This window comes from Methylophilus sp. Q8 (genome assembly GCF_000800115.1).
Taxonomy (GTDB): Bacteria; Pseudomonadota; Gammaproteobacteria; order Burkholderiales; family Methylophilaceae; genus Methylophilus.
The window spans coordinates 1-228,311 of the sequence record NZ_JUHE01000001.1 but is presented as its reverse complement, the minus strand read 5'-3'; the positions used below and the strand labels follow the sequence as shown (position 1 = coordinate 228,311).

The 228,311-nt window shown below is 50.7% G+C and carries 229 protein-coding genes, 6 tRNA genes and 1 pseudogene; 141 read left to right on the top strand and 95 right to left on the bottom strand.

Features of this window, described 5'->3' with window-relative positions:
* Window positions 1–23 precede the first annotated feature (23 nt).
* Genes GQ52_RS01180 through sucC form a run of 4 tightly spaced genes read right to left on the bottom strand, consistent with a single transcriptional unit; the run spans window position 24 to window position 4,739 of the window.
* Window positions 24–1,625 (bottom strand): NAD+ synthase, encoded by a 1,602-nt coding sequence (locus GQ52_RS01180; protein WP_047514375.1) that lies wholly within the window; start codon window positions 1,623–1,625, stop codon window positions 24–26.
* Between the two features lie 29 nt (window positions 1,626–1,654).
* Window positions 1,655–2,671, bottom strand: a complete 1,017-nt coding sequence (locus tag GQ52_RS01175) for an ankyrin repeat domain-containing protein (RefSeq protein ID WP_232411319.1) — start codon at window positions 2,669–2,671, stop codon at window positions 1,655–1,657.
* A gap of 14 nt (window positions 2,672–2,685) precedes the next feature.
* Window positions 2,686–3,567, bottom strand: coding sequence for a succinate--CoA ligase subunit alpha (gene sucD / locus GQ52_RS01170; protein ID WP_019881664.1), 882 nt, complete (start codon window positions 3,565–3,567; stop codon window positions 2,686–2,688).
* A 2-nt stretch (window positions 3,568–3,569) separates the two neighbouring features.
* Window positions 3,570–4,739, bottom strand: a complete 1,170-nt coding sequence (gene sucC, locus GQ52_RS01165; protein WP_024929658.1) for an ADP-forming succinate--CoA ligase subunit beta — start codon at window positions 4,737–4,739, stop codon at window positions 3,570–3,572.
* A gap of 254 nt (window positions 4,740–4,993) precedes the next feature.
* Between sucC and GQ52_RS01160 the strand changes: the two genes are divergently transcribed.
* A complete protein-coding gene (locus tag GQ52_RS01160; RefSeq protein WP_232411322.1) occupies window positions 4,994–5,479 on the top strand; it encodes a PEP-CTERM sorting domain-containing protein in 486 nt (161 codons plus the stop codon).
* A 108-nt stretch (window positions 5,480–5,587) separates the two neighbouring features.
* On the opposite strand, the gene GQ52_RS01155 is transcribed toward GQ52_RS01160, so the two are convergent.
* The gene (locus GQ52_RS01155; protein ID WP_235272887.1) at window positions 5,588–6,364 is read right to left on the bottom strand and encodes an elongation factor-1 alpha; all 777 of its coding nucleotides are present in this window, start codon (window positions 6,362–6,364) and stop codon (window positions 5,588–5,590) included.
* 149 nt (window positions 6,365–6,513) lie between these two features.
* On the opposite strand from GQ52_RS01155, the gene serB reads away from it, so the two are divergent.
* The 3 genes from serB (at window position 6,514) to infA (GQ52_RS01140) (ending at window position 8,123) form a co-directional block, all read left to right on the top strand.
* Window positions 6,514–7,353 carry a phosphoserine phosphatase SerB gene (gene serB / locus GQ52_RS01150; RefSeq protein ID WP_047518451.1) on the top strand — a complete coding sequence of 280 codons (840 nt, stop codon included), beginning with the start codon at window positions 6,514–6,516 and terminating at the stop codon, window positions 7,351–7,353.
* A 246-nt stretch (window positions 7,354–7,599) separates the two neighbouring features.
* On the top strand, window positions 7,600–7,806 hold the full coding sequence (locus GQ52_RS01145) for a cold-shock protein (protein WP_019881669.1): 207 nt from the start codon (window positions 7,600–7,602) through the stop codon (window positions 7,804–7,806).
* An 80-nt stretch (window positions 7,807–7,886) separates the two neighbouring features.
* On the top strand, window positions 7,887–8,123 hold the full coding sequence (gene infA, locus GQ52_RS01140; RefSeq protein ID WP_019881670.1) for a translation initiation factor IF-1: 237 nt from the start codon (window positions 7,887–7,889) through the stop codon (window positions 8,121–8,123).
* 7 nt (window positions 8,124–8,130) lie between these two features.
* Here the strand turns inward: infA (GQ52_RS01140) and GQ52_RS01135 are convergent, their stop codons facing one another.
* From GQ52_RS01135 to GQ52_RS01125, 3 genes are read right to left on the bottom strand one after another with little or no spacing between them, the layout of a single operon-like run.
* Window positions 8,131–8,928 (bottom strand): ferritin-like domain-containing protein, encoded by a 798-nt coding sequence (locus GQ52_RS01135; protein ID WP_047514370.1) that lies wholly within the window; start codon window positions 8,926–8,928, stop codon window positions 8,131–8,133.
* Entirely contained in the window at window positions 8,879–10,318 is a 1,440-nt protein-coding gene (locus GQ52_RS01130; RefSeq protein ID WP_047514367.1) for a sensor histidine kinase, read from the bottom strand. The genes GQ52_RS01135 and GQ52_RS01130 overlap by 50 nt, the downstream gene beginning before the upstream one ends.
* Before the next feature lie 15 nt (window positions 10,319–10,333).
* Window positions 10,334–11,011 (bottom strand): response regulator transcription factor, encoded by a 678-nt coding sequence (locus tag GQ52_RS01125; protein ID WP_019881673.1) that lies wholly within the window; start codon window positions 11,009–11,011, stop codon window positions 10,334–10,336.
* 196 nt (window positions 11,012–11,207) lie between these two features.
* Here GQ52_RS01125 and GQ52_RS01120 point away from each other — a divergent pair, with 196 nt between their 5' ends.
* Window positions 11,208–11,393 carry a hypothetical protein gene (locus tag GQ52_RS01120; protein ID WP_024929664.1) on the top strand — a complete coding sequence of 62 codons (186 nt, stop codon included), beginning with the start codon at window positions 11,208–11,210 and terminating at the stop codon, window positions 11,391–11,393.
* A 173-nt stretch (window positions 11,394–11,566) separates the two neighbouring features.
* On the opposite strand, the gene GQ52_RS01115 is transcribed toward GQ52_RS01120, so the two are convergent.
* The 13 genes from GQ52_RS01115 to GQ52_RS01055 form a co-directional block, all read right to left on the bottom strand.
* Window positions 11,567–12,460 (bottom strand): SMP-30/gluconolactonase/LRE family protein, encoded by an 894-nt coding sequence (locus GQ52_RS01115; RefSeq protein WP_047514365.1) that lies wholly within the window; start codon window positions 12,458–12,460, stop codon window positions 11,567–11,569.
* A gap of 8 nt (window positions 12,461–12,468) precedes the next feature.
* A complete protein-coding gene (locus tag GQ52_RS01110) occupies window positions 12,469–13,053 on the bottom strand; it encodes a hypothetical protein (protein ID WP_019881676.1) in 585 nt (194 codons plus the stop codon).
* A gap of 33 nt (window positions 13,054–13,086) precedes the next feature.
* Window positions 13,087–14,298 carry a PQQ-dependent sugar dehydrogenase gene (locus GQ52_RS01105; protein WP_047514363.1) on the bottom strand — a complete coding sequence of 404 codons (1,212 nt, stop codon included), beginning with the start codon at window positions 14,296–14,298 and terminating at the stop codon, window positions 13,087–13,089.
* Window positions 14,295–15,584: an NAD(P)/FAD-dependent oxidoreductase gene (locus GQ52_RS01100; RefSeq protein ID WP_047514360.1), complete on the bottom strand. Its 1,290-nt coding sequence runs from the start codon at window positions 15,582–15,584 to the stop codon at window positions 14,295–14,297. Before GQ52_RS01100 ends, GQ52_RS01105 begins: the two co-directional genes overlap by 4 nt.
* Complete coding sequence (locus tag GQ52_RS01095) at window positions 15,584–15,934, bottom strand: c-type cytochrome (RefSeq protein WP_047514357.1); 351 nt, start codon at window positions 15,932–15,934, stop codon at window positions 15,584–15,586. Before GQ52_RS01095 ends, GQ52_RS01100 begins: the two co-directional genes overlap by 1 nt.
* A 169-nt stretch (window positions 15,935–16,103) precedes the next feature.
* Window positions 16,104–16,589, bottom strand: a complete 486-nt coding sequence (locus GQ52_RS01090; RefSeq protein ID WP_024929669.1) for an ankyrin repeat domain-containing protein — start codon at window positions 16,587–16,589, stop codon at window positions 16,104–16,106.
* Window positions 16,590–16,674: 85 nt separating this feature from the next.
* Window positions 16,675–20,586, bottom strand: coding sequence for a phosphoribosylformylglycinamidine synthase (gene purL / locus GQ52_RS01085; protein ID WP_047514354.1), 3,912 nt, complete (start codon window positions 20,584–20,586; stop codon window positions 16,675–16,677).
* A 127-nt stretch (window positions 20,587–20,713) separates the two neighbouring features.
* Window positions 20,714–22,504 carry a ferrous iron transport protein B gene (gene feoB / locus GQ52_RS01080; RefSeq protein ID WP_047514351.1) on the bottom strand — a complete coding sequence of 597 codons (1,791 nt, stop codon included), beginning with the start codon at window positions 22,502–22,504 and terminating at the stop codon, window positions 20,714–20,716.
* Complete coding sequence (locus GQ52_RS01075) at window positions 22,501–22,758, bottom strand: FeoA family protein (protein WP_019881683.1); 258 nt, start codon at window positions 22,756–22,758, stop codon at window positions 22,501–22,503. The genes feoB and GQ52_RS01075 overlap by 4 nt, the downstream gene beginning before the upstream one ends.
* Before the next feature lie 162 nt (window positions 22,759–22,920).
* Window positions 22,921–23,730 carry a peptidylprolyl isomerase gene (locus GQ52_RS01070; protein ID WP_019881684.1) on the bottom strand — a complete coding sequence of 270 codons (810 nt, stop codon included), beginning with the start codon at window positions 23,728–23,730 and terminating at the stop codon, window positions 22,921–22,923.
* Window positions 23,731–23,785: 55 nt separating this feature from the next.
* The gene (locus GQ52_RS01065; protein ID WP_033425676.1) at window positions 23,786–24,049 is read right to left on the bottom strand and encodes a BolA family transcriptional regulator; all 264 of its coding nucleotides are present in this window, start codon (window positions 24,047–24,049) and stop codon (window positions 23,786–23,788) included.
* A gap of 1 nt (window position 24,050) precedes the next feature.
* The gene (locus tag GQ52_RS01060; protein WP_019881685.1) at window positions 24,051–24,350 is read right to left on the bottom strand and encodes a YciI family protein; all 300 of its coding nucleotides are present in this window, start codon (window positions 24,348–24,350) and stop codon (window positions 24,051–24,053) included.
* Between the two features lie 16 nt (window positions 24,351–24,366).
* Entirely contained in the window at window positions 24,367–24,912 is a 546-nt protein-coding gene (locus GQ52_RS01055; RefSeq protein WP_024929673.1) for a septation protein A, read from the bottom strand.
* 126 nt (window positions 24,913–25,038) lie between these two features.
* Here GQ52_RS01055 and GQ52_RS01050 point away from each other — a divergent pair, with 126 nt between their 5' ends.
* The 3 genes from GQ52_RS01050 to GQ52_RS01040 all read left to right on the top strand — a co-directional run bounded on the left by GQ52_RS01050 (window position 25,039) and on the right by GQ52_RS01040 (window position 27,240).
* A complete protein-coding gene (locus tag GQ52_RS01050) occupies window positions 25,039–25,902 on the top strand; it encodes a 3',5'-nucleoside bisphosphate phosphatase (RefSeq protein ID WP_024929674.1) in 864 nt (287 codons plus the stop codon).
* A 14-nt stretch (window positions 25,903–25,916) separates the two neighbouring features.
* Window positions 25,917–26,528 carry an L-threonylcarbamoyladenylate synthase gene (locus tag GQ52_RS01045; RefSeq protein ID WP_019881688.1) on the top strand — a complete coding sequence of 204 codons (612 nt, stop codon included), beginning with the start codon at window positions 25,917–25,919 and terminating at the stop codon, window positions 26,526–26,528.
* A gap of 73 nt (window positions 26,529–26,601) precedes the next feature.
* A complete protein-coding gene (locus GQ52_RS01040; RefSeq protein ID WP_047514348.1) occupies window positions 26,602–27,240 on the top strand; it encodes a site-2 protease family protein in 639 nt (212 codons plus the stop codon).
* Window positions 27,241–27,297: 57 nt separating this feature from the next.
* Here GQ52_RS01040 and GQ52_RS01035 read toward each other — a convergent pair whose 3' ends face one another.
* Window positions 27,298–30,948 carry a DUF748 domain-containing protein gene (locus tag GQ52_RS01035; protein ID WP_047514345.1) on the bottom strand — a complete coding sequence of 1,217 codons (3,651 nt, stop codon included), beginning with the start codon at window positions 30,946–30,948 and terminating at the stop codon, window positions 27,298–27,300.
* Between the two features lie 197 nt (window positions 30,949–31,145).
* Between GQ52_RS01035 and GQ52_RS01030 the strand changes: the two genes are divergently transcribed.
* The gene (locus GQ52_RS01030; protein WP_047514342.1) at window positions 31,146–32,006 is read left to right on the top strand and encodes an HlyC/CorC family transporter; all 861 of its coding nucleotides are present in this window, start codon (window positions 31,146–31,148) and stop codon (window positions 32,004–32,006) included.
* 65 nt (window positions 32,007–32,071) lie between these two features.
* Complete coding sequence (locus GQ52_RS01025) at window positions 32,072–32,464, top strand: hypothetical protein (RefSeq protein WP_019881692.1); 393 nt, start codon at window positions 32,072–32,074, stop codon at window positions 32,462–32,464.
* A 74-nt stretch (window positions 32,465–32,538) separates the two neighbouring features.
* Here the strand turns inward: GQ52_RS01025 and mscL are convergent, their stop codons facing one another.
* The gene (gene mscL / locus GQ52_RS01020) at window positions 32,539–32,952 is read right to left on the bottom strand and encodes a large conductance mechanosensitive channel protein MscL (protein WP_019881693.1); all 414 of its coding nucleotides are present in this window, start codon (window positions 32,950–32,952) and stop codon (window positions 32,539–32,541) included.
* A gap of 171 nt (window positions 32,953–33,123) precedes the next feature.
* Between mscL and panC the strand changes: the two genes are divergently transcribed.
* The 6 genes from panC to GQ52_RS00990 all read left to right on the top strand — a co-directional run bounded on the left by panC (window position 33,124) and on the right by GQ52_RS00990 (window position 38,090).
* Entirely contained in the window at window positions 33,124–33,978 is an 855-nt protein-coding gene (panC, locus tag GQ52_RS01015) for a pantoate--beta-alanine ligase (protein WP_047514339.1), read from the top strand.
* Window positions 33,979–34,083: 105 nt separating this feature from the next.
* Window positions 34,084–34,464 carry an aspartate 1-decarboxylase gene (gene panD / locus GQ52_RS01010; RefSeq protein ID WP_024929679.1) on the top strand — a complete coding sequence of 127 codons (381 nt, stop codon included), beginning with the start codon at window positions 34,084–34,086 and terminating at the stop codon, window positions 34,462–34,464.
* Window positions 34,465–34,478: 14 nt separating this feature from the next.
* On the top strand, window positions 34,479–34,850 hold the full coding sequence (gene rsfS, locus GQ52_RS01005) for a ribosome silencing factor (protein ID WP_047514335.1): 372 nt from the start codon (window positions 34,479–34,481) through the stop codon (window positions 34,848–34,850).
* A 21-nt stretch (window positions 34,851–34,871) separates the two neighbouring features.
* Window positions 34,872–35,339, top strand: coding sequence for a 23S rRNA (pseudouridine(1915)-N(3))-methyltransferase RlmH (gene rlmH, locus GQ52_RS01000; protein WP_047514332.1), 468 nt, complete (start codon window positions 34,872–34,874; stop codon window positions 35,337–35,339).
* A 2-nt stretch (window positions 35,340–35,341) separates the two neighbouring features.
* On the top strand, window positions 35,342–36,775 hold the full coding sequence (locus GQ52_RS00995) for a deoxyribodipyrimidine photo-lyase (protein WP_047514330.1): 1,434 nt from the start codon (window positions 35,342–35,344) through the stop codon (window positions 36,773–36,775).
* Window positions 36,776–36,995: 220 nt separating this feature from the next.
* Window positions 36,996–38,090 carry a VacJ family lipoprotein gene (locus GQ52_RS00990; RefSeq protein ID WP_047514329.1) on the top strand — a complete coding sequence of 365 codons (1,095 nt, stop codon included), beginning with the start codon at window positions 36,996–36,998 and terminating at the stop codon, window positions 38,088–38,090.
* Between the two features lie 81 nt (window positions 38,091–38,171).
* On the opposite strand, the gene pmbA is transcribed toward GQ52_RS00990, so the two are convergent.
* Window positions 38,172–39,494 carry a metalloprotease PmbA gene (pmbA, locus tag GQ52_RS00985; protein WP_047514327.1) on the bottom strand — a complete coding sequence of 441 codons (1,323 nt, stop codon included), beginning with the start codon at window positions 39,492–39,494 and terminating at the stop codon, window positions 38,172–38,174.
* 73 nt (window positions 39,495–39,567) lie between these two features.
* Here pmbA and yjgA point away from each other — a divergent pair, with 73 nt between their 5' ends.
* Entirely contained in the window at window positions 39,568–40,128 is a 561-nt protein-coding gene (gene yjgA, locus GQ52_RS00980; protein ID WP_019881701.1) for a ribosome biogenesis factor YjgA, read from the top strand.
* A 77-nt stretch (window positions 40,129–40,205) separates the two neighbouring features.
* Window positions 40,206–40,457: a sulfurtransferase TusA family protein gene (locus tag GQ52_RS00975; RefSeq protein WP_019881702.1), complete on the top strand. Its 252-nt coding sequence runs from the start codon at window positions 40,206–40,208 to the stop codon at window positions 40,455–40,457.
* A 57-nt stretch (window positions 40,458–40,514) separates the two neighbouring features.
* On the opposite strand, the gene GQ52_RS00970 is transcribed toward GQ52_RS00975, so the two are convergent.
* On the bottom strand, window positions 40,515–42,485 hold the full coding sequence (locus tag GQ52_RS00970; RefSeq protein ID WP_047514325.1) for a site-specific recombinase: 1,971 nt from the start codon (window positions 42,483–42,485) through the stop codon (window positions 40,515–40,517).
* A gap of 97 nt (window positions 42,486–42,582) precedes the next feature.
* A complete protein-coding gene (locus GQ52_RS00965; RefSeq protein WP_047514323.1) occupies window positions 42,583–43,296 on the bottom strand; it encodes a PDZ domain-containing protein in 714 nt (237 codons plus the stop codon).
* A 174-nt stretch (window positions 43,297–43,470) separates the two neighbouring features.
* On the opposite strand from GQ52_RS00965, the gene mog reads away from it, so the two are divergent.
* Genes mog through GQ52_RS00940 form a run of 5 tightly spaced genes read left to right on the top strand, consistent with a single transcriptional unit; the run spans window position 43,471 to window position 46,390 of the window.
* Window positions 43,471–44,070 (top strand): molybdopterin adenylyltransferase, encoded by a 600-nt coding sequence (gene mog / locus GQ52_RS00960; protein WP_047518449.1) that lies wholly within the window; start codon window positions 43,471–43,473, stop codon window positions 44,068–44,070.
* Between the two features lie 30 nt (window positions 44,071–44,100).
* A complete protein-coding gene (locus tag GQ52_RS00955; protein ID WP_047514320.1) occupies window positions 44,101–44,457 on the top strand; it encodes a hypothetical protein in 357 nt (118 codons plus the stop codon).
* Window positions 44,450–45,397: a thiamine-phosphate kinase gene (gene thiL / locus GQ52_RS00950; RefSeq protein WP_047514316.1), complete on the top strand. Its 948-nt coding sequence runs from the start codon at window positions 44,450–44,452 to the stop codon at window positions 45,395–45,397. Before GQ52_RS00955 ends, thiL begins: the two co-directional genes overlap by 8 nt.
* Complete coding sequence (locus tag GQ52_RS00945) at window positions 45,381–45,890, top strand: phosphatidylglycerophosphatase A (protein WP_047514314.1); 510 nt, start codon at window positions 45,381–45,383, stop codon at window positions 45,888–45,890. The genes thiL and GQ52_RS00945 overlap by 17 nt, the downstream gene beginning before the upstream one ends.
* Window positions 45,887–46,390, top strand: coding sequence for a CinA family protein (locus GQ52_RS00940; RefSeq protein ID WP_047514312.1), 504 nt, complete (start codon window positions 45,887–45,889; stop codon window positions 46,388–46,390). Before GQ52_RS00945 ends, GQ52_RS00940 begins: the two co-directional genes overlap by 4 nt.
* A gap of 20 nt (window positions 46,391–46,410) precedes the next feature.
* Here GQ52_RS00940 and GQ52_RS00935 read toward each other — a convergent pair whose 3' ends face one another.
* The gene (locus GQ52_RS00935; RefSeq protein WP_024929691.1) at window positions 46,411–46,770 is read right to left on the bottom strand and encodes a hypothetical protein; all 360 of its coding nucleotides are present in this window, start codon (window positions 46,768–46,770) and stop codon (window positions 46,411–46,413) included.
* A gap of 272 nt (window positions 46,771–47,042) precedes the next feature.
* Here GQ52_RS00935 and recA point away from each other — a divergent pair, with 272 nt between their 5' ends.
* The 7 genes from recA to GQ52_RS00900 all read left to right on the top strand — a co-directional run bounded on the left by recA (window position 47,043) and on the right by GQ52_RS00900 (window position 54,186).
* Window positions 47,043–48,071, top strand: coding sequence for a recombinase RecA (recA, locus tag GQ52_RS00930; RefSeq protein WP_019881712.1), 1,029 nt, complete (start codon window positions 47,043–47,045; stop codon window positions 48,069–48,071).
* 5 nt (window positions 48,072–48,076) lie between these two features.
* Window positions 48,077–48,565, top strand: coding sequence for a recombination regulator RecX (gene recX, locus GQ52_RS00925; protein WP_047514308.1), 489 nt, complete (start codon window positions 48,077–48,079; stop codon window positions 48,563–48,565).
* Window positions 48,540–51,191 carry an alanine--tRNA ligase gene (gene alaS / locus GQ52_RS00920; protein ID WP_047514305.1) on the top strand — a complete coding sequence of 884 codons (2,652 nt, stop codon included), beginning with the start codon at window positions 48,540–48,542 and terminating at the stop codon, window positions 51,189–51,191. The genes recX and alaS overlap by 26 nt, the downstream gene beginning before the upstream one ends.
* Before the next feature lie 25 nt (window positions 51,192–51,216).
* Window positions 51,217–52,446, top strand: a complete 1,230-nt coding sequence (locus GQ52_RS00915; RefSeq protein WP_019881715.1) for an aspartate kinase — start codon at window positions 51,217–51,219, stop codon at window positions 52,444–52,446.
* 290 nt (window positions 52,447–52,736) lie between these two features.
* A tRNA-Ser gene (locus GQ52_RS00910) sits at window positions 52,737–52,830 on the top strand.
* Between the two features lie 120 nt (window positions 52,831–52,950).
* Window positions 52,951–53,027, top strand: a tRNA-Arg gene (locus GQ52_RS00905).
* 229 nt (window positions 53,028–53,256) lie between these two features.
* Complete coding sequence (locus GQ52_RS00900) at window positions 53,257–54,186, top strand: polyprenyl synthetase family protein (RefSeq protein WP_047514302.1); 930 nt, start codon at window positions 53,257–53,259, stop codon at window positions 54,184–54,186.
* A gap of 60 nt (window positions 54,187–54,246) precedes the next feature.
* Here the strand turns inward: GQ52_RS00900 and GQ52_RS00895 are convergent, their stop codons facing one another.
* Window positions 54,247–54,663 (bottom strand): hypothetical protein, encoded by a 417-nt coding sequence (locus tag GQ52_RS00895; RefSeq protein ID WP_019881717.1) that lies wholly within the window; start codon window positions 54,661–54,663, stop codon window positions 54,247–54,249.
* A gap of 248 nt (window positions 54,664–54,911) precedes the next feature.
* Between GQ52_RS00895 and GQ52_RS00890 the strand changes: the two genes are divergently transcribed.
* From GQ52_RS00890 to GQ52_RS00875, 5 genes are all read left to right on the top strand, one after another.
* A complete protein-coding gene (locus GQ52_RS00890; protein ID WP_019881718.1) occupies window positions 54,912–55,751 on the top strand; it encodes an A24 family peptidase in 840 nt (279 codons plus the stop codon).
* Window positions 55,752–55,762: 11 nt separating this feature from the next.
* On the top strand, window positions 55,763–56,362 hold the full coding sequence (gene coaE, locus GQ52_RS00885; RefSeq protein WP_047514299.1) for a dephospho-CoA kinase: 600 nt from the start codon (window positions 55,763–55,765) through the stop codon (window positions 56,360–56,362).
* 69 nt (window positions 56,363–56,431) lie between these two features.
* Window positions 56,432–57,205 (top strand): cell division protein ZapD, encoded by a 774-nt coding sequence (gene zapD, locus GQ52_RS00880; RefSeq protein WP_029512330.1) that lies wholly within the window; start codon window positions 56,432–56,434, stop codon window positions 57,203–57,205.
* A 26-nt stretch (window positions 57,206–57,231) separates the two neighbouring features.
* Window positions 57,232–57,393, top strand: a complete 162-nt coding sequence (locus tag GQ52_RS13810; protein ID WP_369751528.1) for a DNA gyrase inhibitor YacG — start codon at window positions 57,232–57,234, stop codon at window positions 57,391–57,393.
* Between the two features lie 22 nt (window positions 57,394–57,415).
* Complete coding sequence (locus GQ52_RS00875) at window positions 57,416–57,859, top strand: copper chaperone PCu(A)C (protein WP_047514290.1); 444 nt, start codon at window positions 57,416–57,418, stop codon at window positions 57,857–57,859.
* Window positions 57,860–57,898: 39 nt separating this feature from the next.
* On the opposite strand, the gene GQ52_RS13805 is transcribed toward GQ52_RS00875, so the two are convergent.
* From GQ52_RS13805 to GQ52_RS00865, 3 genes are read right to left on the bottom strand one after another with little or no spacing between them, the layout of a single operon-like run.
* Window positions 57,899–58,123, bottom strand: a complete 225-nt coding sequence (locus GQ52_RS13805; RefSeq protein ID WP_081979297.1) for a VF530 family DNA-binding protein — start codon at window positions 58,121–58,123, stop codon at window positions 57,899–57,901.
* On the bottom strand, window positions 58,107–58,838 hold the full coding sequence (locus tag GQ52_RS00870) for a hypothetical protein (protein ID WP_047514288.1): 732 nt from the start codon (window positions 58,836–58,838) through the stop codon (window positions 58,107–58,109). The genes GQ52_RS13805 and GQ52_RS00870 overlap by 17 nt, the downstream gene beginning before the upstream one ends.
* 33 nt (window positions 58,839–58,871) lie before the next feature.
* Complete coding sequence (locus tag GQ52_RS00865) at window positions 58,872–59,246, bottom strand: type IIL restriction-modification enzyme MmeI (RefSeq protein ID WP_047514286.1); 375 nt, start codon at window positions 59,244–59,246, stop codon at window positions 58,872–58,874.
* A gap of 271 nt (window positions 59,247–59,517) precedes the next feature.
* On the opposite strand from GQ52_RS00865, the gene GQ52_RS14145 reads away from it, so the two are divergent.
* Window positions 59,518–60,693, top strand: coding sequence for a hypothetical protein (locus tag GQ52_RS14145; protein WP_200884037.1), 1,176 nt, complete (start codon window positions 59,518–59,520; stop codon window positions 60,691–60,693).
* A gap of 262 nt (window positions 60,694–60,955) precedes the next feature.
* On the opposite strand, the gene GQ52_RS00850 is transcribed toward GQ52_RS14145, so the two are convergent.
* Both GQ52_RS00850 and GQ52_RS00845 read right to left on the bottom strand, forming a co-directional pair.
* On the bottom strand, window positions 60,956–61,918 hold the full coding sequence (locus GQ52_RS00850) for a Nudix family hydrolase (protein WP_047514283.1): 963 nt from the start codon (window positions 61,916–61,918) through the stop codon (window positions 60,956–60,958).
* A 73-nt stretch (window positions 61,919–61,991) separates the two neighbouring features.
* Window positions 61,992–62,849, bottom strand: coding sequence for an ATP-binding protein (locus GQ52_RS00845; protein WP_047514280.1), 858 nt, complete (start codon window positions 62,847–62,849; stop codon window positions 61,992–61,994).
* A gap of 155 nt (window positions 62,850–63,004) precedes the next feature.
* Between GQ52_RS00845 and GQ52_RS00840 the strand changes: the two genes are divergently transcribed.
* Together GQ52_RS00840 and rng are read left to right on the top strand one after the other, a co-directional pair.
* Window positions 63,005–63,577 carry a nucleoside triphosphate pyrophosphatase gene (locus GQ52_RS00840; RefSeq protein WP_047514277.1) on the top strand — a complete coding sequence of 191 codons (573 nt, stop codon included), beginning with the start codon at window positions 63,005–63,007 and terminating at the stop codon, window positions 63,575–63,577.
* A 48-nt stretch (window positions 63,578–63,625) separates the two neighbouring features.
* Entirely contained in the window at window positions 63,626–65,092 is a 1,467-nt protein-coding gene (rng, locus tag GQ52_RS00835; RefSeq protein ID WP_200884062.1) for a ribonuclease G, read from the top strand.
* 48 nt (window positions 65,093–65,140) lie between these two features.
* Here rng and GQ52_RS00830 read toward each other — a convergent pair whose 3' ends face one another.
* Genes GQ52_RS00830 through GQ52_RS00820 form a run of 3 tightly spaced genes read right to left on the bottom strand, consistent with a single transcriptional unit; the run spans window position 65,141 to window position 67,244 of the window.
* On the bottom strand, window positions 65,141–65,689 hold the full coding sequence (locus GQ52_RS00830; protein WP_047518441.1) for a YggT family protein: 549 nt from the start codon (window positions 65,687–65,689) through the stop codon (window positions 65,141–65,143).
* Window positions 65,689–66,522, bottom strand: a complete 834-nt coding sequence (gene proC, locus GQ52_RS00825; RefSeq protein ID WP_047514271.1) for a pyrroline-5-carboxylate reductase — start codon at window positions 66,520–66,522, stop codon at window positions 65,689–65,691. The genes GQ52_RS00830 and proC overlap by 1 nt, the downstream gene beginning before the upstream one ends.
* A 5-nt stretch (window positions 66,523–66,527) precedes the next feature.
* Window positions 66,528–67,244 carry a YggS family pyridoxal phosphate-dependent enzyme gene (locus tag GQ52_RS00820; RefSeq protein WP_047514268.1) on the bottom strand — a complete coding sequence of 239 codons (717 nt, stop codon included), beginning with the start codon at window positions 67,242–67,244 and terminating at the stop codon, window positions 66,528–66,530.
* 76 nt (window positions 67,245–67,320) lie between these two features.
* Between GQ52_RS00820 and GQ52_RS00815 the strand changes: the two genes are divergently transcribed.
* Both GQ52_RS00815 and GQ52_RS00810 read left to right on the top strand, forming a co-directional pair.
* Window positions 67,321–68,364 carry a type IV pilus twitching motility protein PilT gene (locus tag GQ52_RS00815; protein WP_047514266.1) on the top strand — a complete coding sequence of 348 codons (1,044 nt, stop codon included), beginning with the start codon at window positions 67,321–67,323 and terminating at the stop codon, window positions 68,362–68,364.
* Between the two features lie 4 nt (window positions 68,365–68,368).
* Window positions 68,369–69,529 carry a PilT/PilU family type 4a pilus ATPase gene (locus GQ52_RS00810; RefSeq protein WP_047514263.1) on the top strand — a complete coding sequence of 387 codons (1,161 nt, stop codon included), beginning with the start codon at window positions 68,369–68,371 and terminating at the stop codon, window positions 69,527–69,529.
* A gap of 93 nt (window positions 69,530–69,622) precedes the next feature.
* Here GQ52_RS00810 and GQ52_RS00805 read toward each other — a convergent pair whose 3' ends face one another.
* Genes GQ52_RS00805 through GQ52_RS00775 form a run of 7 tightly spaced genes read right to left on the bottom strand, consistent with a single transcriptional unit; the run spans window position 69,623 to window position 75,219 of the window.
* Window positions 69,623–70,918 carry a dihydroorotase gene (locus tag GQ52_RS00805; protein WP_019881734.1) on the bottom strand — a complete coding sequence of 432 codons (1,296 nt, stop codon included), beginning with the start codon at window positions 70,916–70,918 and terminating at the stop codon, window positions 69,623–69,625.
* A complete protein-coding gene (locus GQ52_RS00800; protein ID WP_019881735.1) occupies window positions 70,915–71,871 on the bottom strand; it encodes an aspartate carbamoyltransferase catalytic subunit in 957 nt (318 codons plus the stop codon). Before GQ52_RS00800 ends, GQ52_RS00805 begins: the two co-directional genes overlap by 4 nt.
* Entirely contained in the window at window positions 71,864–72,406 is a 543-nt protein-coding gene (gene pyrR, locus GQ52_RS00795; RefSeq protein WP_047514261.1) for a bifunctional pyr operon transcriptional regulator/uracil phosphoribosyltransferase PyrR, read from the bottom strand. The genes GQ52_RS00800 and pyrR overlap by 8 nt, the downstream gene beginning before the upstream one ends.
* A gap of 12 nt (window positions 72,407–72,418) precedes the next feature.
* Window positions 72,419–72,922 (bottom strand): Holliday junction resolvase RuvX, encoded by a 504-nt coding sequence (gene ruvX / locus GQ52_RS00790; protein WP_019881737.1) that lies wholly within the window; start codon window positions 72,920–72,922, stop codon window positions 72,419–72,421.
* Entirely contained in the window at window positions 72,915–73,520 is a 606-nt protein-coding gene (locus tag GQ52_RS00785) for a YqgE/AlgH family protein (RefSeq protein WP_019881738.1), read from the bottom strand. Before GQ52_RS00785 ends, ruvX begins: the two co-directional genes overlap by 8 nt.
* Window positions 73,517–74,626: a bifunctional 3,4-dihydroxy-2-butanone-4-phosphate synthase/GTP cyclohydrolase II gene (gene ribBA / locus GQ52_RS00780; RefSeq protein WP_019881739.1), complete on the bottom strand. Its 1,110-nt coding sequence runs from the start codon at window positions 74,624–74,626 to the stop codon at window positions 73,517–73,519. Before ribBA ends, GQ52_RS00785 begins: the two co-directional genes overlap by 4 nt.
* The gene (locus GQ52_RS00775) at window positions 74,626–75,219 is read right to left on the bottom strand and encodes a riboflavin synthase (RefSeq protein ID WP_047514258.1); all 594 of its coding nucleotides are present in this window, start codon (window positions 75,217–75,219) and stop codon (window positions 74,626–74,628) included. Before GQ52_RS00775 ends, ribBA begins: the two co-directional genes overlap by 1 nt.
* Before the next feature lie 80 nt (window positions 75,220–75,299).
* On the opposite strand from GQ52_RS00775, the gene GQ52_RS00770 reads away from it, so the two are divergent.
* The 4 genes from GQ52_RS00770 to GQ52_RS00755 are packed head-to-tail and all read left to right on the top strand — an operon-like array spanning window position 75,300 to window position 78,833.
* Window positions 75,300–76,145, top strand: coding sequence for a neutral zinc metallopeptidase (locus GQ52_RS00770; protein WP_047514255.1), 846 nt, complete (start codon window positions 75,300–75,302; stop codon window positions 76,143–76,145).
* Between the two features lie 14 nt (window positions 76,146–76,159).
* The gene (locus GQ52_RS00765; RefSeq protein WP_047514252.1) at window positions 76,160–76,762 is read left to right on the top strand and encodes an NUDIX domain-containing protein; all 603 of its coding nucleotides are present in this window, start codon (window positions 76,160–76,162) and stop codon (window positions 76,760–76,762) included.
* Window positions 76,763–76,767: 5 nt separating this feature from the next.
* Window positions 76,768–77,598, top strand: coding sequence for a hypothetical protein (locus GQ52_RS00760; protein ID WP_047514249.1), 831 nt, complete (start codon window positions 76,768–76,770; stop codon window positions 77,596–77,598).
* 5 nt (window positions 77,599–77,603) lie between these two features.
* A complete protein-coding gene (locus GQ52_RS00755) occupies window positions 77,604–78,833 on the top strand; it encodes a lytic murein transglycosylase (protein WP_235272879.1) in 1,230 nt (409 codons plus the stop codon).
* A gap of 11 nt (window positions 78,834–78,844) precedes the next feature.
* On the opposite strand, the gene GQ52_RS00750 is transcribed toward GQ52_RS00755, so the two are convergent.
* Window positions 78,845–79,426 (bottom strand): 2OG-Fe(II) oxygenase, encoded by a 582-nt coding sequence (locus tag GQ52_RS00750; RefSeq protein WP_235272877.1) that lies wholly within the window; start codon window positions 79,424–79,426, stop codon window positions 78,845–78,847.
* Between the two features lie 182 nt (window positions 79,427–79,608).
* On the opposite strand from GQ52_RS00750, the gene GQ52_RS00745 reads away from it, so the two are divergent.
* Window positions 79,609–79,685, top strand: a tRNA-Val gene (locus GQ52_RS00745).
* 83 nt (window positions 79,686–79,768) lie between these two features.
* Here the strand turns inward: GQ52_RS00745 and GQ52_RS00740 are convergent.
* Window positions 79,769–80,404 (bottom strand): EF-hand domain-containing protein, encoded by a 636-nt coding sequence (locus GQ52_RS00740; protein ID WP_047514239.1) that lies wholly within the window; start codon window positions 80,402–80,404, stop codon window positions 79,769–79,771.
* A gap of 262 nt (window positions 80,405–80,666) precedes the next feature.
* Here GQ52_RS00740 and thrS point away from each other — a divergent pair, with 262 nt between their 5' ends.
* The 9 genes from thrS (at window position 80,667) to GQ52_RS00695 (ending at window position 88,361) form a co-directional block, all read left to right on the top strand.
* Window positions 80,667–82,589 (top strand): threonine--tRNA ligase, encoded by a 1,923-nt coding sequence (thrS, locus tag GQ52_RS00735; protein WP_047514237.1) that lies wholly within the window; start codon window positions 80,667–80,669, stop codon window positions 82,587–82,589.
* 43 nt (window positions 82,590–82,632) lie between these two features.
* Complete coding sequence (gene infC, locus GQ52_RS00730) at window positions 82,633–83,199, top strand: translation initiation factor IF-3 (protein ID WP_198289779.1); 567 nt, start codon at window positions 82,633–82,635, stop codon at window positions 83,197–83,199.
* 87 nt (window positions 83,200–83,286) lie between these two features.
* Complete coding sequence (rpmI, locus tag GQ52_RS00725) at window positions 83,287–83,484, top strand: 50S ribosomal protein L35 (protein WP_019881750.1); 198 nt, start codon at window positions 83,287–83,289, stop codon at window positions 83,482–83,484.
* A gap of 10 nt (window positions 83,485–83,494) precedes the next feature.
* A complete protein-coding gene (gene rplT / locus GQ52_RS00720) occupies window positions 83,495–83,854 on the top strand; it encodes a 50S ribosomal protein L20 (RefSeq protein WP_019881751.1) in 360 nt (119 codons plus the stop codon).
* Window positions 83,855–83,929: 75 nt separating this feature from the next.
* Window positions 83,930–84,931: a phenylalanine--tRNA ligase subunit alpha gene (gene pheS / locus GQ52_RS00715; protein WP_047514234.1), complete on the top strand. Its 1,002-nt coding sequence runs from the start codon at window positions 83,930–83,932 to the stop codon at window positions 84,929–84,931.
* A 50-nt stretch (window positions 84,932–84,981) separates the two neighbouring features.
* Complete coding sequence (gene pheT, locus GQ52_RS00710; RefSeq protein WP_047514231.1) at window positions 84,982–87,330, top strand: phenylalanine--tRNA ligase subunit beta; 2,349 nt, start codon at window positions 84,982–84,984, stop codon at window positions 87,328–87,330.
* Window positions 87,331–87,420: 90 nt separating this feature from the next.
* Entirely contained in the window at window positions 87,421–87,735 is a 315-nt protein-coding gene (locus GQ52_RS00705; protein WP_018985782.1) for an integration host factor subunit alpha, read from the top strand.
* 14 nt (window positions 87,736–87,749) lie between these two features.
* On the top strand, window positions 87,750–88,178 hold the full coding sequence (locus tag GQ52_RS00700) for a MerR family transcriptional regulator (RefSeq protein WP_047514228.1): 429 nt from the start codon (window positions 87,750–87,752) through the stop codon (window positions 88,176–88,178).
* Between the two features lie 106 nt (window positions 88,179–88,284).
* Window positions 88,285–88,361 (top strand) — tRNA-Pro (locus GQ52_RS00695).
* 158 nt (window positions 88,362–88,519) lie between these two features.
* Here the strand turns inward: GQ52_RS00695 and GQ52_RS00690 are convergent.
* Window positions 88,520–90,622 carry a bifunctional diguanylate cyclase/phosphodiesterase gene (locus tag GQ52_RS00690; protein ID WP_047514225.1) on the bottom strand — a complete coding sequence of 701 codons (2,103 nt, stop codon included), beginning with the start codon at window positions 90,620–90,622 and terminating at the stop codon, window positions 88,520–88,522.
* Window positions 90,623–90,825: 203 nt separating this feature from the next.
* On the opposite strand from GQ52_RS00690, the gene GQ52_RS00685 reads away from it, so the two are divergent.
* The 3 genes from GQ52_RS00685 (at window position 90,826) to rluB (ending at window position 94,719) form a co-directional block, all read left to right on the top strand.
* Window positions 90,826–91,800, top strand: a complete 975-nt coding sequence (locus GQ52_RS00685) for a hypothetical protein (RefSeq protein WP_047514222.1) — start codon at window positions 90,826–90,828, stop codon at window positions 91,798–91,800.
* 34 nt (window positions 91,801–91,834) lie between these two features.
* Window positions 91,835–93,520 carry a single-stranded-DNA-specific exonuclease RecJ gene (gene recJ / locus GQ52_RS00680; RefSeq protein WP_047518439.1) on the top strand — a complete coding sequence of 562 codons (1,686 nt, stop codon included), beginning with the start codon at window positions 91,835–91,837 and terminating at the stop codon, window positions 93,518–93,520.
* A gap of 98 nt (window positions 93,521–93,618) precedes the next feature.
* The gene (gene rluB / locus GQ52_RS00675) at window positions 93,619–94,719 is read left to right on the top strand and encodes a 23S rRNA pseudouridine(2605) synthase RluB (RefSeq protein ID WP_047514219.1); all 1,101 of its coding nucleotides are present in this window, start codon (window positions 93,619–93,621) and stop codon (window positions 94,717–94,719) included.
* Window positions 94,720–94,790: 71 nt separating this feature from the next.
* Here rluB and prmB read toward each other — a convergent pair whose 3' ends face one another.
* The 8 genes from prmB to xseA all read right to left on the bottom strand — a co-directional run bounded on the left by prmB (window position 94,791) and on the right by xseA (window position 104,728).
* Window positions 94,791–95,693, bottom strand: coding sequence for a 50S ribosomal protein L3 N(5)-glutamine methyltransferase (prmB, locus tag GQ52_RS00670; protein ID WP_019881760.1), 903 nt, complete (start codon window positions 95,691–95,693; stop codon window positions 94,791–94,793).
* Between the two features lies 1 nt (window position 95,694).
* Complete coding sequence (dapE, locus tag GQ52_RS00665) at window positions 95,695–96,837, bottom strand: succinyl-diaminopimelate desuccinylase (protein WP_047514216.1); 1,143 nt, start codon at window positions 96,835–96,837, stop codon at window positions 95,695–95,697.
* Between the two features lie 4 nt (window positions 96,838–96,841).
* Window positions 96,842–97,195 (bottom strand): ArsC family reductase, encoded by a 354-nt coding sequence (locus tag GQ52_RS00660; protein WP_047514214.1) that lies wholly within the window; start codon window positions 97,193–97,195, stop codon window positions 96,842–96,844.
* A 79-nt stretch (window positions 97,196–97,274) separates the two neighbouring features.
* Window positions 97,275–99,332, bottom strand: a complete 2,058-nt coding sequence (locus GQ52_RS00655; RefSeq protein ID WP_024929734.1) for a bifunctional diguanylate cyclase/phosphodiesterase — start codon at window positions 99,330–99,332, stop codon at window positions 97,275–97,277.
* A 245-nt stretch (window positions 99,333–99,577) separates the two neighbouring features.
* The gene (gene dapD, locus GQ52_RS00650; protein WP_019881766.1) at window positions 99,578–100,405 is read right to left on the bottom strand and encodes a 2,3,4,5-tetrahydropyridine-2,6-dicarboxylate N-succinyltransferase; all 828 of its coding nucleotides are present in this window, start codon (window positions 100,403–100,405) and stop codon (window positions 99,578–99,580) included.
* Between the two features lie 114 nt (window positions 100,406–100,519).
* Window positions 100,520–101,332: a M48 family metallopeptidase gene (locus GQ52_RS00645; RefSeq protein WP_047514209.1), complete on the bottom strand. Its 813-nt coding sequence runs from the start codon at window positions 101,330–101,332 to the stop codon at window positions 100,520–100,522.
* A gap of 141 nt (window positions 101,333–101,473) precedes the next feature.
* Window positions 101,474–103,357, bottom strand: a complete 1,884-nt coding sequence (locus tag GQ52_RS00640) for a potassium transporter Kup (protein WP_024929736.1) — start codon at window positions 103,355–103,357, stop codon at window positions 101,474–101,476.
* 159 nt (window positions 103,358–103,516) lie between these two features.
* On the bottom strand, window positions 103,517–104,728 hold the full coding sequence (gene xseA, locus GQ52_RS00635) for an exodeoxyribonuclease VII large subunit (protein ID WP_047514206.1): 1,212 nt from the start codon (window positions 104,726–104,728) through the stop codon (window positions 103,517–103,519).
* Between the two features lie 141 nt (window positions 104,729–104,869).
* On the opposite strand from xseA, the gene GQ52_RS00630 reads away from it, so the two are divergent.
* Both GQ52_RS00630 and GQ52_RS00625 read left to right on the top strand, forming a co-directional pair.
* Window positions 104,870–105,895, top strand: coding sequence for a lytic transglycosylase domain-containing protein (locus GQ52_RS00630; RefSeq protein WP_235272875.1), 1,026 nt, complete (start codon window positions 104,870–104,872; stop codon window positions 105,893–105,895).
* Between the two features lie 114 nt (window positions 105,896–106,009).
* Complete coding sequence (locus GQ52_RS00625) at window positions 106,010–106,504, top strand: disulfide bond formation protein B (RefSeq protein WP_047514200.1); 495 nt, start codon at window positions 106,010–106,012, stop codon at window positions 106,502–106,504.
* Between the two features lie 16 nt (window positions 106,505–106,520).
* Here the strand turns inward: GQ52_RS00625 and GQ52_RS00620 are convergent, their stop codons facing one another.
* The 3 genes from GQ52_RS00620 to GQ52_RS00610 are packed head-to-tail and all read right to left on the bottom strand — an operon-like array spanning window position 106,521 to window position 109,701.
* On the bottom strand, window positions 106,521–107,462 hold the full coding sequence (locus GQ52_RS00620; RefSeq protein ID WP_029512336.1) for a 5'-nucleotidase: 942 nt from the start codon (window positions 107,460–107,462) through the stop codon (window positions 106,521–106,523).
* 21 nt (window positions 107,463–107,483) lie between these two features.
* On the bottom strand, window positions 107,484–108,482 hold the full coding sequence (locus GQ52_RS00615) for a hypothetical protein (RefSeq protein WP_235272873.1): 999 nt from the start codon (window positions 108,480–108,482) through the stop codon (window positions 107,484–107,486).
* A gap of 55 nt (window positions 108,483–108,537) precedes the next feature.
* The gene (locus GQ52_RS00610) at window positions 108,538–109,701 is read right to left on the bottom strand and encodes a GGDEF domain-containing protein (RefSeq protein ID WP_047514194.1); all 1,164 of its coding nucleotides are present in this window, start codon (window positions 109,699–109,701) and stop codon (window positions 108,538–108,540) included.
* A gap of 197 nt (window positions 109,702–109,898) precedes the next feature.
* Here GQ52_RS00610 and cysM point away from each other — a divergent pair, with 197 nt between their 5' ends.
* From cysM to GQ52_RS00585, 5 genes are all read left to right on the top strand, one after another.
* Complete coding sequence (cysM, locus tag GQ52_RS00605; protein ID WP_019881775.1) at window positions 109,899–110,792, top strand: cysteine synthase CysM; 894 nt, start codon at window positions 109,899–109,901, stop codon at window positions 110,790–110,792.
* 50 nt (window positions 110,793–110,842) lie between these two features.
* Complete coding sequence (locus GQ52_RS00600) at window positions 110,843–112,780, top strand: hypothetical protein (protein ID WP_235272871.1); 1,938 nt, start codon at window positions 110,843–110,845, stop codon at window positions 112,778–112,780.
* A 48-nt stretch (window positions 112,781–112,828) separates the two neighbouring features.
* On the top strand, window positions 112,829–113,095 hold the full coding sequence (locus GQ52_RS00595) for a hypothetical protein (protein ID WP_047514188.1): 267 nt from the start codon (window positions 112,829–112,831) through the stop codon (window positions 113,093–113,095).
* Entirely contained in the window at window positions 113,092–113,571 is a 480-nt protein-coding gene (locus GQ52_RS00590; protein WP_081979295.1) for a YdbL family protein, read from the top strand. The genes GQ52_RS00595 and GQ52_RS00590 overlap by 4 nt, the downstream gene beginning before the upstream one ends.
* A 181-nt stretch (window positions 113,572–113,752) precedes the next feature.
* Window positions 113,753–114,232, top strand: coding sequence for a hypothetical protein (locus GQ52_RS00585; RefSeq protein WP_024929747.1), 480 nt, complete (start codon window positions 113,753–113,755; stop codon window positions 114,230–114,232).
* A 67-nt stretch (window positions 114,233–114,299) separates the two neighbouring features.
* Here the strand turns inward: GQ52_RS00585 and GQ52_RS00580 are convergent, their stop codons facing one another.
* Window positions 114,300–114,977 (bottom strand): hypothetical protein, encoded by a 678-nt coding sequence (locus GQ52_RS00580; protein WP_047514185.1) that lies wholly within the window; start codon window positions 114,975–114,977, stop codon window positions 114,300–114,302.
* Between the two features lie 310 nt (window positions 114,978–115,287).
* Here GQ52_RS00580 and GQ52_RS00575 point away from each other — a divergent pair, with 310 nt between their 5' ends.
* The gene (locus tag GQ52_RS00575; protein ID WP_019881782.1) at window positions 115,288–116,058 is read left to right on the top strand and encodes a 3'-5' exonuclease; all 771 of its coding nucleotides are present in this window, start codon (window positions 115,288–115,290) and stop codon (window positions 116,056–116,058) included.
* 84 nt (window positions 116,059–116,142) lie between these two features.
* Here GQ52_RS00575 and GQ52_RS00570 read toward each other — a convergent pair whose 3' ends face one another.
* The gene (locus GQ52_RS00570; protein WP_047514182.1) at window positions 116,143–116,631 is read right to left on the bottom strand and encodes a hypothetical protein; all 489 of its coding nucleotides are present in this window, start codon (window positions 116,629–116,631) and stop codon (window positions 116,143–116,145) included.
* A gap of 67 nt (window positions 116,632–116,698) precedes the next feature.
* On the opposite strand from GQ52_RS00570, the gene rlmD reads away from it, so the two are divergent.
* Together rlmD and GQ52_RS00560 are read left to right on the top strand one after the other, a co-directional pair.
* The gene (rlmD, locus tag GQ52_RS00565; RefSeq protein WP_047514180.1) at window positions 116,699–118,072 is read left to right on the top strand and encodes a 23S rRNA (uracil(1939)-C(5))-methyltransferase RlmD; all 1,374 of its coding nucleotides are present in this window, start codon (window positions 116,699–116,701) and stop codon (window positions 118,070–118,072) included.
* 13 nt (window positions 118,073–118,085) lie between these two features.
* Window positions 118,086–119,528, top strand: coding sequence for an ABC transporter substrate-binding protein (locus GQ52_RS00560; RefSeq protein WP_047514177.1), 1,443 nt, complete (start codon window positions 118,086–118,088; stop codon window positions 119,526–119,528).
* Between the two features lie 19 nt (window positions 119,529–119,547).
* Here the strand turns inward: GQ52_RS00560 and GQ52_RS00555 are convergent, their stop codons facing one another.
* Complete coding sequence (locus tag GQ52_RS00555) at window positions 119,548–120,237, bottom strand: VIT family protein (RefSeq protein ID WP_047514174.1); 690 nt, start codon at window positions 120,235–120,237, stop codon at window positions 119,548–119,550.
* A 133-nt stretch (window positions 120,238–120,370) separates the two neighbouring features.
* Between GQ52_RS00555 and GQ52_RS00550 the strand changes: the two genes are divergently transcribed.
* The 13 genes from GQ52_RS00550 (at window position 120,371) to GQ52_RS00490 (ending at window position 134,330) form a co-directional block, all read left to right on the top strand.
* Entirely contained in the window at window positions 120,371–120,859 is a 489-nt protein-coding gene (locus tag GQ52_RS00550; RefSeq protein WP_047514172.1) for a L,D-transpeptidase, read from the top strand.
* Window positions 120,852–121,763 (top strand): nickel ABC transporter permease, encoded by a 912-nt coding sequence (nikB, locus tag GQ52_RS00545; RefSeq protein ID WP_047514169.1) that lies wholly within the window; start codon window positions 120,852–120,854, stop codon window positions 121,761–121,763. Before GQ52_RS00550 ends, nikB begins: the two co-directional genes overlap by 8 nt.
* On the top strand, window positions 121,760–122,551 hold the full coding sequence (locus tag GQ52_RS00540; RefSeq protein WP_047514167.1) for an ABC transporter permease: 792 nt from the start codon (window positions 121,760–121,762) through the stop codon (window positions 122,549–122,551). The genes nikB and GQ52_RS00540 overlap by 4 nt, the downstream gene beginning before the upstream one ends.
* 20 nt (window positions 122,552–122,571) lie before the next feature.
* Entirely contained in the window at window positions 122,572–123,264 is a 693-nt protein-coding gene (locus GQ52_RS00535) for a queuosine precursor transporter (protein ID WP_024929757.1), read from the top strand.
* A 39-nt stretch (window positions 123,265–123,303) separates the two neighbouring features.
* Window positions 123,304–124,431 carry a class I SAM-dependent methyltransferase gene (locus GQ52_RS00530; protein WP_047514164.1) on the top strand — a complete coding sequence of 376 codons (1,128 nt, stop codon included), beginning with the start codon at window positions 123,304–123,306 and terminating at the stop codon, window positions 124,429–124,431.
* A gap of 23 nt (window positions 124,432–124,454) precedes the next feature.
* Complete coding sequence (gene nagZ / locus GQ52_RS00525) at window positions 124,455–125,501, top strand: beta-N-acetylhexosaminidase (protein ID WP_047514162.1); 1,047 nt, start codon at window positions 124,455–124,457, stop codon at window positions 125,499–125,501.
* A 72-nt stretch (window positions 125,502–125,573) separates the two neighbouring features.
* The gene (gene lpxO, locus GQ52_RS00520; RefSeq protein WP_036298644.1) at window positions 125,574–126,473 is read left to right on the top strand and encodes a lipid A hydroxylase LpxO; all 900 of its coding nucleotides are present in this window, start codon (window positions 125,574–125,576) and stop codon (window positions 126,471–126,473) included.
* 113 nt (window positions 126,474–126,586) lie between these two features.
* Entirely contained in the window at window positions 126,587–127,273 is a 687-nt protein-coding gene (locus GQ52_RS00515; RefSeq protein WP_047514158.1) for a Bax inhibitor-1 family protein, read from the top strand.
* Window positions 127,274–127,407: 134 nt separating this feature from the next.
* Window positions 127,408–128,001, top strand: a complete 594-nt coding sequence (locus GQ52_RS00510) for a PEP-CTERM sorting domain-containing protein (protein ID WP_019881797.1) — start codon at window positions 127,408–127,410, stop codon at window positions 127,999–128,001.
* A 295-nt stretch (window positions 128,002–128,296) separates the two neighbouring features.
* Window positions 128,297–130,900: a TonB-dependent receptor gene (locus GQ52_RS00505; RefSeq protein ID WP_235272870.1), complete on the top strand. Its 2,604-nt coding sequence runs from the start codon at window positions 128,297–128,299 to the stop codon at window positions 130,898–130,900.
* Between the two features lie 250 nt (window positions 130,901–131,150).
* Complete coding sequence (locus tag GQ52_RS00500) at window positions 131,151–132,518, top strand: PEP-CTERM sorting domain-containing protein (protein ID WP_047514151.1); 1,368 nt, start codon at window positions 131,151–131,153, stop codon at window positions 132,516–132,518.
* Window positions 132,519–132,622: 104 nt separating this feature from the next.
* Entirely contained in the window at window positions 132,623–133,450 is an 828-nt protein-coding gene (locus GQ52_RS00495; protein ID WP_235273406.1) for a PEP-CTERM sorting domain-containing protein, read from the top strand.
* A gap of 88 nt (window positions 133,451–133,538) precedes the next feature.
* Entirely contained in the window at window positions 133,539–134,330 is a 792-nt protein-coding gene (locus GQ52_RS00490) for a PEP-CTERM sorting domain-containing protein (RefSeq protein ID WP_235272866.1), read from the top strand.
* Window positions 134,331–134,409: 79 nt separating this feature from the next.
* On the opposite strand, the gene tadA is transcribed toward GQ52_RS00490, so the two are convergent.
* Genes tadA through GQ52_RS00475 form a run of 3 tightly spaced genes read right to left on the bottom strand, consistent with a single transcriptional unit; the run spans window position 134,410 to window position 136,291 of the window.
* A complete protein-coding gene (tadA, locus tag GQ52_RS00485; protein WP_047514145.1) occupies window positions 134,410–134,874 on the bottom strand; it encodes a tRNA adenosine(34) deaminase TadA in 465 nt (154 codons plus the stop codon).
* Between the two features lie 7 nt (window positions 134,875–134,881).
* Window positions 134,882–135,337 carry a phosphate-starvation-inducible PsiE family protein gene (locus tag GQ52_RS00480; RefSeq protein ID WP_019881802.1) on the bottom strand — a complete coding sequence of 152 codons (456 nt, stop codon included), beginning with the start codon at window positions 135,335–135,337 and terminating at the stop codon, window positions 134,882–134,884.
* Window positions 135,338–135,373: 36 nt separating this feature from the next.
* On the bottom strand, window positions 135,374–136,291 hold the full coding sequence (locus GQ52_RS00475; RefSeq protein WP_047514141.1) for a LysR family transcriptional regulator: 918 nt from the start codon (window positions 136,289–136,291) through the stop codon (window positions 135,374–135,376).
* 104 nt (window positions 136,292–136,395) lie between these two features.
* On the opposite strand from GQ52_RS00475, the gene GQ52_RS00470 reads away from it, so the two are divergent.
* The 23 genes from GQ52_RS00470 (at window position 136,396) to GQ52_RS00360 (ending at window position 156,579) form a co-directional block, all read left to right on the top strand.
* Entirely contained in the window at window positions 136,396–137,106 is a 711-nt protein-coding gene (locus GQ52_RS00470) for a pirin family protein (protein WP_047514138.1), read from the top strand.
* A 30-nt stretch (window positions 137,107–137,136) separates the two neighbouring features.
* Window positions 137,137–137,709 (top strand): flavodoxin family protein, encoded by a 573-nt coding sequence (locus GQ52_RS00465; protein ID WP_047514136.1) that lies wholly within the window; start codon window positions 137,137–137,139, stop codon window positions 137,707–137,709.
* A 34-nt stretch (window positions 137,710–137,743) separates the two neighbouring features.
* Entirely contained in the window at window positions 137,744–138,316 is a 573-nt protein-coding gene (locus GQ52_RS00460; protein ID WP_047514133.1) for a YceI family protein, read from the top strand.
* A gap of 69 nt (window positions 138,317–138,385) precedes the next feature.
* Window positions 138,386–139,465 (top strand): alkene reductase, encoded by a 1,080-nt coding sequence (locus tag GQ52_RS00455; protein ID WP_047514130.1) that lies wholly within the window; start codon window positions 138,386–138,388, stop codon window positions 139,463–139,465.
* A gap of 147 nt (window positions 139,466–139,612) precedes the next feature.
* Window positions 139,613–140,407, top strand: coding sequence for a triose-phosphate isomerase (gene tpiA, locus GQ52_RS00450; protein WP_052178987.1), 795 nt, complete (start codon window positions 139,613–139,615; stop codon window positions 140,405–140,407).
* A gap of 52 nt (window positions 140,408–140,459) precedes the next feature.
* Window positions 140,460–140,804 (top strand): preprotein translocase subunit SecG, encoded by a 345-nt coding sequence (gene secG / locus GQ52_RS00445; RefSeq protein WP_019881810.1) that lies wholly within the window; start codon window positions 140,460–140,462, stop codon window positions 140,802–140,804.
* 6 nt (window positions 140,805–140,810) lie between these two features.
* Window positions 140,811–140,895, top strand: a tRNA-Leu gene (locus GQ52_RS00440).
* 145 nt (window positions 140,896–141,040) lie between these two features.
* The gene (locus GQ52_RS14065) at window positions 141,041–141,370 is read left to right on the top strand and encodes an NADH-quinone oxidoreductase subunit A (protein ID WP_019881811.1); all 330 of its coding nucleotides are present in this window, start codon (window positions 141,041–141,043) and stop codon (window positions 141,368–141,370) included.
* A gap of 6 nt (window positions 141,371–141,376) precedes the next feature.
* The gene (locus tag GQ52_RS14060) at window positions 141,377–141,856 is read left to right on the top strand and encodes an NADH-quinone oxidoreductase subunit B family protein (protein WP_019881812.1); all 480 of its coding nucleotides are present in this window, start codon (window positions 141,377–141,379) and stop codon (window positions 141,854–141,856) included.
* Between the two features lie 44 nt (window positions 141,857–141,900).
* The gene (locus GQ52_RS00425; RefSeq protein ID WP_047514124.1) at window positions 141,901–142,497 is read left to right on the top strand and encodes an NADH-quinone oxidoreductase subunit C; all 597 of its coding nucleotides are present in this window, start codon (window positions 141,901–141,903) and stop codon (window positions 142,495–142,497) included.
* Window positions 142,490–143,743, top strand: a complete 1,254-nt coding sequence (locus GQ52_RS00420) for an NADH-quinone oxidoreductase subunit D (RefSeq protein WP_019881814.1) — start codon at window positions 142,490–142,492, stop codon at window positions 143,741–143,743. The genes GQ52_RS00425 and GQ52_RS00420 overlap by 8 nt, the downstream gene beginning before the upstream one ends.
* 47 nt (window positions 143,744–143,790) lie before the next feature.
* Window positions 143,791–144,270, top strand: coding sequence for an NADH-quinone oxidoreductase subunit NuoE (gene nuoE / locus GQ52_RS00415; RefSeq protein ID WP_024929772.1), 480 nt, complete (start codon window positions 143,791–143,793; stop codon window positions 144,268–144,270).
* A gap of 10 nt (window positions 144,271–144,280) precedes the next feature.
* The gene (nuoF, locus tag GQ52_RS00410; protein ID WP_047514122.1) at window positions 144,281–145,615 is read left to right on the top strand and encodes an NADH-quinone oxidoreductase subunit NuoF; all 1,335 of its coding nucleotides are present in this window, start codon (window positions 144,281–144,283) and stop codon (window positions 145,613–145,615) included.
* A gap of 26 nt (window positions 145,616–145,641) precedes the next feature.
* Window positions 145,642–148,074 (top strand): NADH-quinone oxidoreductase subunit NuoG, encoded by a 2,433-nt coding sequence (gene nuoG, locus GQ52_RS00405; protein WP_047514118.1) that lies wholly within the window; start codon window positions 145,642–145,644, stop codon window positions 148,072–148,074.
* 1 nt (window position 148,075) lies between these two features.
* Window positions 148,076–149,104, top strand: coding sequence for an NADH-quinone oxidoreductase subunit NuoH (gene nuoH / locus GQ52_RS00400; RefSeq protein ID WP_019881819.1), 1,029 nt, complete (start codon window positions 148,076–148,078; stop codon window positions 149,102–149,104).
* A 39-nt stretch (window positions 149,105–149,143) separates the two neighbouring features.
* Window positions 149,144–149,635, top strand: a complete 492-nt coding sequence (gene nuoI / locus GQ52_RS00395) for an NADH-quinone oxidoreductase subunit NuoI (protein WP_019881820.1) — start codon at window positions 149,144–149,146, stop codon at window positions 149,633–149,635.
* 16 nt (window positions 149,636–149,651) lie between these two features.
* Window positions 149,652–150,278, top strand: coding sequence for an NADH-quinone oxidoreductase subunit J (locus GQ52_RS00390; protein WP_047514115.1), 627 nt, complete (start codon window positions 149,652–149,654; stop codon window positions 150,276–150,278).
* A gap of 2 nt (window positions 150,279–150,280) precedes the next feature.
* Complete coding sequence (gene nuoK / locus GQ52_RS00385) at window positions 150,281–150,586, top strand: NADH-quinone oxidoreductase subunit NuoK (RefSeq protein ID WP_019881823.1); 306 nt, start codon at window positions 150,281–150,283, stop codon at window positions 150,584–150,586.
* A 5-nt stretch (window positions 150,587–150,591) separates the two neighbouring features.
* The gene (nuoL, locus tag GQ52_RS00380; RefSeq protein WP_047514112.1) at window positions 150,592–152,682 is read left to right on the top strand and encodes an NADH-quinone oxidoreductase subunit L; all 2,091 of its coding nucleotides are present in this window, start codon (window positions 150,592–150,594) and stop codon (window positions 152,680–152,682) included.
* Entirely contained in the window at window positions 152,682–154,190 is a 1,509-nt protein-coding gene (locus tag GQ52_RS00375) for an NADH-quinone oxidoreductase subunit M (RefSeq protein WP_047514109.1), read from the top strand. Before nuoL ends, GQ52_RS00375 begins: the two co-directional genes overlap by 1 nt.
* 16 nt (window positions 154,191–154,206) lie before the next feature.
* A complete protein-coding gene (nuoN, locus tag GQ52_RS00370; RefSeq protein ID WP_019881826.1) occupies window positions 154,207–155,652 on the top strand; it encodes an NADH-quinone oxidoreductase subunit NuoN in 1,446 nt (481 codons plus the stop codon).
* 2 nt (window positions 155,653–155,654) lie between these two features.
* Complete coding sequence (locus GQ52_RS00365) at window positions 155,655–155,936, top strand: DUF2818 family protein (RefSeq protein WP_019881827.1); 282 nt, start codon at window positions 155,655–155,657, stop codon at window positions 155,934–155,936.
* A gap of 109 nt (window positions 155,937–156,045) precedes the next feature.
* Entirely contained in the window at window positions 156,046–156,579 is a 534-nt protein-coding gene (locus tag GQ52_RS00360; protein WP_019881829.1) for a phosphatase PAP2 family protein, read from the top strand.
* Window positions 156,580–156,661: 82 nt separating this feature from the next.
* On the opposite strand, the gene GQ52_RS00355 is transcribed toward GQ52_RS00360, so the two are convergent.
* Window positions 156,662–156,916: a DUF2798 domain-containing protein gene (locus GQ52_RS00355; protein WP_047514106.1), complete on the bottom strand. Its 255-nt coding sequence runs from the start codon at window positions 156,914–156,916 to the stop codon at window positions 156,662–156,664.
* A gap of 117 nt (window positions 156,917–157,033) precedes the next feature.
* On the opposite strand from GQ52_RS00355, the gene GQ52_RS00350 reads away from it, so the two are divergent.
* The 3 genes from GQ52_RS00350 to infA (GQ52_RS00340) all read left to right on the top strand — a co-directional run bounded on the left by GQ52_RS00350 (window position 157,034) and on the right by infA (GQ52_RS00340) (window position 158,709).
* Complete coding sequence (locus GQ52_RS00350; protein ID WP_047514104.1) at window positions 157,034–157,927, top strand: LysR family transcriptional regulator; 894 nt, start codon at window positions 157,034–157,036, stop codon at window positions 157,925–157,927.
* A 251-nt stretch (window positions 157,928–158,178) separates the two neighbouring features.
* Window positions 158,179–158,385, top strand: coding sequence for a cold-shock protein (locus GQ52_RS00345; protein ID WP_018985697.1), 207 nt, complete (start codon window positions 158,179–158,181; stop codon window positions 158,383–158,385).
* A gap of 87 nt (window positions 158,386–158,472) precedes the next feature.
* The gene (gene infA, locus GQ52_RS00340) at window positions 158,473–158,709 is read left to right on the top strand and encodes a translation initiation factor IF-1 (protein ID WP_018985695.1); all 237 of its coding nucleotides are present in this window, start codon (window positions 158,473–158,475) and stop codon (window positions 158,707–158,709) included.
* A 127-nt stretch (window positions 158,710–158,836) separates the two neighbouring features.
* Here the strand turns inward: infA (GQ52_RS00340) and GQ52_RS00335 are convergent, their stop codons facing one another.
* Complete coding sequence (locus GQ52_RS00335) at window positions 158,837–159,094, bottom strand: DUF2798 domain-containing protein (protein ID WP_047514097.1); 258 nt, start codon at window positions 159,092–159,094, stop codon at window positions 158,837–158,839.
* The gene (locus GQ52_RS00330) at window positions 159,088–159,831 is read right to left on the bottom strand and encodes an SDR family oxidoreductase (RefSeq protein ID WP_024929783.1); all 744 of its coding nucleotides are present in this window, start codon (window positions 159,829–159,831) and stop codon (window positions 159,088–159,090) included. Before GQ52_RS00330 ends, GQ52_RS00335 begins: the two co-directional genes overlap by 7 nt.
* 136 nt (window positions 159,832–159,967) lie before the next feature.
* On the opposite strand from GQ52_RS00330, the gene GQ52_RS00325 reads away from it, so the two are divergent.
* Window positions 159,968–160,600: a TetR/AcrR family transcriptional regulator gene (locus tag GQ52_RS00325; protein ID WP_019881835.1), complete on the top strand. Its 633-nt coding sequence runs from the start codon at window positions 159,968–159,970 to the stop codon at window positions 160,598–160,600.
* 38 nt (window positions 160,601–160,638) lie between these two features.
* On the opposite strand, the gene GQ52_RS00320 is transcribed toward GQ52_RS00325, so the two are convergent.
* Both GQ52_RS00320 and GQ52_RS00315 read right to left on the bottom strand, forming a co-directional pair.
* Window positions 160,639–161,193, bottom strand: coding sequence for a TetR/AcrR family transcriptional regulator (locus GQ52_RS00320; RefSeq protein ID WP_019881836.1), 555 nt, complete (start codon window positions 161,191–161,193; stop codon window positions 160,639–160,641).
* 58 nt (window positions 161,194–161,251) lie between these two features.
* On the bottom strand, window positions 161,252–162,028 hold the full coding sequence (locus tag GQ52_RS00315) for a hypothetical protein (protein WP_047514092.1): 777 nt from the start codon (window positions 162,026–162,028) through the stop codon (window positions 161,252–161,254).
* Between the two features lie 180 nt (window positions 162,029–162,208).
* Here GQ52_RS00315 and GQ52_RS00310 point away from each other — a divergent pair, with 180 nt between their 5' ends.
* The 6 genes from GQ52_RS00310 (at window position 162,209) to GQ52_RS00285 (ending at window position 167,582) form a co-directional block, all read left to right on the top strand.
* A complete protein-coding gene (locus GQ52_RS00310; RefSeq protein ID WP_047514089.1) occupies window positions 162,209–163,255 on the top strand; it encodes a MoxR family ATPase in 1,047 nt (348 codons plus the stop codon).
* Complete coding sequence (locus GQ52_RS00305) at window positions 163,252–164,112, top strand: DUF58 domain-containing protein (protein ID WP_047514086.1); 861 nt, start codon at window positions 163,252–163,254, stop codon at window positions 164,110–164,112. The genes GQ52_RS00310 and GQ52_RS00305 overlap by 4 nt, the downstream gene beginning before the upstream one ends.
* A 101-nt stretch (window positions 164,113–164,213) precedes the next feature.
* Window positions 164,214–165,125, top strand: a complete 912-nt coding sequence (locus GQ52_RS00300) for a hypothetical protein (protein ID WP_235272863.1) — start codon at window positions 164,214–164,216, stop codon at window positions 165,123–165,125.
* The gene (locus tag GQ52_RS00295; RefSeq protein ID WP_047514081.1) at window positions 165,125–166,090 is read left to right on the top strand and encodes a VWA domain-containing protein; all 966 of its coding nucleotides are present in this window, start codon (window positions 165,125–165,127) and stop codon (window positions 166,088–166,090) included. The genes GQ52_RS00300 and GQ52_RS00295 overlap by 1 nt, the downstream gene beginning before the upstream one ends.
* On the top strand, window positions 166,090–166,626 hold the full coding sequence (locus tag GQ52_RS00290) for a hypothetical protein (RefSeq protein WP_047514079.1): 537 nt from the start codon (window positions 166,090–166,092) through the stop codon (window positions 166,624–166,626). The genes GQ52_RS00295 and GQ52_RS00290 overlap by 1 nt, the downstream gene beginning before the upstream one ends.
* Complete coding sequence (locus GQ52_RS00285; RefSeq protein ID WP_047514077.1) at window positions 166,626–167,582, top strand: vWA domain-containing protein; 957 nt, start codon at window positions 166,626–166,628, stop codon at window positions 167,580–167,582. Before GQ52_RS00290 ends, GQ52_RS00285 begins: the two co-directional genes overlap by 1 nt.
* Before the next feature lie 9 nt (window positions 167,583–167,591).
* Here the strand turns inward: GQ52_RS00285 and GQ52_RS00280 are convergent, their stop codons facing one another.
* Complete coding sequence (locus GQ52_RS00280) at window positions 167,592–168,749, bottom strand: metallophosphoesterase (RefSeq protein ID WP_047514074.1); 1,158 nt, start codon at window positions 168,747–168,749, stop codon at window positions 167,592–167,594.
* 85 nt (window positions 168,750–168,834) lie between these two features.
* Window positions 168,835–169,692, bottom strand: coding sequence for a zinc dependent phospholipase C family protein (locus GQ52_RS00275; RefSeq protein WP_047514071.1), 858 nt, complete (start codon window positions 169,690–169,692; stop codon window positions 168,835–168,837).
* Window positions 169,693–169,823: 131 nt separating this feature from the next.
* Between GQ52_RS00275 and GQ52_RS00270 the strand changes: the two genes are divergently transcribed.
* On the top strand, window positions 169,824–171,023 hold the full coding sequence (locus GQ52_RS00270) for a glycosyltransferase (protein ID WP_200884036.1): 1,200 nt from the start codon (window positions 169,824–169,826) through the stop codon (window positions 171,021–171,023).
* 71 nt (window positions 171,024–171,094) lie between these two features.
* Window positions 171,095–171,511, top strand: coding sequence for a putative quinol monooxygenase (locus GQ52_RS00265; protein ID WP_235272861.1), 417 nt, complete (start codon window positions 171,095–171,097; stop codon window positions 171,509–171,511).
* 96 nt (window positions 171,512–171,607) lie between these two features.
* Here GQ52_RS00265 and pstB read toward each other — a convergent pair whose 3' ends face one another.
* The 6 genes from pstB to GQ52_RS00235 form a co-directional block, all read right to left on the bottom strand.
* Window positions 171,608–172,387, bottom strand: coding sequence for a phosphate ABC transporter ATP-binding protein PstB (gene pstB, locus GQ52_RS00260; protein WP_019881850.1), 780 nt, complete (start codon window positions 172,385–172,387; stop codon window positions 171,608–171,610).
* 25 nt (window positions 172,388–172,412) lie between these two features.
* On the bottom strand, window positions 172,413–173,351 hold the full coding sequence (gene pstA, locus GQ52_RS00255; RefSeq protein WP_019881851.1) for a phosphate ABC transporter permease PstA: 939 nt from the start codon (window positions 173,349–173,351) through the stop codon (window positions 172,413–172,415).
* A gap of 79 nt (window positions 173,352–173,430) precedes the next feature.
* The gene (pstC, locus tag GQ52_RS00250; RefSeq protein WP_019881852.1) at window positions 173,431–174,357 is read right to left on the bottom strand and encodes a phosphate ABC transporter permease subunit PstC; all 927 of its coding nucleotides are present in this window, start codon (window positions 174,355–174,357) and stop codon (window positions 173,431–173,433) included.
* Window positions 174,358–174,495: 138 nt separating this feature from the next.
* Entirely contained in the window at window positions 174,496–175,491 is a 996-nt protein-coding gene (locus tag GQ52_RS00245) for a PstS family phosphate ABC transporter substrate-binding protein (RefSeq protein ID WP_019881853.1), read from the bottom strand.
* Between the two features lie 124 nt (window positions 175,492–175,615).
* On the bottom strand, window positions 175,616–176,617 hold the full coding sequence (locus GQ52_RS00240) for an inorganic phosphate transporter (RefSeq protein WP_019881854.1): 1,002 nt from the start codon (window positions 176,615–176,617) through the stop codon (window positions 175,616–175,618).
* A 21-nt stretch (window positions 176,618–176,638) separates the two neighbouring features.
* A complete protein-coding gene (locus GQ52_RS00235; protein WP_019881855.1) occupies window positions 176,639–177,295 on the bottom strand; it encodes a DUF47 domain-containing protein in 657 nt (218 codons plus the stop codon).
* Between the two features lie 170 nt (window positions 177,296–177,465).
* Here GQ52_RS00235 and prfB point away from each other — a divergent pair.
* Window positions 177,466–178,570, top strand: a protein-coding gene (gene prfB, locus GQ52_RS00230; protein WP_152604405.1) for a peptide chain release factor 2 whose coding sequence is annotated in 2 segments (ribosomal slippage) — window positions 177,466–177,546 and window positions 177,548–178,570 — 1,104 coding nt in all. Because the reading frame shifts where the segments join, the coding sequence is not laid out codon by codon here.
* 450 nt (window positions 178,571–179,020) lie between these two features.
* Here the strand turns inward: prfB and GQ52_RS00225 are convergent.
* The 4 genes from GQ52_RS00225 to acs all read right to left on the bottom strand — a co-directional run bounded on the left by GQ52_RS00225 (window position 179,021) and on the right by acs (window position 183,686).
* On the bottom strand, window positions 179,021–179,413 hold the full coding sequence (locus GQ52_RS00225; RefSeq protein WP_047514064.1) for a YchJ family protein: 393 nt from the start codon (window positions 179,411–179,413) through the stop codon (window positions 179,021–179,023).
* A gap of 71 nt (window positions 179,414–179,484) precedes the next feature.
* Window positions 179,485–179,949, bottom strand: a complete 465-nt coding sequence (locus GQ52_RS00220) for a hypothetical protein (protein WP_019881859.1) — start codon at window positions 179,947–179,949, stop codon at window positions 179,485–179,487.
* Between the two features lie 33 nt (window positions 179,950–179,982).
* On the bottom strand, window positions 179,983–181,557 hold the full coding sequence (locus GQ52_RS00215) for a peptide chain release factor 3 (protein WP_047514061.1): 1,575 nt from the start codon (window positions 181,555–181,557) through the stop codon (window positions 179,983–179,985).
* A gap of 152 nt (window positions 181,558–181,709) precedes the next feature.
* A complete protein-coding gene (gene acs / locus GQ52_RS00210; protein ID WP_047514058.1) occupies window positions 181,710–183,686 on the bottom strand; it encodes an acetate--CoA ligase in 1,977 nt (658 codons plus the stop codon).
* Between the two features lie 109 nt (window positions 183,687–183,795).
* On the opposite strand from acs, the pseudogene glnE reads away from it, so the two are divergent.
* Window positions 183,796–186,528: pseudogene (gene glnE / locus GQ52_RS00205) on the top strand (bifunctional [glutamate--ammonia ligase]-adenylyl-L-tyrosine phosphorylase/[glutamate--ammonia-ligase] adenylyltransferase); the annotation flags it as partial.
* Between the two features lie 21 nt (window positions 186,529–186,549).
* Here the strand turns inward: glnE and GQ52_RS00200 are convergent.
* From GQ52_RS00200 to GQ52_RS00180, 4 genes are all read right to left on the bottom strand, one after another.
* Entirely contained in the window at window positions 186,550–188,502 is a 1,953-nt protein-coding gene (locus GQ52_RS00200; protein ID WP_235272860.1) for a diguanylate cyclase domain-containing protein, read from the bottom strand.
* Window positions 188,503–188,905: 403 nt separating this feature from the next.
* On the bottom strand, window positions 188,906–189,904 hold the full coding sequence (gene dhaK / locus GQ52_RS00195; RefSeq protein ID WP_047514050.1) for a dihydroxyacetone kinase subunit DhaK: 999 nt from the start codon (window positions 189,902–189,904) through the stop codon (window positions 188,906–188,908).
* A 75-nt stretch (window positions 189,905–189,979) separates the two neighbouring features.
* The gene (dhaL, locus tag GQ52_RS00190; protein ID WP_047514047.1) at window positions 189,980–190,612 is read right to left on the bottom strand and encodes a dihydroxyacetone kinase subunit DhaL; all 633 of its coding nucleotides are present in this window, start codon (window positions 190,610–190,612) and stop codon (window positions 189,980–189,982) included.
* Window positions 190,613–191,785: 1,173 nt separating this feature from the next.
* Window positions 191,786–193,048: a hypothetical protein gene (locus tag GQ52_RS00180; protein WP_047514044.1), complete on the bottom strand. Its 1,263-nt coding sequence runs from the start codon at window positions 193,046–193,048 to the stop codon at window positions 191,786–191,788.
* Between the two features lie 340 nt (window positions 193,049–193,388).
* Here GQ52_RS00180 and GQ52_RS00175 point away from each other — a divergent pair, with 340 nt between their 5' ends.
* A complete protein-coding gene (locus GQ52_RS00175) occupies window positions 193,389–193,892 on the top strand; it encodes a hypothetical protein (RefSeq protein WP_047514038.1) in 504 nt (167 codons plus the stop codon).
* Window positions 193,893–193,942: 50 nt separating this feature from the next.
* Here GQ52_RS00175 and GQ52_RS00170 read toward each other — a convergent pair whose 3' ends face one another.
* From GQ52_RS00170 to GQ52_RS00160, 3 genes are all read right to left on the bottom strand, one after another.
* Window positions 193,943–194,620 (bottom strand): hypothetical protein, encoded by a 678-nt coding sequence (locus tag GQ52_RS00170; RefSeq protein WP_152604404.1) that lies wholly within the window; start codon window positions 194,618–194,620, stop codon window positions 193,943–193,945.
* A gap of 136 nt (window positions 194,621–194,756) precedes the next feature.
* On the bottom strand, window positions 194,757–195,344 hold the full coding sequence (locus tag GQ52_RS00165) for a recombinase family protein (protein WP_047514032.1): 588 nt from the start codon (window positions 195,342–195,344) through the stop codon (window positions 194,757–194,759).
* Between the two features lie 128 nt (window positions 195,345–195,472).
* Entirely contained in the window at window positions 195,473–196,447 is a 975-nt protein-coding gene (locus GQ52_RS00160; RefSeq protein WP_047514029.1) for a hypothetical protein, read from the bottom strand.
* 214 nt (window positions 196,448–196,661) lie between these two features.
* Between GQ52_RS00160 and GQ52_RS00155 the strand changes: the two genes are divergently transcribed.
* Window positions 196,662–198,632 (top strand): ATP-binding protein, encoded by a 1,971-nt coding sequence (locus GQ52_RS00155; RefSeq protein ID WP_047514021.1) that lies wholly within the window; start codon window positions 196,662–196,664, stop codon window positions 198,630–198,632.
* Window positions 198,633–198,656: 24 nt separating this feature from the next.
* Here the strand turns inward: GQ52_RS00155 and GQ52_RS00150 are convergent, their stop codons facing one another.
* Entirely contained in the window at window positions 198,657–199,943 is a 1,287-nt protein-coding gene (locus GQ52_RS00150; RefSeq protein WP_052178985.1) for a site-specific integrase, read from the bottom strand.
* Between the two features lie 107 nt (window positions 199,944–200,050).
* Between GQ52_RS00150 and GQ52_RS00145 the strand changes: the two genes are divergently transcribed.
* The 18 genes from GQ52_RS00145 (at window position 200,051) to GQ52_RS00060 (ending at window position 217,491) form a co-directional block, all read left to right on the top strand.
* A tRNA-Arg gene (locus GQ52_RS00145) sits at window positions 200,051–200,126 on the top strand.
* A gap of 168 nt (window positions 200,127–200,294) precedes the next feature.
* On the top strand, window positions 200,295–201,041 hold the full coding sequence (gene rpsB / locus GQ52_RS00140; protein ID WP_019881869.1) for a 30S ribosomal protein S2: 747 nt from the start codon (window positions 200,295–200,297) through the stop codon (window positions 201,039–201,041).
* Window positions 201,042–201,234: 193 nt separating this feature from the next.
* The gene (gene tsf, locus GQ52_RS00135) at window positions 201,235–202,110 is read left to right on the top strand and encodes a translation elongation factor Ts (protein ID WP_019881870.1); all 876 of its coding nucleotides are present in this window, start codon (window positions 201,235–201,237) and stop codon (window positions 202,108–202,110) included.
* Window positions 202,111–202,245: 135 nt separating this feature from the next.
* Window positions 202,246–202,962, top strand: coding sequence for a UMP kinase (gene pyrH, locus GQ52_RS00130; RefSeq protein ID WP_019881871.1), 717 nt, complete (start codon window positions 202,246–202,248; stop codon window positions 202,960–202,962).
* A 27-nt stretch (window positions 202,963–202,989) separates the two neighbouring features.
* Window positions 202,990–203,547: a ribosome recycling factor gene (gene frr, locus GQ52_RS00125; protein ID WP_019881872.1), complete on the top strand. Its 558-nt coding sequence runs from the start codon at window positions 202,990–202,992 to the stop codon at window positions 203,545–203,547.
* 26 nt (window positions 203,548–203,573) lie between these two features.
* The gene (locus GQ52_RS00120) at window positions 203,574–204,338 is read left to right on the top strand and encodes an isoprenyl transferase (RefSeq protein ID WP_019881873.1); all 765 of its coding nucleotides are present in this window, start codon (window positions 203,574–203,576) and stop codon (window positions 204,336–204,338) included.
* 3 nt (window positions 204,339–204,341) lie between these two features.
* The gene (locus GQ52_RS00115; protein ID WP_047514018.1) at window positions 204,342–205,169 is read left to right on the top strand and encodes a phosphatidate cytidylyltransferase; all 828 of its coding nucleotides are present in this window, start codon (window positions 204,342–204,344) and stop codon (window positions 205,167–205,169) included.
* A gap of 9 nt (window positions 205,170–205,178) precedes the next feature.
* Window positions 205,179–206,387, top strand: a complete 1,209-nt coding sequence (gene ispC, locus GQ52_RS00110; RefSeq protein ID WP_047514014.1) for a 1-deoxy-D-xylulose-5-phosphate reductoisomerase — start codon at window positions 205,179–205,181, stop codon at window positions 206,385–206,387.
* A complete protein-coding gene (gene rseP / locus GQ52_RS00105) occupies window positions 206,384–207,745 on the top strand; it encodes an RIP metalloprotease RseP (protein ID WP_047514011.1) in 1,362 nt (453 codons plus the stop codon). The genes ispC and rseP overlap by 4 nt, the downstream gene beginning before the upstream one ends.
* A 62-nt stretch (window positions 207,746–207,807) precedes the next feature.
* Complete coding sequence (bamA, locus tag GQ52_RS00100; protein WP_019881877.1) at window positions 207,808–210,078, top strand: outer membrane protein assembly factor BamA; 2,271 nt, start codon at window positions 207,808–207,810, stop codon at window positions 210,076–210,078.
* A gap of 52 nt (window positions 210,079–210,130) precedes the next feature.
* Window positions 210,131–210,628: an OmpH family outer membrane protein gene (locus GQ52_RS00095; RefSeq protein WP_024929810.1), complete on the top strand. Its 498-nt coding sequence runs from the start codon at window positions 210,131–210,133 to the stop codon at window positions 210,626–210,628.
* Between the two features lie 46 nt (window positions 210,629–210,674).
* The gene (gene lpxD / locus GQ52_RS00090; RefSeq protein WP_047514007.1) at window positions 210,675–211,733 is read left to right on the top strand and encodes a UDP-3-O-(3-hydroxymyristoyl)glucosamine N-acyltransferase; all 1,059 of its coding nucleotides are present in this window, start codon (window positions 210,675–210,677) and stop codon (window positions 211,731–211,733) included.
* A gap of 8 nt (window positions 211,734–211,741) precedes the next feature.
* The gene (gene fabZ / locus GQ52_RS00085; RefSeq protein WP_019881880.1) at window positions 211,742–212,206 is read left to right on the top strand and encodes a 3-hydroxyacyl-ACP dehydratase FabZ; all 465 of its coding nucleotides are present in this window, start codon (window positions 211,742–211,744) and stop codon (window positions 212,204–212,206) included.
* A 43-nt stretch (window positions 212,207–212,249) separates the two neighbouring features.
* Window positions 212,250–213,029 (top strand): acyl-ACP--UDP-N-acetylglucosamine O-acyltransferase, encoded by a 780-nt coding sequence (gene lpxA / locus GQ52_RS00080; protein WP_019881882.1) that lies wholly within the window; start codon window positions 212,250–212,252, stop codon window positions 213,027–213,029.
* 12 nt (window positions 213,030–213,041) lie between these two features.
* A complete protein-coding gene (lpxB, locus tag GQ52_RS00075) occupies window positions 213,042–214,205 on the top strand; it encodes a lipid-A-disaccharide synthase (protein ID WP_019881884.1) in 1,164 nt (387 codons plus the stop codon).
* Window positions 214,205–214,786: a ribonuclease HII gene (gene rnhB / locus GQ52_RS00070; RefSeq protein ID WP_047514004.1), complete on the top strand. Its 582-nt coding sequence runs from the start codon at window positions 214,205–214,207 to the stop codon at window positions 214,784–214,786. Before lpxB ends, rnhB begins: the two co-directional genes overlap by 1 nt.
* Before the next feature lie 242 nt (window positions 214,787–215,028).
* Window positions 215,029–215,256 (top strand): response regulator transcription factor, encoded by a 228-nt coding sequence (locus GQ52_RS00065; protein WP_019881886.1) that lies wholly within the window; start codon window positions 215,029–215,031, stop codon window positions 215,254–215,256.
* A 126-nt stretch (window positions 215,257–215,382) separates the two neighbouring features.
* Window positions 215,383–217,491 (top strand): hypothetical protein, encoded by a 2,109-nt coding sequence (locus GQ52_RS00060; protein WP_047514001.1) that lies wholly within the window; start codon window positions 215,383–215,385, stop codon window positions 217,489–217,491.
* A 112-nt stretch (window positions 217,492–217,603) separates the two neighbouring features.
* Here the strand turns inward: GQ52_RS00060 and fdxA are convergent, their stop codons facing one another.
* From fdxA to GQ52_RS00025, 7 genes are all read right to left on the bottom strand, one after another.
* Window positions 217,604–217,927 (bottom strand): ferredoxin FdxA, encoded by a 324-nt coding sequence (gene fdxA, locus GQ52_RS00055; protein WP_019881888.1) that lies wholly within the window; start codon window positions 217,925–217,927, stop codon window positions 217,604–217,606.
* 117 nt (window positions 217,928–218,044) lie between these two features.
* Complete coding sequence (gene cysN / locus GQ52_RS00050) at window positions 218,045–219,325, bottom strand: sulfate adenylyltransferase subunit CysN (protein WP_051089055.1); 1,281 nt, start codon at window positions 219,323–219,325, stop codon at window positions 218,045–218,047.
* 47 nt (window positions 219,326–219,372) lie between these two features.
* Window positions 219,373–220,296: a sulfate adenylyltransferase subunit CysD gene (cysD, locus tag GQ52_RS00045; RefSeq protein ID WP_047513996.1), complete on the bottom strand. Its 924-nt coding sequence runs from the start codon at window positions 220,294–220,296 to the stop codon at window positions 219,373–219,375.
* A gap of 156 nt (window positions 220,297–220,452) precedes the next feature.
* On the bottom strand, window positions 220,453–221,211 hold the full coding sequence (locus GQ52_RS00040) for a phosphoadenylyl-sulfate reductase (RefSeq protein ID WP_200884035.1): 759 nt from the start codon (window positions 221,209–221,211) through the stop codon (window positions 220,453–220,455).
* Window positions 221,208–221,825 carry a DUF934 domain-containing protein gene (locus tag GQ52_RS00035; RefSeq protein ID WP_047513991.1) on the bottom strand — a complete coding sequence of 206 codons (618 nt, stop codon included), beginning with the start codon at window positions 221,823–221,825 and terminating at the stop codon, window positions 221,208–221,210. The genes GQ52_RS00040 and GQ52_RS00035 overlap by 4 nt, the downstream gene beginning before the upstream one ends.
* Entirely contained in the window at window positions 221,825–223,489 is a 1,665-nt protein-coding gene (locus tag GQ52_RS00030; RefSeq protein WP_047513988.1) for a nitrite/sulfite reductase, read from the bottom strand. Before GQ52_RS00030 ends, GQ52_RS00035 begins: the two co-directional genes overlap by 1 nt.
* 41 nt (window positions 223,490–223,530) lie before the next feature.
* Window positions 223,531–224,301 carry a sulfite exporter TauE/SafE family protein gene (locus GQ52_RS00025; protein ID WP_019881894.1) on the bottom strand — a complete coding sequence of 257 codons (771 nt, stop codon included), beginning with the start codon at window positions 224,299–224,301 and terminating at the stop codon, window positions 223,531–223,533.
* Window positions 224,302–224,410: 109 nt separating this feature from the next.
* Between GQ52_RS00025 and GQ52_RS00020 the strand changes: the two genes are divergently transcribed.
* From GQ52_RS00020 to GQ52_RS00005, 4 genes are all read left to right on the top strand, one after another.
* Window positions 224,411–225,337: a CysB family HTH-type transcriptional regulator gene (locus GQ52_RS00020; RefSeq protein ID WP_019881895.1), complete on the top strand. Its 927-nt coding sequence runs from the start codon at window positions 224,411–224,413 to the stop codon at window positions 225,335–225,337.
* A 117-nt stretch (window positions 225,338–225,454) separates the two neighbouring features.
* On the top strand, window positions 225,455–225,952 hold the full coding sequence (locus GQ52_RS00015; RefSeq protein WP_235273404.1) for a DUF302 domain-containing protein: 498 nt from the start codon (window positions 225,455–225,457) through the stop codon (window positions 225,950–225,952).
* 202 nt (window positions 225,953–226,154) lie between these two features.
* On the top strand, window positions 226,155–227,648 hold the full coding sequence (locus GQ52_RS00010; protein WP_024929821.1) for a helicase HerA-like C-terminal domain-containing protein: 1,494 nt from the start codon (window positions 226,155–226,157) through the stop codon (window positions 227,646–227,648).
* 51 nt (window positions 227,649–227,699) lie between these two features.
* Window positions 227,700–228,311 (top strand): formate--tetrahydrofolate ligase (locus GQ52_RS00005; RefSeq protein ID WP_047513979.1); only part of this gene is annotated, 612 nt, incomplete at its 3' end.

The window sequence follows — 228,311 nt, the reverse complement described above, 5'->3', positions numbered from 1 at the left end:
TCAAATGTCACAGTGATTTCGAATTAAAAAGCCAGATTGCAGGTAATTGGGTAGCGGCGGTCTTTGCCAAAGCCACGCTCGGTAATGCGCACGCCCACCGCGGCTTGCCTGCGCTTGTATTCGTTGCGGTCTATCAGGCGCGTGACACGCTGTACGTCAGCTGGTGTGTAGCCCAGGCCGATAATGGCCTCTATGCTGAGGTCTTTCTCAACGTAGGCTTCCATAATGGCATCCAGTACCTCATAGGCTGGCAAACTGTCCTGGTCGGTCTGGTTGGCGCGCAGTTCTGCACTTGGCGCACGCGTGATAATGCGCTCTGGAATCACCGGGCCTAACTGATTACGATAAGTGGCCAGCCGATATACCAGTGTTTTAGGCACATCTTTAATCAGGGCAAAGCCGCCAGCCATATCGCCATACAGTGTGCTATAGCCAACGGCCGTTTCAGACTTGTTGCCGGTGGTGAGCACCAGGCTGCCAAATTTGTTGCTGAGCGCCATGAGTAACATGCCGCGTATACGTGCCTGCAAATTTTCTTCAGTGGTGTCAAATGCTTTGCCCGCGAATTCATCAGCCAAGGTGGCACAAAAGCCTTCAAGCAGCGGCTTGATGGGTAATACGCTGTAATCGACGTCTACCAGGTGCGCCATTTCAGCAGCATCTTCGACGCTGATCCCTGCGGTAAACTCTGATGGCATCATCACGGCTTTGACGCGTTCTTTGCCCAGCGCATCGACGGCAATCGCCAGCGTCAGCGCTGAATCTATACCGCCGGACAATCCCAGTACGACGCTCGGGAACTTGTTTTTGTTGACGTAATCCTGCAAGCCCAACACCAAGGCTTTGTATACAGTTGCCTCTGTCGATAATGGTTGGCTGATGTCTGTCAGTATCGGTTGCGTTTGTTGCAGCGTGAGGTAACCCAGGTGTTCTTCAAACATCGGCAGTTCTTGTACTAACGCACCCTGACTATTCATGCTGAACGAGGCACCGTCAAACACCAGTTCATCCTGGCCGCCAACCATATTGGCATAAACCATCGCCAGGCCGGTTTCCTTGATACGATCACGCAGTACCTGATAACGGGTTTGTTGCTTGTGTAAGTGGTAAGGGGAGGCATTGATGGTCAACAGCACTTGTGCTTCCGCTTGCAAGGCTTGCAGCGCCGGTGCTGGTTCCCAGCTATCGGCACAAATTAAAATGCCGTAACGTACGCCATGCCATTCAAATACGACGGGCAGATCGCCCGCTTCAAAATAACGCTCTTCATCAAAGACGCTATAGTTGGGCAGGTTGTGTTTGTGGTAGGTGGCCTGGATTCTGCCAGAGTGGATCACCGAGGCCGCGTTATAACGTTTGCCTGCGACCGTGTGTGGATGACCGATCACCACTGCGATATCGGTTGGCAACTGTTGTTCTAACCACTGCAGGGCGCGCTGGTTGGCGGCATAAAAATCTTGCCTGAATAGCAGGTCTTCAGGCGGATAACCGCAAAGTGCCAGCTCTGGTGTGAGTAACAGTCTTGCACCTGCCTCATGGGCCTGATTAGCGAGCGCCAGGATACGTTCTGCATTTTGCTGCATGGCACCAACCATGCAGTTCATTTGAGCAATTGCGAGTTTCATGATGCCCTATTTATTGAGTACGTGTGTGGTCAGTACTTGCCACCAGCCGCTTTAATCAGCTCTACCATGGCAGGATTCTGACCTTTCAGCGCGTAGACATAAGCGGTGAGGCCATATTGGTCGCGGGTTTTGACATTGGCCTCATGTTCCAATAACAGGCGCGCCATGTCAGGTGAATTGTTGCTCACTGCCAAATGCAGCAAGGGGGTGCCTTCACTGTCTTTGTGGTCAACATCCGCTTTATGCTCCAGTAATGCTTTGGCGACTTCGGTTTGATTTTTAGTGACCGCCCAGGTTAATGCCGTCCATTCGTGCTCGTCTTCTTCATCCACTTTGGCGCCATGCTCCAGCAGGTAAATGGCAGCAGGGGTAAAGCCTTCCCTGGCGGTGATCATTAAAGCGGTGGTGCCGAGTTTGTCTTTGAGGTTGGCATCTGCGCCGTGGCTTAAAATCGAGGTGATGGTGGGCACATCGCCACTTTTTGCGGCATACATGAGTACGGTTTTACCATCTGATGAACGCACATTGGCGTCAAAGCCACGTTCAATAATGAGGCCCACGACTTCGCTATAACCAGAGGTGGCCGCCAGGCCGAGCGCACTCCAGCCAGCCGGATCGCGTACTTTGACGTCCGCGCCTTTTTCCAGCAATGCTTTCACCGCGTCAATATTATTCTTTTTCGCCGCAAACATCAGTGCGGTCCAACCGCCTTGATCTTTGGCATTGATGTCGGCGCCATGAGCCAGCAGTTCGCGTATGACTTCAGCCTGGTTTTTGCGGGCGGCATACATGATGGGCGTGATTTTTTCACTGTCAGTCACATTGGGGTTGGCACCACTTTTCAGCAGTGCCTTGACCGTGGCAAGGTCGCCTTTGGACGATGCGATCAACAGGTAGGAAATATTGGCGCTTGGTTCTATGCTGGTTTCGTCAACGGGTGCTTTTTTGGCAGCCTGTGCAGGCAGCGGCAAGGATAGCCCCAGCAACAGGCTGGCGCTCATGCAAAGAGCGCCAAGCCGATGGGTTGTCTGAGGACGATGCTTCATGCCGTTTCCTTTGTTTATGTTGTCGCGCGTTTGATGGCTTCGAGTACTGCTTCACCCAGGCCAGCAGGGGAGGCCGCAACCACGCAGCCAGCGGATTCCAGGGCGGAGATTTTATCTTCCGCTTTACCTGAGCCGCCCGAAATAATGGCACCGGCATGGCCCATACGCTTGCCTTTTGGTGCAGTTAGGCCTGCGATATAAGCGGCCACTGGTTTGGTGACGTGATGCTTGATAAAGTCAGCCGCAGCCTCTTCATCGCTACCACCAATTTCGCCGACCATAATAATGGCTTCAGTTTCAGGGTCTTTCTGAAAGAGTTCCAGGCACTCAATAAAGTTCAGACCTTTGATCGGGTCGCCACCAATGCCGACACAGGTGGTTTGACCCAAACCCAGCGCCGTCGTTTGATGCACGGCTTCATAGGTCAGGGTGCCTGAGCGGGACACTACGCCGACTTTACCGCGTTGATGAATGCTGCCCGGCATAATGCCGATTTTACATTCGCCAGGCGTGATGATGCCCGGGCAGTTAGGGCCAATCAGCCTGGTGCCGTTGGCACGCAAAGCGGCTTTCACATTCAGCATGTCCAGTACCGGGATGCCTTCTGTGATGCACACAATGAGCTCAATGCCAGCATCTGCCGCTTCCAGAATCGAGTCAGCCGCAAATGGTGGCGGCACATAAATGACGCTGGCATTGGCCTGGGTTGCTTTCACCGCTTCGCGCATGGTGTTGAATACAGGCAGGTCCAGATGTTGTTGGCCGCCTTTGCCGGGCGTCACACCACCCACCATTTTGGTGCCATAGGCCAATGCCTGTTCAGAGTGAAAGGTGCCTTGTTTACCGGTGAAGCCCTGGCACAATACTTTGGTATTTTTATCAACTAAAATCGCCATGACTACACACCTTTACTTACTGCTTTGACCGCGTGCTGGGCCGCATCCGTCAGGCCCTCCGCAGAAATAATATTCAAGCCACTGTCGCGCAGCATTTGCTTGCCCAGTTCAACATTGGTACCTTCGAGGCGAACCACGACAGGAATCGTCATGCCGACTTCGCGCACGGCTGTGATGATACCGGTCGCGATAATGTCGCAACGCATGATGCCACCGAAAATGTTGACCAGAATGGCCTTAACATTGCTATCTGCCAGAATAATTTTAAAGGCTTTAGTCACAGTCTCTGCCGTGGCGCCACCGCCCACATCCAGAAAGTTGGCAGGCATGCCGCCGTGCAGCTTGATCAGGTCCATGGTCGCCATGGCCAGGCCAGCACCGTTGACCATACAGCCAATATTGCCATTCAGGGCAATATAGTTGAGACCACTGTGGTGGGCTTCGGCCTCTTTGGTGTCGTCCTGCGACCAGTCGCGGATTTCGGCAAAGGGTTTTTGGCGATACAGTGCGTTGTCATCGACGGTCATTTTGCAGTCGAGCGCGACCAACTTGCCATCTGCGGTGACAATCAGCGGGTTGATTTCCAGTAGTGCCAGGTCATTGTCTTTAAACAGTTTGTACAAGCCTTTGGCCAGTTTGGTAAACGCGCCAATCTGGTCACCACTTAAACCCAGGCTAAATGCCAGGTTGCGCGCCTGGTAATCCACCAGGCCATTGAGTGGGTCGCAGACTTCCTGCAGGATTTTTTCCGGCTGCGTGGCAGCAATTTCTTCGATATCCATACCGCCTGCACTGGAGGCGACCATGACCACGCGTTCCAGCGTGCGGTCAACCAGCATGGACAAGTACAGCTCGCGTGCAATTGGCAACGTCTGTTCAACCAGCACCTGATGCACCGGCTGGCCATCAGGGGCATTCTGGTAGGTCACCAGATGCTTGCCAAGCAAGCTACCGGCAACTGTTTGTGCTTCAAGTGCGGATTTCACGACCTTGACGCCACCCGCCTTGCCACGCCCACCCGCATGCACTTGTGCCTTGACGACCCAGGCTTCACCACCTAATTCTTTGGTGGCAGCGGCAGCAGCTTCTTCGGATTGGACGACCAGACCGGCCGGGGTTGCCAAACCATACTTTTGCAGTAATTGTTTGGCCTGGTATTCGTGCAGATTCATGAGCGTGAGCGCTTTTTATGATTAAGCGCCTATTTTCGCGCAAATGGGCGCTCAAGGCTAGACCACAGGCAAAAAAACCGTGATGCGAGTATGCGATTTTATACGTTTATCGTTGCTGGTGTCAGGTATGTAAGACTTTGCAAAAAATGCCTGCGTTAAAGCGTTAGCCCATATTGACTATTGGCATTCGTCATCGCTTTCAATATAGTTATCGTAGTAATATTTTATACATAAAAAATTATTGGAGAGTGATCATGTTGAAAAAACTACTATTAGTTTCGGCAATGGCTGTATCAATGCACGCGAATGCGCTGGTATTGAATGTTTCTGGTGTCGATGTGAACGGCGCCTCGCTCGATAAAACGACCATTATTAATCTTCCTAGCCAAAGTACTATTTTTGATTTTTTTGGTAGCTTGGATCTCAGTAAAAAATTACAGGAAAGCAATAATGCTGGTGCAGTATTTGGCTTGTATTTAAACACGCCTGGCACAGGAACGCTGCTGAAACCACTTGCTGATTTCACTGCGTCTGCCGGTGATGTTTACAGTTTTAATTTCACCAACCTGGCAGCTGGTGATTACAGCTTGCGTTTTAACGTGACTGGTGGCGGTAGCTATGCTTTGACCTCTACGATCAATACGGTGACCACACCTGTGCCTGAAGCTAACACTTACAGCATGATCATATTAGGCCTGGGTGTCATGGGGGCTGTAGTGAGCCGTCGCAAACTGATCTGATTGATTTATCTCCTTGTATGTAAAAAAGCCGTTTAACGCTTAGCGTTAAACGGCTTTTTTGTTGCGGTGGGCTGGCACGCGATTCAACCGCGCCACTAGTCCAGATTGTTACTGGTTCAAATCCTGCGCCCAGGCATTGCCATACACTTTTCCATTACGTGACAGCACCAGCATCTGATACATGCTGACTACCCACATATAGCTGGAAGCCAGGCTATAGCCAACACCACCGATAATGGTCAGCCAGGCAAAATGCGGTGACAGCTTGGTCAGCCACCAGGACATGACGTCAACAATCAGGAACGCAAACGGGAAGGCGATGGCGACGATTTTGGCGGTTTTGGGCACGTTAACGGCAAAGCTGAAAATCAGGCCGATAAAAAAGAAAATAAAACTGATGCCAAACAGGTGGATATGTGAGACACGGGTCAGGCCGCTAATCGTGGCGCCTTCATTCACTTCAGCACGTGATTTCACTTCTTCATACTTGGTGAAGTTGGGAATGCCGGGAATGTTGCTGTGGCAGACAATACAGTGCTGGGCAAAGATTTGCTTGTAGTGTGATTCCCACTGGTCTTCCGGTGCGCCTTGCTGCGCCCATTTGATGATGTCCTGGCGCACTTCCAGCGGTGCTTTGTCAGACATGGAGCCATTTAACTTGCTGGCCAGTTTGGTACCGCTGCGGTCGCCATAATAGCTGTAGACAATATCGTTGACGGATAAGCCGAATTTGCCATCAGCCATACCGTGTGTGAGCATGATTTGCAAACCAGCCATGCACAAGCCAACGCCAATGACCAGCAGGTAACCGATAAACAGCGCTTTAAGTGGCAATGGCAGGTTGGGCAGGTTCAGCCATGGCAATGTTTGTGAGTCTTGTTTCATACGTTTCCCAGGGTTTTTTAATTTGCTTGCAAGCATACCATCGCTTGTGGCATTCCAAAAACAGAAATACTCCTTAAAAACAGCCTGTTCTCAGCGTTTATGTAGGCAACTGGTATAATCGCGCTTTTGTTTAATTAGTGATTTTTATCATGCGTTTAGTGGTTCAAGGTCCTGCCATCAGTATGGCGCATTTGTCTCATATTCATGGCTTGGTGGGTGGGCATACGCAGTTTATGCAAGTGGCGCAACATGCTTATTACCTACCGGTCGCAGAGGGGGCATACCTCGATGTGAAGGCATTTTGTGCCAGCCAGCAGATTGATTGCGCCATTGTGCAGGATGCCCACCGCCTGCCAAACATAGGTTTGTGCGTCATGGACATGGACTCGACCCTGATTGCCATTGAGTGTATTGATGAAATTGCCGACATGATGAACCTCAAGCCGCAAGTGGCCGAGATCACCGAGGCTGCCATGCGCGGTGAGCTGGATTTTGCTGCCAGTTTGCGCAAGCGTGTGGCCTTGCTCAAAGGCTTGCCAGAGACAGCGCTACAACGTGTGATTGAGGAGCGCTTAACCTTTAATCCAGGCGCGCAAGACTGGATTAATACCTGCAAGCAACATGGCATTAAAACCATGGTGGTGTCTGGCGGCTTTACCTTTTTCGCCAATTATGTCAAAGATACGCTAGGGCTGGATTATGCCGTCTCCAATACGCTGGAAATTGTCGATGGCAAATTGACCGGCCAGGTGCTGGGCGACATTGTAGATGCCCAGCGCAAGGCCGATGAGTTATTGAATCTGCGCGAAGCACTCGGTCTGGATGCCACGCAAACCATCGCCATTGGTGATGGTGCCAATGACCTGACTATGATGGCCGTGGCTGCAGTCGGTGTGGCTTATCACGCCAAACCGGTGGTGCAGCAGCAAGCCATGTATGCACTGAATGTGGTAGGCCTGGATGGCGTCGCCAATCTGTTGACCATCTAGTCGCTGCGCTCAGTCGATCAATGAGCGGTAGTCTGCTGGGTTGGTGTTTTTTAAATAAATAATTGATTTATTTATACTTTTCTTAAAAAATCGTTTGCTATTGTGGCGATTAACGTGCATAGTGTGCCCACGCGAAGTTCAAGCATTGTTGTTTTCTCTGGTGTTATCTTTCGGTTCTATCGTTAATCCCGCTACTTGACCCTCGCCTTTAATAGGGGAAACCCATTCATTTTTTAAGGAATTATTATGGCAACAGGTATTGTGAAGTGGTTTAACGATGCAAAAGGGTTTGGTTTCATTACGCCAGATCAAGGTGGCGATGACTTATTTGCGCATTTCTCAGCGATTCAATCTGCTGGTTTTAAAAGCCTGGCAGAAAATCAGCGTGTTTCTTATGAAGAAACAACAGGCCCTAAGGGTAAACAAGCGTCAGCCATTCAAGTGATTGCTTAAGCACGTGCGTTTGGGTGAATTCACCCCCGGATAAAGCCCGTTTGTACGGGCTTTTTTGTTTTTTATTTTAAGGATACCTCATGGCTAAAGAAGAGTTGATTGAAATGCAGGGCGCAGTGACGGAAATATTGCCAGATGCGCGCTATCGCGTGACGCTGGATAACGGCCATCAGCTGATTGCTTACACTGGCGGCAAAATGCGCAAACATAAAATACGTATTCTGGCTGGCGACAAAATCACCATTGAAATGTCACCCTATGATATGGGTAAAGGGCGCATTACTTTCCGTCATCTCCCGCCACGCAAGCCTTCATAAAAAACATTTAGTAGGTCTCTGCATTTAAGTAGGCCAGTTCAATTTCGCTAAAACCCGCCTGCTTGCGCGCTTCCATGTTAAACGGTGGCCGCAGCTTGGGCGCTTGATATTGTTGGCGCAAGGTTTCAAACGTCGCGACGATATCTAATCCGCGTTGGTCACATAAATACTGAAACCAGCGGTTGCCAATGGCCACATGGCCGATTTCGTCACGCAAGATAATATCCAGAATCGCGGCGGCGGCATGGTCACCTGCTTGCGACAGTTTTTGCTTGAGTGGGGGCGTGGCATCCAGGCCGCGGGCCTCCATGGTGCGTGGTACCAGTGCCATGCGCGCCAGTACATCGGATTGCGTTTTTTCGACCATCTCCCACAGGCTGTTGTGACCATCAAAGTCACCATAGTCAAAGCCCAGTGTTTGCAGATGCGCGCGTAGCAGCGAGAAGTGGTAAGCCTCTTCTTTGGCGACTTGCAGCCAGTCACGGTAATAGTCTTCCGGCATATCGGCAAAGCGCCACACCGCATCCAGCGCCAGGTTAATGGCATTGAATTCAATATGCGCTAATGCATGTATCAGCGCCGCACGGCCTTCAGCCGTATTCATGGCGCGACGCTGTACTTGCTTGGGCGGCACCAGATGAGGCTTTTCCGGCCGGCCTGGAATGGATTGTACTGGCGCGGTCAGCGTGAGATGGGCGTTGTAGTCGAGATTGGTTTCCCAAAGCAAAGTCACTTGCTGGCATTTTTGTTGCGGATCACTGAGGGTCAGTGCTTGCAGGGCGAGGATTCTCAGGCAGGATGTCATAGCGTTGGAATTTTACCGTGAATTGGCTGCCGATGTGATGCGTGATTGGGTGAGGCAGCCCGGCCGAGACGGTGATGCTGGCATTGTGGTGTTCTGCAATTTCGGCGACGATGGCTAGCCCCAGGCCACAACCATTGCCCTGGTTGGGGTCTAGCCGGTGGAAGCGCTCAAAAATTAATGCGGTCTGGTCAGCGGGAATGCCGACGCCGCTGTCAGACACTTGTAACATCAGAGACTGCTCACTTTGCCATAAGCGGATCGCAAGCAGGCCTTGTTCTGGCGTGTACTGGATGGCGTTCTCGAGCAAATTATTGAGCATTTCCGACAGCATTAAGGCATCCCCCAACACCTTGTCCTGCTGCGTTTCAATCAGCACTTCCAGTTCCAGTTGTTTATCCGCAGCCGGGCCTATCCAGCGCGCGCACTCTTCATAAATAATACTGGTCAGCGACACTGGCTGAACGATCAGCTGGCTACTGGCGGCATCGGTTCTGGCCATGCTCAACAAGCGTTGAATCAGGTGTGATAAACGTGTTGTGCTGCGTAGCATGTAGTTCAATGGTTCCTGCACCGCTTCTGGTGGATGGCTTCTGAGTGCCAGTTCCGCTTGTGTTTGCAAGCCCGCAATCGGTGTACGCAATTGATGCGAGGCGTCGGCAATAAATTGCTGTTGTTGCTGCAAACCCGCTTTCACCCGCGACAGCAGCGCGTTCATGGCATGCAACAGGGGGTGCAGCTCCAATGGCGAGGAACTGGTGTCTAGCGGACTGAGGTCGCGGTGGGAGCGCTGATGTAAAGATTCCCTGAGGTCTTGCATGGGTTTTAGCGCAAAGTGGATGCCCAATTCAATCACAATCGCGGCCAATAGCATCATCAGCACTTGCGGTAGCAGCATTTCTTCTACCATTTCTGCCACCATGGCATCGCGTTTGCCAGTAGTTTCTGCCATGGTGATCAGGATATTGCGCGCATTGATCGCTTTGCTTTCGGGCAGGCCAAAGGTCACGGCACGAATGGCTTCGCCTTTGTAGAGGCTATTGTAATAAATCTGCTGGTTGCCCGCGGGCGGTTTGGTGGGGAGTGGCAGATTGGCTTCACCGAACACCAGTTTGCCGCGTGGCCCGATAATGCGGATATAAATGCGGTCACCTTCGTTGTAACTGAGCAAGTGGCTGGCGACTTCGGGAATTTCAATTTTGACTTCGTTGTTGGCGTCGATAATGACTTCATCAGCCAAGGCAAGCACGGTACGCAACAACGACTGGTCATAGGCCTGTGTCGCATAGTGCAAGGCGCGTGAGTAAGAGAGGGCGGCAGACACCCCGAGTACCAGCAGCATGGGCAACAGTAGCCACAAACGCAGCTGGTTTTTGAGTGAACGTGGTCCCATGTATTCAGTGTGTCATTAAAGGCTTAAGTGTTCGGCTTCCAGCATATAGCCCAAACCACGCACAGTGCGGATGTGGGCGCCGCTGGGTTCAATTTTCTTGCGCAGGCGGTGAATATACACCTCAATGGCATTGTCACCCAGGGTTTCGTCCCAATTGCACAAAGACTCCATGATTTGCTCTTTGGCAATGATTTTACCCATACGCATCATCAATGTTTCCAGCAGGTTGAGTTCGCGTGCCGATAGGGTAATCAGTTGGTCATTAATACTGGCCAGTTTATTAGCGACATCGAGTTTTAGGTTGCCACACTGTAATGGCAGGTTGTTGCCCAGTTTACTACGGCGTATCAGTGCACGTACGCGGGCTTCAAGTTCTTCGAGGTGAAATGGTTTGGTCAGGAAGTCATCAGCGCCCAGATCCAGTGCCTGCACACGCGTGGCTACATCCTCACGTGCGGTCAAAATTAGCACCGCAATCGCGTTAGCCTGCTGGCGCAGGTGCGATAACAACTGCATGCCATCCATCGTGGGTAATCCAAGGTCCAGAATCACCATATCGTATACGTCATCCTGAATGGCGCGTAAGGCTTGTTTGCCATCGGTGACGTGATCAACCGCGTATTGTGACTGGCTGAGGGCACGCACCAGTCCATTCGCAATCACTAAATCATCTTCCACAATTAATAAACGCATCGCTGATATCCGCTGGTCTGAATATGCCCAGTGTACCTCAATGCTGCCGGGTTTTTCGTTTGTAAGTTTGCTGCAAGCCAGGCGTAAGTTAGCTGTAAGGAGAGCAGCGTATTGTGCAAGGGTGGACAACGCAGTACGAGCCACGATGCCATTAAACACAGAATATTAAATGAGCAGCAGCGATTAAGGAGCGATCATGATCAAGACCCTGTTAGTCATGTCGGGATTCATTCTTTCAGCCTATGCCATGGCCGGGACCAACCCCTCGCCACATGATCAGGTTGAAATGCAGAAACATTTGAAAGTAGCCAGACACGCTGTTGCGCAGCCAGCGGTCAACTCCCAAAAGGAGGTTGACAAAAAAACTGCGCAAACCAAGTAACTGCGAAGTTGCCTACGCGTACTGAATTCCCTGCAGTGCGTTGAAGCAATCAGCGGTTTCGTGTGTATCCTCTCACTTTAACCACGCGCAAGCGTGGTTTTTTTTATCTGTGATTTGGAATATGTGGATTTGGGCTTGCGCCAGGTCCTGGTGCAAGCCCACCAAGTCAACGTCTAACGTAAATCTATGATATCCAGCTTGCCTGCCTTCATATCCGGCACCAGCAGATGGTGGTCATCTTGTGTTAGCGCAATATCTGCGGCAGATTGGTAACCTTCTTTGATCAGGGTGACTTTATGTTGCTGGTCAACGCGGAATACTTTGCCTGACTTCCAGTCACTGACATAAATTGTGCCATTTGCCTGTTTGACAATGCCATCACCACCACCCAGGCCGCTGGCCACTTCATCCAGTTTTTTGCTCAACAGGTTGTAGTTGTAAAGCACGCCGGAAGTGAAGTCCACCAGTAGCAGATGCTCACCTTTGGCATCGGCCAGCAAACCATTCGGGGCTAAAATACGTGCATCGATCGTGCCGTCTAGCAGTAAACTCAGCTGACGTTGAGGCGTGACTTTATAAATAATGCCGCCTTTGCCGCTGCCCAGAATATCACCACTGTCACTGATATACAGGTTGCCATTGGCATCTGCGCTCAGGTCGTTGAGAAATTGTGGCACTTTGGGAAAGTCAGTCGCTGCCAGAAACACCTCAGCGCTGGCGGTTGGCTGGTTCAGTGCGACACGCAATACACGCGTTTTGTCGGCAATATATAAATCATTGCCGATCAGCACCAGCCCTTTAGGGTCATCCAGGCCTTGTACCAAGACCGAGGTTTTGCCATGGTCGATGACGCGAATCTGTCCATCACCATCCTGGCCAAAGCCATTGATTTCAGACACGTAGATCTTGCCGTCGGCGGCTTGCACGACAGATTCCGGCGTCAGCAAGCCACTTACGGGCGCTAAGCCATGCGCGTGGCTGTGGCTGGTGATCGTCAGTAAGCAGGCAGCGACTAAGCTTGAGATGGCGCTAGAGGTCAAGACACGGCGAGGCTGGAAAAACAACATAAACACTCCTAGAAAAAGGCTTTAGGTTGGGATAAGGTATTAATACTATTGCACAAAGCCTCGTAGGTTTGTACCGGTGCTTGTGCCAGGGATTGCTGGAAAGCAGGATTCTGCTGCAATTGCTGAATTACCTGGTCAAACGCTTGCTGGTAAGACTTGTGTGTCGAGTGCTCCACATTGTAAGTCAGCCAGCCACGTGATTGGCCTTCGCCCTTGACTGTCAGCAGCGGTTTTCCCAGAGCACTGTCTGCGGCAGGCTGGTTATACACCTTGGCAGTGATTTCGCTGTAAAAAACACCCGTTTGCGGGTTATAGAACATATTGGGTTCAATCACTACCAGCGCCTGGCCTTTGGCTTCGGCCTCACAACTTGAGGTGGTAAAGTTTTGCGCCTGAAAGCTGCTCAAGCCGACAGCTTCAGCTGCTTCGGCACGGTTATGCCAATAGTTGAGGTAGGGATTCAACAGGCGTACTGGATGCTGGTAAAAAGACTCTGGCACCTGAATGACCAAAGCCGGTTGCGTACCCGCCTGGCTAAGGCTGATCCAGCCCAGGCAGAGTGCGCTACTGATAGACAACAAAATGCGTTTCATATATTGCTCCTGAAAATATCCTTGCAGCGGTGGCTACAGGTTGCGAATACGGTAAATCCAGCCGGTCAGGTCATCTGACACATATAGCCAGCCATCGGCACCGACGATCACATCTACCGGTCGTCCCCAGGCTCGTTTTCCTTGCAGCCAGCCACTAATGAATGGGACGCTTGCCACGGGCTGTTGGTTCCTGAATTGTACACGCAGCAAGGCGTAGCCGCTGGGTTGTTTGCGGTTCCAAGAACCATGCAAGGCCACAATCGCATCCTGTTGGGTGTCGCCTGCTAACCGGCTTTGATGCAAAAAAGTGATGCCTATGGGCGTACTGTGTGCGGGGAGTGTTAGTACGGGCGCTTGCGCCTGTTGGCAAGCACCTGTTTCGCCAACAACGTTGGGGTCTTGCATCAGTTGCCCGGGCTGCACAAGGTTAGCCCAGCAATACGGCCAGCCATAGTGCTGGCCTGCTTCAATCTTGTTCAGGTGTTCTGGTGGCAAGTCATCATCGATATTGCCATTTTTCTGTCCGCTGCGATTATCAGCGCCATTGTTGGTGGCAAACATCTCTCCGCTTTGTGGTTGCCAGGCAAAACTTTGGCTGTTACGCAGGCCACGTGCCCAGATTGCACTTTGCGCATGGCGGCCAACGGTCAGCAAGGCCCCGGCAGGGCGACCATCCAGGGTGTAGCGCAATAGCGTGGCGCGCGTAGGATTGTCTTCAACACAAACATTGCAACTGGAGCCGACATTGATAAACAGATAACCGTCCGGCGAGATTTTGAGTGTTTTCAGGCTATGGCCACCGCTAGGCAGGTTGCGGATAAACGGTTGCGGGGCGCCCCAGCCATCGCCTTGTTTCGACAGTTTGACTACGCCGGTTTGTTCTGCCACCAATAAGTCTTCCCCTAATAGCGCGATGCCGTGTGGTGCATTGAGGCCTTGGGCAATGACTTCTGCTTCCCCTTGCGCGTTTAAGCGCACGATACGGCCGGTATCAGATAAGCTGACCAATAGCCGTCCCTGTGTGTCCAGCGCCAGCATGCGTGGCGCTCCCAAGGTGCTGACATCACTAAATCGCTCTATCTTGAGTCCGGCGGGGACTTCCAGCGTCGATAAAGCAGCATCCACCTCTGGTGTTTGTGCCATGGCATAGTGCAAACCAATTGCCATGCACAACCCTGTCAATGCGATCAACAGTAAGCGCGAAACTTTATTGGGGGAAGAGGTTTGGGCGTGTGCTGCCATCATGTCAATGTGTCTGCCCAGATGTTTTCTGCCCAGGCTTGTGCGTATTCGCCTTCCTGCACGCTGGCTTTGGGCGAAACGCCACCACCTTCGGCTGATACCATGGATTTCTTGGCTGGGTCATAACGATACACATTGGCCACGTGCATGGCTTGCTGGTTGTCGACAAAACTGTAGCAAGTGTTTGCGAACACAGGCAGCGGGTTGGGGGCATTGCCAGTTTGCAGGTCTATGATGGCGGCAGCGCACACTTTGGCTTGCGAGGTGGCCATATGCGCCGATTTTGGCAAGCCTGCCGAAATACTGTCGCCGATGATATGTACATCAGCTTGCAGGCTCGATGCATACGTCACAAAGTCAACTTCGCACCAGCGGCCATCGACATTATTCAGGTCTGCCACTTGCGCGACCTTGCCCGCCAGTTGTGGCGGAATCACATTCAGCACATCTGCTTTCACCGTTTCAAAATCAGTTTTGATGGTTTTGCTGGCAGCATCCAGTTGCAGGATTTCGCTATTGTTATGGTATTCAATGATGCCCTGGTAGGCACCATTGAAGCTTTGCAAAAACAAGCCCTTTTTGGAGGTGATGTCGGCATTGGCATCCAGGATAATCACTTTGCTGCGCGGTTTGTGCTGTTTGAAATAATGCGCGACCTGGCAGGCCCGTTCATAAGGGCCGGGCGGGCAGCGGTAAGCGCCGGTTGGAATGGTCATCACAAACACGCCTCCATCAGGCATGCTCTCCAGTTGCTGCAGTAGTTGCAGCGTTTGTTTGCCCGCTTTCCATGCATGCGGAATATCGGCGACCGGGGCAGACATGCCAGGAATCTTGCTGTAATTGAAATCAACACCAGGTGCGAGTATCAGGCGGTCGTAGCTGAGATTGCCACGCGCGAGTTGCACTTGTTTATTCACAAGATCAACCGAGGTCACACTGTCTTGTATCCAGTGCAGCCCATGTTGTTTGCGTGATAAGTCATAAGCAAAACTCAGCTGATCCAGCGTGCGGCTACCACCTAGCACCAGATTGCTTTGCGGGCAGGAAATAAATTGCGGATTAGGCTCAATGATGGTGACTTTGAGGTTGCCCATGCTCCAGGCGCGTAGGTATTTGGCGGCGGTGAGGCCTGCAAACCCTGCGCCGACTATCACTACATGGCCTAGGGGCGGCTTGCTGGCGCGGGCAAAAGCGGGCAGGCCATAAAAGGCGAGTCCGCCATAAATCACTGAGCGCACAAATTGCCTGCGAGAGGTGAGGGTGGTGGTCAATATGGAGTCCGGCTGCATTATTGTGCCCCCAGGAATGATTGATGTGGTAACGCGTGTGGTGTTTGTCTGGGTTGTTGTGCGAAATAGCTGGCCAGGGCGGTTATTTCTTCTGTAGTTAACCCTTTGGCGTGATGATGCATGACGGTAGAAGTCACCGAGCCATCTTTAAAGCCCTGCATGCGCTGCACAAAATAGGCTTGATTGAGGGCTGCCAGCGTAGGTGTGCCGCCCAGGCTATTGCCATTGGGCCCATGGCAAGCCGCGCAAGAGGCCGCCAGGGTATGAATGGCCGACGAGTCTTCTGCATGCGTCGATAGCGACCATATTGCAATGCAAGCCCATAGAATACGCGCGTATATCTGCTTCATGCTTCCCCCAGGATTGATTGTGAGTGATATTGATGTATCACATTATTCTAAATGGATGCCGAGGCGTGAGTGACTATGGTTACACAGCCTCAAAACAATTGCCTTAAAACAAAAACGGCCATGAATCTCATGACCGTTTTTGTTTAATATCGTTGCGAGTTGCTAGCGATTAAAAGCATTTTTCTTCCTGACAGCCATCGTTTTTGGTGCCAAGTTCAGTCAGCAGGTCGACCATTTTCTGGTCATTTTCTTCTTTGAAGTAACGCACCAGGGATACATCGCCTTTGAGTTTGATGTTCACATCCGCACCCGCAGAAGCCAGGTATTTCATGGTAGCGGTATCACCAATAAATGCAGACATATGGAACGCCGTATTATGGCTGGCCGGGTGCACATAGTTCAGGTCAGCGCCTTTGGACACCAGGTATTTCACCACGTCCAGCTTGCCTTTTGATGCCGCCATTTGCAGTGGCTCCCAGGCAAAGAATTTCTGTTTTACCAAGGTCGGGTCAGCTTCAACAAACTTTTTGACCACTTTCACGTTACCACCGGTGAGTGCCTCGGTAAACTCCATGTACTCCTCATCTGACAAGGCAAATGCCTGTAAGGCAAATGACAGTGAGAACAAGGCCACTAAAAACTTAACTGATTTCATAATCTCTCCAAACACCTGATTTTCATTTTTAAAAATAACCACTTTATTTTAATGGCGAAACCGTTAGTCTTGCGCTTGGTTTCGCTTAACCCACAAACTTGCGTGCATTCCTGAACATGCGCATCCAAGGGCCGTCCTCTTGCCATCCATCAGGGCGCCAGGAGTGTTGTACAGCCCTGAATACACGTTCAGGATGCGGCATCATGATGCTGAAACGGCCGTCTTGCGTAGTGAAACCGGTCAAGCCCTGTGGCGAACCATTCGGGTTAAACGGGTAGACCTCGGTCGCTTGCGCAGCATGGTCAACATAGCGCACAGTTGCCAGTTGCTGTTGTAGCACACTTGTGACAGCGCTGGCATCAGTAAATTCCGTAAAACCTTCGCCATGCGCCACAGCAATCGGCATACGGCTGCCTGCCATGCCATCAAAGAAGATGGATGGCGAGGATAGAATCTCGACCAGCGCCACGCGTGCTTCAAATTGTTCGGACTTGTTGCGCACGAAATGCGGCCAGTGCTCTGCACCAGGAATAATGCTGTGCAGGTTGCTCATCATCTGGCAACCGTTACACACGCCCAGTGCAAAGGTATCGGCACGGTTAAAGAAGGCGCTGAATTCATCACGGGCGCGGCTGTTGAACAAGATGGACTTGGCCCAGCCTTCACCGGCGCCAAGCACGTCACCGTAAGAGAAGCCACCACAGGCGACCAGGCCAGCAAAGTCTTTAAGGGACACACGGCCGCTAATGACGTCGCTCATATGCACATCAACACTGTTAAAGCCGGCGCGGTCAAACGCCGCGGCCATTTCGGTCTGGCCGTTGACGCCTTGCTCACGCAGAATCGCCATATTCGGGCGTTTACCAGTGTTGATATACGGCGCAGCGATATTGTCGTTGAGGTCGAACGTCAGCTTGGCATGCAAACCGGCATCGTCAGCATTGAGGATGCGGTCATATTCTTGTTGCGCACAGGTCGGGTTATCACGCAGGCTTTGCATGCGGTAAGTGGTTTCAGACCACATACGGTGCAACTCAATACGTGAAGCTTGGTATTGCGTGTTGCCTTGTTTGATCGCAATGTCATGGCCCGCGTTGACCTGGCCGATGCGATGTACACAGGCGCCCAGCGCCTGTTGCAGTTGCGCTGCAATCGCGGCGGCATCCGCTGCACGCACTTGTACCACGGCGCCTAGCTCTTCGTTAAATAGGGCGCTGATTGTGTCACCATTGAGGCTGGACAAATCGATATTAAGGCCACAATGACCAGCAAAGGCCATTTCTACCAGCGTCACATATAGGCCGCCGTCAGAGCGGTCATGGTAGGCCAGTAGCTTGCCGTCACTGTTCAATTGCTGGATAGCGGCAAAAAACGCTTTCAATTGCGCTGGTTGATCGACATCCGGCACGGTATTGCCCAGTTGCTTGTAAACTTGCGCCAGGGCTGAGCCGCCCATACGGTTGCGGCCGTTGCCGAGGTCGATCAGGATCAGTTCGCTGTCGCCTAAGTCGGTACGCAGTTGTGGCGTCAGAGTTTTGCGCACATCCGGCGTATTGGCAAACGCAGAAATCACCAGCGAGATGGGTGCGGTAACGGCTTTATTTTCGCCATTGTCTTGCCACACGGTTTTCATACTCATGGAGTCTTTACCGACCGGGATGCTGATGCCGAGTGCCGGGCACAATTCCATACCGACCGTTTTCACGGTGGCATACAGTGCGGCATCTTCACCAACATGGCCAGCAGGGGCCATCCAGTTGGCAGACAGTTTGAGGTTGCCGATCTCGCTAATCGAGGCGGCAGCAATGTTGGTAATGGCCTCACCAATCGCCATGCGGCCGGAAGCCGGGGCGTCAATCAGCGCCAGTGGCGCTTTTTCGCCGATGGCAAAGGCTTCGCCAATATTGGTTTCAAACCCGGCACAAGTCACCGCCACGTTGCTGACCGGCACTTGCCATGGGCCGACCATCTGGTCGCGCGCGATCAGGCCGGTTACACTGCGGTCACCGATGGTAATCAGGAAGGTTTTATCGGCCACGCCTGGTAAACGCAGTACGCGTGCCACGGCATCGTTCAAGTCTATATTGCTGGTATCAAAGGCAGGCAGTGATTTTTGCACGGACTTGACGTCACGTAACATTTTTGGCGGTTTGCCCAGCAATACAGAAAGCTCCATATCGACTGGCTTGTTGGCAAAGTGCGTGTCTTCCACGGTTAAATGACGTTCTTCAGTAGTCACACCCACCACCGCGAAAGGACAGCGCTCGCGTTCACAAATCGCTTCAAATAATGGCAGTTGGTCTTGTGTGACGGCAAGTACGTAGCGCTCCTGCGCTTCGTTGCTCCACAATTCGCGCGGGCTCATGCCAGGCTCTTCGTTGTGTACGTCACGCAGCTGGAACACTGCACCGACTTTGGCGTCGTTCACCAGTTCTGGGAAGGCGTTGGAAATACCACCAGCGCCGACGTCGTGAATGCTCAAAATCGGGTTTTTATCGCCCATTTGCCAGCAACGGTCGATGACCTCTTGCGCACGGCGTTGTAGCTCAGGGTTGCCACGTTGCACCGAGTCAAAGTCCAGGTTTTCTGTGTTGGCACCGGTGTCCATGCTGGAGGCTGCGCCGCCACCCAGGCCAATCAGCATGGCCGGGCCACCGAGTTGAATCAGGGCTGAGCCAGGAGGGATGCTATTTTTAAAGCTATGACTGTCAGAAATATTACCGACACCACCGGCCAGCATGATGGGCTTGTGATAACCGCGCACTTCTGATTGTCCGTCTGTGGTGCTTGTTTCCAGCTCAAAGGTACGGAAATAACCGGCAATGTTGGGACGGCCAAATTCGTTGTTATAAGCGGCACCACCTAAGGGGCCGTCTATCATGATTTGCAGCGGGCTGGCGATACGGCCTGGTTTGCCGTAGGTGGTTTCCCAGGGTTGGGTAAAGTCAGGCAGATTCAGGTTAGACACCGAGAAGCCAGCCAGGCCTGCTTTGGGTTTCGAGCCAATGCCCGTTGCGCCTTCGTCACGGATCTCACCACCTGCACCCGTTGCGGCACCGGCAAACGGTGAAATCGCGGTCGGGTGGTTATGCGTTTCTACCTTCATCAGGTAGTGCATATTGTCTTCTACAAACTGGTAGCTCTGGTCGGCAGAAGGGTAGAAACGCTTGGTTTTCTGTCCTTGCACAATCGACGAGTTATCCGAATAGGCTACAACGGTGTGGCCAGGGTGCAGTTTGTGCGTATTGCGGATCATGTTGAACAGCGACAATTCCTGCTGTACGCCATCAATCACCCAGTCGGCATTAAAAATCTTGTGGCGACAGTGTTCGGAGTTGGCCTGGGCAAACATCATCAGCTCGACATCGGTCGGGTTGCGGCCCATTTTTGTGTAATTTTCCAGCAGATAGTCAACTTCGTCCGGCGATAAAGCCAGCCCCATGTCACTGTTGGCAGCTTCGAGCGCGGCCTTGCCACCGGCCAGGATGTCCACGCTGGATAGCGGTTTAGGATCGGCGTGGTGATACAGTTTTTCGGCATCAGCCAGGCGGTAGATCACCGTTTCTGTCATGCGGTCCTGAATTGCTGTGCGCAAGGCCTGTTTTTCGGTCTCGGTGAGTGGCTGACCATTTTTTGTTGTCACATAGTAGGCAATGCCGCGCTCCAGGCGCAGCAGGCTGCTGAGGCCGCAGTTATGGGCAATATCAGTGGCACGTGAGGCCCATGGTGAAATGGTGCCTATGCGTGGTGTCACCAACAGCAATTCGCCAGTTGGTGATTCGATATCCGTATGCGGGCCGTAAGTCAGAATCTGACGCAAGGTGTCTTGTTCAGTGGCACTCAATGCCGTTTCGCTAAAGGCGAAATGTACAAACTCGGTATAAATATGGGCGATATTCGGTGCGCTGATGTTGAGGGCGCTATACAGTTTATCGAGACGGAATTGCGAGAGGGCGGCGCTGCCGCGCAGACTAAAAAAATGCGCTTGACTGGACATGTGACGGTTGGATTTTTCAATGAAAATTCAAACCGTCATTTTAACAGAAAGCGCGTCGTCTGGCAGGGCTAATCGAATCCCAAATAAAATCGGCCACGCATAGGTGGCCGATTGAGAATGGTAGGCACTAGTAACCCAGCGCGCGGGCACTTTGGTAGAACGCAAAGCTCACAACCCACGCCAGTGCTAATGACCAGGTGAGTGATAGCCACATAAAGCCGCTGCTTTTGCTTTCGGATTTAAGGGTAGCAATAGTGGATAGGCAGGGCGTATAAATCAGCGTGAACAGCATAAAGCTCATGCCTTGTACCCAGTCGATATTGGCTGCGATCTGCTGGCTGAGCGCATCGCCTTGCAAGCCGTAAATGACGGCTAGCGAACCGACGACGATTTCCTTGGCGACAAAGCCAAAGATCAAGGCAATTGCCAGATGGGTGTCAATGCCAATCGGGTCCAGCACTGGTGCAAAGAAGCGGCCTATGCTGCCAGCCCAGGTCTCGGCACTGGCCGGCACGGCAGTGGTAGGCAGGTGTGTGAGCAGCCAGACCATGACCACGCCAATGACGATAAATTTGGTTGCACGTGACAGAAAGTGTTTCACCTCTTGCCAGCCACGCATCCAGATTTGTTGCGGGGTAGGAAAGCGATACGGCGGCAGTTCGAGTACAAACGGTTCGCGGCTGGCAAATTTGCCTTTGAACAGGATGGCAGTGATGAAAATCGTGGCGAAACTGACCAGGTAGAGCGAGAACAGTACCAGTGCGGCTTGTGAGGGCGGGAACAGGATGGCAATGATAAACAGGAATACCTGTAATCTGGCCGAGCACAGGGACAGTGGGATAGTCAGCATGGTCAGCAAGCGCATGGGGCGGCTACGCATGACGCGCGTGCCCATCAAGGCGGGCACGTTACAGCCAAAGCCCATCAGCATCATGACAAAACCACGGCCATCGAGGCCCATTTTTGCCATCAGGGTATCCATGAGAAAGGCGGCACGTGATAAATAACCGCTATCTTCGACCATGCTCATGACTAAAAAGAACAGGACAATAATTGGCACAAACGCGGCCACCGTGCTAAACCCTGTATACAGGCCGTCCAGTAGCAAGCCATTTAACCAGGTGGGCAAACTGGCCAGCAGTGGTTCTAACGCCGTGCTGCGCAAGCTGTCAAACAGCCATGCCATGCCCTCTTGTAACGGGGCGCCAACGGTAAAAATAAACTGAAACAGCAGGAACACTGAAAGCAGGAAGAGTGGCAAGCCCAGCCATGGGTGTAACAGTACCTTGTCCAGGCGGTCGGTCAGTGAGTGGTTGAGTTGCAGCGGAAAATGCACGGTGCGGTCAATAATCTGGTGCATTTCCTGCTCGATGACATTGTCCATCTCCAGCTTGCCCGCAATGGTTTCTGGCGTGACCAGGTTAGGTTGCTGCAGGATCGTTTGTGCCGCCAGTTGCAATGCCTCAGGGCAGCCCTGGCCATATTTGGCGCTAATGGTGCGCACGGGTATGCCCAGTTGCTTGCTCATTGCTTGTGCGTCAATCGTAATGCCTGCGCGTTTGGCTTCGTCTTCCATATTCAGCAGCAATACTGCAGGTAAGCCGAGGGCGCGAATTTGCAAAGCGAGCGATAGTTGGCGGTCAATCTGGGCGCTATTTAAAATAATCAACACCAGGTCGACCGGGTGGTGGCTGAGAAAATGACGCACGACGTGCTCATCATCTGAGAAACCATGCAAATCATACAGGCCGGGCAAATCTACCAGTTCAGCAATATGGCCGCCCAGCAGTATTTTGGCACTCATTAAATCCACAGTAATCCCTGGCCAGTTGCCGACCCGGGCGGACGCGCCGCTTAAGCGATTGAACAGGGTGGATTTGCCCGTGTTGGGCATTCCGAGCAGGGCAACACGTTTCATGCAGTGATGGATTCTGTCTGGTTGGAGAGAAGGTGCACATGGATGGCTTTGGCATCCTGCAGGCGGATAATGACGTCTGTCGAGCCGATGCGTACATGCAATGGGCCATTGAACGCGGCCTGGCGGATGACTTCCAGCTGTTTGCCAGACCGGAAACCCAAAGCGCTCAGGCGTTGTGACAAGGCCTGTTCAGCATGGATGCGATCAATCATGGCAGACTGGCCGGGTTTGAGGGCGTCAAGATGCATGTGCATATTACAAATGAGAATAATTCTTGATTTTATCTCAGATTGACGGGCAAAGGAATGTTTCTGTGCGGGTCTGGCGGGTGATAGCCTTATGCAGATGCGATGCGCGGCAAATAAAAAAGCCAGTCTAAACTGGCTTTTTTATTGATTTGTTACAAGTGGTTTTGATTACTTCTTCTCGATGCCGCTGACATCAATTTTTGCTTTGTCTTTCAGGCCCAACATGTATTTTTCCAATTTACGCTGCTGCAAAGTACGCTCAATGCCTTCTTGCACTTTTTCATAAGGCGGTGCTTGCAGTGCGCGAGTATCCACCAGCTTAATCACATGCCAGCCGAATTGTGACTGTACTGGCTCAGGCGTTGTTTCGCCCTTTTTCAAACCAACCAGTGCTTCGGCAAATGGTCTTACCATGCCAGCAGGTGAGAACCAGCCCAGATCGCCACCTTTGTCTTTAGAACCTGGATCCTGTGATTTCTCTTTAGCAATTTTCGCAAAGTCAGTGCCTTTTTTCAGGTCGGCAATAATGGCTTTGGCTTCTGCTTCAGTTTTTACCAGAATGTGGCGCGCATTATATTCTTTGTCGCCCAGCTCTTTTTTATACTGTTCGTAGCCTTCTTTTTTCTCGGCATCGGTCACTGGATTTTTCTTGATGAAATCAGCCAGGAATGCGTTGACCAGCAATTTACGACGTGCCAGTTCTTCGCTTGCGATAAAGTCAGGCAGTTTGTCGATGCCAGCTTTTTGCGCTTCCTGGTAAGCCAGTTCTGAACCCACCAACTCGTTGACCACGGCGGCTTTCATGCCGTCATTGGCTTTCTGGCCGGTACGTGCTTCAGCATCACGTAAAATAAAGTCTACCCAGGTTTTTTTAATTGGTTTGCCATTGACTGTGGCAACCGCATCGGCATCGGCCGCGTATACATGTGGCAGTGCGCTTAAGCAAGCAATCGCCAACATTACTTTCAAAAATTTCATGCAATATCCTTATATAACGATTTGAATTGGTGCGATATTAAAAAACAGAAATGTTTCAACTAAATGACTCATCAGTCGATAGGGCCTGAATACTGAGCGCGTGTATACGATGAGGCATTAAATCTTGTAAGCATTGATAGACCATGCGATGCCGCATTATCTGTGATTTTCCTGAAAATAGCGAGCTTTTTACCGTGAGCGTGAAATGCCCGCCGCCCGTGTTCCCTGCATGTCCGCGATGCAGTTCACTGTCATCCTGTATCTCAAGAAGTGTAGGTGCCAGCGGCTGCAAACGTTGCTCGATTTCTGCTTTTAACATGTTATGGCAGCGTCTTTCTGAATGGTTTGACTTCTACCTTGCCATAGACGCCTGCATGCACGAAAGGGTCGTCGTTGGCCCAGTTGGTGGCTGCCTGTAAAGAATCGAATTCTGCCACAATTAGGCTACCGCTAAACCCGGCTGCACCAGGGTCTACGCTATCAATGGCGGGTAATGGCCCGGCGAGTAGCAAGCGCCCTTCATTCTGTAGCTGTTGCAAGCGTGCCAGATGTGGCGGGCGATGTTCCAGCCGCAGCGGCAGACTGTTAGCAGTGTCTTGGGCGTAAATCATGTAAAGCATGGTGGTTTTCTCTTAGTCAGGCAGACGGGGTGTTTTGTTCAATCCAATGTTCTTTTAACGCAAACACTTGCACAATAATAAAGATAAACATCAGGCTGGTGGCACCAAACAGTTTGAAATTGACCCAGTCATCTTCGCTGAAATGAAAAGCCACATAGAGGTTGAGTATGCCCATGCCTACCAAAAAAGCAATCCAGCACAGGTTGAGTCGGTCCCAGATCGCCAGCGGCGGTGCCATCATTTTGCCCAGCATATTTTCGATCAGGTTGCGTTTGAGCGCGTAGCGGCTGAAGAGCAATACCAGTGCACCGATCCAGTAGATCGCAGTGGGTTTCCACATAATATAGGTTTTATCATGTAGCAATAAGGTGATGCCACCGAGCACGGTAATCACCGCGCCGTTAATCACCAGCATCTTGTCTATCTTGCCGCGTTTGATCCAGAGTATCAGCATCAGGACCAGGGTGCTGATCATGGCGACAGCGGTTGCAGTAAAGATACCTGCTTTTTTATAGGCAATAAAAAAGAGAATAACGGGGAGTAAATCGGTAATGACTTGCATGACTGGCTTCAGGTGACTGAATTCCTGCTATCTGTGAGGGCACTATTTTGCTATGATTTCTGTCAAAATGTAAAGTTAGTCGCTTTGTTGTCATCCTTTTTATTCAAACGGCGCCCCATATCCATCATGTCTGTTCCCATTGATTTACATTGCCACTCCACCCTGTCAGACGGACTGCTTTCGCCTGAAGACCTGGTTGCGCATGCGGCGAGCAGGGGGGTGCGGGTGCTCGCACTCACCGATCACGATGAAGTGGGCGGGTTGGCACGGGCACGCGCTGCGGCCGAGCAATTAGGTATCTCTTTTATTGATGGCGTTGAGATTTCCGTCACCTGGAAAAATCGTACCTTGCATATTGTCGGTCTGCGTGTCGATCCGCAACATCCAGAATTGTTAGCTGCCTTTGCTAAAGTGCGCGAGGGACGTGATGCCCGCGCCAGGCAAATTGCCGCAGGGTTGGCCAAGGCAGGTATCGCAGATGCCTATGAAGGCGCGCGCGAACTCTCGGGCAACAGCGTGATGACGCGCAGCCATTTTGCACAGTTTATGGTGAAACGTGGCCATGCCAAAAACATCAAATCAGTATTTAAAAAATATATGGTCAAAGGCAAGCCAGGCTATGTCAATCATGAATGGATGAGCCTGGAAGAGGCCATGCAGCTGATTCGTGATAGCGGCGGGGTGGCGGTGCTGGCACACCCAGGTCGTTATGACTTGGGGTTTGTGAATATGCATCTGCTATTAAATGAATTCAGAAATCTGGGCGGTGCAGCGATTGAAGTGGTCACTGGTAGCCACCAACCGCCGCAGTATGAGCAATTTGCCAAGCTGGCGCATCGTTTTGATCTAAAGGCTTCGCAAGGCTCTGATTACCACGGCCCGGGCATGTCTTATATGGATATGGGGCGTTTGCCCGCATTGCCCGCCGGTTGCGTGCCTGTGTGGCAGGACTGGCCCGAAGCCAGTCAACTGCAAGCAGTAGCGAGTTAGCGCATCCCCCAATCATGGCACAGTATTTTGTGATTCATGCGGAGAACCCGCAAACCCGATTAATCCAGCAAGCTGCGCAGTGGTTAAAGCAGGGTGGAGTGCTGGCCTGTCCTACTGACTCCAGTTATGCCCTGGTCTGCCTGATGGAGTTCAAAGAGGCACAAACCCGTATCCGCCGTTTGCGTGGCGTCGATGATGAGCATCCGTTTACCCTGATTTGCCGTGACCTGGCTGAGATCGGCACCTATGCCAAAGTGAATAACAGCCAGTTCCGCTTGCTTAAGGCGATGACGCCGGGCGCTTATACCTTTTTGCTGGAGGCCAGCCGCGAGGTGCCGCGCCGATTGCAGCATCCCAAGCGCAGCACCATTGGCTTGCGCGTGCCTAAGCATGTGGTTACGCAAGCCTTGCTGGAGTCGCTGGATTCGCCCTTGCTCAGCATGACCTTGCAGTTGCCTGGCGATGAAGCGCCTATGTCTGTTGGCTGGGAAATCCGTGAAGCGCTGGAACATCAGATTGACGCGGTGATCGACAGTGATATTGTGCATGTGGGCGCCACGACGGTGGTCGATTTGACGCAAGACCCGCCCGAGCTGGTGCGCGCGGGCGTTGCGCCTTGGCCTTGATAGGTGCTTGATTTGGCCGGACATTTATTCTTAGACGCTGTGACAGAGTGTTGACTTTAGCTGGAAGCATGACATGGAACTCACTGTTGTACAGAAAATTGCCGCTTACGCCTTGCCCATCCTGTTTGCGATCACGGTACATGAGGCGGCGCACGGCTATGCCGCCAAGTTCTTTGGTGACCTGACCGCCGAGCGCATGGGCAGGATTACCCTTAACCCTTTCAAGCATATAGACCCGATTGGCACCATTTTACTGCCTGCACTCAGCATTATCCTGGGGGGCGTGCTGTTCGGCTGGGCCAAACCGGTGCCGGTCAACTTTGGTCAATTGCGTCGCCCCAAGCAGGATATGTTGTGGGTGGCACTGGCGGGTCCGGCGTCTAACTTTGCCATGGCCATTGTGTGGGGATTGATGCTGGCGCGGATTGCATTATTCCCGGAGTCAGCCCAGGCTTTTTTAGCACAGATGAGCCTGGCAGGCATCCAGATTAACCTGGTCTTGCTGGTGCTGAACTTGTTTCCGCTGCCACCGTTGGATGGCGGCCGCATTGCTGTCAGCCTGTTACCCATGCAAGCCGCGATCAAGTTTGCACAAATAGAGCGTTATGGCATGCTGATTCTTATCGCCTTATTATTCACCGGCATTCTGGGTGTTTTATTGTCGCCGGTGCTCAAGTTTTTTCAGCAGTTATTGACCATGCTGGTCATGTAGCTGCGCTGGTGAGGTATTGGTGAAGCCGCTGAATCAGCGGCTTCATGCTATTTGCAGCTAGTGCTTGATAGCGTCCAGCGTCAGCTTGCTTGGCACATGATCGCGGTCTGCCTTCACGGTTGTTGGGGTAGTGACCGTAACCCGTTCGGCACCAACGCCCGCAGCCAGTAACGCTTTCTGGATGGCGTCGGCGCGTGCCTTGGCCAAGGCTTGCAAGTCAGCGTCGGTGACCTGAATGCTGGTGGTCAGTGCTTCCTGTGCTTGCGCGTAAAAACCTTCGGGCGCTTTTTCCAGTTTGGCTGCCAGCCGCTTGAGTAAGCCCTTATTGTTCAGGCGGTCATGCAATGTTTGTATGGCCGATTGCACTTTGGGATTATTTAAATCAATTGGTCCCGCTGCCTGCCCAGGCTCCAGGCGCACACCGGCTTCTGCTGCCACTTGTTTGCGCAAGCTGGCTTCCTGAATGGCGCGAGTATCTGCGGCTACATCGTAGCCAGGTACAATGCCCAGCGCTAATTGCTGGCGTTTGGCGAGCGCGTTGCTTACCGTGTGCAATTTCTCCAGTTCCGGTGGTGCAACCGTGGCATTGCCAGGGTCAAACACAATTGCCTCCAGCTTTTCACCGCCGCCAAACAGTTTGCCCAGCGCACTGAACGGTGCGGTCACAATTTTGGTCAGCACATTGGTGAACGCTTTCCAGACAATCCCGCCTATGCTGAATTTGGGATCATCCAGGCTGCCACTGACTGGCAAATCGAGGTCGATCACGCCATCGCTGTCTTCCAGGATGGCAATCGCCAGGTCCAGGGGCAGGTTGGGGGCATCTTTACTGTCAACTCTTTCACCCAGGGTAAGCTTGTTGATGACAAATTTGTTTTCGCCCGCCAGTACACGCTGTTTGATTTTATAGCCCAAGTCTACAGACAGCTTGCCAGATTCAATTTTGCGCCCGGCAAACTTACCGGAATAGGGCGTGAGGCGATTCATCTCCAGGTTGGTGAATGCCAGTTTGATATCGGTAAACTCTGTGGTTCTAAACGGTTGCAACGAGCCACGGATGCGTGCTGCACCGTAATCATCTACCTTGCCGTCCAGTTCGACTTGTGCAGTCGATGACGGGTTGCTGGAAATGCCGTTGATGACGCCGCCCAGGGTGTGGATGTGCGTGCCAAACGGTTGTGGCAGTGATAAGTCAGCGAACTCCAGCTCGGCGTTATTAATGCGTACCGTATCAATTGCAACCGGGAAGTCGCTGCTAGTGCTGGCAGGCGTTGCCGTTGCGGTGGTTTGACTCACGGGGGCTGGCGCTGCCTTCGTTGTGGTCGATGCGGTTGCCGCTGTCTGGTCTGGCGTAGCCGTGCGCATGACCTTGGTGATATTCAGGCTACGGTCAGGATAAATGATAAATTTGCTTTGCGGCTTGCTTAAGGTCAGCGTGCTTAATTGCAGTTTGTTGGGTGCCAGTGATAGCGCCAAGCCGTCTCCTTGCAGTTTTTCCCAGCGTAAAAATGGTTGCTGGCTGGCTTCCTCGAGGATGGACAGCTGGTTGACACTAAAGCCGCCGTCAAACTTGGTTGCCCCGCTGCTGGTTTGTTGCAGTTTACCCTGCAGGCTGGCAGAACCGTTTTCCAGTTGCAGTAAGGCGGCTTGCTGGATATAAGGGGCGAAGGGTTTCAGTGACAGGTCTGTGAGTGCGCATTGCAACTCTGTTTTAAAAGGTGCTGCAGCCAGTTTGCCTTGCAGCTTAAACTGGCCACCTTGTTTGACCTTGAATCCAGCCTTCACCGGCAGCAAGCGTGTCATATTCTGACTCAGGTCGTTGGCTTCCAGGCTGGCATCCACCACGTCCAGCACCACCGGGGTCGGTGTTGATTGATCTTCAATATGAATATCTGCCTGTTGCAAAGCCAGCCGCTTCAAGGCGTAAGACCATGGTTTCGCGGGCGCCGCTGCCTGTGTGCTTGTCTTGGCAGTCACCGTGTGGCTGCCTGGGGCAGGTGCCAGCATGGCTTGCCAGTTCAGGCGTTGATCCGCTTGCCTGATGACCGTTGTTTTGAATCCTTGCAATTGAATCGCGGCAATATCAACTTTTTGCTGGTCCAGCGCCAGTTGCGCATTATTCAGCGTAAACTTGGCTAATTGTGCGGCCGGTTTTTTATCTGATTGGACGCTGAGTTGTGTTGCTTCCAGTTGCACATTTTTTAGCGCCAAGCCTGACGTATTATCTACCGCCAGCTGTAGATTTAAGTCACCAACCGTGGCTTGCAAGGGCTTGGCAAATTGCTGGTCGGTGTAAGCGAGCTGCCAGTGCGCCAGGGCAATGTCGTCTACCGCAAATTGAAAGGGGGCGCTGGCCTTTTCATCGACCTTTTCACCTGGCACCGTAGGGGCCTCAGGAGGCGGGGGCGTGGCTGCTGCAGGTTCGGCAAAGGCGTGTTGCCAATCAAGCCCGGCAGCCGTTTGTGTCGCCGACAATTGCCCTTTGCTTAATAAGATGTGTGCCACATTGGCCCGGCGTTCTGCCAAATTGAGGCTGACATTTTCGATCGCCAGTTCTGGCAATGTAAATAATGTTTTTTGCGCCTGTTGTAGCTGTGTTTGCTCAATATGCAGGTTCAGGTTGTCAAATGTGAGTTGTGCCTGCTTGTCCTGCTCGAAGACCAGCTTGGGCAAAGCCAGGCTGCTTTTGGCAATTGAAACGTCTGCCTGTGGTTTATGCAGTTTGAGTTGATCAAGTTGAATGTTGATGTCTTGTGTCGTGACCAATAACTGTTTTTGTTGATCTAGCGTCAGATGTTTGGCTTTGACTTCCAACTGCGAAAAAGCGAGTTGATCGCCTTGCGCCAATGTGCCTGCCAAATCGTTCACGCGCAGCTGTGCATCGCTGACCAACAGTTTCGGTTGTTGATTCGGCAAAGAAAAGTCATAGTTAAACTGGCTGGTAAACGTACCTGCCGTGACTTGCAGCGGCAACTTGGCCGTGTTTATCCATTGCATGACTTTGGCGATTTGCAAACCTTCGATCGCCAGTGAGCCTTGTGATGCCAGTGGATTGACGCCAAAATTGCCTTTCCACTTGATGGTCGCGCCCTGGTACGGCAGTTTGGCGGCAATCAGGTAGTCGCCACGGTCTTTAGGTAGCGTGGAAAAGCCTTCGAGTTCAAAATCCAGTGGCTTGAGTGAGGCTTGTAGCGGCGTGGCGTGTTGCGCATCCTGGTAATCGATATTGCCCTGGCTGATCGCGATATTTTCAATGATGACACGCGGCAAGTCTTTATTTGGCGGCGTTGGGTCCTCGTTGAGTTTTGCAATGAGGTCAGCCCAGTTGAGGCGGCCCTGTTTGGAGATATGCACATCGACGCGCGGCGCTGTCAGCGTAATTTGCTTGAGTTTCCAGGCCCAGTTGAACAGGCCGCTGGCTTCAAGATCGACCACCAGTTTGTCAAACGACGCCAGTGGCGCACCGTTTGTTTCGGTCAGCGCCAGCTTCTCGATGGTTGCGGTGAGGCGCAACGGGTCAAACGTGACTTTTTCTACACTGGCTTTACTGGCCAATTGGTGTTCGGCTACCCATGGTAACAGCCATTTTGCCAGCGGATTGATAGCCAGCCAGGCAAATGCAAAGTAGAAGACAATAAGCCCGGTAAGCACCTTGAAAGTCAGTGATTGCACCAGGGGACGTAAGGAAGGGGGCAGGCGATTCAACATAAGTGTTAATTTAGCAGAAATTAAATCTTTTATATCGTTTGTTGACACCGGAAAGTGACAAATCTTTGCGTGCCACACACGGCCAGGGATAGCCACGAATAAGTCAGGCAACCCATGTCATGAAGGTGACATTGCCATCCGTTTTCATGTATGCTTAAGTTAACGCGTTATACAGGATGCTGTTTTCAGCAGTAACTATGGCTTCAGAGCCGGATAAGTTGTCTCACAAACCCTCACTTTTAGAACGATTAAGCCATTTTCTTCTGCGCGAGCCAGAAGACCGCGAGCAACTGGTCGAGTTGCTGCATGGGGCTTATGAAAATCACCTGATGGACAGCGATTCGCTGGCCATGATTGAAGGTGTCCTGCAAGTCAGTGAAATGCAGGTCAGGGATATCATGATACCGCGTTCGCAAATGGACGTCATTGATATTGCCCAGCCGCCAGAAAGCTTTCTGCCGTTTGTCATTGAAACGGCGCACTCCCGCTTCCCTGTCATTGAAGATAATAAAAACGATGTGATCGGCATTTTGCTGGCCAAGGACTTGTTGCGCTATTACGCTAACGAGACATTCGAGCTGCGCGATATGCTGCGTCCGGCGGTGTTTATTCCCGAGTCCAAACGCCTGAATGTGTTGTTAAAAGAATTCCGCAGCAACCGTAACCATATTGCCATTGTGGTCGATGAGTATGGTGGCGTAGCCGGGATGGTGACGATTGAAGATGTGCTGGAGCAAATTGTCGGCGACATCGAGGACGAATACGATGATGATGAAGGCGAAGGCAATATCATTCAGCAGGAGCCGGGCATTTATCGCGTCAAAGCCTTAACCGAGATTCCTGAATTTAATGAAGCCATAGGCACCGAGTTTAGCGACGAAGAGTTTTCTACCGTGGGTGGCCTGGTGGTCAATCACTTCGGTCATTTGCCCAAGCGTGGCGAGCATATCCGTCTTGATAATCTCAGTGTTACCGTGGTACATGCCGACAGTCGCCGTGTACATGTGTTACTGGTCGAACAGTTGCCGGAAGAGGCGTATCCTATCGAGTCTGTGTAGTGCCTCTTGTATGAACCTATTGCTGTTTTAATTGCCTGAGTTTCTGAATATAAAGGAGAGTCATGATGAGAGCACAAACTTGGTTAAACGGGGTATTGGCTGTTGCATTATTGTCTTTAAGCGGGGCGGTGTTGGCAGGTGCGGCGGCTGGTAAGTTGCCTGAGGACGAGCAGGGCTTTGTGGATGCGGTGGGCAAGTTGAATCGCGCGCAGTTAATTGCATTATTGGGCGAGCCAGCGCGCGCGGAAGATGTGAAGTTAAAAGATAGCGGGCGCGTGGTGGCTTCTATCTGGCATTATCACAATATCAATAAAGATGCCGCGGGGGCTTATTACCCAACCACAGAGCTGGATCTGATTGATGACCAGGTCAGTGTGGTGGTGTTTCTGAATAATGATGGGTCTGATGCCAATGCTGGTCAGACGTATGAAGTGCAACCGAATCCTGCCGATTTGTAATCTTTGATTTTTGTGGGTAGTTAAAAAGCAAAGGGCGCCACAGCGCCCTTTGTCATATCACTATCGCCAGAAAATTATTTTTTCAGGCTGTCACGAATTTCACGTAACAAGACGATATCTTCCGGTGTCGCTGCTGGCGCAGGCGCTGGTTCTGCCTGTTTCAGGCTGTTCATGAATTTAACCATCTGGAAAATGATAAATGCCAGAATAACGAAGTTGAGCACAATGGTAATGAAGTTGCCGTAAGCCAGTACCGCGCCCAGTTTTTTGGCTTCTGCCAGGGCCAGGTCAGCCGATTGGCCGTTGAGTGGCACATACAGGTTGCTAAAATCAAAACCGCCAAAAATTCGGCCGATGACCGGCATGATAATGTCGTTCACCATGGAATCAACGATCTTGCCGAAGGCACCGCCAATGATGACACCGACCGCCAGGTCCATGACATTGCCCTTCAGCGCAAATTGTTTAAACTCGGTCATCACACTCATTCACTTACTCCTGATGTTAATAATTGTAGATAGTTGCAAATGATGACTATAGGCGCGGACTTGCCAGCTTGTCAATTGCCGGGGCGCTGATCTTTTGCCTGTCACAGTTGAATAGGGTGCTGTGTGATATATTGAATCATTCTGATTTTTGATGGATTAAAAAGAGTCTACATGCAGTTGTTTCACAGCTTGCGCGAGTTGCGCGCATTTCTGGCCAGTCGCCGCGACCAGCGCGTGGGGTTTGTGCCAACCATGGGTAATTTACATGCGGGGCATTGCCAGTTGGTGACGCTAGCGAAGAAGCATGCGGAGATTGTGGTGGTCAGTATTTTCGTAAACCCGCTGCAATTTGGTGCCAATGAGGATTTCGGCAGGTATCCACGCACCTTGCAGTCTGACTGTGACAAGCTGCAAGCCGTGGGCGCCGATGCCGTATTCGCGCCAGCGGTAGAGGAAATGTATCCCGACTTTGATGGCCAGGATTTGCACCAGCAGATGGTGATTCAACCGCCACCTTTGGCCAATGATCTATGTGGCGCTAGCCGTCCTGGCCATTTTGCTGGTGTAGCGACTGTAGTCGCCAAACTGTTTCATATGGTGCAACCGCAAGTGGCGGTGTTTGGCAAAAAAGACTACCAGCAACTGATGGTGATCCGCGCATTGGTGCGGCAACTCAATTTTGAGATTGAAATCATTGCCGGGGAAACCGCACGTGAGGCTTCCGGCCTGGCCATGAGCTCAAGAAATGGTTATTTGACCGCAGCAGAAAAAACACAGGCCGCACAGTTAAATCAGCAGTTGCAAGGCATGAAACAAGCCTTGCTGACTGGTCAGCGCGACTATGCGGCTTTGCAAACGCAAGCCTGTTTAGCGTTAAGCCAACAGGGCTGGCAGGTAGATTATGTAGAGGTTCGGCGTCAACAGTCACTGACCTTGCCGGATGCGCAGACCCGTGAATGGGTGATACTGGTGGCAGCCAGGTTGGGTAAGACGCGGCTCATCGATAACTGCGAAGTCAGTGCCTGATGCGATTGCGTGTGTTTTTTGATAAATTTATTTTGCGCTAAGCCATTGATAACTTTATAATTACGACCTTTTCCGCGCGAGTGGAAGTTCGAGCTAAGGGACGCAATGCAAAGAACCATGTTGAAATCAAAGCTGCATCGAGTGCGTGTGACGCATAGCGAGCTGCACTATGAAGGCAGCTGTGCGATTGATGAAGCCTTGCTGGAGGCCGCCAATATTCATGAGTATGAGCAAATCCAGATTTACAATATCAACAATGGTGAGCGTTTCACAACTTATGCCATTCGTGCCGAGCGTCACTCTGGCGTGATTTCGGTCAATGGTGCTGCGGCGCACAAAGCGGATCCTGACGATTTGATTATTATTGCCAGCTATTCCCAGTATACCGAAGCCGAATTGACTCACTACCATCCGCAACTGGTTTACGTCGATGCGCAAAACCGCATTGTCGAGCAAAAAAACCATATTCCTGCGCAAGCCGCCTGATTTTGAATACACCTATGCAACCAAACATTGATACCCTGTCTCTTGAAGAGATCAAACTGGCCGTCGTCGACGCGCTGGAAGATATTAAAGCCTTTGACATCACCGTGATGGACGTGCGCCGTATGACGGCAGTGACCAGCTACATGATTGTCGCCAGTGGTAACTCTACCCGCCAATGCAAGGCAGTCGCCGATAACGTGCGTGAAAAGCTGAAAGAAAAAGGCCTGGAAGCGCGCGGCGTAGAGGGCGAAAAAGAAGGCGAGTGGGTCTTGGTCGATTTAGGCGATATCGTGGTGCATGTCATGGTGCCAACCACCCGCGCTTATTACAACATTGAACAACTGTGGACCGAGTCACAGACGCGCCGCACGGCTTCTGCTGCCTAAAAGCACGACACTCCTCCAGATATGAAACTCAATATCATCTCGGTCGGCCATAAAATGCCCGACTGGGTTGAAAGCGCCTGTGCGGAGTACTTGAAACGCATGCCGCGTGAACTTGAAACACGCATCATCGAAATCAAACCTGATAAACGTGCGGCCGGTAAGAATAGTGAAGTGGTGCAGGAGGCCGAGGCCAAGCGTATCCTGGAAGTGGCGGGTAAAGATTACCTGGTGGCGCTGGATGAGCGTGGCCAGGCCGTGACTACCTTGCAACTGGCAGAAAAACTCAAAAGCTGGCAAGAAATGGGGCGTGATGTGTCCTTGGTCGTGGGTGGTGCTGATGGTTTACATGCACAACTCAAAACGCAAGCGCAATGGCTGTTCAGCTTGTCTAAATTGACCATGCCGCATGGCATGGTGCGTGTGATGCTGGCCGAGCAACTTTATCGCGCCCACACGGTTCTAAGTGGTCATCCCTATCACCGAGAGTAACGATGTCTAAAGCATTGGTCTGGTTGCGTCGCGACCTGCGCGATGATGATCATGCCGCGCTGTATCACGCCTTGAAGCGGCATGCGCAAGTGACTGTCGCTTTTGTTTTTGATACGGATATTCTGCATGCCTTAACGGATAAGCAAGACCGCCGGGTTGAATTTATCTGGGAAAGCGTACGCGAACTCAAGCAGTCCTTACAAGCGCACGGCAGTGACCTGATCGTATGTCATGGCCGGGCACAAGTAGAAATCCCGGCGCTGGCGCGCGCACTCAATGTCAGCGCAGTCTATGCCAACAAAGATTACGAGCCGGTCGCGATTGCCCGCGATGAAATAGTAGCGCAGGCGCTGCTTGAGGCTGGTCAAACCCTGCATTTATTCAAAGATCAGGTGCTGTTTGAGCAAGATGAGGTGATGACACAAACCGGCAAACCGTATGGGGTGTTCACGCCGTATAAAAATGCCCATCTGGCCAAGTTGAATGCCTTTTATTTAAAAGCTTACCCGGTCAAAAAATATATCAGTCATCTTGCGCCCGTGGCGCCAGCGCCCATGCCGACGCTGGCATCGCTGGGGTTTGAGCGCACCAATCTTGCCGCATTGCGCTTGCCAACCGGTATGGCTGGTGCGCAGCAGTTATTCGAGGATTTTCTGCATCGTATCGACCAGTATCATGACGCGCGTAATTACCCGGCGGTCAAAGGCGTGTCTTATCTGTCGGTGCATTTGCGTTTCGGCACAATTTCCATCCGCCAACTGGCGCATGCAGCGTGGCAGTTATCCCTGGCCGGTAATGAGGGGGCGGCGATCTGGTTGAGTGAGTTGATCTGGCGTGATTTTTATTTCCAGATTCTGTTTCACCGGCCAGACTTGCAACAAGGTCGTTCTTATAAGACGGAGTATGAGGCGCTGCCTTTTACCAATGACGCTGGCTGGTTTGCTGCGTGGTGCGAAGGGCGCACGGGTTTTCCGATTGTGGATGCGGCCATGCGACAGTTAAACCAGACCGGTTACATGCATAACCGTTTGCGCATGGTAGTCGCCAGTTTCCTGGTCAAGGATCTGCTCATAGACTGGCGTTGGGGTGAGCGTTATTTTGAGCAAAAGTTAATTGATTTTGACTTTGCAGCTAATAATGGTGGCTGGCAATGGGCAGCCTCGACTGGTTGTGACGCGCAACCTTATTTCAGGATTTTTAACCCGCAATCGCAGTCAGAAAAATTTGATCCGCAAGGCAAATTTATCCGTAAATATGTGCCGGAGCTTGCCGGTCTTGATGACCAGCAAATTCATGCGCCATGGGCAGAGAAATTCCGTAAAAAAGGCTTGTTTGACAAAGGCTTAGTGCTCGACTACCCGGTGGCTGTGGTGGATCATGCGCAACAGCGCGAAGAGGCCTTGCGCTTATACAAAAATAATGTGAAGCAAAGATGACATTTGATGTAGAATAAGATCGTTTTACTTCGTGCTAAGGTGAGGTCTGCATCACGCCTGCTGGTTAATTTAACCGACTTTTTAACAATGATCCCTTCAACTTTTAGAAGAGATTTCCGTTAACTGAGATGACACACATTTGCGAAGTACGCACTGCAAGCTGTGTTGGGGATACAACAATTTAAATGCGCTTGAAAAGCTTCTAAACATAATGACAAATATGAAAACATTAAGAGCGATCGTACTGACTGCAGTTCTGGTGAGTGTCTCTGGTTGCGCCACAACCAATAAAGACCCACTGGAAGGCATCAACCGGGGAATTTACAAATTTAACGATGTGGCTGACCGTTATGCCATGAAACCCGTTGCCAAAGCCTACAAAGCCGTTGCGCCTACGCCTGTGCGTACTGGCATCAGCAACTTCTTTAGCAACCTCGGCACCTTGACCACCGTCGTGAATGACCTGTTGCAACTGAAGTTTGCCCAGGCCTTTACCGATGCTGGCCGCTTTGTCATCAACTCTACCTTTGGTATTGCCGGTTTTATTGATGTGGCCAGCATGGACAATGTGCCAAAACACCAGGAAGACTTTGGTCAAACCCTGGGTTACTGGGGCGTAGGTTCCGGCGCGTATCTGGTGCTGCCAATTGTTGGGCCGAGCACCGTGCGTGATGCCAGCGGTTTGTTCATTGATACCGTGACTTCCGACCCGATTACCTATTTGCATAATACTGGCCAGATCCGTGCCCACAACCAGGTACGTGCGGTACAGTTGCTGGATAAACGCACGCAATTGCTGGATGCGACCGATTTGGTGGATAACGCGTCGATTGATCCCTATGCATTTATGCGTGATGCTTACCTGCAACGCCGTGCCAGCCTGATCCAGGATGGCCTGGTACCTAAAGAGTTGCTGGAAGACGAGTTTGAGCCTGCAGATGAAGATACGCCTAACCATTCGGAACAAACACCAGCCACCACGGATGCTGTATTGTTGCAATCTGCCGCGCCAATCGAAGGCACTGCGACTGAGAATGCAGTCACTGAAGGTGCACAGGTAGCGCAGCCAGCGCAAGCGGTGGATGCCTCTGAGTCTGTCGTTTCTGAGGCGACCGCTGCTGAAATGGTCATCGAGTTAAGCGAATCCGCGGAAATCGCGCCTGAGGCATTGCCGCCGATGCTGGATCAGTCTCAAGCAGATCAAGCTGCTGCAGAACAAGAACCCGTGGTTGAAAACGAAGCTGCAACTGCAGCCATGGTTGCGGGTGTTGATGAAACATTGTTGACCCTGGATGCTGCGGCGCCCGCGCAATAGTAGCCGACATCTTCGGTGATACAAAAAAGGCTTTGCGTTGTGCAAAGCCTTTTTTATTTGCTGTCGCTGTGACCGCGGTATTTATTCCGCAGAGGCGATGGTCATACGCTCAATTAGTATCGATCCAGTCAGTCTTGAGCTGTTCGGAATAGTATCGTTACCAATCGCAACAATGCTTTTCAACATGTCTTTCATATTGCCCGCAATGGTGATTTCTTCTACCGGGTGCACAATCTGCCCGTTCTCTATCCAATAGCCAGCAGCCCCTCGGGAATAGTCACCTGTCACCATATTCATACCGTGCCCCAATAGCTCTGTCACCAGCAAGCCGGTGCCCATGGTATGCAACAGTTGCTCAAGGCTATGGCCTGTTGAACGCACCATGATGTTGTGTGCACCACCGGCATTGCCTGTCGACTGCATGCCCAGCTTGCGGGCAGAATAGCTCCCCAGTAAATATCCTTGCAGTACACCGTTCTCAACCAGTGTGCGTGGGCGGCAAGCCACGCCCTCGCTATCAAAGGCGCTGCTGCCAGCACCTTTGAGTACAAACGGGTTTTCATCAATCTGCAGCAATGGGCTGGCAATGGGCTGGCCCAGGCTGTCGAGCAAGAAAGAGGATTTACGGTATAAGTTGCCGCCAGAGATTGCACTAATCAAGGTGCCGATCAGGCCGCTTGCCAATGGTGCCTCAAATAAGACCGGGTATTGCCCGGTTTTGATCGGGCGGGCACCCAGGCGCTTGACAGTGCGCGAGCCCGCCGTCTGGCCGACTTGCTCTGGTGTGGCCAGGTCGTGCGCATCGCGCGCGCTGCTATACCAGTAATCACGTTGCATCAGGCCATCTGCTTCGGCAATCACCGAGCAACTGATGCTATGGCGTGAACTTGGGTAGCCGCCAATAAAACCATGACTATTGGCATAAGCAAATGCACCGCTCTGGCTGTAAATACTGGCACCTTCGCTGTTGCTAATACGTGTATCTACGGCGAGGGCGGCGGCTTCACAACGCTTGGCCAATGCCAGTGCGGCGTCGACGTCAATCTGCCACGGGTGGTGCAAGGATAAATCTGGAAATTCTGTCGCCATCAAATCGGCATCGGCCAAGCCGCAGAACGGGTCCTGCGCGGTATATTTTGCAATATTACAGGCGGCTTCAACCGTGTCTTTCAAGGCTTGAGGACTCAAGTCAGAGGTGCTGGCATAGCCTTTTCTCTGGCCAAAATACACCGTGACTGAACAGCCTTTGTCTCGGTTGTATTCAATGTTTTCAGTCTCGCCTTGCCTGACGGACACATTCTGGCCGGTGCCAAAACTGACCTCGGCTTCGGCACTGCTGGCACCTGCTTTGCGTGTCAGTTGAATAATGTCTTGGGCGATTTGTTGAAGTTGATCCGATTGCATGCTGTACGCGCTTGTTTCTTGCTTGGCAGTTAAAACTGTTATCATACCCGATTTGGCAGAGATTGCTTTTACCATGACATCTGAAACCTTTGATGATTCCCAACCCAGTAAAACCAGATTGAAAGCAGAGGCGGATGCTGCGCAGGAAATAGGCCGTCAATTGGTTGCGCTACCTAAGGATAGATTGAAGAAACTTCAATTAGAGGAATCCTTGCTGGATGCCATTGCCGAAGCCAAGCGCATTACCGCGAATGGCGCCATTCGCCGCCAGATGCAGTATATCGGCCGTTTGATGCGTGACACTGATTTGGCGCCTATCGTCGAGCAACTGCAAAAGTGGGACGGCAAACACAAGGAAGAAAATGCCCGCTTTCATCACATGGAGCGCTGGCGTATGCGCTTGCTTGAGGATGTCAAAGTGATCGAGTTGTTTATTGCTGAGTTTCCGCAAACCAATGTGCAGCAAATGCGTACCCTGATTCGCAATGCACAAAAAGAGCACGCGGCAGGCAAGCCACCCAAAAGTAGCCGCGAACTGTTTAAAGTGATTCGCGAAGTGATGGAGGGCAAAAGTGGTGCCGAAGATGATGCGTTTGATGCAGAGATGCCAGAAGACGAGTCTTTGGACGATTAATCATAAAACAAGATTGAATTAGCGAGTGGCGACTCTGTGTCAACGACTTGCTAATGACATGAAAGAGGGGAGGCAACATGCACAGCCATATTGATCTGGAACTTGATTTAACGGGTCTGGAAAGTCCGCTGCCCATGTTGAAAACGAAGGATGCGCTGGATCACTTGTTGCCAGGGCAGGTCATGCTGGTAAAAACCACCGCCGCTGGCAGTGAGCAGAATATTCGTAATTTGATCAATAATCACCCGGTCAAATTATTGTCCTTGAACAAGGATAATGGCGTATTTCATTTCTTGATTGCAAAAGAAGCTGTATTGGCGGGTGAATAAGCGACTGCGCGTCATGTTTTATAAGCAGGCTGTAAAAAACAGCCTGCTGTTTCAAGTTTATTCCGGTTTTTTGGGCGGTAGTAAAAACTTGCCAGGTTGACGATACAACGCCGTCAACAGTTCCAGCCAAAAAGCTTTCCAGTGACGGTAACGCACTTTCCTTGATTTCATCGCTACATAAATCGCCAGGCCGAAGCTGGTGATCAGGTTGGTGGTGCCGACTAATGCAATGCCGAGTATGGTGGTTGCAATAATGTAGTGGCTGACCTGAAAATCCAGGGCTGGCAAAGCGTAGCCGGCAAACGCTGCCACAAAAGTGACGTGGCGGATATCCAGCGGCAAGCCCAACATGACGCCCAAGCCGGACGCAAAACCCAGCAAGCAGCCAAAGTAGAAGTTACCCGCCAGCGCGCCCAGGTTGTGGCGGATATATTCGGTAATGCGCCACAGGCGATCCTTGCCTAGAAGGTTTTGCAGCCAGTGCAAATGGCCTAAACGCTCCGGAATCCGGTTGTAAGCGGCTAAATTGTCGTGGTAGCCAGCGATCAGCCCGGATAAAAACAGGCAGACACCCGCCACCGCGGCATACATGACTGTCAGGCTGATCAGCGGGTTATTACTATCCAGTAAGGCATGCGCTTTTTCGGTGCCAATAAAATGATGGCCGGTGGCTTGCATGATCAGCCAGTCAATCAGGATCGCCATCGGAATCACCACCACCACATTACCCAGGATGGCAATGGTCTGGCTGCTGGTGGTTTGCGCGACGATATTCACCAGGTTATGGATGTTTTTGCTATCGTGGCCATGGTCATCTATGGTGGAAGCGATGGTTGCCGCCGTCATCGCCGGTTGTTTGGTGGCGACGGTAAAGTGTAGCAAATGGATAATGACAAAACCCAGGCCGTAATTGAGGCTAAACAAGATTGCTTCTGTCAGCGGCGGCAGGTGGTAGCTGGCAATCATGATTTTAATCATGCCCATGATGGCAATGATAATGCCTGCGCCCATGGCGGAGCCCATCAGTTTGAAGTATTCATTGCGGTGTTGCGCGATGTAATGCTCGCCGGTGTGGCTGGCGTTTTCAGTCACGCGCAAGGCCAGTAACTCTGTGTTTTGGCGCCAGTATTCAGACAGGTTGTTTTTCTTGCATTCGGCATCTACCAGTTGTTTGAGCAAACGTGTGATGGCGTGGCTGACATCATGCTTCAGGATCAGGCCATGCAAAATATCCAGCAATAACTGCATGCGTTGAATTTGCTGCAATATGCGTTGCATAAGTGCCGTGAGCGAAATGCTGGTGCCGGTTTTGGCGTTCGATTTGCGGATTTCATACGTCAGCTGCTCGCAGCGTTTGAGCACGCTGTACAAATGCTGGATATCTTCTGCCTGAATCGCCGGTAGTGCCAGAAACTGTTGAATTTCGATGTTCTGCGTAATAAACGGCGAGCCATTCGACTCCAGGTCTTCATGTTGCAAGATCAGCTCGGGATCCAGTCCGGAAGCGGATAAGCGATACGACAGCACCTGTAGTGCATCTTTGACTTCCTGGATACAGTTTTGCTGTTGCTGCGCGTCACCCTGGCTGATGTCCAGCGTCTGCATGAAGTCGCGCCAGACGGTGTCCGGCATGCCAATAACCCAGTCGACATCACTGTTTTTGTGGAATATCTGCCCAAACACATCTTTCAGGTATTTGGGGTCTGGCACATCGGGCAATAGCTTGTGCCAGAGGCGGCGGTAGATTTCGGTGAAAAAACCAAGGTCAGACTGGATGCCATGGTCGGAATAGAGCGAAATCACACTTTTTTCGTCCAGTAACCTGAGCAGGCTGTTACGCAATGACAAGGCATACTGTGGATGTTGCTGCAGCAGAAAGCACAAGGCCTGTAATGCCTTGCTGGCGCTCTCAATGTCGGTTGACACTTTGGGGCGGATATCGTCGAACAGCGCCCGCAAGAATTGGATATCATCCAGGTCACCGGCAGCTTCACGGGCTGCCTGGTGCTCGAAGGTAGGTTGAAACATGCACAACACTTTCTGTAATTCTATTTTTAACAAAGGGATTGCCGCTTACATGAGGAGTAGGGTGGCAATCGCTCGGGGGCTACTAAAGTCGTGGCCGTTATAACTGTACATCAGTCGCCAGTGGCTCTCCCTGACGCTCCAGTTGCAATTTGACGGCTTTGCCGCGGTATTTTCTCACCAGGTTGGAGAGTTGGGCTGCATCATCCACTTTTTCGTTGTTGAGGCTCAGCAATTGATCGCCACGCACCACACCGCCTTTTTCAGCTGCAGAGCCATGAATCACTGCGATCACGCGTACGCCCTCACTGCTGGCAGTGCTTGGTGGTGCATCGTCACCTTGTGTCGCTTGTTTAGGCACCAGTTTAATCACATGGATACCCAGCAGCGGAGATGGCAGTTTTGCCCAGTAGGTAGCGTAATAGCGATAGCTGCCTGCCGTTACCGCCACATCTTTTTCAGTCAGTGATTGCCCTTTTTTAACCGCTTCTTTGATGACTTCCATTCTGGATGATGGCGAAGCACCACCTGCCTTTTTCATATAAACCAGGATGCTGTCGGCCTGGATAGTACGGCCATGGTTGCGGGCTTGCTCGGCATCGACTTCGCCCGCTTCAAAGCTACTGAACCCCATCAGGTCGTAGCCATTTTCCAGCATCTTGATATTGTCTTCATCGCGGCGCGTACCACTGAACAGCTGCGGTTCCGGATTCGCTTGCAACGAGTGTAAATCACCCTGATTTTGTGCCTGGTAATGGTTGCTGTAAGGGTTATCTTCTGCCCAGGTGGCAGGGCTGAAGGCCAGGGCGGTCATTACTAAAGCATGCTTAACACATAGGGACCACTTGCTTGATAAGGAAGGGGCGGGCATAACGGACTGTCCAGGCTTGCACAGGGGGTTCATCGAATTCTCCATGATCGAATGGCAGGTTGTAATGTTATGATGTATTGGTACATTAACACAGTCACCATTGACATAGACCAGGTTATGCAAGAACAATTCGCGCGCATTGGATTAGTTTCTATCAGTGATCGTGCCTCGCAAGGCGTATATGAAGACAAGGGCATCCCGGCGCTTACCGCCTGGCTGGCACAAGCCCTGGTTTCTCCATATACAGTATCCAGCCGCCTGATTGCCGATGATCAAGCGACCATTTCCCAGACTCTCAAGCAACTGGTGGACGAAGAAGGTTGCCACCTGGTGCTGACCACGGGCGGCACCGGCCCTGCGCTCAGGGATGTAACGCCGGAGGCGACATTGGCGATTGCCGACCGTGACATGCCAGGCTTCGGTGAGCAAATGCGGCAAATCAGCCTACGTTTTGTGCCGACGGCGATTTTGTCGCGCCAGGTGGCGGTGATCCGCAAGCAGTGCCTGGTGATTAACTTGCCGGGACAGCCCAAATCGATACAGGAAACGCTGGAAGGCCTCAAAGATAACGAAGGCAATACGCTGGTGCCGGGTATTTTTGCGGCAGTGCCGTACTGCCTGGATTTGCTGGCGACCAGCGACAAACCGATGCCTTATCTGGAAACTGACGAAACCATCGTCAAATCTTTTCGTCCTAAATCTGCCATTCGTAAATAAACTCAATTCTTCAGTGATTAAAGAGATTGCATGCGTTACCACACCTTTTCCCGGCTGATTTTTATAAGTTGTTTTGCTTTGCTGACCTATTTGTTGCTGATGGAAATGGCGCCAACAAACGATGGCTCGATTTACAAAGACAAAATTCAGCATGTGATTGCCTTTGGTGGTGTCACTTTCTGGGGCTTGTTGGCATTTCAACGTTTTCCTAAAACGACCTTGTTCGGGCTAACTGCATTTGGTGCGCTGATGGAAGTATTGCAAGGCATACTCACTACCACCAGGCAGCCCAGCGTCTATGACTGGCTGGCGGATGTCGTTGGTATTTTGCTGGCTTGGGGCATCGCCACGGTGTGGTTGCGCTGGTGGCAGGGTCGTCGTGGCTGAATTTGCGCTCATCGCCAAATATTTTACCCGGCCGGCAAAAGCTGATCTGGGCGTGGGCGATGATGCGGCCCTGATTCGCGTGCGACCTGGCTATCAGTTAGCGGTTTCGGCAGATATGTCAGTGGCAGGCACACATTTTTTTGCCGATATTGACCCGTTTGCCATCGGCTGGAAATCGATGGCAGTGAATGTCAGTGATATGGCCGCCATGGGCGCCGAGCCAAAATGGGCCACCTTGTCGATTGCCTTGCCAGAGGTTGATGGGCCCTGGTTGCAAAGGTTTAGTGAAGGGCTGTTTGCCTGTGCTGATGCTTTTGGCGTGTCACTGATTGGCGGTGACACCACGCGCGGGCCATTGAATGTCGCGATTAATATCATGGGCGAAGTGCCGCAAGGCCAGGCGTTGCAGCGCAATGGCGCGCAGGCGGGCGATGATATCTGGGTCAGCGGCGTATTGGGGCAGGCTGCTTTATGGTTGCAACATCGTTTAGGCCAGCTGGATGTGCATGCCGAAGAACTCGCTGCGCTGGCCACGGCCATGCACCACCCGCAACCGCGCGTGGCGTTAGGGCTGGCATTGCGTGGCATGGCGACCGCCGCACTGGATATTTCAGATGGCTTGCTGGCAGATCTGGCGCACATACTAGAGGCGTCTGCCGTTGGCGCTGAGCTGGATTGGGCGGCGATGCCTAAGCCATTGTTGCCGCTGTCGTCAGTGACTGACGCTGTGTTGCAACAGGCAGTGTTGGCCGGTGGCGATGATTATGAATTATGTTTTACTGCTGCGCCGCAGCACAGGGATACTTTGCAGGCGCTTTCAACGCAACTGCGGTTGCCCTTAAGCCGTATCGGCAAAGTGACTGCGCATGCAGGTTTGCAGGTGTTTAACGGTGAAGTGCGCATCGACTTATCGCAGAAAGGGTATGCGCATTTTGGCTAATGACCGTCAGCCACCGCAGCCGCCAAGTTGGCGCTTGCTGTTTTCACATCCTTTACATTGCCTGAGTTTTGGCCTGGGCACCGGCTTGTCGCCCAAAGCGCCCGGTACCGTCGGCACATTATTGGGCTTTCCACTGTATTGGCTATTGATGAATTTGCCACTCGCACAGCAGTGCTTAAGTTTAGGCGTGTTGTTCTTGCTCGGCGTCTGGTGTTGTGAAGTGACAGGGCGCGCACTAGGTGTCAGTGACCATGGTGCCATTGTGTGGGATGAAGTCGTGGCGATGGCCGCGGTGTTGATCACGGTACCCTTCACCTTGGGCTGGGGTTTGGCGGCATTCGCCAGCTTTCGCTTGTTCGATATCTGGAAGCCTTTTCCGATCGGCTGGGTCGATCAGCGCGTAAAAGGTGGCTTTGGGGTGATGCTGGATGATGTCTTGGCCGCAATCATGGCCATATTGCTATTGCAAGTCGCGCAAGGATTTTTGTCATGAGCATGCTGCTTGAATTAAGCGCTAGCCTGGGGCCGGTGCTGCAAGCAAAGCATTGGCAACTGGCGCTCGCCGAGTCCTGCACTGGAGGGATGGTTGCGCAAGCGGTAACTGCCATCGCTGGTAGTTCAGGCTGGTTTGACCGTGGTTTCGTCACCTACAGCAATGCGGCAAAAACTGAAATGCTGGGTGTGCCTGCTGCATTGATTGCCGAGTTTGGTGCAGTCAGCGAGCCAGTGGCCGAAGCCATGGCGTTGGGGGCATTGCAATATAGTCAGGCACATCTGAGTGCTGCCATCACCGGCATTGCCGGTCCAGGTGGCGGGTCACTGCACAAGCCAGTCGGCACTGTGTGCTTTGCCTGGGCATCTCGCGGTGATGGTGACAGAGGCAATGCTACGGTGATAGAAACCCGTCATTTTGAAGGCGATAGAACGCAAGTGCGTGAGCAGGCCGCCAGCTATTTGCTGGCTGGCTTGCTAAAGATGGCTAATGCGTTGTAATCAGAACTATGTAATCAGAACTAGCGGTGATGATGGTGGCCGTGACCATGGCCATGTCCGCCACCGCCATTCCAGCCACCGCCGTAAAAGTTTCTCGGGCCGTAGTTGTAACCACCATAGCCGCCGTTTCCATACGAAAACTGGATAAAGCCAGGCGCTGGTTGCGGATAAGCCACTGCTGGTACGCCATAGAAGTTACTTTGCGGATGGCGGTAAACCACCACTGGTGGTGGCGCATAATATACCGGAGGTGGTGCATAGTAAGCAGGTGGGTACGGATTGCCGACCACCACGCCAACAGACCAGTTGTCCTGTGCTTGTGCGCTAAAGGCAGCCAGGCTGCCCAGCGTGAATGTCAAAATATATTTTACGATTTTCATAAATTCTCCTCACACGGAAAACAAATTAATGCTCCCTGAAGCTTTAACGCACCTGTCATCTAACGGTTGACAGCCACTGCGTTCAAATCGGCGATCTTGTCGTTATTCATTGACAGTCGCCGGTGAGCGTTCGCAGTTGGCATTCACTCGCCTAATTCATGGCTTCGCCATTTCACTGATGGTCGATTTATGAAATAATTAGAAGTTATTGTTTGAAGTATATAGCGTTTGTGTAAACAACGCATTTTTATTGGTCAAAGAAAGCAATCAGCATGGATGACAACAAAAGCAAAGCGCTCGCCGCCGCACTCTCTCAAATTGAAAAACAGTTCGGCAAAGGCTCCATTATGCGCATGGGCGACGGCGATATCGGGGAGGATTTGCAAGTCGTCTCCACCGGCTCGCTGGGCCTGGACATCGCGCTGGGCGTAGGCGGTTTGCCGCGTGGCCGGATTGTGGAGATTTATGGCCCGGAATCCTCGGGTAAAACTACACTGACCTTGTCAGCTATTGCGGAAATGCAAAAGCTGGGTGGCGTGGCCGCATTTATCGATGCCGAGCATGCGTTGGATCCGCAATATGCGGCCAAGCTGGGCGTGAATGTGCCTGAGTTGCTGATTTCCCAGCCGGATACCGGCGAGCAAGCGCTGGAAATTGCAGACATGCTGGTGCGTTCTGGTTCTGTCGATATCGTGGTCGTTGACTCGGTTGCGGCGCTGACACCTCGTGCTGAAATTGAAGGCGAAATGGGCGATAGCCATATGGGCTTGCAAGCGCGTTTGATGTCGCAAGCGCTGCGCAAGTTGACCGGCAATATCAAGCGTACCAATACGCTGGTGATTTTCATTAACCAGATCCGTATGAAAATCGGCGTCATGTTTGGCAACCCGGAAACCACCACAGGCGGTAACGCACTGAAGTTCTACTCTTCTGTACGTTTGGATATCCGCCGTACCGGCGCGATTAAAAAGGGCGATGAAGTCATTGGTTCTGAAACACGCGTCAAAGTGATCAAAAACAAAGTCGCACCGCCATTTAAGCAGGCCGAATTTGACATCATGTACGGCGAAGGCATTTCACGCCTGGGCGAAGTCATCGAGCTTGGCACCAACCTCAAGCTGGTGGAAAAAGCCGGTGCCTGGTATAGCTACAACGGTGAAAAAATCGGCCAGGGTAAAGAAAACGCCAAAGAGTTCCTGCGTGAAAATCCAGCGATTGCGGCAGAGATCGAAGCCAAGATTCGCGACAACTCGAATGTGCTGGCCGATAGCATGCCTTCAGCCAGAGGCGAGGACGATTAATTCCGTTGCCACCACCCCCAGCAAAAAAGCCGTTAGAAAAATCCTTACGCCAGCGTGCGCTGGAGCGATTAAGTAAGCGGGAGTATTCTGCGGCCGAGCTGGCGCAAAAGCTTAAGGCTTACGCCGATGAAGCCGATGATATACCAGCCTTGATCGCAGACTTTCAAGCGCGCGGCTGGTTGAGTGATGCACGCTACACCGAACAAATGGTGCATGCGCGCCAGGCCAAATTTGGTGCGGCACGGGTGGCTAATGAGTTACGCGAAAAAGGGGTGGATGACGCTCTGATTGCCGAAGCCGTTGCCGGTTTGCAAGAGAATGAAGTAGCACGCGCCAGAGAAGTCTGGCGCAAAAAGTTTAAAGCGGCCGCGACGACGCGTGAAGAATGGGCGAAACAAGCCCGTTTTTTACAAAGCCGCGGTTTTACGTTTCAAGTGATTAAACATATTTTGAATAGACACGCAGAAGATGACAGTCCAGAAGACTACAGTTAGTTACGGAAGTAACCCTTCCAGCAAGCAAATCCGCCAGGCTTTCCTGGATTTCTTTGCTTCCAAAGGCCACCAGGTGGTGACATCCAGTTCGCTGGTGCCGCATGGTGACCCGACCCTGCTGTTCACCAATGCGGGTATGAACCAGTTTAAGGATGTGTTTCTCGGCTTTGACAAACGCGCTTATACCCGCGCGGCGTCAGCCCAGAAATGCGTACGCGCAGGCGGTAAACATAACGACCTCGAAAACGTCGGTTATACCGCTCGCCACCACACCTTTTTTGAGATGCTGGGTAACTTCAGCTTTGGTGACTACTTCAAGCGCGATGCGATCAAGTTTGCCTGGGAGTTGTTGACCGAGGTGTATGCCTTGCCCAAAGAGCGCTTGATGGTCACCGTCTACGCGGAAGATGACGAAGCTTACGATATCTGGAATAAAGAAGTCGGCGTGCCTGCGGATAAAATTGTCCGTATTGGCGACAACAAGGGCGCGCGTTACGCGTCTGACAATTTCTGGATGATGGGCGATACCGGGCCTTGCGGCCCCTGTACCGAGATTTTCTATGATCACGGTGCGCATATTCCAGGAGGTCCTCCAGGTTCACCTGATGAAGATGGCGACCGCTTCATCGAAATCTGGAACAACGTCTTCATGCAGTTTAACCGCGATGAAGCGGGCGTGATGCATCCTCTGCCTAAACCTTCCGTTGATACCGGTATGGGCCTGGAACGTATTTCTGCCGTGTTACAGGGTGTGCATGCCAACTACGAAATCGACCTGTTCCAGGCACTGATTAAAGCAGCAGCCCGCGAAACCCATACCGCTGATCTGGATAGCCCCTCACTCAAAGTGCTGGCTGACCATATCCGTGCCTGTTCCTTCCTGATTGCCGATGGCGTGATTGCCGGCAATGAAGGCCGTGGTTACGTGCTGCGCCGGATTATCCGCCGCGCGATTCGTCATGGTTACAAACTTGGCTGTAGAGCCGCGTTCTTCCACAAGCTGGTCGCGGATCTGGTGGCTGAAATGGGTGAGGCGTATCCTGAGCTCATTAGTAACCAGGTACGCATCACCGATATTCTCAAGCAGGAAGAAGACCGCTTTTTTGAAACCATTGAAAACGGCATGCAGATTCTGGAAGCAGAATTGGCCACCAAGCCCGCTATTTTCAATGGCGATCTGGCGTTTAAGTTGCATGATACCTTCGGCTTCCCGCTGGATTTGACCGCAGATATCTGCCGCGAGCGTGGAGTGACCGTGGATACGGCTGGTTTTGATGCTGCCATGGCGCGTCAAAAAGAACAGGCACGCGCGGCCGGTAAATTCAAGATGGCCCTAAATCTTGAATATGATGGCGCGGCAACAACTTTCCACGGTTACGACAAGCTGGAAACGCAGGCCAACGTATTAGCGTTGTATAAAGACGGTAGCCCGGTCAACACCTTAAACGAGGGCGACATGGGGGTGGTGGTGCTAGATGACACGCCTTTTTACGCAGAGTCTGGTGGCCAGATTGGTGATAGCGGTGAACTTAAGTCTGCTAACGGTATTTTTGCCGTAGAAGATACGCAAAAAATCCAGGCGGCGGTATTTGGTCACCATGGCGTACTCAAAACCGGCAGCTTGTCAGTCGGTGATACGTTAGCTGCCAAGGTCAATTTGCAAGCGCGTGCCAACACCATGCGTAACCACTCTGCGACGCATTTGATGCACAAAGCCTTGCGTGAAGTGCTGGGTGAACACGTGCAGCAAAAAGGCAGCCTGGTGGATACGGAAAAAACCCGTTTTGACTTTGTGCATAATGCGCCGATGACGGATGCAGAGATTGCCAAAGTGGAAACCTTGGTGAATGCGGAAATTCTTGCCAACGCAGCCACGCAAGCACGTGTGATGGACATTGAGTCTGCGCAGCAAACCGGTGCCATGATGCTGTTTGGTGAAAAATACGGTGACGAAGTACGCGTGCTGGATATTGGTACTTCCCGTGAATTATGCGGGGGGACACATGTCAGCCGTACCGGCGATATCGGTTTGTTTAAGATTACTGCTGAGAGCGGTGTGGCTGCTGGCGTGCGTCGCGTGGAAGCGACCACCGGCGAGGGCGCATTGAAGCTGGTGCAGACGCAACAAGCCCTGATTAATCAGGTGGCTGGTGAGTTGAAAGCGCCAGCGCATGAGCTGCCTGCCAAGATCGCCCAGGTGATGGATAACGTCAAGTCTCTGGAAAAGGAGCTGGCACGCTTGAAATCCAAACTGGCATCCTCGCAGGGCGATGACCTGGCGGCGCAAGCCCTGGATATCAATGGCGTCAAATTGTTGGCGGCAACGCTGGAAGGTGCTGATGCCAATGCTTTACGCGAAACCATGGATAAGCTCAAGGATAAACTCAAATCTGCCGTCATTGTCTTGTCCAGTGTGACTGACGGTAAAGTCAGCCTGGCAGCAGGCGTAACTGCTGATTTAACGGCCAAGGTGAAAGCAGGTGAGCTGGTGAACCATGTGGCAGGGCAGGTCGGTGGCAAGGGCGGTGGCAAGCCGGATATGGCGATGGCTGGTGGTACCGAACCAGCCAATTTGCCGCAGGCACTGGCAAGCGTGAAGGCTTGGGCAGAAGCAAAACTAAATTAATTCAATTGATTAACAGAGCGAAATAATGGCATTAATCGTACAAAAATATGGTGGCACCTCAGTCGCCAATCCCGAGCGTATCCGTCATGTGGCGCGTCGTGTTGCGCGCTATAAAGCCATGGGGCATCAAGTGGTGGTCGTGGTATCTGCCATGTCCGGCGAAACCAACCGTTTGATCTCCTTGGCCAAGGAAATCATGCCGGATCCGGATCCACGTGAGTTGGACGTGATGGTGTCCACCGGTGAGCAAGTGACCATAGGCATGACTGCCCTGGCGCTGATGGAGCTTGGTATTAAGGCAAAAAGCTATACCGGCACACAGGTCAAGATTCTGACGGATGATGCGTATAACAAAGCGCGCATTCTGGACATCGATCAGCACAACCTGAAAAAAGACCTCGATGACGGCTATGTCTGTGTCGTGGCAGGTTTTCAGGGCGTAGATGCCAATGGCAATATCACCACGCTGGGTCGCGGTGGATCTGATACCACTGGTGTGGCCTTGGCTGCTGCTTTAAAAGCCGATGAATGCCAGATTTATACCGATGTGGATGGCGTATATACCACCGATCCTCGCGTGGTGCCTGAAGCGCGCCGCCTGGAAAAAATCACTTTTGAAGAGATGCTGGAACTGGCTTCTCAAGGCTCTAAAGTGCTGCAGATTCGTTCTGTGGAGTTTGCCGGTAAATACAAAGTCAAATTGCGTGTGTTGTCCAGCTTTGAAGAAGAAGGCGACGGCACACTGATCACATTCGAAGAAAATGAGGAAAACATGGAAGAACCAATTATCTCCGGCATCGCTTTTAACCGCGATGAGGCGAAAATTACCGTGACTGGCGTGCCTGATAAACCAGGCATCGCTTATCAAATCCTGGGCCCGGTGGCAGATGCCAATATCGATGTCGACATGATTATCCAGAACGTCGGCGCTGATGGCACCACTGACTTCACCTTTACCGTGCATAAGAATGAAATGAATAAGACGCTGGCCTTGTTACGCGATAAGGTGCAAGGCCATATCCAGGCACGTGAAATCAGTGGCGATGACAAGATCGCCAAGGTGTCTGTGGTCGGCGTGGGCATGCGCTCACATGTGGGTATTGCCAGCCAGATGTTCCGCACACTGGCTGAAGAGGGTATTAATATTCAGATGATTTCTACCAGCGAAATTAAAATCGCCGTGGTGATTGAAGAGAAATATATGGAGCTGGCGGTACGCGTGCTGCATAAAGCGTTCGGTTTAGAAAACGCTTAATAGAAACGCGGAATAAGCGGCTGCGCGGGCGAATTGCTGCGTTACGCGGTACTCAAAATCCTCATGTACTACAGTACATTCCGGTTTCTGCGTTCCGTGCGCCTTGCACTTCATCCCGCTCGCTCGCTGATTTCACGTTTCCTTTATGTAAAGAAATAAAACATTCTTGTTTTTGACGTTGATTTCTGAAGGGTTTTCACGTAGTATGGCGCCCTTCGATGCAGTAGCAATACTGCAAAGAGAACAGCGTAAGCTGTGTTGGTTTTATTAGGACTTGATTGTTTTAATAAGGTGAGCTGGCCGAGAGGTCGAAGGCACTTCCCTGCTAAGGAAGCATATGGGCTTAAACCTGTATCGAGGGTTCGAATCCCTCGCTCACCGCCAAAAACCTTGCTCCGTGCGGGTATTGTTTTTGGTAGATTGGTTGTTGGATGTGAATCTGCACCGCCACAAAGCTTAAAATAGTGTTATAATGCTGTTTTTGTTGCATAGCAGCAAACCTTGGCGCCCGTAGCTCAGTTGGATAGAGTATTTGGCTACGAACCAAAGGGTCGGGCGTTCGAATCGCTCCGGGCGCGCCAAAAATAAAAAGCCTTGTTTCTTCGGAAGCAAGGCTTTTTTCTTTTCTGTCATCCATCATGTATTTGCCGCTTATTCGCCGGACTTGCTGCATGATCAAGGCTGTCTGTATGTATATTCTGCCGCGTTGAGCGTAGCGAGAGGCGGGGCAGGTATGGTATGCTTTAACTTTGTTTTTTCATTGGTGTTTCAGTGTCTCTAAATGCTTGTTTGGCGCGGATTGCAGGCGATATGCAGCAGGTGGATGCCGTTATTCGCCAGTCTTTGTCATCTCAAGTTCCGCTGATTAATCAAATTTCGGAATACATCATCCACAGTGGTGGCAAGCGCTTGCGTCCGGCACTGGTATTGATGTCCGGCGATTTGGCTGGCGCGGTAACGCCGGCGCACCATTCGCTGGCCGCCATCATCGAATTTATTCATACCGCGACCTTGTTGCATGATGACGTGGTAGATGCGTCTGAGCTGCGTCGCGGTAAGTCGACTGCTAATCATGTCTATGGCAACCCGGCCAGTGTGTTGGTGGGTGATTTCTTGTATTCACGCGCCTTCCAGATGATGGTGAAGTTGCAAAACATGCGCGTGATGGAGATCTTGGCCGATGCGACCAATGTGATTTCTGAAGGCGAAGTGTTGCAGCTGCTTAATGTGCGCAATATTGGCGTCAGTGAGCAGGATTATTTACAGGTGATCCACTTTAAGACCGCCAAACTGTTTGAAGCAGCGACACGTTTGGGCGCTGTGCAGTGCCAGGCCAATGCTGAGCAGGAAGAGGGTTTGGCCACCTATGGCATGCATTTAGGCACCGCGTTTCAGCTGATTGATGATGTGCTGGATTTAACCGGCGACAGCGAAAAAATAGGCAAAACCTTAGGCAATGATCTGGCAGAAGGCAAAGTGACGCTGCCGATGTTGTATGCGATTCAACAAGCGCCAGCAGCGCAAGCCGATCTGGTGAAGCAGGCCCTGCTGGAAGGGCAGGTGTCTCAGTTAGGGGCTGTGCTGGAAATTTTGCATGCGGTGAAAGCATTTGATTACGTGCGCGCCGTCGCGCAAAAAGAAGCCAGCCTGGCTTGTGAAGCCTTATCCGTATTCGCGCCAACAGCAGCCAAGCAGGCCTTGCTGGATTTGGCTAACTTCTCTGTCAGTCGCCAGCAATAATCTTACAGCCAGCCTAGGAGCAGGCTGGCTATTACAACTTCAGTAATTTAGTTTTCAATATCAGTTTAATGCGATCGGTTCGCCACTGATATGGTAGTAGCTTAGTCGTGCACAATCATTGGTGGCGTTGGTGAGCGCGCCATCAAACAATGACTGTCCATTGACGTCGACCACTGCGTAGCCGTTGTGGTACAACGTCACTTCTGCCTGCATATCTTTTTCAGCAATCAGCTCGGCAGCTTTATGCAAGCCGCGTGTTTGTAGTGAACGCATGCCAAAGCTGATGCAGTTTTCCTCTTCCTCTTCACTGTAGACTTCCCAGTGTGATTGTCCGGTCAGTTTTGTCAGCCAGCCTGGCAAGTCAACTTCTACCCGGCAAATGACGGGCTCATCCCAGGCAGGATGCTCGACTTGATTTAACTCGACCTGATTGAGGCCTGCTTCGGTCGGTGGCGTAAATTTGATTTGATCAGACATAGGCAACTTCCTTCACTTGATAACGGATGTCACTTAAACACAGATACAGACCTGGTCGGTTGCACTGTAGTATCCATCTTACACATAAATGGTGCCAGGCAAGTGGTTTTCAAGGCGGTGAAAGCGGCTTTTAAACAGGTTTTGCCGTCTTTTAGCCTTGCTTACTTGCATTAACGATGCGATCATGCAGCAACCTTAACTATGTTATCGGTATCATGTCAGAAATCCTTGAACCCGTTTTAAGTTTAATGCAGACGCAACCCCATTTTTTACAGGCCGTGTGCCTGCTGATTGGCTTGCTGGTGGGGAGTTTCCTCAATGTGGTGATCCATCGTTTACCGAGAATGATGGAGCGTGAGTGGCATGCCAGTTGCCTGGATTTGCAAGGGCAAACTGCACCGGAGCAGCCCAAATATAACCTTGTGACCCCGCGCTCGGCTTGCCCGCATTGCGGACACCGGATTACCGCCATTGAAAATATTCCTGTCATCAGTTACCTGTTTCTGCGTGGACGCTGCCGCGGCTGTCAAGCCTCGATTTCTGTGCGTTATCCATTGGTCGAGTTATTAACCGGTTTGCTGTCGCTGGGGGTGGCCGTACAGTATGGCTACAGCATGCTGACGGTATTTGCCCTGGTGTTTGTATTCGCGTTGGTGGCGTTGACGTTTATCGATTTTGACACCCAGTTGCTCCCCGATGATATTACGCTGCCTTTGTTGTGGCTGGGCTTGTTGCTGAATATCAAATACGGCTTTACCGACCTGACTTCAGCCGTCGTCGGCGCGATGGCAGGATATTTGGTGTTATGGTCAGTCTACTGGCTATTTAAGCTTGTTACCGGCAAAGAAGGCATGGGCTATGGTGACTTTAAACTCCTGGCTGCCATTGGTGCCTGGTTTGGCTGGCAGTTATTGCCTGCCGTCATTTTACTGAGCTCGGTGGTGGGTAGTGTGATCGGTATCGGCCTGATCTTGCTTAAAGGCAAAACACGCCAAACCGCGATCCCGTTTGGCCCATTTTTAGCGCTGGGGGGTATTGCTGCCTTGTTTTACGGGCAAGCGCTGGCTTCCTATTACCTGATACCGTAACGAGCACCATCATGAGCAAAGTCGTGGCCGTGACTGGCGGCATAGGCAGTGGTAAAACCGAAGTATGCAACGCGTTTATGGCATTAGGCGTGCCCGTCGTCGATTTAGACCATATCGCCCGTGACATGAGCGCGCCTGGCAGCTCGGCCATGCAAGCGGTACGCGTGCAGTTTGGCGATGCCATGTTTAATGCTGATGGCCAGCTGGATAGGGCAAAATTACGCGAATTGGTCTTTGCTGAGCCAGATGCGCTGGATCAACTCAATCAAATTATGCATCCGGCCATTCGTTTGGAGGCTATCCGGCAGATAGCACAATATGCCGATGCTTACGTGGTGCTGGCGATTCCGTTGCTGGTGGAAAGCCGTGACGACTGGCGCATGATTGATCACGTGCTGGTCGTCGATTGTGATGAGCAGATGCAACTCGCGCGCGTGATACAGCGCAGCCAGCTATCAGAAGGCATGGCGCAGGCCATGATCGCTGCGCAAAGCAGCCGGGATGAGCGTTTAGCCATTGCAGATTCGGTGATCGAAAACGATCAAACACTGGCTAAATTGCAGGAAAAAGTGCTAGAGTTTCATAAAAATTTCTCTAAGACTTGCCAGTGAGTGAAAAGGGTTTCATAATCAGGCTTTTATTGCATACTTTTCAAGTATCAGCTGACAGAAAAGGCTGCCGTGTCGAGCTACGAGTTTCCATTTAACGAGCGCATCAGAACTTATCTCCGCCTAGAAGATCTGTTCGTCAAGATGTTGCACCACATTGAGATTGGGCATGAGATCAGTCATCATGTCGCGCTGATTTCCATGCTGCAAATCCTGGATTTGATTGATCGCGGGGATTTGAAAGTCGATCTGCTACAAGAGCTGGACAGACACAAGGTCCAGTTATCCTTTCTGCAAACCAATCCTAATATCGACCGCAATGCACTGGCGAGCACATTGTCCAGCCTGGATCGCTGTGCCACCGCTTTGCGTTCTGATCATCAAAAACTTGGCCAGTCGTTGCGTGAAAATGACTGGTTAATGAGCGTCAAACAACGCACCAGTATTCCTGGCGGCGTGTGCGAGTTTGATTTACCGTCTTACCGTCATTGGCTGTACCTGGGCGTAGAGCGTCGTAAGGACGACTTCGACAACTGGCTGACCAAACTGATGCCTATGTATGAGTCGATTCGACTGATTCTGCAATTGTTGCGCGGTAGCGGCCAGGTATTGTCACTGGTGGCGCATCATGGCGCTTACCAGCAGCAATTGTCCGGTCATAAGCCGGCACAATTGTTACGCATCGAAATCGACCACGACGAATGCTTCCCTGAAGTCAGTGCCAATAAATACGCGATCAATATCCGCTTTCAAAAGTTGGATTTCGTGCAACGCCCGAAAGGTTGCGAGCAGGACATCCCGTTTAAGATGATCGTCTGTAACTTTACCGGGGCTGGACACAATTGACACAGCCCGCCGTTAAACCCCGCAAGGTGGCTTGTCCGTCTTGTGGCGAAACTTCAGAGTACTCCACCGCTAATCCATACCGCCCATTCTGCAGTGAGCGTTGCAAACTGGTCGATCTCGGCGATTGGGCTACGGAGAAGTTTCGTATTCCTGATAGCACCCCGCCAGATTTATACGAGCCAGAATAACTGGTTGCCAGGATTATTGAATATGCAAAAAACAGCCTTCTTATCCCGCCTCGTCACCAGCGTTTGCCTGATCGGCTGGCTAGGGATTGCGCATGCAGAGGTAAAACTGAGCGATGCGTGGGTTCGCGCTTCCAATCCAGGCCAATCTGTAGGCGCCGCCTACGTCACATTATCCAGCGCACAGGATGTCACCTTGGTTTATGCCGAAACAGAGCGTGCTGGCACGGTAGAAATGCACAGCATGACCATGCAAAACGGTGTCATGAAGATGCGTAGCATGGAAGAATTGCCAGTACCTGCTGGCAAGCCAGTTAAACTGGCACCGGGCGGCTTGCACTTAATGCTGTTTGAACTGCCCACACCGTTTAAAGCGGGTGAGCAAGTAAAATTCAGACTCTGTTTTAAAGACAAACAAGGCAAGATTACGGATCAGTTTGTCACCATGCCGGTAAAAGCCGCACCCTGATTTAAAAACGATTCATATGGGCTTAAACCCCGATCAATATCAACCGTGATTTTTAGCAAAAGTCGCGAGATATAAACTCTCTACCTCAGCTCGCGCCCACGGCGTCCGCCGCAAAAACTTCAAGCTAGACCTCACAGATGGGTCGCTCTTAAAACAGTTGATATTCACTCTCTGTGCGAGTTTATCCCAGCCGTAATAGTCGACCAAGGCGACAACGACCTGCTCAAGCGTGATGCCATGTAATGGATTATTTGTTTGACTCATAAATGGCAATACCACCTTGTGCTTCGTTTACAAAAAACGAAAATAGGAATGCTGCATTAGTAATTACAGCTGATACTAATGTGGCCTCAATAATAAACACTAGACAGTTCCATAATTCAGTATTTGGGACCATGTATGACGTGGAAATCATAATCATACTTATCACAAGAAAACCCAATGACCATCTGGCCGTATCAAAATGATGTTTGGCCACAATGCGACGAACAAAAATTACTCCTAATTCATTGAATTCATCTTCTAGGCGAAGAAAGTATCTAGCGAAATAAACAGAATCTTTTTTGCTCAAAGCTATGAGTTCCGTGTCTGGCATTTGTTGTCTTATAAAGTTTGCTTCATCGTATTCAAGCCATTCCTTTAATGCTAAGCAACGTAAAGGGTCTATCTGGTTTTTAATAAGTGATTCAAGCTCTTCATATCCGTTTCTTTCTTTACTGTTCGCGATTTCATCCAAAATTTCCCTTACTTCTGCAATCTGTTTTTTCGCATCTTCGCGTAGTCCTGTAACAAATGTATTTAGAAGCGCGATTGAAGAACCCGCTAACAAAGCAAAAAGTATCGACACTGAACGAAGAGCCTCTGCGCCCGATAGCCGAAGTTCATGATAATTTTTTGTATGAACAGCTATTAGCGAGGCTAAAACAGCCACAACCAGAGGAATCAATAACAACAAATTTCGTTTAGTTAATAGCGTCATTATTTGTAAGCCGTGTTGCTTTATATCGCCTGATCATTGATTTGCTACTCTTTCGAGATTCAATTTGAGCAAACTCCTTAAAATTTCTTCATCCGGCATTTCTGGCGTGTAATCTTCCCAGTCGTAAGCTTTAGCCACGGCGGCATCAAGCGCTTTGTGCGCGTTATCTAGCCACGCAGGTCTTTGGTTGTATAAGTTGGTGAGTGTTCGTTTTTTAAGTTCGGCGTCGAATCCTGCTTTGGCCACCGCCCGTTTAGGGAAGTCTGCTTTTTCTTCTTCGGGGGTAATGACCCAATCGACCCATTCATTAGGGTTTAACCAATTGTCGCGGAGTTCATTTAGGCGTTGTGCGGCACTGGCAATTTCATACACTGTCTTATTAGCGTCCCCACGGGGAGGGGAATTCAATATCTTCCTATGTCATTGATTTTAAATAAGTAATAAATGGGAAAAAATCCAACTGTTTCTAAATAACAAGGTACACCAGCAGGTGCTCTAATAATAGTTAAAACATAATCCTATCATTAGTTTTGCAACGGTTGTGAAAATGTACTTTGCTATGAAGCTAAAGAGTATTTTTATCTTGCAAAATGCCACTGCCTCATATAGTTTTAAGTCAATGTAATAGTTGCAATTTTTGTTTCTCATTTTGAATTATAAAAATACAGGGTGGATCAAAATGAAAAGTCATAGTTTTCCAAAGACCATCACACTAAGTATATTTCTATTGATCTTAATGCTCATTTCAGCAGACTTTGCATTTGCAAGAGGAGCAAGAGGCGGAAATGTAAGTGTGAGGGGATATGTTCGTAAAGATGGAACCTATGTACAACCACATGTGAGGTCTGCGCCCGATGGCAACTTCAGTAACAATTGGAGTACTTACGGAAACGTAAATCCATATACTGGTAAGGTTGGAACACAGTTATCTCCTAATTCATATGGTTATGGTCTCAGATCATTTTCATATCCTTCAACTTTGCCTCCCAACACTAACTCAATTGCTAACGATAATTCTCCTAATTTAGACCAAGACCAACCTGAATCTACAACTCATGAAAGCAATTCCGAGGAATACATTAGCCCAGCCAGATCAATAGAAACAGGTCGGACAAAGACTCATAGGCCGGGTATCGTTGAATGTGACCCTGGCTATCGTTCATCAAGGGAGGGCTGCATTTCTGTTGATGTACCTCAAAATGCAAAATTGAATTATTACGGGAATGGCTGGGAATGTGAAAAAGGATACCGCCAAGCGGGTGCCTCATGCGTACCCGTTGAATTGCCTCAAAATGCCAAACTTAATTACTATGGCCATGATTGGGAGTGTGAAAAGGGTTTCCGTCAAATCGGTGCCTCATGCGTTGCTGTTCAATTGCCTCAAAACGCTAAGCTCAACTACTACGGTCATGATTGGGAATGTGAGAAAGGCTATCGCCAAGCAGGCGCCGCATGTGTTGCTGTAGATTTGCCTCAAAACGCTAAGCTCAACTACTACGGCAATGGATGGGAATGTGAGAAGGGTTATCGCCAAGCAGGCGCCACATGTGTTGCTGTAAATTTGCCTCAAAATGCTAAGCTGAATTATTACGGTAATGGTTGGGAGTGTGAGCGTGGCTATAGGCAAGCAGGAAGTGTATGTTTAATAGTTGCCATTCCGCAAAATGCCAAATTAAATTACTACGGGAACGGCTGGGAGTGCGAGCGTGGTTATAGACAGTCTGGAGGTATTTGCCTAGCTGTTGCAATACCATTGAACGCCAAGCTAAATTACTATGGCAACGACTGGGAATGCAATGATGGCTATCGAAAATCTGGCCAGCAATGTTTGGAACCAGCTATGGCTAGAAATTGAAATGCCATCCTGTTAAAGCCAATTGTTTCTATAACATGCATACCTATGCACGAAAGCAAGCGTTCAAGCTTACCGAAAACTAAGTTAAAACGTTCAGCTGGGGAGCTATCAGGTTTTTAGGTAGGGGATTTTAAGTATTTATATAAAGTTTCCCTGGATATACTATATTCCCCAGCTACATTTAAGGTGGTAAGTACATTCTCAATATCTAGGCTGTTATCACTCACAAGCTCCTGTACATCCCCACTTCACAACCTGTTATTTAATTGAGGAAAGACCAGCATGCCCGTTGCATGGCAATACCGCGCGCACCCGCAGCGAGCGCGATTGATAGATGCTCTGGCAGCATACCCCCTAAACCATAAACTGGGATTTCCAATCCATTTAAGGTTTCACTAAATTTCTCCCATCCCATTCCGCTTGCTTCTGGATGACTTTTTGTCGGTAATACTGGCGAGAGCAGGGCGAAGTCTAGTTGGAGTGATTGTGCTTGTTCCAACTCTGCGCGACTGTGACAAGAGGCGCCTACCAATAAGTGATCCGGTTTTTGCGCCAGGGCCAGCAGACGCTGGCTATTTAAATGCACGCCTTGGTAACCGAGCTGTTGGGCTTGCTCTGGGCTGCCGTTGAGTAGGCAGCGGCAGTCGTAGGACGCGCATAGCTGTAATACTTGTTCGCTTAATTGAGTCAATGCTGCGCTATCAAGCTGTGGCTCACGGATTTGCAGCAGTTGCAGGCCTTGGTCTAATTGTTGTTTTAGCGCTTGCAAGAAGGCGGGTTTGCCCATTTCTTGCACATTGCTGATGGCATAAACGGGCGGCAGGCTCAGGGCTTGCATAATTGGCGCATTGGCGGGTAGCACAGGGGTGACGTTGAGCTTTTGCGGATGTTGCCAGGCGAATTGCTGGCCTTCGCGTGCTTGTAACTCACCTTGCCATGCATGCACGAAAAAGAAGTGCAGGAGCACGGTTTTGGCTTCGGCATCATGGGTGGCCGGATAATCGTAGCGGCGTTTGATCCACGGCTGTATTTGTGTGGGGGTGATGCCGAGTTCTTCCTGGGATTCACGGATCAATGCATGTTCTGGCGTTTCGCCAGCTTCGATTTTGCCGCCGGGAAACTCCCACCAGCCAGCCCAGCCTTTGCCATTGGGGCGGCTGGCGAGCAGGTATTCGCCATTGGGTTTGATCAGGATGGCAACGGCGACTTGTACGAGTTTGGTCATATTGTTTTTAGCTGCGTTTCAATGTGAGTAAGCGCAAATGGTTTTAAAGATGAATGCCTCTATGCGCAGTGTTTTATGCGCCTAGTTGCAGCTTGCCTGCGTAGTCTTTGGCAAACTGGTAGGCCACGCGGCCGCTGCGGGCGCCACGCGTGTGGTAAAACTGCAGGGCGGCGTGGCGGGCAGCGTCATCCATGGGGATGCCAAAGGTTTGCAGCCAGTGCTCGGCAATGCTCAGGTATTCGTCCTGGTCAAAGCTATAGAACGAGAGCCACAGGCCAAAGCGCTCGGCCAACGAGGTTTTCTCGTCTATGGTGTCGTTTTGGCGGATTTCACCTTTATCGACAATTGGCTGGTTGTCGGCCATGTATTCCGGCATCAGGTTTTTGCGGTTGGAGGTGGCATATACCAGCAGGTTAGGCGATGCATCTTCAATCGAGCCATCGAGGATCACTTTGAGCGCTTTATAGCCGGTGTCGTTGGCTTCAAACGTGAGGTCGTCACAGAAGATAATAAACTTTTCCGGCCGCTGGCGTATCAGTTGCGCAATTTGTGGCAGGTCATTGAGGTCCTGCTTTTCAACTTCAATCAGGCGCAGGCTTTCGGCGGCATAGCTATTGAGTAAGGCTTTAACTAATGATGATTTGCCTGTGCCGCGTGCGCCAGTGAGCAACACATGGTTGGCAGGCAAACCTTGCAAAAACTGCCGGGTGTTACGCACGACTTCAGTTTTTTGCCGGTCAATAAATTGTATGTCTTGCAGCAATACTGCATGCGGGTGGTCTACGGCTTGTAGCTGGCCTTGTGCACCGTGTTTGACCCAGCGCCAGGCGATGGCCTGCCAGTTGATGTCGGCGGGAGGTGCGGGGAGCAGGGTTTCCAGGCGCGTGATCAGTTGTTCGGCACGCTGCAGCAAGTGTTCAAGTGAGTTCATGCGGATAGCTTGGTGAGAAAAGACAAACGAGCGGTTATTGTACACAATGAGGCAGGCGCCTGTTAGTACAAGTTGGGTCGCAATTGGGACAGCCTTTAGCGCAAAATCGACTGTGTTTGTGTTACCTTGTGCGGCTTGTTTGTTAAGCTGGTGGAATGTTCATGTATCAACACAAGATCATCCTGGCGTCACGCAGTCCGCGTCGCGTGGAATTGCTGGCGCAGTTGGGCGTGCAATGCGAAATTGTGCCTGCCGATATCGACGAATCCAGTTTGCTGGGTGAAGATCCCGCGCAATATGTGTTACGCCTGGCGCAAGAAAAGGCGCTTGCTGTGGCTGCGGTGCATGGCGTGCGTGGTTTATCGATTCTGGCGGCGGATACGACCGTGGCTTTGGGCCAGGATATTTTAGGCAAACCGGCAGATGCGGGTGAGGCCATGGCCATGCTTTCGCGTTTAAGTGGCAGCCTTCATGTGGTGCATACGGCAGTGGCGGTTTATCAGGCCGGTCAGGTACGTTGTTTACTCAATACCACAGAGGTTGAGATGATGCACGTGCCACAAGCGGTGTTGCAGGACTATATCGCCTCGGGCGAGCCGATGGATAAGGCAGGTGCCTATGGCATACAGGGGCGCGCCGGGGCGTGGATCAAACGCATTGATGGCAGTTATAGCGGCGTGATGGGTTTACCGCTGCATGAAACGGCGCAGTTGCTGCACGCATGGTAAACTTTGTATAAAAGATAATGAATCGGGATCGGGTAAAGCAATATGTCATTGGCGCAAGAAGTACTGATTAACGTCACGCCGCAAGAGACGCGCGTGGCGATTCTGGAGCAGGGCATTGTGCAGGAGCTGCATATTGAGCGGGCGTCATCACTGGGTATTGTCGGCAATATCTATCGCGGCACCGTGGTGCGCGTATTGCCAGGCATGCAGTCGGCGTTTGTCGAAATTGGCTTGCAGCGTGCGGCCTTTCTGCATGCGGCGGATATCATGGAGTGCCATTCAGAGGATGGCGCGGTTAAAACCGCCAGGCCGATTCAGGAGGTCTTGCATGAAGGCCAGTCGATTATCGTGCAGGTGATTAAAGAGGCCATCGGCACCAAGGGTGCGCGATTGACGACGGAAATCAGTATCGCCGGGCGCTTTCTTGTCTATTTGCCATACCAGAAGCACATTGGTGTCTCTCAGCGCATTGATATTGAAGAAGAACGCGAGTTTTTGCGCAATCGCCTGCTGGGCTTGTTGCCGGAAGATCGTGAAGGCGGCTACATTATCCGCACCATGTCTGAGAATGCGACTGATGAAGAGTTGCTGGCGGATATTGAGTACCTGCGCAAAGTCTGGCAAAAAATCCAGGCCGAAAGCAAAAAAGTCGGTGAGCGTTCGCTGATTTTTTATGACCTGAGTTTGCCGCGCCGTATTTTGCGCGATGTGGTGTGTACTGAAACGACCAGTATCCGCGTTGACTCGCGCGAGATGTTTGAGCGCTTGAAAGAGTTTGCCGAGTTGTATGTTTCACACGCAGTCAAGCCGCTTATGCACTACAAGGGCGAGCGTTCTCTGTTTGAGTTTTATGACATTGAAAGCGAAATTGAAAAGGCTTTGTCGCGCAAGGTGGAACTTAAATCCGGCGGCTACCTGATTTTTGACCAGACCGAGGCACTGACCACGGTAGACGTCAATACCGGCAGTTTTGTCAGTGGCAAAAACCTGTCTGATACCATTTTTAAAACCAACCTTGAAGCGGCGCAAACCATTGCGCGGCAACTGCGTTTGCGCAACCTGGGCGGCATTATCATTATCGACTTTATTGATATGGATGAAGATGCGCAGCGTGAGTCGGTGCTGGAGGAGTTGCGCAAGGCGGTGACGCTGGATAGGGCGCGTATCAATGTCAACGGCTTCTCTGCACTCGGCCTGGTTGAGTTGACGCGTAAGCGCACACGCGAAAGTTTGGCACATTTGTTGTGTGAGTCTTGCCAGGTGTGCCAGGGTCGTGGCGAACTCAAAACTGCGCAAACCATTTGCTATGAAATCATGCGCGAAGTATTGCGTGAGTCCAAGCAGTTTAAAAGCGCCAAAGAATTCAAGATTCTGGCATCACCTGAAGTGATTAATATGCTGAGCGATGAAGAGTCGCAGAGCCTGGCCAGTTTGTCTGACTTTATTAAAAAGCCGCTGTCACTGCATCCGGATACGCAGTACGGGCGGGAAGAGTTTGATATTGTGTGGATATAAATAAAAAAGGACGACAAGCTGTCGTCCTTTTTTATGTTTTTGCTTGTCTTAAAGAATACTCACTGCCAGGCCTGGCAGCACAATATGGCTGATCATTTGCAATAAAATCAGCGCGACCAGTGCAGAAAAGTCAAAGCCCTGAATCGGCGGCAAAATACGGCGTAATGGCTCCAGAATAGGGGCTGACAGTTGGTTCAAGACACCGTAAATTGGGCTGTAAGGGTTGACCCAGCTTAAAATTGCCATCAGCAAAATCGCATAGAAAAACACATCTACCATTTGCCCCAGCACGCCAAACACTGCTTGCCATACCCAGAAAAACGGTGAGGCAGGTGCGCCAGTCAGCAAGGCCAACAGGGCAAACAAAATAATCTGCATCAATAAGGCCAGCAGCAATGTCGATAAATCCCACTCCTTGATCGGGCGAATCAGTTTACGTGCGGGTTTGACCATAAAGTCGGTCAGTGCCATGGTCATTTGACCCAACGGATTTTGGAACGAAGTACGTGTCCATTGCATTAAAAAACGCAGTACCAATAAAAACGTCAGCATGCCGAAGGCGGCATTGAGTAAAAAAGTCGTCATGTTTTGCAACATCATGCTTGTGCTCCCAGTTGATCACCCAGTTCTTTGGCGCGGCGTGCCGCTTGCGCAGTGGCATCTTGCATCATGCCATGAATATCATGCTGGCGCATGCTGAGCAGCCCTTGCTCGGTCGTGCCGCCCTTGGAGGTGACCTGCTCACGCAAGGTGGCGATCGGCGTAGTGCTGCCAGCGGCCAACAGGCTGGCGCCTTTAAACGTCGCCAGGCTCAGTTTGAGCGATTGTGCTTCGCTGAGACCTAATGCAACGCCAGCTGCCGTCAAGGCTTCTATCATCAGAAAGACATAGGCCGGGCCGCTGCCAGAAATGGCAGTCACGGCATCCAGTTGCGCTTCATCGTCCAGCCACACAACTTCGCCTGCGGCTTGTAACACCGCATCGGCCAATGCGCGTTGCGCGGCCGAGACTGCAGGCAAGGCATAAGCGCCGGTAATCCCGGCCTGAATTTGGGCCGGGGTGTTCGGCATGGTGCGCACGATGATTTGATAGCCATTTAACCAGCGGCTCAGATCTGCCGTGCGTATGCCCGCAGCGACCGACACCACTAACTGTGATTGCAGCAAGGGGGCCAGCGCCAGCGCCACGCTTTGTAATTGTTGCGGTTTGACGGCTAGCACAATGATATCTGCCGCCAGTGATTCTGCCGTCAGGCTGGCGCTGGTGTTGATGCCCAGGCTGGTTTGCAAGTGTGGATGTTTGGTCGTGTCCGGGTCAATCACGGTGATATTTTGCATATTAAATGCACGTTGTTGCAGGCCTATCATCAAGGCTTGTGCCATATTGCCGCCGCCGATAAAGGCAATGCGTGTGGCTGAAAGTGATTGCATGGTGATCAGGTTCCTTTTATCACTGAATCTGTGGGTAAAGAGGGGATGCGCGCGCCAAAAATGGCGGTGCCTATGCGTACCAGTGTGGCGCCTTCGGCAATGGCCGCCGCAAAGTCGCCACTCATGCCGATGGATAATGTGTCCAGTTGCAGGCCATGGCTGTTCAGGTGTTCAAACAAGGCGCGCACCTGCCGAAATTGGTCACGCTGTTGCTCAATGTCACTGCAAGGTGCCGGAATTGCCATCAAACCGCGTAGCTGCAAGCGTGGCAACTGTTTGATATTTAAGGCGAGTTCCAATAACTCCTGGCCACTGGCACCACTTTTGCTTGCCTCTTCGCTAATGTTCACTTGCAGGCAAATATTGAGTGGCGCCAGCGTTGACGGGCGTGCATCAGACAGGCGTTGTGCAATTTTAAGGCGATCTACCGAGTGTACCCAGTCGAAATGACGGGCAATTGGCTGTGTTTTATTGCTTTGAATTGGCCCGATAAAGTGCCATGCTATAGCACAGTCTTCAAGCTCAGCCTGCTTTTGCAGGGCTTCTTGCAGGTAGTTTTCGCCAAACACGGTTTGACCAGCGTCATAGGCGGCGCGAATCGCCACTGCCGGTTGTGCTTTGCTCACCGCGCATAGCGTGACAGGTTGCGTAGCCTGAAAACGTGTCTGTGCGTCTGCGATCTGTTGGCGGATACAGGCAAGATTGTCAGAGAGGGCAGTCATGGCAGCTAAACAAGTGTTGAAGAACTAAGAATACAAAACTAAAGCAACATTATATAAATAATCACTGGAGTCGATTGTGGATATTTCAGATTTATTGGCATTTTCAGTTAAAAATAAAGCGTCGGACTTACATTTGTCCTCCGGCCTGCCACCGATGATTCGTGTGCATGGCGATGTGCGCAAGATCAATTTGCCCGCCATGGATCATGCCGAAGTACACCGCATGCTGTATGACATCATGAATGACAGCCAGCGCAAAATCTACGAAGAAACGCTGGAATGTGACTTCTCGTTTGAGATTCCTGACCTGGCGCGTTTCCGGGTTAACGCGTTTAACCAGCAACGTGGTGCCGGTGCAGTATTCCGTACTATTCCGAGCAAGGTGCTGACGCTGGATGAGCTGAATGCCCCAAAAGTATTCAAGGACATTGCTGATACACCACGTGGCATTGTGCTGGTGACCGGGCCCACTGGCTCGGGCAAGTCCACTACGCTGGCGGCGATGATTGATTACATCAACGAATCGCAGATGTCGCATGTGTTGACGGTGGAAGACCCGATTGAATTTGTGCACACCTCGAAAAAGTCGTTGATCAACCAGCGTGAAGTCGGCCCGCATACGCAATCGTTTGAGAATGCGCTGCGCTCTGCGTTGCGTGAAGACCCGGATGTGATCCTGGTGGGTGAGATGCGCGACCTGGAAACCATCCGCCTGGCGTTGACTGCGGCCGAAACCGGTCACCTGGTATTTGGTACCTTGCACACCAGTTCTGCGGCCAAAACCATAGACCGGGTGGTCGATGTGTTCCCGGCGGCGGAGAAGGAAATGGTGCGCTCCATGCTGTCTGAATCGCTGCGTGCCGTGATTTCACAAACCCTGTGTAAAACCAAGGATGAGCAAGGCCGCGTCGCCGCGCATGAAATTATGATGGGCACCCCGGCCATTCGTAACCTGATTCGTGAAAACAAGATTGCCCAGATGTATTCTGCGATCCAGACTGGCCAGAGCCTGGGCATGCAAACCCTGGACCAGAACCTGCAAGACCTGGTAAAACGTAATATCATCAGTGCCGCTGAAGCGCGCACCAAGGCGGCGAACCGTGACGCTATCATCGGCTAACAACATGGACAGCACGCAAACGACGGGCGATCACGCCCATACGGAGAAGTTCGTCACTGACCTGCTGAAACTGATGGTCACGCGCAAGGCTTCAGACTTGTTTATCACGGCGGGCTTTCCGCCAGCGATGAAGATAGACGGCAAGCTGACGCCGGTGTCCTCACAAACCCTGAACACCCAGCAAACCGCCGAGATCGGTCGGGCGGTGATGAACGATAAGCAGGCGCTGGAGTTTCAGCAGACGCTGGAATGTAACTTTGCAATCAGCATGCCGTCCGTCGGCCGTTTCCGCGTCAATGCGTTTATTCAGCGCAGTGCGGTCGGCCTGGTGTTCCGGGTGATCAATACCAATATCCCCAAATTTGATGAATTAAAGTTACCGCAGATTCTTAAAGACGTGGTGATGGCCAAGCGAGGCCTGATCATTTTTGTCGGCGGCACCGGTTCTGGTAAGTCGACCTCAATGGCAGCCATGCTGGGGCATAGAAACGAAAGTAGCTACGGCCATATTATTACCATTGAAGACCCGGTCGAGTTTATTCACGGCCACCGCAATTGTATTGTCACCCAGCGTGAGGTTGGCGTGGATACCGAAAGCTGGCATGCGGCGCTTAAAAACACGCTGCGCCAGGCGCCGGATGTGATTATGATCGGCGAGATCCGTGACCGTGAAACCATGGATTACGCGATTGCTTTCTCTGAGACCGGCCATTTGTGCCTGGCCACCTTGCACGCCAACAGTACCAACCAGGCGCTGGACCGGATTATTAACTTTTTCCCTGAAGAGCGCCGGCAACAGTTATTGATGGACTTGTCGCTTAACCTGCGTTGTGTCGCTTCGCAGCGATTGATCCCAAAAATTGATGGCAGTGGGCGCGTGGCTGCGGTGGAAGTGTTGTTACATTCGCCGTTGATTTCTGACTTGATCTACAAAGGTGATGTACACGCGATTAAAGAGATCATGGCCAAATCACGCGAACTGGGCATGCAAACCTTTGACCAGGCCTTGTTTGATTTATTTGAGTCAGGCCAGATCAGTTATGACGATGCCTTGCGCAATGCCGATTCGGTCAATGATTTACGCCTCAAGTTTAAGCTTAACAGCAAGATGGCAAACCCTGAGAATCAGGAGCGCGGCAAGATTTCTGACCTGGATATCTTGTAGTCAGCCCACGCCCGGTTTCAAAACGCTGCACATAAAAACGCCTGCGATGTGGCCATACATCGCAGGCGTTTTTGTTGAGGCTTACACGCTGGTTTACACAGTAGTTTGCAAGGTTTCTTGCTGGAACACCAGGTTGCCCTGCGTGAAGGTGGTGGTCACCTTGCCGGTGACTGCATGATGCACAAACGGCGTATTCTTGCCTTGGCTCAGCAGGGCACGGCCGTCAACACGCCACTCCATTTCCGGGTCATAAATCACGACATCTGCCGTTGCCCCCACCTGCAAATCACCTGCATTAACGCCAAGGATATTAGCTGGTGCTTGCGTGATTTTGGCCAGCGCTTGTGTGGGAGATAGCTTGGCTTGTGCCGCCCATTTTAAGGTCAGTGGCAGTAACAGTTCGAGCGCAGAGGCGCCCGGATGTGATTCGGCAAACGGCAGCGCCTTGGCGTCATCGTCCACCGGCGTATGGTCTGAGCAAATGGCATCCAGCGTGCCATCCAGCAAGCCTGCACGCAGCGCGTCGCGGTCGCGCTGGGTACGCACGGGTGGTTTTAAATGCACCATGCTGTCAAAGAAGCCAATATCCATGTCGGTCAGGTGCAGATGCTGAATACTCACATCTGCCGTCACCTGCATGCCGGATTGTTTGGCCTGGCGGATCAGCTCTACGGACTCTGCGGTAGAGACGCGGGCGATATGCAGCCTGACGCCGGTGGCTTGCGCAATACGCAGCATGGTTTGCAAAGCGATGCTTTCTGCCGCAGAAGGAATGCCTTTCAGGCCTAATCTCGAAGCGACCTCGCCATCATGCGCGACACCATTTTTGGCCAGGTAAGGATCCTCGGCACGCATAAACAAGGTATAGCCAAAAGAAGCCGCATATTCAAAGGCGCGCCACAGTACTTGCGTATCAACAATGGTGGTATCTGCCTGCGAAAAGCCCACGCAACCGGCCGCAGTCAATGCATACATTTCTGTGAGCAACTGGCCTTGCAACTGGCGCGTGACGGCGCCTAGCGGATAGACATGCGCTAGTGCCTGTGATTTGGCCCTGTGTTTGAGCATTTCGACCAGGCCGGGTTCATCCAGCACCGGGTCGGTGTCTGGCGGGCAGGCCAGGCTGGTGACGCCGCCGGCCATGGCTGCGCGTAACTCGCTCAGTAGCGTGGCTTTATATTCACTGCCGGGCTCGCGCAGGCGGGCGCACAAATCGACCAGGCCAGGTAACACCCATTTGCCACTGGCATCCAGCGTTTGGTCTGCCTTGAAGTTTGCCGGTGCCTCACCGATGGCGACAATTTTGCCAGCACTGATATACAGGTCTTTGACCTGGTCCAGTTGCTGGCTGGCATCCATCAGGCGGCCTTGTTTAATTACGATGTTCATGCGGCGTTGCCCCCTCCCAGAATTGCCATCACCGCCATGCGGACTGCGATACCATAAGTCACTTGCGGCAGAATCACTGATTGTTTGCCATCTGCGACTGCTGAATCAATTTCTACGCCACGGTTCATTGGGCCAGGGTGCATCACAATGGCATCCGGTCTGGCCAGCGCCAGTCGCTCTGGCGTCAGGCCAAAGGTCTGGAAAAACTCTTGCGAACTGGGTAGCAAGGCGCCAGACATACGCTCGTTTTGCAGGCGTAGCATCATGACCACATCGACATCTTTCAGGCCTTGTTCCATATTGTGGAATACCTGCACGCCGAGCTTTTCCACGTCAGTTGGCAATAGGGTGCGTGGTGCGATGACACGTATTTCGGGTACGCCTAGCGTCGTCAAGGCATGAATTTCGCTGCGGGCGACGCGTGAATGCAGTACATCGCCAACAATCGCCACACGCAGGTTGTGCATTTCCGGTTTGTATTTGCGGATGGTAAATACATCCAGCAAGCCTTGTGTCGGGTGCGCATGACGGCCATCGCCCGCATTAATGACGCTGATATGCGGTGGTACATGCTGCGCAATAAAGTGCGCGGCGCCGCTTTGCTGGTGACGCACAACAAACATATCGGCGTGCATGGCAATCAGGTTGTTTACCGTATCTAAAATCGTCTCGCCTTTGGATTGCGACGAGGTGCTGACGTTGAGGTTAAGCACATCGGCCGATAGGCGCTTGGCGGCAATTTCAAACGTGGTGCGTGTGCGCGTACTGTTCTCAAAGAAAATATTGCAAACGGTTTTGCCACGCAGCAGCGGCACTTTTTTGACTTCACGCTCGGCCACGCCGACAAAGTTTTCGGCCGTATCCAGAATGTCGGTCAAAATGCGTTTGGGTAATCCTTCGATACTCAGCAGATGCTGTAGTTGTCCTTGCGCGTTGAGTTGCGGGTTATGCATGGTCGTCAGCTCCACTCTTGGCAGGCGAGGCCGATTCAGAAATGCTGAGGCTTAAGCGCCCCAGCGTGTTCATGGCCAGGTCAAACGATTGATGCGCCTGTAACGGCAGGTCGGCACCGACCATGTCTGGCCGGATTGGTAACTGTGCGCCACCACGGTTGATCAGGGCAGCCAGTTGTACCGAGGCCGGACGGCCATAGTCAAACAGTTCATTCATGACCGCACGCGTGGTACGACCGGTATAAAAAATATCGTCGATCAGGATGATATGCTTGCCATTGATATCGAACGGGATATAAGCCGGGTGCGCAGATGTTTTCAAACCACGTTGTGCATAATCGTCTCTATACATGGCTGCATCCAGTTTGCCAAACAGAATGTTATGCCCTAGCTCAGTTTGCAGGCGCTTGAGCAGCCTCTCCATGAGCCAGACACCGCCGGTATAAATGCCAACCAGGGCAGTATTTTCCTGTATGCGTGGCTTGAGTTGCTGGTATAAATGCTCTAGTAGTTGTTCGGGATCAGGTAATGTCATGAGGGGATTGTGCTATGCACGTCCATGATAAGCATCAAAATAGGATTGTAATATAGTTTGTGCGGCAACCTGGTCCAGCAGCGGCTTTTGTGCACGACCTCTGACACCCGCTTCATACAGCGACTGTGCTGCTTCAGCAGAAGACAGGCGCTCGTCTACCATCACGACCGGCAGGTTGAAGCGGCCTTCGAGGCGCTGGGCAAATTTTTGCGCCAGCGCAGTCATGGCATGGGCTTCGCCATCCATAGACATCGGCAAACCAACGACCAGCAAGACAGGACGCCATTCTTGCAGCAGCGCATCAATGTGCGCAAATTTGGCGGCATTTTCTTCTGCTTCTATGGTGAGCAGTGCGTGTGCCAGCTTGAGCAGGGTGTCGCCAACGGCCACGCCTATGCGTTTTTCACCAAAATCAAAGGCAAGCACCGTGCCACTGACATCCGGGTAACGGCGTTGGGTAATCGGTAAATGGCTTTGATTGAGAGGCTGTTTGCCGTGCTTGACCGCATCAGGCATGGCCAGCGACCTCGGACAGAGTGGCAAAGTCTACGCCTAATTGCTGCATGGCCCAGGAGAGTTTGTCATCATTGGGCAGTTTGAAAATCAGCTTATGGAGCTGCTGGTTGTCCTCGAGCGGCAAGGTCAGCCAGGCATTGGCCTGGATTTCTTCCTCCAGTTGACCTGCGGACCAACCGGTATAACCCAGTGCGATAAACATGTCTGGTGGTGCTTCATCACGCGCCGCCGCTTCCAGGATATCTTTGGATGAGGTCATGGCCAGGCCTTCTGACAACTCCATGGTGGTGTTGAATTCAGTAGCTGGCGTATGCAGCACAAAGCCGCGTTCCACTTGCACCGGGCCGCCAAAATGCACTTGCCGCTCCTGCTGATAGTTGGCATGACATTCCATATCCAGTTGCTCAAACAGGTCGCCTACATTTAGCTGCAAAGGGTGGTTGAGTATCATGCCCATGGCGCCATCCTGGTCGTGGTTACACACCAGAATCACGCTTTTGCTGAAGTAAGGGTCTTCCATGGCCGGCATGGCGATCAAAATCTGGCCGGTGAGGTTCAGACGCATGTCATTGCTATCTAACGATAACTGTTCACTCATACAGGGCTAGCTTCTTCCGCGCTCAAATAGCCGGTAATCTCCAGGCCAAAGCCATCCATGCTTGGCATTTTGCGCGGGGCGGCCATCAGGCGCATTTTCTTCACCCCAAGGTCGAGCAGGATTTGTGAGCCGGTGCCGTAATTGCGTAATTCCTGGTTCACCACCAGCTTTTGGTCCGCGCGCAAAATGCGGTCGGTCAGTCCCAGCCCGTCTTCATCGCGGTTGATCAGCACAATCACGCCGCAAGGCGCGGTGCTGATAATACGCATGGCGTGTAACAGGTTCCAGCTATGCGCCTGGTGGCTGCTATCCAGCAGGTCTATCATGGACAAGGGTTCGTGCACCCTTACCAGCGCTTCTTCGCTGGTTTGCGGATCGCCTTTGACCAGCGCCAGATGTGTTTCCTGTGCGATATTGTCGCGGTAGGCGATCAGGCGCATCGGGCCAAACACGGTCTCGATATTGCGCTCGGCGCTACGCTCAATCAGGGTCTCGTGTGAGGCGCGGTAATGGATCAGGTCGGCAATGGTGCCAATTTTAATATCATGCTCAGCCGCGACCTGCATCAGGTCTGGCAAGCGTGCCATTTCGCCGTCATCTTTCAATATTTCGCAAATGACGCTGGCAGGTTCGCAGCCGGCCAGTTGTGCCAGATCGCAGCCTGCTTCCGTGTGTCCGGCACGAACCAGCACGCCGCCATTCATCGCTGAGAGCGGGAAAATATGGCCAGGACTGACCAGGCTGCTGGCGTTGGCTTGTTTGGCAATCGCCGCGCGTATCGTTGTGGCGCGATCAGCCGCAGAAATGCCGGTAGTCACGCCTTCGGCTGCTTCAATGGATACCGTGAAATTGGTGCCGAGGCGAGTGCCATTTTTTTGCACCATGGGCGGTAAATCCAGCTGGCGGCAACGTTGCTCGGTCAGCGTCAGGCAAATCAGGCCGCGGCCAAATTTGGCCATAAAATTGATATGCTCTGCGGTAACAAACTCAGCGGCAATGACAAAATCACCTTCATTTTCACGGTGTTCGTCATCGACCAGGATGACCATTTTTCCGGCACGGATATCGGCAATGATGGCTTCAATAGGGCTAATCTGCGCCGACATTATTCTTGCTCCCAGGCTTGCATACGCTCAACATAGCGTGCAATTAAATCGATTTCGAGGTTGACCGGGTCTCCGGCCTTGGCGTATTGCATGATGGTGTGTTGCATGGTGTGCGGGATCAGGTTAATACTGACCTCGTCCTGGCTGATTTCGTTCACGGTCAGGCTGATGCCGTTTACACACAAAGAGCCTTTCTTCGCGACGTATTTGCTGATGGCATGCGGGGCGCGTATCTTCAGCAGCCAGCATTCGCCAACCTCTTGCAAGGCGGTAATGGTGCCTATGCCATCGACATGGCCGGTGACCAGGTGGCCGCCCAGGCGGTCCGCCAGGCGCAAGGCTTTTTCCAGGTTGACCGGGCCTGGTTGACCCAGTCCGGTAGTCACGTCCAGCGTGGCTTTTGACACCATGACCTGAAAAGCGTGCGCGTCGAATTCAGTCACGGTGAGACATACGCCATTAACGGCGATGCTATCTCCCAGTTGCACATCTTGCATTCCCAGTTCCGCGGCTTCAATGCGTAATGCGCAATCTTCACCATGCGGAACCACTTCGGCAATCCGGCCGACGGTTTGAATAATCCCAGTAAACATGGTGTGATTTTATCAGTGCTGCATGCTAAAGTAATCACATTCCATCAACATTTTTCAATAGTAATGGTCGGGGGATTCTTGTGCGCCTGGATGATTTAGAAGAAAGCCAGCATGTCGAAGACAGTCGTGGCCGTGGAATGGTCGGTGGCCGCAGTATCGGCATCGGCACCATTGCGATTGCGCTGGTGGCCATGTATTTTGGCGTGGACCCCAGCCTGGTGTTGAATCTCGCGCAGCAAGCGCAACCTGCGGCCGAGTCACAAACGGTGCCTGCGGATAGCAATGACCCCAAGGTCAAGTTTGTCTCTCGCGTGCTTTGGAGTACCGAGCAAGTGTGGCAAAGCACGTTTTCAGCGGCCGGCCAGCAATACACTGCACCTAATCTGGAAATCTTCAGTGGTGCGACGCAAACGGCCTGCGGACAGGGTCAGGCGGCGATGGGGCCGTTTTATTGCCCGGCAGACCAGAAGGTGTATATTGATTTGAGTTTTTACCAGGAGCTGCAAGAGCGCTTTAAAGCACCAGGGGATTTTGCCCAGGCCTATGTGATTGCGCATGAGGTCGGGCATCATGTGCAAAACTTGCTAGGCACTTCGGAAAAGGTGCAGCAAGCCAGGCAACAGGCACGTTCTGAAGCTGCCTCCAATGCCTATTCTGTGCGGCTGGAATTGCAGGCGGACTGTTACGCAGGCGTCTGGGCGCATCATGCTGACCAGCAGTTCCGTATTCTGGAAACCGGTGATATTGAAGAAGCCTTGCGTGCCGCCACGGCTATTGGCGATGATGCACTGCAAAAACAGGCGCAGGGCTATGTGGTTCCTGACAGTTTCACGCATGGCAGTTCTGAGCAGCGTGTCCATTGGTTTAAGCAAGGGTTGCAATCTGGCAAAGTGAATGATTGCAACACATTTAAAGATGCAGTTTAAGCGGTAGAAGTGAGATGGCAGAAGAAAAAGGATTCAATCAGGATCAGCAGATCGAAACCCATTTGATTGAGACTACGGTGTCCAGCGAAATTATGGCGCAGGGCAAAATGCTGACTGTGCGTTATGACCAAGCACGTTTACCTAACGGCGTGATTAGTGGTCGTGAGTATGTGATACACCCCGGTGCGGTGGTGGTGGTTGCGCTGACGCACACAGGCGAAGTGGTGTTGGAGCGCCAGTTCCGCTATCCACTCAAGCAGGTATTTATTGAGTTGCCTGCAGGCAAAATTGATCCCGACGAGCCGGTATTGACTACTGGCCAGCGCGAGTTGCTGGAGGAAACCGGCTACACGGCACAAACGTGGGTCAAATTAGGTGTACAACATCCTTGTATCGGTTATTCCAACGAAGTGATTCATATCTATCTGGCCACCGGATTGTCACTCGGTGAGCACGCCAGGGATATTGATGAAGCGATGGATGTGTTTGTCTGGCCGTTTGAACGCGTGATGCACGCGATTGAAGCCGGCGAGATCACCGATAGCAAAACCATGTCTGCCATGTTGCTGGCCGAACGCTATTTGCGTAAACACCCGCTTCCAGAGATCAAGGGTTAGTAAGTATGCGCATATTGCAAATTGGTTGTGGTGGTTTGGGAGCCTTGATCGCAGAGGCAAGCCTGGCCCAGGGGCATGCACTGACCATCGTCAGGCGCTCCCCGCTGCCGGTCCCTGCCGGGGCGCAGGCGATATACCTGGATGTGATTGCCGAAAAAAGCTTGTCCGTGTTATCTACTTTGCAGCCGGAAATCCTGCTGTATTGTCTGGCGCCTGTAGAAGGGCAAAGCTATCAGCAGACCTATGTGCAAGGTCTTCGTCAGGTGCTGGCACATGTGCCAGTGGCTTCATTAAAACACGTCTTTTTTATTTCCAGCACCGGCATTTATGGCGAAGATCATGGTGAGTGGATTGATGACGAGACGCCAGCCCTGCCCGCGGATGAAGGTGGGCGCGTCATGCTGGAAGCCGAGCAGCTACTGGCACAGTTGCCTTGTGGCCATACGGCGCTGCGGGTGTCGGGGATTTATGGCCCACAACGGCTTTATTTGTTACGGTTACTGCAAAACAGCGCACGCTGGCCCACGCAGGTGCATTGGACCAATCGTATGCATGAGCTGGATGTGGCTGCGGCGGTGGTGCATTTGTATCAGCAAGTCATGGATGGTGTGGTGTTACCAGAACATTGTATTTTGACAGATGGTGTCCCCGCCATGCAGCATGAGGTATTACAGTGGCTGGCCGCGCAGCAGCAAGTGCCAGCGCCATCAACGCCGCCATTGCAGCCGCAGTCTGGTAAACGCATCCGTAACCGTTTCTTGCAACACACAGGATTCAAGCCGCAATTTGCCGATTATCAGGCAGGCTATGCATCCATTTTATCCAGCCTGAATTAGTGTCTATGAAGAACGTAAAAACAACCGGGAAGTGGCAAGCTGTATGGAGCGGGTTATTGGTGGCGGGGCTCGCTATCACCAGCGATTTGAGCAGTGCTGAGGATGACGATGGCTTTAAGTTGTGGGTGACAGCCATGCGCCAGGAGGCGCTGGCATTACATGTGGCACCAGCCGCGGTGGATGCGACACTCAACCAGGTGACTTTCTTGCCACGTTTGATTGAGCTGGACCGCAAGCAGCCAGAGTTTGTCACCAGTTTTTCAGCCTACGTAAACCGCCGCATTAACCCGCGTGTGGTGGCTAAAGGCAAGCAGATGGCGCAGGACTACCAGGGCGTGCTTTATGTGGTCGAAGAGTTGTATCAAGTGCCTCGCGAGGTGCTGGTGGCTTTTTGGGGGGTGGAAACCAATTTTGGTGGTTTTATGGGCGATATCCCGTTGGCTTCTGCCTTGGCCACACTTTCTTATGAAGGGCGCCGGGCCGAGTTTTTTAAACGGGAATTATTGAACCTGATGCGCGTGGTCGAGCGCGAGCAGCGCTATGACAGCCCGGTGGTGGGCTCCTGGGCAGGCGCAACCGGGCATATGCAGTTTATGCCATCTACCTTGCTCAAGTATGGTGTGGATGCCGATGCTGACGGCAAAATAGATATCTGGAATTCTTACCCGGATGTATTCAGTTCGGCGGCCAACTATCTGTCACAAGCAGGTTGGCAGCCAGGCAAGCCGATTAGCATTCAGGTGGCCTTGCCTGCCGGATTTGATTACAGCCAGGCGCAATGGCAGCTGAATAAGCCCGTCAGTGATTGGGTAAAAGCGGGGGTTGCTGGCGTGCCTGACAGCGCGCTGGGCTTGCCGCAGGCCGCTATTTTGTTGCCGCAAGGTTATGATGGCCCGGCGTATATGGTGTTCCCGAATTTTGATGTGATCATGCAGTGGAACCGCTCTATTAATTATGCGCTCAGTGTCAGTTTGCTGAGCCAGCAATTGCGCCAGGACACGTACACGCTGATGATGCCGCCAGAGCCGCCTGCACTCAGTTATCAGCAGATGTGGTCTTTGCAGGAGGCGCTGAATGCCAGAGGCTTTGATTGCGGGTCGCCGGATGGCTTCCCGGGGGCGAAAACGCAAGCGGCTATCCGGCGTTACCAGGCCAGTAAAGGGTTGCCACAAGATGGTTATGCCGGGGCAGATATGTTTAGCCGATTGACGGCGCAAGTGCAGTCGGCACAGTAGCGACGTAAAAACTAGCGTGTTTTAAACCAGCCGGTGACGCTGACGCGTGGCAAGGTGGCGGGTAACACTTCATGCCAGAACCTGGCGGATAGAAACAACACCAGCCTGCCCGCTGTTGGCAATATATCAATGTGTCTGGCATCTTGCCCGGGTGTTTTCGCGTGCTCGTCCAGATACAATCGCAACGCGCCGCCAGCTTGTTCTGGCCAATCATCATTTAAATAAATAATCGAGGTCAGCGTTCTTGCGCCAGGCCTTGCCTGCTCACGGTGTTGGTGAAACTGGTCTATATGCGTGGTATAACCGGAGGAGCCTGCCGGGTAAATGGCAAAGTGCGTTTCAAAACTGTCCAGCCCCATCATCAATTGCCGGTTGACGGCTTGTTGCACTTCAGCCAGAAATGCCAGATAGTTCTGGATCGCTGGATGCGGATCACCGGGCTCCAGCCAGGCAATCTGGTCGCCGCGCAACTTGGGGTTGCTAACCGCTGACTGGCTGGTGCCGGCCTGGTGCATTAGTCCTTGCTGTTGTTGATCAAGGGCGATGGTACGCAGTGCTTCAACCAGATCCGCCGGTAAAAACTGATCAATCACACAATACTGCTGTTCGGACAGTGTGTCGATGAGAACGTCTGTTATGCGATCGGAGAGTAAAGGCGGTAAGGCTGCAGTGCTTGTCATGCGCATATTATAAGCGCGATACCATTGCCTAACCGATGGCTTTCGGATAGAATGCGCAACCTTATTGATTCGCAGCAACTGCTGCGCAATACAATAGTCGCGTAGCTCAGCTGGTTAGAGCACCACCTTGACATGGTGGGGGTCGATGGTTCGAGTCCATTCGCGACTACCAAATAAAACATGGCAAAATTTAAAAAAAGCCACCAGAATCTCTGGTGGCTTTTTGTTTTTCTCATCTGTTAGGCTGGTGTGGGCTTAAGCGGAGGTGGTCAAATAGCTGCTGGATGTGTCCTGATCCAGCCCGTAGGTTTTAATCAACTTGGCCACTTGCTCCAGGGCATTGCTTTGTTGTGTGCTGGTGCTGGATGGATTGCTGCTATCGCTGTTCTGGCTTTGTTGATACTCCATGGCTTCTTGCTGGGTTACCTTGCCATCACCATTCGTATCAGCGGCCTCAAAATTACTGGCGACATTGTTCAGCAGTTCAGACAGCTTACTGTCGTCGGTAGAAGAAGCCATTTCCTGCATCTGGTCCTGTGTGAGGCCGCTATCTTCCTCGTCTTCGCCGCGAGGCGGCGGTGGGCCACCTGCGCCGCCCGGTGGGGGTGGCCCACCTGGAGCGCCGCCAGCCTGGTTGCTGGCGCTCTGCAACTGGCTGAACAGGTTTTCGATTCCTTTTGTCAGCTCGCTTTTGCTGATTTTACTGTCGCCGTCCGTATCTATGCTGCTGACGAGATCGCTGACTTCATCGCTGGCTTGGTCATCAGCCGATTCGCTCAGTGCTTTGCTTAAAGAGGTGGCATCAATCGTGCCCTGGTTAGAGGTATCTAGTTTGCTAAAGATGTTGTTGGTGATTTGACTGCTCACACTGTTTAAACTGATGCTGGTCATAGTGGTTCTCCCTTGGTGGTTCGCCTTTACATTCGTTTCGGCAGGCGCGTCTGCCTGTCAACTGTTTTAACGACTGGGTATGCCGCGCCTGAATGCAGGTTTTGTATCGGTGTGTATCGCTTTGTATCAATGCTTTAAATGTGACTGCACTCGGTTTCTGATTGCGGAATTTTCGTGCGCTGTGAGATAATCGAGGTTTGACCAAAAACAGGTGCCATGTGCTTGTTTTGTTTGGTTGTTTAATGTTTAAAGAGAGGGAGTCATGCCTGTAATCCGCTTGCCTGATGGGTCATCCAGAAGTTTTGAACAGCCGGTGACCGTGGCCGATGTCGCGATGAATATTGGCGCTGGTCTGGCGAAAGCCGCACTGGCGGGTAAGCTCACGTACACAGGTCAGGAAGCTAAACTGGTCGATACCAGTCATCTGATTGAGCAGGATGTAGACCTCGCCATCATTACCGATAAGAACGATGAAGGCCTGGAAGTGATTCGTCACTCGACCGCCCACTTGCTGGCTTATGCGGTGAAAGAGTTGTTCCCGGATGCGCAGGTGACCATTGGCCCGGTCATTGATAATGGCTTTTACTATGACTTCAGCTATAAGCGTCCGTTTACGCCGGACGACCTGGCAGCCATTGAAAAGAAAATGGCCGAGCTGGCGAAAAAAGACGAAAAAGTCGAGCGCAAGGTATTGCCGCGTGATGAAGCCGTTGCTTATTTTAAAAGTATTAACGAGCATTATAAAGCCGAGATCATTGCCAGCATTCCAAGCAATGAGGACGTGTCTTTGTATTCTGAAGGCAGCTTCACTGACTTGTGCCGTGGCCCGCACGTGCCGAATACCGGCAAGCTCAAGGCGTTTAAATTAATGAAGCTGGCCGGTGCCTACTGGCGCGGTGACAGCAATAACGAAATGCTGCAACGCGTCTATGGCACCGCCTGGCGTAACAAGGATGAGCTGGAAGCTTATCTGCATATGCTGGAAGAGGCTGAAAAGCGCGACCACCGCAAACTGGGCAAACAGCTCGATTTCTACCATATGCAGGACGATGCACCAGGGATGGTGTTCTGGCATCCGCGTGGCTGGGTGATCTGGCAAGAGGTCGAGCAGTACATGCGCGCCAAATTTAAAGAGTACGATTACCAGGAGGTGCGTACGCCGACGGTGCTGGACAAAACCCTGTGGGAAAAATCCGGCCACTGGCAAAACTACCGCGACAATATGTTTGTCACCCAGTCGGAAAGCCGCGATTATGCGGTGAAGCCGATGAACTGCCCTGGCCATATTCAGATTTTCAACAGCAGTTTGCACAGCTACCGTGATTTACCATTACGTCTGGCAGAGTTCGGCTCCTGTCACCGTAATGAGCCATCTGGCTCCTTGCATGGCCTGATGCGCGTGCGTGGCTTTACCCAGGATGATGCGCATATTTTCTGTATGGAGTCACAAGTCGAGGCTGAGGTAGCTGACTTTATCAAGATGTTGTACGAAGTGTACAAAGACTTTGGTTTTGATGATGTGATCGTCAAATTGTCTACCCGCCCGGAAAAGCGCGTGGGCACGGAAGAAGCCTGGGATATGGCAGAAACTGCCCTGGCCAACGCGATTAAAGCCAATGGCCTGGCATTTGAATATCAGCCAGGTGAGGGCGCATTTTACGGCCCGAAAATTGAGTTTACCCTCAAAGATTCGCTGGGCCGTATGTGGCAGTGTGGCACTATCCAGCTTGATCCTAACCTCCCTGAGCGCCTGGGCGCAGAGTATGTGGCTGAAGACAATACGCGTCAGCGGCCGATTATGCTGCACCGCGCCATTGTCGGATCTATGGAGCGCTTTTTAGGTATTTTGATCGAAAACTTTGCCGGTGCGATGCCGGTCTGGTTGTCGCCAGTGCAAGTCATGGTGCTTAATATTTCAGATAACCAGGCTGATTATGTCCGCCAAGTGGTTGAAAAATTGAAGAAAAATGGCATTCGATGCGATTTTGACTTGAGAAATGAGAAGATTACCTATAAAATACGCGAACACAGCTTGCAAAAGTTGCCATACCTCATTGTGGTGGGCGACAAAGAAATGCAAAATGGTCATGTGGCCGTACGTACCAGAAAAGGTGAAGATCTGGGTGTGATGTCGGTAGAGGCGTTTGTAGCGCTCCTGCAAGAAGACATCCAAAACCGGATCTAATTTCGGGTATTCGTGCGGCTTTGTTTATTGTTAGGGGATTGTTATAGCTCAAGATAAAGATACACGCATCAATGGCGACATCACTGCGCCACAAGTGCGTTTGGTTGGTGTGGATGGCGAACCGTTAGGTGTGATGAGTCTCAAAGAGGCTTTTGCCAAAGCGGAAGAAGCTGATATTGATATTGTTGAAATTGCACCAAATGCCGCACCACCAGTGTGCCGTTTGATGGATTACGGCAAATTCAAATACGCTGAGAGCAAGCGTATGCACGAGCAAAAACTGAAACAAAAACAGGTGCAGATTAAAGAGGTCAAGTTTAGACCTGGCACTGATGACGGCGATTACAATATTAAATTACGCAATATCATCCGCTTTTTGGGTGATGGCGATAAAGCAAAAATTACCTTGCGTTTCCGTGGTCGCGAAATTACGCATCAGGAATTCGGCCTGGCGTTATTGAAACGCTTGGAAGCTGATCTGACAGAGCACGCATTGGTGGAGCAGTATCCTAAAATGGAAGGCCGCCAGATGGTGATGGTGTTGGCGCCAGCGAAGAAAGCTGTGCCTGTGGCCAAAAAAGCTGAAAAAGCAGCACCAAGCGAAGAATAAGGTTTTAAGTAGTACAACAGTTTTTTGGAGTAATACGGCTAAATTGGCTGCCCAGTTACTCTCTATTCAACCTCTAAGGAGAAAAAAATGCCAAAGATGAAAACAAAGAGCAGCGCCAAAAAGCGCTTCAAGTTCTTGGGTAACGGTAAAGTGAAGCGTACACACTCTCACTTGCGCCATATTCTGACCAAGAAAACCACCAAGCAAAAGCGTAAGCTGCGCGGTACTTCCATTATTTCTGCGACTGACGTGAAACGCGTCCGCGCAATGATGCCAACACAATAAGGAGACCGACATGCCTAGAGTAAAACGTGGTGTCGTCGCACGCGCAAGACATAAAAAAGTTTTAAATGCTGCTAAAGGTTACCGTGGTCGTCGTAAGAACGTCTACCGTGTTGCCAAACAGGCGGTAATGAAAGCCGGTCAATACGCATACCGTGACCGTCGTCAGAAAAAACGTCAATTCCGCGCATTGTGGATTGCCCGTATTAATGCGGCAGCCCGTGAAGCTGGTTTGACATACAGCCGTTTCATGAACGGTCTGAAAAAATCTGCGGTTGAAGTTGACCGTAAAGTACTGGCTGATCTGGCCGTGTTCGATAAAGCTGCTTTTGCTAAATTCGTAGAATTGGCTAAAACAGGTTTAAGCGCCTAATCAGACCTACCAAAAAAAGAGGCTGCGGCCTCTTTTTTTATTTTAATGTGACTCAAAACTTAAAGAATACGCACGATGGCTGATCTCAATCACTTAATCGCAGAAGCCGCACAAGACTTTGCGGCTTGTCATGATGTTCCTGCACTGGAAAACGCCAAGGCCAAATACCTGGGAAAATCTGGCGCGCTGACCGAAGCCTTGAAAGGGCTGGGTAAATTGACTGCTGAAGAGCGTCCAGCAGCTGGTGCAGCGATTAATGTGGTTAAACAAGCCGTTGAGCAAGCCTTGAATGACCGCCGTGACAGTATCCTGGCCGCTGCACAGGCCAAACAGCTGGCGAGTGAAACCATCGATGTGACTTTGCCTGCGCGCGCGCAATCGACCGGTGGTTTGCATCCGGTGACATTGACCTTGCGCCGTGTAGAAGAATTGTTTCACTCGATTGGTTTCAGTGTGGCTGATGGCCCTGAAATTGAAACCGATTTTTATAATTTCACGGCGCTGAATATTCCGGATAACCATCCGGCACGTGCCATGCATGATACTTTTTACATTGATAGCGGTAATGACAGCATGGAGCACGTCTTGCGTACGCATACGTCGCCGGTGCAAGTGCATTACATGGAAAGCAATACGCCACCGCTGAAAATTATTGCCCCTGGCCGTGTTTACCGCGTCGACTCTGATGCGACGCATTCACCGATGTTCCACCAGGTGGAAGGATTGTGGGTGGATGAACAAATCAGCTTTGCCAACCTCAAGGGCGTGGTGCAGGATTTTCTGCAAAAATTCTTTGAACGTGATGATTTAACCGTGCGTTTCCGCCCGTCGTTCTTCCCGTTTACCGAGCCTTCAGCCGAAATGGATATGAGCTGGAATGGTGGCTGGCTGGAAATTGGTGGTTGCGGCATGGTGCACCCTGAGGTGCTCAAACACGTGAATATCGATAGCGATAAATACCGTGGCTTTGCTTTTGGCCTGGGCGTAGAGCGCTTGGCCATGTTGCGCTACGGCGTCAATGATTTGCGCCATTTCTTTAATAATGATTTGCGCTTTTTGCAGCAGTTTATTAAATAATCCAGCCTCCACGCACTTTACACACCGAATTAATACAGGGTTAGACACATATGCAGTTCTCCGAACAATGGTTACGTTCCATGGTGAATCCATCACTGGATACCGCGCAACTTGGTCACGCATTGACCATGGCTGGTCTGGAAGTTGAAGAGTTAACCCCAGTCGCCCCTGCGTTTAGCCATGTGGTGGTGGCGGAGATTCTGGAAGCTGCCAAACACCCGGATGCAGACCGCTTGCAAGTGTGTAAAGTGAAAGTCGGCGAAGAAATTCTGCAGATTGTCTGTGGTGCAGCGAATGCACGCGCAGGCCTGAAAGCGCCTTGTGCGTTGGTGGGCGCCGAGCTGCCAGGGATTCAGATCAAACAAGCCAAAGTGCGTGGCGTAGAGTCTTTCGGCATGATGTGCTCTGCCAAAGAGCTGGGCATTGCGACAGAAGCCAATGGTATTTTGGAGCTGCCAGCCGATGCGCCTGTTGGCCAGGATATCCGTGAATATCTGGCATTGAATGACAGCACGTATACGCTGAAACTGACGCCTAACCGCGCTGATTGTTTAAGCATTTTGGGCATTGCCCGCGATGTGGTTGCCATGACTGGCGCACCAATAACCGTGCCTGTGATTGAAGCGGCAGCTGTCAGCAGCCATCTTGCCACAACTGTTACGTTGAATGCAGCAGACGCTTGCCCGGCTTATTATGGCCGCGTGATTGACGGTGTAAATGCTCAAGCCAAGACGCCCGATTGGATGGTGCGCCGTTTGGAGCGTAGCGGCATTCGCAGTATCAGTGCCGTGGTGGATATTACCAATTATGTATTACTTGAACTCGGCCAGCCTATGCATGCGTTTGACCATGCGCTGTTGCAGGGCGAGGTCGAGGTCCGTTTTGCCAAGGCCGGTGAAAAACTGGTCTTGCTAAATGACACAGAAGTGACTTTGAAGGCAGATGATCTGGTGATTGCCGATGGCAATGGCCCGGTCGCACTGGCAGGCGTCATGGGCGGCAAACCAAGCTCGGTGACTGATGCCACACAAGCGATTTTCCTCGAAAGCGCTTTCTTTACACCTGATGTCATGGCGGGCAAAGCACGCCGTTTGGGTTTAAGCACAGACTCCTCTTACCGTTTTGAGCGTGGTGTAGATTTTGGTAATACCTTGAATGCGCTGGAGCGTGCGACAGCATTGGTGCTGGAGATTTGTGGTGGTCAGGCTGGTGCTGTGACCGCGGTGACTGCACAACTACCTGTGCGCAAGCAAGTTGCGTTGCGTCATGCTTATCTGCTGTCGATTCTGGGCATAGACGTTAGCCTGGTGCAAGTGGGTCAATTGTTAACGCAATTAGGCTTTGCCTACACTGAGGCTAATGGCGTATTTCAGGTGAGCGCACCTAGCTTCCGTTTTGATATTGCACGCGAAGAAGACCTGATTGAGGAAGTTGCACGCCTGCATGGCTACGAGCATATTCCTGCACTGACTCCGGTTGCCCCGCAAGGCATGCTGGTGGCACCAGAAGCGACACGCAGCAAACACTGGCTGCGCGACGTGATGGTGAATCAAGGTTATCAAGAAGTGGTGACTTATAGCTTTGTCGATGCCAACTGGGAGCGTGATTTATACGGTAATGTCCAGCCAATTGCGCTTAAAAACCCGATTGCCAGCAACCTGAGTGTGATGCGCTCTGGTTTGTGGGGTGGATTGCTGGATGCGCTGGATTACAACCTCAAGCGCCAACAAACACGTGCCATGCTGTTTGAATTGGGCGCCCGTTATGAGAAGAGCGCGCAAGGCTTTGTTGAAACATTGACTTTGTCTGGCCTGGTCTACGGCAGTGTGCAGCCTGAACAATGGGCTGCAGAGGCTCGCGCTTTTGATTTTTACGATGCCAAAGCACATGTGGAGGCGCTATTTGCGCAACCGGTGCACTTTGCTGTTGAGCAACATCCTGCTTTGCATCCAGGCCAGTCTGCCCGCATTTACCTGGGTGACAAAGCGGTCGGTTGGTTAGGTAAATTGCATCCACAATGGCAGCAGCAATATGGATTAACCAGTGCCTGTTACCTGTTTGAGTTGGATGCCGATGCTGCATTGGCAACCCAGGTGCCTGCCTATAGTGAGGTCAGCAAATTCCTGCCGGTGCGTCGAGATTTAGCGATGGTCGTTGAGCAATCTGTATCAGCTCAAGCGATGATTGATGCGTTGATGAATGAGAATATTTCTCAGCTAAAACAGGTGAAATTGTTCGACGTTTATCATGGTAAAGGTGTGCCCGAAAACAAAAAAAGCCTTGCATTTCTTGTACTTATGCAAGATACTTGCAAGACAATGGTCGATGAGGAAGTGGATACCATCGTGGCAAAAATCCTCAACAACTGGTCATCCAAATTTGCTGCGTCACTAAGATAATATCATTGGGATCATCGTTAGATAGTACCAAGGATAACAGTTGATACAACACAAGCATCTCGCATAATAAGAAGGTTCAGGGGATCGTTAATGACACTCACAAAAGCTGACTTGGCCGATTTGTTGTTTGAACAAGTTGGGCTGAACAAGCGTGAAGCCAAAGACATGGTGGAAGCGTTTTTTGAAGAAGTTCGCAATGCGCTGGAGCAAGGCGATAGCGTTAAGCTGTCTGGTTTTGGTAACTTCGAGTTGCGTACCAAATCCGAGCGTCCTGGCCGTAACCCGAAAACTGGTGAAGAAATTCCAATTTCTGCACGTCGTGTGGTGACTTTTCACGCCAGTCAGAAATTAAAATTACGCGTAGAAGAACACTACGCAGAACAACCATTACAAGCACAAGCCTGATCTGACTCCCAAACATGGTAGAAACGCAAAAAGTCACCTTGCCGCCTATCCCTGCCAAACGCTATTTCACTATCGGTGAAGTCAGCGAGTTGTGTGGGGTCAAGCCGCATGTCTTGCGTTACTGGGAGCAGGAGTTTACCCAGCTCAAACCGGTTAAACGCCGCGGTAACCGTCGTTACTACCAGCATCATGAAGTATTGCTGATCCGTAAAATCCGTGAGCTGCTCTACGAGCAAGGCTTTACCATCAGCGGCGCACGCAATCGACTGGATGGCGTAGATGAAAAAATGGACAAATCTCGGTCTGCCGCTGAGGTGTCCAGTGCAGCAACCACGAATACGTCGTCATTGATTGCCGAGGATGCCAAACTGCCGGTGGTCGATGTTGCCGCCCTCAGGGATCAAATTCAACAAGTACTTCAACTGTTAAAAGCCCCAGCCTGAACTGGCTCGCGCGCTGATAAAACCGCATATTCTGCTTAGCGAATATGCGGTTTTGTTTTATAATGCAGCCTTCTTTTTCGAGCAGGTTCCTGTTCGAGTCCAACGTCGGGGCGTAGCGCAGCCTGGTAGCGCACTTGCATGGGGTGCAAGGGGTCGTGTGTTCGAATCACACCGTTCCGACCAATCAAACATTTCTGTAGTTAATACGTATCCGCAGAAAAATCTGTTTCAGGGCGCTCTTGTACTCTTGGCCCATATCTACATTGATCTTGAATTACTAAATAAAACTGACGTCAGCCTGTGACCAGCAACATCACGGTCACTGGTCGCTACAATTCTGCTTAAATAGTCATATCTGGTGCGATTGCGGCAGCGATTTGTTGTTGAGTGCTGATGGTGCCAATATGGCGTGCCAATGCTTCGCTGAGGGGCATCGGGCGGTTTAAATAGAAACCCTGAGCATAAGCGACGCCCATGTCTTTCAGGCAGTCCAGCGTGGCTTCATCTTCGACGTATTCGGCAATGGTCTGGATTTCCATCGATTGCGCCACACTTTGGATGGCTTTGGCCATGGCAAGATCCACCTGGTTGCTGGTGATGTCTTTGACGTAAGCGCCATCCATTTTAAGAAAGTCGACTGGCAGGTGTTTCAAGTAGCTGAATGACGACATGCCGCTTCCGAAATCATCCAGCATAAAACGTGTGCCCATCTTTTGCAGTTCTTTAATCAGCTTGATCGTATTGTCGATGTTGATGATGGCTGAGGTTTCAGTGACTTCAAAGCAGACATGGCCAGGCGATATATCGTAGGTTTCGAAACAACTCTGGATGTAAGGCAGCAGTTGAGCGTCCCCTAAGGACATGCCGGACAGGTTGATGCTGACAATGAAAGGGTTGACGCTGGATTGCATTTTAAACAGCGGTTGTAGCGCCATGAAAGCATGCTGGATGACCCAGCGGTCAATCTTGGTCATCAGGTGGTAGCGCTCTGCCGATGGCAGGAATTCAGCCGGAGGGATGATGCCGCCATGTTCGTCGCGTTTACGGATCAAAATCTCATAAAAAGGCGGCAATTCTTTTTGTTGCAGCGGGAAAATGCCTTGGCAGTAAAGCACAAAATCATTGTGCTCAATGGCTTCATTAATGCGTAATACCCATTCCATTTCAACGTGGCGTTTGAGTAAAACGTCGTCTTCAGGATGGAACAGGTGGATCTGGTTGCGGCCATTATCTTTAGCTACGTAGCAGGCTGCGTCAGCATGGCGGGTGATTTCACCCACATCTTTTAAAGCGGTGGTGATTTCGACAATGCCGATACTGATGCCGGTTTGGAACAAGCGGCCTTCATGCATAAAGCGGAAAGTTTCAACCATTTGCCGCAGTTGCGCCGCAATTTCGATGGCTTTTTCGACCTGGCAGTAACTGAGTAACAGGCCGAACTCGTCGCCGCCCAGGCGTGCAAACGTGTCTTCTGCACGTATGCGCTGGCTGAGGATCATGCTGATCTGGCGCAGCATTTCATCCCCGGCCAAGTGGCCGCAAGTGTCATTGATGACGCGGAACTGGTCAAGATCCATGTAGCAGAATACATGATTGGCGCGGTGTTGTTTGACATCCTGCAACGCTTGTTGCAACCGTCTTTCCAGCTCTTGTCGATTGACCAGGCCGGTTAAGGCATCGTGGCGCGCCTGGTAGCGCAGCTGCGCTTGCGCGTCTTGAATGCGGTGACGCATATCAGCTTCGACATGCTGCATATCTCTTGATATTTGATTAATCGTACTTTGCAGCGACTGGATTTCCGGCAGAGTATTTTTGCCCTGGCTGACTTGCTGGCTACCGATGACAAAGCGTTTGAGGGCTGAGGTCATGTCCCGAATCGGCTGGCTGATTGAGCGGCTCACCCAGCTGACGAGGATGGAGCATAATATAAGTGCCAACGTGATATAGCCGACATTTTTGATAAACGCCTGGCGGTGATCTTCGATCAGCGAGCCTTTGTCGATGGCGACAAACACATATCCCAGCAAGCGGTGTGTGGATTCAGTTGAAAATACTTTCACCATGGTGATGTCATGCGTGTTTTGCTGCATGACGATGGTGTCTTGTTGCGGCAAGGTTTCGCTAATGTTGAAAGAGGTGCCAAGATTGGCGATGGCCTGATTATCCGCATCGGAAATAATCAGGGATAAATAGGGTTCCCGGTTAAGTTGGCTGGCTTTGAGCAACCGGCCGATATAGTCTTTGCTATGCAATTCAGTTTGATTATGTATCACCGCAGACAGAAATTTTGCGGTGGTCAGGGCATGCTGGCTCAGCTTGTCTTCTTCCCGTTGCAGTTGTTCCTTGAAATCAAACAACAATAAAATACAGGATAACGCGAATACCGGTCCGATGACGAATAACAGTAATCTGGACTGGATACTTAAGTTTTGGAAGAAAGGCATGGATTCCAGGGAGTCTGTTTAAATTGAATCAGCAGGCGTATACACAGGCTGGCAGCATTGCCATAGATTTCGATTCATGACATCCCCCCAGATTTCGTGTATAAGTCGCAATGATTATAGCAGTAACAATTTTCTTGGCTTGTAGCTTAAATGCGTCAAATTGTTAAGTTTTTTTATCATCAACCTAGTGTATTTGTTTTCGCATGATACAGCAAATTTATATCACAGATTACCTGTCTGATGCCGCTGCCCAGCCGGTTGAGATGATTCAATCCGTGATTGCGCAATGCCCGATGTTGCTAAAAGCACAATGGAAAGTCAGCCCGTTGCCGCCACTGCGCGCATTGTTCGATGTACTCGCCGTGCGTGAAGATAGTCCGTCTGATATGCCTGTGTCGGCCGTGCTGTCAGCCCGGCAGATGTGGCCAGCTCGCCCGTCATTTTGCTTGTTACCGGTGCATCTAGGGATGCGGCGGGATACATTTAGTTTGCAGGCGGTGGTGCCTTTGGCAGAAGCCGTTTACGCCGCATTGACTGAGCGTTTGCAAACACATTTTGCTGATGATTTTGTGATGCAGCAGGATAGCAGTCGCCGATTCTGGTGGGTGCAGCCTGTGCGCGACATGCAGGCACAGTGCAAATGGCCGCAGGATTGTTTGTATCAGCAGGCTTTTCAATGGCAACCACAAGGGCCGGATGCGGCGGTGATCAGGCAATGGAGCAATGAAATACAAATGCTGCTGCATCAGGCAGCGCATTCTGCGGAGGCTGCTGACTGGCCAACTGAATTAAACAGTTTATGGTTTGCCAGCGTCGGCGATATCCCCGCCTGGCAACATGAGTGGGATGCGGTTGCGGGACAGGGCGAAGTATTCGACGGGCTGCAAGCCAGCGCATTACCAGCCATTCGACCATTATCCATGGCTGCGATGCTGGCTGATGAACACCTGCAGCAAGCGCTATGGGTTGCAGACACATGGCAAACGTGTGATTGGCCCGCTTTATCAAACGCCTTACAGGCTGGTCGTATTTCAGCGTTGAAACTGGTGTTGCCGTTTGCCGAGCGCAGCGTTGAAGTGCATTATAAAAAACAATTACGCTGGCAGTTTTGGCGAAAATCACCTGACCTCGAAACCTTATTGCAACAACTTGAAGCAACGCTGATGAGAAGCCACTAGCGGATAGTTGTTAATGACCCACGACGAACACAAGATGAAAATTCAGCAACGCGCTTATTCCGACACCACCTTTGCAGCCCTGCAAACGCAAGGCTTGCCACCCTTGTTAGCCAGGCTGCTGGCCGCAAGGTCGGTCACTGCTGAGGATTGGTCGTTGCAGGAAATGCCGCATTTGCTCAAGCCGGACGCCTTGACGGGCGCGGCTGACATGGCGAAACAATTGGCAGATGCCATTGCGCACAAAAAACGTATTTTAATCATTGGCGATTATGATGCCGATGGCGCCACAGCCACCAGTGTCGCCATGCGTGGTTTGCGGATGATGGGTGCCGAGGTCGACTTTCTGGTGCCTAACCGCTTTGAATATGGATATGGCCTCACACCTGAAATTGTTGCCTTGGCGGTTAAACAGCAGCCAGATGTGATTCTCACGGTGGATAACGGCATTGCCAGCATTGATGGCGTGGCTGCGGCGAAAGCACTCGGTTTGCAGGTGCTGATTACCGATCACCATTTACCCGCCGAGCAAACGCCGGCCGCAGATTGTATCGTTAACCCTAACCAGCGCGGCTGTGATTTTCCGAGTAAACACCTGGCCGGGGTAGGGGTGATGTTTTATGTGCTGATTTCCTTGCGCGCTGAGCTCAAGCAACGTGGCCAATTAAGCGATGAGGGCGTTCATCTGGGCAGTCTGCTCGACCTGGTGGCCTTAGGCACGGTGGCCGATCTGGTGAAACTGGATGCCAATAACCGCATTCTGGTCAGGCAAGGGCTCAAACGTATCCGGCAGGGCCAGGCTAGCCCCGGCATCCTGGCCATTTTAAAATTGGCCGGGCGTGATTATTCGCAAGTGAATGCACAGGATCTGGGCTTTTATGTTGGGCCACGCCTCAATGCCGCAGGCAGGCTGGATGACATGACTATCGGCATTCGTTGTCTGCTGGCAGAAACACCGCAGGAGGCGATGCAATATGCGCAGCAATTGCACGTGTTGAATGCCGAGCGCAAGCAGATTGAAGCCGAGATGCAATGGGATGCGATGGCAGATTTGACGCAGGATTTTCGTGATGATCAATATACGATTAGCGTGTTCCAGCCGGATTGGCATCAGGGGGTTATCGGCATTCTTGCCTCGCGCATTAAAGAGCGTTTTCATCGACCGGTGATTGCGTTTGCTGATGCAGGTGATGGCTTGATCAAGGGTTCTGGCCGCTCCATCGCTGGGTTGCATCTGCGCGACGCCCTGGATCTGGTCACCAAGCAGCAGCCTGACCTGATTATCAAGTTTGGTGGTCATGCGATGGCTGCAGGCCTCAGCATACGTGCCGATGATTTTGCCCGGTTTCAGCAAACATTTGAGCATGTGGTGCAAAGTCTGATCGATGCTGAAATTTTGCAGGAAGTGCTGGAAACAGACGGTGCATTGGCTGCGCAAGAGATGACCATGCAAACCGCAGAAGCGATCGCGGATCAAGTGTGGGGTCAGGGTTTTCCGCAACCCGTGTTCTACGACACTTTTCAGGTGCTGCAGCAAAAGGTGCTGGGCGAGAAACACTTGAAATTACGCCTGCAAAAACAGCATCAGCAGTTCGATGCTATTTATTTTCAGCATGCCGAGTTTTTGCCTGAGCAGGTAGAGATCGCCTATGCCTTGCAGGTGAACGAGTTTAATGGTGCGCGCAATTTGCAGTTGCAAGTCGTACATGCCGTGACCGCTTAAAGTGGGCCTCTGTGCGGCCTCTGGCTGCTAATTGCATTTAGCCTTAGAGTGAATGCCCTAAATACGGTAAAATACAGCCTTCATTCAAGAGGTTAAGCATGGCTCGCCCATTTAAATCCCCTAAAGCCACTTCTGCGACACGTCCGCCTAAAGCGCCCCCAGCCGCCCCGGTAGAGACGGTTGGCGATGAGGTGCCATCCGCATCGCGTTCCGGCCAGCGTTTACACAAATTACTGGCACTGGCGGGCTTTGGCTCACGCCGCGATATGGAAACACTGATTGAAAGTGGCCGTATCACGATTAATGGCCAGGTGGCGCAAGTCGGTGCGGTGGTGGATGAGCATGACATCGTCCGTCTGGATAGCCGCATTCTGCATTTACCGTTTGAGGCTGAACTGCCGCAGGTATTGCTTTACCACAAGCCGGAAGGCGAACTGGTGAGCCAGGATGACCCGGAAGGCCGTGCAACCGTATTTGATAAGTTGCCGCGCATCAAACAAGGTAAATGGATTGCCATTGGCCGCCTGGATATGAACACCAGTGGTTTGCTGATATTTACCAACTCTGGCGAGCTGGCAAACCGTTTCATGCATCCACGCTACGAAGTGGAGCGGGAGTATGCAGTGCGTATTCTGGGCGAGCTGAATCCTGAGCAGATGTCTCAACTGACGCAAGGCATTGAGCTTGAAGATGGCCCAGCCAACTTTGAGAGCATTTATGCCAGCGGTGGCGAAGGCGCCAATAAGTGGTATCAGGTGGTGATTAAAGAAGGCCGTAACCGCGAGGTGCGTCGTTTATTCGAGGCCTATCACTTGCCGGTCAGCCGCTTGATGCGTGTACGTTTTGGCCCGGTGGCACTGCCGCCACGCCTCAAACGTGGCACCATGCTTAAACTGGAGCAAAAACAGGTAGTCGCTTTGCTGGAGTGGGCAGGGTTACCTGTGCCACGTAAACCGCTCAAGCAATTGAGTCCACACGAAAAAGACCGTGCCACACGCGTGTTTGTGCCCAAAGTGCGTAAACAGCGCCGCAGCTTGCTGGAAACTGCGAACGCCCCCGCCACGCCTGAGCAGCGCCCGGCACGCGCACCAACGGCTAACCGCCGCATTCGTCAGGAGTCAGATCTGCTACAGGCATCACGCCAGAATGCGCGCCTGAATACGGGCGCTAAGAAACGCAGTGATCGCGGACGTGGTTAAGCTGTTTCGAGTTATAAAAAAAAGCACTTCTTTTGAAGTGCTTTTTTTATGGTTAACAGAGGCCACTCCGTTTATTCGATGTGCAAACCTGCTTCGACCAGGTCCTCTTTCGTCAGCATAAACACAAACTGGTCGCCTGCACTGGTATCCAGCCAGGTGAATGGCAAGTCCGGATAAGCGTCGTGCAAAGCGTCGCGATTGTGACCAATCTCGACCACGAGTACGCCGCCATCATTTAAATAGTCAGCCGCTTGCGTTAATAAGGTGTGCGTATGATCCAGCCCGGCAATGCCACTGCCCAGTGCCAGCTGCGGTTCCTGACGGTATTCCGCAGGTAATTCTGCCATGCTGGGGGCGTCAACATAAGGCGGATTGCTGATAATCACATCGTATTTACGGCCCTTGAGCGCAGTAAACATATCAGATTGCACCGCTTGCACCTGGTGCTCCAATCCGTAGCGCTTGATATTGATATTGCTGACATCTATCGCATCTGGCGAAATATCTACCACATCAATATGCGCGTTAGGGAAGGTCTCTGCCAGCAATACACCCAAACAGCCGGAGCCCGTGCAAATGTCAGCTGCCGATTCCACCATTTCCGGAAACTCTACCCAAGGTTGCAGGCCATCTTCCAGCAGTTCTGCAATAAATGAGCGTGGCACAATCACGCGCTCGTCGACGTAGAATTTATAGCCGCGCAACCAGGCTTCATTCACCAGGTAGGCTGTTGGCGTATGCTCGGTGACGCGTTTTTCGATCAAGCTTGCCAAGTGCTGGCTCTCTTCTGTGGTTAAACGCGCATCGAGAAAATTATCCAGCGTATCATGCGGCAAATGCAGCGCACTCATGACCAGCCAGACAGCTTCATCATAGCTGTTGTCGGTGCCATGGCCATAAAAAATATCAGAGTTTTCAAAGCGGCTAACGGCATAACGCAGCCAGTCGCGGATAGTGTGTAAATTGCTTGTCATATTATTTTAGTAGTAACAGTTCCATGGTGCGCTTATAGGTTTCTTTGAGCGGTTCAATATCTGCCACCGCGACACATTCATTCAGTTTATGAATGGTCGCGTTGAGCGGGCCGAATTCGATCACTTCTTTGCAAATGTCGGCAATAAAGCGGCCATCAGAGGTGCCGCCTGTGGTGGATAGTTCAGGGGTGACGCCATAGCTTTGCGTAATGGCCTGGCTGATGGCTGCTACCAGTTGGCCGCGTGGTGTAATGTAGGACTGGTTGTGTTCCCATTCCAGTGCGTAATCAAAGCTATGGCTATCCAAAATGGCATGCACGCGCGAACGCAGACTTTGTTCAGAGCTGCCCTGACCATCGACCTCGGGGCAATAGCGGAAGTTAAACAGGATTTCGACCTCGCCTGGCACGACATTCGTTGCACCGGTGCCGCCATTCATGTTGGAGATTTGCCACGAGGTTGGCGGAAAGTATTCGTTACCAGTATCCCACACGGTTTCCACCATGTCTTTGATTGCTGGAGCGGCCAAATGAATCGGGTTTTTGACCAGGTGCGGGTAGGCAATATGGCCCTGGATACCTTTGACTGTAAGTTTGCCAGACAATGAGCCACGGCGGCCATTCTTGATCATGTCACCGACCACTTTGTTGCTGGTCGGCTCGCCGACGATGCAGTAATCAAAGGTTTCACCACGCGCTTGCAACGCTTCAACGACTTTCACCGTGCCTTCAATGGCAATGCCTTCTTCATCTGACGTAATCAGCAGGCCAATCGAGCCTGGGTGGTTTTGGTGTGCTGCCACAAACTCTTCAATACTGGTAATAAAGGCCGCCAGAGATGTTTTCATATCCGCTGCACCACGGGCATACAGCATGCCGTCTTTAATCGTCGGTTCAAACGGTGGTGTGTGCCATTGGTCCAGCGGGCCGGTAGGTACGACGTCGGTATGTCCGGCGAATACGATCAATGGGCCAGTCGTGCCACGGCGCGCATAAAAGTTATCTACCTGGCCAAAACGCATACGCTCAATCTTGAATCCCAGCGGCTCCAAACGGGCAATCATGGTTTCCTGGCAGTCCGCATCTTCCGGTGTCAGCGAACGGCGTTTCAGGAGGTCAATGGCAAGATCCAGTGTTTTTGACATAGGCTTATTCTTTGGCAAACAGTTGGGCATAATCGGCTTCATTAAAGCCGAGGGCGATGATTTTGTCGTTGTTAACGACGATAGGGCGCTTGATCACCGAGGTTTTTTCTTGCATCAAGACCTGTGCAGAAGCAGCATCCACAACCGCATTTTTCTCGGCTTCAGTCAGATTGCGCCAGGTCATGCCGCTACGGTTGACCAGTTTTTCCCATGGTTGCTGTTGCAGCCAGGATTGCGCGGTGGCATTGTCCAGCCCGAGTCTTTTAAAGTCATGGAATTCATAAGCAACGGCATGTTGCTCCAGCCAGTCGCGGGCTTTTTTGACGGTATTGCAATTAGGGATGCCGTACAGTTTCATGGCGGATAATCAGGTAAAAAGCTTATTTTACCAGCCAGAAGTGCGGGCGTTGCAATTTATTGTTGCAACAGCGCTTGCTTTAAAACAGGCTTTGCGTGGTCGACTTCAACTGTAGTTCACTGAAGACGTCAAACAGGAATTTTTGCTCAACTGGCTTGGAGAACAGGAAGCCTTGCATTTGGTCGCAACCGATGCTGACCAGGGCTTTGCGCTGGTCTTCGTCTTCCACACCTTCTGCCACCACATTCAAATCCAGCGCGTGCGCCAGTTTGACAATGGCTTCTACAATCAGCAGTGCCGTATTTGAGGCTGCTACCCCTTTGGTCAGGGTGCGGTCGAGTTTGACTTCGCTGATTTCGAGGTCTTGCAGATGCGTGAGGCTGAAGGGGTGCAGGCCAAAGTCATCCAGCGAGATTTTGAGGCCTTGCTGCTTAAAGTGGCGCAAGGTTTCCTGGAATTGCGCCTGGTGATGGATGGCATTGGTTTCTGAGACTTCCAGGATCAGGTTGCGTGCTTCGACTTCATGTTGCTCAAGAATCGACTGTATGAGTGAACTGAGCTGTTTATTGCGGAATTGCTGGTTGGACATATTGACCGAAATACTCAAGTCTATGCCACGTTCACGCGCCTGTTTGATGGTGCTGCAGGCTTGCGAAATCACCCAGGCATTGATTTCCTCAATCATGCCAAAGCGCTCGGCCGCTTCGATAAAATTGTTAGGCGAGAGCAGGCCGCGTGTAGGATGTTGCCAGCGCAAGAGGGCTTCTGCACCATGCACGATACGCGTCAAGGCATCGACTTTTGGTTGAAATAGCAACCTGAACTCTTGGTGCGTAATGGCTTGCTTGAGCTCCACGCGCGTTTGCTGCATTTCGTCTGACGCTTGCTCAATTTCAGCATCAAAGAAACGGTACTGGTTTTTGCCGTTTTCCTTGGCTTTATACATCGCCGCATCAGCATTTAATTTGAGTTTTTGCAGGTTGCCATCCTGCGGGTACATGGAAACGCCAATTGAGCAGGAGATTTCGATGACGTGATCTTCGATAATGAAAATCTCACGCAAGGCATCAACGATACGTTGTGTCACGGTGACCACGCTTTGATGATTTTCGATTTCGCTGAGCACGGCAATAAACTCATCGCCGCCGGCGCGTGCCACATAGTCGCAATTGCGGATGGCATTGCTGATGCGTTTGGAAACTTCAATCAGCAACAGGTCGCCGATGTGATGACCAAACTGGTCGTTGACCGGTTTGAAATGGTCAAGGTCGATATAGGCTAATGCCAGCGACTCGCCATTGCGATCACAGCGTTTGGCGCTGATGATCAGGTGCTGGTTCAGGGCATCGCGGTTAGGCAGATGCGTGAGCGGGTCGTAGGCCAGAAACTTTTTGTTTACGGTCTGCGTATTTCGGAATGTGAGTTTGCTTTGGGTGATATCGACATTGCGCTCATAGAAAATCACCAGGATAAACGAAGTAATAAACAGCAATACCGGCACCAGCACCAGCAACAGCATGAGGTAGTTGCCTGTCTGGTCAGTTGGCTGGCTGAGCAGCATATTGTTATGCACAATGCTCAGGTTAATGGCGGTGTGCGAGGCGAGGAAACCCAGTGCAATTTCGACCGAAAACATCCATTTCAGGCGATGCAGCGCTTTGCCTTCGTAGCCTTTCAGCCAGAGGATGGTCACAATCGCCAGTGCCGAGGTCAGGCAAGCGAGAAATAGCGCGAATAATGCGGTCCAGGTGTCAATGCGGATATTGATGGCACCGGCGCTGATCTGAAAGAAGTAAGATAGTAAATAGCCGCTGACGCCCGCCGCCAAGGAGGCATACAGCAAGTCGCGCAGCGGCAATTTCTTTTTGTTAACGGTTTTGAGTAAAGACAGTGACAGCAGGTAAGCGCACAGCAGGCTGCCAATGAAATCGACCGGATGTTGAGTGATTTTGGGAAAGTTATCTGCGGCGAGTTGGTAACCGGCATGCAGCAGGAAAATGCCAGCAGCGGTGAGTGCAGCGTATTTTTTGAGCAAGGCATCATGATCTTTTGCCGCGGCGATACGCAGATTGTCTACGAGCTTAAATGCAAAAAAACATCCAATGACACTGGATGTGAAGAGCAGCAAAATAAGCATGTGAGTTGGGATCATAAAAGTTGCACGGTCATTGTGATTGTTAGTGGTGTGACTCTACTGCGTTTTGTTTCTTGCCTGCTGACTCTCCGTCCTTTAACACTCCGAATAACATAAAACGATGATCGACAACCCTATATCGAATATCGTCAGGTGAGAATCACTCTTAATATCGACCCGTCCTCTGCATAACTTGAGGGACGGAATCGTTTTAAGGCGTGATTCCCAATACGCCTGGCGTTTAAGCCTTAAACGCCGCGCAATAATTCGTTGATGCCTACTTTACCCAAGGTTTTGGCATCGACTTTTTTCACGATGACTGCGCAGTACAAGCTATATTTGCCATCGCTGGATGGCAGGTTGCCAGATACGACCACTGAACCTGCTGGTACGCGGCCAAAGTGGATTTCACCAGTTTCGCGGTCATAAATTTTGGTGGATTGACCAATATATACGCCCATGGAGATCACGCAGTTATCTTCAACCACCACACCTTCAACCACTTCTGAACGGGCACCGACAAAGCAGTTATCACCAATAATGGTTGGGCCCGCTTGTACTGGTTCCAGTACGCCACCAATGCCAACGCCGCCGGACAAGTGTACGTTTTTACCAATTTGCGCGCAGGAACCGACAGTCGCCCAGGTGTCGACCATGGTGCCCTCGCCGACATAAGCACCGATGTTGACGTAAGAAGGCATCAATACTGCATTCTTGGCGATAAATGAGCCTTTACGCACGATGGCATTTGGCACCACGCGGAAACCGCCTGCCTTGAAGTCTTCTTCAGTGTAATTGGCAAACTTTGGATCTACTTTGTCAAAGTAGCGTGTCACGCCGTCATCCATCAGGTAGTTGTCTTTCAGGCGGAAAGACAGCAAAACGGCTTTTTTGATCCATTGATGGGTTTCCCACTGCTGGGTATCGCCAATGCGGGTCGCCACACGCAATTTACCTGCATCCAGGTCATCCAGCACAGAAGCCACGGTGGCTTTGATATCGGCTGGTGCATTGGCCGGGTTGATGTTGGCGCGGTCTTCAAAAGCCGCTTCAATAATGCTTTGACGTGGATCCATGATGTTCTCTTGTTCGATTAAATAGTTCGGTTGAATAACAGTAAACCCGAAATTTTAACCTAATTTTGACGGGTCAGGGGCCGCAGATGTCAGGCAGCCCCTGCCAGCAAGAATTTATTTATTTTTGGTAGCGAGATAGAGCGGCATGACTTTAGGCGCTAACGCTTGCAGGTCTTTGATGCGGTTTTCGCTGGAAGGGTGGGTGCTGAGGAATTCAGGCGGCGCCTCTTTGTTGGCCGCCATCATTTTTTTCCATAGGCTCACTGCTGCTTCCGGGTTGTAACCGGCGCGTGCAGCCAGCTCCAGCCCCATGCGGTCAGCTTCACGTTCCTGTTCGCGGCCGTTAGGCAGTGAGAATAGCAACTGGCTGCCCATGCCTGCGCCCTGCGCGGCCATGCTGCCAGCCGTACCACCGACAAAGGAGGCGAGGGCCTGCAGGCCAAATTGTTGTACATACGCTTGTGACATGCGTTCACGGCCATGCTCGCGCAACGCATGGGCAATTTCGTGACCAATCACGGCAGCCAGTTCATCGTCTGTGGCATTCAGCTTCTCGGCCAGGCCGGAAAACACCATGATTTTGCCACCTGGCATGCAATAGGCATTGAGCTGGTCATTCTTTTCGACATTGACTTCCCATTTCCACTTGGCAGCATCCGGTCTGAATACGCCGACCTGGGCAATCAGGCGGTGAGAAATTGTCGTCACGCGATTCAATAATGGTTTATCTGCATTCAGCGTACTTTTCTTTTGTGCCTCTTGCAGCGTTTGGGTATAGGACTGCGCAGACATTTTGTCTACGGTGGCAGAAGGCAATAGCAATAGCTGGCTGCGTTGCACGCCAGAGACGCTGTTGTTGGTGGTGCTGGCGCACGCGGTGAGCAATGCACACATCACGGCGACTGAAATGGTTTTTAAGTTAAACATATGTTCCCTCACTCGTTGCAATCATGCTTTATCGTATGGCTTGCATGATCCGTTGACACCAATCGGTCGCAACATCACCTAGCAAGCTAAAAAGCGTATTTTACGCCCGGATTGTTAACTTTAGTTTGCAATCTTTTGAATTTAGATTTTAACTTGTGAGCCCAGTTCAACCACGCGGTTAGGCGGTAATTTAAATTGGTTGGTGATGGTTTCCGCGGTACGGAACAAACCAATAAAAATCTTTTTGCGCCAGAACGCCATGCCCGGTTTGTCTGAGGCAATCAGGCTTTCCTTACCGACAAAGAACGAAGTGTCCATGGTATCCAGCGTCAATCCTAATGGCTCGGTGAGTACCAGGTCTCTAGGTAAGTCAGGTTCGTCCATATAGCCGTAGCGCAGCGTGACACGATAAAAGCCGTACGGTAACGCTTCGACGGCAACGCGCTCTTCCTGGCTGGTATAAGGGTAGTCTTCAAAACGCACCGTCAGTATGACCATGGTTTCATGCAGCACCTTGTTATGCTTGAGGTTATGCAGCAAGGCATGCGGTACGCCGTCCGGGTTAGGCGTCATGAATACCCCCGCGCCATTAACGCGTGCTGGTGGATGCGCACCAATGGCCTGAATAAAGGGAATCAGTTCCATAGACTCTGATTTGAGGATGCCATACAACAATCTGCGGCCAGTTTTCCAGGTGCGCATCAGGGTGAAAATAATCAGGCCAATCAGTAGTGGTACCCAGCCACCATCCGGAATCTTGAGGATATTGGCAGCAAAGAAGGATAGGTCTATGACCAGGAACAGGGTAATCAGGCAGGCTGTTTTCAGTTTGCTCCAGCCCCACAGGTGGTGAAAAACCACGGCCGCCAGCAAGGTGGTGATCACCATGTCACCTGTCACTGCAATGCCGTAAGCGGCGGCTAAATCGCCAGAACTGCCAAAAATAATCACCAGGCCCATCACGGCAACCATCAGGCCCCAGTTAACGCGCGGCATATACACCTGGCCCTCGGTTTTTTCTGAGGTATGTGCGACGTGCATGCGTGGAATAAAGCCGAGTTGCAGCGCCTGGCGTGAGACTGAAAACGCGCCGGTAATCACGGCCTGTGAGGCAATCACTGTTGCCAATGTGGCCAGGATGATCAGCGGGAACAATGCCCAGTCTGGCGCCAGGTGATAAAACGGGTTTTGGATCGACTCTGGTTCTGCCAGAATCAGTGCACCTTGCCCAAAGTAGTTACAGATCAGGGCAGGTAGCACAAACAGGAACCAGGCCAGCCGAATGGGCTTGCGGCCAAAGTGGCCCATGTCGGCGTACAGTGCTTCGGCACCTGTCACGGCCAGTACCACTGCGCCTAGCGCAATAAAGGCAATTTTCGGTTGGGTATAAAAAAACAGGAAAGCGTAGGCGGGGCTCAGGGCTTTGAGGATTTCTGGATGGTGGTTGATATTGATGACGCCAAGGATGCCTAGTACTGCAAACCAGGTCAGCATCACCGGGCCAAAAAAAGCACCGACGACGGCGGTGCCTTTGCTTTGTGCCCAAAACAGTACAAACAGCACGCATAGTGTAATTGGCACAATCCAGTTATCCAGCTGTGGTGCGGCGACCTCTAGCCCTTCAACGGCAGATAGTACCGAGATGGCTGGGGTAATCATGCCATCCGCGTAAAACATGCAGGCACCGACAATGCCCAGCATCATGATACGCTTTCGCTGTTCAGGCTCGCCACCGGCATAACGGCTGGCCAGTGACAGCAAGGCCATGATGCCGCCTTCGCCGCGGTTATCTGCCCGCATAATAAACGCAACATACTTGAAAGAAACGATCAGCAAGAGTGCCCAGGTGATCAATGACAAGATGCCGTATACATTATCTTGTGTCAGTAACAGTGGGTGATGGCCAACCGCAAAGACTTCTTTCATTGTGTAAAGGGGGCTGGTGCCAATATCCCCGAAAACGACGCCTAGCGCGGCGAGTGCCATGGTGTGGAGCGCCGTTTGCTGATTTTTTGTATGGTCCATTGTGTGAACAGCTGAAGACAAGCAATGATTATCGGTTAATTCTAAAACTTCACCAATGACTTTGACACAAATAATCTGTCAGTTAAGTGCCTTTAATTTGTCAGTGGTGCTTTTGTGGACGATTACATGAAAAGCCTGCTGGTCAGAGGCCTTGTTTTTTCAGTCACCACTTTTTTCAACCACGACTTGTGCCTGACCATGATGCAGTGTTAATTGCAGGCGTTCGCCTATCGTGAGCTGGCTGGTGTTTGTCACGGCGATGCCGTCCTGCTTTTGCACAATGGCGTAGCCACGTGCCAGCACCTGGTGCGGGTTAAGTTGTTGTAAGCTGGTGGCTAAATATTCCAGCCTGCGCCGACGTGCTTGTAAATATTGTTGCATGCCCAGTTTTAAGCGATGTTGCCATTGTTGCAATGATTGTTTCTGCTGCTGCAGTTGCTGTGCAGGCGAAATCAGGCGGCGCGACAAATAGTCCAGTGTTTGTGATTGTTGGCGCAACAATGATTGTATGGCACGCATCAGGCGTTGTTGTGATTGCGCTACTTGCTGGCGTAATTGTGATTGATCCGGGCAAGCCAGTTCGGCGGCGGCCGTCGGTGTGGCTGCGCGCAGGTCTGCCACAAAGTCGGCAATGGTAAAGTCAGTTTCATGGCCTACCCCGCTGATGGTGGGCAAGCGGCAGGCCGCCAGCGCCCGCGCCACGATCTCTTCGTTAAATGACCATAAATCTTCAATACTGCCGCCACCGCGGCAAACCAACAAAGTATCGACTTCCTGGCGCTGATCGGCCAATTGAATCGCTTGTGCAATCAGCTCTGCCGAGCCTTTGCCCTGTACCGGTGTCGGGTAAATGATTACCCCCATGCCTGGGTAACGCCTGCGGATGGCCGTGAGCACATCACGCAAGGCTGCTGCGTCGGGTGAAGTCACCACGCCTATGCGTTGCGGGTTAGACGGAATGGCTTTTTTGCGCGACAGGTCAAACAGGCCTTCGGCTTGCAAGCGTTGTTTCAATTGCTCAAACGCCTCATATAGCCTGCCCATGCCTGCTGGCTGCATAAACTCAATTGTCAGTTGAAAATCACCACGGGCTTCATACAGGGTGACTGTTGCACGGGCCTCTATCAGGTCACCTTCGCGCGGCATACTGCCAACCAGGCTGTTACGGCCTTTAAACATCACGCAGCGCACCTGGGCGCGATCATCCTTCAGCGAGAAATACCAGTGGCCACTGGCTGCGCGCGTGAAATTGGAGATTTCGCCACTGATCCAGAATAGCGGAAAGCTGGTTTCCAGCAGCTCTTTCGTCAGCCGCGTCAAGTCGCTGACATTCAAGATTTGTTTAAAAGGCGTCGATAACAAGTTGGTCATAGCCCCGCATTATCCAACAGCAGATTGCTGTTTGGCTATGTTTTTCGCATGGTTTTTTGCGCTGTTTTAACGTAAGACTTGGCACTTTATGCCAATAAACGAGTCATTAAATAAATAAGGCCTGGAGATATTTTTATCCTAATGCAATTGAACATCCCTCACACTGCTATGCACCGCGCAAGCTTATGGGTGACCATGTGCGTAGCGTTTGTGTGCGCGGCACTGTTACCTCATGCCGCTGAGGCTGATGAGCTGCTTGAGCCATCTTCAGGTGAAACCCAGCCGTCGAGTGAAATGCGATCATCGCCAGAAACGACGAGTCTCCCTGAGAGTGGCGCGCCAGCCCCTGGCTATAGTCGTGAGCAGTCTGCCATCAAAAATGAAGCCTATAAACAATTTATTAAGTTGCAGGTGAGCCTGGCGGCGGGGACTAAAAATGCCCTTGGCCTGAGCAGTTATGAGCAAGCACATGCGCATTATTGTGCGCTGGCAGCGGAGTCGCGTGACCCCGATGCGCTATTTGCCATGGGCTGGTTTTATAGCACGGGTAAAGGCGTGACAGCGAATCATGATGTTGCTGCGCGCTTTTTCAGTCTGGCGGCGATACAAGGGCACCGTGATGCCAGGGAGTGGCTGGATAACGAGGCCGGTAATGCTGAGTTGGCTGTATTGCCTGCCTGTATGCTGAAACAAGGTAATTCTGCGGCGGAAGTGTTGTTTCGCAAGCGCGGCCCGATTTATCAGCTGGTGAAAAAGCATGCGCCAAGTTATGGTGTGGATGTTGATTTTGCCATGGCGGTGATCGCAGTAGAGTCGGGTTTTAACCCGAAAGCCACTTCACGTAAAAAGGCGCAGGGCCTGATGCAGTTATTGCCAGATACGCAAGCCAGGTTTCATGTGAAGGATGCCTATGATCCCGAGCAAAACATCAAAGGCGGTTTGTCTTATTTACGCTGGCTGATCACTTATTTTAAAGGCGATGTCGAGCTTGTCGCAGCCGCTTACAACGCCGGTGAGAACGCAGTGCAGCGGCATCAGGGTATTCCGCCGTATCCCGAAACGCGGGACTATGTGAAGCGTATTGCCCGCTATTACAAAAAGAAACATCACGAAGTCAAACAGAAATCGGCTATGCATCAGCTTGAAAGTGCACAGGCGACCTCCTGATTTCTGATAAAACACGTTCCACTGTTAAAAAGTGGGAACGATGTGCACACTGCCAGCATCATAAGCGCGTTATCTATTACAATTTCAGTTTTATTCAACGCGCAGGAGTTTGCAATGTGTCAGTGGTTTAAAGGTCGTGGTGGCTATGTGCTCGGTTTTCTGGCTGGTTTCGGCATTGTGGCACTGGCCTTGTTTATACAGGTGCAAAACCAGTTGGAGCCCTGCCCATTGTGTATTTCGCAGCGCATGGTGTTTATGGGCCTAGGCATATTGTTTTTGCTGCATGCATTTATTTCTCCCAAGTCATGGCTGCATGCTGGATTTGCGCTGCTTGAGGTGTTGACCGCACTCGGTGGGGCTGGTGTCGCTATTCGTCACTGGTGGCTGCAAGCGCATAAAGACGAAATTATCGCTGACTGCGGTGTCGGCTTTGATTATATGTTTGAAAATTTTCCGCTCAAAAAAGCCCTGACGCTGGTGTTCCGTGGCACAGGCGATTGTGCCGCAATTGACTGGACATTTCTCGGCCTGACCTTGCCGCAACTGGGTTTGATCAGCTTTGTATTGTTTGGTGCCTATGCGGTATTTCTGTTCCGCGCGCGAGCTTAATACTTAAGCAGCCTGTTTAGGTTGCTTTTTGATTAGTCACGCCAAAAGGAATGTGTACTGAAGGCACCACTTCAGAGGCTGTTTTTAAATGCCCGGACTGATCATCGAAGAAAATGTGCGGTCTTAATACCGCCAGGACTTTGCTTTTTTCAATGCCACCCAGAAAGAACGCGTCATTCGCCATCACACCCCAACTTTTTAGTGTGTTCATGGCGCGTTCATGTGCTGGCGCATCCCGCGCTGTCACAATCGAAACTCTCAAGCGGTTTTTGTAAGAAGGATCCAGTTTTTTCTTTTCTTCCTCGGCGGATTGAATGGCTGAAACACGCACAAGCAATTGCTGTAATGGGCCGGGGTTATGAGGCTGCATGACATTCATTGCTTCGTGCGCTTTGAATTCGTTCACGTCTTTTCTGGCCTGAAAAACGGTTTCAGACTCATCGTCTACCAATACACCATCAAAGTCGAAGGCAATGCGTAATGCAGCATCCTCTTCGTCATCAATCATTGCTGAGTTCATGACATGGCCAGCAGGCATGTTCAGGCGAATGGCAGAATCAACATCCTCTTTGTTCCCCGAGAGAAAGAGCGATATGTTGAGCGCAGGAATGAATTTGTAGGGCGCTTGGCCTTGCATGAAGATGGCTCTCGTCATGCCGATATTGTAATGCTCTATAGACTTCATGACCCGAAGGCCTGTATCAGGGTCATTTTTTGATAGCAATATCACTTCAACCAACGGGTCATCCGGGTGGGGGCTTAGATCATTGAGGGAGAGCAGCCGTTTGATAAATGAAAATGCAATGCCTTTGGGCAGCGGGTTGTGAAGGTTGTTCTCTTGAAACTTTCGATAAAGCGCTTCACCGTCTCGTTTAAAGATTTCGTCAGAGTCTGACAAATCAAACATCGCACTCGATGCGACGCCTATCACTAATCTGTTTTCTAGGGTGTATGCCATGATGGTTGAGCGTTAAAGGGGTTATCTATTGGTGACGTCTGACATGGCTGACTGCTTGGAAATCGCCTCATGCCATTCTTTAAATGGCGCGTCACATAATTGCTCGGCTTGTTGTGATAGCGTTTCAGGTGGCGTGTTGGCCGCGCGTAGCTTGGCCGTTTCGCGTTTTAAACAGCCAAGATACTTGGCTTTAGCGTAAATCTCCTCGGTTTGCATGCTGGCAATCGCCTGGTCTGCCTGGTTGAGTGACTGACAGAGTGGGGCAGGTTGTGAGGTGGCGTGCCAGGCACTGTCTGCTTTTTGCATATGAATCACATTGGCAATGTCTTGTCCGCGTTTATGGATCCAGTCTTCGAGAATCTCGTTGCCGCAGCTCTCGCTTTGGCAACGCATCACGCTCTTCAGCAGCCAGGCAGCTTGCTTGGTCATGCGCTCTTCTGAAATGCCGCAATTATGAATGACGTCATGCGAGCGCGAGAAATAGAGCTTGTAATTGGCGCGCCAACTGGCGTGATTGGCACAGGCGACTTTGCGTAAAGGATTGCTGGGCGCGCAGTTCTCGGCTTGCAGAATGTGCAACCGTTCAGGCGCCCGGTTGCCCACGCGGCGACAGGCCAGCGAGATGGCTTGTCCATAGGAATGTGTCACGCCCCAGAAAGACAAACGTGCCTGGGCAAATGCCGGGCTGCTTTTGAGGGCATTGTTATTTTTCCAGTCCATACTTTCTGAGCTTTGGCTGGATTTATGAAACACGGTTTCGCGCTCTACTTCCAGCGAGAACTCGCTGCAAGAGGCTTGCACATATCTGGTCGCAATCGTGTCGTCATGATCGTCGGCACGGAGTTTGAAAAAAACCATGTCTTCATGCTGGCCAATTTGTAGCGAGTCGAGATCGACTGCCACGGTGAGGAATTTTTCTCGGCCTGGCACGGTTTGCCACTGTTCGGCATGGGCCATTGAGGCGAATAACAGGCATTGCAGGCAAGCAAGGGCAAATACAACAGCAGAACATCTCAGCATGATTTAGTAATACGAAAACGACAAAAGTGGTGGCAAGGTACCTAAATGTGGGGGCTTAGTCTAGCGCGGCGGCATAGACACTGTTACGGCCAGCTTGTTTGGCTTCATACAATGCCTGGTCTGCGCGCTGTAATAGTTGTGACAGGTTATCGCCGGGATGCAGCACAGCGACCCCGGCGCTGATGGTAATGTTGCCTACGCCCGCCAAGTGCATGGCGTTGATTTGATGGCGTACTTTTTCTGCCAGTTGTGTGGCTTGTTTAAGCGTTGTACGCGGCGCATAAATAATCAGTTCGTCACCGCCCCAGCGCACGGTGATGTCTGAGATGCGGCTATGTTTTTTAATGCAACTGGCTACAGACTTGAGTACCACATCACCCAATACATGACCGTGGCTATCATTGATCTTTTTGAAATGGTCGATGTCTATCAAAATAAGCGCATCAGAAATTTTCCTGCGCGTGACTGCTGGCGTATGTTCAGCAAAGACAGTTTCAAAGTGATGACGGTTGCTGAGGCCGGTTAAGTGATCGGTGCTGGAAAGCGTTTTCAGGTTTTCCTTTTCAATTTCCAACGCCGTGTTCGCCGCAGCTAATTGCTCTGTGCGTTGTTTGACCAAGGCTTCGAGATCGGTATTGAGTGCTTTTAAATGGCTGGTTTGCGATTCACGCAGGCACTCGTAGTTGCGAATGATAAAGAACTGGGCCAGCAGGTAAAGGCACAGGCTGAGGATGTCGAGATTGCTATATTCCGAGGGGAAGATGCCCATGGCATGGTTGCTGATCACCAATATCAGCAATAATGCCAGCATGTAGTAACCAGCCACGCGGCCTTTGAGGTAAAACGCCGCGGCCAATATGAGTAGCAGTAATGCACTGCGGGTGGTGGTGCCCATGCCCATGAAAAAGACGGTTAAAAACTGCATAAAGCAAAGCCATAAGGCCGTGCTGGCAATTAACTCAATATTTTTCTGGTAGCGATAGAGCACCCACAACAAACCAAAGGCAAGAAAGGCGGAGACCAGGTCGACACGGCCGATGAAGGGTTGCAGGTTCCAGCGGATAATCCCCATGGACAGCGATACAATGCCGGAGAACGCAAACACATTATTCAAGAAAACGACTTTATAGCGGACGTTATCGGCTTCGCTCAGTTCTGGAAAAAACTTGATCGGACGCAACATGACGGCAAGCGCTTGGCTAATCCACTTCTTTAACATCCAGTTTCCTTGGTAATTATTGTTTTTGTGATGCAGGCAGTTTATGTAAAATTAGTACTTCACCAGCTAAATCAGGAACGACACTGGAATTTTACATATATTAAGTATCTGCGTGTATTACTTTTAATCGATTCAATTCAGAATATTTTGGGCGCCAGGCCCCGTTCCGTCTGGAAAACAACAAACATCGGTCTGTTATGAAACCATACAAAACTTTGGATGACTTTGTCGGCAATACGCCGCTGGTCGCTTTGCAACGCATGAACCCTAATCCTAGCAACACCATTTTGCTCAAGCTGGAAGGGAATAACCCGGCCGGTTCGGTCAAGGACAGGCCGGCTTACAGCATGATTCTGCGTGCAGAAGCACGCGGCCAGATCAAGCCTGGCGATACCCTGATCGAGGCGACGAGCGGCAATACCGGCATTGCTCTGGCCATGGTCGCCGCCATGCGTGGCTATAAAATGGTATTGGTGATGCCCGAGAATCAGTCGATTGAACGCCGTCAAAGCATGAAAGCTTATGGCGCAGAGCTGGTGCTGACGCCTAAGGACGGCAGTATGGAGCTCGCGCGCGATGTCGCATTGAAGCTGCAAGCCGAAGGTGAAGGCATCGTGCTTGACCAGTTTGGCAACACGGATAATCCTTTGGCTCACTACGAAGGCACCGGGCCGGAAATCTGGCGCGATACGGCAGGCAAAGTGACGCATTTTGTGTCCAGCATGGGCACAACGGGCACCATCATGGGCACTTCGCGCTATCTCAAGGAGCAAAACCCGGACATCCAGATCATTGGCGTGCAACCTGAAGACGGCGCGCAAATTCCTGGTATCCGCAAATGGCCAGAAGAGTACATGCCATCCATTTTTGATGCCAAGCGTATTGATGAACTACGTTATGTCAGCCAGAAGCATGCGGAAGACACCACGCGTAAACTGGCCAACAAAGAAGGTATTTTTGCCGGTATTTCCAGTGGAGGCGCTTTATACAGTGCGCTGCAATTGTCGAAAGAAGTCAACAATGCCGTGATTGTGAGTATCGTTTGTGACCGCGGTGACCGTTATTTGTCTACCGGGGTGTTTCCCGACTGATGCGCATCTGGGGGCTGATGCTACTGGCGTGGTCTCTGCCACTTTGTGCCATGACTGAGATTAGTCTGAGTGCAGACAGTATTTCCAGCGATCTGTTTCAGCTCGATAAACCGCATGCCGTCCTCAATCTGCAGGCCCAGCAGCAGGTACAAGTGCATGCTGATCGTTTGCAACTCGGCGATGCCCGCCTGGATAATCCCAATATTCGGCTGGATATGGGCACGCGGCCGACCTTGCTGGTGACCTCTGACCAGTTGCAAATGCAACCTTACCAGGTACGCCAGCCTAAGATATTTCTTGATTTTCGGCCACAAACTCGCCAGCCTGTATTGTCTTTTTATGCAGAGGTTAAGGCCTTGCAGGATGAAGTATGGGGTACGTTTCATCTGAATTGCCAGGTCCCCGCGCAGGCGGCCTCACAACCCTGGCACTGCGAAGACGGGTTGTACCATGATGTGCGCTCGCATGTGCCGTTTAATGTGCTGGTGACGCCAACTTGGAAAGAAGCGGATAAAAGCGGCCCTGCAGCCAGGGGCTTAGACCTGGAGCTTGCTGTGCGCGAGGCCAGGTTTAGTGATGCATCGGGTTTGCATGCGGGAGACAAACTCACTGGCAAGGTCAATCTGTCTGCGCACGAACAAGCCGGTGGCTGGCGCTGGCAGGGCGTGTTTCAATGGCAGCAGGGCGAGTTGTTCTGGCAACCGTTTTATTTCGCCGAGGGCAATAAGCGGTTTGAGATTCGTGGCTTTTACCGTCAACCTTATGCTGATATCGAGCAGGCGACCCTGGAATTGCAGGGCGTGGGCACCTTGCATAGCCAAAGCCGCATCAACGTGATCAGCAAAGAATTTGAGTTTTTAAAGGTCGATGCCAAAGAGGTGGATTTTAATGGCGTTTACCAGGCGTTTATCCAGCCACTGATTCCGCATTCCGCGTTTGGCCACTTGAATGTATCTGGCAAGGCAGACTGGTCGTTTGAGGCCAAAGGCTTGCAGCCGCTCAAGTTTCACCTCAATATCACTGACGCCAGTGTCGAGGATCAGGCTGGTAAATTTGGCTTTAGCCACTTTAATGCCGACATTCCTTGGGATTATGATCGTCCCAGGCAGATTGCCATGGGTTACCAGTCCGGCCATATTCTAAAAATCCCCTTGAGTGAAACCCGCTGGCAGGCTGAGGTGGACCGTTTTTCAATTACGGCGCCGCGTTTGCAGTTGCCGATCCTGGATGGTGGGCTTGATTTTCAGGATATTTCCGCTGCCTGGATTAACCAAAGCATGGTCTGGCATGTCAAGATGGACTTGCAACCGATCAGCATGTCTAGCTTCAGCCAGGCGCTGGGTTGGCCGATGATGCGCGGCCAGATCGCAGGCACGATTCCCCTGGTGACGTACGCTAACCACGAATTGCGTATGGTGGGTGATATGCAGTTCAAACTGTTTAATGGCATGGTGGGCATGTCTGACCTAGATATTGATGACCCTTTGGGCGCCGTGCCCAAGTTACACGCCAATTTCACCATGCGTGAGATTGACCTAGGTGAAATCACGCGCACATTTAACTTTGGCTCCATCAGCGGTAAGCTGGAAGGCGATATTAAGGATTTACGCCTGCAAAACTGGAAACCGGTTTCTATGGATGCTTTTGTGCGCACTGCCGATGGCCCATTTGAGAAAAAAATCTCGCAACGCGCGGTAGAGAATATTACTGCCTTGGGCGGTGAGGGCACGGCGGCGGCCTTGCAGCGCACCTTTTTGCGCTTTTTTAAAGAGTTTGGTTACGAAAAAATTGGCCTGAGTTGCCAATTGCGCGGCGATATTTGCAAAATGGGCGGCGTCGAACCATTGCCGGATGGCTTTGTGATCGTCAAAGGCAAAGGGGCGCCGTCGGTCAACGTCAATGGCTATACGCAATATGTCAGCTGGAAAGACGTATTGGGGCGCATGCAGCGCGTGACGGATAGCAATAGTAAAATCATTATCGATTAAACTTGAATATATGATGAAGCACAAAACGGTTGCCAGAAAGGAAGCAGATTGAACCTGACTTTAATAAAACAGGGCTGGATGCGTACCTGGCTATTGGTACTATCGGCCACGGGCTTGAGCGCTTGTGTCACCATTAATATCTACTTTCCGGCCGCCGCCGCAGAAAAAGCGGCGGATAAAGTCATAGACGAAATCTGGCAGGTGCCTGCCGGACAATCCCCGGCATCGAGCCAGCATTCTGCGCCGACTGCCACCCCGGTGACCCCGTCTGCAATACCGGTAACGCCGACCGTGAATCCGGAGTCAGCCCCATGATGAGATTGCTACATAATTGTTCACGTTTGTTGCAACTATTCCTGCGCCAGGGTTATCACACTTTGAAGGTTGGTGTGTTTTTGAGCTGTCTGGCGATGCTTTTTGAGGCGTTGCCGGTATATGCCGCGGCGGATCTTGATGTGAATACCCCGGCGGTTGCTGCGGTCAAAGCCAGCATGCAAAGCCGCCATTTGCAGTTGCTGCCGCACTACCAGTCTGGGGCTGTGGGTTTAACCGCAGACGGCTTTGTCGCGGTAAAAGAGGCCGGTTTGGTGCCATTGTCCCAACGTAGTGCGTTGGCTGTGCTGGTCAAAGATGAAAACACTGACCGCGCCAGGTTATATCAGGGCATGGCTGCCGCAAATGGTCACCCTGAATGGGAAGGCGAGATACAACGTACATTTGGCCAGCGCTGGATTGATAAAGCGCAAGCTGGCTGGTTTGTGCAACGTGATGGACAGTGGGTGCGTAAATAGACTGGCAAAACAATAGCTTGGCTGATACGGGGTGCGTAGGGTCCTGAAGTGATCTATGCGACGCACTGCAATTGTCGGTCATGGCAATTCGATAAACAGCGTGGTAAAAGTATCGGCTTTCAGTTTCAGGCATGGTCATTGCATACAATCTAAGTGCATGTTCCGATGAAAGGAGTCCGTTGTGGCAACTAATCTTTTCGTTCTCCCTCGCTTGGGTGAAAGTATTCACCAGCAGGATTTGGGGATTTACTACATCCTGAATCACCATACTGGCCGTGTACGATCCTTGATACAGCTGGCACGTGAAAACGTGCATTGGTATCTGATGCAATTGCAGCCGATTGCCGATGGTCTGGATTATCGCTGGTCTGTGATGTCGCGCGAAAATGACTGCGCACTCAAAGCCGCGACTGACAGGCAAATTGCACATTACTTTTCCAAAGCAGAATATGCTGAACCATCAGGCGCCTGGCAAGTGATGCGTAATGCTGATTTTGGTTTTGCCAAGTTCACGCCGATCGAAGCGCCGCATGAAGTCAGCTACGCCATTCTGACGTTTGATGGTGAAGAGATGAAAGCCCCGGTTCGCTTGCATAAAGCACCTGCCGAGTGGTTGGACGAGGACTCTGAAACCGATATCCTGCAACTGGAGTTTGCCTGACCCATATGAATGGCGCTAGCAGCGACCACAAGCATGTGGCAGCTGCTAGTCGAGGCGTCAATGTGCCTTAAGCAGTGGTGCTGACCACATTGCCAGTCGGGCCGCGGTGTTGCATGCCGGTAGACAATGCTTGCAAGAACCCGCTCAGGCTGGCGCTATCGCTGCTGCCACCTAGCGCACTCACAAGCGATTGAAAGCTGCTTTGCAGGTCGCTGCTAGTGCTGCTATCAGCACTGGTATCAGATGTTGTGCTATCCGTTGAATCACTATTCCCCAAAGCAGAAATCAGGCTTTGCAATTTGGCCTCCATGCCATGGCCGCCATAAGGTGGCGGTGGTGGCATGCCTTGCGTTGCACTAGTCTCAGTTTCGCTGTCACTACTGTCTGTGCTGCTGGTGTTCGTTGTGCCCTGGGACTGCAAGGCACTGATCAGGTTTTGTAAAAAGCTATTCAGCGCACTGGCGGCATCGGTTGTGCTGTCGCTGCTGGTAGACGTGTCTGTACTGTCTGCGCTGGTGCTCGTACTTGTGCTGCTGGTACCGGACTGACCAAAAATGGATTCCAGGCCACCTTCAATGCCTGCGCTTTTCAGTGCAGAATCAATGGCACCCAGCAAGCCGCCACCATCCTTGCCTTGACCTTCGCCGTCGGGTGGCGGTGGTGGAGGTTGCATGCCGCTACGCTGACTGACCTGCGACAAAGATTGAATACTATTGTTACTGCCTAATGAACTGATAGATGTCATGATGAGAGCTCCGTTAATTTTAATCCGTAAGTGTTTAAGGTTCAGGGCTGATGTGATTGCTCGCAATACATCGTGTTAACTGAACATGGCCAGATTAAAGCGTGTGACGGGTTTTTGATTGCGTGAAAAAACACAAAAAGTCTTTATAAATCAGTTATTTAAATGTATCAATTGATACAAATGGCCGTGGATTGTATCAATTGATACAATTGCCCCATTTTTTGTACAAACGACGCGTGAAAATAAGGTTTTCTGGTGTAAGCCTAGGCGCTGTGTTATTTTAAAAAGCAATTTTTTCACGAGTATAGTCATGCTAAGTTTGGTGTTTGATATTGAAACCATTCCGGATGTGGACGGGATTCGTCAGTTACATGACTTGCCAGCCAGTTTGAGCGATGCTGATGTGGCTAATATCGCTTTTCACCAGCGTCGCCAGCAGAATGGCACTGACTTTTTGCCACACCATTTGCAGCGCGTTTGTGCAATATCTTGCGCCTTGCGCGAAGGCAGTCAGTTCCGCGTATGGACCCTTGGCGATGAGCAGTCGACCGAAGCAGAAATTATCCAGCGCTTTTTCGACGGCATTGAAAAGTACACACCTAACCTGGTGAGCTGGAATGGCGGTGGTTTTGACTTGCCCGTGCTGCATTATCGCGCCATGGTGCACGGCATCGCCGCGCCACGTTATTGGGATCTGGGTGAGGATGACAAAGATTTCAAATGGAATAACTATATTAGTCGATATCACATGCGCCACCTGGATTTAATGGATGTGTTAGCCATGTATAGCGGCCGCGCCAATGCGCCGCTGGATCAAATGGCGCAGTTATGCGGCTTCCCCGGTAAATTGGGCATGGATGGCAGCAAGGTATGGCAGGCTTATCTAAATGGTGAAGTAAAAGCAATACGTGATTATTGCGAAACCGATGTCGCCAACACGCACCTTGTTTATTTGCGCTTTCTCAAAATGCGCGGTCACTTGAATGAGGCCAACTATGCCGCAGAAATCCAGTTGGTACGCGAGACCTTATCCGGTTACGGTGGTGAGCACTGGCAGCAGTTTATGGCTGCCTGGGCTTGAGGTTAAACGCCTGGTTTGGCGATATCTAACATCTTATATTACCGCCGATAAACCCTTGGTGGCATTTATCGGCGGTTAAGGGTTTTAAGGCGTCTCAGTGGCAGGCACTTCTGGTGCTGCAGCATCTTCTACTGTGGGTTCTACAGTATCTTCATCAATCTTGTTTTTCCAGTTCAGGATCACGCGTTGGTGTTTTTTTGCGTCATGCGTAAAGCGATAACGTTGCTCGCTGCCAAGATAACTGGCAATGGCCTGGTATTTGCCGCTGGGCAGGTTTAGTAACAACCTGGGTGCAGCGTGCTCCAGCGCAAATACCGTCTGGTTTTTGCTATCGACGATGCTGATGTTAATGTCATCAATGACGCGGCCGACTTTACCTTCTGAAAACAGGAAATACAGATTGAATTGCTTTTTAAAGGACTCCATGGCGTCGACTTCTTCTGAGCCTATGCCACCTGTGACATAGTCCACCCCGTGGGCATCTTGCTGGATAGTCACTTCATCAGCAAGGCAGAAGGACGAAGAAAAAAGTGCTACCACCAGTGTCGTGGTTAAGCGCCATTGTTTAAGCATCACAGACTCCTTATTTTGATTGGTTTGCTGGGTGATTGTATGCCCAATTCAGGTAAAATAACAGGTTATGAGAAATAACCGTCAAAGATCGTCTAACCTGTCGTCTGCCGCCAGGGCCGCGCAGATTCCCCGCATTGCCACCATTGAATCCCTGGACCAGGAAGGGCGCGGCGTCACCCATGTCGATGGCAAGGTGGTTTTTATTGAAGGCGCATTGCCATTTGAAGAGGTGAAATTCGTCTCGCATCACGTCAAGGCGACCTATGAGTTGGCGACGACGGTAGAGGTGCTGAAACAGTCCAGCCAACGCGTGACGCCAGGCTGTGCCTATTTTGGCACCTGTGGCGGTTGCGCCATGCAGCATCTGGAGTTCTCCGCGCAGGTGGCGGCCAAGCAGCGCATGCTGGAAGCCGATTTATGGCATATCGGCCGCGTGCGCGCCGAGAAAATTCTGCCGCCGATTCAGGGCACGCCATGGCATTATCGCCACAAGGCTCGCTTGCGCGTGCGCTATGTGGAGAAAAAGGGCGGCGTGCTGGTCGGCTTTAATGAAAAAGGCACCAGCTATGTGACTTCTATGGATAGCTGTGAAGTGCTGACGCAACCCGTGTCTGATCTGATTGTGCCGTTGAAAGCCTTGATCGGCCAGCTGTCTATCAAGCAGTCAGTACCGCAAATTGAGTTGGCGGTTGGTGAAGATGCGACTGTACTGGTGTTCCGTATTATGGAAGCCCTGACCGAGGCCGATATCGCCTTGCTGCAAACCTTTGAAGAAACGCACAGTGTCCAGGTGTGGACGCAAACCAAAGGCCCGGATACGGTGAAGCCCTTGTTCGCGCATGATGGCATGTTGCATTACAGCTTGCCTGAGTTTAACCTGCAATATCCGTTTAGCCCGATTGAGTTTACCCAGGTCAACCCGGCGATTAACCGCGTTATGATTCGTCGTGCGCTGCAATTATTGCAGCCACAAGCCGGTGAACGCATTGCTGACTTTTTCTGTGGTCTGGGCAATTTTACGCTACCGATTGCACGCAGCGGCGCCAGTGTCTATGGCGTGGAAGGATCGCAGGCGTTGGTAAAACGCGCGGTGGAAAATGCACAGCTCAATGGCGTCAGCAATGTTGAGTTTGCTGAATCTGATTTGTTCGATATGACACCGGAGTCATTGCAGTCGCTGGGCGCGTTTGATAAGTGGCTGGTGGATCCGCCGCGGGATGGTGCGATTGAGTTGATCAAGTCACTGCCCGATGCGGAAGACACCAACGATGGCCATGCGCCATCGCGCATCGTCTACGTGTCTTGCAATCCGGCGACGCTGGCGCGCGATGCGGCTATCCTGACTCAGTCCAAGGGCTATCGTTTGCAAGCCGCTGGCGTGATGAACATGTTCCCGCATACGGCGCATGTTGAATCTATCGCGATTTTTGAGAAGATTTAAGGCGATGGGCAGGATGTTAGGCCGGTTATTGCCGGGGGTGTTGTTAGCGTGGGCGTTGAGTGGTTGCCAGCCGTCAAACGAGCCGCGTTCACTAGTGTTTGCTGTGGCGCAGGCCCCGGTGAATCTGGATCCACGTTATGCGACGGATGCCGCTTCTGAACGCATTAATCGCCTGATTTACCAGCGCCTGGTGGAGTTCGATAGCCGCTCGCGCGAAGTGCCTGGGCTGGCGACCTGGCAAATGCGCGATGCGACGCATTACCGCTTCCAGTTATCTCAATCTGCCACCTTCCACGATGGCCAGCCGCTGACGGCTGAGGATGTGAAAGCGACCTACGATAGCCTGCTACAACTCAAGGATTCGCCGCACACCGCTGAATTCAAGCATATCCAGCAGATTACAACGCTGGATGCCAACACCATCGATTTTGAACTCAGCCGCCCGGACCCTCACTTTGCTGCGCGTTTGATGGTCGGCATTTTGCCAGCCCGCCTGATTGCGACCGGGCATGACTTTGGCCATGCGCCTGTGGGGAGCGGGCCGTTTAAACTGGATCAGTGGCAGTCAGCATTGCAGTTGCAGCGCTTAAGTGATGGCCTCAACGTGCGTTTTGACGAAGTGAAAGACCCCAATGTGCGGGTGCTCAAACTCAAACGCGGTGAAGCTGATTTGATCCAGGGAGACTTGCCGCCAGAGCTGGTTAAATATTTGCAAAAACAGCCTAATGTTACGGTGAAAACCGGGGTAGGTGCCAATTATTCTTATCTAGGGTTGAATGTACAGGCCGATTTTCTGCGCGATGCACGCGTCAGGCGCGCGATTGCCTACGCGATTGATACCCAGGCGATTATTGATAAAGTCATGGTCAGCCATAGCCGCCAGGCCAGTGCCATCTTGCCGCCCGAGCATTATGCCGGTAATGTGGCCTTGCAGCCTTACCCTTATCAACCGGCACTGGCCAGGCAATTATTGCAATCTGCAGGCATTAAGTTGCCACTGACGCTGACTTATAAAACCAGCACGGATCCGCAGCGCGTGCGGCTAGCGACGATTTTGCAGGCGCAAATGCAGGAGGCGGGCATAGACCTGCAAATCAAGAGCCTGGATTGGGGCACCTTTTTTGCCGATGTGCAAAAAGGTAATTTTCAGCTGTATGGCCTGACCTGGGTTGGTATTAAAACACCGGAGATTTACAGCCAGGTATTTGCTTCTAATAGCTTGCCGCCACAGGGGTTCAACCGTGGCCGCTATCAGGATGGCGTGCTGGATCAATTGTTGGAAAAAGAGGATTGGCCAGCGGTGACGCAGCGCATTCATAGTCAATTGCCAGTGATCCCGCTATGGTATGAAGGGCAGTTTGTCGCCTACCGCAATACCATTGCGGCTTACCAGCCCATGCCAGACGGCAATCTGGACGGTCTGGCACACGTGGTTTTTAAAGCGGCTAAAGACTAGTGCTTATTGGGGTGACGGATCACGGATTGACGCCAAACCAGTGACCGATCAGCGCCGTGGCCGCCATGGCGAGTGCGCCCCAAACGACGACACGACTGACACTTTTCACGATGCTCGCACCGCCAGTGCGCGCAGCGACAATCCCCAGCAAGGCTAAAAATGGCAGGGTGCTTACCGTTAACCAGGTTTGTGCTTGCGTATGCGGTGCCAGCCAGGCGGTGATCAATGGCAAGATGGCGCCACTGGCAAAGGCCAGCGCCGAGGCCATGGCCGCTTGTAATGGCTGCGCCTGGTTGATGTCGTGCAAGCCCAGCTCATCACGCGCATGCGCGGCCAGTGAGTCATGTGTTGATAGCGCTTGTGCCACTTGTTTAGCTAGTTCTGGAGATAAGCCGCGCTGGATATAAATACCAGTCAGCTCACGCAATTCGCTTTCCGGGTTTTCCTTGAGCTCTTCGGCTTCACGGGCGAGGTCTGCCAGTTCGATATCCGTTTGTGAACTCACTGACACATATTCTCCTGCAGCCATGGAAAGCGCACCTGCAACCAGCCCGGCGACACCAGTCATGAGCAAGGCCTGGTGAGAAGTGCCGGCGGCGGCTACGCCCATCAGCAGGCTGGCGGTAGAAATAATGCCATCGTTGGCGCCCAGCACAGCCGCGCGCAGCCAGCCGCTGCGTTGTAAAAAGTGTAATTCGTGATGTGCCATGCGATTGCCCTGAGTCTAGCGATGAATAAAATAACTAAGTGAGTGAATCGGATTTTAATGGAATTTTTATTGCCAGAGACCGTGTTGCATCAAATCTCCGTCTATCACGGGCAAATCGCTTAGAATAATGGTTATGCATATTGAGATCTCTATTCCGGCGCAAACGCTGACGGTGTTTGATGACAATGGCGGGCAAGTGGCGCGCTATGACGTCTCTACGGCGGCCAATGGTGTCGGCTGTATTAAAAACAGTGGCTGTACACCATTGGGTGCGCACATTATCCGCGCCAAGATCGGCGCCGGGGCAGTTGAAAATACCGTGTTTGTTGGGCGCCGCCCGACCGGGGAAATATTTACACCAGCGCTCAAAGAACAATTTCCTGACCGTGACTGGATTTTAACCCGCATTCTTTGGTTGAGTGGCACTGAGCCGGGCAAAAACCGCCTGGGTAATGTCGATACCATGCAGCGTTATATCTATATCCACGGCACGCCGGATGCGACTGTGCTGGGTGTGCCAGGTTCACATGGCTGCGTACGCATGCGCAATGCGGACCTGATCGAATTGTTCGAGCTGGTGCCCGTCGGTACCACCGTTAACATTTGTGAGGCGGATGATTAAGCGCTTTGCCACACTATTGCCCGTGGTCTTCGGGGTGCTATGCCTGACCTTCGCCTTGCTGCATCTGGTGCCGGGCGACCCGGTGGATGTCATGCTGGGTGAGTCTGCCAGTGCTGCTGACCGCACCGCACTCAAAGCGCAACTGGGGTTGGACCAGCCTGTGCTGGTGCAGTTCGGCCAGTATGTGATGCATCTGCTGCAAGGGGATTTTGGTACCTCTATCCACACACAAACCCCGATCTCGCAACTGTTATGGCAGGCCTACCCGGCCACGTTATTACTGGCTGTGGTTGCATTAGCAATAGGGCTGTCTATCGGTATTCCATTAGGCATCTGGTCTGCGCTCAAGGCCGGGCATTGGCAAGATGTGATGATCACTATGTTGAGTATCCGCCTGGCGGCGATGCCTGCGTTCTGGCTGGGGCCGGTGTTGATGCTGGTGTTTGCGGTCTGGCTGGGCTGGTTGCCTGTGAGTGGCATGGTCAGTGCTGTCAGCATTGTGCTGCCAGCGCTGACACTGGGACTGGGCTTAAGCGCCATTTTGACGCGCATGACGCGTACCAGCCTGCTGGAAGTATTGAATGAGGATTATATCCGCACCGCGCGTGCCAAAGGTTTGAGCGAGCGGCAAGTGTTGCTCAAGCACGCATTACGCGCCGCCTTATTACCGTTGGTGACTATTGTCGGTCTGCAAATGGGTAGCTTATTGGCCGGCGCCGTGATTACCGAAACCATTTTTAGCTGGAACGGCATTGGCCGCTTGCTGGTAGATAGCATAGAAAAACGCGATTACCCGGTGACGCAGGCCTGTGTGCTGGTGGTGGCGTTTAGTTATGTGCTGATCAATCAGGTGACGGATGTGGTTTATCGCTGGCTGGATCCGCGCACGCGAGGCGCAGCATGAAAGCCTTTTCGTTGCTGACTTTGAGCTTTTGGCTACTTGCCGTGCTGCTGGGGCATGCGATTGGTTTGAATCCCAACCAGATTGACCTTAACGCCATTCTGCAATGGCCGAGTCTGCAACATTGGCTAGGCACAGACGATTTGGGGCGCGATATTCTGGCGCGCGTTATTCGCGGGGTAGAGGTTTCTTTTCTGGTTACTGTGGTTGTTACTGCCGTGACGATGACGGTTGGCCTGAGCATCGGCCTGGTGGCCGGGTATAAAGGCGGCAAGATGGATGCCGTACTGATGCAATTGACCAATATTTTTCTGGCGTTCCCAGGAATGTTACTGGCGATTGCGTTTGCGGCGGTGCTGGGCGCGGGGATTAACAACCTGATTCTTGCGCTGTGCCTGACCGGCTGGGTGACCTACGCCAGGTTGTCGCGCGGCCAGTCACTGGCATTGCGTCAGCGCTTGCATGTGTTGGCGGCGGAGTCCTTAGGTGCCAGCAGCTTGCGGGTGATGTCATTACATATTTTTCCGCTACTGATATCAATCTTGCTGGTGGAGGCCGCTTACAGTATGGCTAGCGTGATGATTGCCGAGGCGTCATTGTCGTTTCTTGGCTTGGGAATACAGGCGCCCAATGCCTCCTGGGGCGCCATGCTGCGTGATGCCGTGCGTTTTATGCTGGTGGCACCACACTATGTGCTCACTGTGGGCGTGTGCATGATGAGCCTGATCCTGGCCATTAACCTGGGCGGCGATGTATTGCGTGACAAACTGGATGTGCGCAGCGAGGGCTAGATGATTGGAAAAGGTCATTCATGAGAAAACAGTATCGTTACTATGACCTGATCATGGCGGCGTTTGCCGTGGTGTTGGTCTGTTCCAATCTCATCGGCCCTGGCAAAATTACCGAGGTTCATGTGCCCTTACTGGGGGCGCTGACGTTTGGCGCCGGCATTATGTTTTTCCCGATCAGCTTTATTTTTGGTGACATCCTGACCGAAGTATACGGTTATGCCGCCTCGCGCCGCGTAATCTGGACCGGCTTTATCTGCCTGGCCTTTGCCAGCCTCATGGCTTGGGTGATCGTAGCGCTGCCACCGGCGCCAGAATGGCACGATCAGGCGGCCTATCAATCGGTGTTCGGCTCCACGGCGCGCATTGCCATTGCCTCGCTGGTATCGTTTGTGGCTGGCGAGTTCGTCAATTCGTTTGTGCTGGCCAAAATGAAAATCCTGACCCAGGGCCGCTGGCTATGGAGCCGCACCATAGGATCGACCATCTTCGGTGAAGCGGTCGACACCATCCTGTTTTTTCCGCTGGCCTTTTACGGCTCAGGCGAATTCCCCGATGCCATGATGCCGCAAATCGTGCTGGCACAATTCACGGCCAAAGTGCTGGTCGAAGTCGCATTTACGCCAGTCACCTACAAAATAGTCGCATTTCTCAAACGTGCTGAAAATGAAGATTATTACGATACCCACACCGACTTTAGCCCGTTTAAGCTTTAAACTGGCCACATTTAATAACTTCTCATTATCGGAACCCCATTGAACCTGATTAACTGGTACGAACAAAAAAAGACGCAAGCCGCCGACTGGCAATCTGAAGCAGGTAACCCGCCGCCGAAAGCGGTGGTGATCGCGGACGATACCACTAAGGCGGATGAGGCGTACCGCCTGGCTTGTGAAGGCACTGCATTGCTCTATCGCGGTGACTTTCAAAATGCCAAACAACTGTTACAGGCCATTACGCGCCGCGTAGACCGTAAACCGGTTAAACCTGCGGCGACCATGCTCGAAGCTTTTCACCAGCATCGCGCGCGCCAGATTGGCCGTGCCAATATCACAAACAAAGTATTGATTGAACTCAAGCACGGTGGTTGCGATTTACCTCGCGCCCCTGATGTGAAAGCTGCGGTGCAAGGCGCGTTGATTGTGGACGAAAAAACCGACAAACTGCCCGCAAGGCTGGTGCTTTCATTACGTGAGCTGCTGGGCATGGTGGGCGCGCATGAATGGCGTAAAAAAGGCGTGCAGATTCATGCGCTCAATGCCAGTATCCACGCTTATTACGGGGTGTATTCCCCTGTGCGTGGTGAGTATCTTGATCTCATAGATCAGGCCCCTCTTAACAGCCCGCAAGTGGCCTGGGATATCGGTACTGGTACGGGAGTGATTGCAGCCATTTTGGTAGCACGCGGCGTGAAACAGGTGCTTGCCACAGATAACAACCCACGCGCATTAGCGTGTGCTGCAGAGAATGTGCAACGCTTGAATATGCAAACCAATATTCAGGTCCTGCCAGCAGACTTGTTCCCGGAAGGGCAAGCTGACCTGATCGTCTGTAACCCACCCTGGTTGCCCGCGAAAGCCAATGCGCCGATTGAGCATGCGGTGTATGACCCGGATAGCCGTATGCTGAAAGGGTTTTTAAGTGGTTTGAAAACGCATTTAACCGCCGATGGTGAAGCATGGCTGGTGATGTCGGATTTAGCCGAGCATATTGGCTTGCGTCAGCCTGAGGCATTGGCCGAGTGGATCAATGAGGCGGGTTTGCAGGTTGTTGAAAAACTGGATATTGCGCCTAAACATGCCAAGGCCAGTGATCAGTCTGACCCTTTGTATGAGGCACGTGCCAAAGAAATCACCAGTCTTTATCGATTAAAATGTGCTTGAAATTTGAACAATAGGAATATGTTATGTCTTTAGGTCCCGTCATGCTGGATGTGGTTGGCAAAGAGTTATCTGCTGACGACATCCGCCGTTTGCAACATCCGCTGGTAGGCGGGGTGATTTTGTTTGCGCGTAACTTTGAGAGTTGCGAGCAGCTCAAGGCGCTGACGGCAAGCATCCATGCAGTACGCCAGCCGCCGTTGTTAATTGCAGTCGATCATGAAGGCGGCCGTGTACAGCGCTTCCGGGAAGGCTTTACCAAGATTCCGCCCATGCGTGAATTTGGGCATATCTGGGATAAAAATCCACGCAAGGCCAAAGAGTTAGCCGTGGAAGCAGGCTATGTGCTGGGTGCTGAGTTGCGTGCCCATGGCGTGGATTTTAGTTTCACGCCGGTGCTCGATATGGATTATGGCGATAGCCTGGTGATTGGTGACCGCGCATTTCATAAAGACCCGCAGGCCATTAATGAGCTGGCCTTTAGCTTAATGCAAGGCCTGAAAAAGGCTGGGATGGCGGCGGTGGGCAAGCATTTTCCCGGCCACGGCTTTGTGGTGGCGGATTCGCATGTGAGTATCCCGGTCGATGAGCGCGAGTTTGACCAGATTGCGCAAAACGATATGCAGCCCTTTGTACGCATGATAGACGAAGGCTTGCACGCAGTGATGCCTGCGCATGTGATTTACCCTAAAGTGGACGAAAAACCTGCCGGATTTTCACCGCGCTGGTTACAGAAGGTATTGCGTGAACGCCTGGGCTTTAATGGCGTGATTTTTAGTGATGATTTGAGCATGGAAGGTGCGACCGTCGCAGGGAATGTGACAGCGCGCACCTTGGCGGCGTTGAGTGCGGGTTGCGATATGGTCTTGCTATGTAACCGCCCTGATTTGGCAGATGAATTACTGGCAAACCTGGACTGGAAAATCTCGGCACAAAGTATTGCGCGCCTGGCGCGCATGCATGGCGGGCACCATCCGCAGGACATGGTTGGGTTGCGTGAATCCGCTTATTATGTGGATGCAATAAAAAGGGTGGCCATGGTTGGTCAAAAAGAGTCTGATTTGTTTGCCTGAATCAACGGTGATGCGCTAAGCTAGTCTATTATTGATAGCAATCTAATAACTGTGTAAGCAACGGTATCGATTATGAAATGGATTATTCTCGGGATATTCTTATCCTCGGTCAGTTATGTTCACTTTCGCGGTAAAGTGCGACATCGTTTTTACCGCCAGGTGTTTGACCACTCAGGCATCGTGTCACCGTTTAATGTGTTTTTATACCTGTTCTCAAAGGCACCGACCACGCCTTATTTGTCAGTGAATGAGTTCCCAGAACTGAAGTTAATCACCGACCGTTGGCAGGAAATTCGTGAAGAAGCTTTGCACGTGCGTGAACAAGAGCGCATTGCGGCGGCACAAACCAATAATGATGCGGGTTTTAACTCGTTTTTTAAAACCGGCTGGAAGCGTTTCTACCTTAAATGGTATGACGCACATCATCCTTCTGCCAGTATTTATTGCCCGAAAACAGTGGCTTTGTTGCAAAGTATTCCCAGTGTGAAAGCGGCCATGTTTGCTGAGTTGCCGCCAGGTGCGCATCTGCGCCCGCACCGTGACCCGTACGCGGGCTCCTTGCGTTTTCATTTGGGCTTGGCGACGCCTAATAATGATCAGTGTTTTATCCGTGTCGATGGTGAAGACTATAGCTGGCGCGATGGTCAGGCGGTGATGTTTGACGAAACCTATATCCATGAAGCGTATAACAAGACCGACGAAACGCGTGTGATTTTGTTCTGCGATATTGAGCGCCCCATGCGCTATGGCTGGGCACAGGCAATCAATCGTTTCCTGGCGAATACTATTGTCACTGCCGCTAGTTCACCGAACGAAGCAGGGGACCAAACTGGCGTGATTAACCGTTTGTTCCACTATGCCTGGGTCGTTGGGCAATATCGCCGTCGTTTTAAAAAGTGGAATAAAAATGTCTATCAAATCACACGTATCATTTTGATTGCATTGGTTTGTTACGCGATCTGGAAGCTTTAGCTAACAGAGAGCTTCACACAAATGTCATGATTAAAACTTGAAACTTTGTGCGTTTGCCATTATCTTAATCCTAAGTAAGTTTTAAAAAAGTTTTATTGAGAGGAAAAAACACTATGTCAGATATGCAAGTTTTAGGTCGTGAGGGTAATGTATCCACGGCGCAAAATCGCGTGCTGCGTAATACATATGCTTTGCTCGGCTTGAGCATGGTGCCGACGGTGATTGGTGCTTATGTCGGCATGCAAATGAATTTTGGCTGGATGGCCGCACATCCGTTCATGTTTGCCATTGGCTTTATGGCTGTGATGTTCGGCATGTTCAAACTGATTGCTGTGAACCAGAACAGTGGTGTAGGCGTCTGGTTGTTGTTGGCCATGACCTTTGTTTTCGGCGTGATGTTAGGCCCGATTCTGCAATTTGCACTGCATTTGCGTAACGGTGCCGAGATCGTTGGTCTGGCTGCTGCCGGTACAGGAATTACTTTCCTGAGTCTGGCTGCCATCGGTTCTTCACCTGCGCGTGATTTCAGCGGCATGGGCAAGTTCCTCATGATCGGCCTGGTCCTGGCGATTGTGGCTGGTTTGGCTAATATGTTCTTCCAGATTCCTGCTTTGTCACTGGCCATTTCTGGTGTGTCCGTACTGATTTTCTCAGGCTACATTTTGTATGACGTCAACCAGATCGTACGTGGTGGTCAAACCAACTATGTGATGGCAACCCTGAATCTGTATCTGGATATCTACAACCTGTTTGTTAACTTGTTGAACATCCTGCTCGCTTTACTGGGCAACCGCGATTAAGCACATAGATTAAGATTCAAATAAAACCCGCCAGTTGGCGGGTTTTTTATTAGCCCATTTGGGGTATTGCATTAAATACATATCAGGCATACAGTTGTCGTTCTAATTTTTACAACGGTTGAGAAGGGGGATGTATGTCAGTAGTAACAAAAACTTTGTGTGCGGTTGCTGTGTGTGGCGCATTATCAGCACCTGCTCAGTCCGCAGTGATTTTTTCAGATAATTTTGATAGTTATACCGCTGGTTTAAATGTGACTGATTTTGCTGGTAACTGGACCGTGACCAACGGCACAGTCGATGTAATTGGTAATGGCTATTTTGATTTCTACCCTGGTAACGGCTTATATATCGATTTGGATGGCAGTACAAGTGACGCCGGTGACTTTAGCTCCAAAGCCCTGAATGTTGCTGCCGGGACGTATACACTGGAGTTCGTCTTGTCCGGCAGTACACGTGGTGAGTCAAATACAGTAGACGTCAGTTTTGGTAGCTATAACGAAACCTTTAACCTGACTTCTGATGCGCCAGTCACTATTTATACACGTACTGTGAACTTTGCTTCTAACTCATTAGCCTCGGTCGTATTTAAAAATGGTGGTGGTGACAACATGGGGGCATTGCTATTGAATGTCTCAGTCGCCTCAGTGCCTGAAGCCGAAACGGCTGCCATGATGCTCGCTGGTTTAGGCATTATGGGTTCTATTGTGCGCCGTAGAAAATCTACTTAAGCAATAACTGGTTGTTATGAAACAAAAGCCCGCTTAACGCGGGCTTTTTTTATTTGCGCGATGTTTATTGCGTAGCAAATGGTTTTCTCTGTATGGTTTATTGCAGCCAAGTCGGCTGACTGCAACCGTAAAAAGTGGTTGTAAAGATTAATTAAATCGTAACTGACTGATTATATTGATCTAATTATCTTGGTTGAGATGGTTTGATTTTTGCAATCTTCCCCTGCGGAGGGGAAGTATGTTAAATAAAAAAATAAAATCAGTGTTGTTTCTTGCAACCTATTCTTGTGTATCAATGGCGGCAGATGGTGGCGATGATGCTGCCAGTAACGAGCAGAAGAGCGCAGATTCTCAACGTGCGATACAGCTTGATGAAGTCGTGGTTAAAGCGAAGCGGCGTAGTGTCATTACGCCATTGCCTGGTCTGGTGATTGATAAAGAAAAAATGACCACCAATGTGCAAAGCATTAGTGGTAAAGAAATCGCGGATTCAAAGTCAATCAATATCACTGACTTAATGAATAACTCAATGCAATCGGTCACCATCAATGATTATGCCGGGAATCCATTTCAGCAGGATCTGAACTTTCGTGGTTTTACCGCCTCGCCACAGATCGGCACCCCGCAAGGGATTTCTGTTTACCTGGATGGTGTGCGTGTCAACGAGGCCTTTGGTGAAGTTGTGAATTGGGATTTTATTCCCATGAACGCTATCGCCAGCCTTGATATGATTCCTGGCTCTAATCCGATGTTTGGCCTTAATACGCTAGGTGGTGCCTTGGCGCTTACTACCAAGAACGGGTTTACGCACAACCAGGCGCACGCTGAGGTGATGGGTGGCGCCTGGGGGCGTGAACAAATGCAATTCTCCAATGGTTTTAATAATGGCAGGCTTGGCCTGTTTGTGGCCTATAACCATTTCAAGGAGGATGGCTGGCGCAGCAACTCTCCATCCAATGTTCGGCAGTTGTTTACCAGTGCAACCATGCGTAGTGATTATGGCGAGCTCAATTTTACTGCCTTGAATGTGGACACGGCCTTGACTGGCAATGGTGTGGTGCCATACGAGATGTATGAGCAGGATAGAAAAGCCGTATTCACCTCACCGGATGAAAACAAGAATGGGTTGGAACACTACAACCTCACTGGTCGCTTTGACCTGAATGACAATCTGACTTTTTCCGGTCTGGCATATAAGCGCAGCGTCAAACAAAAGGCGATCGGGGGAGACTTTTATGATGATTTCCCACAACTTTCAGAACGGGCTGGTGTGAATTGCCCGGATGGCAGCCTGCCGGATGGATCATCTTCAACTTCATCTTCGCCAGGCTCAGGGTGCGCGGGACTGATCCCGAATGGTGTGTTCAGTTTGTCTGACCTCAAACAGGGCGGGGAGGGCTTGGCTTTTCAAATGAATTTTGTGACCGACAAAAATGAGTTGACTGCCGGTATTACCTACGACACGAATGATGTTGACTTCATGCAGGCGGAAATGTTTGCGGATATTGGTCCTGATCGGGAGCTGGTTCAGAATCCCAGTTATTACACTGATCTTGGGCTGGTGGCGGCAAAGTTTCCAATCATTCGCAATAAATTGACTGGTAGCAGCACCACTAAAAGCATATTTGTCAGTGATACCTGGTCGCCCAGGGATGATCTGCATATGACCTTGGGGGCCAGGTTTAATCACACCCGGGTGAAAAATGACTTGCGATCAGAGCGCGGTTTAAGCCTCTATCAATTTGAAGATGACGGCACAGGCTCATATTTTGATCCTTCCCGCGAGCGATGTGTTGTGGATTTGACGGATACTTCTGATCGCGGAAAGTACATATGCTCCAAAGGAGATTATATGTACCGTAGTTTCAATCCTTCGTTTGGCCTCACCTGGGAGATTAAGCCTAATCTTGTGGCTTATGGCAATGTGAGTCGCGGCTCCCGTACGCCGTCTGTCATTGAATTGGGCTGTGCGATTGACAGGACGCAGATTGAAAACAATCGAAATTATCAATTTGGTTGCGCGATACCGACTTCCCTCACGGCTGACCCTTATCTCAAGCAAGTCCGCTCCACCTCTTATGAGGCGGGTACTCGAGGCATCTCGACCAGTTTTCTTGGTAGCGAAAATTTAAACTGGAATTTAAGTTTCTTCCGCACAGAGCTCACAAATGACATTTTGTTTGTGCCACTTGGCCGTAAAAACCGTGGTGTGTTTGATAACTTTGGCCAGACTTTGCGCCAGGGCATTGAAAGTAGCATTGCAGGCAAATGGGGAGATCACCGGCTGAGCCTTAATTACACCTGGATGCGGGCGACGTTTGAGTCACCTTCCACCATTATTAACCCGAATAACAGTAGTAACGTCTTAGACAGCGTACAAAACCAGAATTACGTCTATATCAGGCCGGGCGACCAGTTGCCCGGCATGCCTAATCACATTGTGCAAGCAAGCTGGAATTACGCGGCGAATAAGAGGTTCGACGTCACACTCAATATGGTGATGCATTCGTCCTCTTTTGTGCGTGGCAATGAAAATAATAAGCATAAAAAACGAGATGCAACTGATCCATTTACCGACCCGTATGACTTTATCGGCGATGGCAGTATCCCAGGCTACGCGGTCTTTAATCTTCGTGCCAATTACAAGTTTGATAACGGTTTTACCTTATTTGCACGCCTGGACAACGTGTTTGACCGTGAATATGCCACGGCGGGCAACCTTGGACGAACACCATTTACCCCTACGAGCGGTGGTGCAGCGACTGATGCTGCGGGCTTTAACTACAACTCTGACCAGTGGAAGAACACCACCTTTATTGGACCGGGCGCGCCGCGCGCAGCGTGGTTTGGTTTGAGTTATGACCTGGATTGGAAGCAGCGAAAAATGAAACTGGATTAAGCCTGGTTGTAAGTAGCCATGTGGTTGTATGGGTGGTTTATTAAAACCTGAATTCAGTGGTTTTGATTGTAATGCGTGTGGCTTGATACAGATGCTTGCATGGATTGAATGGTAGGTGATTTTTTATAAGTGATTGAAAAATAAATGCTTTGTGAGACTGTTTTATCTGTAATTGAGGTGGTTGGTGAAGTTGGTATGGCATTTGCAATGATGTTTAAAAAATAATTCATTTTTAATTCGAGGGTAGGTTATGGAGATTAAATATATTTCGGGCGTGGTTTCTGCACTGTTGACCGCTGGCTTGTTTTCCATGAATGCAAACGCTGCATTTGTGACGCTGCCAAGTGCGGCTGGACAGCCAGGCTGCGGTGTTGCCAGTGCGACAACCATTCGTTGTTCCGGTGCGGCAAATGTCTTGTCTGACAAGCTCTACATCGCGCCAGTGGTTCAGAGTGGCGTGTACAGTTTTCCTTCCACACTGTCACTGATCAGTAAGGTAGACACTAATTTTGCAAGTACGACAGACGCATTGTATGCCGGTACATTTAGTGATTACGTGTTTATGGACACTACCACCAATTCTGTGGTGATTGGCTCCCGTCTTTATTTTGGCCCGATTAATGGCCAGAGAAACTTGTCTGAGGCCAATGACATTTTTCGTTATGGCTACGAGGGTTTTAAAGTGGAAGCAGGCTGGACCCGCTTGTCCAGTAGCGATTTGAGGGCCTATAGCGCGGCGATGAGTAATGTTGGCCTGAAGCAGGGTGCCGATGTTTATAACTCAAATGTGGTGGATTTCCGTACAGACGTGAATGCTTCCGAGGGTAATGCGCAATCCGGTTTGTATTTGATTCGCACGGATGCGACGGCTTTCAAGGTGATTGATAACGCGATCAAGATTCGTCAGGGCGGTGAAGAAGGCCAGTCAGTCCTGTCGGTATCCCTGTCAGGCTATGCCCCAACCAAGTTGGAAAGTGGTGTGGCGGCTGGTGAGACCGTCAAAATGTATGGTGGTAGCTATACAAGCAATATGAATGTCAGCGGGACGGCCACTGTTGAATACGGTAATGCGCAATTTGGTGGTTCAGTGGTTGCGACCAACGGCTCACACATTAATGCGAATACTGGTACAACCGCGACTTTCAATGGCGCATTTAACCAGCAAGTGGGCGCACTATTAGGTGGTGGTGGCACTTTTGTGTTCAACGGCGGTTATTCTGCGGGTAATAGCCCTGGTTCTGTGACCGTGAATGGCGATGTGGTATTTGGCGCGAGCAACGAAGCTCTGTTTGAGATCGGCGGATTACTTCAAGGCACACAGTATGACCATCTGACTGTTAATGGCAATCTCACCTTTGGTGGTGTATTAAAACTTTCATTTATCAATGGTTACACCGGTAATGCGGGCGATACTTTTGACTTGTTTGATTTCACAAGTTCAACCGGTGCGTTTTCCAGTATTGCGGTTTTAAGTCCACTGGGATATGGCTTTGGTTATACCTATGACGCAGCTAGCGGTGTGTTGACAGTCATTCCAGTGCCAGAGCCAGAGAGTTATGCCTTGCTGGCACTAGGCTTGGGTGTGATTTCATTCGCTTCCCGCCGTAAAAAACAATAAAGCAACGCTGTGTCGCATGGCACAGCGCATTGCCATGAATATATGTTTATAAAATAAATCTTGAGGAGAATGCAATGAAGCTAAAGAGTGTTTTATTGGCAAGTGTGTTCGCGATTGCAGCGAATACCGCCAGTGCTGGTAATTTTCAGTCTTTAACCAATAATGTGGTTGAAGGGGATAACGATGCGTTCGTTGATTCCATGTTTATTTTGGCAACGAATGTCAGTTACCAGTCAGGCTATGGTGATACCACTGACTTTCAAAGTGGTGGCAGTGGCAACGTTGTACCAACGTCTTTAACCTATCGCGCGTTTCCGGCGTTTGATATTGATACTGAGCTGGCAACGGGTACCTTGACGCTGATCGACTGGCGAGTAACCACTGGTGTGGATTTGGCGCCAGGTTCTGCACAGGCTGACATTTATGATTTCGTGTTCAGAGACAGTGCTGACAACAGTCTGGTATTCGGTACGCGTTACCTGAATCGCGAAAACAATGGTGATGAAGCTAACTTCTTGTATCGCTATGGCTTTACCGGTTACAGCACCTCTGTGGCATGGACATTTCTGACTGATTCCGATTTGCGCCAATACACGGCTGTAAAAACAGACTCAACAGCAGGTGAAGGCCCGTTTGATTACGATGCAGATGTGGTTCGTCAGCAAGGTGACTTTAGTGTGGCAGAGGACAATCCGTGGTCTGGTTTATACCTGGTGAAGACCGATGCCACTTCTTATACCTTGGGTAAAGCGATTGGTTTTTATCAGTCTGGTGAAGAAGGCCAAAGTCCAGCAGGTGGATTTATTACTGGGTTTATCCCAACAGCAATCACCACGCCAGTACCAGAGCCAGAGAGCTATGCCATGTTGCTGGCTGGCTTGGGTGTTGCGGGTATCGTTTCACGTCGCCGTCATTCAAAGGCTGCTAAATAGCAGTTATTTATTATAGCGCCATGAAAAAAGAGCGGGGAGCTTGCGCTACCCCGCCACTTAAAAACAACTTTTGTGAGGGAATCTTAATATGAAAACAGCAATTTGGAAACAAACTTTGGCGATCGCTGCCGTTACTTTCGCTGCGAATAGCGCTTATGCGGGCAATTTTACAACAGTCGTGAATACAGGCGAGCGTACAGCCGGTAGCACTTCCAATACGTTGACCGATGCTTTTTACATTAGCAGCTTGCCAACGACATGGACACAGCTGGCATCAACCACATCAAGCGTACTTTCTCCAATTAATGGCAATGTGGTGGGTTCGTTTATTGATACAGTATGGTACGAGAGCGATACCAACTCCTACATCATTGGCTCTTACTTCAAACTGTTGAATAACACCAATGGCATTACTGAGATCAATTCTGTTGTGCGTACTGGCCTGTCTGATGTAGATACATTGTCTGCCGCATGGACTTCCGGCTCAGCAGTTTATGGTTCCGGTACAACTGGCTATCGCTTGCGCGATCCGGCACGTTCTGACTACGTTGCATCTTATGTTGCCGGTACCGCTCAGACTGGTGCCTATCAGGATTTGGATAAAGTGGCTATCCGCACTGACGTCAGCATTGGTGAAAACAATCCAAACTCCGGTTTGTATTTGTTGAAGTTTAGTGCCGAAGGCCTGACCTATCAGTGGACAGATAATGCTGTGCGTATCGTTCAGGGTGCTTCAGCTAATGAAGGTGGTCGTCAGTTTGCTGAAATGTGGATTGCAGGCTATACCGTGACTCAAGTGCCAGAAGCTGAAACCTATGCTATGTTCATGGCTGGTTTGGGTTTGATGGGCGCTGTTGTTCGCCGTCGTAAATCTGCTTAATTGCGTTTAATTAAGTAGTGAAAACAAACCCGCCAATGGCGGGTTTGTTGTTTTTAAAGATGCTGTGTTCGGTAATGAATCAAACTTTTGATTTTTCCAGTCTGCGTTGCCTGAAAAAATCACTCAACAGCGCGCCACATTCTGCGGCCAGTATGTCGCTGCTGACTTGGCAATGGTGATTCAGTTTCTGTTCAGCCATGAGATTCACCACACTGCCGCAGCAGCCGGTTTTGGGATCGCTGGCGCCATACACTAACCGTGCGATACGGGCGTGCTGGATGGCACCGCTGCACATGGCACAGGGCTCCAGTGTGACGTAGAGTGTGCAGTCTACCAGGCGGTAATTGCCCAGGTGTTGGGCGGCCTCGCGCATAGCCTGGATTTCGGCATGTGCAGTCGGGTCGTTGAGGCTGATCGGGGCGTTACGGCCTTTGCCAATGATGATGCCATCTTTGACGACAATAGCACCGACTGGGACTTCCCCCAGAGCAGCAGCTTCGGCTGCCAGCATCATGGCCTGGCGCATAAAGTCTTCATCTTGCATGTGCTGGTTACCTGCTGCTGCTTTTATCGGCCAGGCGAATCAGGATGTACACCAGCCCCATAATAAAAGCACCTGCCAGCCAGATGCCGATTTCTTCATAGGTGGGTGTCGCGTCCTGTACCGGCAGCACGATCAGTTTGCGCAAAAACATGACCAGTACGACTTCAATAAATGTTTCTACCAGCAGTTTGTGGCCGCGCAGATAGCGGATTTCAGCAGAAATCAGGGCCGAGATCGACCAGAGCAACATCAGCGTGCCTAGCGCGCGCAAAAAACCATGTACTAGGTTGTGGGCGTAGGCGGCTTCTTTGACGTCGAGAAAAAACAGCCAGGTGAACATGATGACTGAAGTCGCCAGCGCCAATCCAATAATGATATGCGCCAGGCCATTGAGCCAAAGCATGGCTTTAATGGCAATACGGTTAAGCGGTTCAAATTCTTCAGGCAGTTGTTCTTGTGACATATTGCGTCCATTTCATCATACATGGATGATGATAAATCATTTGCTCAGCAATTGCTCCAATGGCAGTTGCGAACATTGTTTTAGCAGCCACTGCATGGCTTTGCCGATTTCAGATGGACGTTGCTGGCGCCAGGCAATAAATGTGGGGCCAACCGGCTTGGGCTCAGATACCTGTTTAATCATGAGTTGCCCGTTTTCTGCGGCGGCCTGGGCCAGGGATTTTGGCAGATAGCCAATGGCAATGCCGGAAATTTGTGCCTGCAATTTGGTTTGCATGTCCGGTACGGTCAAAATATCCTGGCCGGAGAGAATGCCTGAGGTGCGCGGTGGCAGGTTACGTGAGCTGTCGGCCGCGGCTACCACGCGATGTTGCACGATATCGCTGGCACTTAAGGGTTCTGGCAGGGCGGCCAGTGGATGATGCGGGGCAACTGCAAATACAAATTCCAGTTGGCCGAGCAAATGGGTGGAGAATACCCCACCGGGTGGCGCATCACCGGGCGCGCCGATTGAAATATCAGCCCGGCCAGATTGTAATGCGTCCCAGCTACCGCCGTAGACTTCACGCAGTAACTTGATACGGGTGCCGAATCCTTGCTGGTAAAAGTCTTGCAGGATATGCAGGATGGGCTTGAAATCGAACAGGTCGCTGATTGCAATGGCGATATCGGTTTCTACGCCCGTAGCAATACGCTGCACGCGTCGTTCCAGTGTGTGTGCCGCGTCCAGCAGGTAGCGGCCTTCTTTCAGCAGTTCGAGGCCTGCTTGTGTGAGTGTGGCGCGATGACCGCTACGGTCAAATAATTCCAGCCCCAGATCTTCTTCCAGCCTGCGAATGGTGTAGGTTAGCGCAGAAGGCACGCGATAAAGGGATTCGGCTGCGGCGGCAAAACTACCTTTGCGGTCGATAGCATCAATGACTTCGAGGGCTTCGAGACTGAGTTTGATTGTCATGTGAGGTTAATCAAAAAAACTGAACAAGAGATGCAAAATGTTTTGCTATCAAAAGATTAAGTGTTTTTTTATCATACAGTTAATCTTTCAAATGGAGTGAATAAATGTTACATGTTCGCCCTTCCAATACACGTGGTTACGCTAACCATGGCTGGCTGGAAAGCTTTCACAGCTTTTCATTCGCCAGTTATTACGACCCTGAGCATATGGGATATTCGGTGTTGCGCGTGATCAATGATGACAAAGTTGCGCCAACGACCGGTTTTGGTATGCATGGCCATCAGGACATGGAGATTATTACCTATATGCTGGCAGGTGAACTGCGGCATACCGACAGCATGGGCCATAGTGAAGTGATACGCGCCGGTGATGTGCAGCGCATGACGGCAGGGACTGGTGTGCGCCACAGTGAAATGAATGCTTCCGCGCAAACCACTGCCCATTTGTTACAGATATGGATTACGCCTGATACTTTGGGGCTGACGCCTGGTTATGAAGACAAAACCATCCCTTTGGCAGACAAGCAAAATCGCTGGGCGCTGATTGCTTCGCCTGGTGCGCAGGCAGGGTCATTAAAAGTACATCAGGATGTGTCACTGTATGCCACTGTGCTGACGGCCGATGCGGCTTTGCCTGTACATGTCATGGCGGGCCGCTCTGCTTATCTGCATATTGCCCGTGGCGAAGTGGAGATAGATGGCCAGCGCCTGCAAGCGGGTGATGCGATGACGGTGGATGCGGCGAGTGAGTTGAGTATGCGCGCTGTCAATGAGAGTGAAGTGTTGTGGTTTGATTTGCCACAAGTTGGCGAATAATCGTTTGAATTATTGATAAGGAGCTAAAAAATGACTCAGGTTTCAATTGTTTATCATAGTGGTTATGGACACACGGCTGAGCAGGCCAAAGCAGTGGCGCGTGGCGCACAAAAAGTGGCGGGCGTGACGGTGAGTCTGCTGACGGTGGATGAGGCGCAGCAGCAATGGGATTTGCTCAAGGCCAGTGATGCGATTATTTTTGGTAGCCCAACCTATATGGGCTCTGCTTCTGCGCAATTTAAAGCCTTTATGGATGCCAGTTCTAAAGCCTGGTTTACGCGTGACTGGCAAGACAAAATTGCCGCAGGTTTCACCACTTCGGCCAGCCAGAGTGGTGATAAGTTAAACACCTTGGCGCAATTGTCAGTCTTTGCAGCCCAGCATGGCATGATTTGGGTCAGTTTGGGTTTACTGCCGGGGAACAATCACAGCAATGGTTCGGTCAACGACTTAAATCGTTTGGGTAGCTTTTTGGGCGCCATGGCGCAGGCCAACTCCGATCAAGGCCCGGATTTGGCGCCGATTCAGAGTGATTTGCTGACGGCTGAGCACTTGGGTGAGCGTGTGGCAACGACGACCAAGCGATTTTCAAAATCTGCATAACGCAGCGATTAACTAAAAACGAAGGAGACTATAAGTGAAAAAAATCATTCTTGCGCTGGGGTTGTTAACAGCTTCACAGGTGTGGGCGGCGACCGATACCTACAACATCGATGCTACCCATAGCTTTGCTAACTTCAGCATTCGCCATGTGGTGTCAAAAACTACGGGTACTTTTAACGATGTGACCGGTGTGGTGACGCTGGATCCTGCCAACCTGAATACGGCAACTGTACGTGCGGCGATTAATGTCAGCAGTGTGAATACCGGTTTCGGCAAGCGTGACGAGCATATCAAGGCGGACAAATACCTGGATGTGGGCAAGTACACGCAAATTCTGTTTGAAAGCACCAAGTTTACCGCCAGTAGCCAGACGCAGGCGGTGATGCAAGGCAAATTGACCATCCATGGCGTGACCAAAGTGGTGGATATCCCGGTCAAAGTGTTGGGTTACGGCGCTGATCCATGGGGTGGTCAACGTGCGGGTTTTGAAGGTCATTTGACTATCAAGGCTTCAGATTATGGTTTTGGCTGGGCAGCAGGTGCGAACGCGCCTGTGGGGGATGATATTGAAATCACCTTGCTGATTGAAGGCGTGAAAGCCAAGTAAGCGTAATTAAGCAAGTGGCTGCGCGGGCGAAGTGCCTGCGCGACTACTCACCTTTAAAGGAGCAGGTAAATGGCATTGGATTTGTTTTCACCAGTCAAGTTGGGCAACATTGCCTTGCAAAACCGTGTGGTCATGGCGCCACTGACGCGCAACCGTGCGGGCGAGGGCGGTGTGCCGCAGGCAATGAACGTCACCTATTACGAGCAGCGCGCAACGGCAGGCCTGATTATTACTGAGGCTACACCGATCTCGCCAATGGCGCATGGTTATCCGGCGTTGCCAGGCATTTATACGGACGCACAAGTCGCGGGCTGGAAAAAAGTCACTGATGCTGTGCATGCCAAGGGCGGCAAAATTGTGATTCAGTTGTGGCATGTGGGGCGTATTTCACACCCTAGCTTACTGCCTAACCAGGCTACGCCTGTTGCACCTTCGGCCTTGAAGCCTGCTGGCCAGGCGTTTACTTATCAGGGTTTGCAAGATTACGTGACGCCACGGGCGTTGGATCTTGCTGAGTTGGCTGGCATTGTGCAGGATTATGTGCACGCCACACGTTGTGCCATTGCAGCGGGGTTTGATGGCGTGGAAGTGCATGCGGCGAATGGCTATTTGCTAGACCAGTTTTTGCGCGATGGTAGCAATCAGCGCCAGGATCAATATGGCGGCTCCCTTGAAAACCGTACGCGCCTTTTGCTGGAGGTGGTGCAGGCTGTGGTCAATACCATAGGCGCCGATAAAGTCGGTGTACGTTTATCTCCGGTGAATCCATTTAATGATATGCGAGACAGTCAGCCGCAGCAGACGTTTAATCATGTTGCGCAGGCATTGAATCCATTCAACCTGGCTTACCTGCATGCGGTGGAAGGTGGTATTCATGGCGGCGGTGAGTCTGAGCCGTTTGACTTTGCGACATTCCGTCAGTTGTTTAATAAGGGCTATATCGCTAACCTGAGTTATGACAAGGCGCGCGGTGATGCGGCGATTGCCAGCGGTCATGCCGATGCGGTGGCTTACGGTGTGCCGTTTATTGCCAACCCCGATCTGGTGGCGCGCTTTGCTAGCAATGCGTCCCTCAATACAGCAGACTCAGCGACTTTTTATGGTGGTACCGAGCATGGCTATACTGACTATCCGTTTTTAACAGCTTAATGGATTCGCAAGGGGTATGTTCACGAATGCTGCTGATTCGTTGCAATATGCCCTGTTGTGCTTGCCGCTCACTGTATGCGGGCGTAAAATTCGCGCAACGCGAATTCAACCGAGCTAACGCTCCGCACATTGTGAGTTAATTTCTGCATGTCCCGCTCTGATATCACCCCCTTATCTCCACGCAAACTTGTTGTTGCCAATTGGAAAATGCATGGCAGCCTGGTCCGCAACCAGGCGCTGCTTGATGGCTATTTGCAAGGCTTGCAATCCTTACCGCAAACCGATGTGGTGGTGTGCGTGCCTTACCCTTATCTGGCGCAAGTGCAATCTGTGCTGGCCGGCACCGCCGTCGCCTGGGGGGCGCAAAATATTGCCAAGTATGAAGAGGGCGCTTATACCGGCGAAGTGAGCGCGGAGATGCTGCGTGACTTTGGTGCACACCATGTCATTATCGGCCACTCCGAGCGTAGTACTGCCTATTGCGAGTCGGATGAAAATATTGCCGAAAAATTCATGATGGCCAAGCGCCATGGCTTAATCCCGATCTTGTGTGTTGGTGAAACTTTGCTGGAGCGTGAAGCTGGCGTGATGGAGCGTGTGGTTGGCAAGCAGCTTGAAACCATTATCCGGTTGTTTGGCGGTGAGGCGTTTGCGCACACTATCGTGTCTTATGAGCCAATCTGGGCTATCGGCACCGGCCTGGCGGCCTCTGCTGAGCAAGCCGTGGCCATGCACCAGTTTATTCGTGACACCGTCGCAGCCGCAGATAAAACCGCGGCGGATAGCTTAAAAATCCTCTACGGGGGCAGCGTAAACCCGCAAAATGCGGTACAATTATTAAATCAGAAGGAAATAGATGGCGCGCTGGTTGGCCGTTGCTCTCTAGATGTTGAGCAATTTATAAAAATATGTCAGGCCGTTCCTGAAAATAGCGTCATCTAGATAGCGAAGATGCCAAAAGCTTAATCGTTATTTAATTATGGATTAAAGAAATATGGAAAATGTCATTCTCGTCATTCATGTGCTGGCAGCCGCTGCCGTGATTGGCTTGGTCTTATTACAGCATGGCAAGGGCGCCGATATGGGTGCCGCCTTTGGAAGTGGTGCCTCCGGCAGTTTGTTCGGGGTGTCCGGCTCTTCTAACTTGCTCAGCAAGCTGACATCGATTTTTATTACAGTGTTTTTTGCAACTAGCTTGACGCTGGCATTTATGTCCAGTCATAAAGCAAGTTCTGGCAGCGTGGTTAAATCTGCGTTGACACAACAGGCTCCGGCCAAAGGTGAGGCTGCTGAAGCAGTTAAACCGGTTGAAAATACACCCAAAGATATTCCTAATTAATACTTAGCCGTCGTGGTGGAATTGGTAGACACGCTATCTTGAGGGGGTAGTGACGAAAGTCGTGCGAGTTCGAGTCTCGCCGACGGCACCAGTCCCATGTTGTTTTGCGACGTGGCTGGATGGGAATTGGTTATTTGGGAGTATTTCAATGTGCTGTTGGGCATGATGCATTGAAATCACTTGTTAACATGATCGATTAAGGCAAATCAGTGTTAGAAAACTATTTCCCAATTCTGATGTTTATCCTGGTCGGCCTGGGCGTAGGCTTGGGGCCGCTGATAGCAGGTAAAATTCTCTCTCCGCACAAACCTGATGCGGAAAAAAACTCCCCTTATGAGTGCGGCTTTGAGGCGTTTGAAGATGCGCGTATGAAGTTCGATGTACGTTATTATCTGGTCGCCATTCTGTTTATTCTGTTTGATCTCGAAATTGCATTTCTTTTCCCGTGGGCGGTGGTGATTCAGGAAATTGGGTCTGCCGGCTTCTGGGCAATGATGGTCTTTTTGTTTGTATTGGTGGTCGGCTTCATCTTTGAATGGATGAAGGGCGCCCTTGAATGGGATTAATGCAAAATGAGCATTGAAGGCGTATTGGAAAAAGGGTTTGTCACTACCACGCTAGACACGGTGATTAACTACACTCGCACGGGCTCTTTATGGCCGATGACGTTTGGTCTGGCCTGTTGTGCAGTGGAAATGATGCATGCCGGTGCTTCGCGTTACGATCTGGACCGCTTTGGCATTGTGTTCCGTCCGAGTCCACGCCAGTCTGACGTGATGATTGTCGCCGGTACGCTGGTGAACAAAATGGCACCTGCCTTGCGCAAGGTTTACGATCAGATGGCTGAGCCGCGCTGGGTAATCTCCATGGGCAGCTGTGCCAATGGTGGTGGCTATTATCATTATTCTTATGCGGTGGTGCGGGGCTGTGACCGCATCGTGCCCGTGGATGTTTATGTGCCTGGTTGCCCGCCTACAGCTGAAGCCTTGTTATACGGCATTATCCAGTTGCAAAAGAAAATCAGACGCACCAACACCATCGCCAGAACCTGATACTGACCGATTATCCAGAATACTTAAGCCCAAGAAATTAAACTATGTCCGCAAAACTCGAACATTTGTCCGCGCAGCTCAAGTTGGCCTTGGGTGATGGTGTGGTCAGGCTGGAGCAAAAGCTGGGTGAAGTCACAGTGGAAGTCCATGTGAAGCACCTGCTGGCTGTGACTGAACGATTGAAAACACATGCCGAGCTTAAATTTGAACAGCTGATTGACTTATGTGGCGTGGATTATTCTGATTACGGTGATGGCCGTTGGGAAGGTCAGCGCTATGCCGTGGTGCTGCATTTGCTTTCTGTGAGCTTGAATCAGCGTGTGCGTATCCGTGCCTTTGCTGCCGATGATGATTTTCCGGTATTTCCGACCTTGGTGGATATCTGGCCGGTAGCTAACTGGTTTGAGCGCGAAGCGTTTGACCTCTACGGCATTATGTTTGAGAACCACCCTGATTTACGTCGCTTGCTGACGGATTACGGGTTTGTTGGTCATCCTTTCCGCAAAGATTTCCCTATGATTGGTAATGTTGAAATGCGTTATGACCCGGTGCAACAGCGCGTGATTTATCAGCCAGTGTCTATAGAACAGCGTAACAATGTGCCGCGCGTGATTCGTGACGAAGGTGCGCACCATGGCTGAGATTAAAAACTATACGATGAACTTCGGTCCGCAGCACCCTGCGGCACACGGGGTATTGCGTCTGGTGCTGGAGCTCGACGGTGAAGTCATTCAACGTGCCGATCCGCATATTGGCTTGCTGCATCGCGGCACGGAAAAACTGGCTGAAAACCGCACTTATCTGCAAAGTGTGCCTTATATGGACCGCTTGGACTATGTGTCCATGATGGCCAATGAGCATGCTTATGTGATGGCGATTGAAAAAATGCTGGGTATTGATGTGCCGGTACGTGCGCAATATATCCGTGTCATGTTCGACGAAATCACGCGTATCCTCAATCACCTGCTGTGGTTGGGTGCGCATGCGCTGGACGTCGGCGCCATGACGGTGTTTTTGTACGCATTCCGCGAGCGTGAAGACTTGTTCGACGTCTATGAGGCGGTATCTGGCGCGCGCATGCATGCGGCGTATTACCGTCCAGGCGGTGTTTATCGTGACCTGCCGGAAAAAATGCCGCAACACGAAACCACCAAATTCCGCAGTGCCGACGAAATCAAAAAACTCAATGAGAACCGCCAGGGTTCCATGCTGGACTTCATCGAAGACTTTACCAAGCGCTTTCCTACTTATGTCGATGAGTATGAAACCCTGTTGACTGATAACCGTATCTGGAAGCAGCGTACCGTGGGCATCGGCGTGGTGACGCCAGAACGTGCGCTGGCGTTGGGCTTAACTGGCGCCATGTTGCGTGGCTCTGGCATTGCCTGGGATTTGCGCAAAAAGCAGCCGTATGAAGTCTACGACAAAATGGATTTCGATATCCCGATTGGTGTGAACGGTGACTGTTATGACCGTTACCTGGTGCGCGTGGAAGAGATGCGCCAGTCCAACCGCATCATCAAACAGTGTATCGACTGGTTGCGCAAAAATCCGGGCGCGGTCATCACGGATGACAACAAGATTGCACCGCCTAACCGCGAGGGCATGAAAACCAATATGGAAGACTTGATTCACCACTTCAAGTTGTTTACCGAAGGCTTTCATGTGCCTGCCGGTGAAGCATATGCAGCGGTAGAGCATCCTAAAGGTGAGTTTGGGATTTATATGGTGTCTGATGGCGCCAATAAGCCTTATCGTTTGAAAATTCGGGCGCCGGGCTTTCCACATCTGGCCGCGCTGGATGAGATGACGCGAGGTCATATGATTGCTGACTTGGTCGCAATTATTGGTACACAAGATATTGTGTTCGGTGAAATTGACAGATAACCGGAACGACGTGATAGCACGGATCGGAAAGATAGTAAGGGTCAAGCATGCTCAGTGCAGAATCAATTGAAAAGATTGAATACGAACTGTCGAAATATCCAAAAGACAGGCGTCAGGCGGCAGTGATGTCGGCCTTGAGGATTGTCCAAATGGAACGTGGCTGGTTATCCAAGGAAAGTATTTCCGAGGTTGCCAAGTATTTGCGTATCCCGGAAATCGCTGCGCTGGAAGTCGCGACTTTCTACAATATGTACGATCTGGCGCCGGTGGGTCAGCACAAGATTACGATCTGTACCAATATTTCTTGCATGCTGCGAGGCTCGGACGAGATTGTGGAGCATTTGCAACACAAGCTCGGTGTTGGTTTTAACGAAGTGACGCCTGACGGCAAGTTCTGCCTGAAAGAGGGCGAGTGCATGGGCTGTTGTGGCGGTGCGCCGTTATTGCATGTGAATAACAGCGATATGCACGAATTTTTGACCACTGAAAAAGTGGATGCCCTCATTAACGAGTTAAATAAGGGCTAGGGCGCTGAACATGGCAAAAACTTCAAACGCGACATTGAATAGTAAACCTGTGGTCAAGACGGATTTGGCCGGGCAGACCCTGGTCACCCTGCGGACGCTGGCAGAAGATAATCCTTCCTCACTGGCGACCTATGAGAAATTGGGCGGTTATGTGCAGCTCAAACGCCTGGTGGCCGAGAAAGTAAAAGCGCCTGACATTATCAGCCAGGTCAAAGTGTCTAACTTACGTGGCCGCGGTGGTGCTGGTTTCCCAACCGGCCTCAAGTGGAGCTTTATGCCACGTTATTACGATGGCACTAAGTATCTGGTGTGTAACACCGATGAAGGCGAGCCGGGTACGTTTAAAGACCGCGATATTATCCGCTATAACCCGCACCAACTGATTGAAGGCATGGCCATTGCCGCCTATACCCTGGGTGCACGCGTCGGTTATAACTACATTCACGGTGAAATCTGGCAAGACTACGAGATTTTTGAAGCGGCGCTGGCAGAGGCGCGTGAGGCCGGTTATCTGGGTGAAAACCTGTTTGGTTCCGAGTTTAGCTTTGATCTATATGCGGTGCATGGCTATGGCGCTTATATCTGCGGTGAAGAAACGGCACTGATTGAGTCGATCGAAGGCAAAAAAGGCCAGCCACGCTTTAAACCGCCATTCCCGGCCAGTTATGGCGTGTTTGGCAAACCAACCAACGTCAATAACACCGAAAGCTACGCGTCTATCCCCTGGATTATGCAGCATGGTGGCCAGGCATTTTCTGACCTGGGTGTGCCTAACTCTGGTGGTAGCAAATTATTTTCGGTATCTGGTCATGTTGAAAAACCTGGCAACTATGAAATCAAAATGGGCACGCCTTTTAAAGACTTGCTCGATATGGCGGGTGGTATCTGGAAAGGCCGTCAGTTAAAGGCCGTGATTCCAGGTGGCCCATCTACCGCCGTCATGCCAGCGAGTGCTATTGAAAATGCCACTATGGATTATGACGGTCTGAGCAAAGCGGGTTCCAGCCTGGGTGCGGGTTCCATGATCGTCATGGACGAAACCACGTGTATGGTGAAAACGCTTAAACGCCTGAGCTACTTCTTTTATGAAGAAAGCTGCGGTCAATGTACGCCGTGCCGCGAAGGCACCGGCTGGGTGTATCGCATTATTGAGCGCATCGTCGACGGCAAAGGCAAAATGGAAGATCTCGATCTGCTGACGGATTTAAGCAACAACATTTCCGGCCGGACCATTTGTGCGTTGGGCGATGCTGCGGCGACACCCGTGTTGAGCTTTATCAAACATTTCCGCCCTGAATTTGAATATTACATCCAGCATGGCAAGTCCATGGTCGATGGTAAATAAACGCTATCAAGCTTAACGGTAATCACATGCTAAACATCGAAATTGACGGCAAACCACTAGAAGTCGAACACGGCAGCACCATTATTGATGCTGCGGACGCGGTAGGTATCGCGATCCCGCGTTTTTGTTACCACAAAAAGCTGTCGGTGGCCGCCAACTGTCGTATGTGCCTGGTGCAGGTAGAGAAATTCAACAAGCCTTTGCCTGCCTGTGCGACGCCAGTGGCTGATGGCATGAAGATCTATACCCGTAGTAAATCTGCGGTAGAAGCCCAGCAAAGCGTGATGGAATTTTTGTTGATTAACCACCCGCTGGATTGCCCGATTTGCGATCAGGGCGGTGAGTGTGATTTACAGGATATTGCCGTGGCTTACGGCGCCTCCGGCTCTCGTTATACCGAAGAAAAGCGTGTGGTGTTCAATAAAAATATCGGCCCTCTAGTCAGTACCGATATGACGCGTTGTATCCAGTGTACACGCTGCGTGCGCTTCCTCAAGGAAGTTGGCGGCATGCAGGAGCTGGGTCTGGTCAACCGTGGCGAGCACGCTGAAATTACTGCCTATGTAGATCAATCCGTCAACTCCGAACTGAGCGGTAATATTATTGATTTGTGCCCGGTTGGTGCGTTGACCAGCAAGCCGTTCCGCTACTCTGCCCGTAGCTGGGAGCTGGTACGCAGGCCTTCTATTGCGCCGCATGATGGCCTGGGCTCGCATATTGAAGTGCATGTTAAAGACAATAAAGTCATGCGTGTATTGCCGCGTGAAAAAGAGTCGATTAACGAATGCTGGTTATCTGACCGCGACCGTTTCTCTTACGAAGGCCTGAACAGTCCTGACCGCCTCAAAGTGCCGATGATCAAGCACAACGGCCAGTGGCAAGAAACTGACTGGAAAACCGCACTGGAGTTTGCCGCAGGGCAACTCAAAGATATCACCAAGGAGTATGGTGGTGAGGCACTGGGTGTGTTGGTTTCACCAAACAGCACCATGGAAGAGGGTTACCTGATCAAGCAACTGGCCGAAGGTCTGGGTAGCGGTAATGTGGATTACCGTCTGCGCCAGACGGACTTCCGTCTGGATGGTAAACGTACCGGTACACCATGGATGGGCTGCAATATTCAGGAAATCGAAGAGCTTGACCGTATCCTGCTGATCGGTTCCAATCTGCGCAATGAGCATCCATTGCTGGCACAGCGTATTCGCAAGGCAGTCGCTAACGGTGCCGAGTTATGTATCGTCAGCCCACTGGATAATGATCCATTGATGGATATCGCACACAAGGTCATTGTGCGTCCTAACGATATGGTGAATGTGCTGGGCCAGATTCTGAAAGCCATGTCCGGCTTGCAAAAGCTGTCACTGTGCTTGCCACCGACTCTGAATACATTGCTGGAAGAAATCCAGGTTCGTCCAAACACACAAAAAATTGCCGAATGCCTGGCTGGTATCAGTGAAGAGCTGATCCTGATCGCGCCTAAAGTCGGTATTTTCCTCGGCAATATGGCCTTGAGTGATCCCCGTTTTACCGAAATGTATAGTATGGCCGAGGCCATCGGTGGTATCACAGGCGCTAAAGGTGGTATTTTGCCGCCAGCTGCCAACAGTACCGGTATGCACCTGATGGGCGTGATGCCTTCAGCCACGGGCATGCATGCGCGCGCCATGATTGAGGTGCCACGCAAGGCTTATCTGCTGCTGAATATCGAACCTGAGCTGGATTGTCAGCATGCGGCCTTGGCCAGCGATGCCATGGCTAAAGCGGAGTGTGTGATTGCATTGACTGCGTATAAGTCTGCGGCACTTGATAACGCAGATATCCTGTTGCCGATTGCGCCATTTACCGAAACCTCAGGCACATTTATGAGTATGGAAGGCCGTGTACAAAGCTTCCAGGCGGTGACCCGACCACTGGGCGAAGCGCGTCCAGGCTGGAAAGTGCTGCGCGTGCTGGCCAATACATTAGGGCTGCCGGGCTTTGATTTCAATAGTTCAGAAGACGTGAAAAATGCCATCTTTAATGGTGAAAAACCGTCTGCAGTGGTATGGCGTAGTCTGAACAACAACTTGAAAGAGTTGGTAGAAATTCAGGTCAATATCAAAAAAGAAGGTTTGCAACGCATTGGCGAAGTGCCGCAATACGAGTTTGACCCGATTGTGCGTCGTTCAGCCCCGTTGCAAAAAACCAAATACAACATTCGCCCCATGGCGCGCATGCGTGCCGAGCAATTGGCCGACTTGGGCTTGCAGGATGGCGATATTGTGGTTGCGCGTCAGGATAAAGGCAGTGCTGTGCTTAAAGTACGTGTGGATAACCATGTGGCCAAGGGCTGCGTGCGTGTTGCTGCGGCGCATCCGTTGACGGCGGGCCTGGGAGACCTGATGGGCGATATCACCATTGAAAAAGCGTCGGCCGATCAAGTGGCGATTTACGAAAAACAACTGACCGAGATGGCATAACATGCAATTCTTTGCTGAATTATTTGGATCCTACTGGGCAGACGTGCAACTGGTGGTGTGGACGCTGATTAAAATCGTGGCCATTGTGCTGCCGCTGATGATCGGTGTGGCTTACCTGACCTTGGCCGAGCGTAAGGTGATTGGCTATATGCAAGTGCGCATTGGCCCTAACCGCGTTGGGTATTGGGGCCTGCTGCAGCCTTTGGCGGATGGTCTTAAGCTGTTGTTTAAAGAAATCATCCTGCCTACGGCTTCTAACAAGGCATTGTTCTTTATCGGGCCGGTATTGGCGATTGCGCCAGCGTTTGCTGCCTGGGCGGTGATTCCGTTTGATGCGACCCTGGTATTGGCGAATGTGGATGCTGGTTTGTTGTATATTCTGGCTATGACCTCGGTCGCGGTGTATGGCGTGATCATTGCCGGTTGGGCATCCAACTCCAAGTATGCTTTTTTGGGTGCGTTGCGTTCAGCAGCACAGATCGTGTCTTACGAAATCGCCATGGGCTTTACCCTGGTGGGCGTACTCATGTGTGCCAACTCTTTGAACCTGGGTAATATCGTGATGGGCCAGGAGGGCGGTTTCTGGCACTGGTATTTCCTGCCGTTGTTCCCACTGTTTGTCGTGTATTTCATTAGTGCCGTGGCCGAAACCAACCGCGCACCATTTGACGTGGCCGAAGGTGAATCCGAGATTGTGGCTGGTTTCCATGTCGAGTATTCCGGCATGGCGTTTGCCGTCTTCTTCCTGGCTGAATACGCCAACATGATGCTGGTTTCCATGCTGGCTGCGCTGATGTTCCTTGGTGGCTGGTTGTCGCCGGTCCCTTTCCTGCCAGACAGCATTTTGTGGTTGCTGGCGAAAGTTGCTTTCCTGCTGTTCCTGTTTTTATGGTTCCGCGCCACCTTTCCGCGCTATCGCTATGACCAGATCATGCGTTTGGGCTGGAAAGTATTTATTCCCATCACGCTGGTCTGGATTGTTGTGGTTGGGGCGATGATGCAAACGCAATGGGCTTATTTGTTCCACTAAACCGGGCGCTGCACAAACAGGGATTTTGGAAACCTTACCATGTTGAATTCGATTAAAAATACATTAGGCAGTTTGATGTTGGTGGAAATGCTGAAAGGCATGGCCCTGACTGGACGCTATTTCTTTGCCAAGAAAATCACGATTCAGTATCCGGAAGAACGGACGCCACAATCTAACCGTTTCCGTGGCTTGCATGCCTTGCGCCGCTACCCGAACGGCGAAGAGCGATGCATTGCCTGTAAATTGTGTGAAGCCGTTTGCCCGGCGATGGCTATCACGATTGAGTCAGATCAGCGTGATGACGGCACCCGCCGTACCACGCGTTACGATATCGACCTGACCAAGTGTATTTTCTGCGGTTTTTGTGAAGAATCCTGCCCGGTAGACAGTATTGTGGAAACCCGTATTTTTGATTACCACGGCGAGCAGCGTGGTGACCTGATCTATACCAAACAAATGTTGCTGGAAGTCGGCGACAAGTATGAGGCGCAAATTGCAGAAGACCGCGCCCAGGACAAGGTCTATCGATAGGCGAGACAGGATAATCATGTTATTTACCGATATTGTTTTTTACGTACTGTCAGCTATTTTGCTGTTTTCCGGCATCCGCGTGATCACCACGCGTAACCCGGTACATGCAGCGCTGTTCCTGGTATTGGCCTTTTTTACTGCCGCGGGTATCTGGCTGTTGCTTGAAGCTGAGTTTCTGGCGATTGCGCTGATTCTGGTCTACGTCGGGGCGGTGATGGTGCTGTTCCTGTTTGTGGTGATGATGCTGGATATAAACCTCGATAAATTGCGTGAGGGTTTCTGGGAGTACCTGCCCATGGCGGGTCTGATCGGTGTACTCATGGTGGTCGAGATGACGATGGTGCTGGCAGAGAAAAACCTGCATCCTAGCGAGGCCGTTGAACTGCCAGCCAATTACAGTAATACCGCGGCCTTGGGTAAAGTGCTGTATACCGACTATCTGTTGCCGTTTGAGTTGGCTGCCGTGGTGTTGCTGGTGGCGATGATCGCGGCCATTGTACTGACCTTGCGTGAACGTAAAGACAATAAATCCATGAACCCGGCAGACCAGGTAAAAGTGAAGCGCAGCGATCGTATTCGCATTGTGTCTATGCCTGCCGAAGTAGAAGAAGCGCCAGTACCCGCGGCAGAGGAGAAAAAGTAATCATGGTCGGTTTGTCTCATTACCTGATTCTGGGGGCGCTGATGTTTGCGATCAGTGTGATTGGTATTTTCCTCAACCGCAAAAACGTGATTATTTTGCTGATGGCCATCGAGTTGATGCTGTTGGCCGTCAACCTGAACTTTATCGCCTTTTCACACTACCTGAACGATATCGCTGGCCAGGTATTTGTGTTCTTTATCCTGACCGTGGCCGCCGCAGAGTCTGCCATTGGCCTGGCGATTCTGGTGGTGTTGTTCCGTAACTTGCGCACCATCAACGTCGACGATCTGGATCAGTTAAAAGGTTAAGCATAATGACTATCAAACAAATCCTGATGTTGATCCCGGTGTTGCCATTATTGGCAGCCGCTGTCGTCGGCATTTTCCGCAACTTCCTGCCGCGCTGGGCTGGTCATGTACTGACCATTGCTGGTGTAGGTGCTGCGTTCGTTCTGTCTGCCTATATTTTTAACCAGACCTTAAATGGCTTTACCTTGAATGAAGCGATTTATACCTGGCTCGATTCTGGTGACGTGCATTTTGAAGTCGGCTTCCTCATCGACAACCTGAGCGCCATGATGATGGTAGTTGTGACATTTGTCTCGCTCATGGTGCATATCTATACCATTGGTTATATGGCGGAAGATCCAGGCTATAGCCGCTTCTTCAGCTATATTTCACTGTTTACTTTCTCCATGCTGATGCTGGTCATGAGCAACAACTTTATGCAGTTGTTCTTTGGCTGGGAAGCGGTAGGCCTGGTATCTTACTTGCTGATTGGTTTCTGGTTTACGCGCCCAACGGCGATTTACGCCAACCTGAAGGCGTTCCTGGTCAACAGAGTAGGGGACTTTGGCTTTTTGCTGGGTATCGGCATGGTGCTGTACTACTTTGGCAGCCTGGATTACGCCACTGTGTTCCAGCATGCACCAGAACTGGCGAATACCCAGGTGAATTTGCTGGGTAGCTGCAACTGGTCATTAATGACAGTCACTTGCCTGTTACTGTTTGTTGGCGCGATGGGTAAATCAGCACAAGTGCCGCTGCATGTGTGGTTGCCAGACTCCATGGAAGGTCCAACACCAATTTCTGCGTTGATTCATGCGGCGACCATGGTGACTGCCGGTATTTTTATGGTGGCGCGTATGTCACCACTGTATGAGTTGTCGACGACTGCCTTGTCGACGGTGATGGTGATCGGTGCGATTACCGCCTTGTTTATGGGTTTCCTTGGCATTATCCAGAACGATATCAAACGTGTGGTCGCTTACTCCACCTTGTCGCAGCTGGGATATATGACGGTTGCATTGGGCGCGTCTGCTTATTCTGTTGCCATTTTCCACCTGATGACACATGCCTTTTTTAAAGCGCTGTTATTCCTCGGTGCCGGTTCAGTGATTATGGGCATGCACCACGATCAGGATATCCGCAATATGGGTAACCTGAAAAAATACCTGCCGATTACCTGGATTACCTCATTGATCGGCTCACTGGCCTTGATCGGCACGCCATTCTTCGCTGGTTTCTACTCCAAGGACAGCATTATCGAAGCGGTGGAGTTGTCGCATATCCCAGGCAGTGGCTTTGCTTACTTTGCCGTGATTGTCGGCGTGTTTGTGACGGCTTTCTATTCATTCCGTCTGTATTTCCTGGTATTCCACGGTGAAGAAAAATGGCGCCATGCCAAGCATGATGACCATGCACATGCAGCCCATAGCGATGGACATGCAGATGCACACCATGACGACGCGCATCACGATGATGACCACGCACACGATGAAGAAGAGCATCATCATGGCCTGGGCCCGAATGACAACCCGCATGAACCAGGCTGGGTGGTGACTCTGCCATTGGTATTGCTGGCGATTCCATCGTTGGTGATTGGTTATATCGCCTTAGAACCTATGTTGTATGGTGATTTCTTCAAAAACGTCATTTTTGTCAATCCTGAAGCACATCCGGCCATGGCGCATCTGGCGCATCACTACCATGAGTTGATGCATAGCCCGGCGGGCATGGCGATTCACGGGTTTACCAGTTTGCCATTTTTCCTGGCGGCCTCCGGCGTATTGTTGTCATGGTTCTTCTATATGAAGCGCCCGGATATCCCGGCAGCCATCAAAGCGCGTTTTATCGTGATCTACGATATTCTGGAAAACAAATACGGCTTTGACAGCTTTAACGAGAAGTTCTTTGCCGGTGGTTCGCGCTACCTGGGTAGCCTGTTGTGGAAATATGGCGACATCACGCTGATTGATGGCGCCATGGTCAATGGTACCGCCAACACCATGGGTAAAATCGCAGCCAAAATGCGTAACCTGCAGTCCGGTTTAATCTATCACTACGCCTTTGCCATGATTATCGGCGTATTCCTTCTCATGACTTTCTTTATCAAAATAAACTAATGATGCAAGCCGACCTCACAAGTATTTCCTGGTTAAGTCTGGCCATCTGGCTACCGATGCTCTCCGGCGTGCTGGTATTGCTGCTGGGGGGTGACCATAAGGCTACCCTGACACGATGGCTGGCATTGGCTGGTAGCCTGGTCAGCTTTCTGGTGACGCTGCCACTGTACACCTTGTTTGATGTGCAGGATGGCTTCTTCCAGTTTGAAGAGTTATTACCCTGGGTGCCTGCATTTAATATGCATTACCATCTGGGTATTGATGGCTTCTCCATGCCACTGGTGTTGCTGACCAGTTTTACGACTGTGATTGTGGTGCTGGCGGGCTGGGAGGTGATTACCAAGCATATTGCCCAGTATATGGCGGCTTTCCTCATCATGAGCGGCATCATGATAGGCGTGTTTACATCACTCGATGCTATTTTGTATTACGTGTTCTGGGAAGCGATGCTGATCCCGATGTTCCTGGTCATTGGCATCTGGGGCGGGCCAAATCGTGTGTACGCAACGATTAAGTTTTTCCTGTATACCTTGCTCGGCTCATTACTGATGCTGGTGGCTTTTATCTACCTCTATCATCAAACCGGTAGCTTTGAGCTGGCCGACTACTATCTGTTGCCGTTGAGCATGCAAGCGCAGATTTATATCTTTATTGCCTTCTTTATGGCATTTGCCGTCAAAATCCCCATGTGGCCGGTGCATACCTGGTTGCCGGATGCGCACGTGGAGGCACCGACCGGTGGTTCTGTGGTACTGGCTGCGATTGCCTTGAAACTCGGTGGCTATAGCTTCCTGCGGTTTGCCATGCCGATTGCACCGGATGCTGCGCATTATTTCAGTACCGCCATGATTGTGCTGTCACTGATCGCAGTGGTCTATATTGCGCTGGTCGCCCTGGTACAAAAAGACATGAAGAAGCTGATTGCCTATTCATCAATCTCACACATGGGCTTTGTCACGCTGTGCTTCTTTATGTTCAGCCAGTTAGGGCTTGAGGGCGCAGTGGTGCAGATGATCTCGCACGGTTTTATTTCCTCCGCCATGTTCCTCAGCGTAGGTGTGTTGTATGACCGCGTGCATAGCCGCGAAATTTCGGCCTATGGTGGCGTGGTGAATAAAATGCCGGTATTTGCTGCATTTGCCGTGCTGTTTGCCATGGCCAATAGTGGCCTGCCAGGCACTTCGGGCTTCGTCGGCGAATTTATGGTGATTCTGGCCGCGGTCAAGTTTAACTTCTGGGTTGGCTTTTTGGCGGCGACCACGCTGATCTTTGGCGCGGCTTATACCTTGTGGATGACCAAGCGCGTGTTCTTTGGCAACGTGACAAATCATCATGTTGCTGAACTGAGTGACTTGAATAAGCGAGAATTCCTGATTTTAGGTACTTTGGCGTTGCTGGTGATTGGTTTTGGTGTCTATCCGCAGCCGATCACTGAGGTGATGCAGGCCACCAGTACAGAGTTCCTGAAACACATGGCGATTTCCAAATTGCCCGTCACAGGCTATTAAGGCAGGATTTTAGAAAATGGATAATATGCAATTCGATTTGCTCGCCCTATTGCCGGAACTGGTTGTCATGGGCATGGCCATGTTTATTTTGTTGCTGGATTTATTCATCCTGCCACAAAATCGTTTCATGATTTATGGCCTGAGCCAGTTCACCCTGTTAGCTGCAGCGTTTTTTACTTTTAAAACCCATACGCCTGCAGTTGGCTTTGCCTTTTCGCACATGTTTATCGACGATACTTTGTCCGATGTGATTAAGTTGATGATGTATCTCGGCACTTCGTTGATCCTGGTGTATACGCGTAAATACCTGCAAGACCGCAACCTGTATCGTGGCGAGTTTTATGCCATGGTTCTGTTTGGCTTGCTAGGCATGATGATTATGGTCTCCGGCCATAACATGTTGACCATTTACATTGGCCTGGAGCTACTGTCACTGTGCCTGTATTCACTGGTGGCGTTTGACCGCGATAATCCTAGAGCGTCAGAAGCAGCCATGAAGTATTTTGTATTGGGTGCGCTGGCTTCCGGCATGCTGCTGTATGGCATGAGCATGCTATATGGCATGACTGGCAGCCTGGACGTCAGTGACATCGCGAATAGTATTGCGCAGCAACCAAAAAGCCCGGTACTGATCCTGGGGCTGGTGTTTGTGGTGGCAGGGCTAGCCTTTAAATTTGGTGCGGTGCCATTCCAGATGTGGGTGCCAGATGTCTATCAAGGTTCACCAACGCCAATGACCTTACTGATTGGCTCGGTGCCTAAACTGGCGGCCTATGCCATGACGGTGCGTTTGCTGGTGCAAGGCTTGCACCCACTGGCATTAGACTGGCAGGACATGCTGGTATTGATGGCAGTGCTGTCTATCATCATTGGTAACTTCAGCGCCATTGTGCAAACCAACCTCAAACGCATGCTGGCGTATTCCACCATCTCGCATGTGGGTTTCATCATGTTCGGCATGATGAGTGCGAATGCCAATGGCTTTGCTTCCAGCTTTTTCTACATCAGCGCTTATGTGCTGATGTCTATCGCGGGCTTTGGCATTATCTTGCTGTTGAGCCGCCAGGGTTTTGAGGCTGAGGAAATCAATGACCTCAAAGGCTTGAATCAGCGTCATCCCTGGTTTGCTTTCCTCATGCTGATCATTATGTTCAGCATGGCGGGTATTCCACCTACTATTGGTTTCTACGCCAAGTTTACCGTGCTGCAAGCGGCCTGGCAGGCTGGGTTTACCTGGCAAGTGGTGCTGGCCGTGTTGATGGCCACCATCGGTGCGTTCTATTACCTCAACATTGTGCGCAAAATGTACTTTGATGCGCCTGAAGACCACACGCCACTGAGCGCACCGCTTGATATGCGTTTTATCCTCAGTGTGCATTCACTGGCTTTACTAGGCTTGGGTTTGTTCCCGGAAGTCCTGCTGGGTGTCTGTGGTCATAGCTTGTTAATCAGTCTGCAATAATCATGGCCGCAAAACTTATTTTCTTATTACTGATGTTGTTTATGGCCAATCTGGGCTGGGTCTCAGATAAATGGCTGGGCCTGGTCGGGACGATTAGCCAATTGTGGCAGCGCTTTGCCGTGTTGCTGCCTGCTTACTTCATCACGCTGGTGATTGCCTACCTGGTCGAACGCTTTGTCATGGGCCAGGTCTGGCCACAAGGCTGGGAGTTTTACAGCATTACTTTATGTGTATTCCTGGTGCTGTCCTTCCCGGGATTTATCTACCGCGTGCTGTGGAAGTAATCGCACGTCACATTAATTTCATTAATTCTTCACGATAGTTTCAAGCATCATAGTCAGACTATGCTTACCCAAGAAGCATAGTCGGGGTGAGCCCCGGAAAGGACTTGAGATGCTGAAACTACAACAAACCCTGGGATGGGTGCAGTCGGTAGACAGCCGGTTGTGTGTCAAAGTCAGCCATACCGGACAGTACCGTCTTATCCGCAACTCGTTCCGTGCCATTTCACGTATGGGCGATGGCATGTTCTGGTATTTACTCATGCTGGTGATTGCTATCACGCAAGGTCAGGACGGTTATTATGCCTGCTTACATATGCTTACCGCAGGTCTCACCGGCACCTTGGTCTATAAATGGCTCAAACATCGCACTAGTCGCCCAAGGCCATTTCAGGTGCGTCAAGATGTGTTGTTAAGCGGCACGCCGCTGGATTATTTCAGTTTTCCGTCCGGGCATACCTTACATGCAGTGGCTTTTGGCATGGTGGCGGTACAGCATTATCCGCAATTGTTCCCGATTGTTTATCCGTTTGTCGTGTTGGTCGGTATCTCGCGTGTGGTGTTAGGCCTGCATTATCCGAGTGATGTGCTTGCCGGGGCTGGCATAGGGTATTTGCTGGTAGCCTTGTATTCGCTAGTGTTTTGAAGTTCTGCATGAATGAAAAACGGATGCCATGGCATCCGTTTTTGTTTTCTGGATGGACTCCTTTGTTTAACTGGCTTGAGGATTAATGTGACTCTACTAATCGGGCAACCAGGTGCATTACAACAGGCCTGACGATTAATACGCAAAAGAATGCTATCGGCATCGCCAGCGCATAGGCGTGCACCACACGCCATAGATAGCCAGTCTGTATGCCACTATTCGCGGCAACGATCACCATGCACATTAAAAAGGCCATGATGCCCGCCATGAAGAATGCAAACACATAAGGCGTGAATTTTTTGGGAATCTTGCGGAAAGTGTTTTTGCTTAGGTTCATTATGTGCTCCATAGGTGTTTTTGCACTATATCGACACTGTTCACGCTTGTGTAGACGCTTGGATATTGAATCAATATAAAGATAAACTATCGAATAAATTTATTGAGTCGATAGTAAATGGATACTTTAAGAAGCATCGAGAGTTTTGTGAAAGCCGTACAGGCAGGCAGTATTGCCGCTGGCGCGCGCTTACAAGGCATCACGGCTGCCGCAGCCAGCCAGAATATCCAGCGGCTGGAAAAATCATTGGGCGCGCGCTTGCTGACACGCACTACACGCAAGCTGTCGATGACGGAAAGTGGTGAACTTTACTATGCCGAAGTACAGCCTATCATCGCTGCCCTCAGCAGGGCGCAAGCTGTGATCACCGAGTTTCATGGCCAACCACAAGGCCGCTTAAAGATAGGTTCATCTGTGGCCTTTGGCCGGCATGTACTAATGCCGCTTATTCCGGCCTTTACCCGGCATTTTCCTAAAGTCTCGATTGAGTTAGTGCTGTCTGACCATAGCCTAGATCATGTCACAGAGGATATTGATATCAGCATACGCTTCAACCAACAGCTGGAACCAGGCCTGGTTGCACGCAAGATTGCCAGTGTGCCTGTACTATTTTGTGCCTCGCCAGACTATCTGCAAAGAAAAGGCACGCCGAGCAGTCCAGAGGCGCTATTCCAGCACGATTGCCTGATGTTTCGAGTGCCGGTTGATGGGCGGCTGCTGAGCTGGGTATTTGATCGCAATGGCATGCACTACGAACCTGAAATCAATCCTAGCATTATTTGTAACGATATCGACTCTCTACATCGCCTGGCTGTTGAAGGCGCAGGCATCGCGCGCCTGGCGGCTTTTGTGGCAAATGAGGATATTCGGCGAGGTACTTTAGTCGCATTGTTTCAATCTGCCAGCATGCCTTTGTCATTTTATGCCTGTTACCGTGATCAGCACGCCATGACCAATAAAGTGCGGGCCTTTATGGATTATCTGGTCAAAGAGATGCCGGATGCATGGTAAATACAGTGTTCTATGGCTGTTTGGCGCAGTTTTTGTCGCTTATCAGCAACGGATCACTTGGATTGCTTATTTTTTTGTAAAATACTTGTTGCTAATATTCAATATTGCGTGCATAGTACACCCTCACGAAGTTCAAGTAGTGTTGTTGTTCTCCGGTTCTATCTTTTGGTTCTATCGTTACTTCTCGCCATCTTGATCCTCGTTTTTATGGGTATTTACCCGTTTTTTTATTTTTTATCCAAGGATTTATTATGGTAACAGGTTCTGTTAAGTGGTTTAACGATTCAAAAGGTTTTGGCTTCATCACTCCGGACAACGGCGGCGAAGATTTGTTTGCACATTTCTCTGCAATTCAATCTGCTGGTTTCAAAACTTTGAAAGAAAACCAACGCGTAAGCTTTGAAGTGGCAACTGGCCCTAAAGGCAAACAAGCTGCAAATATTCAAATCATTGAATAATTCAAAGCCTGTCCGCTGAGTTACTCAAGTGACTCACCGGAAAAAGCCCGGAGTCCCCGGGCTTTTTTATTGTTAAAAGGATGCTTAATGGCAAAAGAAGAGTTAATCGAAATGCAAGGTGCAGTGACTGAGATCCTGCCGGACGCGCGTTACCGCGTCAAGCTGGACAATGGACATGAGTTGATCGCTTATACAGGCGGTAAAATGCGCAAACACAAAATTCGCATTCTGGCCGGTGATAAAATCACCATCGAAATGTCGCCTTATGACATGGATAAAGGCCGTATTATTTTCCGTCACTTAGAGCCACGCAAGCCGTTCTAATCTCTGAGCCCTCTAGGCTCACTCTGACCAATGGCTTGCAACTCGCTTTGCAAGGCCTAACGGTCATCAATACCTGTTACATTGAAACGCCGCTTAAAGGGCAGGGCACTATTGCCCATGCCCGGTATCATGTCTGTGACGGGGTCTCTTGCACTATCCATTCCGTCAGCCGCAATAACCACGGTGCAATGAGCAGGATGCTGATAAACACAATCGGCCAGGCGACGCTAATACTAGTGAGCCATTTCTCAAAAAACACTACCGTCGGCACATGATTAATCAGCAAGATAGATAAGCTGACAATATTCACTGTCACCAGTGACATCAATAGTGCAAACAGCAGTTTGCGTTTCAACGCCACGCGCTTGTTGCTGCTGTTTACCATGGCAAAGGCTGATCTTCGTGGAAATAACCGCCAGTCGGGCCTTGTTCATCCAGCGTAGCCAGTCTGACCGAGGTTTTCCAGCTATCGCTGATTTCCATCGGTGCATTAGGGCCGCCCAGATCAGTTTTCACCCAGCCAGGATGCGCAGAGTTCACCTTGATATGACTGTCTTTTAACGCGTGTGCCAGATGGATGGTAAACATATTCAATGCAGATTTAGAGGCGTTATAAGCTAAGCCTTTGGCGACTTCGATCGGTGAATTGGGCGTGCTGTGCAAGGTTTGTGAGCCCAAAATGCTGGATAAGTTAACAATGCGCGCGGCAGGGGAGCGTTGCAGCAAAGGCAATAATGCCTGGGTTAGCGCCACGACAGCAAAGAAGTTGGCTTCAAATGTTGTTTTCAAGGTGTCTTGATCCACGCTCAGGGTATTGTTTTGGCCGATGAGCTCCTCTTTAAGAATGCCTGCGTTATTGACCAGAATATCCAGTTTGCCGAAACGTGACTCCAGCGCGGTGGCGACCGCTTGTGATGCGTTAGCCTGCGTTGCGTCATAGTGCACATATTCAGCATCTGCGCCCAGCGCTTTCAGTTCAGCCACGGCTTGTTCACCTTTGTGGGGATCTCTGGCGCCGATGATGACTTTAATCCCTTGTTCTCCCAGTTTTTTGGCAGTTTCAAAGCCGATACCGCGGTTGCCGCCTGTAATCAATGCAATACGTTGTTGTGAAGTGCTCATGTTTTAACTCCTTGTCAGTGATGCGTTAAATATTAAATACCAATCGGTAAATAAATAATAATCACGGATGATAAAGTTGTCAATATATTTTTTACCAAGTGGTATAATAATTAAAAATACACACAGGTAAATGATCATGACTGTAGAAACACTTGCGAAAAAACGCGGTAGGCCAGTGGCCTTTGATTACGAGACCGCCTTGCAGAATGCCATGCATGCCTTTTGGCAACATGGCTATGAAGGGACTTCTATGAGCACATTGATGGCGGTGATGGGCATGAATAAGGCCAGTATCTACGCCGCTTATGGCAGCAAAGAGGCTTTATTTAAAAAAGCACTTGAGCGTTATGTGCAAGGGCCTGCAAGTTTTCTGGCTGCGTCGTTGGCGCAGCCGACAGCGTTAGCCGTGGTGCAGTTAATGCTATCGCAGGCGGCACAGATGCTCGCTGATCAGTCGCATCCTGTCGGCTGCCTGGTGACGCAAGGTGCGTTGGCGTGCAGTGCGGAATCGGCTGAAATCAAGGCATTATTAGGCGGGTATCGCCAGACACTTGAGCAACAACTGGCGCAGCGTTTCACGCGCGCGGTCAGCGAACAGGACTTATTGGCGACGACAGACCCGGTGATATTGGCCAAGCTGGTGATGACGGTGCATCAAGGGATGGTGGTACAGGCTGTGGGTGGTGCAACACAGGCAGAGCTGTTTAACGTGGCTGCGATGGCCACGCAGTTAGTCGCACAAGGGTACACGACGGGGCAAGTAAAGTGAGTTGGCTGCCATCTGTTTGCAGATAGCAGCCGTGGAGATTAAACCGCGTTACGAACCAGTGTCATGGCGGCGAGTTTGGCACGCGATGCCGCACCACTATTAGGCGCCAGGCGCTCAACCAGCGCTGCACCTTCAAACAGGATGGTCAGTTGCTGGCCAAGTGCCTCAGGGTCTTTGGCACCGGCATGGCGTGCAATTTTGCACAAATAACCTTGTAATTCGGCAGACAGTACCACTGAGTACTGGTTAATTGGGTGCTCTGCTTCCGGAAATTCAACCGCGGCAATATGAAAGGGCAGGCCACGGAATTCCGGCTGGCTGATCCATTGCTCCATCAGTTCGCACAGCAATAACAGCAACTCTAAGGACTCAGCCTTTTTAGAGGAAAGCTGCGTATTCAGCCAGCTATAAAACCTGTCGGACTTGTCACGCAAGTAGGCGGTAATCAGCTGGTTCTTGCTGGGGAAGTGTTTATACAACGTGGCTTTGGCCACGCCTGCTTCCAGTATGATGGTATCGACGCCGGAGGCCTGTATCCCTCTGCTGTCAAACAGGCTGCTGGCTATATTCAGTATTTTCTCTCGCATGTTCATCACTTATCCTTTTATCCCGATTTTCAGGGTTCCCGATCTTTCGCTTGTGCTTTTACGCTTATTCTCTTGGTAAACGATCGCGCCCCTGTGGCCGCATCAATTCTTGCGGATACAGGCAACTGACATATCCAAGCGCTTGCCGCAAGTGTTCTACCTGATCAACATCCACTTTGCCCTCAGTCACAAATAAGATGAAGGCCTGACGTTGTGCGTCTGGCAGCATCGCCGCCTGCGGCAGTTGGCAGCTGCCATTTTGCATTTTCTGATAAGCCAGGTTGAGCAAGCTCAGTGTCACCGGATCTACCGTGCCGCCATGTGACTGATCGGTGGCCGTTTCCAACGGTGACATCGCTGGTTCTAGCTGTTTTTGCTTGAGTGGCGCGAACGCCATCCAAACCACACATGCACTCACTAACAAGCCAAACGACAGCGAGCGCTGAAACGCTGGCTGCGCTAACTGGCTATGCACAGACTGGTCAAATAAATGCCAGGCCTGCGGGCTGCCTGTCTGTGATTGCACCTGTATCGCCCCCACTGCCAGGAAAAACCATTGGTCGAGCAGGGTAGGTGACAAGCTCGCCACCGATTGCTGCTGTGCCTGGTCTACCATCTGGCGGATCGTGGCAATATCCTGCACATTCAGTACATTGGTTGCACCACCTTCTGCCAGGCGTTGCCGGTTCCAGCTCGTCAGTGCATCACGTAGCCTGTAAAACGGCGCATGCCTGCCCCATTGCTTTAATCCGAGTGCCCATAACCCATGCGTTGCATAGGCTTTGCAAGTGCGCCCGTATCGCTGCCTGGTCTGATTCCCTATTGTTAGTAAATTCACCATAACCCCTAAAAATCCGCTTGCTTTTTTTTCGATGGCTGCAGTAGACTAGAAAAGAAGTGAACAGACCTGTCTGCATATTATCGCGGTCACACGCAAAATGCAACTGGTTGTCAACACACTCTATTCCAGAGGCTACTTTGCCATCATAGCGCTGGCTGAATTTGTAAACAAGGGATCATCATGACATCTGTCTCTATTGCAACACAATTGGCGGAATGGCGCGATCATGCGCTCACGCTTGAAAATGAAGTGAAAAAAGTCGTTGTTGGCCAGGATAAAGCCATCCGCGCCATTAATATTGCCATCTTTGCCCGAGGCCACGTGCTGCTGGAAGGCGGTGTCGGCGTGGGTAAAACCACCTTGCTGCAATCCATTGCACGCGGTTTGGGTGGTGCCTATGAGCGTATTGAGGGCACAGTGGATTTAATGCCGAATGACCTGATTTACCACACCTTTTTAGGGGAAGATGGCCGTCCGAAAGTTGAAGAGGGCCCGTTATTGCGTGCCGGTGAACAGTTATCGGTATTTTTCTTTAACGAAATCAACCGCGCACGACCACAAGTGCATGCCTTGATGTTGCGTGTGATGGCCGAGCGCCATGTACATGCGTTCAAAAAAGAATACCGCTTGCCGCACATGCTGGTGTTTGCTGACCGCAACCAGGTTGAAAAGAACGAAACCTTTGAAATTCCTTCTGCGGCGCGTGACCGTTTTATGATGGAAATCCCGATTGAGATTCCGGAAGACCGCGACTTGCGCAAGGCGCTGATGTTTGACGTCAAGTTCCAGCATGCCGAACGCCTGACCCAGCAAGTGCAAGGCGGGGTGTTGGCCTATGACCAGCTGAATACATTTTCTGATGTATTACAGAGCCATATCCGCGCCAGCGATGTGCTGGAAGACTACGCACTGGACTTGTGGCAGGCGACGCAGTCTCCGGCGGCATTTGGCATCCAGCTCGATAGTGTGGATGTGAACCGTTTGATTCATACCGGTGCCAGCCCGCGCGGTATGGGCATGTTGCTGAAAGCAGCGCGTGTACATGCCTGGCTGATGCAACGCGACAGTCTGTACCCGGAAGATATTCATGCGGTATTCCACGAGATTATCGCGCATCGCCTGGTATTGAACCCGATGTTTGAGAGCCGCCGTACCCAGCTTTCACGTGAACTCACCAACCAGATTCTGGCCAATGTCAGCGTGCCAGCACGGGCCAAAGCAGCATGATTCCGGCCAACGCGCAGCCGTTTTTTTACCAGGTGCCATGGCGCTCTGCCAGTGTGCATGCTGGTGAGCATTTAGGCATACAGCGTGGGCCTGGTGACGAGTTCAGCAAGCACGTCTCCCTGGTTGATTACCCAGATGCCAGACGGCTGGATTTACGGCAAACCTTGCGTGACCCCTACGAGCAGGTGCAGGTGCGCGTATTCAAGCAGGAAGCGTCGACGCCCTTGTATGCGATCTGCGATATGTCTAGCTCGATGCAGTTTCAGGGGCAAGTAAGCAAGCTGGCGACTGTGCAAGCCGTCGCCGCTTCGATCGCTTGCTCGGCACATGAAAACAGCGATTTGTTTGGCATGGTGAGTTATGACCACGCCGTGATTCCGCAACTAAGTCTGGCTCCTGGACATCATGCGCACCAGTCATTTGCCACCATAGACCAACTGGCCCGCTTTCATAATTCACGCAAGGATGGCCAGGGCATTGTGGAAGCGACCGGCTGGCTGGGCCAGCAAAAAGGCTTGGTGTTCTGGATTTCAGACTTTCACTTGCCACTGGCCCTGATTGAGCGTGGCCTTAATGGCATGTCCAGCCACCAGGTGATTCCGGTGGTGTTATGGGACCCGCAAGAGTATGAGCGTTTGCCACGCTTTGGCTTTGGTAATTTACAAGACCCGGAAACCGGCCTGCAAAAAACCATTTTTTTCCGCCAGGCCATTCGTGCCCAGTTTGCCGAGCAGTTTGAGCAGCGCAAGCAGGCGCTGGATCAACTGTTCGCACGTTTTGATATTCGTCCGCTCTATGTCGCCGGACAATTTGAAGCCAGCTTGCTGTCGGATTATTTTGAACAACTTATTCATTAGCGTGCCATGGTTAAAGAGAAGGTACCAGAGTGAAACAGAAGGTACCGGCGTGAAGCAAAACCGAAGTGAGAAAAAACCATGCTGAAACAGAAAGTATCGTGATGAAACAGATTTTATTAGGATGGCTGGCAACTTGCCTGATGGCAACACCAGCTTGGGCCGACACAGAAGCACCCGCTAAATCATTGCCAGCAGTGAAAGTCGTCAGTGTGCATAACCCTGCACAATATGCGGGCATACAGCTGGGCGATGTGTTGCAACGTCGCATACAACTCGCAGTCGCTGCGCAGGACCAGCTCAATGACAGCAGCTTGCCGCTGAAAGGCTTGCAGCGCAATGGCATCGAGTTGCGCCAGTTGCAAGTCAGCAGTGAGTCACAGGCGGACAAAAAGATATACACGCTGGTATTTGATTACCAGGTATTTGCCAGTAGCGGTAAACCTACCCAATTGCAACTGCCGGCTGAACGCATTAGCTTTAACAGCGGTGCCGCGGCAGAGTTACCCGCCTGGCGTTTTTGGCTGATGGCACAATTGCCTGACCGTTTGCAACCGGCCAAACCAACCGTGATTGCCCAATATCGTGCCAGTGTGCTGGATACACAAGCCATACAGTGCTGGTTGCGTGTTAGTGTTTTGCTGGTGGTAGTTGGCGGCTTGGTATTGCTTTACCGTAATGCCGATTGGACCTGGTTGCCAATGATGAATGGACACTTTGCCAAGGCGTATCACCGTTTGAAACGTTTGCCTGCAACGGCAGAAGGACAAAAGCAGGCAGCACTGATTGTGCAGCATGCGTTTAACCAGCATTATGGTCAGCAAATGCTGGGCAGCCAGGTGAGTGCATTTGTACAGCAACAACCGGTATTCCAATCGCTGGAAGCGCAGATACAGGCCTTTTTTACACAAGCGAATGCGGTACTGTATGGTGGGCAATTGCCTGCTGCGGCCGAATACCTGCAGCAATGCAAAACGCTGACGCGTCAGTTACGCGATTGTGAACGGAGGGTGTGATGCATTGTTTACACCCGTGGTTTTTGCTGCTGTTGCCAGTAGCGGTGGTACCGTTCCTGCTCAAAAGCCGGCATGCACAAACGTATTCCTGGCTGGAGATGGTGCCAGCAGATGCGTTTTCTGACCGCATCAATCTGTTGGTAAAGGCGGCCACCAGCCTGTTATTGCTATGCCTGGTACTGGCCTTGGCCGGGCCACAAGGCGATAGCCATCAGGAGCAAAAAATCGGCAAGGGCGCGCAAAGTGTGTTTGTGATTGACCGCAGCGTAAGTATGGATCACCCGTTTGCCGGGCAGGCCACCGGCGGCCATGCGGCAGAAATCAAGTCGGCTGCGGCCAGGCGCCTGATTACGGCGTTTATTGATTCACGGCCGGACGATATGATGGGCGTGGTCGGTTTTACTAACTCTGCGTTATATGGCATGAAAATTACCACCAATCGCGAAGGTATTCATGCCGCGATTCAGGCCGCGACCGGGCCTGCGCTTAACCAGACCAATATTGGCGCGGGCATTACCAACGCGGTGACCCTGTTTGAAAATATCGCCAGCACTGGTTCACGTGCGATTGTGCTGTTGTCGGATGGCGCAGGTAAATTGAGTCCGCGTGTGAAATACCAGATCCGCAAGCAATTGGTCGGTAAAAAACTCAATTTGTACTGGATTGTGCTGCGCGAACCGGATGACATCAGCATTTTTACCCAAAATACTTACGATGATGACCATCTGCCGGAAGCGATTGCACTGGACCGTTTTTTCCAGTCATTGAATGTGAAATACAAAGCATTTGAGGCAGATAACGCGACTGCGCTGGAATCTGCATTGCGCGAAATTGATGCCAAAGAAAAAAATGTGATTCAGTACGAAGTCATTATTCCTGGCCATGATTATGCCAAAGACTTGATGATTATCGCGTTCATTCTGGGCCTGGGCCTGGTGTTGATTAAACAGATAAAGGTGTATTAATGACAATCTATCGAAAAAATGCCAATTGGTTATGGGCTGGCTTAACCACGCTTGGCCTGTTAGGCGTGTTGTATTTTGGCTGGCAATTGCATCAGTTGCGCGCGCTTAACCAGCAGATTCAAAGCGGTGTTGTGATCAAGCAGGGCGGTTCACCCGCCTTGCAGAAATTCACTGCCGCGTATGATCAAGGTTTGCATGGTGACTACAAACACGCTGTACAAACCTATGGTCAGGCGCTGGAGTTGTCACCGCCTGCCAGTGAGTTGCCGCATATCCATTTTAATATCGGCAATAACCTGTTTTTGTCCGGCCTGGTGCGCACGGTGAATGAAGATGGCACCTTTCAGGATGAAGCACGTTACGCCTTCACCCAGGCCAAAATTGCCTATGAGCAATCATTACGCTTGCAGCCAGCTGACAAAGCGGCCAAGTTCAACCTGGCCTTGTTGTACTCGGTGATGGCGCGCGGTATGCAGGGCGCGAGCAAAGAGCAATCGCATATGGAACTGAGTAACCTGCCGATAGGATTGCCATAATGAAGTACTTTGCCTTGTTAAAACAACATTATGAGCCGGTGTTGTATGGACTGGCCCTGGTGTTGGTGCTGTTGGCGCTGGTTAAACCTGAAATTCAGCTGCGGCAACAGGTACAGCACTATTTGCTGATTGCCGATATTTCGCAAAGCATGAATGCCGAGGATGAAACGCTGAAGCAACAGGCCGTGAGCCGCCTGGCCTATAGCCAGCACTTGATGAAGCAACTGGTACATAAGTCACCCTGTGGCACTTATTTCAGCCTGGGCATTTTTGCCTCGGACAATATTGCCATGCTGCAAACGCCGCTCGAAGTGTGCAAGAACCTGGATGTGATCAGTGACGGCATAGACCACCTGGAATGGCGCATGGCCTGGAAGGGCAATAGTCGTCTCAGTTTTGCCGTGCATGCGGCGACGCATGTGTATGATGCGCTCAATCAGCCAGCTCAAATGCTGTTTTTTACCGATGGCGATGAAGCGCCGCGCGTGAATGTGACGATTAAGCAGGACTTGAGTGGCGTGCAGATTGGTGAGTTTTTTACTTTTATTGGCGTTGGCGGCTCGCAAAAAGTAGCGATTCCACGTTATAACTCGGCCAATAAACGGGTAGGGGATTGGCCGGTGAGTGACAATAACAATGCCGGGGCGGTGGGGGTGACGTATGCTGACCCCAGCCAGGATGAACCGGACCCGCCCGTGGCCTATGCCGAGTATGACCGCATGCTATCGCAGCTGGAAGAAGATTATCTGAAGTCGCTGGCCGATGAGTTTAAGGGCAGTTATCTGAAAGGTACCGATAACGAGGCTTTTTACCGTGCATTGTCAGGCAAGCAGGCGACCGCCAGCTTTGTGACGGACTACCCGTTGCGCGCTATTTATCTGCTACTGGCCTTATTGTTGATATTGGCCACTTATCTGCCTGACTTGCGCTTCCGGCGCCAGGCAGCGGCCATTTAAATATTGGGCTTAATCGCCAGCGGCTACCAGCGTTAAGCAGGTGATTTCAGACGGTGAGCCAAAGCGGTTAGGCGGACCCCAATAGCCGGTACCACGGCTGACGTAAATCCACAGGTCTTGCAGGCGGTGCAGGCCTGCCACATAAGGTTGTTGTAGCGGTACAAAGTATTTCCATGGCCAGAATTGTCCGCCGTGGGTATGGCCAGAGAGTTGCAAATCAAAACCCGCCGCCTCGGCAGCCTCTGCGCTGCGTGGCTGGTGCGCCAGTAATATCTTGGGCGCATCTGCGGGCGCGCCGGCAATGGCGGCTTGCGGATCACTGTGATGATCGTCATAAAAACTGCCTGCCGTATAGTCAGTCACGCCAGCCAATACCAGAGTGGCGCCTTCATGCGACAGTTTTACGTGTTCATTGAGTAACACACGCACACCGAGGCGTTCCAGTTCATTGATCCAGGCCAGTGCGCCTGAGTAATACTCATGGTTCCCGGTCACAAAAAAACTGCCATGACGTGCTTCAAGCGTTGCCAATGGGCGCGTATGCTCTGCGAGTTCATGCACGCGGCCATCGACCAGGTCGCCGGTGATCGCAATCAGGTCTGCTTCTAAGGAGTTCACCTGTTGCACAATGCGGGAAAGATAGCCTTGCTTGATGGTTGGGCCAACATGAATATCGCTGATCTGCACAATACGGAATCCCTGCAAGCTCACTGGCAAATCGCGTAGTGGCACGGTGACATTGACCACGCGCGCCAGTTTGCGCGCATTAAAAAAGCCGATAATGCTAATGGCAAAGGCTGCCGTGACTGCCAGTAAGGCTGACTGTTTTTCCAGGGCAGTGAAATCAATTTGCACCACATGTAATGCGTGCAAGCCTGCCATCACCAGCAATAAGACGTCGCGCAAGACCGTGAATACCAGCAGGGACGAGAATAGCCCCATCACGGTCATTGCCACCCAGCTTACGCCATCACGCAAGGACTGGTTGCTGAAACCACGCGCCAGAAATGCCACGGGTTGTAATAACGCAGAGGCGGTTAAACCCACCCAGCCGAGCCACACGACGAACGTCGGCCACGGGAGTTGCCCTAACAGGCGCGAACCAATGTAATAGTGTAAAAGACCCACCAGCGTGGTGGTGACGATCAGAAAGCGGAGTGGCGGCATGCGTATGAATCCAGAGGAGCGTCGAAGGCGAGCTAGTCTTTAGATGGCGCCAATGCCAATAGATTCAAGTCCAGCGGCGATTTCGCTAACAATCTGGCTGGTTAGACCATTGATGCTGATAGTGCTCAAAGGCACTAATGGCGCGCGTAGGGCGCAGACGGGCATCTTGCAGGCATTTACGGCGCCAGTCATCCAACTGTTCCATGCCCAGGTTGATATGCTCGGCATGCAGTGATGGGAAGTGGCCGTTAAGCAGTTGCGGCAGGTCCTGCAACGCTAGTGTGACCTGGTCACGGTAGTAACCTAGCTTATGTTCAAACTCGTTATCCAGCCTGCAGTAACGGCGCAGCAGGTATTGTGGAATACGTGACAGACGCAAGGCCTGGTCTGCACTGGCCAGGCGGGAGACCGCTTTATTCACCGTGTCGGCTTCGCATTGCAATGATTGTGTCAGCGTGTCTACAATGGTCTTGCGGTGTATACGCAACAGTTTGCCAGGGGTAGGCAGGTCTGGCACATGCAGGTAGGCATCCATGGCCCACTCGGCAGCAGCATGCGTAAGCAGGCTGTGGTGCTGCCATTTAGCCTCAAAGGTCGGTACAAAGTGCTGGTGGGCAACCACGTCTGTCAGCAGGTGCAGGTTGTAGCCGATGCCCAGTGCCAGTTGCCTATCATTTTTAGTGTGTAGCAGTTGTTGGCCGATGCCCCAGCCATGGCTATGGTTAAAGGTACGCGAGACCACGGCCAGGTCGGGCAGGCAGGCGCCAGCCATCACCAGCGTCGGGTAGCGCCGCATGACGCCCAGCCAGGGCAGTGGCAACAGCGGCAAGGCCTGCAGCCACTGGTGTGTATAGGCAACATGCGAATACAAGCCCCAGGCATGTGCTTCACTTGGCAGGGCCAGTAACAGTAGCAAAATAATGGTCAGGGTGCGGAGTGACATGCGCGCACTTTGCGCTTGCTAAATGACACTTAGATGAAATCTGTATGACGTTGATATGAAAGCAGTTTTTGTCACAAAAGCATCATGAGCTCTTGTTAAGCTATGTGAGATTTGTTAACTCGGAATCCTGCATGAAAATATTGATGATTTCAGATGTGTACTTCCCACGCGTGAATGGGGTGTCTACCAGCATCCGTACCTTTGCCGAGAGCTTGCGCGAGCAGGGTCATGTCGTCCATCTGATTGCACCGCAGTATCCTGTCCAGCCGGGCCAGCCACTGTCGGCAGACGAGGCCTGGATTACCCGCATAGATGCCCGCAAAATCGTGTTCGATCCGGAAGACTATTTAATGAAATGGTCGGCCTTGATGACTTACATCAACAGCCTGCATCCAGGTGATTATGACCTGGTACATATCCATACGCCTTTTATTGCACATTATGCCGGGCTCAAGATTGGCAAAAGACTGCAAGTGCCAGTAGTGGAAACCTACCACACCTTTTTTGAAGACTATATGCATCATTATTTGCCGTGGGTGCCACGCCAATGGGCGGTGCGCATTGCGCAATCGGTGTCACGCAAGCAATGCCAGCAGGTGGATACCGTGGTATCTCCTTCAGCACAGATGCGCGAGGTCTTGCAGCAATACGGTGTTACCACGCCTATCACAGTGATCCCGACCGGGCTGGATGCTTCGCGCTTTATCCCTGGTGATGGTGCGGCGTTCAGGGAGAAGTATGGTATCCCGGCACAACGTCCTTTATTGATGTTTGTTGGCCGCGTGGCTTATGAAAAAAACATACAGTTCTTGCTCGAAATGCTATCGCTGGTGATTCAGGATCACCCCGAGGTATTGCTGGTGATTACCGGTGAAGGCCCGGCCGAGGCCATGTTGAAAAAAATGGCGCGTGATAACGGCTTGCAGTCGCACGTGATGTTCCTCGGTTACCTGGACAGGGCGGTTGGATTAAACGCAGCTTATCAGGCGGCAGATATTTTTGTGTTTGCTTCCAAGAGCGAAACGCAAGGCCTGGTCTTATTGGAAGCCATGGCGCAGTCGACGCCGGTGGTGGCGATTGCCGAATTGGGTACGGCCTCCATTTTACGCCAGGAGCAGGGTGCCTTAATTGCGAAAGATGATGAGTTGCACTTTGCCGAGCAAGTACAAACCTTGCTTATAGATCATCAATTGCGTGAGCGCGTTGGTAAACAGGGTAAGCGCTATGTGGAGCAAGTGTGGTCCAGCGATGCGCAGGCGAATAAATTACTCGAGTGCTATGAGCGCCTGATGCTGACGCATATGCCATTGGCCGCGTCTGCCGCTGCCTAAGCATAGCGGCCTCATTAAAATCCTGAATTTTTGGCGGTGGGCTTGACGGTCAACCGCCTGCCAGCCAAGATATGGACAGACTTGTATTGATGCAAGCGCAACCCTATCAGGAGAAATTAACCATGTTTACCCCAGACACCTGCTGCACGCTGGTTCCTTATTTTGAAGTGCCCGCCGAGAACCTTGCCGCATTTAAGGCGCTAGGTGCCCAGTTTTTAGACAAAACCCGTAATGAAGCCGACTGTATGCACTATGCATTCTCATTCAGCGGCAATATTGCGCATTGCCGCGAAGGCTATGCCAGTGCAGAGGGCATTCTGGCGCATCTGGACAACGTGGCTGAGCCACTGGGGGAAGCGCTCAAACTGGCGAAGTTGATTCGCCTGGAAGTGCACGCACCGGCGGCAGAAGTGGAAAAGCTCAAAGCGCCTTTAGCCGCATTGAGCCCACAGTTTTTTATATTGGAAGCAGGCATCCGCCGCCAGTAAATATGACTGCATAGCAATAAAAAACGCCACCAATAAAAAAACGCCACATAGTGTGGCGTTTTTTATTCGAGCTTTTAAATTAGCCAAACGTTTAAATTAGCCAAATTTGCCGGTAATGTAGTCTTCGGTTTCTTTACGGCCAGGGTTAGTAAAGATTTTGTCGGTATCGTCATACTCGATCAACTCACCCAGGTACATATACGCGGTGTAGTCGGACACGCGCGCTGCCTGTTGCATATTGTGCGTCACTACCAAGATCGTTAGCTTGCTGCGCAACTCGACCATTAGCTCTTCAATGTTAGCGGTCGCAATCGGGTCCAGTGCTGAAGTGGGTTCGTCAAACAGCATGATTTCCGGGTCGGTGGCCAAGGCACGGGCGATACACAAACGTTGTTGCTGGCCGCCGGACAGGTTGAATGCCAGGTCGTGCAAACGGTCTTTGACCTCGTTCCATAAAGCTGCGCCTTTGAGCGCCTCTTCTACTTTGTCGTCCATGATGCGTTTGTTGTTTTCACCACGTACACGCAGGCCGTAAGCCACGTTTTCGTAGATGGATTTCGGAAACGGGTTAGGTTTCTGGAACACCATGCTGATACGCATGCGCACTTCAATCGGGTCTACGCCTGAATCCAGCACATTCGTGTTGTCCGGGTGCATCACAATCTCGCCCTGGTATTTATTGCCAGGATATAAGTCGTGCATACGGTTAAAACAGCGCAGGAAGGTAGATTTTCCGCAACCGGATGGGCCAATCAGCGCCGTGATTTTATTTTCATACAAAGGCATGGAGATGCCTTTGAGTGCGCGGGCGCCGTTGCTATAAAAAAAGTTTAAATCGCGTGCTTCGGCTTTTATTGCAGTTGTGACAGTGGCCATGGAGTTTCCTAAATCTTATGTGGCATTACCATTTAATATTTTTACGAATTTTGTAGCGCAACCAGATGGCTGCACCGTTCATTAACAGCGTGACAACGATAATCAGTGCGCCGGTGGCAGCCGCATTGACATGAAATGCATGGTCAGGGCGCGACAGCCAGTTAAACATTTGAATCGGCATCACGGTAAAGCCTGAAGACAACCATTCAAAATTCAGGAATGGGGGTTCAGTCGTGATCGGGCTTGGTGGCAAGAAGGCGATAAACGTCAGTGCACCAATGGTAATAATCGGCGCAGTTTCACCCAGGGCACGCGCCATGCCGATAATAATACCGGTCAGGATACCGCCGTAAGAGTATTTGAATACGTGATCGTAAACGACTTGCCATTTGGTCGCGCCGACGCCATAAGCAGCTTCGCGGATAGACACCGGGATGGCGCGGATGGCCTCACGGGTCGAGACAATGACAATCGGCAGAATGAGCAAGCCCAAGGTTAAACCGGCGGTCAGAATGCTTTGGCCGAAGTCCAGCATGTAGACAAACAAGCCCAGTGCCAGCAAGCCGTAAATGATAGAAGGCACGCCTGCCAGGTTAGACACGTTGATTTCAATCAGGTCGGTAAACCAGTTTTTTGGTGCGTATTCTTCCAGGTATAAGCCAGCAGCGACACCAATGGGTACGGCGGTCAGAAACGTGACAGACATCACCAGTAACGAGCCAACCCAAGCTGAAAGTAGACCGGCGCGGCCAGCACGGCGCGAAGGGAATTCAGTTAAAAAATCCAGGTTAAATTTTGGATGCCCATCGGCAATCAGTTGCCAGAACAGCAACATCAGTGTCATTAAACCCAGCATCAGGCAAATCAGGCCCAGGGTGGCAAACAGTGTGTCATTGCGCTTGTGGCGTTTAATCATGGCGCGGACGTCGGCCAGATTTTCGAGGACAGAAGCTTTATGTTCCATGATTTTTTATTTCCGCATTGGCCAGTAGTCTGGCTACTGGCAGTGTATGGTGGTTATATGTCAGCAATGAGACAGTGTATTAGTAGCTTTCGCGGTATTTTTTACGTACCCAGTGGCCAAAAATGTTGAATGACAAAGTCATTGCCATCAATACCAGGCCTGCTGCAAAAATACTTTGATAACCGATACTGCCATGTGGCAAGTCACCCATGGCCACCTGTACGATATAAGCGGTAATGGTCGCTGCACTATCCAGCGGGTTAAAGGTCAGGTTGGGTTGTTGGCCAGCGGCAATCGCCACCACCATGGTTTCGCCCACTGCGCGTGAAATCGCCAGGATATACGCCGCCACAATGCCGGAAATCGCCGCCGGTGTGACCACTTTAATCGCTGTCTGGAAACGTGTCGCACCCATGGCGTAAGAGCCTTCGCGCATACTCATCGGTACGGCGCGCATGGCATCTTCAGACATGGAAGCAATGTACGGAATAATCATGATGCCCATCACAATACCGGCACCCAACATGTTGAAGCTTGGCAGGTCAGGGTAGATGCTTTGCAGTAAAGGTGTGACAAAAAACAGCGCGAAATAGCCAAATACGACGGTAGGCACGCCGACTAATAGTTCCAGGATAGGCTTGATGATTTCGCGCGTCTTGTGTGAAGCAAATTCAGACAGGAAAATCGCTGAAATGGTACCAATCGGCACGGCAACAGCCAGTGCAATGGCCGAGGTGGTCAAGGTGCCGGATACCAGCGGCATAATGCCGTAGTGCGCATCTTCAAATAAGGGCGTCCATTGCGTATCGGTAAAAAACTCAATAACGGACACTGTTTTGAAAAAACTCAGAGATTCGTACAGCAACACGCCGACAATCGCAAATGTGGTGGCAACAGCGACCAGGGCTGCCATCATCAGGATCAGTTCAATAATCCGCTCTTTGACATTGCGGCGGATATTTTTCGCCAGTCTGGGGCTGATGGTCAGTTGCACGGGAGCTTGCATTGCTTGGGTCGCCATAGTGTGTTGATCTTTTACTAATGATCAAGAGTATTGATCTGCCAGGGAAGAATTTTAGCGGATAATCCGCGGTTCAGGCCGAGTCATCACTAAAAAAGGGGCATTGCAGCCCCTTTTTTATGATTACTTGATGCGGGATAACAAGTCAGTAATCTTGATACCGACTTCAGAGGTGCCGTTGAAGCCAGTGCCTGGTTTCATTGCCTTGAAGTGTTCTTTCACGGCAGTGTAATCTGCTTTTGGCAATGGCACATATTTCACTTCTTTTACCAGCTCTGGTGCGTTTTCCAGGTAATAGTTAACGAAGGCTTTCACTTCTGGTCTGAAGGCCGCTGAGGTGGCGTTCACATAAATAAACAGCGGGCGGGACAATGGCTGGTATGTACCATCCATCACCGTAGCTTCGGATGGCAGTACTGGTTTACCACCTTCTTTAGCCACCACAGGTACCGCTTTCAGCTTGTCCGTGTTTTCCAGGTAGTAAGCCAGGCCGAAGTAGGCCATGCCGCCTGCATTACCAGCAACGCCTTGTACCAATACATTGTCATCTTCAGACGGTGTGTAGTCTGTGCGGCTGGCTTTGGCTTTGCCATTGATTGCTTCTGTAAAGTAATCAAAGGTACCAGAGGCAGTGCCTGGGCCATACAGGTTAATGGCTTTATCTGGGTAAGTAGCATTCACTTCTTTCCAGCTTTTCACTTTAGAGCCTGGCTCCCAGATTTTTTTCAGTTCTGCGACGGTGATTTGTTTCACCCAGTCGTTTTTACCGTTTACGACTACGGTCAATGCATCGTAAGCGATAGGCAATTCAATAAACTGTACGCCGCCTTCTTTACACGCATCAATTTCTTTTTGTGAAATAGGGCGGGACGCATCTGAAATATCAGTTTCGCCACGGCAGAATTTCTTAAAGCCACCGCCAGTGCCAGATTCGCCGACAGTGACCTTAACGCCTTTGGCGCGTTGGAATTCTTCAGCGACGGCTTCGGTAATCGGGTAAACCGTACTGGAACCATCAATCTTGATGATTTTGTCCGCAGCCGTTGCTGAGTGCGTGAAGCTAAATGCCTGAACGATCAGACCGGCCATTAAAGTATTGCGGAACAAACGGGTTTTCATCTATACACTCCTGTGTTTGGTGTTGTCTGTTGTGATGCACGAAATCATAAAAACTTAATATGACAGAAATGTGACAAAAAATAAAAAAGGCGCAGTCTGCGCCCCTTTTTATCACTGATTTTCCTTACAGCAAGCTTTCACCAATATGATAGGCAATCGCCGCCATGATCGCGGCACAAGGAATGGTGAGCACCCACGCCCAGACAATGCGTGATGCCAGGCCCCAGCGTACGGCCGTCATGCGCCGTGATAAGCCGACGCCGACGATCGCACCGGTAATGGTATGGGTGGTAGATACCGGAATCCCTAAACTTGTCGCCAGGAATAAGGCAATCGAGCCTGAGGTTTGCGCAGCGAAGCCACCGGTCGGTCGGATCTTGGTGATGCCCATGCCCATCGTACGCACAATCCGCCAGCCACCAAACAGCGTGCCCAGGCCCATCGCCAGCTGACAGGCAATAACGACCCAGAACGGGACGTGAAAATCACCGTGCAAATAGCCATTGGCAAACAGTAATACGGTGATGATGCCCATGGTTTTCTGCGCGTCATTAGCGCCGTGGCCCAGGCTGAACAATGAAGATGAAATAAATTGCAGTTTGTTAAAGCGGCTTTCGATTTTGTAAGGTGACGACTTTTGAAACACCCACATAATGCCAATCGATAACAGTAGCGCGAGTATCATGCCGAACAGTGGCGACAGGATAATGGCAATGCCGGTGCTGATCAGCTTGCTGCCGATAATCACGCCTTTAGTGCCAGAATGTGCCATGCCAGCGCCAATCAGGCCGCCAATCAGTGCGTGAGATGAAGAAGAGGGGATGCCAAACCACCAGGTGATCACATTCCAGGCAATGGCGCCAAACAGCGCACCAAAAATGACGGTGTTATTGACGATGTTCGGGTCAATAATGCCTTTGCCTACCGTATCGGCCACATGCAGGCCAAAAAACATAAACGCGACAAAGTTGAAAAAAGCGGCCCAGATCACTGCCGCCTGCGGAGTCAATAAACGAGTGGATACCATGAGCGCAATCGAGTTGGCCGCATCGTGAAAACCGTTCATAAAGTCAAAAATCAGGGCGACGAAGACTAGCACCGCCATGACTAAAATCACATGATCCATGTTGAGTTCCTGGTGACGGTGTTAGATGCGTTCAAGCACAACGCCATGGATGACGTCAGCCACGTCTTCACAGCTGTCTACGGCCTCTTCAAACAGGTCATATAATTGTTTTGAGCGGATTAAGGTGCGTGCGTCATGGTCTTCTTCAAACAGCCTGTGCATGCCGGAGCGCATGATATGGTCGGCTTCGCCTTCAATCTTGCTGATCTCTTCACAGGTACGCAAAATGCGCTCGGCATTTTTCATGTCAGACAACATGTGTACAGCATCCTGGACTTTTTCAGCGGCGCGCAACAGGATTTGCGCCAGGGCGACCATCTCTGGGGTGAATTTGCTATGGCCGTAAATTTCCACGCTTTGCGGAATGGCTTCCATATAGTCGATGATGTCATCCAGCGCCATCGCCAGCTCACGAATTTCGCGGCGGTCAAACGGGGTGATAAAGGTTTTGTGCAAGGACAGCAGGATTTCCTTGGTGTACTCATCTGCCTCGGATTCAATATCGCGAATATCAGAGAAATGTTTCTGGAAACTTGCCTGATCGACTTCCGCAGCCATCAGAGCCAGCACTTTGGAACCACGCACCGCACAATCGGCCAGACGGTTAAACAGTACAAAATAGTTATCGTTTCTGGGGCTGATTGCAGCCATGATGCGGCCAAAAGTGGCATTCGCCATTGGGTACTCCCTGGTGGTTTCAAAGTTTTGTGACAGGGATTTTACTATTTTGTGACAATGTTTGTGACAAAAATCTGTATCTGAAATGGAATACAAGGCATGTTTTGGCGCTGAATCAGCGTTTTAGCTGCGGTATAATAGTGGTTTTTACACAATTTAAAATCAATCACATGGAAGCAGAACAACTAAATGCCATCGCCAATGCGTTGAGCGATTTGACCCAACGTCACCATGCCCTTCGGGGGTATCTTTGACTACGAAAACAAAGAGCAACGTTTAGCCGAGGTCAACGGCCTGCTGGAGGATCCCAAAGTCTGGGACGATGCCGAAAAAGCGCAAAAGCTTGGCAAGGAAAAACGCATGCTGGAAACCGTGGTTACCACGCTGGACTCCGTCGCACAATCGCTGACGGATAGCCAGGAGCTGTTCGACATGGCGCGCGAAGAAAGCGATGACGATACGCTGCTCAGCGTCAGTGATGACGTAAAGAAAGTCGAAAAAACCATCGCCGAGATGGAGTTTAAACGCATGTTCTCGCAGCCCATGGACGCCAATAACTGCTTTATTGAGTTTCAGTCTGGCAGTGGCGGCACTGAGGCACAAGACTGGGCGGGCATGCTGTTGCGTATGTATTTGCGCTATGTCGAGCGTAAGGGCTTTACGGTAGAAGTGCTGGAAGAGTCTGAAGGGGATATCGCCGGGATTAAAGGCGCGTCCATCAAAGTCAGTGGCGATTATGCATTTGGCACGCTACGCACGGAAAGTGGCGTGCATAGGCTGGTACGCAAGTCACCATTTGATGCCAACTCCAAGCGTCACACCAGTTTTGCCAGTGTGCAGATTTTTCCCGAAGTCGATGATTCGATTGAAATTGAAATCAACCCGGCCGATTTACGCATTGATACCTACCGCGCCAGTGGTGCCGGTGGTCAACATATTAACAAAACCGATTCCGCGGTGCGGATTACTCACTTGCCGACCAACGTAGTGGTGCAATGCCAGAATGACCGTTCGCAACATCGCAACCGCGAGGAGGCGATGAATATGTTGAAAGGCGCGTTGTATAACCTGGAACTGAACAAACGTAACGAAGAGAAGCAGGCGCTGGAGGATGCTAAAACCGATATTGGCTGGGGTCACCAGATTCGCAGCTACGTATTGGACCAGGGCCGTATTAAGGATTTGCGTACCAATGTTGAGATCGGCAATACGCAAGGGGTGCTGGATGGTGATCTGGATCCATTTATTATGGAGAGCCTGAAGCAGGGCATGTAATTTTTGTTTGAATATTAAACCCGTCTGTTTGTTGATCGGCAGGCGGGTTTTTTATTACTTGTTGTGATACAAAGCGTTACACAGCGATACACCGTTGAGATATTGATGCGCCTAGAATAAACCTGACATCACATGATGAGTGCAGGAGAGCGAAATTTATGGCGAGTATTATTTGCAAGGTGAGCGCACAGTTTACCCAGAACATCTTTTTACGCTTAGATAAGCATCAATATGGGTATCTGGATCAGAATACGCTGGAGCGAGCATTAGTCGGCCTTAGTCAATATGAGATCAAGCAACTTTTGCTAGCGCTGGATCAGGATGGCCATCAGCGCATCTATCCGCATGCGCTTCATCTTGCCATCCTGGATTGGCTCAGTGAGCCGAGCACTCTCCCGATTTCGACTTCATTTGCCAGCCTGATTGTCCTTTATGGACTGGATGACGAGGTTAATCTACAGGCGGCTTCTGGTTCTCGCCGACATATAACCAGCGATCATTCTCTTTTACAAACCGGCTATGCTCGGTAAGTTGCGATTTTTTCTGGTTGCCACTCTGATAGGTTGCGCTAAATTCAACTTCGGCATGTGTGGCATCTGACTGGTGATGTGTTTTCACCTGTAACTTCATCCATTTAATGCCATTCAGGTCATCCAAGGTCAATGTTTCTGGCCTGCTGTCAGGATGCCAGGTTGCTAGAATATAGTCTGGCAGTTTCATCACATAAGCACTGTAGCGCGAGCGCATTAATCGCTCCGCATCAGGCGCTGCTTGCCCTTCATGTAAAGGCTGGCAACAAGCGCTATAAGGCTGGCCGCTATAGCATGGGCAAGGATTTTTCATATGACTCCAACTCTCAAAAAACACGCGATTTATCACTAGGTTGTTGCCTGAGTGATCGCTCTGGTCACAGATTAAAATAATTCGGACTGGGCTGCAGGCGGTGCTGCCAACAGCTTATCTATATCAAGCTCAAAAATACCCAGTTTCCCAGCGCAGGGCATCAATGGTAATGGCGTGGCCTGCTCAAATAAAAAACCATAATATTCTTGATGTACGCCGCCAAAATGCGCGCGCTGTTCGCGACTAATGCCAGCAGGTAACTCACCAGGCTTGCTGCACAAAACCAGTTTGGCTATGCCAACGACGCCGCCATATTCCAGTTTGTCTCGGTCAGGGATGGGAACGTCAGTGTGGCGTTTAATGTACTGATAATATTCCTCATACAGGCCTTTGCTGGCATGAATGAGGATGGGGCCGCGATATTGCGTGCCCCAGCTGCGGTCGTCCACCAGTAAATAGCCGTTGGCAATCAGCCATGCAAATGGTTGCTTGAGAGACAATGCCTTGAGCACACCGGACGGCACTAAAGTGGACATGGCCTGACTACCTGACAGCTTAATTGCCCGCGCTTAGGCGATTTCCCGTGTTTCCATAAACTGGATATCAGGATAACGTTCTTGTGCCATTTGCAGGTTAACGCGGTTAGGGGCCAGGTAAACGTAATCGTCCGCGCTATCCAGCCCGACGTTAAAGCCGTATTTATCCGCAATCGCTTTCAGGTGGGCATCAGAGCCTTTGAGCCAGCGGGCGGTGTAACAGTCGTAGGGCTCAAACACCATGTCGACGCCATACTCATGTTCCAGGCGGTGCGCGACTACGTCAAATTGCAACATACCCACTGCGCCCAAAATGAGGTCGTTCGACAATAAGGGGCGGAATAGCTGCGCCGCGCCTTCTTCGGATAACTGTTTGAGGCCGATTTGCAGCTGCTTCATCTTCATCGGGTTTTTAATGCGCGCGCGACGGAAAAACTCTGGCGCAAACGACGGGATGCCAATGAATTTTAGTGCTTCGTTTTCAGTAAACGTATCGCCCAATTTAATCGTCCCGTGGTTGGGGATGCCGATAATGTCGCCGGAGTAGGCTTCATCCATGATGGTACGGTCTTGCGCCATAAAGGTGATGGCGTTATTGACGTTGAGCATCTTGCCAGAGGCGACTTGCTTGATCTTCATACCGCGCTCAAAACGGCCCGAGCATACGCGCAAAAACGCAATGCGGTCACGGTGTTTGGGATCCATATTGGCCTGGATTTTAAACACAAAGCCAGCGAATTTTTCTTCGTTAGCCGCCACAGCACGGGTGGCTGTTTTGCGGGCTTGTGGCGGAGGTGATAAGTCGACTACCGCATCCAGCAGCGATTGCACGCCGAAGTTATTCACGGCTGAGCCAAAAAATACCGGCGTTTGCTTGCCGCTTAAATAACGTTCTTTATTAAATTCGTTAGAAGCGCCACGTACCAGCTCAATATCTACGCGCAGCTCTTGCGCCTGGTAGCCAATCAATTCATCCAGTCTTGGATTATCCAGACCTTGAATGGTCTCTGAAGTGCCTTTTTCAGCGCGCGGATCAAAGAATAAAATGGAGTCATTGACCAGGCTATACACGCCACGGAAGGTTTTACCCATGCCGATTGGCCAGGTCATGGGCGCGCATTCCATGCCCAATGTCGTTTCGATTTCATCCAGCAACTCAATAGGCGCGCGGCTTTCGCGGTCCAGCTTGTTGATGAAAGTAATAATTGGCGTGTCGCGCATGCGGCAGACATTAAGCAATTTAATGGTTTGCGCTTCGACGCCGTTTACAGAGTCGATCACCATCACCGCCGAGTCTACGGCGGTCAGGGTACGATAGGTGTCCTCCGAGAAGTCATCGTGGCCTGGTGTGTCCAGCAGGTTGACCATATGTTCGCGATACGGAAACTGCATCACAGAGGAGGTGACGGAAATGCCGCGTTGCTTTTCCAGTTCCATCCAGTCTGAGGTGGCATGACGCGCCGCTTTACGGCCACGCACTTCACCGGCGACCTGAATCGCACCACCAAACCACAGCAGTTTTTCGGTGAGCGTGGTTTTACCCGCATCCGGGTGCGAAATGATGGCAAAGGTACGGCGGCGTTCAACTTCTTGCTGCAAACTGGACATGAAAAAATAGCGCTTTGGGAAAAAGCGCTATTTTAACCCAGATTTTACATTGGGCCGCATCATGCACCTGGCCGGATTATTTTCGCATCAGGAAAATGGCTACTGCCGCGAACACAATCAGGATAATCAGGCCTTCCACATTCAGTCCAGTCTTAATTGATTGGCTGTTTCAATTGTTCCAGAATGGCGGGGTTGTCCAATGTGGAAATGTCAGAAGTGATTTCTTCGCCTTTAGCCAGGCTACGCAGCAAGCGGCGCATGATTTTGCCTGAGCGGGTTTTGGGCAGATTGTCGCCAAAGCGGATTTCGTCGGGTTTGGCAATCGGGCCAATTTCCTTACCTACCCATTCGCGCAGTTCAGCAACGATTTTTTTCGCTTCTTCACCTTCCGGGCGCTTGCCTTTGAGCACGACATAGGCCACCACAGACTCACCTTTGATCGGGTGCGGTTTACCCACCACGGCAGATTCTGCCACTAAATGATTGGCAACCAGGGCTGATTCAATTTCCATGGTGCCTAATCGATGACCAGACACGTTCAACACATCATCAATACGGCCCATGATGGTGAAGTTGCCGGTGTTGACATCACGTACCGCACCATCGCCCGCCAGGTAAAGATTGCCACCCAGCTCAGCCGGGAAGTAGCTGGTTTTATAACGCTCAGCGTCGTTATAAATAGTACGTATCATGGATGGCCATGGCTTTTTAATCACCAACAGGCCGCCGCTGCCCCAGGGAATGTCTTTGCCTGTTTCATCCACGACATCGATATCAATACCAGGGAAGGGCAAGGTACAGGAACCTGGCACCAGTGGCGTCGCCCCTGGTAATGGGGTGATCACATGGCCGCCAGTTTCGGTTTGCCAGAAAGTGTCGACAATCGGGCAACGGTTGCCGCCGACCTGCTCGTAGTACCACATCCAGGCTTCCGGGTTAATCGGTTCACCCACGGTGCCCAGCAGGCGCAGGCTGGATAAGTCAAAATGGTTGGGATGTGTAGTGAAGTCAGTTTCACCGGCTTTAATCAATGAACGGATCGCTGTCGGCGCGGTGTAAAACACGCTGACTTTGTGGCGCTGGATCATCTCCCAGAAACGGCCGGCGTTAGGAAAAGTCGGAATGCCTTCAAACACGATTTGTGTTGCGCCCATGGCCAGCGGGCCGTAGGTCACATAGCTGTGGCCGGTAATCCAGCCCACATCGGCCGTACACCAGTAAATATCATCCGGCTTGATATCGAACGTCCAGCGCATGGTGTTCATGGCATGCAGCAAATAACCCGCCGAGCTGTGTTGTACGCCTTTGGGTTTGCCAGTAGAGCCTGAGGTATAGAGCAGGAATAAGGGATGTTCGGCATCGACCATGACCGGTTCACAGGTATCGGCCTTGTCGGCAATCAGGTCGTGCCACCAGGTACATTTATTATCCCAGGCCACGTCCTGGCCAGTTTTCTTGAATACCACCATATGGCGGATGCTGTCACAGCCGCCCATGGCAATGCCTTCATCGACCGCTTGTTTCAGTGGCAAGGTTTTGCCGCCACGGTATTGGCCGTCAGAGGTGATCACCGCCACTGCACCGGCATCGATAATCCGTTCATTCAGGCTCTTTGCTGAGAAACCGCCGAATACCACGGAGTGGATAATGCCCAGGCGTGCACAGGCTTGCATGGCGACGATGGCTTCAATGCCCATCGGCAGGTAAATGATCACGCGGTCGCCTTTAACCAAGCTTAATGATTTCAGGCCATTGGCGAACTGGCAAACCTGGTGATACAACGCTTTATAAGTGATATTTTTTACATCGCCGTTATCTGCTTCAAAAATAATGGCGGTTTTATTCGGGATGGTTTGCAGATGTTTGTCCAGGCAGTTGGCGGACACATTCAACTCGCCATCTTCAAACCATTTATAGAATGGCGCATGATCCTGGTTCAGCGTTTTAGTGAATGGCTTGTGCCAAATCAATAACTCGCGTGCCAGTTTGGCCCAAAATCCTTCGTAATCCTGCAATGCTTCTGCATGCAGGCGCTGGTATTCCTCCATGCTGCCCACCGCTGCCTGGCTGGCAAACGCCTTGCCTGGCGCAAATACGCGGTGTTCATGAAGTACTGATTCGATAGACATAGCGACCCCCAAAAATCAATGTCAAAAAATGAAAGTGTGAGCGAACCTCAGGTATTATTATTCTGGTTCTGATTGACAAACTCTCCGAGCACACAACTCATTACAAGAGCAAAAACTCATGCAACAGCTTGCCCAAATTCTAACAGAAAAGCAGGTCGCGTCTACAGAGGCCGCCTATTTGCTACATGCAGCAGCCTGCAGCCCATTTTTTGCCAGATTCGTTACGAAACATACAGATTTTATAACTGATTTGTTAGATAACTTATATAAGACATATAAGACTGAAGATGTTAACACTTTGTTTTTATATGAAAAAGATATTGAAGAATCTGTTTTTTTGCAACAAATCAGGCTGAACCGGCAGCGTTTAATGGCGCATATGATCGTGCGTGACCTGAATGGCCTGGCAGACTTTGCCGAAGTGGCAGAAATCACCAGTGCCCTGGCGGAATCAGCGATTACTGCCGCGGTGGATTTTTATCACGCCCGTTTGGCAGAAACCTATGGCAACCCGCGCGATGCCCAAGGGCAGGCACAACGCATGATTGTGGTCGGCATGGGCAAGCTGGGTGGTCGCGAACTGAATGTGTCGTCTGACATAGACTTGATTTTTGCCTACGAGCAGGAAGGTGATACGGATGGGGCAAAGTCGGTCAGCAACCAGGACTTTTTTACCAGATTAGGCAAAAAGGTCATTGCTGCGCTGGATGATGTCACGGCAGATGGTTTTGTGTTTCGCGTCGATATGCGTTTGCGGCCGTTTGGTTCAGAGGGTGCGCTGGTGTGCAACCTGGATGCGCTGGAAGATTATTACCAGAATTATGGCCGCGAGTGGGAACGTTATGCCTGGATTAAAGGCCGTGCCGTGTGCGGGCCTGACGCAGCGCTGACCAAGGTGATGAAGCCTTTCGTGTTCCGCAAATACCTGGATTTCAACGCCTATGCCTCCATGCGTGATCTGAAAGTGCAGATTCAGCGCGATGTGGTGCAACGCCGTTTGTCGGACAATATCAAGCTGGGGCGTGGCGGTATTCGCGAAGTCGAGTTTATTGCGCAGGTGTTTCAGCTGATCCGCGGCGGGCAAGTCCCGGATTTGCAAATCAAGCCGACATTGGCGGTGCTGGATTGCCTGGCAACGCGTGGCATGCTGCCTGCTGACGATGTCGCGGCGTTAAAGGAAAGTTATATTTACCTGCGCAACCTGGAACATCGGCTGATGTATATCGATGACCAGCAAACACAGGATTTGCCAGATTCGGACACCTATCGCGGCTATTTATTACACATGCTCAAGCAGCCGGATTGGGCCAGTTTTATTGCTGAGCTGAATATCCACCGCGACCGCGTACAGCGTTTTTTTGACGATACGTTTAAAGATGAGCAAAGCAATGACTTGCAGCAGGAAACCGCACTGTGGCAAGGCACTGTGAGCGGCAGCGAGGCCGCACAATGGCTGGAGCAACACGGCTATACACGTGCCAGTGATATTGTGCATTTGCTGCAACAAACGCGTAACAGCCAGCGTATCCAGCAACTGCCGGAGCAGAGTCGCCGCCGCCTGGATCAACTCATGCCTTTGTTGTTACGCGAAGCGAGCCAACAGCAAAGCACCACGCCAGATACCGCCTTGATACGGACACTGGATTTACTGGAGAGCATCTGCCGCCGCGCCAGTTATTTGGCCTTGCTGGCCGAGTTTCCGGATGCGTTGGCCTTGATTGTTAAGCTCTGCGCCGCCAGCCCGTGGATTGCGCAGTATGTGTCTGCCCACCCGATTCTGCTAGATGAGTTGCTCAATAAACAAACGCTATTTAAACGGCTGGATGCCGCGCAGCTGAAAATTGAGCTGACGCGCCATATGCAGCAATTGGCAGGTGATGTGGAAGCACAAATGGATGCCGTGCGGCATTTTAAGCATGCCAATGTGCTTAAAATTGCCGCCCAGGATTTGATGACCGCCTTGCCGCTGGAAGCAATTTCAGACGATTTGAGCGCGCTGGCTGATGTGATTCTGCAGGTCAGTGTGCAGACTGTTTGGCAAAATCTGCCGTTTAAGCATCTTGAAATCCCGAAGTTTGCTGTGATTGGCTACGGCAAGCTGGGCGGTAAAGAGCTGGGTTATTTGTCTGACCTGGATATTATTTTCCTGTTTGAGGATGAGGCCGACAGGGCGCAGGAAATTTATGCGCGTTTTGCGCAGCGCCTGAATACCTGGTTTAACACCTTGACCAATGCCGGCCTGTTATATGAAACCGATTTGCAGTTGCGACCGGATGGCAATAGTGGCTTGCTGGTGAGTACGGTGCAGGCCTTTGCCGAATACCAGCAACACAAAGCCTGGGTGTGGGAGCATCAGGCCATTACCCGCGCACGTTTTGTGGCAGGTGAAACGGCGATTGGTGAAACCTTTGAGCAGGTTCGCCGTCAGATTATGTGCCAGCCGCGCGACACTGCTGCGCTCAAACAAGAGATTGCCCACATGCGCGAAAAAATGCGCGAGGCGCATAAACCCAAAGCCGATCGCTTTGACGTCAAGCAAGGGGTGGGCGGTATTATTGATGTTGAGTTTATGGTGCAATATCTGGTACTGGCGCAGGCAGCGCATTATCCTGAGCTGACTGACAATATTGGCAATATTGCCTTGTTGCAGCGTTGTGCCAAGCTGGGCTTGATTGAGTCAAGCGCGCTGGCTGAAAAAGTTGCTGATGCTTACCGTGAATATCGCACCTTGATACACCATGCCAAATTGCAAGGCCTGGATGCGCTGGTGACCGATGACCAGTTGCAGTCCGAGCGGGCGGCTGTGGTGCAATTGTGGCAGGCGCTGTTCGCTGACGATTGAGCGTGGCGTCGGCTGATTGCTCTAACTGTCCGCCACATCCTCTTGTGGCGTTGCATTTCCGCTATAAGTAATTACCAGGTTACGGCCGGACTGCTTGGCTTCATAAAGCGCCAGATCGGCATGTTTATACAGCAATTCGTAAGCATAAATCGTCTCTGCTGCGCACGAAATACCAATGCTGATCGTAGTGTGGAAGCTTTGCGTACGTTGCGTGGTATAAAACGACAATTCAGCAATCCTGACACGTATGCGCTCGGCAATCACGCGCGCCTCTTCCAGGCTGGTGTTGGGTAATACCACGGCGAACTCTTCGCCGCCCAATCTGCCCAGCAGGTCTTTTTCACGGATGGTGTTTTCTATGGTGCGCGCGCAAGCGACCAGCACCTGATCACCTTGTGGGTGGCCGTAAGTATCATTGATGATTTTGAAGAAATCGATATCCAGCATCAGGAAACACAGTGGCTCGCCAGCATGATCTGCCTGCTGCACCATCGCTTTGGCACGATTGTAAAAGGAGTGTCGGTTGGGGATTTGCGTCAGGCTATCAATGGTGGCTTCTTTTTCGGCTTTGTCTTTTGCCCGTTGTAACTCACGCGTCCTCACCTTGACTTGATCCTCCAGCGAGTGGGTCAGGCGCTGCATGTCGCTGCGGAAGTGCTGCAAACTGCCAGACATGCTTTTAAACAGTTTGGCCAGTTTGCCAATTTCATTGTCCAGATGATCAGGCAGCGGCAGCACATTACCGGTGATTTTTTCGTAACGTTGTCCTTCAATGGCGCTAGACGCGTCCATAAAGGTTTCCAGCGGGCCAACCACTTTCTTCATCATCACCAGATACAGCATGATGAGTTCAATCACCAGTGCAAACAGGCTGACAATCAGGATGAATTTGGCTGCCTTGAGAGAGGGGGAGGAGAGCAGGGATTTTGGATATACGGTGACAAACCACCAGCCGGGGCCATCAATTTTTGATACGGCGAGAAATTCGTCATCCGACTCGACAATAAAGTAATCCTTTTGTTTGTTCTTGATATTGGATTGCAGCGTTTGAAAGTAGTGATGCAGTTGTGTGTCTTTCAGCTGCGAAATCATCAACATGCCGCGCGTACGGTTCATTTCTTTAATTTTGGCCGGATGCGCAATCAGGCGGCCGTCTTCCCTGAAAATAAAATTATAAGTGCCTGATAAATGGTCATTAAACACGCGTTCAAACAAGGCATTCAGCAAAATGTCATGGCCGATATTCAGTGTGTTGGTTGGCGTGATATCAATCGGGGTTTCCAGCGATACCATCCATTCCAGCGCGGTGGGGTCATAGTAAAGGCCAGTCCACACGCTTTTGCGCTCGGGGTTGTTTTGCCGCGTGGTGATATAGACCCATTCCTCACTCAGCACATTCAATTTACTGGTGGCGTTATCCGCCCATCTCACGCCTGGCCAATACACAATGTTGACGTTCTCCGGCATGGAGACATAGAGATTGGCAAACTGCCGTGTCCAGGCCACGCCAAAGTGATCGACCATGGTGTAGGCAAGCAGCAGTTTTTTTCTGAAGGCATTGTTTTCAATCGGGGCATTGGCGCCAATATAGGCAGTGACATCTTTGCTGATCAGGCCGGAATGGTTGAAGTAACCGTCGTAGGCTTTTTTCTGCAAGCGTATGGTCTGGTCTGACCTTCTTTCAAACACGTGCCAAAAGAACGCGTCGTTATAGAAAAAGTCCTGCTGCCAGTGCGCCAGATAGGTAGCCCTGAAAATCTGGTGATTTGACTCCGCCAGCTTGAAAATCCCGCTCTCGCGTTGCCCGCGCTCCTGAATGTAATGCTCCAGGCCGTCTATGGTCGAACTGACCAGGGTTTTATAAATGTGCCAGTAGGTGAGTGCACTGACGACAATAATGACGATGCTGACCCTGACGGCCATCTGCAACATCACATCCATGGTTAACGATTGTTTGTAGTTCGGGAAACGCATAATCATTCCGGGAAAGCTATATTTCTGGAGACAGTGGAAATCGTGCTGAATGTGAATTCAGGAGGAATAGCAGATGGTTGTTGCAGACATACACGCTCAAATCTTATATTTATGTTGTTTTGTTTTATATCAATCCGCCTGTGGCAAGGATTGTTTCGCAGCCCTGAGAATCAACATACTCCTGCGTTCACGGAGACGCAATGACTAAATAGGCCTAATGACGTCGCGTGTTGCAGATTGCTGCAATTATGCTGATTTTGTTGAAAACGGACGGAAGCGTGGATGGTTGACAGTGGCGGCCTGAAAATGAAAATACTGCACTTACGGTAGGTTGAGTTTCGGTAGGTTGAGTTTGGCAGACCGACCCTGGCAGGCCGGTTCAGAGGGGAGAGGATAGATGCTTTTAGCAGCCCCAGCGTAAACCGGCCGTGTGTACCGGGCTATCCCAGTGTTGTTTGATCTCGTTATCCAGCAGGCAAACGGTGAGTGAAGCGCCTGCCATGTCGATGGCGGTAATATAGTTACCGACCAGGCTGCGGGCAATGCTGAATCCCTTTTCTGTGAGCAGTTTAGCCGCCGTGTTGTAAATCAGGTATAACTCCATGAGTGGCGTGGCGCCCAGGCCATTGACCAGCAGTAAAATCTCGCCTTGGGTCGGTAATTGTTTGGCTTCGAAGTCGTGCACGATGGCATTTACCATGTCGTCGACAATGGCATCCGCTGTACGCATCGCTTCGCGGCGACGGCCGGGTTCGCCATGGATGCCGACACCCATTTCGATTTCGCTGTCGCTGATGTCGAATGTTGGTCGACCGGCGGCCGGCACAGTACAACTGGTGAGCGCTGCGCCTATGCTGGAGGTATGCAGGTTGATTTTATCGCCCAGTGCCTTGCAACTGGCGAGGTCAGCGCCGGTTTCTGCCAGGCTGCCGACACATTTTTCGATAATCACTGTGCCTGCCACACCGCGGCGGCCAGTGGTATACGTGCTGTTGACGACGGCGCAATCATCTGAAGTGAGCACCGTTGCATGTTCAAACGGTAGCATTTCAGTCGCCATTTCAAAATTCATCACATCACCGGCATAATTTTTAACAATAAACAGCACCCCTTTGTCGGCATGCACGGCTTCTGCCGCTGCTAGCATCTGGTCAGGTGTCGGGGAGGTGAATACCTGGCCGGGGCAGGCCGCATCTAGCATGCCTTTACCCACATAGCCTGCATGTAGTGGTTCGTGGCCAGCGCCGCCACCAGAAATGATGGCAACTTTGTTATGTGATTTTTGTTTGCGGCTGACAAAGGTGGGGTCGAATTGCACTTCGACCAGGTCGCCGTGCGCCGTGGCAAAGCCAGTCAGGCTTTCAACCAGCATGTGATCAACATTGTTGACGAATTTTTTCATATCAATGCCCCTGTTCTTTGGTGAGCGTATGGCGTAATGCCCGGCTGGGCGTGGTTTTCTTGTAGTGACCTTGTTTTATTGTTTCGATAGCACAAGGTCACAGATGGTATCTATCATCACCTGGCAGCTTTTTGCGCCAGCATCCAGGTGGCCGATGGCGCGCTCGCCCAAGCCTGAAGCACGGCCTTTGGTCGCCAGCATATTGCGGGTAGATTCCAGGCCGTCGCTGGCGATGGTTTTCAGTGCCGCAGCGATGTCTTTGCCGGACTGACCTTGCTCTGCCAGTTGCTTGAATGCGGCGGCCACCGGGATCAAGACATCCAACATGGTTTTTTCACCAGCTTGCGCCTTGCCGCGCTGCATGATCGCCTGCACGCCTGCTTCAAACGCAAGTGCAATTTGCAGTGTGGTCATGGTGTCGCTGGTTTTAAGCGGTTTACTCATGCTCATAAAAAAGCTGGCAAATAAAGGGCCGGAGGCGCCACCAATGGTGCTGAGTAACTTCATGCCGATCTTGTTCAGCGCATCAGCGGCGCTTAGGGTGTTGAGTTCATCTGCCAGGCTAGCAATCGCTTCACAGCCGCGCTTCATATTGATGTAATGATCGCCATCGCCAATCTCGCGGTCCAGGCATTCAATATCGGCTTCGTGGGCCAGAATGGCATCACGGATGGCGGCGGCATAACGGTTGATGACTGAACTGTGCATTGTCGGCAGCTTAAAGAGACTGAAAACCGCATGTTACTCACAAGCCTGCTGCGTCGGCAAGTCTGATTTTGTTGTTTTCAGGGTAGGCGTTTTGGTCGCTTGCGTTTAAAATAGCGCCGCGGTCCTCGTGGTGAAACAGGATATCACCAGCCCCTCCTAAGGGCTAGTTTCAGGTTCGAGTCCTGACGGGGACGCCCTAGAGTCGCACTAAGTGAATAGCTTTAAATTCAACACATTAGAAACTCATGGTGTGTGAATGCGCTACAGGAATGTGTAGCAGTAGCTATATTATTTCTCAATCCTAAAATCTTAGCAACGATCTGTACACAAAAGCCTCAAGGATTGCTCCAGGAGGCTTCTGTATTAAAAGTGGGGTTAGGGGATAGATATTTCATTGAGGTGGTGGCTGATAATCAACTCACAGGCCGCTTCAATCTGCTCTCCAATATGCACTAGAACCTTGCCACGGCTTCTTGGATATTTGTGAAGAGTCACAACTCGGACTTCACCACTGCTATCGATGCGCTGCCACGTCTTATGAGTACCGCTAGCCATTCGGTGAATCAACTTTGCAGCTTGTACACGTTTATAGTGTTGTTTCCTTTCTGCCTGAGGGGCTTTAATTGATATGAGCTCGACGGCTATCCATGAAGCAAGTGGTTTGATGGGGTCAACGTTAGACACTCTGAGTCTGGCCCAAGCCGCTTTAGCACGATCGCGTGGTGACAGTCCTGTGAGCCTGAATGCCTCAATGTGCTGTCCTGCGTCGCTGTACAACCGCTTAACACTGAGCATTGCTCTGTGGACGGTCGGATTGCTTTGATTGATTGTGAGCCACTTGCGGGCTGATTGCACGTATGGGGTGATTTCCTGAGTGGTATAACTCGCCTTGTAATAACTTCCATGACGCTCATAGAAGTCCTCATGTCTTCTGCAGAATCTGAGGTTTAATCCGTCTCCTGTGCTTGCGCTGGTAAGTTGCTGGCACCCTATGATTCGGCAGCGTGACTGCACGGAACTGTGGCTCTGTAACCTGCTAAGTAGTTTATCGTTCTTCATACTTGGTAATGTTCTCCTCCTTACGGGCCCCTCTTAAGGAGAAACGCCCGTATATTATCTATAGTGTTATCTGTCATAAGAGATATATCCCCATAAGGGTATAAGGACTTAAGCTCATTCCTCTGCCACTGAACCTTCAATATGTGCAATCCTAAAGAATGAATCTAGCATGATGTCCCGCACCTTAGCTTTCCTGGAGTTGGGTACGATCAAAGCATCATGTACAGGTAAGGCAACAATGTCTCTTGACTGACACTCCAGTAACGCTGAAATCAGAATCTGACTTTCGATGAACATTAGCTGCATCCCAATACCTTTACCAAACAAATGAGAGATTGGTTGGTGATGATTCATAATTGCATCTTGCACATGATTAAAGCTAGTGCTCCGTTCAAACGCCTCTCTTGTCCCTTTGGGAAACCTCTTCAGTGGCTCTTCAGCATAGATCATTGCATTGAAGATTTTCTTGATGTCCTTACGGTTGTATTTTCCGCAAGGGAGTGTGTATGCATCCCCTATGGGGGGCAGTGCTCCCACTAGTCCGTAAGCAATCCTCGGAGCTGCTTGAGAGAAATCGAGTGTAGTAACAGACCCTCCATCAATCACGATGTTGGATTTCCGTTGAATCTTACTCATGTGTTGCCAAAAGCCACCGAATAGCCTCCCACCTGATTCAAAGGAGTTGTTGGCGAAGTGTCGCTTTAAGAGTCGGTCGGAAATGTCTACATCATCGTCACAGTGTATTTCGGCCTCAGCTAACCATGAGTTGATTGAGTGGAGCTGGGTACGATAACTCTTAGTTAAATCGCTATCGGCATAATCTGACCACTTACCTTTATCGAAGTAGCTCTCTTTGGTAGCTTTCAAAATGATAATTTCCTGAGTCAGGCTTTGAGTTAAATCATAAAGCGATAACCGGTGAGTGCGAATCAAAGTAAGTAGTCTAGGGCCACATGTAATCGTTGTACGTCGGTTAGAGCTATCATCGAATCCTCTGTAGCCTTTTTCCATAGAGACATATGCCATCTCTGGTGCTGAAAGTGTTTCAAGAGTGTTGGGTAAGACTTTCGAAAGAATAGGAGAGTTGTACCTTCCAGACTTTCCCAGAATCCGCTTTGATAATGAGATGTACACAAGTTTGTCTGGAGTAGTGAGTTGGTTATGTACTAGGTCACATATGATCGCACTAACGATTTTCTTGAATGACTCCATGTCCTTTGCATTACGCTGACGCTGTCTTGTTTTCTTGTAATCTTCATAGGTGAGTAGTTGCCCGATAACCTTTTCGATAATCTCTATGGCAGCTTGGGACTTTGGCTCCCTGTGAGGATTGAATGGACGGTCTTTGGGTGTTTCGTTTGTTGTAAGTTGTTGCATTTCGATTCCTAAGAAGTAACCACCCCTAGTAAGGCGGGAGTAGAGCAGTGCTTGAGAGTGAGGCGTGATAGTTGGTCGGTAACAGATTAATGAAACTGATTCTTTATCTGGTAGTGAGGGTTTATTCCCTGATATTGCTGTAAGTCTTTGAGATGAAAAGAGAAACTGAAGAGTGACGCAGTAAATAACTCTGGTGCGGTTTTATTTATCAATGGTGGGCGTTTATGCCCAGATTGCTTGTTTCCCCCTAGTGAGGGTTTATGTAGTACAACTATCTAATCTCGGTTCATTTTGGGTATGATGCCGACCTAAAAGAGAAGAAGTTGTTTGGGATGCGATTATGAAGACATGGGAAGATATTTTTTCTTATTGGCAAACGTTTGAGGTTAAGCAGATAGAAGTCATGGATTTCAATCCCGAGGTACATGACGCTTTAAGGTGGTTTCATAAAAAGAAAAGGCTTGCAGTCTATCTTAACGATAATCCTAAAAATGGCACAGCTCAGCACCTCGCTATTGGTCACGTTAAAGCTTCTGAGGAGATTTATGCGGCTTACGCTATATATGCAACGCTAAGGAAATTTCCGTATTACGATAAAACTCGTTCGGTACAGCTTGTTGATGTTGTACGACCAGCATTATTTAAGCTTGATAACCGGAAATTGCATGAGGACTATTGGGTAGCGCAGTCTAAAAACGTTTTGCCAGGTACGGAGGCGGGAGAGAAAATAGTATGGGAGCTCATGCACGAAAAATTAAGTCGCAAGGAGTATGTGGCTTTGTCAGCCCAGCTATGGAAACATCTAGCTGATGAGTGGGTGACTTTGAAGTTTCCTTCTAGCTAGGGTTGATTTTTACCTTAAGCATTAGCTGTTGTGCTTCTGTCATACGGGAATTACTCTTCAACCCCTCCGGTAGCTGAATCTTGAGAGGGAGGTTCAGAGACTTCTATGTCCTTACTTGCTCGTCTTTTTATCATTGAAGAGAAGTCTTCTTCAGGAGGTGTATATGATGGTTTACTTTCCACTGGCGCATTAAGCTTTGTTTGGATTAAGCGCTGCCCATCAAACCAAAACCTGGATTTAATACCGGTGCTTTTGTCTACTTCAATGTAGGGCTTTAACTTACCTTGAAATGCGTCTAAAAAAACCATGGCTCCGATTGTTCCAGGTGCGGCAGCCATCATTTCTTTCCTTATGAAGTAGCCATAATTCAGCACGGACGCCTTGAAATATTTACAAGGACTTGTACACTCTGAAACTACTTGTGAGCCATCATTATCTGTAAGTATTACTTGGTGTACTCCATCATTTTCGCCAAGATACTTAAACATTATTAAAGGACTTGCGCCTTTTCCAGCGTTTATATCATCTTGGCTGATCGCTTGTTCATAGCCATACTCCCCATCGGCATAGACTGCATAGTAATGATTGCTGTCTCCAGTTGCAGTAGAATCAATTTTGGCTGTTGGGGAGTCTACCGACATATCCATTTTTTCTCTGGCGGCATCTGATTGCGATTGATCAGATAAAGAGCACGCCGCTAGTAATAGGCAAATGAGTATGTATTTCACCGTTATTATCCTTATAGTTAATTTTGTACTAACCTCCAAGCTAGCACTTTTTGATTCATTCTTAAATCATTTATGATGCATATTGTTTGATAATCTGGGTAACGTTGGATTTATTTGGCTTTACATCAGATCAATCTCAAGCTAGGGTTTTCTTAGCTTCTCTAATACCGATAACACTAGCGCGGCTTATCTTGTAATCTCTAGCCACCTGACTCACTGTTACACCTTTAGCCAGCCTATCTAGAATCACTATACGATCTTCGCTAGTGGTCTTTGAGGGCCTCCCCTTAGTCTTACCTGCTTTCCATGCCTTAGCTTGTCCTGCGAGCGTTCTCTCTCGAATTAGACCACGTTCAAAGTCAGCTACAGCTGCGAGTATCTTGAGAGTAAATGCTCCAGCCTCAGAGGTTAAATCTAGGTTGCCAAGCTGCAACACGATCAGCCGTACACAATTAGCCTTAAACCACTCCACTTGCTGCTGTACGTCTATTGAGTCACGGCCTAAACGATCAAGCTTAGTAACTATGAGTGTATCTCCAGCCTCTAGCTTGTCCTTGAGCTTACTGAAGCCTTCTCTAGCGTCTGCTGGAGTAGCACCTGAGACTTTCTCCAGAACGACACGCTTTGGGTCTATCGTATAGCCCGCTTGTTGTATCTCTAGGTGTTGATTCTCAGGGTCTTGCTCAGCCGTGGATACTCGACCATAAACAAACAAACGAGACATAGTGCAAACCTTATAAAGTGTTAGAAAGTGCTGTCAGTTTATGTGGATGTGTAATTAAATGCAATAGACTACTTTCTAACATTCGTGTTTATGACTGTTAGAATATGGTCATTTTTTAACAGGTGAGATTAAGTAAGAAGCCAGGCAAAGTTTCTCAAGGTTTCAAGATTTCTATGCTCAAATGCAAAATCCCAAACTGGAGTTCTGAAATGATTGTAGCTATCGAATAACGCTGCATGAGCAATTTCCATTTCACTTCTCGTTTTACCAAAGGAGGACGTAACTATGTTTTTGTTCATTTTGACGTGAACTCCATTTTGGCTCTGGGATATCCCTTTAAACCCTAGCCGTTGTATGTTCAGGGCATCAAATCCAAATCCTAGAAAGCAAACATGGTCTGCCCATACAAAGGCCTCTTGTACCTTTTGGAATACGGAATCTTCAGCTCTAGCTTCGGGAATAACTCTTAGAGATTCAATTGCAACATTCACAGAGTTTCTATCGAATAGCCCTGAGTAGGCTCTTATGTTTTTTGAATAATCATCCGATATGCCGAAAACACCCAATGAACCATATACATGTTGGATATCAAAATGCTTCAAACCGTCTAATGCCTCGCCTTCACTAACATTGAAGGTATTCATGATTGCCGTGTGTAGGTATCTCTCTAAAGAGCGATCATAGTTAAACGTGAATATTTTAATTTTATTTTCTGTAAGCTCAGCAACGGTTCTAGCGTTTGAGGCCAATGCATTCCAAAGGGCGCAATACCAATCATCATCTGTATTTAGATTATCAAAGTTGTAATCAAGCTCTTTAGGGATTAACTGATAGGCAATTAACGTTTTCCCAATCCTTGAGTATTCCGGGCGCTTACTTAAAAACGTATCAATTGAGATTAGGCGTGACTGTTTAAAGCGCCTCGCAAAATCAATAATGTCTTCACAGGGAACACCAATGGCCGTATTCAGTGAAAGTACAATCGGTGCGTCTATACCTTGTGCAGCTTCGCAAATTTTATTCCGCAATTCCCAGCCTGAAGGAAAGCCGTAAGGAATGCTCGCTCCAGCTCCAAGAATAAATAGTGTAGGTTTTGTAATCATGTCTTTGTATCTTACTGGGTGATAGTATCTTTTTTGTTAGCTTGATTGTATCCAGATTGTTCCGAATTGATAACTGACCGTTAAGTGTGCTACGGGGGGGATTCTGGTGTGAGAGAGTACGATATGTAGTGACGGATTTTTTTAGTAAATTTGCCTTTATAGGTTAGTATTTACGTGAGTAGTTGTATATGAGTATGTTCCCTGGAGATTTACGATGAGTTTTACCCCTTTTGATCCTCTTGAGTTCAAGAATACAAAGGTAACAGATGCTGCGCTTGGTGCGCTTAAGAGGGAAATCGAAAATATTTTAAGTTCATATGTAGGCTGGTACGACCCTTTCTGCGAGCTAATACAGAATGCACTAGATGCAGTGGAGGCCAGAGAGGTTTTAGAGAAGTCAGCAGGGACTCAATCAACATACAAACCAAAAATAGATATAGATATCAATTTAGATGAAAATTCACTTACTGTTACCGATAATGGAATAGGGTTAGATAAAGAAAAGTTTGAGCAATTTTTGGCACCAAATTTTTCCTTTAAGTCCGGCAATACGCGTGGGCACAAAGGTGTTGGAGCAACCTATGTCGCATATGGCTTTAACTACATGAAGATTTCGACAAAAGTTCCAGGCTTTGAAACTTCGGGGAGAATAATAGGTGCACTTGATTGGATAAAATCTAAGGCTCAAGGTGCCAATCCTAAAGTTGAGCCGGATGATGCAAAGCATGTTAACGATGCTTTCGATGCAAATGATAGAGGCGTTTCTATAACTGTTAGATTTGATGAGAACACTCATCCTAAACAACTAAATTGGAATAAAGCTGATACGGCAGATAAATGGAAGAAAATCCTTTCAATTAAAACAGGCTTAGGTTCAATTTTTCCTAATGAAACTATACTGGTAAGTATCAATGTGCATTCCGCTGGGAAGGTTACGAGTATTAGTTCGCTAGGGACTTCATATCATTGGCTTTATAAGGCTGCTGCAAAAAAAGCTACAGTGAGAGAGCTTAACAAAGAGTCTAGGGCCATTTTTGAGAAATTTGGAGGGCAACGAAAGATGCCCGATAAATACAGAAATCTGGATTTTATCTATGAGACCTGGACTTCAGCAGAGCTTGAAGACATGCTGGGTGGTACCTTAGATGAAGATGAGAAAGATATTATAAAAAAACATAATCCTGTAGTTAGTATGGAGTTTGGCCACACTGCAAAAGTATGGAATGTTTTTAACGAGTCATTAGGTTTAAGGTCGGGCTATAAGGTTCTGACTAGTGGTATCCAATTGGCCGCTAACAATATGCCGCAAGGTGAGACGATTCAGATTCCTCTTAACCGAAATATCGGAAGACAAAATCAATTGCATTTTTTGATTCATTTTGAAAATTACACTCCCGACATGGGGCGTAAGGGTTTCCATCGAGAGCTTACAGACTTCTCTAAGGAGTTGGCCAAGAAAATCACAGAGTCACATCTTTCAAAACTGAGATATCTCTTAAAGCCTAATACTGGTGTTGCTCCAGACTTGGTGCGTGAAACGCAAATAACCGATTGGAAGAGTGAGATGCTCGCACATGAAGCAGCAGCTCCCCTGGTCTTAAAAAGTCAACATTTCTTTAAGCCAACAGAGCGAGTTTCTATAACTTCAACGCCCACTAGAGAGCAAGATGTTATTGCTTTGTTCCATCAGTTGATTGCTGGGGGAGTTATTAGAGGCATAAGTATAATGTCAACTAATGAGCGGTTTACATATGACGGATTATTCAAGATAGTTTTTGATCTTGATAAAAATTTGTATATTTATGATCCTGAGCAAAATCCCCTTGGAGTGCCAGTGACAGTAGCTGAAACGCTGGGGGGTAAGGTAACTCAGCCTAGAATATTGGAATATAAGTTCTGTCTGGACGGGTTAATTGAAGACTTTGACAGTCAAGATAAAAATATCAAGGATATTAATCTTTGTATAGCGTGGACAACTGGAGACATGTACAAAGAGAGATACGGTGTTACCTCATTTTTAATTCCTGAGAATTCAGATCAGCGGGAATATCATGGTGTTACTCATGTACTAACTGATATCGAAACTGGTGGTAAGCACTGCGACCTAATAATATTAAGCGAATTGATTGAGCATCTTAATGATCCAGTTGCAAGTGCCGAGTTTCAGCGCAAAAAATATGAGTGATTTAGGGAAGTGCCAGATGGTAATCTATGCTGATTTTATAAGGTGACTAATGTTTAGTCCCTTAAAATTCAGTTTTAATATCTCTTGATGCAAAGGCTCCAGGGGGTACAAACTACTACCGTAGTGCTTAAACTCTACAGTATTCGGTGCGTGCCCTTCAATAAGCCTTCTTAGTTCTGAGTCCATTCCAGATTTACGGCCATGTTCTACGAAGGTATGTCTGAAAGCATGAAAGGGTTGGGGGATTCTAGTGATGCCTAAATCTTTCCTAATGTAGCTACTCCACCATGCTCCCCATTTGTCTCCAAGCTTCCCTTCAGTACGGCTAACTTTAAGCTCAGGGAAGAGCTGTAGGTGTCCTTCAAGTTTCATCCTAGAGGCATACTCAAGTAAACCCATACGAACTAGGTCAGGATGAATAGGTACGCGCCTTCTCTTGCCATCCTTAACGCTTCGCCCTGTAGCTGAATCAGGCTTGACTACAAAGTAGGGTATGCCATCCTGTTCTTGTACATCCTCGGTAAACAGTTGAGCGCCTTCGTTTACTCTGCAACCTGTGTACAGTCCAATCAACGGTAGCCAAAAGGCAGCTTCACCTTTTCCTTGAGCTGGCCTCAAGCCTTCTGTAAATACTGGGGAGTTGAATATGATCTGTAGCTCATGGATCGTGTAAGGCGGCTCTTCCTCTCTTGTTGGAACGGCTAACTTCTTCATGTTCGCGCAGGGATTGTTAGGAAGCTTGGAATTGGCTACGGCAGTACTAAACATAGCTGCAAGTATTGCACGGCCTTTGTTGATGGTTGCAGGAGCTGTACCAGCCTTAAGCATCTTGTCTTTGAGTAATACTAGGTGATCTCTTGTGACTTCACTAGGTCTCAGTTTGCCGACTAGCTTCCTAAACTTCTTGATGACGGTATCGGCTTCAGCAAAAGCTGATCGACTCTTAGGGGATTGTGTTAACCAATAATCTTTAAGCCCTTCGAAGCTGTCGGGCTTCAAGGTTATCTTTGGTTGCTGCGCTGGTGAAGTTGCATGTGTAGCGTAAGTGATTGGGAAGGCTACTGGTTTAGCTGCATCTAATAGCGTTATGTGTGCATCTGGTGCTTTTAAGCCCAGTCGGACTTGGTGAAACTCATCATCAAGTGTTACAGAACTCCTGCGCTGTAAACGATCAGCTTCCGCAGGGTCTCGTGTGCCGAGGCTGAAAATAAACTCTCGCTTAGGAAGGTATAAATGAAGCAAGTCTTCAGGAATTCTGCGCCGAAAATAATAGACTCCGTTTCGGGTCTGTAGGTGTATTTGTTTTCTCAAGGAAACCTCCCATGTGTAACAGCTATGCGTGTACACCAGAAGTTTCTGAGCAGTTGAGTGTCTTAAAGCTATGTCCAAAGGTCGCTTGCGTTTAAAATAGCGCCGCGGTCCTCGTGGTGAAACAGGATATCACCAGCCCCTCCTAAGGGCTAGTTTCAGGTTCGAGTCCTGACGGGGACGCCAGCGATGCTGATAAAACAGTTAAGTGCTTGAAAGCAATTGATTTAAGCGCTATAATTTTGGATTGACTTTCATGTCAATTAACTTGCATGCAATCACATTGGGTGCCTTTAATCGGGTGTTTTTGATTGCATGTTAATGAATAACCCTTTGAATGGAAAGACTAAAATCATGTCTGTGACTATGCGTCAAATGCTGGAGGCCGGTGTTCACTTTGGCCACCAAACTCGTTACTGGAACCCGAAAATGGCTGAGTTCATCTTCGGTGATCGTAACAAAATTCATATCGTAAACCTGGAAAAAACACTGCCACTGTTTGAAGAAGCACAAAAATACGTGCGCACACTGGCAGCAAACAAGGGTCGTATTCTGTTCGTGGGCACCAAGCGTCAAGCCCGTGATATCGTTAAAGAAGAAGCGCAGCGCGCTGGTTGTGCATATGTTAATCACCGCTGGTTGGGTGGTATGCTGACTAACTTCAAAACAGTGAAGCAGTCTATCAAACGCCTGAACGACTTTGAAGCCATGATCCAAGACGGCAGCATCGATAAATTCGGTAAAAAAGAAGCCTTGGGTATCAAGCGCGAAATCGAAAAGCTGGAGCGTTCTATCGGCGGTATCCAGGAAATGGGTGGCTTGCCAGATGCGATTTTCGTGATCGACGTTGGTCATGAAAGCGGCGCGATTACTGAAGCACGTAAACTGGGTATTCCAGTGATCGGTATCGTGGATACTAACAACTCTCCAGACGGCATCACTTACGTGATCCCTGGTAACGATGACTCCTCACGTGCGATTCGTTTGTATGCACGTGGCATGGCAGATGCGGTATTGGAAGGTCGCGCAAACGCGATTTCTGAAATCGTAAAAGCTGCTCAGGAAGAAACTGCACCAGCAGCTGAGGCTGTTGCCGAGTAATTTCGGATGGCTTGAAAAGGGGGCGCATCGCCCCTTTTTCTATTGTGCTGAGTTTATTGGTGTTGAGTGTGTGATGTCGCAATCTGTCTGTCACACAGCCTTGATACACTGAAAAGAATATTGACTGCGACGGCCTTGTTCCTAAACAAGCGCGTCGTTGAATAACAGAGTCGTTGAATAAAAGGAGCAATAAATGGCTGAAATTACCGCAAGCATGGTGAAAGACTTACGTGAGCGCACCGATGCCCCGATGATGGACTGTAAAAAAGCGTTGACCGAAGCTGAAGGCGACATGACCCGTGCAGAAGAAATTCTGCGCGTGCGTTTTGGTAACAAGGCCAGCAAAGCTGCTGGTCGCGTTGCGGCTGAAGGTACTGTAGGCATCAGCATTTCTGCTGATGGCAAACTGGGTACATTGATTGAAGTCAACTCTGAAACTGACTTCTGTGCCAAGAACGAAGAATTCCTGAAGTTTGTAGGCGATCTGGCACAAACTGTGAACGAAAATAACCCGGCTGATATTGAAGCCGTAGGTACACTGCCACTGCGTGGCGAGACCGCTGAAGCTGTTCGCGCGCAATTGGTTGGTAAGATCGGTGAAAACATCACGCCACGCCGTTTTGTTCGCACGCCAGCAAAAGGCCAATTGTTTAGCTATGTACACGGTAGCAAAATCGGTGTGTTGCTGGACTTGGTTGGTGGCGATGAAGCATTGGGTAAAGATATCGCTATGCACATTGCTGCAGCTAAACCAAAATCACTGGATGCCACTGGTGTAGATGCTGCGCTGATCGACGCTGAGCGCCGTGTTGCGATTGAAAAAGCCAAAGAAGCAGGCAAGCCGGAAGCTATGCTGGAAAAAATCGCTGAAGGTACTGTGCAGAAGTTCCTGAAAGAAGTGACTTTATTGAGCCAGGCTTTTGTTAAGGATGACAAACTGAGCATCGAGCAATTGCTGAAATCCAAAGGTGCAAGCGTGGCTTCGTTCAGCATGTACGTGGTAGGTGAAGGCATTGAAAAAGCAGTGGTTGATTACGCTGCTGAAGTGGCTGCTGCTGCTAAAGTCTAATTGACTTTTTAAAGCGGTATCCCAAAAAGTGGAATCCCAGGATTCCACTTTTTTTATGCCCAAAACGGGCGCAAGACGCCAAAGAAAGCGCGTTTTGTGATTAAATAAGCACATTTTGAGTTTGGGAAAATTATCATGGCACAACCTGCTTTCAAGCGCATATTGCTCAAGTTGTCTGGTGAGGCGCTGATGGGTGATGATGCCTATGGCATTAATCGCGAAACAGTGACGGCCATCGTGGCGCAAGTCAAAGAAGTCGTCAGCATGGGCGTGCAAGTAGGCATCGTCATCGGTGGCGGCAATATTTTCCGTGGTGTGGCCCCCGCAGCTGAAGGTATGGACAGGGCAACTGCCGATTACATGGGCATGCTGGCCACGGTGATGAACGCCATGGCTTTGCAAGATGCCATGAAGCACGCTGGTGTGGCTGCGCGCGTACAAAGTGCGTTGAATATTGAAGCCGTGGCTGAGCCTTATATCCGTGGCAAAGCGATTCGTTACCTGGAAGAGGGTAAAGTGGTGATTTTTGGTGCCGGCACCGGTAACCCGTTTTTTACTACCGATACTGCGGCAGCTTTGCGCGGTGTAGAAATTGATGCGGAAATCGTATTGAAAGCGACCAAGGTAGACGGTATTTACACGGCGGACCCGAAAAAAGACCCGACGGCGACACGCTATGATATCGTCTCTTATGATGAGGCGATCAACAAGAACTTAAAAGTCATGGATGCCACGGCATTTACGCTGTGCCGTGACCAGAAAATGCCGATTGCGGTGTTCAGCATCTTTAAAGAAGGTGCATTGAAACGCGTGATTTTGGGCGAAAATGAAGGAACGCGTGTCATGGCTTAAGCCTGGCATGAAGATTGGAGAGTAACGATGGTTGAAGAAATTAAAAAATCTGCTGAGCAGAAAATGCATAGATCACTGGAAGCATTGAAAACCGATCTGGCGAAAATCCGTACAGGCCGTGCCCATACCGGTTTGCTGGATCACGTGATGGTGGAATATTACGGCTCTATGGTGACCGTTAGCCAGGTGGCCAACATCAATCTGGGCGATGCGCGTACACTGAACGTGCAGCCTTACGAAAAAAACATGATTGCCAAAGTTGAGAAAGCAATCCGTGACTGTGACCTGGGTTTGAACCCAGCCACCAATGGTGATTTGATCCGCGTGCCTATGCCAATGCTGACTGAAGAGCGCCGCCGTGATTTGACCAAAATTGTGCGCTCCGAAGGTGAGGGTGCAAAGGTGGCGATCCGTAACGTGCGTCGCGATGCTAACGATGCCTTGAAAAAATTGATCAAGGATAAAGCGATTTCTGAAGATGATGAGCGTCGTGCACAAGACGAAGTTCAGAAAATGACCGACAAGGCCGTGGCCGAAGTCGACAAAATTTTGCAGCAAAAAGAAACAGATTTGATGGCGGTTTAACCGCGATCAGGGAATCAGGGATCGATTTGGGTTTATTTTCCAGTTCTACCAAGCAAGTTCCGCCTATTCAGGAAGTGCCGCAACATGTTGCGGTGATTATGGATGGCAACGGACGTTGGGCAAAAAAGCGTTTTTTACCCCGCGTGGCTGGTCATCAGCGTGGCCTGGAGTCTGTACGTGCGCTGGTGAAAGCCTGTGTCCGTCTCGATATCAAATACCTGACCCTGTTTGCTTTCAGTAGTGAAAACTGGCGCCGACCGCCGGATGAAGTGACTTTTTTGATGAGCCTGTTTCTGGAGGCGCTGGATAGAGAAGTCAGGAAATTGCATGAGGCCAATGTGATTTTAAAGCTGATTGGCGACCGCAGCCCGTTTAATCAGGCCCTGCAGCAAAAAATGCTGGAGGCTGAGCAGCAAACGGCTAGCAATACCGGTTTGACACTGACGATTGCCGTCAACTATGGCGGCCGTTGGGATGTGGTGCATGCGGTGAATCAGCTGCTGGCTGACAAGGGCAATGTGACTGCCATCAGCGAAGCAGACCTGGCGCCTTATTTATCCATGCCTTATGCCCCAGAACCGGATTTGTTTATCCGTACCGGCGGCGAAACTCGCATCAGTAACTTTCTGCTGTGGCAACTGGCTTATACCGAGCTGTATTTTACCCCTACCTTGTGGCCTGACTTTGACGATGCGGCGTTTGAGGCTGCATTGACTTCGTATCATCAACGCGAAAGACGTTTTGGCCGCACCAGTGAACAGCTGACTTCCGATAGCGGTACCTCTAAGTAAACTATGTTAAAAACCAGAATCATTACCGCAATTGTATTGCTGGGCTTGTTTTTGCCAGCGCTGTTTTGCTTGCCTCTCATGGGATGGGCTGCTGTGATGCTGGCGCTGACGCTGGTTTGCTTGCGTGAATGGGCGGGCTTCTTACAACTCAGTGTGGCACAAACGCGTGTTTTCCTGGCTGTTTCTGCTGTGACTGGCGTAGGGTTGCTGTATTTGTTACACCAATTTGGCTTTCACTGGTTTTTTTATCGCGCGTTGCAAGTGTTTGTTGCGGCCAGTGTGTTTTGGCTATTGGTCGTGCCTGTTGCGCTGTTTTTTAATGATTTCTTCAAACACAAAGCACTCAACCTGCTATTGGGCTGGGGCTTGATGATGTCATTGTGGATGGCCTTGGTCACTGCCAAGGAAGTGAATCCCTATGTGTTATTGGTGATTATTTCCACCATCTGGCTCGCAGACAGTGCGGCTTATTTTGCAGGTAAGCAGTTTGGGCGACACAAACTGGCACCTGCCATTAGCCCCGGCAAGACCTGGGAGGGTGTGGCTGGCGCATTGCTGGCTGTGGCTGCCTATGCCGCTGGCTTGAAAATCACCGGTGCCGTTGCGACCTGGTGGGTGTTGCCAGGATTGTGGGTGGTGACCATCGCCGGTATTTATGGTGACCTGTTTGAATCCTTTTTTAAACGTCGCGCCAATCTTAAGGATAGTGGCCAATTCTTGCCTGGACATGGTGGCTTGCTTGATCGCGTCGATGGCGTGATTCCGGCGTTGCCTATTGGCATGTGCCTGCTGTTCTGGTTTCATTACTGGCAACAGTCTTATTCGTTTTAAGAGGTTATTTTGCAATACGTCACCATACTCGGCAGCACCGGCACCATCGGTCAGCAGACACTGGATGTGATTTCACAACATCCTGGCCGCTATGGCGTGTTTGCGCTTACGGCCCATAGCAATGTGGAGGCCATGCTGCAGCAATGTGTGCAATATCAGCCGCGTTATGCCGTGATGCAGGATGCCGAAGCCGCCCGTTTGTTACAGCAACGAGTGCAGGCCGAGCAGCTCAACATAGAAGTGTTGGCCGGGGTAGAAGGCCTGACAGCAGTGGCTGCACATGCCGAGGTGGGCGTTGTGATGGCGGCGATTGTCGGTGCCGCAGGCTTGTTGCCTGCGCTAGCCGCGGCGAAAGCAGGCAAAAAGATTTTGCTGGCGAATAAAGAAACCCTGGTGATGGCAGGCCAATTGTTTATGGATGCGGTCAAACAAGGGCAAGCCACCTTGTTGCCGATTGATAGCGAGCATAATGCCATCTTTCAGGTCATGCCAAGGCAAGCTTACAGCGACTTGCGTGATGTCGGCGTTAACCAGATTATCCTTACGGCATCCGGTGGCCCTTTCCGTGGCTACACGCAGGCACAGTTGCAGGAAGTGACACCTGCCTTGGCACTCAAACATCCGAATTGGGTGATGGGGGCAAAAATCACCGTAGATTCATCTACGCTCATGAACAAAGGGCTGGAAGTGATTGAGGCGCACTGGCTGTTTGATGCGCGTCCCGAGCAGATCGAAGTCGTGGTGCATCCGCAAAGTGTGATTCACTCCATGGTGTCTTATGTCGATGGCAGCATTCTGGCGCAATTGGGTAACCCTGATATGCGCACGCCGATTGCCTATGGTCTGGCATACCCTGAGCGCATTGCCTCCGGTGTGAAACCGCTGAGTTTGATTGAAGTGGCCAAGCTGGAGTTTGAGGCGCCTGATACCGAGCGTTTTCCATGTCTGCGATTAGCCTATGACGCATTGGCCGCAGGCGGCACGGCGCCCGCTATCCTCAACGCGGCCAACGAAGTGGCGGTGGCTGCCTTCTTGCGTGAGCAGATTCAATATCTGGACATTCCACGTTTGCTGGAAATGACTTTGCAGCATCTGCCTCCTGATCATGTGCAGTCTATCGAGCAATTGCTGGCCATTGATGCAGAAGCCAGAGCATTTGTGACACAAGCGATTGCTAATATGACCATCGCCCCGGTGCGCAAGGCCGTCAGCGTATGACCTCCATCTGGGCGTTTATCGTTGCCATTGGTGTGTTGGTCACCATTCATGAATTTGGCCATTACCTGGCAGCACGCAGCTGTGGCGTGCGAGTGCTTAAATTTTCTATTGGCTTTGGCAAGCCTATCTTCAAATATCAGGCACATGCGCAAGCTACCGAGTGGGTTTTGTCGTGGATTCCGTTGGGCGGCTACGTCAAAATGCTGGATAGTCGCGAGGCGGATGTGGCGCCTGCGCCTGGCACTGACTGGTCGCAAGCGTTTGACAAGCAGTCGATCGCCGCGAAAATGTGGATCGTATTTGCTGGCCCGTTAGCCAACCTTTTGCTGGCATTTGTGTGCTATTGGGGCTTGATTGCCCAGGGGGAAATTGGACTCAAACCCTATATTGGCCCGGTAGAACAGGGCTCATTAGCGGCAGTTGCCAAGTTGCGCCAAGGCGACCTCATCGTTGCGCTGGATGGTAAGCCAGTCGCCACCTGGCAGGAGGCACAATGGCAGTTGCTGGAAAGCTGGATGGTGCATAAGCCGGTGGCGGTAGTCACCAGAACGCCACAAGGTGAAGTGCATCAGCAGGTATTGCCGCTGAACCAGCTAGCTGGCGAGCCGGATGGTGACGTGATGCAAAAAGCCGGGCTAGCAGCATTAATGCCAGTGGTGCCGGCGGTGATTGGCGACATTATGGCAGGCTCAGTTGCCGAGCAGAGTGGCTTGCAAGCAGGTGATCGTATCCTCAAAGTCAATCAGAAACCTATTGCAGACTGGCAGCAATTTGTAAAATTAGTGCGCGCCAGCCCTGCACAGCCGTTGAAAGTCGAGTATCAGCGTGGGGATAGCCTGCTGCAGGTGAAATTGTTACCCGAGGCTATACAGCAAGGCGGGCAAAGAATCGGCCGCTTGGGGGCTGCCGTTAATATGGATGCCGTTGATTTAACGCCTTATCAGGTGATTCGCCAGTACAGTGCCTCACAAGCAGCCATACGCGCATTGGATAAAATGCAGGAAACCATCGCATTTACCTTGAAAATGCTGGGCAAAATGGTCACCGGCCAGGCGTCACTCAAAGCCATTAGCGGGCCGGTGAGCATTGCCGATGCCGCGGGCGAGTCTGCCGGGATGGGGCTCAAGCCCTATATAGGATTTATTGCTTTACTGAGTATCAGTATTGCCGTCATGAATCTGCTACCGATTCCAGTATTGGATGGCGGTCATTTGTTGTATCATATGGCGGAATTGATACGAGGAGAACCATTACCTGACAAGGTGTTGGCGATTGGGCAGCGTCTGGGTTTAGGTATTTTAGGGGCATTGATGGTGATTGCATTTTTTAATGACATCAATCGTTACCTGATAGGTTGAAAGCATAGTTAATGAGAATAAAATCCAGTTCCAAATTGTGGTTGTGTTTATTGGCGGGGGTGATGCACGTCAGCGCGTATGCCGCAGAGCCTTTTGTGATTACCGATATCCGTGTCGAAGGCCTGCAACGTACTGAACCAGGGACCGTATTTAATTACCTACCCATGCAGGTAGGTGATGTCATGAGTGACGAAAAAGCCGCGCAGGCGATTAAATCCCTGTATGCAACTGGTTTTTTTAAAGATGTGCGTATTGAAAATGAAGGCGATGTACTGGTCGTGACCGTGCAGGAGCGTCCTTCTGTCACGCAAATTGACTTTAGTGGTAATAAATCCTTCCAGACAGACAAAATCAAGGACGGCCTGAAGCAAATTGGTATCGCAGAAGGCCAGATTTTCGATAAATCCCAACTTGACAGAGCCGAGCAGGAAATCAAGCGCCAATACCTGTCACAAGGTAAATACAGCGCGGAAGTAAAAGCAACGGCAAGTCCATTAGAGCGTAACCGTGTGGCGATTCGCTTTGAAATTACCGAAGGTCCGGCTGCCAAGATCCGTGACATCAATATTGTTGGTAACCATTTATTTAAGACCGAAGATCTGCGTGCCAACTTTCTGCTGACCACGCCGAACTGGATGAGCTGGTGGAATAAAGATGACCAGTATTCCAAGCAAAAACTGACGGCTGACCTGGAAGCTTTACGCTCGTTTTACATGAACCAGGGCTATCTGGAGTTTTCGATTGATTCGACACAAGTGTCAATCTCGCCTGATAAACGCGATGTGTATATCAATATCAACCTCACAGAAGGTGAAAAATACAATATCAGCAAGACCAAACTGGCTGGCGATATGTTGCTGCCGGAAGAGGACTTGCGCAAGCTGATCAATATCCAGGATGGCGAAGTATTTAGCCGCCAGAAGGTGACGGATGCCAGCAAGAACATGAATGACAAGCTGGGTGAAGAGGGTTACGCCTTTGCTAACGTGAACGCGGTGCCTGAAATCAACAAGCTGGAGCATACGGTTGCGTTTACTTTCTTCGTTGACCCAGGCCGCAAAGTGTATGTGCGACGGATTAACGTACAAGGTAACACCCGTACGCGCGATGCTGTGGTTCGCCGCGAAATGCGTCAATTGGAGTCGGCCTGGTATGCTGGCGATAAGATCAAACGTTCTAAAGAGCGTATTCAGCGCTTGAACTTCTTTGATACGGTTGAGCTGGAAACGCCGGGCGTTCCAGGCATCAATGATCAGGTGGACATGAATGTGACCGTGGCCGAAAAAGCCACCGGTAGCGTGCAGTTTGGTGCCGGTTTATCCAGTAGTGATGGTGTGGTGCTTGGTTTTAACATTAACCAGCCTAACTTCCTGGGCACTGGTAATCGCGTGGCCTTGCAAGTGAATACCAGCAGCTACAATACGGTTTATTCACTGTCTTATACTGACCCTTATTACACGCCAGATGGTATCAGCCGTGGCTTCGATATTTATCGCCGTGACGTCGATACCAGCCGCAGAAACTCCAGTACATTGAATGTGGGTACTTATAACAGCCAGTCTTACGGGGTTGGTGTACGTTTTGGTATGCCAATGTCCGAAATGGACTTTATCAGTGCCGGTTTGACGCTGGACTTTACCGATGTTGAGCTGTCTGCCAGCAGCCCAATTCAATACCTGAACTTCTGCGGTAATAACAATGGTTGTAGCAGTAACTCCATCGTGTTTAACGCAGGCTGGACGTATGACTCGCGTGACAATATCCTGTTCCCGCGTCGTGGTGTGCTGCAACGTCTGTCCGGGGATGTGTCTATTCCAGGGTTGGATTTGCAATATTACAAAGTCAGCTATCAACATAGTTGGTACAAAGACTTAGGTAAAGACTTCACGCTGATGCTGAACGGTGAAGCTGGTTATGCTGACAGTTATGGCGGCAAGAATTATCCGTTCTTCAAGAACTTCTATGCCGGCGGCGTGAACAGCGTACGCGGCTTCCTGAACTCCTCCTTGGGTCCGCGTCAAATCAACCCAAGCACAGGTTCAGACTTTGCCGTGGGTGGTACCAAGCGCTTCGTTGGTAACGTTGAGTTGTTTATGCCGGTGCCATTTGTGTCGCAATCCAACCAGTTCAGGCTGAGTGCATTTGTCGATGGCGGTGGTGTCTATGGTAAAGATGATTCAATTAACTCTGAATACTTGAGATTCTCGACCGGTGTGGGCGTGACCTGGGTGTCTCCATTCGGTCCATTGAAGCTGGTGCTGGCCAAACCGTTGAACGATAAGAGTGGTGATGACACACAAATGTTGCAATTCCAGTTCGGTCAGCAATTCTAATGTTTGAACAGCATCAGGTTGTGACAAGGCAGGCTCGGAAGGGAGTGATCGCATGAGAAGGATTCTGGTAGGGTTGCTGGGCCTCTTGCTGTGCTGCGGCCAGGCGATGGCTGCTGATTTCAAGGTTGGCTATGTACAGGTAGATAAACTGTTGCAGGAAGCACCGCAAACAGCTGAAACTGGCAAAAAGCTGGAAAAAGAGTTTAGCCCGCGCTCACTGGAGCTGGATAAGCTGCAAAAGCAAATACGCGACCTGGAATCCCAGTTGGATCATGACCGGGCCAATATCGTTGAGTCTGACCGCCGTCAAAAAGAGCGACAGTTAAATAACCTGCGTCTTGAATTTCAGAGCAAGCAACGCGAATTACGTGAAGATATTAACCTGCGCAAGAATGAAGAACTGGCTTTATTGCAGGAGCGTATTAACAAGGCGGTGCAAACGGTTTCCGAAAGCGAAGGCTATGACCTGGTCGCTTACAGCGGCGTGGCATATGCCAGCAAACGTATCGATATTACAGATAAAGTCCTTAAATTGCTGGGTAAAAAATAACCAGCGATCATCGTTCTCAAGTTATTCTCAAGGGTAGTACTTCACTATGGCGCAACACTTTACATTACAAGAGATTGTTGCGTCTCTGGGTGGACAGGTTGATATCGGCACGCATACTGATGCAGCAACGTTAAAGGTGTCTCGCCTGGCCTCTCTGGCGCAAGCGCAGTCTGGTGCGATTGCATTTTTTAATGACACCAAATACACACAATCATTGCAAGCCACGCAAGCAGCGGCGGTGATCCTGCGGCCAGAGCATCGTCACTTGACGATGTTGCCATGTATTCTCACTGATAATCCATATGCATACTTTGCCAAGCTGTCCGCATTGATGAATCCGCCGCGGCAGTATGTGAGTCACGTGCATGCCAGCGCCGCGATTGGTTTTGATACCCATTTGCCGTCAGAGTTGACGGTAGATGCCATGGTTAGCATCGGCGATCGCGTGAAGTTAGGGCGTGATGTGCGCATTGGCGCCGGTTGCGTGATTGAAGATGATGTCACCATTGGTGCACATACCGTGCTCGAACCGCGTGTTGTCGTCAAACATGGCACTGTTATTGGTAGCCATTGCCATTTGTTTTCCGGCTGCGTCATTGGTAATGATGGTTTTGGTTATGCGGAAGAGCAGGGCCAATGGGTTAAAATACCGCAAATTGGCCGCGTGGTCATCGGCGATCATGTCGATATCGGTGCTAATACGACGGTGGATCGTGGTGCACTGGATGATACGGTGATCGAAGACGGTGTGAAGTTGGACAATTTGATACAGGTCGCCCATAATGTTCGTATTGGCGCGCATACTGTGATTGCGGGCTGCGTTGGTATTGCGGGTAGTGCCGTGATCGGCGCACATTGCAAAATTGGCGGGGCGGCCATGATACTGGGTCATTTGCACATCGTTGATGGTGTGACCATCTCACCCGGCTCCATGATTATGCGCTCGATACAGCAGGTCGGCACTTATACGGCGCTGATGCCATTTCAGAAGCATGAAGACTGGCTACGGACGGCCGCAAACATCCGCCATTTGGAACAACACAACCTCAAGCTCAAGCAGCTTGAGCAAGCAATAAGCAACATACAAAAACATTCGGAAGATTGAGAGAATTTATGGCTGAAAACACAATGAATAGCATGGATATTCATGAGATTTTGGAACACCTGCCGCACCGCTATCCATTTGTGCTGGTTGACCGTGTATTGTCGATGGAGCTGGGTAAAGAGATTACTGCTGTTAAAAACGTTTCGGTCAACGAACCATACTTTCCGGGGCATTTTCCATACCATCCAGTGATGCCAGGCGTGTTGATTGTTGAAGCCATGGCGCAAGCCGCTGCTTTGCTTTCTTTTAAAACAATGGGCACCAAGCCTACCAGTGACTCTGTGTACTATTTTGCAGGTATTGATAGTGCTCGCTTTAAAAAGCCGGTTTCCCCTGGAGATCAGATTATTTTGAACGTCAAAATTGATCGTATCTTAAAAGGTATTTGGAAATATAGCGCCGTTGCCAAAGTTGGTGACGAAGTGGTCGCTGAAGCCAATATGATGTGTATCCTGAAAGCCATTGAAAAATAACCATAGATGCGCCTGCCCTTAAAGGCGGGCCATACACGTAAACATGCAAAGCCTGATTCATCCTACCGCATTGATTGACCCTAAAGCTGAGCTGGATAGCTCAGTAGAGGTGGGTCCCTATACCACGATTGGTGCGGGTGTCCGCATTGATGCAGGCACCAAGATTGCCGGGCATGTGGTGATTGAAGGGCCCACCACCATCGGCAAACATAATGAAATTTTCCAGTTTTCTTCACTGGGCGCGAAGCCTCAGGATAAGAAATTCAAAGACGAGCCAACCTTGCTGGAAATTGGTGACCATAACACCATCCGTGAGTTTTGTACCTTTAACCGTGGCACGGTACAGGACAAAGGCACCACCAAAGTTGGCAGCCATAACTGGATTATGGCCTATGTGCACATCGCCCATGATTGTATCGTCGGTAACCATACTATTTTGGCTAATAACTCATCGCTGGCCGGGCACGTGACCATTTACGATCACGCGATATTGGGTGGCTTCACGCTGATTCACCAGTTCTGCCAGATCGGCGAACATATTATTACTGCGGTCGGTTCAGTGGTGTTTAAAGACATTCCGCCTTACGTGACTGCCGCTGGATATGATGCCGCGCCGCATGGTATCAATGCAGAAGGCCTCAAGCGTCGTGGCTTCAGTGCTGAGAGCATTCAGCAAATCAAACGCGCCTATAAGGTGCTATACCGTCAGGGGCTGTCATTTGAAGAGGCCAAGATTGCGTTGGCCGAGATGGAAAAATCCTGCCCTGAAATCGGCCTCATGACTCGATTTCTCGCGCAAACAACGCGCGGCATTGTACGTTAATTCAAAGAAACTATGGCTAAGATTGCAATGGTGGCGGGAGAGGCCTCCGGAGACTTGCTGGGCTATCACCTCATTCAGGAGCTGAAATCACTGCATCCTGACGTTGAGATTTTTGGCATTGCTGGTCCTAAAATGATGGGCCTGGGCGCCAAATCATTATTTCCGATAGAACGCCTGTCAGTACGTGGTTATCTCGAGGTGCTCAGACATCTGTGGGGCTTGTTAAAGCTGCGCAAGCAGTTGTACAAGCATATCCTGAAAGAACGGCCGGATGTGTTTATTGGCATTGATGCGCCGGACTTCAATTTCTGGTTAGAGCGTAAGCTCAAAGCCAAAGGCATCGCGACCATCCATTACGTCAGCCCTTCGATCTGGGCCTGGCGGCAAAACCGCATCCATAAAATCAAACGCGCTGTTTCACACATGCTGGCGCTGTTCCCATTTGAGCCTGCGCTGTATCAGCAGGTTGGTGTGCCTGTGACGTATATCGGCCACCCTTTGGCAGATGCTTTGCCTATGGAGCCGGATGTTGGCCAGGCCAGGGAAAAGCTCAAATTGAAGAAAAACCACGTGGTGATTGCCATGTTGCCAGGCAGTCGCCAGTCTGAGGTGAATTTTCATGCCGAGTTATTGCTGGAAACCGCCATTGTGTTTGATCGCTTGATGCGTGAGAACGGGCAGCAGGTTCAGTTTCTGGTGCCGCTGGTGACGCGTGAAACACGTGACATTTTTACCAGTGCCTGGCACCAGCTATTAACGCAAAAACCTGATACTGCCATAGACCTGCAAATTATGTTTGGCCATGCGCATGATGCGATGACCGCGGCAGATGCCGTGTTGGTGGCTTCAGGCACGGCCACGCTGGAGGCGGCTTTGCTGAAAAAGCCTATGGTGATCACCTACAAAATGTCTAATATGAGCTGGCAGTTGCTTAAACGCATGCGCTTGCAGCCTTATGTTGGCCTGCCCAATATTTTGGCTGGCGAATTTATTGTGCCTGAGTTGTTGCAAAAAGAAGCGACGCCAGAAGGTGTCGCACAGACACTCTACAATTTACTGGCAGATAAAACCGGTCTCGCTGTGTTGCAGGAAAAATACCGCCATATTCATGCACAACTCAAACAAAACAGTGCGCAGAAAGCCGCCGCTGTCGTCAAACAGTTTTTACAGGCTTGATGTTGATGCAAGGACTTTGTGGCATTGATGAAGCTGGTAGGGGGCCGTTGGCCGGTGCGGTGTACGCGGCGGCGGTGATTCTCGACCCGGAACGGCCGATTGCTGGCCTGGCAGACTCAAAAAAACTGTCTGAAGCCAAGCGTGATTTGCTGGCCGTTGAGATTAAGGCGCATGCACTGGCATGGGGCATTGCCAGCGTCAGTGCGCAGGAAATTGATGAGATCAATATTCTGCAAGCCAGCCTGCTGGCCATGCAGCGCGCCTATCAGGCGATGGTGGCGCAGTTCGGGGTGCATGCAACACTCATTCAGGTTGACGGTAATCGCAGCCCGAAATTTGAGTTACCTTGTGAAGCGATTGTCAAAGGCGATAGTAAAGTCGCTGAAATTTCTGCCGCCTCTATCCTTGCTAAAACGGCCAGGGATGCTTCCTTGCTGGTGCTGGATGCCCAATATCCACAATACGGTTTTGCGCAGCATAAGGGTTATCCCACCGCCTTGCATCTGGCGCGTTTGGCACAACATGGCATCACGCCGGAACATAGGCGTAGCTACGGCCCGGTTAAAAAACTCCTAGTGTAACTTGGGCGGGTTTGCCCAGGCTCCTGCATCAACTTACTCACGCGCTTGTTCTGGCGTATTCTCGTCCGTAATCCAGTGTTTAAACTTCTCTGGCGATGATCGCGCGCGTTGTGCGAGCACGCTCTTTATGCCCATTGACTTTTAAATGTTAATAAAAGTTAATAATATTATGTTATTGTATTTATCAGCATCATATTTTGAGTGTGGATATATTACTTTAACCTGATTGAGAGAGCCTGATTATGTATGACAATCCATTGACACCGGCGCTATCTGATTTAATGAAAGCCTGCCAGAAATTTAAAACCACAGAATCCAAGGTGTTGGCCGTCCATTTAAACAAGTCACCGGCCACCGTGCGCACCGAGTTTCAGCGCGCCATGGCACTGATGAACGTCAACTCACGCTATGCAGCACTTAAAACTGCTGAGGAAAATGGTTGGCTGGAAGTGTCGTCAAAAAAGCATTAAATCATATCAATTGCATCTATTTTCTTAGAAAATGTATGCAATTGCAGTATGGTCTTCTTTCGTTCAGTTGCGTAATTTGAATGCTTCAAATGTATTCAATCATAACCTGACTGAGGATGAAGCACCATGCAAAATCAACCATTTAAACGCCACGTCGTTTCCGCTGAACTAAGCAAATTGCGGAGTCATTTTCAAACCCTGATTGTAGGCAATGCTAATTACTTTGGTCATTTGCCGGGCGCTGGCTTTCCCAAAGCGGTGCAAAAAATACAAGGCAATACCCACTATGAGAATCTGGGTTGTCTGGGATTGCAGCCGCAATTTAACCTACTCAAAGCCATTGTTTATATCAACCAGGACAGTGGTTACTCAGGCAGTTTGTGTTCGGCAGGCTCACAAGAATATGTCAGGTTTTATTTATCATTTGACGATGGGTCCACCTGGGTTGATCAGGGGCTGACCAGTTTAAATGTCCATGATGTGAAGCATGAAGGTCGCTTGGAGTATGCGGTAGAGATGCCGGTGGATATCAAGCGCTATTCATGCAAAAAAGCAAATCAGCTCCTGGCACGCGCCATTTTGTCCTGGGGGGTTGCGCCGCCTGCCAATACCCCACATTACACACCAGTGTGGGGCAATGTGGTGAATGCACATATCCTGGCCCAGCCGGTACAAAGCCTGCTGCTTAAAGATGTGATTGATAGTGCAATCTTGAAAGACGTGAGTGAATTGATCGATCTGGATCTGAAAATTCCCACCGCCGTATTGCCTGTCAATTATGTTGCCCTGGAGCAAAGCTATCAAGAAGCGCAGTTAGCCCCACATCGGTTGGCTTATCCTTTAGTGCAAACATTGATGGCGCAGCCTGCCCAACTCAGTGCTTTGCAGGCGCAGGTAAAACACTCGTTTGGTCCGCTGAAGTTTGACTGGTCTAAAGTCGTAGAGAGCATTGCCAATACCGATGGCAATATCGACTTTGAAGAGCTTAATTGTATTGGCCTGCAACCCAGAGCAACGCTGGACCATTTGGTTGGCGTGTTGAAAATCAAGAAATCACAGGGCTATTCAGGCAACTTGTGTACCAAGGGCAGCCAGGAGTATGTGCGTTTTTACCTCGATTTTGGCGCGGGCTGGCAAGACATGGGCCTCACTTCGGTGCAGGTGCATGATATCAATAGCTTGCCCAAAGATGGCTTTAACTATGCGGTGTTTCTACCTGTCGATTTGAGTCAGTATAAAAAACCCTGCAAGCAGGGGCCTGTTTACGCCAAAATGCGCGCGATCCTTTCCTGGAGCTCACCGCCACCCGCCAACACGCCAGACTATAAGCCTGTGTGGGGCAATACTGAAAACACCACCGTCATGTTAACACCGGGCATGATTGACCAAAGCTGGAAGCCGGCCCCGATGATTACTGCGGTTTGTGGGCAAAGTATTGCCGACATTCATCCGACGACGGGGACATTGACCAACGCCGCATTCAGCGATGCACCGTTTGGCAACAGTCTCTGGATTAGCGGCCATATTGGCAATGCCCCAGATGCGAGTAGTGGGGTAGCCAAGCTCAAGTACCGCTTGAACTACAGCACGGATGGCATCACCTTTAAACCGGTTGCTAACACATTCAAACTGGCGTTGGAGCAGTTAAGTGGCGGTACCTGGACCTTCCCCGCACCCGTCACGCAAGCACCGCTGGCAGATGGCTATATTGAGTACCAGGAGGACTTGGTTGCGCCGCTACAGACCTTTGTCAATCTGGATATTCTGGGCGTTTTGCACACGGCAGGCGATGCCAGCCCTTACCGCTGGCTGCAGATGGAAGTCGTGGATCCTTTAAATCCGGCGACCACTTATTTATCGAATACGATTAAGGTTCGGGTGGATAACGCCGCCCCGACCGCCAGCATTACCATGGATCAAGGACCTTGTTCTGATATTAAAGTCGGTGATGCCATTACCGGCAGTTATAGCGCGGCAGACGATTTTCTGGGGAGCGTTTCGATTGCGATTCTTGGTAATCCGGGTGGCGTGTTAACCAAAACACCCGTTGTGCTCACATCAAGCAATGAGTCTGGTACCTGGCGTTTAGAAACCACCGGCATGACCAAGTGTGGTTACGTCGTGCAGTTGACCAGTTCGGATCGCGCCCTGATTGGCTACGCCAGTGGTACCGCATATTACACGGGGGGAGGGCATCAATTCCAGCCAACAGCCATTGGTTTCTGCTTAAGGTAACCCTCCCTCATTGACGATAATTGTCTGGCCTTCTCTTTTTTTGGGGCCAGGCAATCAAACAAAAAGCCGCTCAATGAGCGGCTTTTACCTGTTTGGCTTGAATGCTAACGGCTTATTCAATCAGCTGAGCTGTTTTGCCTGCTTTACCATTCATGGCATCTGCATCTGGCAGCGGCTCTTTACGTGCCGTAATTGTTGGCCAAACGGTAGAGAGGCGCGCATTGAGTTCAATAAAGTGCTGCTGGTCTGCTGGCACGTCATCTTCAGAGAAAATGGCTTCTGCCGGGCACTCAGCGACGCACAGGGTGCAGTCAATGCACTCATCCGGGTTAATCGCCAGGAAGTTCGGGCCTTCAACAAAGCAATCTACCGGGCAAACATCTACGCAGTCGGTATATTTGCACTGAATACAATTTTCGGTTACTACATAAGTCATGTTTTAAATCCTTTGCCGGCTATTTCAGCCAAAACGATATTTTATTGCAATTTAGCCAACTTGACGATGTGTTGGCTTGTCTTTCCTCACCCTAGTAGTGGGTTAGGCAGTGGTGGATTAGACAATCATGCCAGCGCCAACGGTGTTGTTGCTGCTTTCGTCAATAATAATAAAGGCACCTGTGGCGCGGTTTTTGTCGTAGCTGTCGACCATCAGTGGCTGTGCCAGTTTAAAGCTGACACGGGCGATATCATTCATTTTGAGATCTGTCGCGGTTTGTTGCTCCAAAGTGTTCACATCTACCTTGTATTGAATACTGCCAATTTTGGCTTTAGATTCACGTGTGGTATGACGCACGATGTAAGTACGGGCAGGAGACAGCGGTGTCTCAGACAGCCAGCATACATGCGCTTCAATTTGTTTGACGGCTTCTGTGGTTTCGCTGGTTTTAACGATCATGTCGCCGCGTGAGGTGTCAATTTCGTCTTCCAGCAACAGGGTGATGCTTTGCTCAGTTTGTGCACTTTGCAGTTGCTCATTACCCAGTTGAATGGCTTTTACTTTTGATTGGTAACCGTTTGGCAACACAGTCACGGCATCACCGACGGTAATCGCGCCAGATTCGACGCGGCCCATAAAGCCACGGAAGTCATGCAATTCCGGATTGGCAGAATCATGCGGACGGCAGACAAACTGCACCGGAAAACGGAAGGCTTCGTTCTGTTCGCTATGTGCCGCTGGCGCCGCTTCCAGAATGTCGATCAAAGTCTCACCCTGGTACCAGTTCATATTGTCCAAACGGTCTACCAGCATGTCGCCATTGAGGGCAGACATAGGCATGAACTTGATATCGCGCGCCTGTGCCAGGCCAATTTCGGTGGCAAAAGCAATGTAGTCTGCCTTGATTTTTTCATAGACGGCCTGGTCGTAATTTACCAGGTCCATTTTGTTCACGGCAACGACGATATGTGGAATACCCACCAGGTGTGCCAGGTAGCTGTGGCGACGCGTTTGCGTCAGCACGCCTTTACGCGCATCAATCAGGATAATCGCCAGATTAGCCGTAGACGCAGCAGTCACCATGTTGCGTGTATATTGTTCATGACCAGGTGCATCGGCAATGATGTATTTACGCGTGCCGGTACTGAAATAGCGATAAGCAACGTCGATGGTGATGCCTTGCTCACGCTCGGCTTGCAGGCCATCTGTCAGCAGGGACAGGTCGACCGCTTCCATGCCGCGCTTTTGTGAAGTGCGTTCAATATTGTTCAGCGTGTCTGCCAGAATGGTTTTGGTGTCGTATAGCAGACGGCCGATCAGCGTGCTTTTGCCATCATCGACAGAGCCGCAGGTCATAAAACGGAGTAATGAATCGTTGTGTGTCGTCATGATTGTCATGTCTTTATTAAGCCACAGAGAACACGCAGGTCACTCTGTGGCAGAAATTAAAAGTAACCTTCTTTTTTGCGCTGTTCCATCGATGCATCCGACGTCTGGTCATCCAGACGGGTTGCGCCGCGCTCGGTAATGGTGGTGGTCGCTGTTTCCAGTACAATCTTGCTGACGTTATCAGCATCTGAAATCACTGGCGCCGTGCAGGTGATATCACCCACCGTGCGGAAGCGCACCTGCATATTGATCACTTCTTCACCGGCTTTAGGCTGATTAATGAAGTCGCCATTAGATAGCGGCACATTAATTGGGAAAATGGCGCCATGGCGCATGACGATATCGCGCTGGTGTGCAAAGTAAATACTAGGTAATTCCAGTTTTTCACGTTCGATATATTGCCAAACGTCCATCTCGGTCCAGTTAGAGATCGGGAAGGCGCGGATGTTTTCACCCTTGTGCACGCGAGCGTTATACAGGTTCCACAGTTCCGGACGCTGGTTTTTCGGATCCCATTGGCCGAATTCATCACGGAAACTCATGATACGTTCTTTGGCGCGGGCTTTTTCTTCATCCCTGCGGGCGCCGCCAATGCAGCAGTCAAAACCGAACTCTTCAATCGCTTCGAGCAAGGTCACCGACTGGTGTTTATTACGTGGCTCATCTGCTGATTTCAGTACCACGGTACCGCGTTTCATGGAGTCTTCCACTGAACGCACAATCAGGCGCTCGCCTAATTCTGCCGCGCGCTGGTCACGGAAGTTAACCACCTCCTGGTAGTTGTGCCCGGTGTCGATATGCAACAACGGGAACGGAAAGCGGCCAGGACGGAATGCTTTTTCAGCCAGGCGCAAAATGCACAGCGAATCTTTACCGCCGGAAAACAGCAATACCGGGTTGGCGCACTGACCTGCAACTTCACGCAGAATATGAATGGCTTCTGCTTCCAGCCAGTCGAGATGAGATAAAGGTTGTTTCATTGTCATCTTTAAAAAACCAATCAAATTTTTAAACCGCCGATAAACACAGAGTGATGCCGATGAGGCCTTGGTCATTTTTACAGCACTAAATGACCTGAGGCACAAAAGAAATATTTTTCTTTTGATCGGCGTTCATCCGCGTTTATCGACGGATCACTATTTCTTTACGTGTAATCCACATTCTTTGCTGTCGGGATTTTCCCACCACCAGCGTCCAGCACGGATATCTTCACCCATGGCGACGGCGCGCGTACACGGCGCACAACCAATGCTTGGGTAAAATTGCTCATGCAGGGCGTTATAAGGGACTTCAAACAGGCGAATGTAGGCCCAGACTTCTTTTTCTGTCCAGTCACTCAGCGGATTGAATTTTTCCAGTTTGTTGCCTGCGTCAAACTCGCGTACAGGCAAGCTGGCACGGGTCGCCGCCTGTTCGGCACGCATGCCGGTAATCCAGGCCTGCTTATTCGCTAGCGCACGTTGCAATGGCTCTACTTTGCGCATATGGCAGCAAGCTTTACGCAGCTCTATGCTTTCGTAGAAGGCATTGATGCCTTGCGTACGCACATAACTTTCCACAGCTTCGTGTTTGGGGAAGAACACCAGCGGTTTGATCACGTAGGTTTGCTCAACCTCACCCATCAGCGTATAGGTTTCAGCAGGCAGGCGACCGGTGTCCAGTGAGAATATCTCTATGGGCAGGTTTTCCTTGCTGATCAGATCAGTCAAGACCATGTCTTCAGCACCATAGCTGTTGGCAAAGGTGATCGCAGGAAATTCGGCCGCTGCAGATTGCAGCAAGGCCAATGCTTGCGCACGCTTGGTGTGGACGCTGGCAATCAGCGCATCTGTCAGCTGTGGACGGATGGCCGGGTTGTTGGCGGCCGGTTTGAGCATGCTGACGCCGAAACTCATGCGCGGCTGATCCTGCGCCATACCGGCACATCTGCCACACCGCCTTGGTAAGGCTGGCTAAAGTCATTCAGGCTGGCCAGCGCATCTTCCGCTGAGCGGTCGGCACGAATCAGGAAGCTGTTGAAACCGGCGCGTTTGTGGAAAAACAATTGGTCACGTAATACGTCACCAATCGCGCGCAGTTCATTTTTAAAGCCGAAGCGGGTACGCAGCCAGTTGCCCAGGGTAAAAATACGGCCATCTGCAAAACGCTCTACAAACACTGCAATCAGGGGCAGGGTGTTGAGGTCGGCAAATTCTGCCTGCAAAGCTTCGGCGGTTTCATTGGTCGCCAGAATAATGCCCAGTTCGCCAGTTGCCAGACGCGATTGCAACTCTGCTTTACGTGCTTGCCAGATGGTCAGTGGTACCAGAATCTTGCCTGTGGCAGGGATTTCGGTGTTGGCAATTTGCTCAGCAGTGTAGGTTTGCTCGCCTGTCAGTTTGAACAGCACCACTTTACCGGCCTGTTTACGCACAGACTCTTCACCGGCTGCAGGCGGCACCACGCGGGTCCAGGTATCGGCTACGATGCTGGCTTGGCCATTAGCGGCCAATTGAATCAGTTGACTCATTATGCGGTTTCCTTTTCAGCGTAGACATGGGCTTTGAATGGCGCGACGCCCAGGCGACGCACGGTATCAATAAAACGCTCTTCGTCCTGGCGCTCGCGTACATAGACCTCAATCAGGCGCTGTACCACGCCCGGCATTTCTTCTGCCGAGAATGAAGGGCCAATTACGCTGCCGATGCTGGCGTCATTGCCTTGTTTGCCACCAACGGTTACCTGATACCACTCGGAACCATCTTTATCGACGCCGAGAATACCGATATGGCCGACGTGATGATGGCCGCAAGCGTTCATGCAGCCTGAAATATTGAGTTCAAGGTCACCGATTTCATGCAGGTAATCCAGGTTGTCGAATTGCATTTGAATCGCTTCGGCAATCGGGATCGACTTGGCGTTGGCCAGGCTGCAGAAGTCGCCGCCCGGGCAGCAGATAATATCTGTCAACAAACCAATATTAGGCGTTGCCAAACCGGCTGCATGGGCTTTTTGCCATACAGCAAACAGGTCAGACAATTGCACATCGGCCAGAATCAGGTTTTGCTCGTGCGAGGAACGCAATTCGCCAAAGCTGTAGGCATCTGCCAGGTCTGCGACCACATGCATTTGCTCGCTGGTGATATCACCAGGCGCTTTGCCGTGTGGCTTAAGTGACAGCGTGACTGCACGGTAACCAGGCACACGGTGCGGTTGTACGCAACGCTTTACCCAGGCCGCAAAGGCCGGGTTGCTGGCCACTGCCGCGTCGAAAGAAGCATCGTGCGCAGGCAAGTCCTTGTATGGCATCGGTTCAAAATACTTGGCAACGCGATCCAGTTCGTTTTGGGTGATGGTCAATGGGCCATCTTTAAAGTGCGCCCATTCTTCTTCTACCTGGCGCTTGAACTCTTCAATGCCTAGGGCTTTGACTAAAATCTTGATACGCGCTTTGTACGCATTGTCGCGACGGCCATGAATGTTATAAACGCGAATAACCGCTTCGCAGTAGGACAGCACGTGTTGCCATTCCAGATGCTCGCGAATCACGGTGCCCAGAATCGGTGTACGACCCAAACCGCCGCCTACCCAGACTTTAATCGCCATCTGGCCTTGATCGTCTTTGTAGAACTCCAGGCCGATATCGTGCGCTTGCACAATTGCGCGGTCTTTTTCTGTGCCTGACACCGCAATTTTAAATTTGCGTGGCAGCAATGCGAATTCAGGGTGGAAGGTGCTCCATTGGCGCATGATCTCGGCCACGGCACGTGGATCAATAATTTCGTCCGGCGCAATACCCGCAAACTGGTCAGTGGTGATGTTGCGGATGCAGTTGCCAGACGTTTGAATGGCGTGCATTTCAACCGTCGCCAGCTCGGCCAGAATGTCTGGCGTGTCTTCCAGTTTAGGCCAGTTTAATTGCAGGTTCTGACGCGTACTGAAGTGGCCGTAGCCACGGTCGTACTGCTTGGTAATATCACCAAGCTTGCGCAATTGCTTGCTCGATATCAGGCCGTAAGGCACGGCGATACGCAACATGGGCGCATGGCGCTGAATATACAGGCCGTTTTGCAAGCGCAGCGGGCGATATTCTTCATCCGTTAACTCGCCAGCCAGATAGCGGCGCGTTTGGTCGCGGTATTGGGCGACGCGTTCGTTGACAATTTGTTGATCTATAGGGTCGTATTTGTACATGCTTGAGTCACTTTGTTCGCAAAAAGCGAAGAGGCAATATTTTAATGGAAAATCAGCTTAAAGCCTACAAAAATCAATATCATAGCCAGCGCAATGCGTACCCAGTGCTCTGCCACGCGTGAACTCAAGTGGCTGCCGAGATAGATGCCAGGAATGGAGCCTATCAGCAAAGTGCCCAGCAAGTGATAGTCTATGGTGCCCAAAGAGGCATGACCGAGGCCTGCGACCAGGGTCAGCGGCACGGCATGTGCAATATCACTCCCGACAATGGTGGTGATTTTTTCTTTAGGATAAAGCAGAATCAGCGCGGTGACGCCCAGCGCGCCAGCACCAACCGAAGTCAGCGTGACCAGTGCGCCAAGCACCGTGCCCAGTACGACGGTCGCACCTGGCACGTAGCGTGCTGGAATCCACTCCTCTTTTGCGACCAGAGACATCAGCTTGTTGCGCAATAGCACGGCGACTGACGTCACAATCAGGGCCACGCCTAGCCAGAATTTGATGGTAGACACGACATTGCCTGATTGCAGATCCATACTATGCAGAGCCCATAAGGTCAGCATGGAGGCGGGGACGCTGCCCGTGGCCAGACGTTTTACGATTACCCAGTCAATGTTGCCAAGTTTGCCATGGGCAAAAATGCCAACGGACTTGGTGATGGAGGCGTAAAGTAAATCTGTGCCTACGGCCACAGCCGGTTTGATGTTGTAAATCAATAGCAGGATAGGCGTCATTAACGAGCCGCCACCTACACCGGTGAGTCCAACCAAAAAGCCAACCACAAAACCTGCCAGTATGTATCCGAATTCCATGAGGAGTATCTTGTAAAACTATAAACCGCGGAATAGTATCAAGTTTTTAATGATTGATTTAATAATCAGATGTTCTATGATATAGCATTTGGTTATATGAGGTCGGGTGATGAAATTCCACCAGTTGCGCTATGTGCATGAAGTTGTGCGGCAGCAATTAAACATTTCTGCGGCATCTGAAGTATTGCACACCTCACAGCCTGGTGTCAGCAAGCAGATTCAGCTGTTAGAAGAAGAGCTGGGCTTGCAGATTTTTCAGCGCAATGGCAAACGTCTGATCGGTGTTACCGAGCCAGGCCGTAAAATCGTTGAGTTGTCAGCGCGTGTCATGCTGGATATGCAAAATATCAAGCGGGTCGGCGATGAATATAGCCGTGAAGATAGTGGTGAACTGACTATTGCCACCACCCACACGCAGGCGCGTTACCGCTTGCCGTCTGCGGTTAAGCAGTTTATTGCGCAGTATCCCAATGTGAAATTGACCATCCACCAGGGTAACCCGGCGCAAGTGACCGAGCTGGTTGCTTCCGGTGAGGCTGATGTCGGCATTGCGACAGAAAATATTAGTAACGATGAGCGTTTGTCCTGCTTGTCCTGCTATGAGTGGAACCGTTGCCTGGTCGTGCCGCCACAGCATCCGCTGCTGGCCAAAGCGGTGCTGACGCTAAAAGACCTGGCCGATTATCCTTTAATTACCTATGACTTTGCCTTCACGGGCGGCACGTTGGTGTCTAAGGTGTTTCACGACGCTGGCTTGCAGCCGAATGTCGTGTTTACTGCGATTGATGCCGACGTGATTAAAACGTACGTCAACCTGGGCTTGGGCATTGGCCTGATCGCCAATATGGCATATGAAGAAACGCGTGACGCGCCACTCAAAAGCCTGGATTGCAGCCATCTGTTCCCGAATAGCACGACTTATCTGGGGGTGCGCCGTGATGCTTTCCTGCGTGATTACATGTTGAATTTCATTACCATGTTGTCGCCGCAATATGACAAGCGCACCGTGCAGCGTGCATTTCATCAGGACTTGTGATCGTAGTCACACCGATGTGCATGGTGGCATGCTGTAATGCCTTTATCTGTGTGAAACATTAAGAGGTTGCTCATGCGTTTATCCATATTGAAGGTATTGTGTTGCCTGGGTTTGATCATGAGCTTGCCAGCCTGTGCCGCACCGGCGCATGTGCGTGTCATTGGCCATGGCATGCCGGATGTAGACCTGGATAACGCGATTTATGAAGTGCCGGTCAAGGCCGGTGTGACTTATCAGGATTTAATCGATAGCCTGAAATCCATTTCGGAAGGCATGAATTTCGTCAATCCGGCCAATTTCCCGATTGGTGAGCATATGAAGCTTCGTGGCCAGGATCCGCAAGGCGTGAAAGAAGTACGCACTTTTTGTAATTTAAGTATGGGCACAGAGATTATTCTCGATCATCCTGAGTTTCTGGTGTTTGCACCTTGCCGCCTGGCTATTTACGAAAAAGCGGACGCCAGCGGCAAACGCCAGCTATACCTTGGTCTGGACCGGCCCACGCATGATTTAAAAAATATCAAACAGCCGACTGCTAGGGCACAAGCCTCGGCACAGCAGCTTGAAGATGCCTTGATCGAACTGATGGAAAAAGCCCGTCGCGGGGATTTTTAGTATTCATTATAAAGACATTTTTTAGCCACAGAGGACACGGAGAAAATGACTACCGCTGTAGCGCACCAATAGCTTTTCTCTGTGCACTCTGTGGCTAAAGATTTTTTTAAACGATTTCGCGCTTCCGGCAAAACAACAATCTTCCCCTTTTTAGAGCCATCCCCTATACTCAACTTAACTTTCATTGTTAAGAGTACATTCCATGGTGCAACCTATGCTCATCGCAAAAAATAATGATGTCGACAGCGTCATGCTGCCAAAAATGGCTAACCGTCATGGCCTGATTGCCGGTGCAACCGGTACTGGTAAAACGGTGACCTTGCAAAGCCTGGCTGAGCAGTTTTCACGCATCGGTGTGCCGGTATTCATGGCAGACGTCAAAGGTGACTTGTCTGGCATGAGCCAGGTCGGTGGCGGCAATGCCAAGGTCGAAGCGCGCGTGCAGCAATTGGGGCTGACTGACTATACCAATAAAGCCTATCCAGCAATGTTCTGGGATATGTTCGGTGAAAAAGGCCATCCGGTACGCACCACTTTAAGTGAAATGGGCCCACTTTTATTGGCCCGCATGCTGAACCTGAATGATGTGCAGGGCGGTGTATTGAATGCGATTTTCAAGATCGCCGATGACAATGGCATGCTGTTGCTCGATATGAAAGACCTGCGTGCGATGGCGCAGCATTGTGCTGAAAATTCAGCCACTTACCAGACGCAATACGGCAATATTTCCACGGCCAGCGTCGGCGCCATCCAGCGTGCCTTGCTGCAATTGGAAACCGAGGGCGGTGATGTCCTGTTTGGTGAGCCGGCCTTGAACCTGGAAGACATGATGCAAACCGATGCCAAAGGATTAGGGTTTATCAATATCCTGGCAGCGGATAAATTGCTGAATTCGCCACGCGTCTATGCGACATTATTGCTGTGGATATTGTCGGAGTTGTTTGAAAAGTTGCCTGAAGTCGGCGATATGGAAAAACCAAAACTGGTATTTTTCTTTGATGAGGCGCACCTGTTATTTAACGACGCGCCCGCCATTCTGATGCAAAAGATTGAACAAGTGGTGCGTCTGGTGCGTTCCAAAGGTGTTGGGGTGTATTTTGTGTCGCAAAACCCGTTGGATATTCCAGATGTCGTGTTGGGCCAATTAGGTAACCGCGTGCAGCACGCGCTGCGTGCGTTTACGCCGCGCGACCAGAAAGCCGTGCAAGTAGCGGCGCAAACCTTCCGCGCTAATCCCAAATTAAACGTGGCGACTGCGATTACCGAGTTGGGGGTGGGCGAGGCGCTGGTTTCTTTCCTTGATGAAAAAGGCGCGCCGACCCCGGTTGAACGTGTGTTTGTCTGTCCACCAGAAAGCCGGGTGGGTCCTGCCACGGACGCGGAGCGCAAGCAGGTGATGGCGCAATCGCTGGTCGCTGGCGTATACGATAAGCTGGTCGATCGCGAATCGGCTTACGAAATTCTCAAACAACGTGCAGATCAGGCAGCATCAGCCACGCAGGCACAAACGCAAAAAGAGGAAGAGGGCTCTGGGTTTGACCTCGGTGGCATTTTAGGCGGTAAAACCAGTCGCTCGGATTCGGTGCTGGAGTCTGCCGCTAAATCTGCCGCGAGAGCGATTGGCTCGCAATTGGGTCGTGCCATTATCCGCGGTGTGTTGGGCTCGATTCTTGGGGGTAGTAAGACCAAGCGTTAGCCATGGCGTTGATCATCAGCTTTGATAAGTGAATAAAGTCAGGAACCCTGCATGTTAAGTGATATCGACATCGCCCAGGCCGCGACGCTGGAACCGATTGTGGCGGTGGCTGGCAAGTTAGGATTGTTGGCCGACGATTTGCATGCATATGGCCAGCATATGGCCAAACTGACGCAAGCCACGGTGAATCGGCTGCATGCCCAGCCAGCCAAAGCCAAGCTGATTCTAGTGACGGCGATCAATCCGACGCCTGCCGGAGAGGGTAAAACCACCACGACTGTTGGCCTCACCGATGCCTTGAATCAGGCCGGTTATCACGCGCTTGCTTGCTTGCGTGAGCCTTCGCTAGGACCGGTGTTTGGCATGAAGGGCGGGGCGACCGGCGGCGGTTATGCGCAGGTGGTGCCGATGGAGAATATCAACCTGCATTTTACTGGCGACTTTCACGCCATCAGTGCCGCCAATAACCTGCTGGCAGCGCTGATTGATAATCATATTTACCATGGCAATGCATTGGGTTTCGATCAGGTAAGCTGGCGCCGTTGCATGGACATGAACGACCGCGCCTTGCGCCGAATCACGCTGGAAAATACCGTGCATACCGGCTTTGATATTACGGTCGCCAGTGAAGTGATGGCTATTTTTTGCCTGGCGACCGACTTG

Bases quoted from the DNA above. Each gene is read 5' to 3' on its own strand.
- GQ52_RS01180 (WP_047514375.1), bottom strand. From the start codon at position 1,625: ATGAAACTCGCAATTGCTCAAATGAACTGCATGGTTGGTGCCATGCAG.
- GQ52_RS01175 (WP_232411319.1), bottom strand. From the start codon at position 2,671: ATGAAGCATCGTCCTCAGACAACCCATCGGCTTGGCGCTCTTTGCATG.
- sucD (WP_019881664.1), bottom strand. From the start codon at position 3,567: ATGGCGATTTTAGTTGATAAAAATACCAAAGTATTGTGCCAGGGCTTC.
- sucC (WP_024929658.1), bottom strand. From the start codon at position 4,739: ATGAATCTGCACGAATACCAGGCCAAACAATTACTGCAAAAGTATGGT.
- GQ52_RS01160 (WP_232411322.1), top strand. From the start codon at position 4,994: ATGTTGAAAAAACTACTATTAGTTTCGGCAATGGCTGTATCAATGCAC.
- GQ52_RS01155 (WP_235272887.1), bottom strand. From the start codon at position 6,364: ATGAAACAAGACTCACAAACATTGCCATGGCTGAACCTGCCCAACCTG.
- serB (WP_047518451.1), top strand. From the start codon at position 6,514: ATGCGTTTAGTGGTTCAAGGTCCTGCCATCAGTATGGCGCATTTGTCT.
- GQ52_RS01145 (WP_019881669.1), top strand. From the start codon at position 7,600: ATGGCAACAGGTATTGTGAAGTGGTTTAACGATGCAAAAGGGTTTGGT.
- infA (WP_019881670.1), top strand. From the start codon at position 7,887: ATGGCTAAAGAAGAGTTGATTGAAATGCAGGGCGCAGTGACGGAAATA.
- GQ52_RS01135 (WP_047514370.1), bottom strand. From the start codon at position 8,928: ATGACATCCTGCCTGAGAATCCTCGCCCTGCAAGCACTGACCCTCAGT.
- GQ52_RS01130 (WP_047514367.1), bottom strand. From the start codon at position 10,318: ATGGGACCACGTTCACTCAAAAACCAGCTGCGTTTGTGGCTACTGTTG.
- GQ52_RS01125 (WP_019881673.1), bottom strand. From the start codon at position 11,011: ATGCGTTTATTAATTGTGGAAGATGATTTAGTGATTGCGAATGGACTG.
- GQ52_RS01120 (WP_024929664.1), top strand. From the start codon at position 11,208: ATGATCAAGACCCTGTTAGTCATGTCGGGATTCATTCTTTCAGCCTAT.
- GQ52_RS01115 (WP_047514365.1), bottom strand. From the start codon at position 12,460: ATGTTGTTTTTCCAGCCTCGCCGTGTCTTGACCTCTAGCGCCATCTCA.
- GQ52_RS01110 (WP_019881676.1), bottom strand. From the start codon at position 13,053: ATGAAACGCATTTTGTTGTCTATCAGTAGCGCACTCTGCCTGGGCTGG.
- GQ52_RS01105 (WP_047514363.1), bottom strand. From the start codon at position 14,298: ATGATGGCAGCACACGCCCAAACCTCTTCCCCCAATAAAGTTTCGCGC.
- GQ52_RS01100 (WP_047514360.1), bottom strand. From the start codon at position 15,584: ATGCAGCCGGACTCCATATTGACCACCACCCTCACCTCTCGCAGGCAA.
- GQ52_RS01095 (WP_047514357.1), bottom strand. From the start codon at position 15,934: ATGAAGCAGATATACGCGCGTATTCTATGGGCTTGCATTGCAATATGG.
- GQ52_RS01090 (WP_024929669.1), bottom strand. From the start codon at position 16,589: ATGAAATCAGTTAAGTTTTTAGTGGCCTTGTTCTCACTGTCATTTGCC.
- purL (WP_047514354.1), bottom strand. From the start codon at position 20,586: ATGTCCAGTCAAGCGCATTTTTTTAGTCTGCGCGGCAGCGCCGCCCTC.
- feoB (WP_047514351.1), bottom strand. From the start codon at position 22,504: ATGAAACGTGTTGCCCTGCTCGGAATGCCCAACACGGGCAAATCCACC.
- GQ52_RS01075 (WP_019881683.1), bottom strand. From the start codon at position 22,758: ATGCACATGCATCTTGACGCCCTCAAACCCGGCCAGTCTGCCATGATT.
- GQ52_RS01070 (WP_019881684.1), bottom strand. From the start codon at position 23,730: ATGAAATTTTTGAAAGTAATGTTGGCGATTGCTTGCTTAAGCGCACTG.
- GQ52_RS01065 (WP_033425676.1), bottom strand. From the start codon at position 24,049: ATGTTAAAAGCAGAAATCGAGCAACGTTTGCAGCCGCTGGCACCTACA.
- GQ52_RS01060 (WP_019881685.1), bottom strand. From the start codon at position 24,350: ATGCTTTACATGATTTACGCCCAAGACACTGCTAACAGTCTGCCGCTG.
- GQ52_RS01055 (WP_024929673.1), bottom strand. From the start codon at position 24,912: ATGCAAGTCATTACCGATTTACTCCCCGTTATTCTCTTTTTTATTGCC.
- GQ52_RS01050 (WP_024929674.1), top strand. From the start codon at position 25,039: ATGTCTGTTCCCATTGATTTACATTGCCACTCCACCCTGTCAGACGGA.
- GQ52_RS01045 (WP_019881688.1), top strand. From the start codon at position 25,917: ATGGCACAGTATTTTGTGATTCATGCGGAGAACCCGCAAACCCGATTA.
- GQ52_RS01040 (WP_047514348.1), top strand. From the start codon at position 26,602: ATGGAACTCACTGTTGTACAGAAAATTGCCGCTTACGCCTTGCCCATC.
- GQ52_RS01035 (WP_047514345.1), bottom strand. From the start codon at position 30,948: ATGTTGAATCGCCTGCCCCCTTCCTTACGTCCCCTGGTGCAATCACTG.
- GQ52_RS01030 (WP_047514342.1), top strand. From the start codon at position 31,146: ATGGCTTCAGAGCCGGATAAGTTGTCTCACAAACCCTCACTTTTAGAA.
- GQ52_RS01025 (WP_019881692.1), top strand. From the start codon at position 32,072: ATGAGAGCACAAACTTGGTTAAACGGGGTATTGGCTGTTGCATTATTG.
- mscL (WP_019881693.1), bottom strand. From the start codon at position 32,952: ATGAGTGTGATGACCGAGTTTAAACAATTTGCGCTGAAGGGCAATGTC.
- panC (WP_047514339.1), top strand. From the start codon at position 33,124: ATGCAGTTGTTTCACAGCTTGCGCGAGTTGCGCGCATTTCTGGCCAGT.
- panD (WP_024929679.1), top strand. From the start codon at position 34,084: ATGCAAAGAACCATGTTGAAATCAAAGCTGCATCGAGTGCGTGTGACG.
- rsfS (WP_047514335.1), top strand. From the start codon at position 34,479: ATGCAACCAAACATTGATACCCTGTCTCTTGAAGAGATCAAACTGGCC.
- rlmH (WP_047514332.1), top strand. From the start codon at position 34,872: ATGAAACTCAATATCATCTCGGTCGGCCATAAAATGCCCGACTGGGTT.
- GQ52_RS00995 (WP_047514330.1), top strand. From the start codon at position 35,342: ATGTCTAAAGCATTGGTCTGGTTGCGTCGCGACCTGCGCGATGATGAT.
- GQ52_RS00990 (WP_047514329.1), top strand. From the start codon at position 36,996: ATGAAAACATTAAGAGCGATCGTACTGACTGCAGTTCTGGTGAGTGTC.
- pmbA (WP_047514327.1), bottom strand. From the start codon at position 39,494: ATGCAATCGGATCAACTTCAACAAATCGCCCAAGACATTATTCAACTG.
- yjgA (WP_019881701.1), top strand. From the start codon at position 39,568: ATGACATCTGAAACCTTTGATGATTCCCAACCCAGTAAAACCAGATTG.
- GQ52_RS00975 (WP_019881702.1), top strand. From the start codon at position 40,206: ATGCACAGCCATATTGATCTGGAACTTGATTTAACGGGTCTGGAAAGT.
- GQ52_RS00970 (WP_047514325.1), bottom strand. From the start codon at position 42,485: ATGTTTCAACCTACCTTCGAGCACCAGGCAGCCCGTGAAGCTGCCGGT.
- GQ52_RS00965 (WP_047514323.1), bottom strand. From the start codon at position 43,296: ATGACCGCCCTGGCCTTCAGCCCTGCCACCTGGGCAGAAGATAACCCT.
- mog (WP_047518449.1), top strand. From the start codon at position 43,471: ATGCAAGAACAATTCGCGCGCATTGGATTAGTTTCTATCAGTGATCGT.
- GQ52_RS00955 (WP_047514320.1), top strand. From the start codon at position 44,101: ATGCGTTACCACACCTTTTCCCGGCTGATTTTTATAAGTTGTTTTGCT.
- GQ52_RS00945 (WP_047514314.1), top strand. From the start codon at position 45,381: ATGCGCATTTTGGCTAATGACCGTCAGCCACCGCAGCCGCCAAGTTGG.
- GQ52_RS00940 (WP_047514312.1), top strand. From the start codon at position 45,887: ATGAGCATGCTGCTTGAATTAAGCGCTAGCCTGGGGCCGGTGCTGCAA.
- GQ52_RS00935 (WP_024929691.1), bottom strand. From the start codon at position 46,770: ATGAAAATCGTAAAATATATTTTGACATTCACGCTGGGCAGCCTGGCT.
- recA (WP_019881712.1), top strand. From the start codon at position 47,043: ATGGATGACAACAAAAGCAAAGCGCTCGCCGCCGCACTCTCTCAAATT.
- alaS (WP_047514305.1), top strand. From the start codon at position 48,540: ATGACAGTCCAGAAGACTACAGTTAGTTACGGAAGTAACCCTTCCAGC.
- GQ52_RS00915 (WP_019881715.1), top strand. From the start codon at position 51,217: ATGGCATTAATCGTACAAAAATATGGTGGCACCTCAGTCGCCAATCCC.
- GQ52_RS00900 (WP_047514302.1), top strand. From the start codon at position 53,257: ATGCAGCAGGTGGATGCCGTTATTCGCCAGTCTTTGTCATCTCAAGTT.
- GQ52_RS00895 (WP_019881717.1), bottom strand. From the start codon at position 54,663: ATGTCTGATCAAATCAAATTTACGCCACCGACCGAAGCAGGCCTCAAT.
- GQ52_RS00890 (WP_019881718.1), top strand. From the start codon at position 54,912: ATGCAGACGCAACCCCATTTTTTACAGGCCGTGTGCCTGCTGATTGGC.
- coaE (WP_047514299.1), top strand. From the start codon at position 55,763: ATGAGCAAAGTCGTGGCCGTGACTGGCGGCATAGGCAGTGGTAAAACC.
- GQ52_RS00875 (WP_047514290.1), top strand. From the start codon at position 57,416: ATGCAAAAAACAGCCTTCTTATCCCGCCTCGTCACCAGCGTTTGCCTG.
- GQ52_RS13805 (WP_081979297.1), bottom strand. From the start codon at position 58,123: ATGAGTCAAACAAATAATCCATTACATGGCATCACGCTTGAGCAGGTC.
- GQ52_RS00870 (WP_047514288.1), bottom strand. From the start codon at position 58,838: ATGACGCTATTAACTAAACGAAATTTGTTGTTATTGATTCCTCTGGTT.
- GQ52_RS14145 (WP_200884037.1), top strand. From the start codon at position 59,518: ATGAAAAGTCATAGTTTTCCAAAGACCATCACACTAAGTATATTTCTA.
- GQ52_RS00850 (WP_047514283.1), bottom strand. From the start codon at position 61,918: ATGACCAAACTCGTACAAGTCGCCGTTGCCATCCTGATCAAACCCAAT.
- GQ52_RS00845 (WP_047514280.1), bottom strand. From the start codon at position 62,849: ATGAACTCACTTGAACACTTGCTGCAGCGTGCCGAACAACTGATCACG.
- GQ52_RS00840 (WP_047514277.1), top strand. From the start codon at position 63,005: ATGTTCATGTATCAACACAAGATCATCCTGGCGTCACGCAGTCCGCGT.
- GQ52_RS00830 (WP_047518441.1), bottom strand. From the start codon at position 65,689: ATGTTGCAAAACATGACGACTTTTTTACTCAATGCCGCCTTCGGCATG.
- proC (WP_047514271.1), bottom strand. From the start codon at position 66,522: ATGCAATCACTTTCAGCCACACGCATTGCCTTTATCGGCGGCGGCAAT.
- GQ52_RS00820 (WP_047514268.1), bottom strand. From the start codon at position 67,244: ATGACTGCCCTCTCTGACAATCTTGCCTGTATCCGCCAACAGATCGCA.
- GQ52_RS00810 (WP_047514263.1), top strand. From the start codon at position 68,369: ATGGACAGCACGCAAACGACGGGCGATCACGCCCATACGGAGAAGTTC.
- GQ52_RS00805 (WP_019881734.1), bottom strand. From the start codon at position 70,918: ATGAACATCGTAATTAAACAAGGCCGCCTGATGGATGCCAGCCAGCAA.
- GQ52_RS00800 (WP_019881735.1), bottom strand. From the start codon at position 71,871: ATGCATAACCCGCAACTCAACGCGCAAGGACAACTACAGCATCTGCTG.
- pyrR (WP_047514261.1), bottom strand. From the start codon at position 72,406: ATGACATTACCTGATCCCGAACAACTACTAGAGCATTTATACCAGCAA.
- ruvX (WP_019881737.1), bottom strand. From the start codon at position 72,922: ATGCCTGATGCGGTCAAGCACGGCAAACAGCCTCTCAATCAAAGCCAT.
- GQ52_RS00785 (WP_019881738.1), bottom strand. From the start codon at position 73,520: ATGAGTGAACAGTTATCGTTAGATAGCAATGACATGCGTCTGAACCTC.
- ribBA (WP_019881739.1), bottom strand. From the start codon at position 74,626: ATGTCGGCGCAGATTAGCCCTATTGAAGCCATCATTGCCGATATCCGT.
- GQ52_RS00775 (WP_047514258.1), bottom strand. From the start codon at position 75,219: ATGTTTACTGGGATTATTCAAACCGTCGGCCGGATTGCCGAAGTGGTT.
- GQ52_RS00765 (WP_047514252.1), top strand. From the start codon at position 76,160: ATGGCAGAAGAAAAAGGATTCAATCAGGATCAGCAGATCGAAACCCAT.
- GQ52_RS00760 (WP_047514249.1), top strand. From the start codon at position 76,768: ATGCGCATATTGCAAATTGGTTGTGGTGGTTTGGGAGCCTTGATCGCA.
- GQ52_RS00755 (WP_235272879.1), top strand. From the start codon at position 77,604: ATGAAGAACGTAAAAACAACCGGGAAGTGGCAAGCTGTATGGAGCGGG.
- GQ52_RS00740 (WP_047514239.1), bottom strand. From the start codon at position 80,404: ATGACCAGCATCAGTTTAAACAGTGTGAGCAGTCAAATCACCAACAAC.
- thrS (WP_047514237.1), top strand. From the start codon at position 80,667: ATGCCTGTAATCCGCTTGCCTGATGGGTCATCCAGAAGTTTTGAACAG.
- rpmI (WP_019881750.1), top strand. From the start codon at position 83,287: ATGCCAAAGATGAAAACAAAGAGCAGCGCCAAAAAGCGCTTCAAGTTC.
- rplT (WP_019881751.1), top strand. From the start codon at position 83,495: ATGCCTAGAGTAAAACGTGGTGTCGTCGCACGCGCAAGACATAAAAAA.
- pheS (WP_047514234.1), top strand. From the start codon at position 83,930: ATGGCTGATCTCAATCACTTAATCGCAGAAGCCGCACAAGACTTTGCG.
- pheT (WP_047514231.1), top strand. From the start codon at position 84,982: ATGCAGTTCTCCGAACAATGGTTACGTTCCATGGTGAATCCATCACTG.
- GQ52_RS00705 (WP_018985782.1), top strand. From the start codon at position 87,421: ATGACACTCACAAAAGCTGACTTGGCCGATTTGTTGTTTGAACAAGTT.
- GQ52_RS00700 (WP_047514228.1), top strand. From the start codon at position 87,750: ATGGTAGAAACGCAAAAAGTCACCTTGCCGCCTATCCCTGCCAAACGC.
- GQ52_RS00690 (WP_047514225.1), bottom strand. From the start codon at position 90,622: ATGCCTTTCTTCCAAAACTTAAGTATCCAGTCCAGATTACTGTTATTC.
- GQ52_RS00685 (WP_047514222.1), top strand. From the start codon at position 90,826: ATGATACAGCAAATTTATATCACAGATTACCTGTCTGATGCCGCTGCC.
- recJ (WP_047518439.1), top strand. From the start codon at position 91,835: ATGAAAATTCAGCAACGCGCTTATTCCGACACCACCTTTGCAGCCCTG.
- rluB (WP_047514219.1), top strand. From the start codon at position 93,619: ATGGCTCGCCCATTTAAATCCCCTAAAGCCACTTCTGCGACACGTCCG.
- prmB (WP_019881760.1), bottom strand. From the start codon at position 95,693: ATGACAAGCAATTTACACACTATCCGCGACTGGCTGCGTTATGCCGTT.
- dapE (WP_047514216.1), bottom strand. From the start codon at position 96,837: ATGTCAAAAACACTGGATCTTGCCATTGACCTCCTGAAACGCCGTTCG.
- GQ52_RS00660 (WP_047514214.1), bottom strand. From the start codon at position 97,195: ATGAAACTGTACGGCATCCCTAATTGCAATACCGTCAAAAAAGCCCGC.
- GQ52_RS00655 (WP_024929734.1), bottom strand. From the start codon at position 99,332: ATGCTTATTTTGCTGCTCTTCACATCCAGTGTCATTGGATGTTTTTTT.
- dapD (WP_019881766.1), bottom strand. From the start codon at position 100,405: ATGGATCCACGTCAAAGCATTATTGAAGCGGCTTTTGAAGACCGCGCC.
- GQ52_RS00645 (WP_047514209.1), bottom strand. From the start codon at position 101,332: ATGTTTAACTTAAAAACCATTTCAGTCGCCGTGATGTGTGCATTGCTC.
- GQ52_RS00640 (WP_024929736.1), bottom strand. From the start codon at position 103,357: ATGGACCATACAAAAAATCAGCAAACGGCGCTCCACACCATGGCACTC.
- xseA (WP_047514206.1), bottom strand. From the start codon at position 104,728: ATGACCAACTTGTTATCGACGCCTTTTAAACAAATCTTGAATGTCAGC.
- GQ52_RS00630 (WP_235272875.1), top strand. From the start codon at position 104,870: ATGCAATTGAACATCCCTCACACTGCTATGCACCGCGCAAGCTTATGG.
- GQ52_RS00625 (WP_047514200.1), top strand. From the start codon at position 106,010: ATGTGTCAGTGGTTTAAAGGTCGTGGTGGCTATGTGCTCGGTTTTCTG.
- GQ52_RS00620 (WP_029512336.1), bottom strand. From the start codon at position 107,462: ATGGCATACACCCTAGAAAACAGATTAGTGATAGGCGTCGCATCGAGT.
- GQ52_RS00615 (WP_235272873.1), bottom strand. From the start codon at position 108,482: ATGCTGAGATGTTCTGCTGTTGTATTTGCCCTTGCTTGCCTGCAATGC.
- GQ52_RS00610 (WP_047514194.1), bottom strand. From the start codon at position 109,701: ATGTTAAAGAAGTGGATTAGCCAAGCGCTTGCCGTCATGTTGCGTCCG.
- cysM (WP_019881775.1), top strand. From the start codon at position 109,899: ATGAAACCATACAAAACTTTGGATGACTTTGTCGGCAATACGCCGCTG.
- GQ52_RS00600 (WP_235272871.1), top strand. From the start codon at position 110,843: ATGACTGAGATTAGTCTGAGTGCAGACAGTATTTCCAGCGATCTGTTT.
- GQ52_RS00590 (WP_081979295.1), top strand. From the start codon at position 113,092: ATGATGAGATTGCTACATAATTGTTCACGTTTGTTGCAACTATTCCTG.
- GQ52_RS00580 (WP_047514185.1), bottom strand. From the start codon at position 114,977: ATGACATCTATCAGTTCATTAGGCAGTAACAATAGTATTCAATCTTTG.
- GQ52_RS00575 (WP_019881782.1), top strand. From the start codon at position 115,288: ATGCTAAGTTTGGTGTTTGATATTGAAACCATTCCGGATGTGGACGGG.
- GQ52_RS00570 (WP_047514182.1), bottom strand. From the start codon at position 116,631: ATGCTTAAACAATGGCGCTTAACCACGACACTGGTGGTAGCACTTTTT.
- rlmD (WP_047514180.1), top strand. From the start codon at position 116,699: ATGAGAAATAACCGTCAAAGATCGTCTAACCTGTCGTCTGCCGCCAGG.
- GQ52_RS00560 (WP_047514177.1), top strand. From the start codon at position 118,086: ATGTTAGGCCGGTTATTGCCGGGGGTGTTGTTAGCGTGGGCGTTGAGT.
- GQ52_RS00555 (WP_047514174.1), bottom strand. From the start codon at position 120,237: ATGGCACATCACGAATTACACTTTTTACAACGCAGCGGCTGGCTGCGC.
- GQ52_RS00550 (WP_047514172.1), top strand. From the start codon at position 120,371: ATGCATATTGAGATCTCTATTCCGGCGCAAACGCTGACGGTGTTTGAT.
- nikB (WP_047514169.1), top strand. From the start codon at position 120,852: ATGATTAAGCGCTTTGCCACACTATTGCCCGTGGTCTTCGGGGTGCTA.
- GQ52_RS00540 (WP_047514167.1), top strand. From the start codon at position 121,760: ATGAAAGCCTTTTCGTTGCTGACTTTGAGCTTTTGGCTACTTGCCGTG.
- GQ52_RS00535 (WP_024929757.1), top strand. From the start codon at position 122,572: ATGAGAAAACAGTATCGTTACTATGACCTGATCATGGCGGCGTTTGCC.
- nagZ (WP_047514162.1), top strand. From the start codon at position 124,455: ATGTCTTTAGGTCCCGTCATGCTGGATGTGGTTGGCAAAGAGTTATCT.
- lpxO (WP_036298644.1), top strand. From the start codon at position 125,574: ATGAAATGGATTATTCTCGGGATATTCTTATCCTCGGTCAGTTATGTT.
- GQ52_RS00515 (WP_047514158.1), top strand. From the start codon at position 126,587: ATGTCAGATATGCAAGTTTTAGGTCGTGAGGGTAATGTATCCACGGCG.
- GQ52_RS00510 (WP_019881797.1), top strand. From the start codon at position 127,408: ATGTCAGTAGTAACAAAAACTTTGTGTGCGGTTGCTGTGTGTGGCGCA.
- GQ52_RS00505 (WP_235272870.1), top strand. From the start codon at position 128,297: ATGGCGGCAGATGGTGGCGATGATGCTGCCAGTAACGAGCAGAAGAGC.
- GQ52_RS00500 (WP_047514151.1), top strand. From the start codon at position 131,151: ATGGAGATTAAATATATTTCGGGCGTGGTTTCTGCACTGTTGACCGCT.
- GQ52_RS00490 (WP_235272866.1), top strand. From the start codon at position 133,539: ATGAAAACAGCAATTTGGAAACAAACTTTGGCGATCGCTGCCGTTACT.
- tadA (WP_047514145.1), bottom strand. From the start codon at position 134,874: ATGCAAGATGAAGACTTTATGCGCCAGGCCATGATGCTGGCAGCCGAA.
- GQ52_RS00480 (WP_019881802.1), bottom strand. From the start codon at position 135,337: ATGTCACAAGAACAACTGCCTGAAGAATTTGAACCGCTTAACCGTATT.
- GQ52_RS00475 (WP_047514141.1), bottom strand. From the start codon at position 136,291: ATGACAATCAAACTCAGTCTCGAAGCCCTCGAAGTCATTGATGCTATC.
- GQ52_RS00470 (WP_047514138.1), top strand. From the start codon at position 136,396: ATGTTACATGTTCGCCCTTCCAATACACGTGGTTACGCTAACCATGGC.
- GQ52_RS00465 (WP_047514136.1), top strand. From the start codon at position 137,137: ATGACTCAGGTTTCAATTGTTTATCATAGTGGTTATGGACACACGGCT.
- GQ52_RS00455 (WP_047514130.1), top strand. From the start codon at position 138,386: ATGGCATTGGATTTGTTTTCACCAGTCAAGTTGGGCAACATTGCCTTG.
- tpiA (WP_052178987.1), top strand. From the start codon at position 139,613: ATGTCCCGCTCTGATATCACCCCCTTATCTCCACGCAAACTTGTTGTT.
- secG (WP_019881810.1), top strand. From the start codon at position 140,460: ATGGAAAATGTCATTCTCGTCATTCATGTGCTGGCAGCCGCTGCCGTG.
- GQ52_RS14065 (WP_019881811.1), top strand. From the start codon at position 141,041: ATGTTTATCCTGGTCGGCCTGGGCGTAGGCTTGGGGCCGCTGATAGCA.
- GQ52_RS14060 (WP_019881812.1), top strand. From the start codon at position 141,377: ATGAGCATTGAAGGCGTATTGGAAAAAGGGTTTGTCACTACCACGCTA.
- GQ52_RS00425 (WP_047514124.1), top strand. From the start codon at position 141,901: ATGTCCGCAAAACTCGAACATTTGTCCGCGCAGCTCAAGTTGGCCTTG.
- GQ52_RS00420 (WP_019881814.1), top strand. From the start codon at position 142,490: ATGGCTGAGATTAAAAACTATACGATGAACTTCGGTCCGCAGCACCCT.
- nuoE (WP_024929772.1), top strand. From the start codon at position 143,791: ATGCTCAGTGCAGAATCAATTGAAAAGATTGAATACGAACTGTCGAAA.
- nuoF (WP_047514122.1), top strand. From the start codon at position 144,281: ATGGCAAAAACTTCAAACGCGACATTGAATAGTAAACCTGTGGTCAAG.
- nuoG (WP_047514118.1), top strand. From the start codon at position 145,642: ATGCTAAACATCGAAATTGACGGCAAACCACTAGAAGTCGAACACGGC.
- nuoH (WP_019881819.1), top strand. From the start codon at position 148,076: ATGCAATTCTTTGCTGAATTATTTGGATCCTACTGGGCAGACGTGCAA.
- nuoI (WP_019881820.1), top strand. From the start codon at position 149,144: ATGTTGAATTCGATTAAAAATACATTAGGCAGTTTGATGTTGGTGGAA.
- GQ52_RS00390 (WP_047514115.1), top strand. From the start codon at position 149,652: ATGTTATTTACCGATATTGTTTTTTACGTACTGTCAGCTATTTTGCTG.
- nuoK (WP_019881823.1), top strand. From the start codon at position 150,281: ATGGTCGGTTTGTCTCATTACCTGATTCTGGGGGCGCTGATGTTTGCG.
- nuoL (WP_047514112.1), top strand. From the start codon at position 150,592: ATGACTATCAAACAAATCCTGATGTTGATCCCGGTGTTGCCATTATTG.
- GQ52_RS00375 (WP_047514109.1), top strand. From the start codon at position 152,682: ATGATGCAAGCCGACCTCACAAGTATTTCCTGGTTAAGTCTGGCCATC.
- nuoN (WP_019881826.1), top strand. From the start codon at position 154,207: ATGGATAATATGCAATTCGATTTGCTCGCCCTATTGCCGGAACTGGTT.
- GQ52_RS00365 (WP_019881827.1), top strand. From the start codon at position 155,655: ATGGCCGCAAAACTTATTTTCTTATTACTGATGTTGTTTATGGCCAAT.
- GQ52_RS00360 (WP_019881829.1), top strand. From the start codon at position 156,046: ATGCTGAAACTACAACAAACCCTGGGATGGGTGCAGTCGGTAGACAGC.
- GQ52_RS00355 (WP_047514106.1), bottom strand. From the start codon at position 156,916: ATGAACCTAAGCAAAAACACTTTCCGCAAGATTCCCAAAAAATTCACG.
- GQ52_RS00350 (WP_047514104.1), top strand. From the start codon at position 157,034: ATGGATACTTTAAGAAGCATCGAGAGTTTTGTGAAAGCCGTACAGGCA.
- GQ52_RS00345 (WP_018985697.1), top strand. From the start codon at position 158,179: ATGGTAACAGGTTCTGTTAAGTGGTTTAACGATTCAAAAGGTTTTGGC.
- infA (WP_018985695.1), top strand. From the start codon at position 158,473: ATGGCAAAAGAAGAGTTAATCGAAATGCAAGGTGCAGTGACTGAGATC.
- GQ52_RS00335 (WP_047514097.1), bottom strand. From the start codon at position 159,094: ATGGTAAACAGCAGCAACAAGCGCGTGGCGTTGAAACGCAAACTGCTG.
- GQ52_RS00330 (WP_024929783.1), bottom strand. From the start codon at position 159,831: ATGAGCACTTCACAACAACGTATTGCATTGATTACAGGCGGCAACCGC.
- GQ52_RS00325 (WP_019881835.1), top strand. From the start codon at position 159,968: ATGACTGTAGAAACACTTGCGAAAAAACGCGGTAGGCCAGTGGCCTTT.
- GQ52_RS00320 (WP_019881836.1), bottom strand. From the start codon at position 161,193: ATGAACATGCGAGAGAAAATACTGAATATAGCCAGCAGCCTGTTTGAC.
- GQ52_RS00315 (WP_047514092.1), bottom strand. From the start codon at position 162,028: ATGGTGAATTTACTAACAATAGGGAATCAGACCAGGCAGCGATACGGG.
- GQ52_RS00310 (WP_047514089.1), top strand. From the start codon at position 162,209: ATGACATCTGTCTCTATTGCAACACAATTGGCGGAATGGCGCGATCAT.
- GQ52_RS00305 (WP_047514086.1), top strand. From the start codon at position 163,252: ATGATTCCGGCCAACGCGCAGCCGTTTTTTTACCAGGTGCCATGGCGC.
- GQ52_RS00300 (WP_235272863.1), top strand. From the start codon at position 164,214: ATGAAACAGATTTTATTAGGATGGCTGGCAACTTGCCTGATGGCAACA.
- GQ52_RS00295 (WP_047514081.1), top strand. From the start codon at position 165,125: ATGCATTGTTTACACCCGTGGTTTTTGCTGCTGTTGCCAGTAGCGGTG.
- GQ52_RS00290 (WP_047514079.1), top strand. From the start codon at position 166,090: ATGACAATCTATCGAAAAAATGCCAATTGGTTATGGGCTGGCTTAACC.
- GQ52_RS00285 (WP_047514077.1), top strand. From the start codon at position 166,626: ATGAAGTACTTTGCCTTGTTAAAACAACATTATGAGCCGGTGTTGTAT.
- GQ52_RS00280 (WP_047514074.1), bottom strand. From the start codon at position 168,749: ATGCCGCCACTCCGCTTTCTGATCGTCACCACCACGCTGGTGGGTCTT.
- GQ52_RS00275 (WP_047514071.1), bottom strand. From the start codon at position 169,692: ATGTCACTCCGCACCCTGACCATTATTTTGCTACTGTTACTGGCCCTG.
- GQ52_RS00270 (WP_200884036.1), top strand. From the start codon at position 169,824: ATGAAAATATTGATGATTTCAGATGTGTACTTCCCACGCGTGAATGGG.
- GQ52_RS00265 (WP_235272861.1), top strand. From the start codon at position 171,095: ATGGACAGACTTGTATTGATGCAAGCGCAACCCTATCAGGAGAAATTA.
- pstB (WP_019881850.1), bottom strand. From the start codon at position 172,387: ATGGCCACTGTCACAACTGCAATAAAAGCCGAAGCACGCGATTTAAAC.
- pstA (WP_019881851.1), bottom strand. From the start codon at position 173,351: ATGGAACATAAAGCTTCTGTCCTCGAAAATCTGGCCGACGTCCGCGCC.
- pstC (WP_019881852.1), bottom strand. From the start codon at position 174,357: ATGCAAGCTCCCGTGCAACTGACCATCAGCCCCAGACTGGCGAAAAAT.
- GQ52_RS00245 (WP_019881853.1), bottom strand. From the start codon at position 175,491: ATGAAAACCCGTTTGTTCCGCAATACTTTAATGGCCGGTCTGATCGTT.
- GQ52_RS00240 (WP_019881854.1), bottom strand. From the start codon at position 176,617: ATGGATCATGTGATTTTAGTCATGGCGGTGCTAGTCTTCGTCGCCCTG.
- GQ52_RS00235 (WP_019881855.1), bottom strand. From the start codon at position 177,295: ATGGCGAATGCCACTTTTGGCCGCATCATGGCTGCAATCAGCCCCAGA.
- GQ52_RS00225 (WP_047514064.1), bottom strand. From the start codon at position 179,413: ATGAAAAATCCTTGCCCATGCTATAGCGGCCAGCCTTATAGCGCTTGT.
- GQ52_RS00220 (WP_019881859.1), bottom strand. From the start codon at position 179,949: ATGTCCACTTTAGTGCCGTCCGGTGTGCTCAAGGCATTGTCTCTCAAG.
- GQ52_RS00215 (WP_047514061.1), bottom strand. From the start codon at position 181,557: ATGTCCAGTTTGCAGCAAGAAGTTGAACGCCGCCGTACCTTTGCCATC.
- acs (WP_047514058.1), bottom strand. From the start codon at position 183,686: ATGTCTATCGAATCAGTACTTCATGAACACCGCGTATTTGCGCCAGGC.
- GQ52_RS00200 (WP_235272860.1), bottom strand. From the start codon at position 188,502: ATGCGTTTCCCGAACTACAAACAATCGTTAACCATGGATGTGATGTTG.
- dhaK (WP_047514050.1), bottom strand. From the start codon at position 189,904: ATGAAAAAATTCGTCAACAATGTTGATCACATGCTGGTTGAAAGCCTG.
- dhaL (WP_047514047.1), bottom strand. From the start codon at position 190,612: ATGCACAGTTCAGTCATCAACCGTTATGCCGCCGCCATCCGTGATGCC.
- GQ52_RS00180 (WP_047514044.1), bottom strand. From the start codon at position 193,048: ATGCAACAACTTACAACAAACGAAACACCCAAAGACCGTCCATTCAAT.
- GQ52_RS00175 (WP_047514038.1), top strand. From the start codon at position 193,389: ATGAAGACATGGGAAGATATTTTTTCTTATTGGCAAACGTTTGAGGTT.
- GQ52_RS00165 (WP_047514032.1), bottom strand. From the start codon at position 195,344: ATGTCTCGTTTGTTTGTTTATGGTCGAGTATCCACGGCTGAGCAAGAC.
- GQ52_RS00160 (WP_047514029.1), bottom strand. From the start codon at position 196,447: ATGATTACAAAACCTACACTATTTATTCTTGGAGCTGGAGCGAGCATT.
- GQ52_RS00155 (WP_047514021.1), top strand. From the start codon at position 196,662: ATGAGTTTTACCCCTTTTGATCCTCTTGAGTTCAAGAATACAAAGGTA.
- rpsB (WP_019881869.1), top strand. From the start codon at position 200,295: ATGTCTGTGACTATGCGTCAAATGCTGGAGGCCGGTGTTCACTTTGGC.
- tsf (WP_019881870.1), top strand. From the start codon at position 201,235: ATGGCTGAAATTACCGCAAGCATGGTGAAAGACTTACGTGAGCGCACC.
- pyrH (WP_019881871.1), top strand. From the start codon at position 202,246: ATGGCACAACCTGCTTTCAAGCGCATATTGCTCAAGTTGTCTGGTGAG.
- frr (WP_019881872.1), top strand. From the start codon at position 202,990: ATGGTTGAAGAAATTAAAAAATCTGCTGAGCAGAAAATGCATAGATCA.
- GQ52_RS00115 (WP_047514018.1), top strand. From the start codon at position 204,342: ATGTTAAAAACCAGAATCATTACCGCAATTGTATTGCTGGGCTTGTTT.
- rseP (WP_047514011.1), top strand. From the start codon at position 206,384: ATGACCTCCATCTGGGCGTTTATCGTTGCCATTGGTGTGTTGGTCACC.
- bamA (WP_019881877.1), top strand. From the start codon at position 207,808: ATGCACGTCAGCGCGTATGCCGCAGAGCCTTTTGTGATTACCGATATC.
- GQ52_RS00095 (WP_024929810.1), top strand. From the start codon at position 210,131: ATGAGAAGGATTCTGGTAGGGTTGCTGGGCCTCTTGCTGTGCTGCGGC.
- lpxD (WP_047514007.1), top strand. From the start codon at position 210,675: ATGGCGCAACACTTTACATTACAAGAGATTGTTGCGTCTCTGGGTGGA.
- fabZ (WP_019881880.1), top strand. From the start codon at position 211,742: ATGGCTGAAAACACAATGAATAGCATGGATATTCATGAGATTTTGGAA.
- lpxA (WP_019881882.1), top strand. From the start codon at position 212,250: ATGCAAAGCCTGATTCATCCTACCGCATTGATTGACCCTAAAGCTGAG.
- lpxB (WP_019881884.1), top strand. From the start codon at position 213,042: ATGGCTAAGATTGCAATGGTGGCGGGAGAGGCCTCCGGAGACTTGCTG.
- rnhB (WP_047514004.1), top strand. From the start codon at position 214,205: ATGTTGATGCAAGGACTTTGTGGCATTGATGAAGCTGGTAGGGGGCCG.
- GQ52_RS00065 (WP_019881886.1), top strand. From the start codon at position 215,029: ATGTATGACAATCCATTGACACCGGCGCTATCTGATTTAATGAAAGCC.
- GQ52_RS00060 (WP_047514001.1), top strand. From the start codon at position 215,383: ATGCAAAATCAACCATTTAAACGCCACGTCGTTTCCGCTGAACTAAGC.
- fdxA (WP_019881888.1), bottom strand. From the start codon at position 217,927: ATGACTTATGTAGTAACCGAAAATTGTATTCAGTGCAAATATACCGAC.
- cysN (WP_051089055.1), bottom strand. From the start codon at position 219,325: ATGACAATCATGACGACACACAACGATTCATTACTCCGTTTTATGACC.
- cysD (WP_047513996.1), bottom strand. From the start codon at position 220,296: ATGAAACAACCTTTATCTCATCTCGACTGGCTGGAAGCAGAAGCCATT.
- GQ52_RS00040 (WP_200884035.1), bottom strand. From the start codon at position 221,211: ATGAGTTTCGGCGTCAGCATGCTCAAACCGGCCGCCAACAACCCGGCC.
- GQ52_RS00035 (WP_047513991.1), bottom strand. From the start codon at position 221,825: ATGAGTCAACTGATTCAATTGGCCGCTAATGGCCAAGCCAGCATCGTA.
- GQ52_RS00030 (WP_047513988.1), bottom strand. From the start codon at position 223,489: ATGTACAAATACGACCCTATAGATCAACAAATTGTCAACGAACGCGTC.
- GQ52_RS00025 (WP_019881894.1), bottom strand. From the start codon at position 224,301: ATGGAATTCGGATACATACTGGCAGGTTTTGTGGTTGGCTTTTTGGTT.
- GQ52_RS00020 (WP_019881895.1), top strand. From the start codon at position 224,411: ATGAAATTCCACCAGTTGCGCTATGTGCATGAAGTTGTGCGGCAGCAA.
- GQ52_RS00015 (WP_235273404.1), top strand. From the start codon at position 225,455: ATGAGCTTGCCAGCCTGTGCCGCACCGGCGCATGTGCGTGTCATTGGC.
- GQ52_RS00010 (WP_024929821.1), top strand. From the start codon at position 226,155: ATGGTGCAACCTATGCTCATCGCAAAAAATAATGATGTCGACAGCGTC.